Here is a 228,887-nt window from a genome sequence, read left to right as displayed (position 1 = left end):
CGGCGATCTTCGACGGCGCCACGTTCGGCGGGAGGCTGCCGGAGATCACCACCGCATCGAGCCCGGGCAGCAGAGACTCCAGGCGCTCGGTCAACGAGTCCAGCGCGTGCGCCGGAATCAGAGGGCCCGGCCCGTTCAGGTCCGTCACGCGCCCGCCCGGCTCGGAGAGCTTCGCGTTGATGCGCGTCTCACCCGGGACCCGGATGAACGCGTCGCGCAGCCCACCTTCGGCGAAGGCCCGCACGAAGGGCGCCTCGTTGTCCGTGCCGAGCAGACCCGACACGGTGACGTCATGGCCCAGTCCCGCGAGGACACGCGCCACGTTGATGCCCTTGCCACCGGCATCGAGGCGGGTGCTCTCGGTCCGGTTGACCTCTCCGAGCCGGAGGGGGCCGCACAGGATCGCGAGATCCAGCGCGGGATTCAATGTCAGCGTCAGGATGCGCGCCATCAGAAGGACTCCAGGGCTTCGCGAACCGCGGCGGAGGTGGGCTGCCGCAGCGCGAGCTCGGCCATTTCGCGTGCCCGGGTCAGCGTCAGCTCGCGGATGCGGGCCTTCACCAACGGCACGCGGCGGCTGCTGACGGACAGCTCATCGACCCCCAGACCCACCAACACCGGAACCGCCTGGGGATCCGAACCGAGCTCACCACACACGCCAACCCAGCGGCCCTCGGCATGCGCGGCCTGGACCGTCAGCTGGATGAGCCGCAACACGGCCGGGTGGATGGCATCGGACTGCGCGGACAATCGCGGATGGCCGCGGTCGATCGCCAGCGTGTACTGGGTGAGATCGTTGGTCCCGATCGAGAAGAAGTCGGCCTCCTTCGCGAGCGTGGGCGCGAGCAGCGCGCACGAGGGCACTTCGATCATCACCCCGAGCTGGACGTCGGTCGCCCTCACCTCGGCCTGGACGCGGTCGAAGAGGGCCTTGCCCGCCCGGAACTCCTCGATGTCCTTCACCATCGGGAACATGATGCGCAACGGGAGGTTGCCGGCGGCGGTCAGCAGGGCGCGCAGCTGCGTCTCGAGCACCTCGGGCCGCGTCAGCGTCAAACGGATGCCGCGCAGACCGAGGAAGGGATTGTCCTCCTGCCCGACAGGCCAATACGGCAATGGCTTGTCACCGCCGACATCCAGCGTGCGCGCCACCAGCGGACGGCCTCCCAGCGCATCGAAGGCCTCGCGGTACTCGGCGATCTGCGTCTCGAGATCCGGAAACCGCGGATGCCCCATGAACACGAACTCGGTGCGCAGCAGACCAATGGCCTCGGCCCCGCGCTCGACGGCATCGGCGGCGTGCGCGGTGTTGCCCAGGTTCGCGGCGACCTCCACGCGGTGGCCATCGAGCGTACGTGCCTCCTCGTGGCGCCGGCCATGGGCCGCCCGCTGCCGCGCCTCCTGTTCCTCGATGCGCTTCTCGGTGCGCTGCCGGCGCGCCGGGCTCGGAGCGGCGACGACCCGCCCGAGCTCTCCATCCACGATGAGCTCGACACCGGACGTCAACGCCAGCACGCGCTCCCCCGCCCCCGCGACGGCGGCGATGCCGAGCGCCCGCGCGAGAATCGCACTGTGTGAGGTGGCTCCACCGCGCGCGGTGACGAGGCCGCGCACCTTCGCCGTATCCAACCGCGCGACGTCGGAGGGCCCGACATCGTCCGCCACCAGGATGTAGGGCTGCTCCGGCGGCGTCGGCATCTCCACGCCGCACAGCAGACCGAGTACACGACGGCCCACATCGCGCAGGTCCGCCGCGCGTTCGGCCAGCAACCGGTCCGCCAGCGATTCCTGCGCGCGCGCCGCGGTGTCGATCGCCCGCCACCAGCCGGCCTCGGCCGACGCCCCCTCACCGATGGCCTCGAGGGCCGCGTCACGAAGATCCGGGTCCTGCAACATCTCCGCGTGGATCGACAGGATCTTCGAGACCTCGCCGCCCACCGTGCGCTGCACCAGCGCCTCGAGTTGCTGCTGGGCCCCCACGAGCGCTTTCTCGAGCCGTCCGCGTTCCCGTGCGGCGTCCTCGGCGCGCTCGGCATAACGGAACTCCGGCATACGCAGCACGTAGGCGGGCGCGATCGCCACACCCGGTGCCGCCGGCACGGCCGTCATCGGCTCGTCGGCTACCGGGGGGACGACGGGCGCTGTCTCGACGACAGGGGCGGTGACCGCCTCGCGCTCACGCTCGCGCCGCTCGTCGAGCGGCGTCACCGGCTCGCCGAGCCCCCCGCGCACCGCTTCCACCATGGCCGCGACGGCCCGCGCCGCGCCCTCACCCTCGGCCGAGAACACCAGCGTCTGGCCACGGCGCGCGCCCAGGCCGAGGATCCGGGTCAGGCTGCTCGTGGAGACCGCCTCGCCATTGCCTTCGAGCAGGCGGACGTAGACCTGCGCGGTCTGCTGTCGCGCCACCAGCACCAGCTCCCTGGCCGGCCGAGCATGCAGTCCGTGCGGATTGAGCAGGCGGACACGGGCGGTCTCGGCTCGTGCGGATTCGCCCGCCAACCGCGACAGAATCTGCTCGGCGGGCAGTCCATCCAGGGTGTTGCCATCACCGCGCGCGAGCATCCCGTCCAGACGCTCGAGCAGCGCGCGATGCGCATCACCGTGGGCCGCCAGGCAGAAGACGCCGACGACGTCTCCGGCCGCATCCTGGAACCGCTTCTCCGGCGTCGCCAGCGCCAGCGCCGGTGTCTTGACGCCGGTGGCGGCGAACACGAGCCACAGTCCCTGGCCCAGCGGCATCGGCTGCTGTCCGGCGATGGCCGCGACGAAGCTCGACTCCACGCAGCCGGCATGACGCAGACGCGCCGCGGCGGCCATGGCCAGCTCCAGGTGATCACGCGCCGGCACGCCCAGACAGAGTGTCTCCGCGTCGAGCTTCGCCGACGCCGGGAGGTGGGTCAGCGTCGCGAGCACGTCCTCGGCGTTCGTCGCGCGGGCCAGCGTCTCGGCCACGCCCTCCCTGTCCAACACGCGCGTGAGCTGACGCAGGATGTCCAGGTGCTCGTCGGACTGCGCGGCGATCGTCACCAGCAGGTTCACCCGGGAGCCGTCATGCCATTGGACGCCCTCGGGGAACTGGAGCACGCGAATTCCGGTGGAGCGCACATAGCGCCGGCTCTCGGGAGTGCCGTGTGGAATGGCGATGCCGTTGCCCAGGTACGTGGAGGCCTGGGCCTCCCGAGCGAGCAGACCCTCGCCATACTCGGCGGATACACGGCCAGCCCGGACCAGTTCCTCGGCGGCTTGAGCCAGGGCCGCGCGCCAGTCCGCGGCGCGACAGCCCAGCCGGACATCCTCCCGGGTCAGCGTGAGCATCTTGAATCCTCCTTGTAGTGGAACTTAATAAGGGGTTTGCTGAATCGTGTCACCTGGGGAGTGGAATTCCAAAAATCCCCTGTAGATTCCCAGGGTTCGGCAGCATCCATCCTTCCTGGGATTCCGGAGAGTACCCGATGACGCTGTCCGACATCGCGCGCCTGGCGGGAGTCTCGCGAACCACGGCCAGCTACGTGCTCAACGGCCAGGCCGAGGCGCGCCGCATCAGCCCCGAGACGGTGGCGAGGGTGAGGGAGGTGGCCGAACGCCACAACTTCCGCATCGACGCCCAGGCGGCGGCCTTGCGGCGTGGAGCCAGCCGCACCCTGGGCCTCATCATTCCGGACCTCGAGAACGCCAGCTACGCGAAGCTCGCGAAGCTGCTCGAGCACGGGGCCCGGAAGGAAGGCTACCAACTGCTCATCGTCGGCTCCGATGATGACCCGGCCACCGAGCGGGAGCTCGCGTTGATGCTGCGGGCGAGGCGCTGCGATGCGCTCATCGTGGCGAGCGCGCTACCGGGCGAGGACGCGTTCTACGCGGAGTTGATGGAGGGCGGGATACCGGTCATCGCGGTCGACCGCTCCCTGGATCCACGGCGCTTCGTCTGCGTCATCAGCGACAACACGTCGGCGGCCGAAACGCTGACGCGCTCGGTGCTCGACAAGAAGACCCGACGCATCGCCTGGCTGGACGCGGTGGACACGCTCTCCATCACCGTCGAGCGGCGCGAGGGATTCCGGCGTGCCGTCACGGGCCACGTCGCGCACGTCCATGAGCTCACCGGCGCCCGGTATGACCGTGCGACCGGCGCCCGCTCGATGCGCGAGTTGCTCGCCACACACGGCCTGCCGGACGCGCTGATCACGAGCTCGTACACGTTGATGGAGGGCGTGCTCGACGTGCTGCTCGAATCACCCGAGGGCCTGCCGCGGAAGTTGCGGATGGCGACGTTCGGGGATGATCGGCTGCTCGACTTCCTGCCATTGCGGGTCAACTCACTGCCGCAGCGGCACGAGCGCATCGCCGAGGTGACGCTGGCGCGCGCGCTGGACGCGGTGCAGGGCCACTATGAGCCCGGTTGCGAGGTGGTCACCCGCGAGCTCAAGCGCCGCGGCTGAACCAATCGCCGCCCCCAGTCCTTGCCTCGTCCCGCCTGCGAAGGCGCCCTGGGCAGGCGTGTGCCCACAAAGGGAAGCATGACCTCTCCACCGAACTGGCGCACAGCCCGGGTGGTCCCCCTCAGCCCGCCCCTCCCTCTCCGCACACGCCCTCTGCCCTCGACAGTTCCTCCATCCATCCATGCGTTGACACGCACCCGCCCTGGCACGTCACGCGAGCGCAGGAGTCCATTCGGAGACCTTGACCCGCAGCGAGGAGGCCGCCGCGATTTCACCCAGGATCTTACTGAGGACTCCGGCGTCGCTACCCCCGAAAGAGAAGGACCGCGCCTCATCGAATCCATGCCTCGGCATTCCCTTGCAGATCATGGCCGCATCAGCTCGTTCATACAGTCCGCAGAAGGGGCCAGTGGAGATCGGCTGCACGAAGCCAAGGCTTCTCATCACCGGCTCGACGAGAGAGAGGATGTCTGGCTGGTCGCCACTGAAAGTGCCACCACACCGCTGTGGCATCTTCTTCAGCCGGAACATGGACAAAGCGCTCCACGCCAGCATCTCGCGCAAGGTCTCGAACCTCTCGTAGAGGTCATCATCGTAGGCTCCTTCCTCCTTCGCCGCCACCAGAGCATCGCCGCGTACTGTGTCGTCGAGGTCGTAGAACAGGGATGTGGGCATCATCTCTTGTGAGTCATGCGCGATCAGCAGGAGGCGGGGATGCGGCTCGACCCACTCCTCGTCGTAACGCTCCAGCACACGCTGCGCCGAGAAGTCGAGAGTTCGATAGGCCAGAGGTCCCATGCTCTGCCCCATGCGGCTGAGGAACCAGCGATAGAATGGAGGCAGGGGGCGGCCCGCAGTCCGCTCGATTCGCGCGATCTGATCGGGCGTGGCGCCCTTCCACTGCTCCGCGAGTCCAGGCACGACTCTGAGCAGCAGCTCTTCCATCACGGCCTCTACGCCTTGCTCTTCTTGTGCTGGCATGTCTTCTCCGTTGCCTCTTCAGGAATAGACGGTCGGCCTTGTTCCATTCTTTCTCGAGGAGAACCGGGTCGTTGCCTTGGGCAGCGCAGCGCTTCTCGGTAAAAACCTCGACCTTCCTGACCCAGACGTTTTCTTTCTTCCCGGTTCCCTTGTTCAGAACGGTGATGGATTTTTCGGTGCCACCCACCTGGGGCACGTGCCATCCATGCTCCTTCTTGACGAGTTCGCGGAACACCGTCTCCGTCCCGCCCGAGTGATCTGCATACGTCTGATCGCAGATGCACCGGACCACGCCGAGCATCCTCCCCGAGTCATTCTTCCCCTTGGGGAACTTCTTGGCCGGTGCAGCACCCTCATTGTGCTTGGAGAGCGTTTTCGCGAGCTGCTTGGCGTCAGCCCGCGTCTTGTCCGTCTCTTTCAGCTCGCCCTTGGATTGATGTACCTCCCCACAGAGGGGGCATGGCTTTTCCCCCGTGACCAGGCTTGATTCAAAGTCCCACGGGAGAGGTCATCCCACCCAGGCCTACGGCTGAAGTATAGTCCCGCCTACAGGCGCCCACCGGAGGCGAGCAGCCGCGGGCAGCTCGCGAGGGGGAGCGCCAGCACAGAGCCGGAGACGGGCCGGACAGGTCCGGGGAGAAGAAGGATGAGTGGGAAGAAAAACCGGGGCGGGAGGACTGGCGGGCCCTCCACACCCCAAGCGGGAAACGGGAAGGGGAAGAAGGACGAGCAGGAAACCCCCTCCCGCGTGCAGAGGATGATGGCGAGCCTGGGGCTGAGATTCAAGGAGGTAAAGGACCCCCGGGCCCGCCGGGGACAGAGGCATCCGCTGGCGGCGATGTTGATGCTGCTGGTGCAGGCGCTGGCGGTGGGGCGGCGGGTGTTGAGGCATGCCGAGGCGCTGGGGAGGACATGCTGCGCGAAGGCACGGCGCCCGAGGGGCTGAAGCGGCCGGTGTCCGACACGACGTTGGATAGGCTGCTGGGGAAGTTGGAGCCAGAGGGGTTGGAGCAGGAGGTGCACCAGATGGTGCACCGAGGACTGGAAGTGGGGCTGATACGCCATGAGCTCTTCGCCCGGGGCGTCGTCAGCATTGACGGGAAGGCAGGGGAGAGCACGCCGGGGCAGCCGCCGTGCGAGCCGAGCCACACGACGAAGGATGAGCAGGGGCGGGAGTACTGGTACCCGTACGCGCTGCGCGCCAGTCTCACCAGCAGCGCGGCCCAGCCGGTGCTCGACCAGAAGTTGCTGGAAGGCAAGCAGGTGTTACCGAGCACGCTGGATGAGGGAGAAGTGGGCCCGGACGAGCAGGCAGAATGATGGAGAGGCCCCTGGGCGGGGCCAGGATTCCATCAGCAAGCTTGGCGAGGGAAGAGCCCCAGGGTTGCCCGTGCATGTCCGCCCCTGCCGGTCCGTGTCAACGCCCAGGAGCGGGGATAGAGCGGGTGCGAAAGGAGGACGGAGCAGCATGGCAACGAGCAGGAGTGGGTTCGCGGTGGACAGACCCGCCCCCACCACCTGGGCTCCGCGACAAGACGAACATGGAGCAGAAGACAGAAACCGGGGGAGTCCTCCGCATGAGAGGGCAGAGCGGTGTGTCGCCGCCCACCACCGACGAGGCCCGCCCGCGCACGTGTCCGCGGTGCGGCCAGCCGGCTTTCGAAGGGGGCGAGGTGTGGATACACGGGCATGGCGTGGTACAGCGGCAGCAGCGAGGGCCCGAGGCACCCGGAAAGGTGACGGTGAAGCGGGAGGTATCCTGTCGTCGCTACCGCTGCAAAGCGTGTACGGCCGTGCTGACGGTGGTGCCTGCGTCCGCGCTGGCCCGCAAGCACTTCTCGGGAGCGGCCATGGCGCTGGCGCTGACGCTCTGGGGCCTGTGCGGCTGGAGCGCGGCCCAGGTACGCGCCGTGGTCGGTGGACAGCTGCCACCGGAGGGAAAGCCCCGAGGATGGCGGACACTGGCGCGCTGGGCCCGGCAGGTGGCGGATGGGAAGCTGTGGGCCTCGCTGGATTCGCGGGCCCAGGGTGCACCCAGGCAGGTGGCGGCACGTGTCGCCCAGGCCTTGTGCGGCCGGGCACCGCCCTGGGCACGGGCAGCCGGGTTGCCCCACCAGGCGTTCGCCGGGGCTTGCCATGTGAACTGATGGGAACCCAGGCGCCAGCAACGGCCCCGAACCGCCCACCGGGTTGGGGGTAGCCGTTGCGCATACGGCGCTCGAGTCCGGCCTGTCGACGCACGCCCACACCTCTGGGCCCGCGTCGGACAGCGAGGCTGGAGGGGACAGGTCTGCCCCGCGACTGGATTGGCTGCGTACTCCGGCCAGCTCCAGCACTTATTGCCGCGGGGCCGAGCGCCGATGCCTCTCCGCTGCCGCCCTCCGCTCCTTCGGCCTCCATCGAGGTTGCCGGAAGACGGCTCTTCCCGTCGCGTGGAGCGGACTTGCGGCAACCGGGCAATGAACCCACCTGACTCCGTGCTGGTGCTCGACCGCTTCGGAATCGACCTCGCGCGGTGCATGCAGTCGCTGCCTCCCGCGCTCGGGACATCCAGCACTCCGGATGGCCTGGATGGGCTGCGCGAGCGACGCCCGATTCCCCTCACCTTATCCCGTGCCCTTCCTCATGAGGGTCGGCCGCCTCCCCTTTGCAACCCCTGGGCCGCCCCTCCCCGGACCCCTCCCCATCTCCCAGTGTGGCGATAGAGCCACCAAGGAGAGTCCATCAGCAAGCGTGCTCACATCCCCATCAACAAACCTGCGCGGTAACACTCGCCCAGCCTGCGAGGCAATGCACCCCTGGTGCTCAGCTGGCTGCGTTTGCTGGCCTACAACCTGCTGGCCCTGGTGCGCACGCACCTGCCGACTCGCGACAAACGGCCCCAAAGCTTCGCACGCACCATGGAGGTGCTCTACCAGGGCCTGTTGGGTCTGGCCGTGCTGCCCGAGAGTCTGGCCACACTTGCCTGAGCGCCCGCCAGCTGCTCCCGCTCCGGCCTTCCCGCGCCTCTTCTCCCCTGGCTGTTCGGCCTGTGTACCTTCACTCCTGTCCTTCCACGGCGCCCCTCTTTCAGGCGCCGTCCGGAGGGATGCTCCCTCTTTGCCTGTGAATGTCTGGACTTGCTCTCCGCCTCTTCAAAACCTCTCCTACGGACTTTGGATCAATCCTGACCCTGCGCACCGGGGCCCTCGCGCAGTTGGAGCAGCATCTCCGCACCATCAGCCAGCCCGAGCACAACCCCCGGAGGCAGACGGCCTGGACCGGCGTCTTCGAGGACGTGATCTCCCGCATGTGGAGTGGGAGCTCCTGAGAAGGAATTGAGGGGAGCGCGGGGATTTGGATCTTTTCTCGTGCAGGTAGGAGGTCCGCGGACCCTTATTCACATCCAAAACATTTCGTCACAAAAACGTAAAGAACAGGTCACGAGCCCGCTTCAGGGTGCCCACTCGAAGCACCACCTCCCCTTCGAGAGGACCCCCATGAAGAGAAGTGTACGCATCGGAGCACTTGCCACACTTGCCCTCACCTTCGCGACCGGCTGCGGCGGCATCGAACGGCCCGAGGGCTGGAGCGAGGAGTCGCACGGCAAGGAGGCCCCTCCCGCCTATGACGTCGTCTTCGCGCAGGGAAAGGTGAATCGGATCGACCTCACCATCTCGGCCGCGGACTGGCAGACGATGCAGGACGACATGACCGCCATGCTGGGCGAGTTCGGCGCCGGCGGAGGCATGACTGGCGGTGGAGGCGGGGGTGGCGTTCCCGGCGGCGGCGGACTTCCCCCCGAGCTCACGGAGGCCTGCAAGGACAAGGCGGAAGGGGACGCCTGCACCGCGACCCTCAACGGCAACACCTTCACCAGCACCTGCGCCAAGACGCCGGATGGCACCCAGCACCAGTGCCAGCCCCCGCGTGGGACTGGTGGTGGCGGCGCTCCCGGTGGTGGCGGCGCTCCCGGTGGTGGCGGCGCTCCCGGTGGTGGCGGCGCTCCCGGCGGCGGCGGGGACCTCATCCCCAACACGCCCGTGTACGTGCCCTCCACGGTGCACTTCAACGGGAAGACCTGGAACTACGTGGGCGTGCGCATGAAGGGCAACTCCACGCTGGCGCAGACGTGGCGCAGCGGCGTGGGCAAGCTGCCCTTCCGGCTCAACTTCGACGAGTTCGAGGACGCGCACCCGGAGATCGACGACCAGCGCTTCTACGGCTTCGACAAGCTGTCGCTCGGCAACGGCGCGGCCGACACCTCGCTGATGCGCGACAAGCTGTCCACGGACATCTTCCGTGAGCACGGGGTGCCCGCGGGCCACACCGCCTTCGTCGCCCTGTACGTGGACCACGGCAACGGGCCCCAGTACTTCGGCCTCTACACGCTCAACGAGGATCCGGATGAGCCGCTGCTCGACCGGAGCTTCGGGGGCCACAAGGGGGCGCTCTACGAGGCGGATGGCGTGGGGGCGCGGTTGCAGACCTTCGACCAGGAGTCCTTCGACATCCAGTCGAACGAGGAGCAGGGGTGGACCCCCGTGGAGGAGCTCATCGCCGCGCTCAACTCCGACCGCACCGACGCGGCGGCCTGGCGCGCGCGCCTGGAGGCGGAGCTGGACGTGGAGGGCTTCCTCCAGTGGCTCGCCGTCAACACGCTGCTGCAGAACTGGGACGCCTACGGCGCCATGCCGCACAACTACTACCTCTATTCCAACCCGGACGAGGGCGGGCGGCTGCACTGGATTACCTGGGACCACGACCGGTCCATGGGCGAGGGCATGGGGCGGACGACGTCCCTGACGCACGACACCGTGGACGCGACCTGGCCGCTCATCCGCTTCCTCATGGATGACCCCGTCTACGCGGAGACCTACAAGCGGTACGCGCTGGATGCCGCGCGGGGACCACTCGCCCCGGACGTGCTGCAGGCCCGCATGCGCGAGGCGCACGAGCTCATCGCCCCGTACGTGGTGGGCGAGAACGCGGAGCAGCAGGGCTACACCTTCATCAGCAGTCCCCAGGTGTTCGAGGACTCGCTCAGTGGCACCAACGGCCTGCTGAACTTCGCGGCGAAGCGTCAGGCCGAGGTCGAAGCCGCTCTCGGAACGAGCCCATGAACGCCCCGGCCCGGATGAGCCCCCCTCCCACGTCGGCCCCCGCGCCCGAGATGGACCATGAGCGGCGCTTCCAGCCTTCGCACCAGGCCCTGGAGAGCTTTCTCCGGGATACCCGGCAGTGGACGACTCCCTGTGTGTACGACACCGGTCTTCCGTTCGCCTTCACGCGGACGACCTACTTCGACACCGAGGGGTTGGACTTCCTGGGCTCGTGCCGGACCGGGCGCCCCCAACGCCTGCGGCTGCGGGAGTACGCGGGAACGGTGCACCTCGCCAGCCCTCCGGTGCTGACGGGGACGCGCTTCCTCGAGATGAAGACGAGCTCCGGACAGCGGCGGACGAAGATCCGCGCCTCCCTCTCCGCGGACGAAGCGGGGGCGCTGCTCTCGGGCAAGCCCCTGCCCGGGGAGAGCGCCGCGGCCACGCTCCTGCGGCAGGCCGCTCCCGCGCCGGTGAAGCCGTGGGTGACGGCCTGGTACCGGCGCAACACGTACGCCACCCCGGATGCCAGCGTCCGCATCACCGTGGACCAGGAGCTCCTCTTCTCACTCCCGCCCGAGCGGAGCGCGAAGGGCGAGCCGGCGGCCCCTTCGCGGCTGCTCCACCGCGCTCCGGCCACGCTGCTGGAGGTGAAGTGGCATGGCGGCTCCCCCGCGTGGCTGGAGTGGCTGCTCTGGGCGCTGGAGCCCTTCGAAACCCACGGCTCGAAATTCGAACAAGGCATGCGCGCGCGTCTCTCCGCCTGGCCTTCCACGCAGTGACTTCCAAGGACTTCCCCGCCGTGTACAGCCCTCGCATTCGCACCACCGGCCGGATTCGTGCCGCCGGATGGATTCCCCTGGCCGCGCTCCTCCTCGGGTCCTCCGCCCGGGCCCAGGACGAAGTACCTCCCGCCGTCCCGGAAGCCACCGAGGCCTCCAAGGCCCCGGAGGTTCCCCAGGTCCCGTCCACACCCTCCGCCGACGAGGGCAAGGGGAGCCTCGAGCTGCCCTCCGCGTTCGGCACCGTGGAGGTGGGAGGCCGCTTCTCCGTCCGCGAGACGGTGGATGCCAAGGGCCTGGAGGCCTGGGCCGGCAAGCTGTCCATTCCCTCCGCGCGCCTCGAGGTCACCTACTCCTGGAAGAAGCGCCTGAAGGCCGTGGTCGAGTACGACTTCGGTGATGGCCTGGATGGCCTGAAGGACGCCTACGCCTGGTTGGACATCGCCGGGGGCTTCTCCCTCCGGGCCGGCCAGTTCAAGCTGCCCCTGTCCCTCGTGGAGCTGGAGTCCGCGACGCGGCTCCCCCTGGTGCGCCGGGGCCTGCTGCGCGACGTGCTGAATGACGGGCTGGAGCTCACGGGCCGCCGCCTGGGCGCGCAGCTCGAGTGGAAGTGCACGGGATGCGCGCGGGCGCTCAAGCTGCGTGCCGGCGTGTGGCAATTGGGCGGGGACGAGGACGTGGCCCTGCAGAACGGGCTGGGCCTCACTCCGGGCGTCCGGGGCACATGGGAGGTGTTGGACTCGCTGGAGCTGGGCGCCTCCGCCCTCGGCACCTCGTCCCAATGGACGGCCGGGCTCGACGTGAGGCACGCGCTGCCCATCGGCCAGGGCGAGCTGCGCACCTGGGCCGAGGTGCTCGTGGGCCGCACGAATCAGCTCGTGGGAAGCGACGGGCCACTGCTCATGGGACGGGCGCTGACGGCCTGGCGCATCGGCGGGGGCAAGAAGGGGGCGCTGTACGTCGAGCCCTTCGTGATGCTCTCGGCGCTCGACACCCACCTCCAGCTCCAGGACGACCGGCTCTGGGAGGTGGGGGGTGGACTCAACTTCGGACAGAGGAACCGCTGGCGGTTGCAGGCCCAGGTGGAGAGCCGCCGGGCCGAGGCCTCCGTGCCCGCCGCGGTCCAGTCCCTCGACAAGAGCCTCGCGGAGAGGCGAGCGGCGATGTTGCAGATGGAGGTGAGCTTCTGATGTTGATTGTCTTCGAAGGAATCGATGGCTCCGGCAAGACGACGCTGTCCAATCGCGTGGCGCGCGAGCTGCGCCGGGCGGGGCTGAGCGTGCGCCACGTCCGCGAGGACGGCAAGCTGGCCTCCCCCGTGTCCGAGGGCCTGCGGCTCTTCACCAAGAACCCGCGCAACCTCGCGCTCACCCCCATGGCCGAGCTGCTGCTCTATGCCGCTCGCGAGACGCAGCTGTTGGAGGAGGTGACGCGCCCCGCGCTCGCCACGTACGAGATCGTCATCGCGGACCGCTTCCTCTACACCGCGGAGGTGCTCGCCCGGTGGGGACGCGGGCTTCCGGAGCACGAGGTGCGGCCCGTCCTGGACGCGTGCGCCCGGGGCCTGCAACCGGAGCGCGTCTTCCTCATCGACGTGGACCCGGCGATCGCCCGCGCCCGCCGCCGCATCACCAAACTGCTGGCACCGCCCCGGGGCACCTCCTCCCGGAAGGGACTGGCGGGCGTGGGACTGCAGGCGCGGCTGCGCGCGGGCTACCGGGCCCTCGCCGCGGAGTCTCCGGAGCGCTGGAGCCTCATCGAGAACACGGACGTGCCGCTCGACACGCTGGTGGGCCTGCTGGTGCAGGAGGTGCTGCGGCTGGTGAAGGGCGAGACGCCCTCCTCCCACGTGCGCTCCCGTCCGCTGCCGCCCATCCACTCGCTGGCCGAGGTCCGGGGACGGTTCCTCTCGCGGCTGGATGGCTGGATGCAGCAGGAGCCGCAGCTCGCCGCGTGGTTCCTCGCGGGCCTGGAGGGCCCGGACATCGACCAACGCCGGAGCCAGCTCGCCGGCCAGTGCCCGGAGCTGATCGCCTACGGCCTGACCGGGCTCACGGACGCGAACGCGTGGGAGCTGCGGCGGCAACTGGAGGAGGCGGCACCGGTGCAGGTGCTGGGCTCGCTGAAGAACCTGGCCGCGGACGTGCCCGAGGCCTGGGCGATCCGGGAGCGCTGGGAGACGCGCAAGCAGGAGGCCGTCGCGGACTCGCTGGGCGGGCTGGACACGGAGAAGGCCTGGGCGCTGCGCGAACGCATCTACTTCTCCGCCGCGGAGCAGGTGGTCGGCTCGCTCACGGGACTCGGCGGCGAGCGGGCCTGGAAGGAGCGGAGCCGCTGGCTCTCGGACATGGGAGGAGAGGCGGCGCTCGGCCTGGAGCGGGTGGCTCGCATCGCCTGCCGCTCCATCCGGGGCGTGGATGACGAGCGGGCCTGGGCGTGGCGCGAGCGGGCCTGGGAGGCGGCACCGGACGCGGTGCTCCGCACGTTGGATGGGCTCGACAGCGAGCGCGCCTGGGAGCTGCGCGAGCGGCACGTGGCGCGCGCCCCCCGGGCGGTGCTCGGCACCCTCGAGGGGCTGGATGTCCCCCGCGCCTGGGCCCTGCGCGAATCCTTCGGCGTGCAGTGTGAGGAGGTGCTGGACTCGTTCGTGGGCGTGGAAGGAGCCACGGCGTGGAAGTTGCGCACGGCGCTGGCGGACACCTGGCCCGCGGCCACGGTGAAGAACCTCGGGCCCCTGGCCTTCACTTCCCGGGGGCGGACGCTCGTCGAGCGGCTGCTGGAGAGCCACCCCCAGGACTTCGCCCTGCTGCGCCAGGCCGTCCGCGCCACGCAGGAGCACCCCTCCCAGGAGATTCGCGATGCCTCCGCCTGATGCCCTGACGCAAGCGGCCTCCGTCAGCCCCCATGTCCTGCCCACCCTCGAGGCGCTGCTGCGCTTCAGCCTCGCCCTGCTGCTCGGCTCGGTCCTGGCCTATCGGCCCTGGCGCAGGTGGATGCCCAGGGTTCCGGCCCCCGTCCTCTCCACCGTCCATACCCAACTGCTGATCGCCGTGGCGGGCGCGGTGATGACGACCGTCATCGGCGACAGCATGTCGCGCGCCTTCGGCCTGGTGGGCCTGGGCGGCTTCATCCGCTTCCGCTCGGGCATCAAGGATCCGCGCGACGCGGCCGTCATGTTCGTGCTGATCGGCGTGGGCATGGCCTGCGGACTGGGCGCCTTCCAGATCGCCGTGGTCGCGACGTTCTTCCTCTGCGCCGTGCTGCTGATCCTCGACACGACGGCCAGGGACGACACGCAGTGGGTGAAGCTGTCCCTACAGCTGGAAGACGTGGGCGCGGCGCTGCCACCCCTCCGGGCGCTGCACCCGGGGGCGCGCGTCCTCACCCTGGAGCAGGCGCCCGCGACGCTGGCGGGCACGGCGGTCGTGGAGATCGCCATGCCCCAGCGGATGGACGGCTTCGAGCTGCTCCAGGCCGTTCGCGGCGCGCTGCCAGGAGTCCGCAACGCGTCCATCGATCCGGGTTGAGCATCCACTCCCACCCCGAAACCACCCCCTCAGGAGGTCCGTATGCTCGAGAAGCTGATGCCCAGGTCCGACGAGTTCTTTGACGACTTCGACGCCCAGTGCGCCGTGACCGTGGAGGGTGCTCGGATACTGCACACGCTGCTGAGCGACTGAGGAGAACGTTCGCGTTGGACGTCTTCACCTGTGCCTGGTGTGGAGGCAAGCGCCGGGTGTTGGCATACCTGACGGCACCCAACGCCGTGCGCGCCATTCTGGAGCACCTGTCACTGCCTACGCGGCCTGCTCAGCTGGCTGCAGCGCAGGGGCCACCCCAGCAGGCGTGGTGTTGAGCCTCAAGCAGTCACGCTGCCAAAGACGCCCACGCCCCTGCTGCCTCTCCCTGGGGGGCCACCTGGGCCGGCGTGTGCCCCATGGGGCGCACCGCGTCTCCACCGGCCCGGCGCACAGCCCTCATGACACCCGTCAGCTGCCCTCCTCTCCCCCTCGGCTCCAGCCCTCTCCCTCCACACGGCCCCCATTCCGCCTTCTGTGAAGCGGCCCCCCGAATCAGGCACCTCGCCCTGTTTCGCTTTCAACAACAGCCATCCCCACCCAAATACTTTCCTTCGGCCCCTCGTCGCCGCGGCCGCGCCCGCCTCGCCCTTGGCCCCACGCGTGGGGGCGGGCGCGGGTGCGGCGACGGCCTCGAAGGACTGTGCGCCTCCTGTACGCCTTCTGGCTTGCTGCTCTCTCTCCTCGAGGTCCCTTCATCCTTCTGTTCGCGCTCAACCAGGGGCGGGCTGTGCCGCCGGCGCATGGGGAGATTCGACAGCGGGGGCGCCTTCTATACTTCGGCCCTGTGCTGCTTTGGCCAAGGCGGAATACGCGCTCACCCGCCCGTCGAAACCTGTTGGAGAAGCCGCTCACCTTCAGGCGGCAGGCCGTTGCTCCCTCAGCTCAGGCTGCCTCCATCTCCTCCTCCTGTGCTTGGGGTGGCCGGTATTGCGTCCCATCGCGCATCATGGCGAAGAGGATTCCGGCCAGCCTGCGTGCCAGTGCCACCACCGCAATCTTCTTGCCTCGCCGGGCGGCAATCTTCTCGGCCCACTCTCGCAGGTGTTCCGTTTCTGGCCTCTTCACCCGTAGCAGGGAGAGGGCCGCTTGTATCAGCAGCCAGCGCACCCGGCTGTTTCCTGTCTTCGTTATCGGGCCTCGGTGTTGCTTCTCTCCCGAGCTCTTCTCGCCCGGCACCAACCCCAGGTACGCCTCCACCTGGTGCGGCCCGCTGAAACGCTCGGGCTCATCCACCGCGGACACGAAGGCACACGCCGTCACTGGCCCCACCTGGGGCACCGTGCACAGGCGCGCCACCTGCTCGTCCTTGTGGGCCACTCGCTCGAGCACCCCATTCATGAAGACAATCTGCTCGTTGAGGTGCTGCATGAGATTGAGCAGCGGCGCCACCTGCGCCATGAGCCTGCCCGGCAGAGGCAGGGCCGCCACCCGCTTGACGAAGGACTCCGCCTCCCCATCCGCCACCCTTCGTACCGCACCAGGGCGCTCACCAGGGAAATGTAGCGGGTACGCGTGCGCACCAGCGCCTCACGCACCGCCAGCTGCGCCTTCAGGTGCCTCCTGCCGTCCGAAATGCGGTGCGCCGGCCGGTATGCCCCCAACCTGCACGCCTCCGCCAGGCTGCGCGCATCCCTCTTGTCTGTCTTCACCCGACGGCTGCGCGTGGCGTACATGGGTGCGAAATTCGGGTCTGCCACCACCACCTCGTGACCCCTCTCCTCCAAGTACCGCGCCACCCATTCGCTCTCGGTGGAGGCCTCCAATAGCACCCGGGCCTTCGGGCGCTTGCTCAGTAGCGCCCCCAACCGCTCCCGTTACGTCCTCACCCGCTGCTCCAGCACCACCTCTCCACTCTCGCCCAGAATGCACACCTGGCTGTCCCGCTTGTGCACGTCGATGCCAATGTACTCCATCGCCCATTCCCCCCACTTCGGCGGTCACGTCCGCTCCGCCGCAATGGAGGGCTCGGTGCGCCTCCTCGCCCCCTTGGCCGCCCGGCCGCTTCATCTCCTCTATACTTTCATCGAGGACACCACCGTCTTCCTGCTCATCGACGCCAGCGACAACCTGCCCTCGGGCCGCAAGGCGCGCGTCGTCTACCACCCGCCCGGCGACAAGGCGCTCCAGGCCACCATCCCCGGCATGCTCAGCGGCAGTGCGAACAGCGGCAAGGTGATGATCTTCCGCCGCGGCGGATGGGGAACGGCCCGTCAGGGCGGCCAGCGCGTCGGGACCGAGAACAAGTAGGCCCGCGGCGGAAAACATCCGGAGCTGACTGGCCAGGCGTGGCTACCCCCCGGTGCCAGGCCCGACCAGTCAGCCCCATGGGCTCCTCCAAAGGCCCCCCCTCTGAAGGCCCCCCTCTGATGGATGGAGACGACGAGGGGGAAAATGATGCAAAAAAAGTTCGCGGACGGGTCAGCCCCCGCCCTCGCGCCGCAACCCCTGGCGGATCGCCCGCTCCACGGGGGACGGGTTCCCCTCCTCCAGGTGAAGGGGGAACGGTTCTCGCATGAAGAGCGGCGGCTGCGCCATGAAGCGGGGCCTCATGCCGTGGTGTGGCTGCGCGGCATGCACGAGGAACGGGTGACAGAGGTAGACCGTCCCGGCCTCTCCCGTCGCCAGCGCCACGGAGCGCTCCGCCGTGACGTCGAGCTTCCCGGCCATCTCCATGAACGACAGGCCCGCGTCGCCCTCGGGTTCCAGGAGCCGCGCCACATCCAGGTGGGAACCGATCCGGATGCGTGTCGGCGCGTCCTTCTCGCCGACGTCGGAGAACAAGAAGAGCATGAGGAGCGCGCGGCCGCGAGACGCCACGTTCACCCGCCAGGAGAAGAAATTGCCCGCGTCTTCCCCCGGAAAGCTCGCATCGACGTGCCAGCCGGTATCACCGGGATCCACCGGGCTCGGGAATCGCACGGGGAAGCTGCCGAGGCTCGCTCTCGGTAGCCAGCGCCCCGCACCCACGAGCTGCTCGAAGGCCGCGTGCAGCACGGGCGTATTCGCCGCCTTCCGGAACGGCTCGTGCCCGTACTCGCCGAGCCGGACGACCGGCTGCGTCCAGGTCGCCGGCTCGTCGGGATTGCATCCGGTGTCGCGCCACAAGAGGGCGCGGCATTCATCCGCGAGCTCCCGGGGAAAGGCCCGATCCACCCGGACGAAGCCGTCCTGGATGAACTGGTGCACCTGCGCCTCGGTGAGGGCAGGTGCCCGCTCCTGGTGTCCGTGCGTCATGTATCGGGCCCTTTGTAGTCCAGTGGGATACCGGGGTCGAACACGTGAAGCCTCGCGCAGGGGGCGGCCTCTCGTGTTCCTGGACCCCTGAAAAGCCGGAAGGGAGAAGGACTCGGGTGGAGCCCTCCTCCCTTCTCTGGTGACGGACCCTCTCCCTCGGGGAAGGGGTCGGGGCGGGGGCATCTTGCCTGGCCACCCCTCTCGCGATTCCTGGGCTGCTGGCCTGCGCGCCGGGATGCTGCGTCCGGCGGTAAGTGTCCTCAAGCTACGCGGAACCCCCGATGGACGCTGTGAAGCAGGTCACAGGCTTCCTGTGAATCGCTTCACGAACCGCGTCACGTCATTGAAGCGAGCCCTTGGGGTGTCCGGACCTGGCGCCCGCAAGCCCGGGCTCGCACCCGGAGTGCGGCCCGGAGGACGTGCGCATCCCCTCGTCAGACCGCTCGCTTCAGATGCGTCCCCCCAGGCTCCTGGAATTTCCAGGAGTCATCGACCCACAAGGAGGGGGAACGGAATGAGATGGAGTTGGAAGCATGGACTTGCCCTGCTCGGCGCCGTACTGGCGACGGCATGTGGCGGGAGCGAGAGCACCACCGGGGGACACGAGAACCCCGGCGTGGACGAGGCCCCGGGCACCACCACCGCGGCGCTGATCGCCACGGCCACCTACGACACGGCCTTGAAGGTACCCCGGTGCGGCTCCGTCGCGTCGGGCTGTGACACGGGCACGCTGGTCAACGGCCGCGCCTCGCTCGGCCCCGAGTCGAACGCCCCCAACACCCTGGGAGGCACCTGCGCGGATGGCACCTACGGCACCTACCATGGCGACGAGTCGGTGGATCGGGTGAGGGTGTACATCGCGGATGGCAGCGACCTGGCCCCGGGCAAGGTGGCGACCCTCGAGGTCACCGTCTGGACCTACTCCGCGTCCTCGGACCGGTTGGACCTCTATTACACGGCGAATGCGACCAGCGCGCCCACGTGGTCCTTCCTCACCACGCTGACGCCGGCGGGCTCCGGCGTCCAGACGCTGAGGACCACCTACACCCTTCCCTCCGTCACCGGCGTCCAGGCCGTCCGCGCGGCCTTCCGTTATGGAGGCAGCGCCGCGGCGTGCTCGTCGGGCGCCTACGACGACCGGGACGATCTCGCCTTCCAGGTGGGGGCGAGCACTCCACCGCCACCGTCCGCGCCCCTGCCGCGCATGGCCACGGGGGATGCGCACTCGCTGGCGCTGCGCCCCGACGGCACCGTCTGGGCCTGGGGGGACAACACCTCCGGCCAGCTCGGCGACGGGACGAACCTCCGGCGGCTCAACCCGGTGCAGTTGCAGACGCAGGCCCTCGCCGGGACCAAGGCCGTCGCCGCGGGGGGCACGCACTCGCTGGCGCTGCGCAATGACGGCACGCTCTGGGCCTGGGGCGACAACACCTCCGGCCAGCTCGGCGATGGCACCAGCACCCCGCGCGCCTCCCCGGCCCAGGTGACGGGCCTCTCCAGCATCATCTCCCTCGCGGCGGGCGGAGGACACTCGCTGGCGCTGCGCGCCGACGGCACCGTCTGGGCCTGGGGCGACAACACCTCCGGCCAGCTCGGCGATGGCTCCGGCGTCTCGCGCTTCACGCCCGTGCAGATCACCGGCCTGTCCAACGTCATCGCCCTCGCCGCCGGCCGCGCCTCCTCGCTGGCGCTGCGCAATGACGGCACCGTCTGGGCCTGGGGGGACAACGCCTCCGGCCAGCTCGGTGACAGCTCCACCCTCAACCGGTTCTCCCCGGTGCGCGTCCCGGGGCTCTCCACCGTCAAGGCCATCGCCATGGGCGGAGGGCACTCGCTGGCGCTGCGCCAGGACGGCACCGTCTGGAGCTGGGGCAGCAACAGCTCCGGCCAGCTCGGCGAGCCCGCCTCCATTACCGGCCGGCTCTTCCCGGCCCAGGTGACGGGCCTCTCCAGCGTCATCATCTCGGCCCTCGCGGCCGGCCAGTCCCATTCGCTGGCGATGGTCTCCGATGGGGCAACCTGGGCCTGGGGCGCCAACAACCTCGGGCAGCTCGGCGACGGCTCCTTCACCACCCGGTACTCGCCGACGCGGGTGCTCCCGCTGCCGGCCGTGAAGGCGCTGAGCACGAGCCTGAATCACACCCTGGCGGAGCGCACCGATGGCTCCCTGGTGGGATGGGGAACCAACACCGCCGGGCAGCTCGGCCAGGGCACCTTCTCCCTGAGCTCCGGCACACCGGGGCCGGTGCTCTTCCCCCAGCGCCTCAAGGCCGTGGCGGCCAGCAGCGACCATGTCCTGGCGCTCGACACCGAGGGCTTCATCTGGGGCTGGGGCACCAACGGCCATGGCCAGGCCGGAGGCTTCTCGTACGACCAGCTCTACAAGCAGACCCCGACGCGGGTGTCCTCGCTCTCGGGCCTGACGGCCATTTCCGCCGGTGGCGCGCACTCGCTGGCGCTGCACGGCGACGGCACCGTCTGGAGCTGGGGCAGGAACATCGACGGCCAGCTCGGCCACGGCAACACCTATGACAGCACCGGCCCGACGAAGCTTCCCAGCCTCACGGGCATCACCGCCATCTCCGCCGGGAACTCGCATTCATTGGCGCTGCGCAATGACGGCACCGTCTGGGCCTGGGGGAGCAACACCTACGGCCAGCTCGGTGACGGCACCACGACCCGGCGCCTCTCGCCGGTGCAGGTGGTGGGACTCACGGGCGTGATAGCGATTGACGCCGGGCAGCAGTACTCGCTGGCCGTCCGCAACGACGGCACCGTCTGGGCCTGGGGGCACAACGACTCCGGCCAGCTCGGCGATGGCTCCGGCGTCTCCCCGCGCCTCTCGGCGGTGCAGGTGTCGGGACTGTCGGGCGTGAAGGCCATCTCCGCTGGCATGAACCACACCCTGGCGCTGCACACCGATGGCACCGTGTCGGCCTGGGGCGACAACACCCGCGGCAAGCTGGGAGATGCCACCCCCTACGGCCGGCCCATCCCCGTGAAGGTGGTGGGCCTCACGGGGGCGGTGTCCGTCCAGGCGGGCCTGTACCACTCGCTGGCGGTGCGCAACGACGGCTCCCTCTGGGCCTGGGGGAGCAATGCCCTGGGCCAGCTCGGCCAGGGGACCACCTATGACGTCTACTCCCCCGTCCAGGTGCAGGGCCTCACGGGCGTGAAGTCCATGGCGGCGGCCTACAACGCCACCCTGGCCGTCGACTCGGCCGGCAGGGCGTGGGTGTGGGGCTTCAACAGCTACAGCACCTTCGGTGACGGCTCGGACTTCCGCGCCAGGCCGTTGCGCCTCGAGGCCGCGGGACAGGTGCGGGCCGCTGTCGCCGGCAGCAACCATTCGCTGGCGGTGCGCACCGACGGAACCGTCTGGGCCTGGGGCTCCAACAACACCGGCCAGCTCGGCGACGGCACCACCGTTGCCCGGCGAGGCACTCCGGTCCAGGTATCGGGGCTCACGGGCATGGTGGCCGTCGACGCCAGCCTGCACTCGCTGGCGCTGCACGAGGACGGCACTGTCTGGGCCTGGGGCTACAACCGCTCCGGCCAGCTCGGCGACGGCACCACCACCCAGAGCAACGCTCCGGTCCAGGTGCTGGGGCTCACGGGCGTGGTGGCCATCGCCGTGGGCCATGAGCACTCGGTGGCGCTGCACGAGGACGGCACCGTCTGGGCCTGGGGGGACAACGCCAACGGCCAGCTCGGCGACGGCGATACCGTGGATCGCACCCTGCCGGCGCAGGTCCCCGGCCTCTCGGAGGTGATCGCCATCGCCGCCGCCGGCAACCACACCCTGGCGGTGCGCGCCGATGGCACCCTCTGGGCCTGGGGGAACAACTCCTCCGGCCAGCTCGGCGACGGCACCACCACCCAGCGCCTCACGCCCGCGCAGATCCCCGGCCTCTCGGGCGTGACGTCCGCCGCCGCCGGCGCCACGCTTTCCCTGGCACGGCTCTCCAATGGCACCCTCTGGTCGTGGGGCGACAACCTCTTCGGCCAGCTCGGCGATGGGACCACCAGCCGGCGCCTCACGCCCGTGCAGACCTACAACCTCACGAACGTGGAGACCGTCTCCGCCTACGGCATGCACACCCTGGCCACGCGCGCCGATGGCACCGTGTGGAACTGGGGAGGCAACAGCCTCGGCCAGCTCGGCAATGGCACCAACAGCGCCAACCCGCGCTCCTCGCCCGGACAGGTCCCGGGACTGACGGGCATCCGCACCGTCTCCGCCGGCAGCTCCCACGTCATGGCGCTGGGTCATGACGGCTCGCTGTGGATCTGGGGCAGCAACTCCAGCGAGCAGCTCGGGGACGGAGTGTCGCCCTCGCGCCTGGTGCCGGGGCTCCTCTCTCCGTTCTTCTGAGCCCCGAGGGTCCACGGGCCCGGAGGCGCTCCCCTCCCCCGGGAGCATCTCCGGCCCGCCAGGCCCTGGCCCTCCAGCGTGTCACCGGGCCGGCGTATAAGAGCCGCGCGGCATTGCTCGCCGCGTTCTCCATCGGCTCAGGAGCTCCATGTCCCGCCTGCTCACCGCCCTCACGTGCACCCTGCTGCTGACCCTCGGCTGCGGGGACCCCAACAAGCCGCCCTCCTCCGACTGCCAGCAGCCCGAGGGCCTTCCCCAGCTCGGCGCTCCCGTGGTGCTCTCCAGCGCACTGCCCCGGGTGATGGGCTCGCACCTCACCGCCAGGGACTGTGCGGCGAGCCGCCAGGGGCTCGTCAGCGCCTCGCGGGCCGGCAGCTCCATCAACGGCGAGGCCCTGCGCGGACGGATCGAGGACCTCTACATCCCCGTCGCCCCGGTGCTCACCCCGCAGGAGACGCTGGAGCGTCCCGGCCGCATCCTCCGCGTCGACGCCGAGGGTCGCATGACGGACTTCCACGTCTTCTCGGACGAGCCCTCGAACTACTCCACGGGCTTCTTCTCCAGCACGAAGCTGGAGGGCCGTGAGGTGCTGATGCCACGCGGACTGGTGCACGCTCCCCCAAGCGGGAGCGGAGGAGGCGAGCGTGGCGCCCCAGGCAGCGGCCAGCAAGGAGCCGATGAAGGAGAAGACACCGCGAGTAGACTTTCGCCGAGTTGCTCAGGAGGACGTTCGACTTCGACGTGTTCGCCTGCGTGAGGTGTGGAGGCAGGCTTAAGAGTGCTGGCGTACGTGAACGAGGCGGGAGGGGTGCGAGCGATTCTGGAGCACCTGGGCCTGCCCACGGCAGGTGCGAGGCTGGCCCCGGCGCGCGGGCCCCTCCACGCCTCGTGGTGTTGAAGCTCAAGCCGCCAGCGCCAATAGAGCCAGGCCCCTGCCGCGCTCCTCATGGGAGGTCGGCCAGGGCCGGCGTGTACCCCAAGGGGCGGCGCGGCTTCTCCACCTGCCTGGCTCTCTGCTCGGGAGGGCCCCCTTCAGCCGCCCTCCTCGTCACCTCCGCTCCTGGCCGCCACCTCTCTACAGGGCTCCTATCCGTCCTTCTGTGAAGCGGCCCCCCGAATCAGGCACTTCGCCCTGTTTCACTTTCAACAACAGCCATCCCTACCCAAATACTTTCCTTCAGCCCCTCGTCGCCGCTGCCGCGCCCGCCTCGCCCTTGGCCCCACGCGTGGGGGCGGGCGCGGGTGCGGCGACGGCCTCGAAGGACTGTGCGCCTCCTGTACGCCTTCTGGCTTGCTGCTCTCTCTCCTCGAGGTCCCTTCATCCTTCTGTTCGCGCTCAACCAGGGGCGGGCTGTGCCGCCGGCGCATGGGGAGATTCGACAGCGGGGGCGCCTTCTATACTTCGGCCCTGTGCTGCTTTGGCCAAGGCGGAATACGCGCTCACCCGCCCGTCGAAACCTGTTGGAGAAGCCGCTCACCTTCAGGCGGCAGGCCGTTGCTCCCTCAGCTCAGGCTGCCTCCATCTCCTCCTCCTGTGCTTGGGGTGGCCGGTATTTCGTCCCATCGCGCATCATGGCGAAGAGGATTCCGTCCAGCCTGCGTGCCAGTGCTACCACCGCAATGTTCTTGCCTCGCCGGGCGGCATTCTTCTCGGCCCACTCTCGCAGGTGTTCCGTTTCTGGCCTCTTCACCCGTAGCAGGGAGAGGGCCGCTTGTATCAGCAGCCAGCGCACCCGGCTGTTTCCTGTCTTCGTTATCGGGCCTCGGTGTTGCTTCTCTCCCGAGCTCTTCTCGCCCGGCACCAACCCCAGGTACGCCTCCACCTGGTGCGGCCCGCTGAAACGCTCGGGCTCATCCACCGCGGACACGAAGGCACACGCCGTCACTGGCCCCACCTGGGGCACCGTGCACAGGCGCGCCACCTGCTCGTCCTTGTGGGCCACTCGCTCAAGCACCCCATTCATGAAGACAATCTGCTCGTTGAGGTGCTGCATGAGATTGAGCAGCGGCGCCACCTGCGCCATGAGCCTGCCCGGCAGAGGCAGGGCCGCCACCCGCTTGACGAAGGACTCCGCCTCCCCATCCGCCACCCTTCGTACCGCACCAGGGCGCTCACCAGGGAAATGTAGCGGGTACGCGTGCGCACCAGCGCCTCACGCACCGCCAGCTGCGCCTTCAGGTGCCTCCTGCCGTCCGAAATGCGGTGCGCCGGCCGGTATGCCCCCAACCTGCACGCCTCCGCCAGGCTGCGCGCATCCCTCTTGTCTGTCTTCACCCGACGGCTGCGCGTGGCGTACATGGGTGCGAAATTCGGGTCTGCCACCACCACCTCGTGACCCCTCTCCTCCAAGTACCGCGCCACCCATTCGCTCTCGGTGGAGGCCTCCAATAGCACCCGGGCCTTCGGGCGCTTGCTCAGTAGCGCCCCCAACCGCTCCCGTTACGTCCTCACCCGCTGCTCCAGCACCACCTCTCCACTCTCGCCCAGAATGCACACCTGGCTGTCCCGCTTGTGCACGTCGATGCCAATGTACTCCATCGCCCATTCCCCCCACTTCGGCGGTCACCTCTGCTCCGCCGCAATGGAGGGCTCGGTGCGCCTCCTCGCCCCCTTGGCCGCCCGGCCGCTTCATCTCCTCTATACGCGGGACTCCAGGCGTCTACGGCCGAGGGGGAGCGAGAGCCGTCTGCCGTACTTCAAGCCCTGGGATGCTGTCTTCACCATCCTTCTCCTGGGGGTGCACGGCGCCGCCTGGTACGCCGTGAGCGTGCTCGACGTGCTGGTTCTACCTCTACGCTTGGACAGAGATGTTCAAGCCGTTTTATAAGGAAAACCTGTTTATTTTCGAGTGAGAGTGATATGTTACCCAGGTGAACCATCCCTCCCCCCTACGCAGGAGCTGCGCGTGAAGAATCGTCTGATCGTATTGCTCGCTGGGCTGTCTCTCGGAGTGTTCGCGGGTTGCGGTGCGGTGTCGCAGGAAGAAATGGAGCTGGAGACGGACACCGCGGGCCTGGCCTCGGTGTGCGGCGACGGCTACTGCAGCACCTCCAGCGAGAACAGCGTGAATTGCCCGGTGGACTGTGGCAGCGGTGCGACCACGGTGCTCGGCCGCTTCTCGCGCTGGTGCGGCAAGGTGAACAGCCACACGGCCCCGAGCGGGGCCTGGACGCCGGACTCGGACTGTACGTCCGGCTGCAACATCGGTGGCCTCGCGTACTGTCAGAAGTTCTGGCCTGGCTCGGTGGCCATCCGCCAGGTGCCTGTCTCCTCGAAGCCCGCCAGCGCGTGGGCCAACGCCGGCTGCTACCCGGCCAACGACGAGTATGACGGCAGCGACGAGTTCGAGTGCCTGGGCGCGCCCCGGGTGGTCGGCCGCTTCTCGCGCTGGTGCGGCAAGGTGAACAGCCACCAGTCGACGGGTGGGGCCTGGACGCCTGACTCGGACTGTACGTCCGGCTGCAACATCGGCGGCCTCTCGTACTGCAAGAAGTTCTGGCCCAACACGACCAGCATCCGCCAGGTGCCCGTCTCCTCGAAGCCCGCCAGCGCGTGGGCCAACGCCGGCTGCTACCCGGCCAACGACGAGTATGACGGCAGCGACGAGTTCGAGTGCGTGGTCGACTGACCTCGAAGCTCCGCTGAAGTGAAAGAAGGGAGAGGGCACCCGCCGGGCCCCCACTCCCTTCTGTGTTTCCTGGATGCTCGTGCCGTGGAGGGACTGCAGAGCACCTCCCAGTCCGCCGCGAACCTGGCGCCGCCTCCTCCCGCGCCGCGATATCTGGAGCGGCTGGTGCTCAAGGAGGTCGGCCGGGTCACCTTCCTCTCCGTGAGCGAGGTGGACTGGCTGGAAGCCGAGGACTACTACGTCCAGGCCCCGCGAGAGGCCAGATGCACCTGCTCCGTCAGCCCCTGCGCGAGTTGGATCGACCACTCCAAGGACCGGGTGCGCATGGCGCAGTACATCTCCATGCTGTCGCGGCAGGTATCGATCTCACCCAGGAGGCTCAGGCCCGGCGGCTCTTCGAGGAGTGTCCGCCCGCGCACATGTCGTCGTCGCAACGGTGGAGCCCTACCATCCGCCAGGTACGCACGGCTCGAGTCCCAAGGCTCGCTCCTCTTCAGGGCGCGCGCAACGCGGCCCCCGAATCCGAGCGCAACCTGGAGTGCATACGCATCTCCTCCTGCGAGGAGATCAAGGGCGGCAAGGCGTATAAGCGCAGGGGCCACCCCAGCTGGCGTGCTGTTGAGCTTGACTCTGCCTCGCCCCACAATCCCCTGCCTCTCTCCTCATGCCAGGGCACCTGTGTGCCTCACGGGGGTGCTCTGGCTTTGACCCCTACACCGACGCAGCCCTCGGCCTTGCTGATCCCTGCCTCCGCATCCCTGCTCCACCCCTTCTCCCCGCAGGAGGGCTCCTGTTTCACCTATACTTCGTCTGCAAATAAACAACCCAAGGAGGTAACAATCATGTTGAAATCGGAGGCGCTTTCATTCCTGCGGGCAGTCGTCGTTGCCGCCGTGGCGGCATTCCACATTGCCTCGCTCGTGCAGCCGGCACCTGCAGCAGCTGCAACCGACTACTATGTCAACGTCAACACCGGATCCGACAGCAACTCGGGCGATTCTCCCAGCGCGGCGTGGAAAACCATTCGCAAAGCGGGCAGCACGGTGACTGCGGGAGCCATCGTGCATGTGGCTCCTGGAGTTTATAGCGAAGACAACATTACGCTAATGAACAGCGGAACGGCCGCCAATCCGATCAAGTACGTTTCGGACACGAAATGGGGGGCGAAGATCAAAAACTCTTACGCCGGCACAAAGAACTCGACCAACTGGTTTGTTTTGAAAAATAACGGCGATTACGTGACGATCGACGGCTTTGATATCGAAGGTTCTGCCGGTTTATGCCTCGGCATCTTCAATGACGGCGGCAATACAACCATTAAAAACAATCATGTCCATGACATTCCGGCCAACACATGCGGCAGCAACGGGGGAGCAGGCATCGTTAACGCCAATTACGCCAAGAGCAATGGCGATATTATTGGCAACTACGTGCATGACATCGGTCCTTGGCCTTCCGTAGTCTCCACCGTCCAGGGGATTTATCACTCCATCGACGGCGGACATGTGATGAACAATATCGCGTTCCGGGTTTCCGGATACGGTATCCACCTGTGGCACGCCGCTACGGACGTCACCATTTCCAACAACACCGTCTTCAATAATGCCAAAGGCGGCATTCTGTTCGGAGCCGGGGATTCTCCCGGAGGCGTCATTGCCGATAACATGGTGGTCACCAACAACATAGCCGTCAATAACGGCGACTACGGAATTCGAGAATACGGCTACGCCGTCCCCGACCAAATCGGAACGAACAATAAAATCCACAACAACCTCGTCTACAACAACAACACCAACATCAGCACGATAAAGGCGCAAGCCCTGGGTAACGTACAAGGAAATATAACGGCCAATCCGCAGTTCGTCAGTTACACGGGCGACGAAACGGGCAGCTATCATTTGCAGTCGACAAGCCCAGCCATCAACAGCGGCACCAGCCTGGGTGCGCCCAATTACGATTATGGCAACACGAATTCGCGCCCCATCGGCTCCAACTATGACATCGGAGCGTACGAATATACGGGCAGCACGACTGGCGCCAATGTAGCGGCAGGCAAGACGTTTACGGGCAGCACACTGACCAACGCAGCCGCCATAACGGATGGGGTGACCAACAACTCCACGATGTCCGGGTACGGGACGGTCATCAACGGACCCCAATCGATCCAAGTCGATCTTGGCGCAAGCTATAGTTTGACGAGCATCAAGCTCTGGCATTACTACCCCGACGGCAGAATCTACTACGATATCGTCGTACAACTGTCGAACGATCCTACTTTTGCTTCCGGCGTCACCACCGTATTCAATAACGACGCCGACAATAGCGCAGGCCAGGGCGTCGGGACGGATGCCGAGTATGTCGAAACAAGCGCCGGGAAAGAGATTGCCTTCAGCCCGGTCCGCGCAAGGTATGTCAGGCTCTGGACCAATGGGAGCACGGCGAACACGTATGGGCACTATATGGAAGTACAGATATTCCAGACTCCGCCTGCGACGAAGACGCTCACGTTCTGGGAAAGGGATTCGAATCTCTATTCCACGACCGGCTATTGGTACAAACAGGCGCTGATTGACGGAACGATCGTATGGGAAGAGGATTTGGCGGACGCCAGCAAGACTGCCAACACCTGGTACCAGCACACCATTGACGTCACAAGTATTCTGAGCGGGAAGACGACCTTTACGCTGGAGTTCAGGTTGATGTCCAAACAGATCGTCTATAATTACAGCGCAACGGCATTCTGGGACGATATTGCGATCAACAGCGTGCCGATTACGAACCAGGGCTTTGAAGCCGGCAGTACGGGGTGGACCTACTCGGAAGTGGGGCCCTTTACGGAGGGAACGTCCACGACCGCCCATGGGGGCAGCAGCTCGTTCAGCATGTCGTATCCGTCCAGCACCCAATCGCAAAACACGTACTACGCCAAGATCAGCCAGACGCTGACAAATCAACCGGCGGCTCCATAAATGATAGCAAAGGCACGAGCAGACGGCGGTTCATCTGCTCGTGCCTTTGTCTAAGTGAGCATGTGAACAAATCCGAAATAGGCTATATACGCTCCCCCAAGCGGGCGAGGAGGAGGCGAGCGTGGCGCCTGAAGAGGTGGCGAGTCAGGAAGCTTTGGTCCCCCAAGGCGAGCCGCGCATCCTCGTTGGGAGTAGGCTCGGCTCAGAGCGGCGGGTAACTTCTAGTGGAGGCGGCGGGAATCGAAGCCGCCACCGTGAAGGGCCGGCTCAGAACTCACTCGCCGAGCAGCACGTCCCGCAGGAGCGCGAACGTCGCCGCCGGATCCTGCAGTTGCATGTCGTGGCGCAGGTGGGGCAGCCTGCGCACATCCCACCCGAACCCCGTCAGTGCCGTGGCAAGCGCCTCTGGCAACACGGCCTTGCTGTCCGCGGAGAGCACGACGGTGGAGGGCACGAGGGGCCTGGCGGCGACCACCGGATGGAAGGCGATGTCCCGGAAGACGCTCGTCGCCATCCGCTTGTCGAAGCGCGCTGTCGCGTCCGCGATGAGGCGCTGCGTACGCTCCGGGTAGCCCTTGCGCGCCGCCGCGTTCGAGCGCGCGGTGATGAGGGCGGCGACACCGAGTGTCAGGGCCGGAGCAGCCCAGAACAGCCGGCCCCGGAGCCCGGAAGTCGGCAGGCCCAGCTGGAAGCCTGGATCCAGGTACACCGCGTGGCCGGGCCGCAACCGCTCCACCGCGGCCGCGAGCACCGCGCCTCCGAGCGAGTGTCCCACGACGACGTCGAGGTCAGGCGGGAGGGTCTCGACGAGATCGTCGGCGAACTCGGCGAGCCCCCACGAGTCCGGCCGCGGACTGCGGCCATGGCCCCGCAGGTCGGGAGCGAAAACCGTCACCTCGCCCGCCGCGCGGAGCTGCTCGATGAAGGGCTCCCAGGTGGACGAGTCGACACCGAGTCCATGTACCAGGCCGATGCGGCGGGGGCCGTTGCCCACGAGCGTTGTCTCGAGTCGCACGGGGCGAGCATACCCACCCGCACCGCTCCGCGGCAAAGACATCCCACGTCGAGGGCCAGTACGCTTGGGTATGCGAGAATGGCGATGCGCAGAGCAGGAGGACTCCATCCGCCACAGCGCCAACAGCCCCAGGCTCACGCCTTGGCGCCATGGCCCGGCAGCCGTGGCGCCGCCCCCCGCTCCCCCCCCACGCTCCCCCAAGCAGGAGCGGAGGAGGCGAGCGTGGCGCCTGAGGCAGCGGCCAGGAAGGAGCCGAAGAAGAAGAGGAGGCCGCGAGTGGACTGGGCGGAGTTGCTGAGGAGAACGTTCGCGTTGGACGTCTTCACCTGTGCCTGGTGTGGAGGCAAGCGCCGGGTGTTGGCATACCTGACGGCACCCAACGCCGTGCGCGCCATTCTGGAGCACCTGTCACTGCCTACGCGGCCTGCTCAGCTGGCTGCAGCGCAGGGGCCACCCCAGCAGGCGTGGTGTTGAGCCTCAAGCAGTCACGCTGCCAAAGACGCCCACGCCCCTGCTGCCTCTCCCTGGGGGGCCACCTGGGCCGGCGTGTGCCCCATGGGGCGCACCGCGTCTCCACCGGCCCGGCGCACAGCCCTCATGACACCCGTCAGCTGCCCTCCTCTCCCCCTCGGCTCCAGCCCTCTCCCTCCACACGGCCCCCATTCCGCCTTCTGTGAAGCGGCCCCCGAATCAGGCACCTCGCCCTGTTTCGCTTTCAACAACAGCCATCCCCACCCATCACGCACCGCCAGCTGCGCCTTCAGGTGCCTCCTGGCGTCCGAAATGCGGTGCGCCGGCCGGTATGCCCCCAACCTGCACGCCTCCGCCAGGCTGCGCGCATCCCTCTTGTCTGTCTTCACCCGACGGCTGCGCGTGGCGTACATGGGCGCGAAGTTGGTGCCTTTCACCACCACCTCGTGGCCCCTCTCCTCCAAGTACCGCGCCACCCATTCGCTCTCGGTGGAGGCCTCCAATAGCACCCGGGCCTTCGGGCGCTTGCTCAGTAGCTCCCCCAACCGCTCCCGTTGCGTCCTCACCCGCTGCTCCAGCACCACCTCGCCACTCTCGCCCAGAATGCACACCTGGCTGTCCCGCTTGTGCACGTCGATGCCAATGTACTCCATCGCCCATTCCCCCCACTTCGGCGGTCACCTCTGCTCCGCCGCAATGGAGGGCTCGGTGCGCCTCCTCGCCCCCTTGGCCGCCCGGCCGCTTCATCTCCTCTATACTTGGGAGGCATCCACCTGGCGGAGAACATGCGCCTGAAGGAGCTGGCCGAGGACGAGGTGTGGCTGGCCTGCACGCTCATCCTCGCCCTCCGGGAGCGCGGAGGCTCGGGCTCGCCGGTGCGGCCCGTGGCCTACGGTGTCCCCGGCAGGTGATGTGAGGGCACCACGCGCTGTTCGAGCACGCCCTGCCCTCCCGCCTCCGTCGCCCGTGCGAAGACGTCCTCTGGGCGATGGGCGGTACGGCCCCGTTCACCACCAGGGCCTGGCGCCGGTTCCATGGGCCGGCGCCAGCCCCCGGGCCCGTCAGAGGGGCGAATAGGTGGAATGGGCGAAGTGGTAGAGCCCCGCGCCCGTGCTCGCGCCACCTGACGACAGGGTGTAGGAGGCCAGGTCGTAATAGTGCTTGAAGTCGTAGAGCTGGTACGTCCTCCTGCCCCAGGCGGGGGGCAGGGTCACCGTGATGTTGAACTGGCCGTTCGCGTCCGAGACACCGCTGACCGTGGTCGTCGCCGTGATGGTCTCCGGCGTATTGACGGTGATGTCGATGGGCGCGTTCGGCAGAGGGAGCCCATACATATCGGTGACGGACCCGATGAAGATGGCGTTGTAGCGCACCCGCCAGGCGCTCCCGTACCCGTAGTTGACGAAGGCACCATCGGTGCTCGAGTCAACCTTGCTCACGACCACCGACGCGGCCGCGACGCCAGCCCGCACCGTATAGTTCGTGCCCGGCTCCACGGTGTCGAGCGACAGCACGCGGACGTACCAGGTGCCCGGGGGCAGCGAGTAGCTGGCGGTGGTGTTCTTGTTCACGACGGCGGCCGGCGCACCGCCCGGGTTGGCTCCGAAGATCTGCAGCTGGTAGTTCCCCGCGGCGGCCGTGTTCAGCGAGAACGTGTACGTGTTCTGCAGCGAGACGTTGAGGACCGCCCAGTCCTCGTCGAACGCATTGTCCAGCGTGCGGGTGGTGGCGTTGAGCCCCGCAGTGACGTCCTTCGCCTGCCAGGGGTTGTCGTCCGGCTCATCCGTGTCCGGCGCGTTGGAGTACAGCACCACCAAGGTGTAGGGATTGACCGGGTCGGCCCCCTGGTAGGCATGCGCCATGAAGAAGAGGTACTCGCCAGCGGTGGCCGTGGCGCTCACCTGCTCGTAGTGCGTCGGGCCATAGAAGGACTGGGACTGCGGCGTCAGCGTGCCGTCCACGGGGTTGTACCGGTAGGCATACAGGTCATAGTCGAGGCTGGCGTCGTTGACGGTGCTCAGGAAGGCCGTCACCTTCCCGCCGTTCGGCACGTGCACGTAGTACCAGTCCTGCTCGTCCTGGACGTCCAGCGTGTCACTCCACTGCGAATTCAGGTTCAGGTACTGCGCCGTGCCGGGTGTGTTGTTGGCGGCCCCCTGGAGCGCCCCGGCGCGCGCCTGCCCTTCCCCCGGCCGCCACTTCTTCAGCTCGAGTGGCTTCGGCGCCTGCTTGATGGGGGCCATGACCGCGCCCGCCGAAGCCTGCTCCTTCGCGCGCTTCAAACCATCATCGATGCTGGCGGACGCCGCGAGCGCCATGCAGGGCGCCACCATCGTTGGCACCCACAGCCGGCGCATGAAACCTTGAAGCGCTCTTCCCATCCCGGACATGCCCTTCATTCCTTTCGCTGGCGACAGTCAAAGACTGCCCGGGGTGCGATGAGTGCACGATTTAGCTGAAAATGAGAACCCCCTGAATGAATTTACATTGCCGCAACAATCGGATTGCAATCAGACACCCTCGCTGCAACGACTGTCTTTGGATGTGAGCGTCTGCAATACCCGCTCACGTGGGGACGGAGTGGGCAGCGTCCTCCCGGGCAGGCCCGGTCGCCCTGGACGGCCCCGGTGGCAGGCGTGGCCCACAGGGACCGGGCGAAAAAGGTAGCGAGGGGGCGGTGGCCTGCCCTACGAACAGGCAGCCCCATGTCTCCTGGTGCTGGAGACGGTAGGCCGTGCACCGACAGCGCCCCCTTGGCATCCCACCTGTATGCCTCAGTTCCACTCCCGCTTCGTCGAATCCACTCCTGGAGACCCTTCCACCGACCGCCGCTCGCGCCAGGTGCACGGCGCGCTCTGGTCGAAAGTGCAGCCGACGCCCGTGTCCGCGCCGCGGCTGGTCGCCTGGTCGCCCGAGGTCGCGCGGATGCTCGGGCTGGATGAGGCCACCCTGACGTCCCCGGAGGGGGTGCGGGTGCTGGCCGGCAACGCCCTCTGGCCGGGCATGGTTCCGTATGCCGCCGCCTACGGGGGCCACCAGTTCGGCAACTGGGCCGGTCAGCTCGGGGATGGCCGCGCCATCGTCCTCGGCGAGCTGCTGGCGCCGGACGGGCAGCGCTACGAGCTGCAGCTCAAGGGCGCGGGGCCCACGCCCTACTCCCGCCGCGCCGACGGGCGCGCGGTGCTCCGCTCGTCCATCCGCGAGTTCCTGTGCAGCGAGGCCATGCACCACCTCGGCGTGCCGACGACGCGCGCGCTGTCGCTGGTGGCCACGGGCGACAAGGTCATCCGCGACATGTTCTAAGACGGCAACCCCGAGGCCGAGCCCGGCGCCATCGTCTGCCGCGTGTCCCCCACCTTCCTGCGCTTCGGCAACTTCGAGCTGCTCACGAGCCGCGGGGAGGTGGCGCTGCTGAAGCAGCTCGCGGACTACACGCTGCGGCACTTCTTCCCGGAGCTCGGCGCGCCGTCGAAGGAGGCGTACGCGGCCTTCTACCGCGAGGTGGCGCGGCGCACGGCGAAGCTCATCGCGCACTGGCAGGCCGTCGGCTTCGTCCATGGCGTGATGAACACCGACAACATGTCCATCCTCGGCCTCACCATCGACTACGGCCCCTATGGCTGGGTGGATGACTTCAACCCCGGCTGGACGCCCAACACCACCGACGCGGACCGGCGGCGCTACCGCTTCGGCAACCAGCCCCCCATCGGCCTGTGGAACGTGGAGCGCCTGGGCGCCGCGCTGATGCCGCTGCTCGACGAGGAAGAAGCCCTCGTCGAGGCGGGCCTGCTCCCCCAAGCGGGAGCGGAGGAGGCGAGCGTGGCGCCCCAGGCAGCGGCCAGCAAGGAGCCGATGAAGGAGAAGACACCGCGAGTAGACTGGGCCGAGTTGCTCAGGAGGACGTTCGACTTCGACGTGTTCGCCTGCGTGAGGTGTGGAGGCAGGCGGCGAGTGCTGGCGTACGTGAACGAGGCGGGAGGGGTGCGAGCGATTCTGGAGCACCTGGGCCTGCCCACGGCAGGTGCGAGGCTGGCCCCGGCGCGCGGGCCCCTCCACGCCTCGTGGTGTTGAAGCTCAAGCCGCCAGCGCCAATAGAGCCAGGCCCCTGCCGCGCTCCTCATGGGAGGTCGGCCAGGGCCGGCGTGTACCCCAAGGGGCGGCGCGGCTTCTCCACCTGCCTGGCTCACTGCTCGGGCGGGCCCCCTTCAGCCGCCCTCCTCGGCACCTCCGCTCCTGGCCGCCACCTCTCTACAGGGCTCCTATCCGTCCTATACTTCACGGGCTGGTTGTGGCGTGAGTCCGTCGTGCGCACGAAGCGGCGTCTCTTGCGAGCAGCCAGTTCCTGCTCGTTCATGAGCCGGGCCACACGCTTACGACTCACGCGCTGCCCTCGGGCACGCAGCTCCGCGTGGACGCGAGGACTGCCGTACGTGCCGCGGCTGTCGCGATGTATCTGCGTCACCACCTCGGCCAGGGCCCGGTCCGCCTTGTCCCGCTCGGACTCCGGGCGCTCCTTCCAGGCGTAGTAGCCCGAGCGCGACACGCCCAGTTGCTCGCACATGAAGTCCACTGGGAAATGGGCCTTCTCCGCCTCGATGAATTCGAACTTCACGTCGAGCCCTCCTTCGCGAAGAAGGCCGCTGCTTTTTTAGGAAGTCGCGCTCCATCTGCAGCTGGCGGTTCTCCTTGCGCAGCCGGACCAACTCCTCCCGCTCGACCGTGGAGAGCGCACCTGCCGACTCCTTGCCATTGTCACCGTCGGCCTCGCGCACCCAGTTGCGCAGGGCTGACTCGGTCAAGTCCAGGTCCTTGGCCACCTGGGGCAGGCTTTTGCTGCCCTCGCGCACCAGCCGGACCGCGTCGGCCCTGAACTCCGCAGTAAAACTCCACCTCTTCCTTCGCTCCATGAACACTACCTCCCGTGTAGCCGACTTATGAGGTGTGTCCACAAAACCGGGGCAGGCTCACCTGCTCCTCGAAGGTGCCGAGTGGCGCGTCTGACGTCGTGCTGGGTGGGGGCGGCACGGGTGGTTCCTCCTTTCGCATCATCCTTCGCGGAACACTGCGGCGGGATCAAGGCGGCTGGCGCGCCAGGCGGGCAGCAGCGCCGCGGCGACTCCCACGGCCAGCAGCGCCAGGGTGGCACCCACGAGCGACAACGGGTCCACCGCGCTCACCCCGTACAGGAACGCGGAGAGCAACCGCGCCAGGGCGAGCGCCGCGAGGGTGCCGAGCACGCTCCCGAGCAGCACCAGCGCCCCACCGCCTGGGCCACCACGCGCGACGGGTACAAACCGAGAGCGATGCGGCTCTCCAGGTCGTGTCAGGCGGATCAGACGACTCGTAGGGAACGAGGTGTCAGAACGAGTCCTTTGACACCTGTTCCGGCTTTAATCCCTCGGAAAGACTTGGAAACAGGGGGGTTCACCCGTCCAGGCCGTGTCCCGGTCGCCTCCTAGTCCGCGTGTCGGGCTCTTTGGCACCACTCCCGAAACACCACTTCCAGCCAGAGATGCACGCATCCACTGTCGACACGACGAGGTCAGCACTGCTATCCGTTCTGGCTAAGAGGGTGTTGAACTGGGGCGAGCAGGCACGACATGCAGCGCCCTCCCAGCAGGCGAGCAGGACCAACATAGTGGAACAGGAGTTACCACCTCCAGTAGCTTCCAGAGGGGTAGTTCAACACCCTCTAAGAAGCCAGCGGAAGGAGAGAACCCATGGCCGACAAGACACCCAAGGCGCCGCCCGAGGCCCCCCCCGAGGAGCCCAAGGAGGAGTTCTTCGAGAACAACGCCACTGACGTCGAGGTGGAGGACGTCGGGGGGAGGCCGACGGAAGCAAAGCCATGGGATCCCTCCAGGATTCGGATCAGCACAAAGCCCTTCTCCCTCCGTCAGGTTGTGGACATGATCCAAGACGGCGACATCGATCTAGCGCCAGACTTCCAGCGCCTCTTTGTTTGGAAGCCGGTTCAACGGTCGCGGCTGATCGAGTCCGTACTGCTGGGTATCCCCCTACCCGCCTTCTACTTCAACCAAGATGGCGAAGGAGCCATGCAGGTGGTAGATGGAGTGCAGCGCCTCACCACAATCTACAGCTTCGTCACCCAAAAAGAGCCTCTCCTGGATCTTGAGTACCTCAAGAGCCTTGAGGGGCAAACTTTCGACAAGCTCGATGCGGCCCTTCGGCGACGCTTTCAGCAAACGCAAATTTTCGTCAATGTCATCGAGCCGCAGACGCCGGACGACGTCAAGTTCGATGTCTTCCGCCGGATCAATACAGGAGGCAGTCCTCTCACTGCACAGGAGATCCGGCACTGCATGAGCCGGAAGCGCTCTCGAGACCTGCTCAAGAACCTGACGAGCCTGTCCTCTTTCCATCAAGCGACGGACGGAGCTTTCCGCTACGAGCGGCGCATGGCGGACCGGGAAGTGGTCTTGCGGTTCTGCGCCTTCCGAACACTGCCGGACCTGAACAACTACCGCGAGTTCAACAGTTTGGACTCTTTCTTGCTCGACTTCACACGCCGAGTAGACGGGGTCCACCCCTCTCAACAGGGAATCTCCGATTCTGACCTCTTCAAGCTCTCCGCTGACTTTGAACGAGCGATGAGAACTGCAGCGGTAGTGTTCGGCAACGCCGCGTTCCGCAAGTATCGTCTTGGGGCAAGCCGTCGCGGCCCTATTAACAGGGCCTTGTTCGAGAGTTGGGCAACCGCGCTAGCAGATTATGAGCCCGAACAACTCAGGCCGCACAAGGAAACCATCTTCAAGGCCGCGCGCAAGAGGATGGGGGACTACGACTACAATGCCGCGATCAGCCAAGGGACTGGCGATATCTCCAAGGTCAAGCTGCGCTTCCAAGTGGCACGAGACATTCTAAAAGAGGCCGCCGGATGATCACGAAGCTGCAGATCACTGGGTTCAAACGCTTCTCCTCGTGCGCGCTCGATTTCGCAGCCCTCACCGTCCTCACTGGGCTCAATGGAGCAGGGAAGACCACCATTCTCCAGGCCCTGCTCCTGGCAAGGGAGGCCAGTACCACCGGGGCGAGCACAGTACCGCTTAACGGTCCCTTCGGATTGGAACTGGGTAGCGCCGAAGACATTCTCAACCTCAACACGGCTGTCGACACCTCTGAAATCGAGCTTCTTGCGAGTTTGGATGATGGGACAGATGTCCGATTCCTCTTGGACGCTCGTGACGAAACGCTCCTGCACCTGCCTATCAAATCAAGGCCAGAGCGAATTCCTCAGGCACTCGGAGGCTCGAACCGGGCGTTCACCTACCTGTCCGCCGAGCGGCTTGGTCCTCGGGATGTCCTGGGCGCCAGCGCCCGGCCAGCCGAGGACCTTGGTGTCGGCGTCCAGGGGGAGTTCTGCGCCCAAGTGTTGGCTCTCCATGGACTGAAGGAGAAGGTCTCAAAAGGTCGGTTGCACCCCCACCGCCACGAGGAGGCCGATACCTTCCTCAAATACCAAGTAGAGGCTTGGCTGTCTGACATCGCTCGCCCTACTGAAATCAATACGGATTGGTTCCCCAACACCTCAGTCACCGCGCTGCGCTTTCGGGTTCCAGGCGGCGAGTGGGTGCGTGCGCCCAACATGGGCTTCGGCGTGAGTTACAGCCTCCCCATCGTTCTGGCAGGCCTATTCACGCCCGTGGACGGACTTCTAATTGTCGAGAACCCCGAAGCCCACCTGCACCCAGCGGGACAGTCTCGCATGGGTACATTTCTGGCAACTCTGGCCGGAGCGGGGGTTCAAGTCCTAGTGGAAACCCATAGTGACCACGTGCTCAATGGTATCCGCCGCGCTATCGGCGAGCATCTTGTTCTTGGTGCCGAACAAGCACTCGTCCATTTCTTCGACGTGGGGAGCGATGGACAGCCACAGACAACGCCCCTCCGATTTACCCAGACCGGCAACCTGAGTAACTGGCCGCGCAGGTTCTTCGACCAGTACCAGATCGACGTCGCCGCACTGTCTCGAGTGCGGCGAGGACCTCCGAGGTAATCCAATGCGCTTCGTCTTGGAGGAGACAAGTTGGACCTGGGATGGAAGTGACCGAGATGCCTACATCGAGCGTATCGAACAATTCCTAGACCGGTTGGACGTAGCTCGTGAGCGAGATGAACCCTATGCAGCGAGTAGCGAACTGCTCCGGCAGCAGGTTCTTGGCACGAACGAGTTGTCCGAGTTGCTCTGGAATCAGGATCTGCCCTTGAATCTACCACCAGAGGTAAGCCAGCGAATCGCCGCACTGTTCAACTCGCTCCCCTACTGGGACGAAGAGATGGATTGGCCCGCTATCGAGGTCAGCATCACTAACCACGTGGCTATGTCACCATCCACCGCACTCGCTCACAAGCGAGTGACTGAGGGCTCAGCCACCGCATGCATTCCCTTGCCGGGTACGTTCCGTGGCCGATGTGAAGTCGTTGTGGATGGGCGCAGCGCACAGGTCCACTTCGTGGTGGACGAGGCATCCCACCGCGAATTCTTCCGTGATGCCTTCGATGTCGAGCGACCGAATGAGGCGGGACTGGAAGCACTCGCTTCGCATGCGTACCCCGACTTATTCTTCTTGGATGGGGTCTGGGGTGAACTCCGCCATTTTGAAGGCGGGTATGCGCGCGTTCGGGACTCGCTTCACCGTCTCCTTGCAGTACTCGATGACTACGGCGCCTGGGTGTTTACCGATGAAACTGGGCGGCTCTCACCCCATGAACCCATGCTTGATAACGAGCCCTCAAAGCCTGTCACAGATCAACTCATCCAGCAACGACTCATCGGATGGGGATTTGACGTTGCGCCTGAAAAACCCAACGTACGGGACGATGGGGTCTGCCGGCGAGCCCGGGAGCGGGTGCTCGAAAGTCGGACGCTCTACTGTGAGTGGCACTACAAATTCGGATACGTAAACCGAGTTCACATTCACCCGCCCGTCACTGAATCGAAAGACAAATTAATCGTGGCCATCTTCCGCGATCACCTGCCTCTTCCTGGACGCTACTGATCGTCACGTCCCCCCAGCATCTCCAACTGTTCGGGCAATCTCAGTGCCGAGCGCCCACTCCCCCTTCAAGGGATTGCGATCCCCAGATGAAGCAGAAGCGACCGCATCCGCGCCGTCGTTCACACACGTGGGCGCCTTCTGACTGGAGGATGTTTTCTGATAATGGAACGAAAGGGCTATCTGCTGGCGCATCCGAGGACTGCCCCTATGCGCTGCGTTCGTGCAAGGGACGAGGGGTGTGCCCGTCCTGCAATGCGAAGCGGGCGCAGGTGACGGCGGCGCACCTGGTGGAGCGGGTGCTGCCGCACGTGCCTTATCGACAGTGGACGCTGTCCTTTCCGCACCGGGTGCGGTGGGTACTCCTCAAGGACGCGGGACTGCTCTCGGACGTCCTCACAGTCTTCCTGCGCGCGGTGTTCGCCCTACAGCGTCGGCGAGCGCGGAGGCAGGGTATCCGTCGTGGGCAGGCCGGGGCCGTGTCGTTCATCCAGTTCTTCGGCTCCGCCTTGCAGGTCACGCCGCACTTCCACTCGCTGGTGCCGGACGGCGTCTTCGTGCCGCGGGAGGGCGGCGTGCGCTTCGAGGCGTTGCCGCCACCCACGCAAGGTGAGGTGGAGCAGTTGCTGAGGGTGGTGCGTCATCGGGTGCTGCGCCTGCTGGAGAAAAGAGGAGCCCTGCCCGCGCAAGGGCCCGAGGACGCGCTGCAGGCGTACCAGGCGCACTCCCAACAGCAACGGCTGCGCTGGACGGAGGTGGACGTCCGGCCCCCTCCCCGAAAGCAGCCCCGGTGCGCCTTGCTGGAAGGCTTCTCCCTGCATGCCAATACGCACCTCCATGCCAACGACAGGCAGGGGCTGGAGCGGCTGTGCCGCTATGGGGCGCGTGGCGCGCTGGCGCTGGAGCGCCTGTCGCGAATGGAGGATGGCCGCATCGCCTACCGCATGAAGCGCCCGCTGCCGGACGGCACCACGCACCTGCTCTTCACCGGGCTGGAACTGTTACGGCGTGTAGCGTCCCTGGTACCTCCGCCTCGGGCAAACCTCACGAGGTTGTAGGGTAGCCCCGGCCAGTTTCCCAGCCGGGGCCCCCGCCAGATCCGGACGAGGAGATTTCCACCATCCGGCTCTTCCGTTGGAAGTGGCTTATGGAGTGACACCCCAGGTGCGCACCCGGATGACGGGGCGCGGGAGCGGAAAATCCTTCAGCAGGTCCGCAAACCGCTTCCAGTTGAGCCGCGAGCGCTGACTTCGGCGGTTCAGCCATTTGTGCCACGCCCGCTCCGTCCTTTTGACGAGCAGTTGCAAGGCCCTCATATTGCCGTTCACGCCAAAGTAATTGAAATGCCCCTGGATGCGTCGACAGAGCCCAGCGTGTTGCTCTGCAATCGACTCATGTCGGTGGCGCCAACAGAAGTCGTAGGCGGCTTGTACTGCCCGCCGCAGCCTCGCCGTGCGTGTCTTCAGGGTCAGCCTCCAGCTTCCCCTCCTTCCTCGGCTCCAGTACAGCGTGAAGCCGAGAAAGTCGAAGGTCGCTGGACCCTTGCCCTCCTGTTGCCCCAATTTCGGGCGTCCAAAGGGCAGCAAGCGGGTCATCTCCGGGTGCAGCGTGAGGCCGTACTTCTTCATCCGTCGCCCGAGCACCCCCATCACGCGCCTTGCATCGTCCTGTCGCTCGAAACCCATGACGAAATCGTCGGCATAGCGGACCAGGTGCGCTTTGCCCCTGAGCCTCGGCCGGACCTCTTCCTCGAACCACAGGTCGAGCACGTGGTGCAGATAGATGTTTCCGAGCAGCGGTGAGAGAATCGAGCCCTGTGCTGTCCCGTCCTCCGGCTCGGAATATTCCTCGCCGTCCAGAACCCCCACGTGCAGACACTTTCCGACCAGCCTCAACAGCGACCGGTCAGCCACCCGTCTCCGGAGCATCTCAATCAGCATGGTGCGAGCCACGCTATCGAAGTAGGACTGGATGTCCGCCTCCAGAACCCAATTCACCTCCCCTTTTGTCACGACCGGGTCAATGGCCCTCAGCGCATCATGGGCGCTTCGTCCGGGCCGGAAACCATACGAGCAGTCCAGGAAGTCCTCCTCGTATATTGCCTCCAGCACCTCGCGCAGCGCGTGCTGCACAATCTTGTCCTCGACGGACGAGATTCCAATCGGTCGAGTCTTGCCCTTGTCCTTCGGTATGTGCACCCGACGGATGGGCTGATGTCGATACCTGCCCGTCTTCATCCGCTGATGCAGCGCCTGGATGTTGGCTTGCAGATTCGACCCATACTGCTCCACCGTGATGCCCTCCACGCCCACCGCCGCGTTCTTCCTGAGCCGGTGGAACGCTCGCGTCAGCGCCCCCGCATCCAGCAGGTGCGCCAGCGAAGTGAACTGTGCCTTCGGGTCTTGCTTTGCTCTCTCCACTACCTTCAAAAGTCCCGGTGACATGTTTCCCGCTCTCCGTGTAGCGGCCATGTTTCCCTCCTGAAGCTCACTCCCAACACGAGCCGCCTTCGCTCCGCCGGGTCCAGTTGCCACCTGTTCCCCGACTTCCTCGCTACTTCGCGGCTCTCCGACTCCCTCATCCCTGTTACCGAGCACGCTGGATGAGGGAGAAGTGGGCCCGGATGAGCACGCAGAATGATGGAGAGGCCCCCGGGCGGGGCCAGGATTCCATCAGCAAGCATGGCGAGGGAAGAGCCCCAAGGTTGCCCGTGCCTGTCCGCCCCTGCTGGTCCGTGTCAACGCCCAGGAGCAGGGATAGAGCGGGCGCGAGAGGAGGGCGGAGCAGCATGGCAACGAGCAGGGGTGGGTTGGCGGTGGACAGACCCGCCGCCCACACCCGGGCTCCGCGACAAGACGAACATGGAGCAGAAGACAGAAACCGGGGGAGTCCTCCGCATGAGAGGGCAGAGCGGTGTGTCGCCGTCCACCACCGACGAGGCCCGCCCGCGCACGTGTCCGCGGTGCGGCCAGCCGGCTTTCGAAGGGGGCGAGGTGTGGATACACGGGCATGGCGTGGTACAGCGGCAGCAGCGAGGGCCCGAGGCTCCCGGAAAGGTGGCGGTGAAGCGGGAGGTGGCCTGTCGTCGCTACCGCTGCAAGGCGTGTACGGCCGTGCTGACGGTGGTGCCTGCGTCCGTGCTGGCCCGCAAGCACTTCTCGGGAGCGGCCATGGCGCTGGCGCTGGCGCTCTGGGGCCTGTGCGGCTGGAGCGCGGCCCAGGTACGCGCCGTGGTGGGTGGACAGCTGCCAGCGGAGGGAAAGCCCCGAGGATGGCGGACGCTGGCGCGCTGGGCCCGGCAGGTGGCGGATGGGAAGCTGTGGGCCTCGCTGGATTCGCGGGCCAAGGGTGCACCCAGGCAGGTGGCGGCACGTGCCGCCCAGGCCTTATGCGGCCGGGCACCGCCCTGGGCACGCGCAGCCGGGTTGCCCCACCAGGCGTTCGCCGGGGCTTGCCATGTGAGCTGATGGGAACCCAGGCGCCAGCAGCGGCTCCGAACCGCCCACCGGGTTGGGGGTAGCCACTGCGCATACGGCGCTCGAATCCGGCCTGTCGACGCACGCCCACACCCCTGGGCCCGCGTCGGACAGCGAGGCTGGAGGGGACAGGTCTGCCCCGCGACAGGCCTGGCTGCGTACTCCGGCCAGCTCCAGCACTTGTTGCCGCGGGGCCGAGCGCCGATGCCTCCGCTGCCGCCCTCCGCTCCTTCGGCCTCCATCCAGGTTGCCGGAAGGCTGCTCCTCCCGTCGCGTGGAGCGGACTTGCGGCAACCGGGCAATGAACCCACCTGACTCCGTGCTGGTGCTCGACCGCTCCGGAATCGACCTCGCGCGGTGCACGCAGTCGCTGCCTCCCGCGCTCGGGACATTCAGCACTCCGGATGGCCTGGATGGGCTGTGCGAGCGACGCCCGATTCCCCTCGCCCTATCCCGTGCCCTCCCTCATGAGGGTCGGCCGCCTTCCCTTCGCAACCCCTGGGCCGCCCCTCCCCGAACCCCTCCCCATCTCCCAGTGTGGCGATAGAGCCACCAAGGAGAGTCCATCAGCAAGCGTGCTCACATCCCCATCAACAAGCCTGCGCGGTAACAGCTGCAGCGCCCCAAAGGCGATGATGTCGGCCGAAGGGCGCGAACGCTGGGCCGCGCCGATCACTCCAAGTGCATCTGTCTCGTCGATGCCGCCTTCGGCGTGAGGTTGCACAATCCACGGCACGGACAGAGGTTGCGACGGTCGCAAGTTGTCCTCTTCGAGTTCATACGGAAGGTACGCCCGGAAGGGTTCCTCCCGTGCCAGCTCCATGGCGGCCTGATCGGATTGCGCGGAAGGGATGAGGGCGGACCGAACTTCGATTTCGATGCCTTCCACCGAGTACCAATTGCCGTCGATGACCAACCACTCGCTGACATCGGCGTCGATCCCGAGCAACGCGCGCAGTTTCGCTGGATCGGCCGTCATGCGCACGCTGCCCTCGCCCAATTCCCGCAAGGTGACGCGGGTGGCCACCGGCTGCCACTCGGTGCCATCGGCGAGCCACAGCCCATCGTCGCGGGTCAGTACCCGCCTCCGGATCCACGCATGCCACGGGCATCCGTCGTCGTAGGGCCGTCGTGTGATCGGATACTGGGCCAGGAACTGTCCGGCCACAGCGTGCAGAGCATGCCAACACAGCTGCTCCCCGTAGGTATGATGCTGGTCGGTGACCGCTCTCCGACCCTCACGGCGGTGGCCGGAGCGTCCGCCCGACTCGTGCATGTGGGTGATCCGGCGATCGTGCTGCCGCACCCACGCCGTCATCGCATCGTGCGTGTCCCACCTGGTGCGACCAAACAGCGCGCTCAACCCGGACACATCGGACTTGTCGAAGTCGTAATCAAAGTGCAGTTCCGGCTCGGGCGCCGGCCGGTCAGCCGGGCGCGATTCGTAGAACGACCCGCCGTGGTACTCTCGGGTGACCTGCAGCGCGAACGGAGATCGATTGACCTGCTCCAAGGCCTTGCGCAGGACCGACGACAACCGCAGCTGCCCCGCGTCTTGGCAAGCGAGCAGTGCCGCCCTCGCGAAGTGCTGCCGGAGCACGTGCGGATCGGCGGTGTCGAGGGCCGTGCGCTCAAGGAAAGCGCGATGCGCAGCGACGGCCTGTGGCGCTTCCAGCGCGATGCGGGCTAAGGCGATCAGCAGCCACAACTGCGCGTGCAGGTAATAGAAGGGCAATTCGGGTGCGCCGAACGCGCCCGCGTCGCGCTCATCGAACCGTGCCACGACGGCATCGAGCACATCGGCGCGCCCCAAGCGCACAGCGGTGCGCAGGCTGTGCGCGGCCATCCAACGGCGCTCAGCGTTCCCTGAACCCAGGGCAAACCAGATCAGACCCGCGGCCACCTGCAGCGAATCGTCCGGCGGATAGAGCCGCTTGTTCCAAGCCCCGTCCTCCACCAACGCCGCGAGCTTCGCCGCTCCACTGGCGAGCAATCGGGTCAACGCCGCCTGCCCGACGCCGGCGGCGGACGTATCGTTGAAGCCCGCCGCGAAACTCAGCCAGACCGCTGCTGGCACGTCGGTGCCCGGCCGGGAATACTCCTGCAGCAGGGCGAGTGTCAGCGCGTGCGCATCTACGCCGGTGAGCTCGGTGATTCGCTTGAGCTGCCAGGGCGACACCTGTCCGGAGGACACGAACTCATCCGCGTTCTCCCGCACGATCCAGTCGGCGGCAGCAGTGAGGGCTTTGGGCACGGCCGCCGACGCAGGCGACCAGGCCTTTTGGCAGGCCTCAAGTTCGTGCGCCTTGGCGTAAAGATCCAGCGAGGGCTGGCGCGCGATGAGTTCGATATACCGAGGCCAATCCGCGAACGCGACCCTGACGCGCAGCAATTCCAACAGCTTGACGTCGCGACGTCCCCAGCCAGTAATGCCCTCTAGCGCCTCGAGGGCGCGGGCCAGGGACAGTTCGTCCAGCGGGTTGGTGTCCTGCGCCAAGGCGTCGACCGCGGCCGCCTCGGCCGCCGCGACAGCCTGTTGCTCCTGCGGGTCGACACCGGGCGACGGCGGCCGCCAGTTGTTGAGCTCGTTGTACTCGTGGGTCGTCGCCTCGATCGACATCGCGGCCGCCGACAGACCGACGGCGTGCGCCGCCCCTTTGCCCAACACGCGCGAAGCCCAATGCGACAGCGCGCGCGGGGCATTGGATCCGAACGGCGAGGGATTGTTGTGTTGGTACTGTTCGATCAGCTCGGTGACGATGGTCGGCGAGGCACCGCGCGCCTCCAGCGCCTCGACGAACTGCTCGGTGCCGCAGGACCACAGCTCGACGGGGTCGGACACGCGCAACATAGTCAACGCGATCGCAGGATCGATCTGATGGTTGTCCAGCAGCGCCTTCAGGTACGGCAGCAGCGTGTAGTTGAGTGAGATGCGATTGCGGTCTTCCCACCGGGCCAGACGGGCGATGCCCTTTACCCCCGATGCCTTGGCCAGGGCCGCCCCGTAGCTGGCCCAATCGAACTTGTGGGCTTCCCCCAAGTTCAGCTCGCAGATGTTCGAGAGCGTGTGGCTGTCGGCGTCGGGAATCCCCTTTCCCTGCAGGGTGCAGGAAAAATGCATCAACTGGCTGACGAACTCCCAGTCGCCCGATCCGATCGCATCCAACTGCTCCAGGCCCTGCAGGAAGTAAGAGATGGCTTCGCTCCCGCTGGCGCTACCCATTGCCCGGGCCAAGCGGGCAAATAGCGTTGCTCGCTGTCCCACCTCGTCCTCGCGCTCGATCGCCCGGCGCGCTTTGATCGCAGTCTGGCCGGCCAGCACGTGGTGGCGAGCGCGTGCGGCCAGAATCCCGACTACCTCGACAAGGGTACCCGCGTTGGTGACGCCGGGCGCGCTCACCGCCTCGACGAACTGCGTGACCTCCTCGGTCGCGAAGTCCGGCTCGACAGCAAGCGCGAGGGTGATCAGGCGCACGCCGATCGCATCGTGCTGACGTTGCGCCGCAGTGTCCCCGTAGTAGTGGTCGCTCTGTGAGCGCAGTTCAAACCAGACATCCACGAGGGGTTTGAGCCGACCGTCCGCCTGGCCGGAGCTCGGCTTCACCGCATGGGCGAAGGCAGTCGCGATGCGCAGCAAGGACGATAGGCGGCCGTCGAGAAATCGCTCGGCGGAGGATTTGGTCTCGTAGCTCAGGGACTTGGGGGAATCGGCGTCGGTGCCCTTCTTCACGCTCGCCTGCAGGGCTTGTTTGAGCGCATCGCAGTAGGGCTGGCCGCGAAGGCCCGGCGTCAGGGACGCACTGATAGGCGCAAGTTCGGCCGGCAGAAGATCGCACTCTTCGGGCGCCCGGCCTTGCGCCAGGGCCTTGAGGACCTGGATGGCCACGTACGGATAGACGTCGCCGATCCACCATTGATCCATGAACGTGTACAGCGCCGGCGTCGGCAGGGCGATAGCGGTAGCGATCGCGCTCGATTCGGCGTGCAGACCACGCACTGCGGCCACCGTGGCGGCCCGAAGCAGGCCCAGGAGGATCGGGCGCTCTTGCGGTCTATGGTGCGTCTCTCCTACATCCATTGTCGCACTGCGAGCCGCAAGATCGGAAAGGAGCTGGCGTTGCAGGTCTTCATCCCCTTCGGCGTAGGCCACAGCAGCGGCCAGCACGCTGGGCTTGGCGAGCGTGGGCGTCAGCAGTTCACGAACAGCCTGTGGGGAGATGAGCCCTTTCGCTTCGCCTGCACGCGCGAGTGCAAGGCACTGCGCCGCGACCTCGTAGGCGTACCAATCTCGCCATCCGTTCAGGTCGCGCGCGGCGTCCTTGCCATCCCCGCGCGCTAGCATGCACAAGGGAATAGCGGCCATGTCCATAGCCGTGGGCCGCTCTTGCTGGAAAAGATGCCCTTCGGGCTGCTCGAAGTAGTGGTGCCGCCATTCGACCAGCCGCTGGGCGTGCCGGTGCGCATCGGCCAGGTCACCAGCCAACACGTGCGCGATCGCCAGTCGCGCATGGCGCGACCCCGGCCAAGCGGTGCGTGCTTCGAACATCCGGCGCAGCGCGTCGCTATCGCCCACGGCCATCGTCAAGTCAGGATGGTCGAGGAGATACGTCGTGCCCCGCTGATTAATCGCAGCAAGGGTCGACAACTCCACCAGCAGCGGCACCAGCCGGTCGCTGTCTTCGTGTTTGGCCGCAAAGGCGACCGCGGCGCGCAGCCGCGCCTGCCGGATCGCCTGCTTTCCTGCCGCACTGGCGATCGAGGTCGGTACGCGCGGATCGAAGGCCAGGTCGAACAGCTGGTCGCCATCGCCCAACTGCTTGAGCAGGTTGGGCAAAGTCGTCGCGGCGTATAGCGAGCGCTCCTGCATCGCCAGCAGGTTCTTCACCAACGCGCGTAGCGCAGCCTCGTCGACTCCGTAGGTTTCACGGATCAGCGTTTCGGTCGGCTCGTCGCGGAACATGATCCCGTGCTTGGTGTGCTCCAGCAGGTCGGCCAAGTCAGTGGCAAAGCTGTTGGCCGCGCCCTCAGACAGGCCATTGGCCTCGGCGAACTCTCGAATCGGCACCGGCGGCGGCAAGGTGGCCAGGCCCGCCAGGAACGAGTGGATCGCGCCGTCGCGGTAGCCCTGCTTTTCGGCTTCGCGCAAGGCATCCTGGATCTTCTTTCGCAGCAGGTCATCGAGTTGGATGACCTTGTCGATTTCGGATGGCGCGAGGAGATCGGCGTTGTCCTTGGCGAGATGTTCGAGGATGCGCCCATTGCCTCGCGAACGCGACTGGGCCACCTGCAAGCGGGCTTCCGTCAATCGCTTCACCCGCGGGCGCAAGAACGCGCGGGACTCCTCAAGGCTGAAGGGCAGCAGCTTCAACTCGGCGCAGTCGACGCCGCCCGTCGCGGCAGCCCGGCGATGGCTGCGCGCGCTGACCACCAGTTGCATGCCGGCGATGCGTCCGGCCGTGGCCAGTTCGCGCAACAACAAGCGCGGGAACGAGGTTTCGTCTTGCGCCGTGGCGTGCTCGCCAGCGTTATCGATCGCATCGAGAAGCAGGATGAGCTGGCGGCCCGAGGTGCCGCGGGCGCTGGTTGCCGCCGCCTGCGTCAAGCGCGAGCGCACCGTCCGGATGAGATCCTCGTCGTTGTAGGTCCCGGGGAGCAGAGGATCGCAAAGGCCGCGGCAGGCCAGCCGATTGACGATATGCAGTAGGCCACGCCCTGGCAGGTGCCGCGCGTCGCTCGGCGCCCGGTACTGGCCCATGCCGAAGCAATCGAACAACACGACCTCGTGCGCGGACTCGAGCTGGCTCGCGAGCGAACGGAGGAAGACCGTCTTGCCCACGCCGCCATCGGCGTGGATCACCAACGGCCGATCCAGACCCGGGATACACGTCGCCGTGTCCGCCAGCTGTTCCCGGGCCACAACCGCCCCCACGTCCGGGAAGCTCGCCGGACACGGCAGCAGTTCGTCCTCGTGACCGATCTCCAATGCCGCCAACAGATCACTGCGCGAAATGACATTGCGCTGTTCGCTCGCGAGGCCGGCCTTGTCGCGGGCCAGCTTGCGGATCTCGTTGAGCCGCAGCCGTGCCAGGGAATCTCGCGCGGCTGTCCAGTCGGATAGGGCCGTCGCTAGGTCGCGCTTGCTCGCTTGCAGATCGCCGGTCAGACCGGCGAACTGGAGCCGATGGGCGAACTCGACCAGCTCCTTTCCGTACAGGCGCGCCGCCGCCTGGAGTTGCTTGGCCTGGGCGGCCGCGGTTCCGCGCAGCACGGTGCCCGCCGCCAGCCCCTGCACTGCGTGTTCGAGTTCGGCCAGGATCGGGCGATTAGTGACCAACTCGAAGCGAAGCTTGGCGCGAGTTTTGGCGACGCCATGCTTGCGAACGTGCGCGCGGTAGGTCTTCGCAAATTTCTCGACGGTCTTCTTGGCATCTGCGGCGCGAAAGGGCGTGAGTTCGGCCGCCTTCGAATACTTCACCTGGACGACGACGACCCGGGTCGCGTGCACAAAGGACGCGTGTCGACCGTAGTACAAGACGGCGTCCGCGATTTCGGTGGCGTCCTTGGACACCTCATCGTCGGCAGAGAAACCTTCGATGGCCACGCCCACCAAATCATCCTGGGAGAGCAGCAGGCCCAGGCATTTTCGAGCGACCCACGCCTCGTGGTACTCATGGCCGTCCCGGGAGGCTCTGACGCTGTCAACGCGAATGTGAGTTTTTGCCACCACTCATCCTTGGAAATGAAGACCGATAATGCGCTCGGACAATCCGGCCACGCAATTGAGATTCGAGGAGGTGCGCGTCGCTCCACCTGCGACGGCTGGCCGTTGCGCGAGTGCGGTTATGCGGCGAGGTTTCCCCAGCGCAACAGCGGATCTCCGGTAACCGACCGACGGCCGGCGTTCCGCGGGCACACCGGGGCCCGTGCGCGTGTGGTAGGCGCAGCCGCTGCTGGAGAGGTCCACGTCGCTGCCGCCTGATGAGCCTCAGGACGAGTCGGGCGCAGGTCGCCAGCGGTGCGGCAGCAGGTCGTCGAGGCGAGCCGCAAAGGCCCAGTCACCTACCGCGCACCCCATGGAAGCGCGGCCTGGGCAGTCGTGTACCTCAAGGGGCTGCGCGGCCTGTCCACCCGCTTGGCTCACTGCCCGGGCGGCCCCCTTCAGCCGCCCTCCTCGGCACCTGCGCTCCAGCCCTCACCCTCAACATGGCCTCTATCCCGCCTATACGCTGGAAGATTGGGCGCCCACCGTGCCGGGCCTCTTCCTGTACTTCCCCAACCGGACGCGCGTCTCCCGCCCGCTGCGCGCGTTCCTCGACATGGCACGAGACATCCTCCCTCGCCGCTGAGCCTCTGCCCCAGGCAAGAAAGCGCGCCCGCGAGGTGTACGAGGACGTGGTGCGGCGCAACGTGGATCCGGCGCTCCTGGAGTGGGCGGGAGCCTCCACCTTCAGTGCTCGCGTCTTCCCCCTGCCCCCGAAGTCCCTCAAGCGCGTGGTGCTCGCCTACGAGCAGACGCTCCTCTTCGATGGTCAGCACCTGCGCTACACGTGGCCCCTGCCGCCCGACGCGGGCCGCTCGCTCCAGGTGTCGGCGCGCATCCACGTGGACCCGAGGCACGCCCGCGCGATGACGGTGGCGGATGCGGATAGGCGGGATAGAGGCCGTGTGGAGGGTGAGGGCTGGTGCAGAGGGGCCGAGAAGGGCCGCTGACGGAGGCCGCCCGAGCACTGCGCCAGGCCAGTGGAGAACACGCCCTCCACGGCGCGTCTTGGGTTTGCCCGGAACCCGCCCCCCCCCGGCGAGGGAAGGCGCCGGGGTTGACTGGAGGAGCGGGCGGGGCTTGCTCAGTATCCCCACACCTGCATCTCGTCGAGCGAGTAGCCCCACTGCGTGGCGCGCTGCGTGCCGAGCATGCGCACATAGCGGCCGCTGCCGTTCAGGTTGGGCAGCACCACATGGCCGTACGAGACGCCGTTGGTGGTGGAGTAGAATGTGGTCCAATTCACGCCGTCGTTCGAGGCCTGCAGGTAGTAGACCCTGGCGCCGGCGTCCCAGTACAGGTCGACGCCATTGATGGTGCGCACCGAGCCCAGATCCACCATCAGCCACTGACTGCCGGCGGCGCTGCCCTCGATCGAATTCCAGCGCGTGCTGGTGGTGTTGCCGTCGAAGGCATTGTTCGGGCCCAGGCTGGCGTTGTAGCTCGACGAGGCCGAGGCCGGCTTGCCCTGCGACAACAGCACCGTCTGCGGCGCCTCGACGGCGGTGCCCGGATGGTAGTTCGAACCGAGCTTGGCGCGCGTGCTGTCGGCATTCACCCCGAACTGCGACAGGCTCCAGCGCTGACCCGTGCGGGTGTCGCCCAGGTAGAGCTGGTAGCCGCCCGTCGTGGTGGACGAGAAGAACACGTAGTTGGTGCCGTTGACGGGCGAGGGATCGGAGTTGTTGCTGTTACAGTCGTTGATGCTGAGCTGGTTGGGCGTGTCGCCCGGGTTGACCTTGGTGTAGAGCTGGTCGAGTTTGGTAGCGTCCTTCCAGCGTGCATAGAACACGGTGCCGTCAGCGCGCACGATCGGGTAGTAGGCCGCCAGCCCGGCCGGCGTGTCGAACGCGACCTTGGTGCGGGTGGCGACGGTCTGCTTGTACAGCCCCATGCCGGAGCCCGCACCGGTGACGAAATAGACGGCGCTACCATCGGGGCTGGCGAACGGCATCGAACTCTCCACGTCCGGTGCCGTGTTGGTGAGGTTCACCACCGAGGTAAACACCGGGCCCGAACTGGTGTACGACAGCGTGGCTTGCATGATGTCGCCGTTCTGCTTGAACAGCAGCGACTTGCCATCGGCGCTGAACTTGGGGTCCTCGTTGCGCGTCTCGCCAGTGCTGTTGGTCAGGTTGACGGGTAGCTCGCTGGAGCCGACCCGCCAGAAGAAGACGTTCCACGCGCCATTCGCGATGCCCATGAAGGCCAGCCATTTGCCGTCGGGACTGAACACCGCGTTCATCGGATCCTGGATGCCCCAGGTGCTGTTGGACACCTTCGTGAGCGTGCGGGCCGCGAAGTCATAGATGAAGAGCTGGCTGGTGCCGTCGCCGTAGTCGACGTAGCTGTGATACGCGAGCTTGCCCGTCAGGCTGGCCGGAAAGGTGGAGTCGGACTGGGTCGGCGGATTGGCCACGCAGGCCGCGTGGGCCGCCATGCCCAGGGTGGCAACAAAGGCGCCTGCGGCAAGGCGCAGTGCGAGAAAGCGGTGAGGCATGGGTTGAACTTCCTGTGCGAATGCGTCGATGGGGAGAGGCCACCGGGTTGAGCCTTCGCCGCACCGGCGGTGAGCAGGCAAAGCTCCGCCCGCTCGGGTTTAACGAGGCTTCATGAAGCAACAACCCGTCTACCACGAAAAGCGTGAAGGTGACGAAAAATATGAAGCCATCCGAGCGCGTGAACCGGGATGGGAATGAGCGTCCCCCAAGCAGGAGAGGAGGAGGCGAGCGTGGCGCCCCAGGCAGCTGCGAGGCAGGAAACGAGGAAGGAGCGGAGGGCGCGAGTGGACTGGGCAGGGCTACTACGAAGGACCTTCGCGGTGGAGGTGTTGGCCTGCGTGAGGTGTGGAGGCAGGCGGCGAGTGCTGGCGTACGTGAAGGAAGCGGGAGGGGTGAGAGCGATTCTGGAGCACCTGGGCCTGCCCACGGCAGGTGCGAGGCTGGCAGGCACACGCCGTCACCGGCCCCACCTGGGGCACCGTGCACAGGCGCGCCACCTGCTCGTCCTTGTGGGCCACTCGCTCGAGCACCCCATTCATGAAGGCAATCTGCTCGTTGAGGTGCTGCATGAGATTGAGCAGCGGCGCCACCTGCGCCATGAGCCTGCCGGCAGAGGCAGGGCCGCCACCCGCTTGACGAAGGACTCCGCCTCCCCTTCCGCTATCCGCCACCCTTCGTACCGCACCAGGGCGCTCACCAGGGAAATGGAGCGGGTACGCGTGCGCACCAGCGCCTCACGCACCGCCAGCTGCGCCTTCAGGTGCCTCCTGGCGTCCGAAATGCGGTGCGCCGGCCGGTATGCCCCCAACCTGCACGCCTCCGCCAGGCTGCGCGCATCCCTCTTGTCTGTCTTCACCCGGCGGCTGCGCGTGGCGTACATGGGCGCGAAGTTGGTGCCTTTCACCACCACCTCGTGGCCCCTCTCTTCCAAGTACCGCGCCACCCATTCGCTCTCGGTGGAGGCCTCCAATAGCACCCGGGCCTTCGGGCGCTTGCTCAGCAGCTCCCCCAACCGCTCCCGTTGCGTCCTCACCCGCTGCTCCAGCACCACCTCGCCACTCTCGCCCAGAATGCACACCTGGCTGTCCCGCTTGTGCACGTCGATGCCAATGTACTCCATCGCCCATTCCCCCCACTTCGGCGGTCACGTCCGCTCCGCCGCAATGTAGGGCTCGGTGCGCCTCCTCGCCCCCTTGACCGCCCGGCCGCTTCATCTCCTCTATACGCCACGTCGGATGGGCTGGTGTTCCGCTACGACGTGGAGGCGACGCCGGACGGGGTTTCGGGGCGCGAGGGAACGTTCAACCTGTGCACCTTCTGGCTGGTGGAGGCGATGACGCGGGCGAGGGTGACGCGGCCGGATCTGCTGGACGAGGCCCGGCTGACGTTCGAGCGGATGCTGGGCTACGCGAACCACGTGGGCCTGTTCGCGGAGCAGGTCGGGCCCTCGGGTGAGGCGTTGGGCAACTTCCCGCAGGCGCTCACGCACCTGTCGCTCATCAGCGCGGCGTACAACCTGGACAAGGCCCTGGGCCACCGGGATTGAGGGGAGACACGGCACCTGGCGACGCGCCCCGCAGGTTGAAGGCAGCTTCTCATTCTCAGGTGCGAGGCCAGCTTGCTCCCCGAGGCGCCGGTCATCCGCCGAGGTCCCGTACGTGGCACCGATCCCAGAGCTCATCTGAGCGCCGGAGCCCATTCATCGACCTGGACCTCCAGCGAAGACGCCGCTGCGATTTCACCCAGGCTCTTCCGGAGGATTCCAGCGGTGTTTCCGCTGAACTTGAAGGATCGCACCTTGTCGAGTCCTTGCCTCGGTGTCCCCATGCAGATCATGGCCGCGTTGTCGCGTTCATACAGCCCGCAGTAGGGGCCGGTGGAAATCGGTTGCTTGAAGCCCAGGCTACTCATCACTGGTTCTATGAGGGCGAGGAGGTTGGGATGGTCGCCATAGAAGATACCCCTGCACATCTGTGGCATCTTTTCCAATCGGAACAGAGAGAGCGCGCCCCATGCCAGCATCTCGCGCAAAGTCTCGAACTTCTCGTACAGGTCATCCGCATCGGCGCCTTCCTCTCTTGACGCCACCAGCGCATCGCCGCGTGCAGGCGCATCGAGGTCGTAGAAGAGCGGCATGGGCATCATGCCATTGGCGTCATGCGCAATCAGCAAGAGTCGGGGATGAGGCTCGACCCAGCCTTTGGCATAGCAGTCGAGCACGCGCTGTGCCGAGAAGTCGAGAGTAGGATAGGCCAGAGGACCCATGCTTTGCCCCATGCGACTGAGGAACCAGTGATAGAAGGGCGGCAGGGGGCGGCCTGCAATCTGCTCGATTCGAGCAATCGCGTCCGGCGTGGTGCCCTTCCATTGCTGCCCGAGGTTGGGCACGACTCTCAGGAGAAACTCCTCCATCGCGGCCTCTACCTCTTGTTCTTGTGCTGGCATTTCATCTCCTTGCTCTTGCCTTTGGTGCAGAGCATCAAGGGTAGAATGATGTTGCAGGACCCACACGGAGGGACGCTCTCTCCGTGACCAAAGGAGCCTAGATCTACCTCACCTCGGTCACTGCGGAAGTACTCGACCTTCCCTTCGGTCCGCCCCTTGGCACTGTGGAACCACCGCTCGGTGAGGCCACTGACGTAGGCTCCATCATCCAAAGCGAGCACGAGTGCCTTGGGACCGGCACAGCTCCCTGGGGGGTAGTGGGCGGGATGTGTGGTGTCCCGAAGCCATTCTTCGTGAAGTTGGTTGGCTTTACTCCATGCCTTTTCCACACGACTCACGTCCTGGCCCTGCTTTTCGCAGAGCTTCTCGGTGAATGCTCTGACCTTTTTGAGTCTGATGTTTTCGTTTTGTCCTGTTTCTGCATTTTTGCGGACAATCGAAATATCGAGGCCACCATCCGCGGGGGCGTGCCATTTGAGTTCATCCTTGACGATCTCGCGGAACACCCGCTCCGTCCTGCTCGAGTGGTCTGCATACCTCTGGTCGCACGAACACCGGACCACGCCGAGCATTCTTCCTGTGTCAGTTCTCGGCGAGGGGAACTTCCGGCTCTGATCAGGACCTTGGTTGTTCTTGGTGAGCGCCTTCGCCAGTGTCTTGGCATCCTCCCTCGTCGCGTCCGTCTCTTTCAGTGCGCCATCGGATTGATGCTTTTCATCGCAGAGAGGGCATTCCTTCTCTCCCGTGACGGCCGTGAGCATCCAGCCGGGGACCTGAATGACCCCCATCAGCGTCGCCGAGTTGGCCGGGCTGCCGCTCGGTCCGCAGTTGTTGAGCATCGGGTCACCGAGCAACTGGACGTTCTTCCCCTCAATCTTCACGTTCATGGACCCGGGGCCCACGAAGCTCGTCGGGCCCTCCACATTGGAGGAGACAATCCCGCCCCCGGTCCCCTTGCTGGCCACGTCTCCCATCGAGCCGAAGGTGGCGCCCCGGATGGCCACCTTCTTCCCCTCAATCGTCACGCTCTTGGAGTAGTTCTTCGGATCCGACCCGCTCTTGCCGATGTTGGGCAGCGGCGTCGGTACGAATGGTGCCGGGGGCCCTGGCATCTTGCAGACGTTGGGCAGCGTCGCCGCGGCAACCCCGTTGCTTCCCTCGGTCACCGGGGTCTTTGGAGCATTCACTGACACTTTCGCCATTGGGACTTCCCCCCTCTTGGAACCTGCGGAGCCTACAGGAGAATAGCACCCTCCGGCCCGGAACCATGGCCTGCCATCACCAGCGCTCGCAGCACGCCCCCGAGCGACTGCTGCGGCGCCCATGTCGCCCCAGCAGTCGCTCGGGGCCTTGTATCCGGGGGCCTTCCATACCTTCGGCGCTCGTAACGTGACGAAACCCACTCCTCGCTTCGGTAGCGCTCACCATTGATTTCCGCGTACGCGGTGTCCACGCACTCGTGGGTCAGGTCGAGCCCCGCGACGGCACCCCGCGCGGCCTGAGTCAATCCGACGCCGAAAGAGCCTGTTTCACGAGAGGTCTCGCTCCCAGTGAAGGCGGGACGCCCGTTTGGTCCCCCAACGGCCTGAGGGACTTGCCTCTCCCGGGGGCCCTCGAGGAGCGCTTCACCCCGCTCGGGAGTGCGCGTTCTCGCACGGGCCGGGTCCTGCCCGGGGCTTCCGGCTGATAAGGTGGCGCCGTGCAGAACCAGCCCCTCGTGCTGACGCTGGAGCTGTCTCGCAAGGACAGCACGGCCGATCCCTTCGCCGTCCACTTCCAGAAGCAGGAGTACCTGCGGAAGCGGGCGGACGGGTCCGTCCGCGGCGCCCTCTTCCCCTGGAGCCAGGGGCTCCTCGATGACCTGTCCCGCCTCGAGCGCAAGGACCTGGACCTCGGCCTCATCCAGCGTCTGGGCCACGAGCTGCGCCGCTTCCTCGAGGAGCTGGACTGGGGCCGCGACGAGGCGGAGCTGAACGAGGCGCTGAGCCAGGAGCGGGAGGTCCTCCTCACCGTGCGCTCGGCCGCCGCCGAGCTGTACGCGCTGCCGTGGGAGCTACTGACCCTGCGCGACTCGGGGCAGCACTTCAGCCAGCAGAAGGGCTGCACCCTTCACTACGAGTGGACCGGAGCGGGCGAGCCGCCTCGGGTGGAAACGTCCTTCTCGGAGGGCCGCATCCTCTTCGCCTGGTCCTCGACCGGCTCGCCGCTCCACACCCCGGGCACCTCCCCGGCCTCACCGCATCCACGTCCGGTGGCCCCTGCTTCCACTCCTTGACTGTCTTCGCCACCCGGATGATTTCTCGGCCGCTCCGCTTCTCTTTCTCCACTGTCTGCGCGGAGCCCTGGCCCGTGCCGTGCTGCTACACGTCACGGGCCTCCTTTTTCTCCGCGCCCACGCCAGGCCCTCGGAGCGGCACTCCCTGCCGCACGGTCCCCGCCCTCCTGGGGCTCGCGCACTACCTCACCCGTCATGTTTTGACCCGGACCTCCTGGGTGATGGGCCTCCCCACGCCCCCACGGCTCCTTCCATCATCCAGTCGGTCCGATTCCGGGCCGATTTCCCCCATCTAAGCTGCGCGGTAACAGATGGCAGGCTCTGATTCCGGGCTGCGGGGTGCGATGCTCCTGCAGGCTCCGCAGGTTCCATGAGGGGGAAGTCCCAATGTCGAAAGTCACAGTGAATGGTCCGAAGACCCCGGTGACCGAGGGGAGCAACGGGGTTGCCGCGGCGACGTTACCCAACGTGTGCAAGATGCCGGGGCCGCCGGCGCCGTTCGTTCCGACGCCGTTGCCCAACATCGGTAAGAGCGGAACGGACCCGAAGGGCTACTCCAAGAGCGTGACGATTGGGGGGAAGAAGGTGGCGATCAGGGGCGCCACCTTCGGTTCCATGGGGGACGTGGCCAGCAAGGGGACCGGAGGCGGAATCGTCTCTTCGAACGTGGAAGGACCCACGAGCTTCGTGGGCCCTGGCTCCATGAACGTGAAGATCGAGGGGAAGAGCGTCCAGCTGCTCGGCGACCCCATGCTCAACAACTGCGGGCCGAGCGGCAGCCCGGCCAACGCAGCAACGATGATGGGAGTGCTCCAAGCGACCGGGCTCGTCACGGCCTTCACCGGAGAGGACACATGCCCTCTGTGCGGCAAGCAACATGACCCGCTAGAAGAAACGGAAAAGACGAAGGCCGACGCCTCGGCTCTGGCCTCGAAGCTCGATACGATGGTGAAAGCCAAGAAGGGGCGCCACTTGGCGACGATGCTGGGGGTGGTCCAATGCAAGTGCGGACAGAAGTATGCAGACCAGTCGGCTGTGACGTTTGTGGAATTCTGTGCCGCTGTTGAGGAACTCGGATGGCACGCACCTATGGGTTCTCTTTCGATCGATAGCCGGAAGGGTGAAGAAGAGGCTTACAACAACACGCGAGGGCAGATTCACTCGCGCGTGTTGAAGCGCTGCGGTGACTCGTCGGAAGTGGTACAGAGATGGGCGGACGCGGAGGAACTTGCCCTATATAGCGATCAACATCGGGAAGAGGCCGCAGCGTACCCTCCGGGAGTCTGTGCTGCCCAAAAGCACTCCTGCTCGCTTGGGACGGGGGGGCCTACCCAAGCGCGCTCACCGAACAGTGGTTCCACAGTAAGGGAAAGCGGACATCGGCGCCGATCCAGTTCCGCGATGCGCCCACGAACAAGATCGTCGTCGATACGTTTGAGCATGGCAAGACCGTCCCCCCATGTAAAACCTGCGAACTCATCGTTCCTTTGCTACTCTGCCCCGGAGACCAGGACCAGTGCAAACACTAAATCCAGAGCCTGAAATGGAGGATTTTCTCCTGAGGGTTGTTCCAGGGCTCGCCGAGCAGTGGCAGGGCAGCACCCCCGAAGAGCTCGCCCAGATCGAGCGGATTGCCGGTCGCCCCTTGCCTCCGTTCTATCGCTGGTTCCTGACCCGTATGGGCCAAAGCATGGGACCTCTGACCTATCCTCGGCTGGATTTCTCGGCGCGGCGTGTACTCACATGCTACACGGAGGAGTTGGTCGAGCCCCATCCTCGGTTCTTGCTCATCGGATATAATTCCGATGACATGATGCCCCTGCATGTCTTCTACGATCTCGATTTGGCGGCACGAGCTGATGCAAGAGTGACGAAGCGACATGCGCGGGGCGGTGCTCTTCACGATCAATTCGAGACTTTTCGCGAAATGTTGGCATATAGAGCTTTGTCGAGCTTCCGAATTGACAGGATGCCGCAGCGCTGCAGGACCATAGTCACAGGCGATGAGCCAGACATTCTTTCACACCTCGATCCGGTGATGGACCGTCTTGGATTCACAAGACCGGTTCCCACCGGTCCCCACTGTGGTCTGTATGAGAGGCACGACGCGGCCATGGTTTGCACCAAGATCCCACGTGATAAACCCGAGGCAGTCATGGTCTTCAGACTCGGGGGCAGCGCTTCGGGCACTCTCAGGAGAATCCAGGGGGCGATCGCAACCGAGTCCGCATTGAGGCTCGATGTGAGAGAATGGGCGCCTCCGCTCGCGTGAAGCGTTGGCTCTGCCCGCAACGATGCGAGCCGATGGCTATCGTGTGCGGAGCAGCGATGCCCGCCCCTGAGTGAAGGCGGGCAAGCTGACAACGTCGCCGATCGAGTTCTTCATTCGATGTGGCTGCGGAGGACGTCGAGACAGAGCGCTTGAACACGGACGAGAGACCGTCCCGCCGTACAAGACCTGCAAGTTCATCGTTCCGTTGATGCTCTGCCCCGGAGACCAGGAGGAAAAGTGCCAACACAAGGACTAGAGCCTGAAATGGAGGAGTTTCTCCTGAGAGTCGTGCCCAACCTCGGGCAGCAATGGAGGGGCGCCACGCCGGACGCGATTGCTCGAATCGAGCAGATGGCGGGCCGCCCCCTGCCTCCCTTCTACCGCTGGTTCCTCAGCCGCATGGGGCAGAGCATGGGACGTCTGGCCTATCCGAGTCTTGACTTCTCGGCGCAGCGTGTGCTCGAGCGTTACGCCGAGTGATGCACCAGGAGGCGGGCTTCCCCCAGTCGTTCTCGGGCTTCACGGGAGCGGGGGCGGAGCCGAAGCAGCAAGAGGCGAGCCCGCCGCCTGAGGCTCAGCCAGAACGGAACACGCATGACAACAGCTCAGCCAGCCTCGATTCCACGGCCTGGACCGACACCGTCGGCTCGAGGCCACCTGCCTGACGTGCCCACCACCACGCCACCCACAGGGGCCGCCCGGCAGCAATTCGGCAGCACGCATGGAAGCGCAGTCAGCCCCGCGCGGTCGCGTGCCGCTTGGCGGCGTAGAGCTCGCCTCGAAACTGCGGCATGAGGGGCCCGACACCTTCCTGCACTGGGCCTCTCTCGAATCCGGGCGTCCAGAGTGTCATACGGGCGGGCGAAGCGCATTGTGTAGCTGCCCTCGGGTGCCTGGCGGAACGACACACGGTGCCGTGGGCGGACTCCAACGGCCAGACAGGCACGTCGCGCGGCGTGACGCGCTGGGGCGCCGACGCGCTCACACCATCAAGGGCGGCGGGCCAGGAGGCCCCCAGGAGACGGGCGACGCGGCTACGTGCCCCACCGACGTCGCGAGCACATCCCTGCCCTGACGCACCCACCTGGAGAGTTACGCCTTCGCTGTGGGCACGAATTCGACGTCCTCCCAGAGGAAGCACGTCGTAGCGCATGGCGCGTTCGGGAATGTCACAGTCAACGCCCAGCTACCGTCGGCGTATCGCTGCCGATCGAGCACGGTGCCGACATCACCCGGCTCCGCGAACATGCGATCTTCATCGATGATTTGTTCGGTGGCTCGGACACTGCTGAGATAGGTCGTCATGTTCTATGCCTCGTGGGAGTACAGCGACAAAGTGTTGGGTGGTAATGCTGTGCACGAGGAGCCCGGCGCCGGAAGGTGTCGGGCCCCTCTCGCTTCCAGGGGGGTCGCAGGTCACACGGATGGGCGCACTACGGTCATGGTGTAGCCCACGCGGACACCGCGCACCTGGAGACCGGCTCCCGCACCGTTGATGCTCGGGGGCAACGTCAACGCGACGTGCAGGTAGCCGCTCGTAGGCATGATGAACGGGCCCGGTGCCAGGGGCATCTGGTACCACGCGAACCCCGAGCTGCCCGCGACCGTGAACGTGGAGCCCGGGAAACCCGACAGGTGAATCTGCGCCTGGGTCTCGGTGTTCGTTGCCACGCTCTGGCTCACCAACCAGCCATTGGGATAGACCGTCTGCGTCTGCGTAGCACCTGGGCCTGCCCACGGCAGGTGCGAGGCTGGCCCCGGCGCGCGGGCCCCTCCACGCCTCGTGGTGTTGAAGCTCAAGCCGCCAGCGCCAATAGAGCCAGGCCCCTGCCGCGCTCCTCATGGGAGGTCGGCCAGGGCCGGCGTGTACCCCAAGGGGCGGCGCGGCTTCTCCACCTGCCTGGCTCACTGCTCGGGCGGGCCCCCTTCAGCCGCCCTCCTCGGCACCTCCGCTCCTGGCCGCCACCTCTCTACAGGGCTCCTATCCGTCCTATACTTAACTACGGCGACTGCGTGGACGTCTTCGCGCCCGGCGAGGGCATCCTCTCGGCCTGGGCCGGCGATGACACGGCGACCCGAGCGGAGAGCGGCACGTCCATGGCCACCCCGCATGTCACCGGCGTCGTCGCGCTCTTCCTGGAGGCCCATCCCGCCTCCGCGCCGCAGGAGGTCAGCACCGCCATGACGGGCAACGCCACGCCGGACAAGGTGGCCAACCCCGGGCACTGCTCACCGAACCGGATGGCCTACTCGGGCTTCATCGCACCTTCGCGGGCCCCCACCGTCCGGAACGGTGGGGAGTAGGAACGTCCCGCGTCCGCGCTCACGTGGAGGCGCCCGTGAGCGCGGACTTGAAGGCCTCGGCAGCCTGCGTGGAGGCAGTCCATGTGGGTCGTCTTGACAATCAGTGCACTGATTGTCACGATGTATAAATGCCAGCCACGATGACAGATGACGAAGCAGCCGCGCGGCGCGCGAGGGTCCTCGTCGCCGCGCGGTGGTGCTTCCTCAACTTCGGCTTCGCGAAGACGTCGTTCGAGGACATCGCCAGGCGCGCCAGGCTCTCGCGCACGCTCCTCTACCGGATCTTCAGAGACAAGGAGGAGATCTACCGGGCTGTCTTCGTGGACTGGCTGGTCTCTCGACACCCCGCGGCAAAGCAGGCGGCGAACGGTCCGGGCAGCGCCTATGAGCGCTTGCTCAGCTTCTGCCGTCTGATGGTGTTCGAACCCTGGGCCGAGATGGCCGGGGCGCCGATGGGGAGCGCGTTCCTCGAGGCCTGTGAGCTGATCGACCCCGAGAGTGAGGCGCTCTACCGCGAGGTCGCGCTCGAGTGCGTCGCCGCGATCCTGGGCGACGAAGCGAGCGCCGAGGTCTTCTTGCTCGCGCTCGACGGGTTGCTCGCCGACCGGCCCTCGATGGAGGTGCTCGAGCAGCGGACGCAGCTCCTCGCGGAGCGCTTCGCTCCTCGCTCGTCGAAGAAAGGATCAAGGTCATGACCGCGTCAGGTGAAATCCAAGAGCTCGCCATTGTCACCGGTGCATCCACCGGCATCGGCGCGGCCACGGCGCGCGAACTGGCCCGGCGGGGGTTCCACGTCCTCGCGGGTGTCCGACGCGACCGGGACGCCGACGCGATTCGGGGGCCGGGGATTGAGCCGCTCATCCTCGACATCACGCACCCTGAGCACATTCGGGCGCTGGCGGCTCGAGTGCACGGAGACCCGCGGGGCCGGGCAGTGCGGGCGCTGGTAAACAACGCCGCCGTCGGGGTCAACGCACCGTTCGAGGCCTTCGCCATCGATGAGTGGCGACGCCTGTTCGAGGTCAACTTCTTCGGCCACGTCGCCGTTACCCAGACACTCCTGCCGGCCCTGATCCGCAGCAAGGGGCGGGTGGTCAACATCAGCTCCGTAGGCGGCACGGTTGCCGGGCCCACCTATGGTCCCTACGCAAGTACAAAGTTCGCGCTCGAAGGCGTCAGTGACTCCTTGCGACGCGAAGTCGCCCCGCTCGGCGTCCGAGTGGTTGTGGTCAAGCCGGGCGGGGTGCGCACGGAAATGCCCGGCCGGGCGATCGCCACCGCCAATCAGATCGCCTCGGCCATGACGCCCGAGCTGAGCCAACGCTACGGCGGCCTGGTTCAAGCCATCACCGCGCAGACCGCGGCGTTCACCGGGCCCGGGTCGGGCGTGTCCGCTGACGCCGTGGCACAGGTGATAGCCAAGGCCGTGACAGCGCGCAAGCCGCGCATTCGCTACACCGTCGGCCGCGACGCGGCACTGCTCACTCTTTTGGCGCGCATCCTGCCTGAGCGAATACTCGACGTCGTCTTTGCCGCCGGCCTGCGTCCCTACTTTCCCAAGGAGAGCAGCTGAGCACCGCTCATACGCATCATGCTCGCCAGCGCCCTGGCGCACGGGGGCCGCTGGGGCCGGCGTGTGCCCAGACGGGCTGCACGGCTCCTCTCCAGGCCTGGAACGCAGGCTCCGCCAGCGGTTCTTTTCAGCCCCGCTATACCCGCCCGTGGTGCTCCAGGGAGAGCGGGGCCTGAGCCAAAAGGGGGCCGAGCCGGGCAATGCCTCTTATTATTACTCACTGCCGCGCATGCCCACGCGCGGAGAGGTGACGGTGGACGGTCGCGCCTATTCGGTGACGGGCGAGAGCTGGATGGACCGCGAGTGGAGCACGAGCGCGCTCGGCGCGGAGCAGGTGGGCTGGGATTGGTTCTCGCTCCAGCTCTCGGATGGGAGCGAGCTCATGTACTACCAACTGCGCCGGCGCGACGGCACGGTGGATCCCTTCACCGCGGGCACCCTCATCCCCGCCCGGGGCGAGCCCGTGCACCTGACTGCGAAGGACGCGCGGCTGGAGGTGCTCGACACGTGGAAGAGCCCCCGGACGGGCGTGGAGTACCCCGCGCGCTGGCGGCTCGAGCTGCCCTCGCGCGACCTCTCCCTGGAGGTGACGCCCGCGCTCGCCGACCAGGAGTTGCCCGTGACCGTGCGCTACTGGGAGGGCGCGGTGCGCCTGTCGGGCAAACACGAAGGCCAGCCCGTGGAGGGCCGGGGCTACGTGGAGCTGACAGGCTATGGAGACTCCCCGCCCCGGGAGCGCTGAACCCTTGCGATACCTGCTCTCGCTCACTCGTCCGCGGGCTCGGGACTCGGGTAGAAGACGCCGCCGCGCGAGAAGTAGAAGTCACCCACGGAGAGGCGTCCCACCCGCCACTCGCCCTCCACCAGTTGAAGCTGCCCCAGACGCTGGAGAGGAGTGCCGGTGAGCGCGGTCACCAGGTAGCCATCGGGTCGCACCATCATGCCTGCTCCAGGTAGAGCGCCGCGCCCGCCGGGTGCCGGGCTTCTTCCCCAAGGCCACTGGCCTCCTGCACCACCTGGAAGGGGTCCACCGTGTCCTCGAAGAATCCGCCGGAGCCCCCCGCCGCCTCTCCGGGCATGGGTGTGGCCTCGGGCCACCGAGGTGCGGAGTCCTCAAGGTCCCCCCTCAGGGGTTCATCTTCAAGAACGACGTGACGCCCTCGCTGCTGAAGCAGTTCACGTCGCCGAGATTGGTGCCGAGGTTGTCCTGATCGAGCACCAGCGGATCGAGCAGGCCGTATTCCGCGTAATCGAACGGCTTGTCGAGGAACACGCCATAGGGATTGCCGGCGAGCCTGGCGCGCTCGTAGTTCAGGTTCCAGAACCGATGCTGCCGGACCGAGTAGACGGTGTTGCGGCGCAGGTAGCCCACCTCGCGGCTGGTGAACTCGCGAAACGGCACCTTGTCCGGGTGGTTGTTCTTCGCTTCCAGCTTCCTGGCGTTCTCGCTCGGCGTCTCCTGCGTATCCGCCGGGTACTCCTTGCCATGGAAGACCATCAGGATATCGGGGAGCGCACCGGACAGGTCATGGACGAGATGGCCGTGGAAGAGGTCATTGCGCGTCAGCCGCTGGTAGTGGTCGTCCTTGACGAGGCTCAGGGTCATCGCCGACACGAAGTGGAACAGGTCGTCGAAGTAGGTGGCCACCGCCTCCTTCTTGAACTGGCGGATCTGGGTCCCGTTGCCGCTGGCCCACTCCGTGATCGAGTCCTGCTTCTCGACGCGCGGGATGGCGCTCTGCCCGTTGAAGGCGCCGACATTGATGACCGCCGCGCTCATGTCCAGCAGGGCGGTCCTCGCCTTGTCCGCGGTGGCATGGAGCAGGAGCGCCTCGATCTCGCCGGGCGCCCTATCCCCCTCCCACGAGTGGACGAACTCGTTCGAACCGGTGAATGCCTTCAACCGCTGAAGAGCCGCCTTCTGTTCTTGCGTGGGCATGTGCGCTCCTGGGGGACGGCTGAGTCTACCCCAGGAAGCGCTTCGGCCCGACGCATCACTCCAACCCGGCGGCCGAGCCGAGGGACTCGACCACGGGGGTGCCCATCTCGGTGGGCTCCACCGCGAGCGCGCCCAGGCCGTGGTAGCCCTTGGTGCTCACCTCGCCTCCTGATTGGGTCCGGCTCAGAGCGGCGGGCAACCTCTACTGGAGGCGGCGGGAATCGAACCTGCCGCCTGGTACGCCCCAAGCGGGCCTGGCGGAGTCTCGTGGGAGCCTGGCGGTAGCGTGTGCCTTGGCGAGGTGTGGCGCCCTCAAGGCGCGACGGGACGACCTCGAAAGCATGCGTGCCGACGTGGAGCGCGCCGTCCGACGGCTGAAGCGCTCACGTCGGGCGCTGGAAGTCCTCCGCCTCGCCCGCACGCTTCACGAAGGCGCCCGGTGTGAGCCCGACGAGCTCCCGGAAGTCGGCAATGAGGTGCGCCTGGTCGTAATAGCCCGCGTCCGCGGCGATGCGTCCCCAGTCCTTCGAGGTCGCCGCCATCCCCACGGCACGCCGCAGACGAACGGCCCGCGCGAAATCCTTCGGCCCGATGCCGACGCTCTCCGTGAAGGCGCGGCGAAGATGCCGCGCCGTGACGCCAAGCCGCTCCGCCACGCTCTCCACCCGAACCTCGTCTCCTTCGAACAAGCGCACCGCGCGGCGAGCGAGCCGTGCCGAGGCCGGGTCGAATGTCTGGTGGGCACGAAGGGAGATCGCGTGGGAGAGTCGGTCGAGCACCTCCGGCAGGCTTCGCGCCGCAAGGAGCTCGAGGCAGAGGTCGCCGCCCGAACGGCCCCAGAGGTCTTCCAGTTGCACGATCCGGTCCGTCAGCTCGCTCGCGGCCACGCCCAGGAGCTGCGCCGACCAGCCTGGCTTGAACTGAAGCATGACCGCCCGCGCGACACCGGTTGCGTTCTTGAACAGCGCCTGCGTTCGCGGGCCCGCGACGGCCACATCCCCTCTCCGACCCTCCTCGAACACTCGATACTTCGCGGCACACGGCTTCGTCGTCATCCAGCCCACCCATCTCGACTCAAAGACGCTCACCCTCGACTCCAAGGACCCCGATGCGCCTCTGTACTGGCGAGCGCGGGCCCAGGACATGAAGCGCATTCTCGACCAACTCGACGCGATCGAGCGCGCCGTCGCAGCGCTCGCCGGGCGCTTGGACCGAAGCAAGGTGGCCGTCATCGGGCACTCGATGGGCGGGCACACCGCGAGCCTGCTGCTTGGCGCGCGGCACACGGCCCACGACGGAACGGAAGTGAACCTCGCCGAGCCCCGGATCAAGGCGGGCGTGCTGCTCGCCGCGCCCGGCAGAGGCGACGCCCTCAGCAAGTTCGCAGCCGAGAACTACTCCTTCTTCTCGACCATCGACTACTCCAAGATGACGACGCCCGCGCTCGTGGTCGCCGGTGACAAGGACGACTCTCCCCACCTGACGGTCGCAGGCGCCGACTGGCACGCCGATCCCTACTTCCTCTCCCCAGGCCCCAAGTCCCTGCTCACCCTGTTCGACGCAGGGCACGGGCTGGGCGGAGTCTCGGGATATGACGTCGCCGAGACCACGGACGAGAACCCCGAGCGAGTGGCTGCCGTTCAGCGTCTCACCTGGGCCTACCTCCGCACCGCGCTCTATCCCGGAGACTCCGCCTGGCAGGAAGCGCAAAACGCGCTGACTGGCGTAGCCAGGCCGCTCGGACGGGTCGAGTCCAAATAAGCGAAACGAGCTGGTGCACCGTCCAATCGTGCTCTCGAATCATCCACCCGTGCGCGCCTGCCAGAGGGGGAGGCGGTAGTCATGGCTGACGACGCTGGCGCTCGTCGGGGAGCGACAGCAGAGGAGAAAGAGGAACATCGTCATGAAGCCTGGCATCGCGGTTCTCGGTACGGGGCGTATGGGCTCCGCGCTCGTGAGTGCATTTCTCAAGCAGGGGTACAGTGTTGCCATCTGGAATCGCACGAAGTCCAAGTGCGCGCCGCTCGCGGCCCTGGGGGCACGGGTCGCGGAAACGGTGCGGGACGCCGTCGCCGATGCGGAGCTCATCGTCGTGAACGTGAACGACTACGTCACCAGCGACGGGCTGCTCCGGCAGGACGACGTGACGAAGGGCTTGCGTGGAAAGCTGCTCGTCCAGTTGACGTCGGGCTCGCCCAGGCAGGCGAGGGAAATGGCCGCGTGGGCTCGGAACCACGACATCCACTACCTGGATGGAGCCATCATGGGGACTCCGAACTTCATCGGCGAACCAGGCGGCACCATTCTGTATTCAGGACCAGGTGCTCTCTTCGAGAAGTACAAACCCGTCCTCCTCGCGCTCGGGGGAAACTCCCTCCATGTGGGAAGCGACGTGGGCCACGCCTCCGCTCTAGACAGCGCACTCCTCGTTTCCATGTGGGGGTCGATGTTCGGTGTGCTTCAGGCCGTGTCCGTCTGCCAGGCCGAAGCGCTTCCGCTCGAAGCCTTCATGGGCTACCTCAAGGCAACCCAGCCGGTCATCGACGGGGCCGTGACCGACTTCGTGAACCGGATCCAAGCGGGTCGCTTCGCCGGCGATGAGACGACGCTCGCGACGGTCGATGCCCACCAGGGAGCGCTCCGACATCTGCTCGAGCTGTGCAAGGAGCGCGGAATCCATCACGCCGTGCCCGATGCGTTCGACCAGCTCTTCCAGGCGGCCCTCCAGGCGGGACACGCCCAGGATGACTTCGCCGTCCTCCACAAGTTCATGAGGTGACGCCGGACACCCTCAGGCACGCGAACGCACGACGGACGTCGGCGTCACGCCGAGAACACGCCTCATCCAGCGTGCCATGTGGCTCTGGTGCGAGAACCCGGCCTCCAGCGCGACTTCGCTCGCGGGAAGCTCACCGCGCACGAGCAAGGCCCTGGCACGCTCCACCCGCCGGTGCATGACGTACTCATGCACCGGGAGTCCCATCGAGCGCTTGAACAGAACCTTGAAATGCGATGCGCTGACTTCGGCCTCGCTCGCGAGGCGTGTGAGCGAGAGGTTCTGATCCAGGTGCGCCTCGATGTGTTCGAGGACGCGCTGAAGCTGTCGTTTCGAAAGACCTCTTGGAGCCTCCACGGACGCGCGGTAGCGAGTCAGCAGGTGCGCCGCGAGCGCCAGGCCCAGGCTCTCGCTGTAGAGAAGCCCGTTTGGGAAACCGGCGCGGAACTCCGCCTCGAGCGCCCATGCGAGATGCTCGATCTGCGCTTCTCTGAAATGGTATCGCGGCTCGATTCCCGTGCGGTCGGGATCCAGCCCCATGTCTTCCGCGACCCGGCGCAAGAGCGCGGCTGGCAGCCGGAGCTCCACGGAACTGCTCGCGTCATCATCAACCCACGCATCGGGCATTCCGGCGGGGATGAGGCAGATGTCGCCCCGCGTGCGAATCGAGCGCACACGGTTCGAATGGCAAGACGTCCGAACGGGCGCCCCTGCGTGGACGTTGATGTAGTGGTCGGAAGGCAGCAGGTGCCGGCTCTCTCCCACGGGTGTCGCGCGCAGCTCGATACCGAGCTCGATCCGAGGACGTCGTTCCGCAAGAGTCTCGCCCTGCCGTTGCTCGCTCATGCGGCTGAAGTAAGAGCCCTCGCCGTCCGTGTCAATCCGCATGAGGGTCGGCATCCCCGAGCGAGGAGCCAATGCGCTTGGATGCTCCCACCCTTCCTGCTACGTTGGCCCGCCGATGCTACCTCTCCGGTCTGTACTGCTTGTTGCCCTTGTGGCTTCAACCGCCTTTGCCAGCAACGAGCGCGACAAACTCTCCGTACGAGCCATCCTGCTCTCGGAGCATCCGGGTGATGCCACCCACCGCGTCTACGTGAAGGGGCAGGTCGTCACGACGCTCCGATTCGAGAAGCCCGTCGATCCACTCAAGACGAAGCTGATCGGTTGGGAGGGCCGGCTCGATCCACTGGTGGTGGTCCGCAACAAGGTGCTCCTGGAGCCCCTCCATGACCTCGACGGCGACGAAGCAATTCCCATGGTCGTGACGCTGGTTGATGGAACCGAGGTGCCATTTCTCCTGAGACCCCCGGCACGCAAGGCGTGGTCGTGGACGGACCAGCAGATCGACGTGTTCAAGAACCGCGAGAGCTACGCGGCCATCCACGCTGCTCTGTTGGAAGCACTCAAGAAGAACGACGTGCTCATCGAAGAGAATCAGCGCTATCGCGAGGAAGAGACTTCGGAGGACCACGCTCTGGCCGCCCTGCTGGCCTCGGGCGCGATCGTGCAGACGCCGTTCAGGGTAGTGGACCGCTTTTCTGGCGAGGATGGCGATACCAAGATCGATGCACAGATACTCCAGGGGAAGGGCAAGGTCGCTGTCGTCTTCAAGCTCAAGAACATGGCACCTGAGCATCCATGGAGCATGAAGTCGGTCCGCCTCGTCACCCTGGACAAGGGCCGTGAGCGAGCAGTCGCCGTTCGCTCCACGGTTCGAGAAATCGCGCCTGGCGGGTCCGGTGTGATGGCCTTTGTCGTGGACGGTAGCGCCTTCGTTGACGATGGCGAGTTGACGCGCCTGTCGCTGGAGGTCTACCGGCACGACGGAATGCGGCAAGCCTACGTCCAGCTAGATCCGGCGCTCATCGCGCGATAGGAGCAAGCGACATGGCCTCCAACAAGCTCGCACTTTTGGTTTGCGCCGTTCTGCTCGTAATGTCGTCCGGCTGCCCCGGAACAGCCACGGGAAGAGTCTCCCTGCGTGCTGACGGCAGCCCAGGGCCGGAAAAGTGCCCAGCAGAATCGCTCAAGGCGATGAACTATTTGAGAATGTTCGTCGGGGAATCCGCGTGGGTCCAGCTCGATGCGAACCAGAGCCGCGCCTATCCCATCACTCTGTACGAGGGAAACATCGAGAGCATACTCGAGGAGAACCTCGGGCTGCTTGAAGCACCCGCCCGACTCTACGGCCGGGTCTGGACCAGCGGTCCACAAGCCGTCATCCGGTACTACGCCGCCCAGCCCATGGATGGAGGAGAGCAGGTGCCTATTTGCGCGGTGGCTCGGCTCGGGATGGGGCAGCTCCGGAAGCACCCCGAGTCCAAGCCTGGGACGGCCATCCTCGGTTCTCCTCGTGCCGGCGTCTACATCGTGAACGAGTTCAGGTAGCGTTGCCGCCATCGGCTCGCCGCGACGCTCGACCAGGGGCGGGCTGTGCCGTCGGCGCATGGAGTGACTCGAGGAGTGGAGGCGCCATCTATGCGTCGGCCCTGTGCTGCTGAAAGCCACCACCTCGTGCCTTCAGTTTCGTACACCTCATACCTCAACGCGAAGGGCATACCGACAGGACGGAATGCCACGCCATGAACTCATTCGTCCCATCGGCTACGAAGCGCCCGTGCTTCCCTGCGTGCGAGCGCAGCGCCCTCACCATCCCCGAGGGCCTCTCGTATGCTCGTGACACCATCGAGGGAGACAGCAAGATCCTCAATCGTCTGAGAGCTGTCGCCCATGAGTTCCTGGAGCTGGCGGTCGAGGGCGAGGGACTCCTCGTATGCGGCGCTGGCGGCCGGGAGGTTGCCGAGGCGTCGCTGCACGTCGCCCACTTTGTTGAGGGACACGGAGAGGTCGCGGAGGGCCTCGGGGGTGTCTCCCAGGGCCGCGCGCAGCTGGCGGCGGAGGGAGAGGGACTCCTCAGAGGCGGCGCTGGCGGCCGGGAGGTTGCCGAGGCGTTGCTGCACGTCGCCCACGTTGTCGAGAGAAATGGAGAGGTCGCGGAGGGCCTCGGGGGTGTCTCCCAGGGCCGCGCGCAGCTGGCGGCGGAGGGAGAGGGACTCCTCATAGGCGGCGCTGGCGGCCGGGAGGTTGCCGAGGCGTCGCTGCACGTCGCCCACGTTGTTGAGGGACACGGAGAGGTCGCGGAGGGCCTCGGGGGTATCTCCCAGGGCCGCGCGCAGCTGGCGTGCGAGAGCGAGGGACTCCTCAGAGGCGGCGCTGGCGGCCGGGAGGTTGCCGAGGCGTTGCTGCACGTCGCCCACGTTGTTGAGGGACACGGAGAGGTCGCGGAGGGCCTCGGGGGTGTCTCCCAGCGCGGCGCGCAGCTGGCGTGCGAGAGCGAGGGACTCCTCATAGGCGGCGCTGGCGGCCGGGAGGTTGCCGAGGCGTCGCTGCACGTCGCCCACTTTGTTGAGGGACACGGAGAGGTCGCGAAGGGCCTCGGGGGTATCTCCCAGTGCGGCGCGCAGCTGGCGGCGGAGGGAGAGGGACTCCTCATAGGCGGCGCTGGCGGCCGGGAGGTTGCCGAGGCGTCGCTGCACGTCGCCCACTTTGTTGAGGGACACGGAGAGGTCGCGGAGGGCCTCGGGGGTGTCTCCCAGGGCCGCGCGCAGCTGGCGTGAGAGAGCGAGGGACTCCTCAGAGGCGGCGCTGGCGGCCGGGAGGTTGCCGAGGCGTTGCTGCACGTCGCCCACGTTGTCGAGAGAAATGGAGAGGTCGCGGAGGGCCTCGGGGGTGTCTCCCAGGGCCGCGCGCAGCTGGCGGCGGAGGGAGAGGGACTCCTCATAGGCGGCGCTGGCGGCCGGGAGGTTGCCGAGGCGTCGCTGCACGTCGCCCACGTTGTTGAGGGACACGGAGAGGTCGCGGAGGGCCTCGGGGGTATCTCCCAGGGCCGCGCGCAGCTGGCGTGCGAGAGCGAGGGACTCCTCAGAGGCGGCGCTGGCGGCCGGGAGGTTGCCGAGGCGTTGCTGCACGTCGCCCACGTTGTTGAGGGACACGGAGAGGTCGCGGAGGGCCTCGGGGGTATCTCCCAGGGCCGCGCGCAGCTGGCGTGAGAGAGCGAGGGACTCCTCAGAGGCCGCCAGAGCCGAAACAAGATCGCCTCGCCAGAGCGCAATGCTCGCCAGCTCATCCAACAACAGTAAGCGATACTGGTCGTCGTGATTTCCAAGAACCTTGATCGCCTGTTCCAGGTGCTCTTCGGCTGCTGCCGGATCTCCATGGGCCTTTTCGGCCAAGGCGAGTTCATGGAGTACCATTACTCTTAGAAGTGGAGTTTGTTGTGGGTCCTTGAAGGCAAGCTCTCGAGCCCGGCGAGCTGCTTCGACAGCTTCGCCCGTTCTTCCGGATGAAAGCAGTGCATCCACCCGGCCGAGCAGAACCCCTATCTGTCTTGGGTCCTCGCCGATAGCTTTCGCCAGCAATCGTTCTGACTCCGCGAGAGCGAACTCCGTCAGGTTTTCGGCCTCGGGGCCCTTTCCGCGCCCAGACCGATCCGAAAAGGCTCCCGCCTTCATGGGGGACTCTCGTGGCGAACTCTCCGCGACAAGGGGGAGCTCAATCACCAATGCACGAATGGACCAGAGGTCCGAAGCTGCTTCCCGCATGGAGAGCTTCATCTCTGGAGGGGCTACGAGCACGAGGCCACCGCGCAGGTGCCGACGCAGGGCATCGCGCCGCTCGTTCATGCGAGAGACCAGTTCCAGCCAGGCCTCCCGCCAGGGCCGCTCCGTTCCATCACCCGGATCAAGGAACAAGGCTTCCACCCACGCACATCCGGCATTCGCGGCCTCGGGGGTGAACAGGGTGGAAAGCAGACCCTTCAGCGCCGAGGGGCTCTCAGGATGGACGGATTCCAGTCGGCGCGTCTGCCCGCGGAGCAGGCGCTCGGTGCGGCGACGGAGGACTCCCGAGCTCAGGGGTGACGGCGAGAAGATGAACCCCAGCCAGAATCCATCGGCCAGTTCCAACTGGCGCCGCAATCTCAGCCACTCCGCTTCGCCCCCAGGGCCGATGTTCGCTTCGGTGACGGGCTTCATGGCGTTCCCTAGCTCCCTATCAGGGCACCTTCGCCGTGCGCTTGCTGGCTTCCTCCACCTGGGCCTTCACGACGTCGCGTACGAGCGGGTGCACGTCGTACCACTCGTTGCCGTTCCGGTAGTACAGCGCGAGGTGCGTATCGAGGTAGCGCGCGAGATCATGCAGTTGCTTGATCTCCGGCAGCGCCACTCCATGCGTGGTGGCGATCAGGTGGAGCCACTTCGCATCCGCATCCGCGATGGGGAGGAACTCGGTGCGGACTTGAGCGATGGCGGCATCGACTGTCTCCACCGGCACCGGTAGCCGATCCGCCCGGCGGATGATCTCGGAGAACAGCCGCAGGAAGTCGCGCAGGTGTCCGCCCGACAAAAGGCTCAACTTGTCGAGCGTTTCGCGCTCCGGACCGAGCAGCCGCTGCCAAGGGCCTCGCGCGGAGATGAGCCGCTCCAGCAGGTCGAGGCCCGGCTGGAAGACGTTTCCAGAACTGTCCCGCACCTTCAGCGCGGGGAGAACCTGGACGCCCCCTGGGGAGTAAAGTGTTCCAAGGTTCGGGTACAGAACCTTCAAGTAGGGGGGAATCGTGTAGACGACGTGCAGGTGGTCGAAGTGGAGCTTGTCGCTATGGCTGGTGAACAGGTTCACCACCGAGTCCTGCACGGCCGTCGCGTTGGTCGACGTCCCACGGATGTGCTCCATCGAGTCCAGCAAGAGCACGACCTCCGTGTCGGGGCCGTGTCGCTCCTTGACCTTCTTCACGCAGCCCGTGACGTAGGCGCGCACGTCCTCCACCAGCGTCCCGAGATGACCGGACATGCGCTTCTGGAGCGTCTCCCGGAACGAGGGATCGCTCTTGAGCGCGACCTTGAGTCCCACCGTGGACAGGTCCGGAATGCTGATATTGGTGCGCTTCAGGAGGTTGGTGAAGCGCTCCCAATAGCCCTCCCTCGAAGGATCGTTCGGGAGGAAGCCCTCCTTCTGGAGCGCATCCCCGAAGGCCCCGGCCACGGCCAGAAGGAAGTCGATGATGTCGACGTTCTGCGACAGGTTGATGTAGTCCTCGATGTCGCAGAGCACGACTTTGTAATCGCCCTGCTCGCCCAGGTATTTGCGCAAGCGGTGAAGCTCGGTGCTCTTGCCGCTCCCCCGGAAGCCGGAGAAGAGCTGCACGCTCTGCCCGAGGGCGAACTGGATGGGGCGCGCCAGCAACTTGACCGGATCATGAGGGGCCAGCTCCGGAGTCTCGTACAGCGGCACATAGCGGCTCGCGTCGGTCCCATTGAACTCGATGGGCTGATCGGTGACCGCACGGAAGAAGGAGCGGAGGAACGCCAGGTCTTCGGTCTTCATGCGCGTTGTTCCAGCCTCTAGAGGGCATCTCGGATGCCAGGCGTCCAGGCCCGGCGGAACTGCCCCGGAACCTGCGAACCTGCGCTCCTAACAGATGCGCCCGTGGCTGGCGAGATGCTGGAGCGCCCGCCAGTCTGGCTGCCACACTGTTTCCGACTCCTGACCTCGGGAATGCTGCCTCGTGTGCACCCTGGGCGGGCGTGCCGCCGCGGGTGTCAGACGATCATCGGGCGCGAGGTATCGGAGGCTGAAACCGGCTCAGCATCGACCGCGGTCACCCGAACCGGAACGTGCTTGTGAAAGGGCGTGCGCGCGAGCGGGTCGCAGTGGTCGCTCGCCGTGAGGCGGTTGATCTGGGGACCGATGGGGGCTCCGCCGCGGTAGCGCATCCCGTAGCCGTGGGGGAGCGTGACCATCCCGGGACGGAGTGCCTCGTCGAGCTCGATCGTGACCTCGACCTGTCCGGTGTCCGACTCGCAGATCGCACGCGAGCCCGAGGAGAGTCCGCGCGCACGCGCGTCATCGGGGTGCATGCGCATCGCGCCGTGAGGGTCGCTCTTGCGCCAGGACGGGTCACGGAAGATCTGGTTGGCGTTGTAGGCGCGGCGCTCGCCCGCCAGCAGCACGAGCTCCGGGCTCGCCTCGGGCTCGTCCCGGAGGGCACGGAGAGCACCGAGCATCTCCGCAATCTCCAGGTGCACGCGACGGTCGTGGTGACGGATGAACGACCAGGTGTCGGCGAACTCGTGTCGCGTGACGAGCGTGCCCTCGGCCTTGTCGAGAATCGTCTGGAACAGCGACAGGCCCAGGGTGAGCCGATTGCCGCGATGCCCTGCGCGGCGGACCGCGCGGGGCTCCCTCCGCGCGAGGTCGAGCGCCGGCCCGATGAGGGGCGCCGCGGCGGCGGGCGGAACGCGCTCCGGGTGCGCTCGTGACGTTCGGAGCGCCCGCCCCAGCGTGCGGTACGCGATCGACGCGGCGTATGGAATCCACCGCGGCTTCGCGGCGAGCGTCGCGCCAAGCGCGGCGAGGAAGCCGGCGTGCTTCGTGGCGGCGGGCTCGGCCGCCGCGATGCGCTCGAGCACCGGGAAGGACCGGGGCAGCTCGCCCATGGCCTCGAGGAGCCGCGTGTAGATCTCCGGCTCGGGCAAGGCCTCCGCGCGCGGTGGAAACAGGGGGTGGCGGAGCTGGAACGCGTTGTCGGGGAACTCGAGGTTGAACCCCGTGCACTCCCACTTCTCGAGCTGTGTCGCCGCGGGCAGGACATAGTGCGCGAAGCGCGCCGTCTCGGTCATCGCCACGTCCACGACGACGAGCAGCTCGAGCTTCGCGAACGCGCGCTCGTAGGCGGCGGTGTCCGCGCCGGTGAGGACCGGGTTGGCGCTGTCGACGAACAGCGCACGCACGCGATCCTCGCCCTCGTGTTCGATTTCACCGGGCAGGATGTTCGGCGGATACAGCCCACCAATCGGGAACATGCGGTGATGCGCGGTGCGCATGTGCCGGCCGGAGCGCTCGTCGGTGTTGCCGAGGATCGGCAGGAAGAGCGAGTGGAAGTTGTTCCCCCCGCGCTTGCCGAGATTCCCGGTCAGCAGGAACAGGAGCTTCTCGAGGTACGAGTTGAGCGTGCTGTGGAGGCTCTGCTGCAGCCCCAGGTCGACGCGCACGCACGCGGCGCGCGCGCTGGCGAACGTCCGTGCGACGCGCTCGACGTCGGCGAGAGGCACGTCCGCGCGACGAACGAACTCCTCGATGGGGACCGCCCGGAGCGCGGCCTCGACCGCCGGGAGCCCGGTGCAGCGCTCGGCGAGAAACGCCCGGTCATGCAGGCCGTCGCGCACGATGATGCCGAGCATCGCGGCGAGCAGGAATGCGTCGGTGCCGGGGCGCAACTGAAGGTGCACATCGGCCATGCGCGCCGTCTCCGTCTTGCGTGGGTCGATCACGACCATCGTGCGCGCGGGGTCCTTCTTCAGCTCCCGCAGCGTGTCGCGCGCATTCGGGATGCCGTGCGCCTGGAAGGGGTTCGTGCCGATGAAGAGCACGACGTCCGCGTGCTCGACGTCCTCCGTCACGTGGCAACGCTGGTCGCCGAACAATCGGCCATTGACCCAGAAGTCGCCGGTCTTCTCCTGGGCGAGCGCGCTGTACACGAAGCGGCTCTTCATCGCATTCGTGAGCTGCCGGCTGTACGCGCCCCCGAGGTGATTGCCCTGGCCGCCACCGCCGTAGAACGCGAACGCGCGACCGCCGTGCCGCTCACGAAGCGCGACCAGCCGGGCGGCGATGTCGGCGAGCGCCTCGTCCCAACCCACGCGCACGAAGCGGCCATCTGCCTCGCGGCGCAGCGGGTGCTCGAGGCGATCCGCGTTCTCCTGATAGTGCTGCAACCGAGCGGCCTTCTGGCAGAGGTACCCCTTGGAGACCGGGTGCGCGTCGTCGCCGCGAATGCTCGTGAGGCGGGAGCCCTCGACTTCGACACGGAGCCCGCAGTTGCGGGAGCACAGGATGCAGGCGGTCTGCTCAGTCGTCATGGCGGAGACCTTTGCCAAAGGGATAACGAACGTTATCTTATTGAAGATCCATGCGCTATCCCCCCGAACAGAAGTCACGGTCCCGTGAGAAACTCGTGCGCGCCAGCGCCTCGCTCGCGAAGCAGCAGGGGTTCGCTGGCAGCGGAGTGGATGCGCTCGCGAGCGCGGCAGGGCTCACCAGCGGCGCGTTCTACCGGCACTTCGAAGGCAAGGGAGAGTTGCTGTCCGCCATCGTCGAGACGGAGCTCGAGGCGACGCGCAGCCGCTTCTCCACCATCGAGCCGCGCAACGAAGAGCAGTTGCTCCTCGCCATCGACACCTACCTCAGCCTCGCTCATGTGCGGCATCCGGAGTCGGGATGCGTGCTGCCGACACTGGCCTCGGAGATTGGCCGCGCTCCGGCCGAGACGAAGGAGGTGTTCGAGCGCGCGCTTTCGGAGCTGTTGGCCGTCCTCTCGGAGAAGGTGGGCGACACATCGGTCGCCTTCGCGCTCCTCAACCAGTGCGTCGGGGCGGTGATGATCGCGCGTGGACTCGCGACGGACAGCGCGAAGCGCCAGGTGCTCGAGGCCGCACGCAAGAGCGCACGAGAGAGCATCGCTTCGCAGTTGAGCACCGTCAGGGTGTCAGACGACTCGTAGTGTTCGCACTCAGGGGGGCGTTCCGCGGTGCACGAGCGGCAGCTTCGCCTGGGCATAGGTACGCTTGTGTCGCAGCAGTTCCTGGGAGAAGTGCAGCACATCCAGTGTTTCACCTGCGAGCGCAAGCGCCGCAGTTTGAGCCAGCCGCCGGCCCCAGCCCCTCCCATCGCCCACGCCTCGGCGACCGCGAGCATCTCGCGAGCCTCTTCCCAGCCGAACCTGGCGCAGAGCAACCCGGTGGACGTGCGGAGTTAATCGCGTAATACGCCCACGATACCCAGCGACAGCCAGGTGCCGATGAGAGGGGAGACGCCGAAGCCGAGGACTGGTACGGGGAAATGACCGAAAGCGGGGGTAAGAACCTGAAGCCCGAGGTACATCGCGAGACTGACGGTCACCCGCCACGCCAGCGGGGAGGAACGGCGCCACCCACTCACGCCCACGAGGGCCAGTCCCAGCGGGATGACCGCCAGCGACGCGAGGGCCGCGACGCCCCAGAGCATGCCGGCTTCGGTCGCGAGCCGAACGATGCCCTCCACGTGCGGCACGGGGAGCAGCGGGTCCGGGCGCCTCCAGGCGAGCGCGGTGGACAGCAGCACCACCGAGCCCAACCCCCAGCGCAGCAGCGGCGCTCCGGGAGAGAGGGTGAGGAGCACCAGCGAGGCGGCTCCCAATGCGGTCGCCTGGGCAGCATCTGGCTGAACGAGGTGGAGCGCCTGCATCAAGAGGACAACGCCTGCCGCGGCAAGGGGCCGCCCTGCCTCGAACAGGACAGCGGTCCCGAGAAGGACGAGGGGGGCGAGGAGCGACGACGCATGCAACCGGAGGGGCCCCAACACCCACCAGCGATGAACGCCATCGAGGCCGGGAGACACGAGTGTCAAGAAGCCACAGAGGAGCCCACCAGCGGCAAGTGCGGGGGCCCACGCAAGCACCTTGTCTCGCGGCAGGCGGGCAACCCGCGCGCCGCCCCACCCCGCGAGGATCGCGGCCGCGGCCTGGAGCCCGATGACGGCGGGTGACACGCCGTGCCGGAGCATCACATAGACGCCAACCACGACCGCGGGCGCGGGGGTGACGAGGAGGCTCCAGCGGCTGGAAGGATGGGCGAAGAGGGGGTGCACTGGCATCCCATCATTCCACGCCAGAGAATTGGCCGTGACGGAAGACAACGGTCGCTTCGTCCACCGGCACTGACCGCAATGCTCGCAGTACCAGTCCGCACCGGCCTCGGCCTGGCAAGAATGTCCAGGTTCGGCCCCGGGTCATCGGGTAGCCTCGTCCTTCCCATGGCCGTACAGACAATCCTGAAGACGGGCCAGCTCACGGTCGTGGCCTACAAGTGCGAAGCCGGCACCTCGGCGGCGCCTTTCACCGAGCTGCATGAGAGCACGAGCATCTCCTACGTGCGCACGGGCAGTTTCGGGTACCGGGTCGGCCGGCGGGTCCGCGACATGGTGGCGGGCTCCACCGTCGTAGGCCGCGCGGGCGACGATTACGTCTGCACGCACGACCACACGACTTGCGGCGATGAATGCCTTTGCTTCCGGCTGACGCCGGAGCTCCTCGATGCGTTGGGTGGCCCGTCGGACCTGTGGAGCACGCGCGGCGTTCCGCCCATTCGCGAGCTGGCCGTGGCGGGAGAGTTGGCCCAGGCGGCGGCGACGGGCGGGAGCGACGTCGGTGTAGACGAGGCCGGCATCCTCTATGCGGCGACCTTCATCCGTGCCGTAACAGGGGAGCGCGGACGGGCGCTGGAGGTCGACGCTCGCGACCGCCGAAGGGCCGTCCATGCGGCGCTGTGGCTCGACGCCCACAGCCGTGAGGAGATCGATCTGGCCGCGGTGGCGAGACAGGTCGGTCTGAGCCCCTTCCACTTTCTCAGGCTGTTCTCGGCCGTGCTCGGCGTGACGCCCCACCAGTATCTGGTGCACCTGCGACTGCGAGAGGCCGCGTGGCTGCTGGCCCAGGGTGACGAGGCGATCAGCACGGTGGCCTATGACGTGGGGTTCGGAGATCTCTCCAACTTCACGCGGTCGTTCCACCGCGCCGCGGGCGTGTCGCCTCGGAGCTTCCGTCGGCTGGCCCGAGGTGACCGCAAGATCCTCCAAGATCGGCTGGCGGCAGGGCTCGTACGGTGACCCCCTCTCTTCAGGAGGGAACATGTACGAGCACATCGGTTTGAAGGTGAAGAATGTCGCGGACCACGGACCCATCGCGAAGGCGGTCGACTGATGGGAACGATTCGAAAGGAAATCGTCATCCCCGCGCCCGCCGAGGAAGTCTGGAAGGCCTTGCGTGACGTGGGACGGGCGCATGAGCGGCTGACACCGGGCGTGCTCGTGGACTGCCGCATGGAAGGGGACGCCCGGCTCGTGACGTTCGCGAATGGGTTGGTCGTGAAGGAACGGATCGTCACGATCGACGACGCCGCCATGCGTGTCGCGTACGCGGTCGTCGGGGGACCGCCTGCTCATCACAATGCATCCATGCAGGTCGTCGCCGAGGGGCCACGAACCAGCCGGTTGGTATGGATTTCCGACTTCCTTCCGGACGAGTTCGCGAGGGTCGCCGCACCGCTCATCGAGGTGGGGGCTGAGGCCATGAAGAAGGCACTGGGCCAGCAGCCGGACCCGTCGTCACAGGATTGTCCGGGCTGAACGAGAGCCAGTCCGCCAGGGCATCCGACGACGCGTAGGGGGTGGTGCTGGGATACATCAGAGCAAGCTGGGCTCGATGGCCGAGCTCGGGCGTACGCCGGACGCGTGGTCGGACCATGACTTCCTCATCATCACCGTCGCGGGAGCACAGGAGTCGTTCCGCCAGGACCTGAGCTGGTTGCCCGATGGCGAGCGCATCGTCCTGAAGGTGCGCGAGACGGCGCATGGGCTCAAGGTGCTCCATGACGATGGCCACCTGTTGGAGTTCGCCATCTTCGACGAAGCCGAGCCGCACCTGGCGAGGGTGAATGACGATCGCGTGCTGCCCGACCGCGCGCACGTGGAAGCCGACCTGCAGGGCAGGCAGGCAGGTCGTTTGACCTGAAACCTTATCAATCCGATGGAGGGCTGGTACCCTCCCCCCATGGCCCGGCGGCAGGAACCCTTGGACGAGGAGCAGCGAGCGCTCCATGACTCGTGGGACACCATCGCGCGCACGGTGGCGCGGGTCGCCCTCAACTCCGTCTTCATCTGGGGCGTGTGCTCGCTCCTGCGCTACGGCGTCCACGCCACCAGCGATGGCCTGCTGGCCTTCGTGGCCGAGGCGGACGTCTGGTGGGCCCCGCTGGTGCTGGTGTCCGTGCTGGTGGCGGGCGGGCTGCTGCGCGGGCTGCTCAACCGGCGCTCCGGCTGGAGCGAGGTGGCCTCGGACGGCGTGGACGTGGCCCTGAACAACTACCACATCACCTACAAGGACACGGCGGACGATCCCCGCCCGCGCTACTCACTGCCCGCCTTCCGGCTCGCCTTCCGCAAGGCGGCGGCCACCCTGCTGACGCTGGGCACTGGCGCCTCCGGAGGGCTGGAGGGCCCGGTGGTGCTGGTGGGCGAGTCGCTGGGCGCGGGCCTGGCGCGAGTGACGCGGGCGCGCTCGGAGCACACCCTGCGCACCTGCCAGCTCGCCGGCATCGCCGCCGCGGTGGGTACCCTGCTCAACGCCCCCTTCGCCTCGGCGCTCTTCGCCCTCGAGGTGGTGTACGGCAACCGCATCGTCTACAGGAAGCTGGCCTACTGCCTCTTCGCCGCCATCATCGCCTACGCCCTCAACAACCGTTTCCTCGGCTTCCACCCCATCTTCGTGGCCCCGCCCCACGGCCACACCTACACCCTGGCCGAGTACGGCCTCACCGCGCTGGTGGCCGTGGCCATCTCCGCCCCCGTGGCGCTCGCCTTCGGCCTGACCATGAAGCACACGGGCCAGCTCGTGAAGCGCGCCTCCCCGGTGCTGCGCGGCGCCGCCGGCGCGCTCTTCACCGCCGTGGTGGCCGTGGGCCTCTTCTACGCCGTGGGAATGGATCCCCGGCACGTGCTGGGCATGGGCGAGTACACCGTCTCCCGGCTGCTCTCCGGAGATGCCGGCCCGCTGTCGCAGGGCTGGTTCCTGATGCTCATCGTCGTCGGCAAGCTGCTCACCACCGGCTTCACCATCCAATCGGGCGGCTCGGCGGGAATGCTCATCCCCTCGATGGTGCTCGGCGGCGTGTCCGGCGCGACCACCGCCCAGGTGCTCGCCGCCGCCACCGGCCTGGAGCTGAGTGTCCACCTCTTCGTGGTGGTGGGCATCGCCTCTGCGCTGGTCGCGGTGGTGGGCGTGCCGCTGGCCGCCATCGCCCTGGTGCTGGAGGTCTTCGGCTCCGAGTACGGTCCGCCCGCCGTGCTCGCCTGCGGCGTCACCTACGTGCTGACGCTGCGGCTCTCCATCTACAACGAGCAGCCCCGGCAGGAGGCCCACGTCGGCCCCTCCGCACCGCCCTCCCACGGTTGAGCCGGGATGGTGTCAAGCCGTGGGCGATGATCTGAACGACAGCGGGGTGGACGTGTCGCGCGGCCTCCGCGAGCTCATGGCCCGGAACGCCAGGGCGTTCTGACGGAGCGAGCTCGAGCGCCGCGGCCGAGCCCGGGCATGCCACGCCACTCGCGCCACCGGACGAGCCCGCAGCCCAGGGTGAGCCCGGCGAGCGCCCCCGTCGCCGTGGGCCAGAAGGCCCACCAGAGCTGGGCCTCCAGCGCGCCCATGTCCTGGTAGCGCACCAGCCGCAGCGCGAGTCCCACGCAGGCCCCGGCGACGGTGGGCAGCAGCACGCGGAGGAGCGAGGACCAGGAGCCTCCCGGCACGGGCTCCAGATGCCGGTAGCGGCGCGCCATGTACGCGAATACCCCGAGCGAGCCCACCAGCGAGGAGACGTGCTGGAGGACGCGGGAGAGTGGCAGGTCCCTGCTCCCGATGGGGACGACCACGTCCGGATAGAGCACCCGCGCGGGCCACATGTGGTGGTGCGTGAAACCGTCCCAGAGGAGGTGGGTGGCGGCGCCGAGCACCAGGGCCGCGACGGTCAACGACCAGGCGAGCGGCGAGCGCGGGAGCCCCGGGGTGTGCACGAAGCGGCCCCACTGCACACCGCCCACCTCGGGCAGGGCGAGCCGCAGCGCGGGGAGGATGAGCACCTCCAGCCACAGCAGCACCGCGAGCCCCACGGGGACACAGAAGAGGATGAAGCCAGGGAACTCATGCGCGATGAAGTCACCCACCTCGCGCAGCGCGTAGATGTAGGAGAGGTCCGGCGCGCAGGCACCGACGATGAGGGCGGTGGGCAGCACACCCCGGCGGGAGAGCCGGAAGAAGGGCAGCACCGCGGCGGCATGTGCAGGCAGGGTGACGGGCACGAGACCGCAATCGATAGTCATTTGGGGACTCACGGCAACCCCTTGCCTCCCATTCACGACGGGTGCACGACAGGTTTCGTGAACCGGCTATGCTCGCCACGCGGACCGTCGCGAGCGCAGCACCGTTGAATCCCCCCCTTGAAGGAGCTCATTGTGCACAAAGCAATCGTGAAGCTGGCCTTTGTCCTGGGAATCGTGACCGGAGGCCTCGTGGGAGGGCTTTCGCAGAGCGAGGCGGAGGCCGCCATCTCGTGCCCGGGGTACTGCCTCGATCAGGCGTGTACCTGCGTGGTCCAATGCTGGCGGACCCCGAACGGTTGCGTGTGTGAGGACGCCTGTACCACGCAGTGAGGGGAGACACGGGGCCTGACGGGCGGTAGCGGGCAGGCCCCTGCCGCCCTGAAGGCATCACCCTTCTTGCGCGTGAGCGCAAAAGCTGCGCCGGCGTGGTGGGCGTGGCGTGCCGAGCTCATGGGGGAGACATCCTGGCCCCCGGCGGGCCGGTGAGCCGCCCGCGCTACCGCACCCGCTCGATGCGGTACTTGCGCCCCTTGATGCGGCCCTCGCGCAGACACTGGAACGCCACACGCGCGATACGTCTGGAGACGGCGACGTAGGCATGATGGTCGTGGATGTCGATCTTCCCGATGTCCGAGGCCTTCAGCCCGCCGGCCTCTCCCGTGAGGGCCCCGAGAATGTCTCCCGGGCGCATCTTGTCCTTGCGTCCCGCGGAGATGAAGAGCGTCTCCCACTCCGACTCCAGTGACACCCCGCCCGCCGGGTCCGCGGGGGGCAGTGTCTCCGGGCTCGCGCGCGCCATCTTCACACCCGTGGCCTGCTCGATGCCCTCCACCTTGCGCTCGTCCTGCGGCGTGACGAGCGAGATGGCCAGGCCCGTCCTTCCCGCGCGCCCCGTGCGGCCGATGCGGTGCACGTAGGGCTCGGGCTGCGAGGGCAGATCGAAGTTGATGACGGCGTCGAGCGCCTCGACGTCGATGCCTCGGCCCGCCACGTCCGTCGCAATGAGGACGCGGGTGCTGTGGTTGCGGAACTTCGCCATCACGTTGTCGCGCTCGGTCTGCTCCATGTCTCCCTGGAGACCGTCCGCGCTCACCCGGGCGGCAACCAGCGCCCGCGTCAGCTCGACGACCGTCGCCTTGAGGTTGCAGAACACGATGGCGGCGGCCGGCTGGTAGTGCCGCAGGATTCGCAGCAGGAGCGCCGTCTTCTCCTCGGGCGCGCACGTGTAACGCAGTTGTTGGATGTCGGGAGCCGCCTCGGCCTCCACGACCGTCACGCGCGCGGGCTCCTTCTGGAAGGTCCGGCTCAGCGCCTCGATGTCCGGGGGGAACGTCGCGGAGAAGAGCACGGTCTGCCGCGTCGGAGGCGTCTCGCGGAGGATGCGCTCCATGTCCTCCCGGAAGCCCATGTCGAGCATCCGATCGGCCTCGTCGAGCACCACGGTGGCGAGCCGGCTCGTCTCGAGGGCCTGCCGCTCGAGGAGATCCAGGATGCGGCCGGGCGTGCCGACGGCGATGTGGGCGCCCTTCTCGAGCGCGTTCACCTGGGGCCGGACGGGCTGGCCCCCCGCGAGCACGAGAACCTGGAGCCCGGGCAGTCTGCGGCCCAGCCGGCGGATCTCCCCCGCCACCTGCGCGCAGAGCTCCCGCGTCGGACAGAGCACGAGCGCCTGGAGCCGCCGTTGCTGGAGTTGGATCTTCTGCAGGAGGGGGAGCGCGAAGGCCGCGGTCTTCCCGCTGCCCGTGCGTGCCTGGCCGACGAGATCCTGGCCCCGCAGCAACACCGGAATGCTCTGGGCCTGGATGGGGGTGGCGGTCCGGAAGTCGAGCTCCTCGAGGACCTGGAGCAACGGCGGTGAAAGGGAGAGTGCGGAAAAGTCCATGGGAGCCTCGGTTCCTCTCCACCCCTTGTAACAGGTGAAGCCGTTCCGGGAAGGCTCAGGCGGCGTCCGCGTCCTTTCGTGACTCCGACTCGCTCGCGGACTCGGGCCTCCAGGGCCAGGCCAGCGGAGCGATGCGCGCGTAGAGCAGGAACAGCGCCTCGCCATCCACGTGCTCGCGGCAGACGCGGCTGGCCTCGCTCAACAGCAGGCCCGGCGACAGCACCCGGCCGGACTTGCGCAGCTCCGGCCGCAGTTCCTCCGGCACGGCCGCCAGGATGCCCTCCTTGTTGAGCCGCTCGTCGTTGGCCTCCGCGCACAGCTCCAGGTGCCGCACCAACTCGGTCTTCAGCCGAGCGTCGTACCCGAAGACGTACGAGCACATCTGGAACAGCTCCGAGCCCGCCTCCGTCACCAGGTCCGACTGCTCGCGCGCGAAGCCCGGCTCGCCCGCCGCCCGCCACAGGCAGTCCCAGTGCGCCCGCGACGCATGGCGCGCGTACAGCGCCCGGGCCGTGAGGTAGCTCTGCATCGAGTCGTGGAAGAAGCGCACGTGCGTGGGCACCGGGCCGGGCCGCGCGTCTGCGGACACCAGCAGCCCCGCGTCCAGCAGCATCCGCAGCTTGAATTCGTCCGGGCTGTCCCGGAAGACGATGAGCCGGCTGCGGTGCTCCCAGTAGCTGCCCAGGCACAGCGCCTCGGCGAACGACAGCAGCTCCGAGGTCGCCGCGTCGTCCGGATCCTTCTTCAGCAGCCCCGCGAAGACGGCGCGGTAGAGGTTGATGACGCTGTCCACGTCACTGCCGCCGAAGCGCAGCGCCAGCCGCACGAGGATGGGCACGTACGTCCCGTCCGCCGCGCGCCCCCGGCAGATGCGCCTGGAGGACTCGGAGAGCGGCCAGGGCGTCCCGTCCGGTCCCGGGTAGGCCTCCTGGAAACGCGCCAGCCCCGCCTCGTCCAGCCGCTTCGGCTCCACCCCCATCCACCGCAGCGCGTGGGACATCGCCGTCCGGTACGCCTCGTTGGGCCGGGCCGACAGCAACACCGGCGCGTGCAGCCCCATCTCTCGCTCCAGGTAGCGGCGCAGCGCCTCCGGCTCCAGCTTCGACTCGGTGAGGCCGTCCAGCACGAGGAAGAAGTCCCCCGACTCCAGCAGCGCGTCCCGCAGCGCCTCCGGCAGCCCCAGGTCCTGCAGCGCATCCTTCGCGGCCGTCTCGAGGTCCTCCGCCGCCGGGTCGATGAAGACGGGCAGCGGCGAGGAGGGCTGCTTCTCGAAGCGCTCCAGCGACAGCCGGACGAGCTGCCGCAGCAGCGCGCTCTTCCCCCGGCCTCCCGCGCACTGGATGAGCAGGTGCGCGCGCTCGCGCGTGAGCAGCAGGCACAGCTCCTCGGCGGTGCGCTCCGAGGGCGAGGGCTTCACTCCGGGCCCGGCGTACTCGACGACGTGCGAGGAGAGCTCCACGAACACCTCGCCGTTGGCCTGGGCGGAGGCCACGTCCACCCGGCGGCGCACCTGCCGGACATGGGCGGCGAAGAAGCGGCGCCGGAAGGCGGGCCAGCGCAACAGCGGCGCGGCGGCCCAGGAGAACGGATGGGTGAAGACGAGCCGGCGGAACACGGCCGGCGACAGCAGCCCCAGGCCCGCGCACAGCACCAACTCGGCGCACACCACGGCCACCACGGTGGGCAGGTGGATGCGCAGTCCGCCCAGCAGCCCCAGCAGTTCGCCACCGCCCGCGCCCACCAGCGAGGCCACGTAGCCGACGAGCGGCAGCCACCGGCGCGGCGCGGCCGAGGGGCGCAGCAACAGCATGGGCAGGAAGAGCAGCAGCGTCACCGCCAGGCACGCGAGTGTGGTGCGCACCCAGACCCGCTCGAGCAGCGGCACGCCGAAGGGCACGTGCTCGAAGGTGGCGGTGAGGCGCGTGCCATTCTCCACCTCGTGCGCCACCACGGCGCGGTAGAGGGACTCCGCGCTTCCCGGCGACGTCTTCCACTGGAAGAGGACACCCGAGGGTTCCGCGAGATGCCGGAGCCCCTGCCCCACCAGCTCGTCACTTCCGTCTTCCGCGCGCAGCTCGAGCTCCAGCGAGCGTCCGGCCCCGGCCGCCTGGGCGAGCCCGGGCCAGTCGAGCTCCAACGACTCCAGCGGCGCGCCGGCTTCGAGACTGCCCACCACCTGGACCCTCCCGCTCGCGTCGCGCTCGATGCGGGCACCGCCCGCGAAGCCCACCGCCACACGCCGCACCTCCGAGGCGGGCCCGTAGACGTAGCCGCGCGGGAGGCCGGCGATCCAGAAGCGGCCGCTGCCCGGGATGGGGAGCACGTCGCCAATCCCCATGCCCTCGAGCACCTGCTCGACTTCGAGCCCCTCCGGCCCGAGCACGAGCCGGTGCAGCCGCGTCCCCTCATCCGAGAGCAGCCACCCACCGTGCGCGTCCCACGCCTTCGGCAGCGGAGCGCTCAGGCCCGTGCTCCGCGACGTGCTCACGGTGATGACCCCGTCCTTCACGGAGAGCAGCCGGACGACGCCATCGCGCGTCACCGCCCACGCCTGCCGTGCCGAGAGCGGCAGGAGCCGGGCACCTCCGAGCCCATCCTCGCTGCGTGCCACCTCCGCGCCTCCGTCACCCAGGACATAGACACGCTTCTCGTCGACGACCCAGACGTGCTCGTCCGGCGCGTGTACCAGGGAGGGCGCCCCCTCCACCTCCACCCCCGGGCCCACCACCTTCCCATCATCGACGCCCACCAGCTTCAGCGAGGGACCCGAGGCCCCCGGGCTCGGGGCGAACACCATCCAGAAGAAGTTGCCCCCCTTGTGGGAGAAGAGCCGCTGCACCGCCCCGGGCAGCGGGCTCGAGGTGGTCTTCGTTCCCTCCCGGCTCACGAGGAGCAGTTGGGAGCCGGAACCACCGGGCTGCTCCGCGAGCACCCACGCCCGTTGCGACCGCGCGGTGGGCACCATGCTGCTCACATCCCGCGCTCGCACCAGGCCCGGCCGGGTCTGCGCGTTGGACAGGGTGCGCGCCCGCAGGTCCACCTGATAGAGGCTCTGGTTCAGCACGAGCCATCCCTGCTGACCATCCCCCACGGGCATCACATCGCGCACGGTGACTCCCGCGAGCGCGGAGGGGTCCACCCGGCCCACCTCGGCGCCCGCGGTATCGAAGACGCGCAGCTGCTTGTTGACGCCGAACACGACCCAGAGCCGCTCATGGCCCTCGGAGGGCGCGAGCTCCAGCTCCTGCTGGGCGGGGTCCAGGAGCTGCTGGATGTGGCCCTGGTGGTCCACCCCGTACACCTCGCTCAGGTCGCCCACGAGCGAGGACACCCGCACATGCACCCAGGCCCGCTCCGGATCCGCCGTGGGCACCACGTCCACCACCCGCACGTCCCGGTCCCGGAACCGGGCATCCTTGTCGCTGAAGGCCTCGGAGACGAGCTCGCGGCCCTCCCCATCCACGAGCCAAAGCCCGGAGCGCTCCGGCGTCCAGAGCCAGGCGTGGGGACCGTGGCCACACGGCGCCATCCGGCTGCTGCGCGGAAGGGGCTGCACCCAGTGGCCCTCGACCCGGGCCTCGGTGGGCGGCGGTGGCGCATCACTCCGGGCACAGCCCGCCACGCTCCCGAGCAACAGGAGCACGGCGCTCGTGAGGAACAGTCCCGGGGGAATCAGGCCCCGCCGGAAGAACCGGGTACGAGAGGAAGAGGTCATGGGGAGCGGAGGTCCACCGCATTGTGACACAGATGACCCCGAGCCCGGGTGAGCCCGCCCGCCTCCCCACCCCTTGGACCGGGCCTGGAGCACGCCGCGCCACACGCTCCTGCCAGGAAGTACGGGAAGCCGACAGTCCGAGGCCGGATGCGCGCACCACCCGACACGTCATCGCCCCATGGGACGAGGAAGCACCCGGGATCGAACGGTGCACCCTCGCACGGGCCGACATATCTTCCCCGGACGACTCATCCAGGAGACCTGTGTCTATGAGGCTCGTCGTTTCCCTGATGTGTATCGGCCTGCTGACGGCGAATGGCGTCGCGCGGGCTCAAACCTCGCCCACTCCGGCGCCGGCGCCCACAACACAGCCCGCGCCCGGCACCACCACCCAGCAGGCACCGCCACCACCGCCTCCGCCTCCGTCCACGACGGCCACGCAGGCGCCTCCGCCGCCTCCGCCTCCGGCCGAGGCGCAGGGCCCCGACGAGACCGCCGCCGAGCGCGCGGCCCGCTATAGCCGCTTCTCCTCCGGCTCGGGTGGCATGCTGCTCGTCTTCACCGAGCTCCTCAGCGGCGTGGTGACGGGAGGCATCCTCGGCAACACCTTCGAGACGGAGAACGGGGACTACGTGGGCGCGGTGCTCGGAGGCCTGACGCTCGGCACCGCCGCGGCCGTCTACCAGTACTACGTCCCCGTGGAGCGCAACGAGTCCCTGCTCGCCGCGGGTGGAGCCGCGTTGGGTTTCCTCGCCAGCTTCGGCTACGGCACCGAGCAGAAGCTCAGCGGGCGGGACCGCGCCGTCACCACGCTCCTCGCCACGCAGGCCGGCATCATCGGCGTGCTGGCGGCCACGGCCAGCCCCGGTGACGTGAGCGATGGGGATGCGTCCATCGTGGGGATGGGCGCCCTCTACGCCTTCGTATTCACCGCGCTCACCCAGTCCACGCTGGCGCTCGCGAATGAAGGAGACGAGGACACGAACCTCACGCCGACGCTGGTCGCCCCCGCGCTCGGCATGGCGTTGGGAGGCATCCTGGCGGTGCCGTTCGAGCTCTCGGCGCAGCGTGCCTTCAAGCTCACGGTGCTGCCGCTGGGCGTGGGCGCGGCGCTGCTGCTGGCGGGCACGGCGCTCGCGGACGGCCCGGCCGTGCCACTGTCGGCGATGGGTGGCGTCGCGGCTACCTTCGTCATCACGCTGCTGGCCACCACTGAGCCGCCCGTGCCCTACCCGCCCACGCGGACCGGGTCCACGCTCCGGTCCGGGAAGTCCGAGGCCTTCAAGGCCATGCCGGTGCCGGTGTTGATGCGCGCGGGCCGGCGAGGCAACTCGCTGACGGCGGGCCCGGGCTTCCTGATGCGCTTCTAATCCCCTTCAGGCAAGTCCGCGAAGGAGGGCCCCTGGGAACAGCGCTGACACTCCCCTCTCCCCTCGGGAGAGGGAGCATCGGTCACTTCCCTGAAAGGGCTCAATCAGTCTCAGCCCTCGACATTGCGCAGGAAGTCGGCGACCTCGGCGAAGCGCTTGTCGAGGTAGCGGCGCACGCCCCCCGTGATGGCGCGGGCATCCAGGGCCCTCTGCATGCTGCGCAGCCAGGCGTCGCGCATGGCGATGTCCACGGGGAAGTGACCGTGGCGCATGCGCAAGCGCGGGTGGCCGTGCTTCTCGATGTAGTCCTGGGGCCCGCCGAGCCAGCCGATGAGGAAGAGACCAAAGCGCTCGCGCATGCCTCGGGACACCCTGCCGTGCTCATCCAGTTCGTGCAGGCGGGCGAGCGCCGGCTCGTTCGCATCCATGGCGTCGTAGAAGGCCTCGGCCAGGGCGCGCACACCCTCCGGACCGCCGAGGCGGTGGAAGGGCATGTCCTCCATGGTGGGGACCCAGTCATCGGAGCCAGGAAGGTTCAGCCCGACGGGCTTCATCTCGGTGGACATATCGGTTCTCAACTCCGTGCCCCCGTGCGCCATTTCAGCGCCCCGTGCGACCACCGGGTGGGGTGGAACCCCTCTACCTCAGGGCGCGTCGGCAGCCCAGCGCTTGGGGCGCGTCTTCAGCGTCGTGAGCCCCAGCGAGTCGCACAGGGCGAGGTAGCGCGCCCGGGGGACGCCGGCCCAGGCCAGGTCCTCCAGTGACTCGGCCAGAGGGGCATCCGTCACCAGGGTGGCCAGCCGGCGGTACAGCAGCGCGTCCTCGCGGTGCTCGCGCAGGGTGGCCGCGAGCTTCTCCGCGCCCCGGGGACGTACGGTCCACGAGGCCGCATCCGCGGGAATCGCATCCAGGTGGCCATAGGCACCGAGCAGAGCCGACGCGCCCTTCTCGCCGAAGCCGGGCAGCCCGGGGATGCCGTCCGCCTCGTCGCCCACGAGCGCGAGCAGGTCCGGCACACTCGCCGGGGGCACACCGAGCTTCGCGCGCACCGCGTCCTCGTCCAGTTCCTTCTGCTGCTTGCGGTCCACCTGCACCACCTGACGGCCGCGCACGCACTGCCCGAGGTCCTTGTCCGGAGTGAGCAACCGCACCTGCTCCACCTGCCCGGCCCAGCGCGCGGCGGCGGTGGCCAGCGCGTCATCCGCCTCGAAGTCCTTCATGGACCACACGGTGAGCCCGAGCGCCCGCATGGCCTCCTCGGCCAAGTCGAACTGGGCGTGCAGCTCGGGCGGGACGCCCTCGTCGGACTTGTAGCCGGCGAAGAGCGCGTTGCGGAACGAGCGGATGGGGTTGTCGAAGGCCAGGGCCACGTGCGTCACGGCCTCGCCCTCGTCGTGCAGCAGCGCGAGCATCGAGGAGACGAGCCCCACGGTGGCCTTCACATCCCGACCGTCCGGCGCGGAGTGCCCGGGCCGGGGCGAGAAGTGGGCGCGGTAGAGCTCATAGGTCCCGTCGACGAGGTGCAGGCGCATGTCCGCTGTCTACCACCAGTCAACGGGAGGGGCCGAGACCTGTCGAGCCGCCTCGTCCTGGCGCGCGCGAGCGCCGCTGGAGGCGATAACTTCCGGAGTGCCCGTCATGCCCTCGGTCAACCCTCCGGTCCTGCTCACCACCCCGCGCCTGAACCTGGCCCTGCTGCCGCCGGACGCCGCCGCGCGCGTGCTCGCCTACCACGAGGCCAACCGCGAGCACCTCGGCCCCGTCTCACCCGCGCGCCCCGACAACTTCTTCACCGTCACCTGGTGGCGCTCGCGGCTCGCGCAGGACGCCGAGGACTGGCGTCGCGGCCAGGCCCTGCGCCTCTTCCTCCTGTCGCGCGAGTCCTCGCTCTCCGCCGCTCCGGTGCTCGGCAGCGTGTCCCTCACCGACATCCGCCGCGGGCCCCTGCAGTCCTGCGAGATGGGCTTCGGGCTCGACCTCCACCACCAGGGCCAGGGGTTGATGAGCGAGGCCGTGCGCGCCGTGTGCGACTACGCCTTCGGCCCCCTGGGGCTGCACCGCATCCAGGCCAACCACCTGCCGGAGAACCAGCGGAGCGCCGCCGTGTTGCGCCGCGTGGGCTTCTCCGTCGAGGGCCTCGCGCGCGAACTCGTCCTCATCGAGGGCCGCTGGCGCGACCACGTCCTCACCGCGCTGGTGGCGCCCCGGCGAGCGGGAGGGTGAAGGAGAAGGTGCTGCCCTTGTCCGGCTCGCTCTCCACCTGGACGCGTCCGCCGTGGGCCTCGACGATGCCCTTGGCGATGGGCAGCCCCAGCCCCGCCCCCTCCCGCGCCCCCTTCGCCTGCCAGTAGCGCTCGAAGAGGTGGGGCAGGTGCTCCGGCGCGATGCCCTTCCCCGTGTCGCTCACGCAGAAGCGCACCTGCGGCCCCTCGCGCCGGGCCCGGATGGTGATGCGTCCACCCTCGGGGGTGTAGCGCACCGCGTTGCCAATGAAGTTGGAGAACACCTGCAGCACCCGGCTCCGGTCCGCCATCACCCAGGGCAGCTCCGCCTCCACCTCGCGCTCCAACCGCAGCCCCCGCGCCTCCGCCAGCGGCCGGTGCAGCTCGACCACCTCGTCCACCAGCCGGAACGCGTCCTCCGGCTTGCGCTCCACGGTCAGCCTCCCCGCCTCGAGCTTCGCCACCTCCAGCAGGTCCTGGATGAGGTGGACGGCCCGGTCCGCCGAGCGCCGCATGAGGTCCGCCTGCTTGCGCCACGACACCCCCTCCGCGCCCTCGGGCAGGTGCTTGAGCAGGTACGTCGCGCCCAGGGAGATGACGTTGAGCGGGTTGCGCAGGTCATGCGAGACGACGGCGAGCACGTCGTCTCGCACGTGCGCGGCCTGCTGGGACACCTTGTAGAGCCGGGCGTTGTCGATGGTGAGGGCGGCGCGTCCGGCCAGGCCCTCGGCGAGCGTGAGGTCCGCCGGGCCATAGCGCCGTCCCGACTCCGCGGTGGAGGCCAGGGTGATGACCCCCAGCGTCCGCCCGCGCGCCACCAGCGGCACGAGCAGCATCGAGCGCGGCGCCAGCGCGCACTGCTGGGTGAAGTGCTCCTCGTCCTCGGAGGCGGCGCGCAGCCAGGCGTCCGACACCTCGGGGACGAGCTCCGGCTCGCCGGTGCGTAGCACGCTCTGCACGCCCACCACCGTGTGGGACCGGGGCCGCGAGCACTCGAGCCGGCGCAGCAGCGGCTCCCGGGCGGAGTCGCGGTGGGCCATGGCCACCTGGTGCACCTCGTCGCCCTCCAGCATGCACACGGTGCAGTAGTCCGCCAGGCGCGGCACCACCAGCCGGGCCAGGCTCCACAGCGTGGCCTCGTACTCCAGCGCGGCCACCAGCACCCGGCTGCTCTCGGAGAGGAACTGCTGTGACTCCTCGGCGTGCTTGCGGTCCGAGATGTCGCGGATGATGGTGGAGAGCATCTCCAGCCGTCCCTCCGCCTCGCGGTGGGCGAGCAGCACCTGGGAGACGGGCAGCTCCCGTCCGTCCGGCGAGAGCAGCGCCGTCTCCCCCTGCCACACGCCCTCGCGTAGCGCGGTGGGGATGCCCTCGGTCAGCAGGCGCCGCGCGGCCCAGGTCGGGTGGGCCGAGGCGATGCTCCAGGCGCTCGCGTTCTGCTCCTCCGCCAGTCCCACCATGCGCCGGCCGGCCCGGTTGAGGTAGAGGCCCCGCCCCTGCGCGTCCGTGCTGCCCACGAGGTCCGGGGTGGCCTCGATGATGGAGCCGAGCCGGCGGCGCGCCTCCTCCGCCTGCTTGCGCTCCGTCACCTCGCGCAGGTAGACGGAGACGCCCTCGCTCGAGGGGCTGACGTGGCACTCGAACCAGGCGCCCAGGGACTCGAGGAACAGCTCGCACTCGGAGACGCCGTGGCCCTCCAGCGCGTGGCGCACCTCCTGCGACAGCCCGGTCAGCGAGTTCCCCGGCAGTATCTCCTCCAGGGTGCGGCCCAGGAGCTGCTCCCTCGGATGATGGAGGACCTCGACCGCGCGGCGGTTGGCGAAGGTGAAGCGCTGCTCGCGGTCCAGGGCGAAGAAGGCATCGGTGATGCTCTCCAGGAGGGCCTCGATGCGTGCGTGCGCCACCTCGGCCCCGGTGCGTGTCGCCTCCTCACGGGCGAGCCGCAGCGCCGCCGCCTCCTCCCGCTTGCGCTTCGTCACCTCGCGCGTCACGGACACCCAGTGCGTCAGCTCGCCCTCCTCGTCCTTCACGGGCATGAAGGAGCTCTCCGCCCAGAAGGAGGAGCCATCCTTGCGGTAGGTGAGCAGCTCCACGCGGAAGGGCTCCCGCCGCCGCAGGGCCTCGCGCGTCCGCTCGAGCGCCGCCTCGTCCGTCTCCGGCCCCACCAGCAGCAGGGAGTCCAGCTCCCGCAGCTCCTCCGCGCTGTAGCCCATCATCCGCGCGAAGGCCTCGTTGACGTAGACGACGCGCCGGGTCTGGCGGCCTTCCGCCGGCTCCGGCTCGAGGATGATCACGCCGTCGTAGGCGTTCACCACGATGGACTCGAAGAGGCGCAGCCGCTCCTCGGTCCGTTTGCGCTCGGTGATGTCCCGGAAGTAGACGGCGAGCCCCTCCCCCGTGGGGTAGCCGTTCATCTCCACCCAGGTGTCCTTCGTGGGGTCATGCTCCTCGAAGTGGACGGCGCGCTGCGTGGTGAAGGCCTCGCGGAAGTACCGCGCGGAGCGCGAGTCGGCGAAGCGCGGGAAGACTTCCTGAGGCGTGCGCCCGAGCATCTCCTCGCGCGGGCGGCGCGACAGCTCCTCGGCCCGGTGGTTGACGTAGGTGAAGCGCCAGGCACGGTCCAGGGCGACGAAGGCGTCGGTGATGCTCTCCAGCATGCGGTGCAGGCGCTGCTCCACCTCTTCGGCCCGGGCCCGTGCGGCCTGCTCCCGCAGCAGCTCGCGCTCGCGCTCGTCGGCACGCAGCCGCGCGGTGATGTCGGTGAAGGTGATGACCGCGCCGATGATGCGCCCGCCCTCCCGCACGGGGCTGCTGCGGTACTCCACGGGGAAGGGGCGGCCGTCGCGCCGCCAGAACACCTCGCCCGTCACATGGTGCGTCTGGCCGTCCCTGACGGCGGCGTGTATCTGGCATTCGGACTCGGGCAGGAGCGAGCCGTCCGGGCGCGAGTGGTGGACGAGCTCATGCTGGGACTTGCCGATGAGCTCCTCCGGCGTCCACCCCAGCATGCGTGATGCGGCCGGGTTGACGAAGGTGGTGCGCCCCTCGGTGTCCAGGCCGTAGATGCCCTCGTCGACGGACGTGAGGATGAGCTCGCCCAGCTGGCGCAGCAGCGCGAAACCGTCCTGTTCCCCGGCGGGGCTCAGGGCGCAGGAGAACCCGCTCAACCCACCGTCCGCGTCGTGCAGGGCGGTGAGCACCTGCCGCGCCCGGAAGCGGGTGCCATCCCGCCGCACGCGCCAGCCCTCGGTCTCACCGTGGCCCTCCCGCTCGGCCTGGAGCAGCTCCCGCTCCGCCTGCTCGCGCTCCTCGGGCAGGTAGAGGGCGGAGAGGTGCTCGCCGAGGAGGTCCGCCCTCGAGTGGAGGGTGAGCCTTCCCGCCCCCGGGCTCCAGAGGGCGATGCGGCCCCGCGCGTCCAGGCCAACGAGCGAGAAGCCCTCCGTCTGCTCCAGCATCCGCACGGCGAGTGCACCCCGAAGCCAGGGAGCATCGTCCTGACGAGGCTCGTCTTCAGGCGCCTCCGATTCACCCGGAGCGCTGTGGACGGTCGGAGGCTGCAAGCAGCGGGGCCCTCCTTTCGGACCACCCGTCGGCCCCCACCGGTTCGAGGGCGGGAGGAGCATTGCTCAAGGCTGTGGATTTGCTCACGCGCACACGAAGCGCAAGGAGGGCCCGGCCAAGCGGCCACTGACTAGCGGGGCGGCGCTGGAGGCACGCGGCGGGATGTCCGGAGTTGTCCCCCAGCGTCTCGAGCTGCTCCAGGAGGGCGCGGCTTCTAGGCCCCCGAGCGCTTCGTCATGTCGAAGAGGGCTCGGGCCTGGGGGCCGAGGAAACCATCGAAGCCGGGTGAGCGCTGGGCGATCTCGAAGTACGCGTAGGGCCAGTCGCGCGTGCGTCCGTCCCGCAGCCGCAGGGTGACGGGAGCGGCGCGGGTGGCCGTCTGGCGCAGGGGACTGCCCGGCTCGCCCTCGATGTCGGCCTTCATGGGGACACCGGCCTCGCGCATGCGCCGCTGCCACACCTCCACGTCGTCCACGCAGCCGGTGAAGTGGTTCACCTTGCGGCCGAAGGCGAGCAGCCACGCGCCGTACTGGGACTCCTTCTCCAGGGCGAGCAGCGCCGCCTCATCGGGTGGAGGTGGAGCGGAGAACCAGTCGGCGAGCGCCTCGAGGGAGCCGGGGGCGGGAGGGTCCTCCGGCAGCGTGGAGAGGATGCGCCGGGCCTCGGCCGAGAGCGCGTCGGCGTGGAGCTCGGAGATGAAGACGCGGGGCAGCCCCTCCGGGTGAGCCATGTAGATGGCGGAGAGGTGCGTATCCGGGAAGGTGTACTGGCCCGCGGGCTTCCAACCGAAGCGCTCGAAGACGCGGGCGAAGAGCGCGATGCCCCCACCCGGCCGGGAGAGGGAGCGGAGCGCGATGTGGTCATTGCGGAAGGCGCCGCCGGAGAGCTGGGCGAAGGTGCGCGCGTAGGGCACCTCCGCGGCGTAGCGTTCCCACAACAGGTCCAGGAGTCGGGTGGCGTCAGGGCTCATGACGCGCAGTCATAGCCGGAAGCGGGCCCTACTTCCCGCGCCGCTGCGCGAAGAGCCAGGTGCTCACCGCCTTGTCGAGGTACACCGTGTCGAAGATGTCGTGGCCCAGGCCGGGCAGCTCGGTGTAGCGCACGGAGTTGTCCCCCAGCGTCTTGAGCTGCTCCAGGAGGGCGCGGCTCTCGGAGACGGGGACCACGGAGTCGGCGTCTCCGTGCCACATCCACAGGGGCAGGCCCTTGAGCTTGTCCAACCCGGAGCGCTCCGGGTAGCGCCCGGATACGGCCACCACGGCGGCGAAGCGCTCCGGGTAGCGCGCGGCGAGCTGCACCACGCCCCGAGCCCCCATGGACTGGCCCGCCAGGTACACCCGCTTCCGGTCCCCGCCGTACTCCGCGAGGGTGCGCTCCAGCGCCTCGAGGGCGAAGTCCGCCACGTCCCCGCTCCACTCCCGGTCGGGTGGGCACTGGGGCAGCACCAGCACGGCCGGGTAGCGCTCCGGATGCGCCCGGGCCGCCTCCGCCACGCTCTGGGTCCTCGGCCGCACCCCGTCCCTGCCGCGCGAATTCGCGCCGTGCAGCGCCAGGATGACTGGCCACGACGAGCCCTGGCGGTACCCCGGCGGCAGGTACACCGAATAGAGGTACATCTCGCCGCGCACGGTGAGGGACTTCGCCACGAACGTGCCGGCATTCCCACTCGGGGCCGCGGGCATACCCGCCTCGGACGTCCCCGCCAACAACCACGCCACCAGCACCAGCGTCACCGAACCCATGGGTCTCCTCGTGTACCCGCACAGGTCCTGTCGCGGGGTGGGGGAAGCCCTGGAACCTATCCCCGAGCAAGAGGAGACGGGACGCACCTGACGCCCACCAGGCGCTCAAGGGTTGCGTTTCCATCACCCGGCGCTTGCATCTGACCGCATAGGTGGGAAACTGCGGCTGCGCGCGTCCTCGGGATTCGACCTTGGAGGGGTTTTGTCTCCCGAGGACGCGCGCAGTCTTCCGCAACCGGATTCGCGCCGCGGACTACCTTGGAGGGGTTCCCCCGCGTGCGCGTCATCCGGTATTCCGGGCGCACATACGGTAAATCGGGGGTGGATTGCCAGTCCCTGGTTCACAAAGCCATTAGCGCGGCTTTACCGCGCCCATTAGCCTTGCTGATTCCTCACGGGTGATGCCATCAGCCTACAGCATGGAAGGCTGTGTGCCTACCAGTTTGTGGGGTGGGCCTCCCAGCGGCTGAGAGCCCGCCCCAACCTCAATGATATCGGGCACCTAGCGCCGGTTGGACATCATCCGGCCGATGGCGAGCAGCACGATGGCACCGACGACGGCCCCGATGAAGCCGCTGGGCTGCAGCAGGCGCCAGTTTCCGCCCCGGAGCACCGAGGCGATGAAGCCGCCCATGAAGGACCCGGCGATGCCCAGCAGGGTCGTGGCGATGAGGCCCAGGCCCTGCCGGCCGGGCATGATGGCGCGGGCAATCAGCCCCGCCAGGAAACCGAAGATGATCCATCCACACAGGCCCATCGCGCCCTCCTCTGGTGTTTCGCGCTGAGGTGAAGCCCCAGTCTGCATGAAGTACGTGCTGGGGCGAACATCATTGCTCCCGGGCTCCCGAACCCGAGAGGTTCGCAGGGCGGCGCTGTGAAGCCGTTCACACCTTTGACGTGAAGCCGTTCGTTCCGCCCGGCCCGGGAAACGTGATCGTCTCGGCGTCTGGAAGTTCAGGGGACGCAGCCATGTCAAACCCTCTCATTGGCGAGATCCGCATGTTCGCCGGCCGCTTCGAGCCCCGTGGTTGGGCGCTGTGCGATGGCCGGCTCCTGTCGATCTCGCGCCACTCGGCCCTCTTCTCCGTCCTGGGTACCACCTATGGAGGCGACGGCATGACCACCTTCGCGCTGCCGGACCTGCGCGAGCGCGTGCCGTCTCCCTCCGGATCGGGCGCGACGCTCCACTACATCATCGCGCTCGAAGGCGCCTTCCCCGCCCGGGGTTGATGCCGGACGGGCCCGCTCCAGGAGCCGCTCAGTACCGCGGGTCGACGACCTCGGGATGGTGGCGGACGTAGTCGATGGCTCCCGCGAGGTCGAAGCCACCGCTGTCGACGAGGAACCGCACGGTGAGCTGCCCGAGCGAGGTGTAGGGCAGGTAGGCGTCGACGAAGCCGCCGCCATTCGCGTCCATGTACCGGACCGACTCCTCGATTTCCCGCACGACGTTGGGCATCGCCTGCTCGAAGGCGCGGCGCAGCACCGGGTCGCTGGAGGTGCAGTAGGTATCGGCCTCGAACTTCTTGAAGATGCGGGCGTTGCGCATCTGGAAGAGGCGCGTCGGGTTGTCGTCGACGATGACGACGCGGCGCAGCTGCTCGTCGAAGACACGCAGGTCCTTGGACGGCTCGCGCAGGGGGTTGCCCTTCCTCGGGTCGGCCACACCCTCGGATTTCTCCTGCAGGACGAGGTGGCTGTTGGTCAGGATGCCGGCGATCGCGGGGTGCTCGGTGAGGGGGACTCCCTCGAGCTTCCATTGCGCGAGGTTCTCGAGGGTGACCGTGTCGACATTGGCGGAGAAGAGCACCACGGCGCCGCCGAGCGCCTGGATGCGCTCGAAGGCCTGCCGCCAACCCGGGACGAGCTTCAGGTAGCGGACACCGTCCTTCTTCGGGACCGCGACATCGTGACAGGCCTCGCCCACCTCGGCGGGGTAGTACTGATCGAAGAGGGTCTCATCGAGGTCGAAGACGACGATGAAGCGGGCCCTGCCGAGCGTCTCGGGCTGGAGCCGGCTCTCGAAGTCGCCCCGGCGGACGCGCTCGAGGGCGGCACTGAACGCGGCCACCGGGTCGGAAGCGGGGCTGGCGCGGACCTGGTCCCGGAAGAGGTTCTGCAGCTCGACGGCCTGCGCCCGGGAGAGCTGGAAGCACGTCATCAGGCGGCTGATGTTGAAGAAGCGGCGCTCCTCCTTGCTGTCATTCGGGCCCGCGTACTTGTCGACCCAGTCGGGCAGTGCCGGGATGGTGAGCGCATCGAGCCCGGAGCAAGACGCGTTGCCAGGGGCGGACGTGGCGGAAGAGGCCGTCGCACAGCCGAGGACCGGCGCGGAGAGCAGCAGGAGCAGGAGGAGGCGAGACATGGGGTCTCCGGAGTCGAAGGTGGCGGACTTGTCCGGCAGTCGGACAAGTCCGGGAAGAGTCAGGTCCGGCCGGAGGCCACCGCGAGCAGGCTGGCCTCCACGCCGGCGAGCAGCTCGTCCAGCGCGGCGTCCGGGATGTTGAGCGCGGGGGCGATGTACACCGTGTCCCCCATGGGGCGCAGGTACAGCCCGCGCCGCCTCGCCGCCTCGTACACACGCCAACCGCCGCTCGCCAGGTAGCCACCGCTGCCGAGGTCCACCGCGCCCACCATGCCGAGGGCCCTCGGCCGCGTGACGCCGGGAATCGTGCCGGCCATGCGCTCGAAGGCGGCCTTCACCTTCGGCGCCTTGCGAGCCACCTGCCCCAGCACGTCCTCGTCGCGGTACACCGCGAGCACCTCGCGAGCCACCGCCGCGCCCAGCGGGTTCCCACAGTACGAGTGTCCGTAATACAGCGCCCGCTCGCGCCCTCCGCCGAAGCCCGAGAAGACGCGCTCGGTGGCCAGCGTGGCCGCGAAGGGCATCAACCCTCCGGACAGCGCCTTCGCCAGACACAGCAGGTCCGGCACCACGCCGGCCAGGTCACACGCGAAGCGAGCCCCCGTGCGCCCCATGCCGGTGAAGACCTCGTCGGCGATGAGGAAGGTGTCCACCGCCCGGGTGGCCTCGCGCACGGCCCGGACGAAGGCGGGCGCGTACATCTGCATGCCCGCGGCGCCCTGGATGAGGGGCTCGAGGATGACGGCGGCGATCTCGTCCGGATGCTCGCGCAGCGTGGCCTCCACCCGGGCGAAGGCGTGCTCCCAGCCCGCTGGCTCCGCGGGGGAAGGCACGTGCACCACGTCGAAGAGCAGCGGCCCGAAGACGTCGCGGAACACCTCCACCCCGCCCACGCTGGTGGCGCCGATCGTCTCGCCGTGGAAGGCCCCCGAGAGCGTGATGAAGCGCGTGCGACGGGGGCGGCCGTTCTGCGCCCAGTACTGCGCCGCCATCTTGATGGCGACCTCCACCGCGGTGCTCCCGTTGTCCGAGTAGAAGACACGCGAGAACCCGGGGGCCAGCGCGACCAACTCCTGCGCCAGACGGGCGGCCGGCTCGTGCGTCACGCCCGCGAGCGAGGTGTGCGGCAGGGAGCCGGCCTGCTCGGTGAGCGCGCGCACCAGCCGGGGGTGACGGTGTCCCAATGTGGACACCCACCACGAGCCGTTGGCGTCCAGGTAGCGCGTCCCGTCCGCGTCGTAGAGGTACGGGCCCTCGGCGCGTACCACCACCAGTGGATCCGTCTTCGCGATGTACTCGTCCATCGCGGTGTACGGGTGCCATACGTGCCGCTTGTCCAACGTGACGATGTCCGCGCGATCCATGCCGCTCACTCCTCCGATGCGCGGCCCTCCCTACCACGCGGCCCGCCCTCGCGCTCCAGGAGTTCCCAACCCCCTCACACCCGCCCCCTGGCGAGGCCCGAGCCATGACATGCTGTGCCACATGAGCAAGCGACCGAGCAGCAAGCCCCCTTCCGTCCCGCTGACGCGCACCGCGCTCCTGTCGATGGCCCTGACCCTGTCCGCCTGCCCGGACAAGCAGGAGAAGGCACCTTCCGCCCCCAGCGCGGCCACCGTCTTCAAGGACTCCCCTTCGGCCGAGGCGCCTCCGTCCCCCTCCGAGGGCACGCCCACGGCGCCGCAGGGCGGCACGCAGCAAGTCCCGGCCAACACCGCCCGGACACCGGAGCAGCTCTTCTCCAGCCTGGGCTGCCGTGCCTGCCATGGACCGGGTACGGCCTTCGCCCCCGTCCTCGCCAACTCCCGCGACAAACCGGCGGAGGTGGTCGCCATGTGGATTCTCGACCCCCAGAAGATCCGCCCCGGAACGATGATGCCGAGCTTCGCCGGCCGCATCTCCACGAGCGAGGCGCTCGCGCTCGCCCAGTGGATCAAGGCCGGCAACCCGGCTCCCGCCAATACCCCGTAGGCGCCGGCTCACTCCTGGTTGCCGAGGGGTAACTCCAGGGTGAAGCACGCTCCCCGCCCGCGCCCCTCGCTGGCCACGACCAGACTGCCCCCCATTTCACGGGCGGTATTGGCCGCCCAGTGCAAGCCGTAGCCCAGGCTCCCCGAGCGCGTGGTGAATCCATACTGGAAGACGCGCTGCAGGTCTTCCGCGGAGATCCCCACGCCGTTGTCCCGGACCACGAGGAGGAAGCGCCCCGGCGAGCTGGGGCGTGCCTCGATGCGGATGCACTTGTCGGCCTGGTCCGCATCCACCAGGGCCTGCTTCGCGTTGCTGATGAGGTTGACCAGGATGTGCAGCACCTTGTGCCGCTCGAGCGAGGCCACGGGCAGTCGCGCCATGTCGCGCTCGATGCGCACCCGGTGCCGGGTCAGGGAGGACTGCTGCATGCGCAGCGCGTCCTCCACCAGTTCATCCACGTCCACCTGCTCCACGAGCCGTGGCCCGTTGGCGTACACCTGCTGCGCGTGGATCGTCGCCCCGATCTGCTCGAGGTTGGTCTTCATCGACCGCAACTCCACGAGCATGTGGTCGGCGTCCCCGCGCAACTTGTCGCCCAGCTTGTCGAGGTACTCGGGGAGCATCCGCCCCCGGGAATCCTTCTCGAGGAACCCGGCGAGGTCCTCCTTCTCGTCCGTCAGCAGCCGGGCGCTCTTCTTCAACTGCTCCACGGGCAGGCGGGTGACGTCTCGGACCAGGCTCTCCGTGGTGACCACGAGCGAGTTGAGGGAGTTGCCGATGTTGTGCAACACCCCGCTGGCGATCTCCGCCATGCCCGCGCGGTGCGCCACCTCGACGAGCTGCTTGTGCGCCGCCTCCAGCGCGCTCGTGCGCTCCTGGACGCGCTGCTCCAGGTCCCCATAGAGCGCCGCGTTCTCCAGCGAGAGCGCGAGCTGCGAGGCCAGGAGCGTCAGGGTCTGCAGGTGCCTGGAGGTGAAGACACCCGCGGCCAGGTTGTTCTCGAGGTAGACGACGAGCAGCAGCCGGCCCTGGTGGAAGATGGGGAGCGACAGGACGGAGCGCGGAGCATGGCGGTGGACATAGGGGTCATCGGCCAGGGAGTCGTCGCGCGACAGGTCCTCCACCACGAGGGGCTGCTGCGTCCGGATGGAGCGGCGGATGACCGAGCCGGGCACGCGCTCGGCGTCGGCGGGCGTGTCGCTCGCGTGGCGGCGGGTCTCCCCCGTGAGGGCGGTGTGCTCCATGACCACGAAGAGGTGCTGCCGCTCCTCCCGGAGGAGGACACACCGTTGGGCGCCGGCGTTCTCGCAGAGGATGACCACCACCCGCTCCAGCAACCGGTCCAGGTTCATCTCCGAGAAGAACACCCGTGAGGCCGCCAGGACGCTCTGGAGATCGAGCAGGCCGAGATCGCTCCGGGTCTCGTCCGGTGCTCGCGCCTCGGACGCACCGGCGGGCTGCTCGGAAAGGCCCTGCTCGGAGTAGCGGGCGGAGAGGTAACGCAGCAGGGCGTGCGCCCCCCAGCGCGAATGGGCGTCATGGGCCTCGAGCAGGTGGGGCCGCGCGCGGTGCGCCATCCCCCATTCGAGGAAGAAGCGGGCGGTCAGCTCGTGGGCGAGGGCCTCGTCATGGGGATGCTCGTGCTCCCGGGCGAGCGCGATGGCCCGGTCATAGTGCTCGAGCGCCTCGGCACGCGCGCCTCGCACCCGGCAGCGCTCGGCCTCCACGAGGTGGTACGGGTGGAGGAAGTTCATGGGAGCCGACCGGGCCCAGCGCTCCATCCGCCGTTGGTTCGCGGAGATCCGCTCCAGCGCCGCGCTCCGCTCCACCTCGCCGAGCTCGGGAAGCAGGGCGAGCCGCGCCAGGGAGTCGAAGAAGAAGTAGCGGGGAACGAGGAGCTGGGCCGCCACCGCCGGCAGGTACTTCTCCGCCGCGTCGGCGCTCTCCACCGCCAGCCGGTACTGCCCGAAGAGATAGGCCAGCATCAGCTTGTTGACGTACGCGATGCAGCTCGCGGTGCCATCACCGTCCGCCACGTAGCGCGGGAGCAGCGCGTCTTCGTTCCAGGCCCGCCCCACCAGGCGCCACGGCGTCTCCCCCTCCCCCGAGAGGTTGAGCACGGCCTGTTGGTACACCGCGTACTGCCGGAGCGTCACCCGGCGGTGGTGGTGCTCGAGGACCTTCCGGTACTCGTCCATCTCCTCCACGAGCGGGCCGAGCGGCCGCCCCAGGAAGAACGAGTGGTGGCAGTAGAAGTCCGCCGCCCACCCCATGAACTCGAGGTCTCCCGTCTCGAGCCCGCTGGCGTACGCGTCCAGCAGGGGCTTCAGGCTCTCGCGCACGTGGCGCTTCCAATGGAGCGTCTTCACGTTGACCACGTAGAGCGTCTTCGCGCGGGGCTCCTGGACGTTGAAGCGCTCGAGGATCTTCAGTGCCAGTTGACCGGCCTGGTATCCCGCATCGAGCTCGTCGAGCATCCCGCAGAGGATGAGCCCGTACATCGCGAAGGTCGGGGCCGTGATGGGCGCCACGCCATGCCGCGCGGTCAGCACGACCGTGCGGAAGATGAGCAGTTGCAGCAGCGCGGGCTTCGTCTGGTAGGCGGGCGGCGCCAGCAGGGTCAGGATTCGCACCGCCGCCAGGGACCTGGCATCCGTCATCTCCGGCAGGGAGCTGAGTTGCTCCAGCGAGCCGTCACCCACCGCGGCACGGACCTCCTCGCGCCCCCGCTCGATGTCCTCGGGCCGGGGTGCCGCCGGGAACTCCACCCCCAACTCCCCCAGCACGTGGAGCCCGGTCTCCAGAGCGAAGGCGAGCCGCTCCTGGGCGATGGCCGTCTGGATGCGGATTTCGTAGGCCCGCACCCGCTCCAGCACCGTGCGCGCATGGGACAGCACCGCGCCCACCAGCTCGTCCTGCCGCGCGAAATGCCTGCTGAGCCAGGCCGCGCGCGCCGCCTCCTCGTGGAGGGCGAGCGTCAACTCGTAGTGGGTCCGCCAGCTCTCCGGCTCCAGGAGCGTCAACCCCGTCTCCAGGTACTCGCGCGCCACGTCATACGCGTTCGACGTCAGGGCCCTCCTGCCAGCCCGCAGATTCGCCCGCGCGAGCTCGTGACGCTCCTCCACCTCCACCAGGAGCCCCCGGGCGACATTCAGGTGGTTCACGATGTCGAACAGGTGCTCCTCCCGCTCCTGCGCGGAGGCCGTTTCGAGCAGGCGCCTGCCTATCTCGAGGTGGGTCCGCTGCCTGTCCGATTCCGGGATGAGCGAATGGGCCGCCTGCTGCACCCGGTCGTGCAGGAACCGGTAGCGCACCGACAGGGGCGCCATGCCCGTGGCCTCGAGGCCCTCCGGGTCCTGGTAGAACTTGTAGACCTCCGAGGTGGGGAGGATCAGCCCCTCCTGCAGCGCGCACCACAGCGCCGCCGCCGTATCCGCCTCCGAGCCCCCGTACACCCGGGAGAGCGTCGCCAGCTCGAACCGGTTGCCGATGCACGCGGCGAGCTCGAGCACCTTCCGGGTCTCCTCGGGCAGACGCTGGAGCTGACCGGCCATGAACTCCACCACGTCCGAGGACAGCGACTGGTCCCGCACCTGCGCCAGATCGCACTGCCACATGTGCGCCGAGGCGTCGTAGCTCACGAGGCCCCGCTGGAAGAGGACCTTCAGGTACTGGGAGGTGAAGAAGGGATTGCCTCCCGTCTTCTGGTAGACGAGCCCCGTCAGAGGCCGGGCCCGCTCCGGCGGACACGAGAGCGTCTCCGCCACGAGCTCGTTCACCACCTCCTCCGGGAGCGGCGCCAACGTCAGCGGGTGGACCGCCACGCCGGCGTCGCGGATCTCCTCCAGCGTCAACAGGAGGGGATGGGCCGGGGTCACCTCGTTGTCCCGGTACGCGCCAATCAGCAGCAACCGCGCGGAGCCCAGCTCCGTGGCCAGCAGGTGCAGCATCTTCAGCGAGGCCGCGTCCGCCCATTGCAGGTCGTCCAGGAAGATGACGAGCGGATGCTCCTGCGTCGCGAACGCGCGCAGCAGCCGGATGAGGAGCAGGTTGAAGCGTTGCTGGGCGGCGGAGGGCTCGAGCTCCGTCACCCGGGGCTGGGGCCCGATGAGGCCCTCGAGCTCCGGCATCATGTCGAGCAGCACCCGACCCTCCCTGCCCAGGGCCAGCTGGAGCCGCTGCCTCCAGGTCTCGAGCCGCTCGCCGCTCTCCGACTGGAGTTGCCGCACCAGGGAGGAGAGGGCCTGCACCAGGGCCGAGTACGGAATGCTCCGCCCGAGCTGGTCGAACTTGCCCGAGACGAAGAAGCCCTTGGCGCGGACGACGGGCCTGTGGATTTCATTGACCACGGCCGTCTTGCCGATGCCCGAGAAGCCCGTCACCACCAGCAGCTCCATGCCCCGCTGGCACACCCGGTCGAACGCGTTCAACAGCGTCCGGACCTCCTCCTGACGGCCGTAGAGCTTCTCCGGAAGGTGGAACCGGTCCGAGACGTCCCTCCGGGCCAGCTCGAAGAGGGGGACGGACCCCTGCTCCCGCAGGGCCTCGAGGCACACGCGGAGATCATGCCGGAGCCCGTACGCGCTCGCGTAGCGATCCTCGGCGGCCTTCGCCATCAACTTGAGCACGATGCGCTCGACCATCTCGGGGATGGCTGGCTCCAGCTCGCGCGGCGGGCGCGGTGGCCGCGCGATGTGGCAATGGGCGAGCTCCAGCGGATCCGTGCTCTGGAAGGGGAGACGGCCCGTGAGCAGCTCGTAGAGCGTCACGCCGAGCGAGTAGAAGTCGGTGCGGTAGTCGATGCCCCGGTTCATCCGCCCGGTCTGCTCCGGAGACATATAGGCCAGGGTTCCCTCGAGCAGCGCCAGGTTCTCGAGCGCCTGGGTCTCCCGTGGCAGCCGCGAGGCGATGCTGAAGTTCGACAGCAGGATGTCGCGCGTCTCGGGGTGGATGACGATGTTGGAGGGCTTGAGGTCCTTGTGGATGACCCGGTGCTGGTAGAGCCCCTCCAGCGTCTCCGCCAGCGAGATGCCGATCTCGAGCACCTGTGGCACGGTGAGCGGGTGGGCCGCGACGTAATCGTTCAGCGGAACGAAGCCGCGATCCGCCGAGATGATGGCGAAGCCGTTGTGGCAGCGCTCGAAGGCCAGCGGCGAGACGACGCCCGGGAGCCGGAGGTCTCGAATCAGGGCATAGTGATTGCGGAGCTGGAGCAGCTCGGAGAACGAGGGCCGCTCCGCGCGCAGGAGCCGGATGATGACGGGGAGCTCGTCTCGCGTCCGCCATCCCCGATAGAGGAGGAACCGGGCCCCCGCCTGGAATAGCGCCCCCACCCGGTACCCGGGAATGGAGGGGACGAGCGCCGGGGACGTTGTGACATCGGGCGGAGACGGCGTCATGAGAGGATTCTCTATTGAACACGCTCGGCACGGCCATCCGATTCATGTCTTCCTGGGTGCCACCCATACGCCCAGCACCTCGGCCCCCTGCTCGCCGTGAAGAAGACGCCAACCCACACAGGGAGGGAGGAAGCAGACACGGGGAGGCAGGTTGCGCGGCGAGCATCCGGACCCCCCGTTAAGAAGGTTTCCCGTGGCCGCCCACCTCCGCCTCCGCATCCTCGAGTCCATCACCGACGTCCCCGCCTCCGAGTGGGACGCCCTCACCGGACCCGACGCTCCTCCCTTCATCCTCCATGCGTGGCTCTCCGCCATGGAGGAGAGTGGCAGCGCCCGCCTCGAAACGGGTTGGGAGCCCCACCACCTGACGCTGTGGCGCGGGAAGAAGCTCGTCGCCGCCTCGCCCGCCTACCGCAAGCACCACAGCATGGGCGAGTACATCTACGACTTCTCCTGGGCCAGTGCCGCCGAGCGGCTCGGCGTCGAGTACTACCCCAAGCTCGTCGTCGGCGCCCCGCTCTCCCCCGCCACCAGCCCGCGATTCCTCGTCGCCGCCGGGGAGGACGCGCCCGCCCTCCGGCTCGCGCTCGTCCAGGCCGCCATCGAGAGCGCCCGCGAGGGGGGCTGCTCCTCCGTCCACTTCCTCTACCCCCGCGAGGACGAGGCGGAGCTGCTCGAGGAGCAGGGGCTCGCGCGCCGCATCACCCTGCAGTTCCACTGGAAGAACCCGGGCTATCGCGGCTACGACGACTACCTGGCCCGCTTCGACTCCAAGCGCCGCTCCCAGCTCAAGCGCGAGCGCGCCGCCGCCGCCAACCAGGGCATCACCATCCGCACCGTGCGCGGCCAGGAGCTGGGCCCCGAGCACGCCCGGCGCGCCTATGGCTTCTACGAGGCCACGTGCGCGAGCCGTGGGCCGTGGGGCCAGGTGCAGCTCACCGAGGACTTCTTCCTGCGTGCGTTCCGCGCGCTGCCGGACAAGGTGGAGCTCGTCCAGGCCGAGCGCGGGGGCAGGGTCATCGCGGGGGCCTTCAACCTCGTCACGCCCGAGCGCCTCTATGGCCGCTACTGGGGGTGCGTCGAGGAGCACCCGTTCCTGCACTTCCACGTGTGCCTGTACCACTCGGTGGACGAGTGCATCCAGGCGGGCCGCAAGGTGTTCGAGCCCGGCGCGGGCGGCGAGCACAAGATTGCCCGCGGCTTCGAGCCCACCGCGGTGCACAGCGCGCACCTCCTCTTCGACAAGACGCTCGACAAGGCGGTGCGCGACTTCCTGCGCCGCGAGCACGCGCACCTGCAGCCCGCGGTCGAGCAGGCCACGGAGCTCGCCGGCCTCAAGCCGTGGCCCCTGCAGGGCCGCGCCACCGGTTAGCGGACCTCCATCGGCTGGAACACCACCCCATCCAGCTCCAGCCGCCGCACCGCCGCCACCATCCGCTCACTGGCGATGATGAGGGCGGACCAGTCGGCCAGCCGGAACACGTCCAAGTCCTCGGGCAATGAGGCGGCGGCGAGGATGGAAGGTTCCGGGAGGCTGTAGCCCTGGGTGCGGCCACACGTGGAGCACGGGGGGGCGAGGTCCCGCGGCAGGCAGTCGGGATGGAATTGGCCGTGCAGCTCGAGTTGCAGGTCCAGCAGCTCCGGATGGTTCTTCTGCCGGAAGCGCACGTTCATCGGACAACCCTGAAGGCCGCGAATCCCAGCCGCTTGCAGCTTCTCCAGCGCCTCGCGGCGCACGTAGAGCGACCAGGGGTTCTGCATGAAGAGCTGGCCGAAGTACCCCGAGGCCGTCCCCGTCAGCGGGCCGAACTTCGTCACGGGCATCAGCTCAGCACCGGGAGGGGCCCATGGGCGCACCAACTCGCGCAGCCGAACGAACTCCTCGTACGGCACGGGCCAGGGGTTGGACAGCTTCTTCTGCTCCTCGGCTGGCAGATGCGCGAGGTCCACGCAGGGGTACTGCGCCGCGGAGTTCCCTGCGTAACGGCCACAAACGGGGCAAGGCGCACTGCCGGGCAACACCCATCGATGCGTGGCGTTCAGGTTGCCCGTGTAACGCGGCGCTTCATCCTGCTCAACCACATAGAACCGCATGGCGTCCTCTCCACCTCGCTCGAACCTCACGGAGCGAACATCTGGGGCCCAGGTGAGGCGAGCGCATGGCCGTAGGGCACGACGGGCCCGACGATATCGAAGCGGTAGGCCAACTCGAAGGCCTTCGCCAGTAGCTCCTCTGGAGGAACCGTGCGACGCAAGTTGGCTTTCTGGAAATCGCGCCACGCCTGATTCCACGGGCCGCCGCGCCCGCCATCCCGATGGATGCGCAGGTGCGCGTGCTCAGGGATGACCATCGTCCACTCGTGAGGGTTGATGCCTTGCGCTCTGAACCAGGCGGAGAGCTCAGATGCCTGGGGAAACAAGTGATGTTTGACCAGCTTGCCCTCGAGCCGTGGGAAGGCAGGGAGGAAACCCTCGCGGTAGCGGAAGTGGAACGTCATCCGTGGCCGCGCCCCGTCGCGAAGTCCCGTGCGCCTCCAGTTACGAGAGCTGCCCGGGTTGCGCACGAGCGGGCGATAGGGACCACCCCTCGCCAGCTCCGCACCATGGGACAGGGGCGCACGCACCACAGCCTCCTGGTCCACATCCTCGCAGCTGAAGACGCCGCACTCGCCCGCCTCACCATCGCACGCCAGCACGACGCACTGGTCGGCGTCCGGGTCCTCGCATGCACCGGCATCGTCCTGTGCAACTCCCGCCCATGCGCGCATAGCGGAAGAGGGCGTGCCACACCCGGACAGCAACAACACGCCAAGGGATGACCACAGCAGGAGCAGGGCCCGAAGGAGCCTTTGCATGGTTAGCGGACCTCCATCGGCTGGAACACCACCCCATCCAGCTCCAGCCGCCGCACCGCCGCCACCATCCGCTCACTGGCGATGATGAGGGCGGACCAGTCGGCCAGCCGGAACACGTCCAAGTCCTCGGGCAATGAGGCGGCGGCGAGGATGGAAGGTTCCGGGAGGCTGAAGCCCTCGGTGCGGCCACACGTTGAGCACGGGGGGGCGAGGTCCCGCGGCAGGCAATCCGGATGGAACCGGCCGCGCAGCTCGAGTTGCAGGTCCAGCAGCTCGGGATGGTTCTTCTGCCGGAAGCGCACGTTCATCGGACAACCCTGAAGGCCGCGCACCCCGGCCGCATGCAGCTTCTCCAGCGCCTCGCGACGCACGTAGAGCGACCAGGGGTTCTGCATGAAGAGCTGACCGAAGTACCCCGAGGCCGTCCCCGTCAACGGGCCGAACTTCGTTCCTGTTTTCAGCACGGCCCCCGGAGGTGCCCATGAGCGCACCAGCTCGCGCAGCCGAACGAACTCCTCGTACGGCACGGGCCAGGGGTCGGACAGCTTCTTCTGCTCCTCGGCTGGCAGATGCGCGAGGTCCACGCAGGGGTACTGCGCCGCCGTACCGCCTCCGTGGAGACCACAAATGGGGCAAGGCTCGCTACCAGGCAGCCCCCATTTGTGCGCGGCGTTCAGGTTGCCCGTGTAACGCGGCGCCACGTCCTCCCTGATTCGATAGAACCTCATGGCGTCCTCTTCGCTGCGCCCGGTCCTCACGGAGCGAACATCTGGGGCCCGGGTGAAACGAGCGCATGGCCGTAGGGCACGACGGGCCCGACGATATCGAAGCGGTAGGCCAACTCGAAGGCCTTCGCCAGTAGTTCCGCTGGCGGCACCCTGCGTTCGAGGTTGGCATCCCGGAACTCGCGCCATGCGCGATTCCACAAGCCCCCACGCGCTCCGCTCCTGTGGATGCGCAGGTGCACGTGCTCCGGAACGACCATCGTCCACTCATGAGGGTTGAGGCCCTGCTCCCGGAACCAGGAAGAGAGATCAGCTGCCTGGGGAAACAAGTGATGCTTGACCAGCTTGCCCTCGAGCCGTGGGAAGGCAGGGAGGAACCCCTCGCGGTAGCGGAAGTGGAACGTCATCCGTGGCCGCGCACCGTCCCGAAGTCCCGTGCGCCTCCAGTTACGAGAGGTGCCCGGATCGCGCACGAGCGGGCGATAGGGACCGCCCCTCGTCAGCTCCGCACCATGGGACAGGGGCGCGCGCGCCACCGCCTCCGGCTCCACATCCTCGCAGCTGAAGACGCCACACTCGCCTGCCTCACCATCGCACGCCAGCACGACGCACTGATCGGCGTCCGGGTCCTCGCACGAGCCGGTGTCGTCCTGTGACGCGCCCTCCCATGCGCGCATGGCGGAAAAGGGCGTCCCACACCCGCACAGCAACAACACGCCGAGGGATGACCACAGCAGGAGCGGGACCCGAAGGAGCCTTTGCATGGAGGCCAGCACTCTAAAGGGAAGAGGCAACGCGGGGCGCCACCATGCGCACCCCCGCCCAATCCATCTCCACACCCGACACCTCCCCCGCCGCAGCGCGCTGGAAGGTGAAGAGCACCTCGCCCCCCTTGAGCCGGCCCTGGAAGCGCTGCTCCGACAGGGCCGTGAGACGAGCCCTGGGCAATAGCGGGAGGTGCGCGTGGAGCGCCCCCGCGTCCAGCCTCACCCGGAAGTCCATGGGACGGCCCATGTACTCCGTGCGGTAGGTTCCCGCGTACTCGGCGAGCACCCCGGGAGCCACCTCCACCGAGGCCCTCGCTCGCGGCAGCTCGGGAGTCACTCCGAAGAGGAGCCCCGACAAGTCCTGGTCCAACCGGGTCGCGTTGCCGTTCTCCAGATTGGAGAGGACGATGACCACCGCGTCGGCCTCGGGGTAGCGGGAGAACCAGGAGGTGAAGCCAAACGTGCCTCCGCTGTGGCCCACATGGCGTTGTCCGAACCGCTCCCCGGTGACGAAGCCATACCCGTACCCAGTACCGTCCTCCACCCTGGCCACCGTGGACGACATCCGCTGAAGCAGCTCGCCAGGCCACAGCTCCGCGCGCGCCAGGGCCCGATCGAGGCGATAGAGGTCATCCACCGTCGAGACGAGGCTCCCGGCCCCCACCGTTACGCTGGGATCGATATGGGTGGCGTTCTGCACGCCCCCCTCCTCCAGCCGGTAACCCGAGGCGCGGTGGGGAATCAGCCGTCCCGTCACCTCATGGTCCGTCGCCTTCAGGCCAAGCGGCTCGAGCAACAGGGATCGCAACGCCTGCCCGTAGGGCTGACCCGTCACCCGCTCCAGCACCCGGGCCAGGAGCGCCCAGTTGGCGTTGCTGTAGGCCATCCGTTCCCCCGGTTCGAAGAGGGGGGTGAGCGGGCGGATGCGGCCCAGCAGCATCTCCAGGTCGTGCGGCGCGGCGCTCCAGGTGCGGGAGTCCTCCTGCATCAGGTGATCGGGCAGTCCCGAGGTATTGGACAACAGGTGGTGGAGCAGCAACCGCTCCGCGCGAGGAAAGTCCGGCTGGTAGCGGGCGAGCGGCTCGTGCACGTCCAGCCGCCCCATCGCGACGAGCCTCATCACCGCGAGCGCGGTGAAGGACTTTCCCACCGAGCCGATGCGGAAGACCGTCTCGGGACGCATGGGCTGTCCGAGCTCGTGGTTCGCCAGCCCGTAGGCCTTGCGCAACAGGACCCGCCCCTGCCGGGCCACCAGCACCGCGCCACTGAAGAGGCCGAGCCTCGTATGGGCGTCCACCAGCGCATCCAGCTCCCGCTCCAGCCGGGTCTTCCTGCTCCAGAGTCGAATCATCGATTCCTCCCGCCTGAGTTCAAACTTGATTGCTCAAATTTGACTATAAGAGAGCGGGAGCCAGCTGAGTCAAGCCGTTGCCCTTCTTCGTCCTGCCTACCGGATTCATTCCCGCGCCCGGGCGGGTATCCTCCTGGAGATGAGCGACACACCCCTCGAGGCGATGCCGGACGTGCTGATCATCACGGGCATCATGGCGGCGGGAAAATCCACCATCGCCCAGGCGCTGGCCGAGCGATTGCCGAGGAGCGTCCATGTGCGCGGTGACATCTTCCGGCGAATGCTCGTCGGGGGGCGAGAGGACATGACGCCGGAGGCTTCTCCCGAGGCGCTGAGGCAACTCACCCTGCGCCATGAGCTCGCGGCCACTGTCGCGGACGGGTACGCGAAGGAGGGATTCAAGGTCGTCTACCAGGATCTTCTTCTCGGCCCCTACCTCGAGAAGGCGGTGACCCGGCTTCGAGCCTGGCGGCCCGGCGTGGTCGTCCTCTGTCCGGCCCCCGCGGTCGCCGCCGCACGCGACGAGGCCCGCGCCAAGACAGGCTACGGAGCCTGGACCGCTGAAGCCTTCGACCATCTCTTTCGAGCCGAGACACCTCGGCTCGGCCTCTGGGTGGACAACTCAGGGCTGACGATCGACGAGACGGTCGACTTCATCCTCGACCGTCTGGAGCAGGTACGAAACGGACTCCCGCGATCCCCTCAGTAGCGCACGTCCAGGCTCGGCAGCAGCAGCCGCGCCTCGTCCAGCTCGTGCAGTGACTGCTCCAGGTCCAGGTGCACCACCGCGTGGCCGCGCTGGATCAGGTACGTCACCGGCGCCTCGAAGCGCAGCGGCGCTACCCGCGTGTCGATGACTCCGCCACCCGCGGCCTCCTCGTAGCCACCGAAGTCGTCGAACTCCACCTCCACATGGACCCGGTCCACTCCCTCGGGCACCTGGAAGAACCCGAGCAGGTACGCCTGCTCCGGGTGCGTGAGGTCCATTGGGAAGCGGGACTTGAGACGCACCGGGAGCGCCTGCCCGTCCACCGTGGTGATGGAGACGCGGCGCACCTGCACGAGCGCCGAGGCATAACCGGGGTTGTTCACCCCCTTGAGGCGCAGCGCGTATTGCTGGCCCTGCGCCTCCGCGGGCTGCTCCGGACCCGGCTCCGAGACATCCCGCATCCGGGACTCTCCTCCGCAGCCCGCGAGCACGAGGACGGCCGCTCCCACCACCGACAGCATCAGCTTCTTCATGGCGTTCAATCTCCTGGAAGGCGTTTGAAGGAAACGGCGCTACGGGCGGCCAGGCTCCATCGGATCCGCGGCGATGCTGGCGGCATGTGCCGGCGTGGCCCGTCCCGCGTCGAAGCCTCCGGGCAGCGGCTCACGCGAGCCCGCCTCGTTGTGGCGCCTCAGCTCCGTGGCGAGCCGCTCCAGTCCCTCGTCCCCCGAGCCGCCGCGCAGCGCGCGCAGGGCCTCGTCGAGCGCGCGGCCTCTCTTCTCGCTGGCACCGAAGAGGCGCTCGTTGCAGGTGGACACCAGCGCCTCGCGCGCCAGCTCGAAGCGCCGCGAGTCCTCCTCGCTCCGCACCCCACCCTTGCGGTCCAGGCCGGGGCTGGCCCACAGCAGGCCCAGCGCCTGCTCCAGCGACGCCACCCGCGCCACGCCGAGCTCGAGAGGCCCCGCTCCGAGGCACTGCTGGAGCGCCTGCTCGTGTACCTTGAAGAAGCCCGCGTTGCGCGAGGGGTCCGGCTTCACGGGAGCCGGCTCCACGCAGTCGGGGTCATCCGGCGGACAGGCCATCTCGCAATCCACGAAGGGCTCGCAGCAGGTGACGCGCGCGGCGCACTGCGTCTCGCCCAGGCTCCACTTCACCCGGAACGCGCTGTCGAAGTTCTCGTCCACCCGGCCATCGCTGGCCGCCAGCGCATGACAGGCCTCGGGCGTGTCCAGCTTCAACTCGAAGAAGGCATCGCGCGCCCCGAACACCTCCACCGCCATCGGCGTGGAGAATGGAGCGCTGAAGCCGTAGGGCGCCAGCAGCGGGTCCTCCACGTGCTGCGCCACGGACTCCGACGTCGGGTGGACATTGCGCAGCTTGTAATGGAAGCGCAGCGTGGCAGGGAACTTCGTCACCCGGGGCGCCGAGCCCGGTACCTGCGACTCGCCCTTCACCTGGATGCGCTTCTCACAGCGAAACTCATGGGCCTGCGCCGTCCCCGCAACTCCCAGCACCGCGGCCATGGCCGCCAACTTCCAACCCCTGTGCATGTCGCTCCTCCATGTGTGGACCCGAGCGCCCTGGCTGCTCGTCGCACCATTCCCCTTCACGACCCATACCGGGCGCGCGGGAACCCACTTCGTCCACCGGCGGCCACATCGTGGGTACACCGTGCGACAGGGATGCCTGCCTGCCTGCCCTGGGGTGGGAAAAAGCGCGGACTGGCGTGGGAAGGCGGTTACCCACCGTGGGACCTGACGTTCCCTGCGAATGGAAAGTGAATCGCGAGGAAACAACCCTTAAAGTCCCTTCGCTATGAAAGCGCCTGAGACGGACGAGGCCTTCTGCCAGTGGTACGAGGACTGCTGGGCGGATCGGGACGAGGTGGAGTACCCCAAGCTCTTCGGGGCCATCAGCGAAGAGGTCTACACGCTGGAGCAGAGCGGTGCGTTGGAGGCCTGGCTGGAGAGTGATCTGGCCGAGGTGAAGGAGTTGGATCCCAACTGGGGAGGCATGGGCGTGCGCGTGGCGCCGCCGAGCCCCGAGTACCCCTACTGGACGTATGTGACGAGCGGGCTGTCCAACCCCATCACGTTGGCCCCGGGACAGGAGTTCGACTCGAACGAGCCGAGCGGCCTGGGCTACGAGATGGTCATCCACACGCCCGAGGAGGCGCAGTGGCCGGTGCTCCGGCTGCTGGACATGATGGCCTACAACCTGGTGTGCATGCGGGCCTTCGCCATGGGCCACCGCTACCCGGTGGAGGGCACGCTGACGGGCGGTGAGTCGAAGCTCAACGGCTTCGTCTTCGTGACGGACCCCTCGCGCCCCACGCACTTCCAGCTCGAATCGGGCAAGGTGCAGCTGCTCACGCTGGTGGGCGTGACGAAGAACGAGATGGCCTTCTCACGCTCCAACGGCATGGACCGGCTGCTGAAGAAGCTGGTGGACGCGGGCCATGGCTACATCACCTACCCGGATCGCGAGCAGGTGCAGCTGTAGTTCCTGACGTTCCCCCCACCCCAGCCCCCTCTCCTCTCCGGGAGAGGGGCAGAAGTCGAGCAACGGAGTCAGGGAGTCTCGTCCCTCAACCGTCGCTCGAGGTCTGGGACAGGGCGGAAATAGAAGGCTCGCCCTATTTGCGTCCTCCGCAAGTAGCCCGCCTTCTCCAAATCGAGCAGGTCCTGGCGTGCGGTCTGGTAGACGACGCCGTGCTCGCGACGGTAGGGCTCGATGGCGTACTGCGTTCCCGGGTGGCGAAGCGCATGAGCCAGGAGCGCCCGCTGGCGATGATTGAGGTTCTTGCCCGCCCGCAGGAGTACATCCACCTCCTGTAGTTCCTTACTCTTGCGGTCGAGATACGCGTGGAGATCCTCCGTTGCCCGTCGGATGACCTCCAGTTGGTGCAGGAGGAAGTAGGTGAGGTCGCTTCTATCTGTCTCGGTGTACAGGAATGCGCGCCCGTACTGAGCAGGTGCTTTCTGGATGATCCGGGAGATCGAAAGGAACTCCGCGATCCAGTAGCCTTGCCGGATCATGCTCCAATAGAAGAGCGCACGCGCGGTACGGCCATTGCCATCGACGAAGGGATGGTCATAGGCGAGCGCGAAGTGGAGCACGATCGCGCGAACGACCGGGTGGACGAAGGCATCTCCGGCGCTCTCATTCGCGAAGGCGCAGAGCGCTTCGATTCGCGAAGGAAGCTCGCGCGCGTCTGGGGGAACGTGGAGGACCTTTCCATCGCTGATGTCGTGCACCGTGACGGGCTCTTCTGGACGCCGCAGCCGTCCCTCATCACCAGGCTCCAGGGTGCCTTCGGTGATGACCTCGTGCAGCTCGAGCAGGAAAGCCGCGGAGAGGGGCTCCTGCGCCTTCCTGCGAAGCAACTCCATCGCATGGAAGTTGTTGAAGATCATCCGCTCATCTTTTGTTCGCGGTCTCCGCCCCTGGAGGAGCATGTCCTTGGCGACGCTGCGAGTCGTCGAAGCACCCTCCAGTTGGCTGGAGGTAATCGCCTCCTCCATGAGAGAGCGGATGATGTAACGGTCTCGAACCTCCTTGTTGGCCAACCGCGGGTCAACCACCTCGAGCCGTCCATCCATATCGCGGTCGATTTGATGCAATGCGAGGAGGAGTCCATCGGTCCGCGCGAAATGGAACTTGCGCCCTGTGTTGTCAGTGAGAGGCAACTCGGTCCTGACGACATTCCGGGCCAGGCAGACACCGGCCCACCACTCCTCGTGTGTCAGTCCCTCTGGAGGAGGGCGCCGTCGAAGCTCGTCCCAATGAAGGTACTGCCCCTCGACCTCCGGCTTTATTCCCCTCGAGAACAAACGCAAGAGTTCTCCCCCACCCTTGAGGATGGCATCTAGGACCGCGTCGGGGTCAGGAGGGGTCGAGGGAATCCGCACGGAACCTCCGAACTACTAATTTAGTAACTATTAGTAGCAGGATGGTGCTTCTGGGCAGTGCAGCCGCCAAGAGCGACTGCTACTAAGTTGGTCCTAGTTAGTAGGTCCTTGGTAGTTGGGAGGTGTGTGCTGGGTGTGGACGGCCGCTTGGACGGCCGTTTGGAACCATCCAGTGCGGTCTTGGCAGGCATGCAGTGGGGCCCTGCCCCGTCAGGCAAACCACCTGGTTTGCGATCAGGTACGCCAGCACCCGTTCTTTTGCCGCGCTCCGGGGACCCGCCTACCCCACGCGGCCGTAGACGCCGCCGCGGATGTCCACGCCGAGGCCCCACTCGTGGCCGGCGATGTCCACCTGAGGCCCGAGCGGTAGCGAGTGGCTGGACCACGTCTGCCCGCCGTCCTCGCTCACGTGGAGCGCCGGGTCCGCCCCCTTGGAAGGGTCCGCACCACGGGTGAGCAGGCGCAGCACGCCCTCGGAGGCCACGAGGCGCAGCGGCTCACGGCCCGCCGGCAGCGGCTCCAGCCAGCGCACCTCGGAGCCCTGGCGCTCGCCCACCCGGGCCTGTCCCTGCACCATGGCGGCCACGAAGGCCCCGTCCACATCCACCACGCGCGCCGCGCCCACGTCCACCTGCCGCCACGTGGCACCCCCGTCCGTACTGACGGAGAGCCCCTTGCCCAGCAGGGCCACGCCGCCCTCCACCCGCCGCAGCCGCTCGGTATGGGGGTTGCGCTCGCCCTCCAGCTCCAGCTCCGTCCACGTGGCGCCACCGTCCGCGGTGCGCCCGAGAAACCAGGCGCCCAGCACCCAGATCTCCTGCTCGCTCACGGCCAGCACCTGACCGAGGCTCGGCGCGTCCACCGGCCCGCGCGTCTGCCACTCGCGGCCACCGTCCGGCGATACCAGCAGGTGGTAGTCCGAGCCCGAGCCCGAGGGCTTCAACGTGGCGCCGATGGCCACGCCCACCGCCCCGTGGCAGTCCATGGCCTGGATCCAGCCGGGTCCTTCCCAGGTCCTCGTCACGGCTCCGGCGGCGACGCGGTACACCTGGGCTCGGCGGGCCTTCATCCGCTCCAGGAGGCCGACACCACCGGGCGGCTCCGAAGCCGCGCCGATGAGCCCGAAGCCCTCGGGGCTCGCGGCCACCACTCCGACCTTCAAACCCTCGGACAGCTCTCCCAGCCTCTCCCAGTCTTTCTCCGGCACGCGTCAACCTCGGGATGTCGAATGCGGGGGGGAAGATGCCAGCCCGCCCGCGACCTGGGAAGCGACAGGTGTAGCCGCCCTAGAAGAGAGGGGGGAACGAGTGTTTGAGGTCCTTCCACAGTTCCCTGGCCGACTCCCTGGCCACGCTCACCACGTCCCCCGCGTCCATCTTGCCGAGCGCCACGGCGATCTGCCGCAGGCCGTCCTTGGTGAACAGGTCCTTGAGGTCCGGCGTGGTGCCGATCTTCATCAAGTCCTGCGCCGGCAGCTCGTAGAGGCCGGACTGCACGTAGGCATCCGGGTGCGAGTCGTAGGCGAACTTCTTGAAGGCCTCGGGGTCGCGCTCGAGCTGGGCGAAGCCCACCGGGTCCTCCATGCGTTTGGTCTCGATGGCGTCCTGCAGCGCCTTGAGCGTGCGATCGCGCCACGCGAGGCCCTCGGGGGTCAGGTCCTTGGGCCCGAGGCTGGAGAAGCGGTCACAGTACTTCTGCCCGTACTCCAGGTAATAGGAGGGCGGGGTCATCCCCGGGTTGCGGCGCACGAAGTCGTCGTAGCGCTTGCGGTAGTAGTCCTTGGTGCCGGTGGGAATCTCGGCGGGGAGGTTCCGGGCGGCGTTGCTCCGGCCCGGGGAGACCGCCCTGGCCGTGGCGCGGGTGGTGGTCTCGAAGGTATCGGCGGAGCGGGCCGGGGCCGACGGAGTGGCCGTGGCCGGCGAGCGGACCGTGTTCTTCGGGGGGGTGACCGGGGAGTCCGTCCGGGCGGTCGGGGTCCGGGGAGCGGGGATTCCCGGGCGTTGGATCTTCATGATGGGGGGTATTATCGCGAGCCGCGTCGGAAAGTTTCCACCCACGTGGAGCCCATACCCGGAGTGCACGCGGGGCGAAGCGAGGCCATTGTCTTGAGAGGAGGAGGAGCGTTCACCCGGGAGCGGTTGCGTCTCCCCGCTCGCTGTCCGGCCGATCCTCCGGGGAACCGGGAAATGTCCGCTGATACAGCTTGAGACCCCTGGCGCCCCTGACCAGCTTTCGGCGGCGCGGGAATTCCCGCGCGGAACCGAAGGAGGACGGTATGGCGGCGATGGATCTGAACAGGATGATCGAGCGGCTCAATGACCTGATCGCGCTCGACTACGACGCGGTGGGGGCCTACGCGGCGGCCATCGATCGCATCGATGTGGAGCCCCTGCGGATGAGCCTGCGGGGGTTCCAGCAGGACCATGAGCGCCACATCCAGGAGTTGTCGCGGGTGGTGGAGACGCTGGGAGGAACGCCCCGGAAGGCGCCGGACGTCAAGGGCGTCGTCCTCAAGGGCTTCACGGCGATCACGTCGATGATGGGGACCGAGGCCGCGCTCCAGGCGATGAGGGGCAACGAGGTGCTCACCAACCGCACCTACCGCATGGCGTTGGACGAGGACTGGAGCCCCGAGGCCCGCGTCATCATCGAGCGCAACTTCTCGGACGAGCAGCGGCACCTGGCCTTCATCGAGGACGCGCTGCGCAACCGCACCTGGGAGCAGACGACGGTGCAGCCGTAGGCCACGCGGGGCCGGGAGGACGGGAGAAGCCGGGAGGGGAAACCCGTCCGCCCGGCGGCCCGGCCTCGGGGAAGCGGTCGGAGGCGGGACGTCTGCCCGCTTCCCCACGTGTTTCCTCTTCTGTTGGACGGCGGGATACACCCGCTCCACGGGGAGGGAGACATGCAAGAGAGCGAATACCCCGCGCGCTGGTGGCATGCGCTGGAGGACGGGCGCATCCAGTGCGACCTGTGTCCTCGCGACTGCAAGCTGCACGAAGGCCAGCGGGGAATGTGTTTCGTGCGGCAGCGCACGGGCGACCAGATGGTGCTGACGACGCACGGGCGCTCGTCGGGGTTCTGTGTGGACCCCATCGAGAAGAAGCCGCTGGTGCACTTCCATCCGGGAAGCAGCGTGCTGTCCTTCGGGACGGCCGGGTGCAACCTGGCGTGCCGCTTCTGCCAGAACTGGGACATCTCCAAGTCGAGGGAGATGGATCGGCTCACCGACGAGGCGACCCCCGAGGCCATCGCCCGGGCGGCGGAGGCGTACGGCTGCCGGAGCGTGGCCTTCACGTACAACGACCCGGTCATCTTCGCCGAGTACGCGATGGACGTCGCGGACGCGTGCCATGCACGAGGCATCCAGACGGTGGCGGTGACGGCGGGCTACATGCACGCCGAGCCGCGCCGGGACTTCTACGCGAAGATGGACGCGGCGAACGTGGACCTGAAGGCCTTCACCGAGGACTTCTACTTCCAGCTCACGGCCGCGAACCTGAAGCCGGTGTTGGAGACGCTCGAGTACCTCCACCATGAGACGAAGGTGTGGCTGGAGATCACCACACTGCTGATTCCGGGGAAGAACGACTCGGACGCGGAAGTGGGGGCGATGAGCGAGTGGCTGATGAAGCACCTCGGGCCGGACGTGCCGCTGCACTTCACGGCGTTCCATCCGGACTACAAGCTGCGGGACATTCCGCCAACACCACCGGCGACACTGAGGAGGGCGAGGGAGATCGCGCGCAAGGCGGGGCTGCGGTACGTGTACACGGGCAACACGCACGACCCGGCGGGCGAGACGACATTGTGCCCGGACTGCGGCAAGGCGCTCATCGTGCGGGACTGGCACCAGCTCCTCACGTACCGGCTCACACGAGAGGGCCAGTGCCCGGACTGCGGGGCGAAGGTGCCGGGCCACTTCGACACGAGCCCTGGAGACTTCGGCCGCCGCCGTATGCCCGTGGCGGTGATGTAACCCTCTCCCCGTGGGAGAGGGACGGGGTGAGGGTATCGAGGGTCCCGGGTTGAGCACGGCGAGAGCGGGTCGCGCTGGGACGAGGAGGGACCAGGCCCTATGCTCCGCGCCCATGCGATTCGCCATCGTGGGTTCCGGAGCCGTCGGCGGTTATTTCGGTGCGAAGCTGGTCCAGGCGGGCCAAGAGGTCACCTTCCTCGCGAGGGGTGCGCACCTGGAGGCACTGCGCCAGCGGGGGCTGGAGATCCGCGGCCCGGCCGGAGACGTGCGCGTCCCGGTGCGCGCGGAGTCGGACCCGGCGCGGGTGGGTCCGGTGGACGTGGTGTTGTTGGCGGTGAAGACGTATGACATCGCCGGAGCACTCCCCTCGGTGAAGACGCTGATGGCGGGCGGGGACAGGACGGTGGTGCTCACCCTGCAGAACGGCGTGGACAGCCCCGACGAGGTGGCCTCCGCCGTGGGCCGGGAGGCAGTGCTGGGCGGCTCGGCCTACATCTCCGTGGCCATCACCGCGCCCGGAGTGCTCACCCAGACCGGGATGCACCATCGCATCACGTTCGGTGAGTTCTTCGGAGACACCACCCGCCTCTCCCCGCGCGTGGGCGCCCTGCGCGACACACTCGCCGGTGCGGGCATCCACACGGACGCGGTGCCGGACGCGCGCGTGTCGCTCTGGGACAAGCTCGTCTTCCTGGCGCCCTTCGCCGGGCTCACCGGCTCCACCCGCCTGCCCATCGGCCCACTGCGGACGTGCCAGCCCGCGCTCGACACCTATATGGCGGCGGCATCGGAGATCATCCGGGTCGCCGCAGCGGAGGGAGTGACCGTCACCCGCAACCCGGAGTCACTCGTCCGGGAGTTGCAGGGCCTGCCTCCGCAGACGCGCGCGTCGCTGCTGGTGGACCTGGAGCAGGGCAAGCGGCTGGAGGTCGAGGCCCTGATGGGCTCGGTGGTGCGTCGGGGCCGGGCGGCCGGAGTGCCCACGCCGGTGATGGCCACGCTGTACGGGGTGCTCGCGCCCTACGCGGGCGGCCGGCCCCCGTGCTGAAGGGAAGAGCGGCCCACCGCCCGTTCCCCTGCCCGCTGGTGGCACGCGGCCCCAGCACCCTCCAGCTTTCCTCAGTCCCAAAGGAGGAATGAATGACGAAGAAGCTGGTGGCGGGTGTGGCGGTGCTGTCTCTCTGGGCTGGAAGCGCCATGGCGCAGGATCGCCAGGAGGCCAACGCGGACATGCGTGGACTGTCCGTGCTGATCGGTGGCGGCGTGGAGGGCTATACCTACGCACTCGGGCAGGACATCAACCCCGGTCTCGCTTATGGGGCCACGCTGGTGCTCAAGCCCACCAAGGTGGTGGGCCTCGAGCTGGGCTACTCGGGCGCCGCGAACAACTTCGATACACAACTGCCGCTCACGGGGAATGGCCCGGACGTGTTGCGCAACGGAGCGCAGGCGGTGGCCACGGTGGGTCTCACCGCCGCCCCCTTGCAGCCCTATGTCCTCGCGGGGCTCGGCGTGAGCAACTACAACGTGCGCAACGCGGCGCCGGGCTTCCAGGATGACAACGTGGGTCTCGTGCCGGTGGGCGCGGGGCTCCGCCTGTACATCGGCGACTTCACGGCGGACGCGCGCGTCAACTACAACCTCCTCTTCGATCAGGAGTTCGCCGCGGTGCCCCCGGCGGACGTCGACCTGCCCGGGGACGAGACCTTCAGCGCGGGAGGCAGCTACACGGGCACGCTCAACCTCGGCGCCACCTGGTGAGTCGCCAGCGATGAACCCGGAAGGGCCGGGCACCCCTCACGCGCGGGCCTCGCCGCCATGCACCGGCAGGCTCACGCGGAAGGTGGTGCCCCGGCCCGCCTCGCTCTCGACGGAGATCTTCCCGCCGTACGCGGAGATGATGCTCTGGCACACCGAGAGCCCCAGCCCGCTGCCCTCGCCCACGGGCTTGGTGGTGAAGAACGGCTCGAAGACGCGCTCCAGCTTGTCCTCGGGGATGCCGCAGCCCGTGTCGCGCACCTCCACGGTGACCCGCTGGCTGTCGTCCACGCGAGCGACGAGCTGGATTTCGTTGCGCTCCACCTGACCCGGCGTGATGGCGTGCGCCGCGTTGATGAGCAGGTTGAGGAACACCTGGCACAAGCGGGCGCTGTTGCCGTGGACCGGCGGCACGTTCTCCACCTGCTGCACCAACCGCGCGCGGTCGCGAATCTCGTGCGCCGCCATCTTCGCCGCGCTGCGCACCACCTTCACCAGGTCCACCGGGCCGCTCTCCCGGTCATCCGGGTGGGACAGCATCTTGAGATCCCTCACGATGAGGCGCACGCGCTCGGCCCCCTCGCGGGCCTCGGCGAGTGCCTCCAACAACTCCCGGCGCTCCGCCGTGGGCGCCGCTTCCAACTCCGTCACCACCTGCTGGGCATAGTTGAGGTTGCTGAGGATGAAGGTGAGCGGGTTGTTGATTTCGTGGCCCACGCCCGCCGCGAGCTGACCGATAGTGGCCAGCCGGTCGGTGAAGAGGAGCTGGGCCTGGGCGGACTGGAGCTGCTTCACGCTGTCGGTGAGCCGGACATTGGCCTCCTCCAGCTGGGCGGTGCGCTGGTGCACCGTCTCCTCCAGCAGGGCGTTGTAGCGGCGCATCTCCCGCTCCGAGGCCTCCGCCTCCGCCTTGGCGAGCCGCTCCCGCTCCCGCACGGAGTCCCGGAGCTGGGCGGCCATCCGGTTGATGGCCTGCGCCATCAGGTCGTACTCGTCGATGTCCCCGTTCACCGGCAGCTCGCTGTGGAGATCACCCGCGCCGATGCGCTCCGCGCCACGCAGCAGCGTCCGAAGCGCGCGGCGGATGTTCAGGTAGATGAGGATCGCCAGCGAGAACACGAGCGTCAGGGCCACGAACGGGGCGAACAGCCCGAGCAGCTGGCCCCATTGGAGCGTCCGCTGACCGTAGAGCTTGTGTGCATCCAGATCCGTGCGCTCCAGCGCCCAGGCCTTCTCCAGGCTCGGAACCACCTGCTCGCGGAAGTCGGAGAGCGCCTCGTGCAGCAGCGTGGCCTCCGACCCCGCCGGGGCCTCCCTCACGCGCGCCTCGCTGCTCCGCAACCAGTGCAGGTGCGCCCGCTCGAGCTGCTCGATGCGCAGGAGCTCCTCCGCCTCGGAGCCCGCCAGGTGCTCCTGCCGCACCAACGCCCGCAGGCGCGAGTAGCCCACCTGGGCAAGCGTCTCCTGCTCCGCGAGCAGTCCCCGGGTATCACCTCCCGTCCCATGCGCCTGGAGCAGCGCATGCAGGAACCCGAGCGCGTCGTCCGTCACCCGGCCGTAGAACTCCGTCTGCTCCTGGATGGCGAGCAACCGCTCCAGCCCCCCTTGTCCGCGGCTCGCCAGGGCGAAGAGCGTCCCTCCCAGCAGCGCGACGAGCCCCACCGCCACCGCAGCGAAGACCAAGATCCTGGCGCGCACTGTCATCTTCTGGTCTCACTCCCGGAATCCCGGATCAGCTATCCAACACTGGATTCCACCCGAAGATGGAGCAGTCCTCCAGCCTCCCCAGGACTGGAAACCGCACCTGACTCTGGTGTATGGAGGAGGCCTACGGACGAGAGCCGGGACGCCTCACGAGCCGCCGGCCTCCGCGCGCATGCACGGAAGCGTCGGTGGTGTCTGTGAACGGCTTCACACCCCCGGGGTGAGTCGATTCACAGCCCCCGGAGGGCCGTAGCGGTATCACTTCATCTTGGGAACAGGGACTCGCTTCCCGTTGAACCCGAACGCCGCGCCCGAGGTGCGAGCGGAGTGATGCCGGTGCGAGGTTGCCGCAGACCATGTCTCGAGGGGGGACTGGCCGGCAAGAAGACCTCGCAGGGGGGGACTCCGCCCCGCTCCGCCTCGGGACGGTATGTGGAGGCCACGCTGGGGGGTGTGGCCTTCGACACGGGTCCGGGAAACACGGTCACGCCGGGGGGGCGTGGTCTTGTCTCATGTCCCAAGGGGCCAGGGGGCCGCGCTGGGGGGCGCGGCCTCCACCCATGTTTTCTCCCCGCCCTGCTTCGCGTCAGTCCACGTCGCGGCGCAGGCGCTCGATGTCCAGGATGGTGATCTGCCCGTTCTCATACGAGATCACTCCCGCGCGGGCGTAGTAGCGCAGCCACTTGTTGACGCTCTCGCGCGTCACCCCGCACAGGCTGGCCAGCTCCGCCTGGGTGATTTTGGGGATGACGATTCCGCCATTGGGAGCGGGCTGGCCCTGCCTCTCGGCCAGGTCCAACAGCACCCGCGCCAGCCTCGCCCGCGCATCCAGGAAGGCCGCGTCATGCACCAGCTGGGTGACGCGCCGCACCATGCGGCTGAGCACCGCCAGCAGCCCCATGGCCACCTGCGGGCGCTCGCTCAGGAAGCGCCGGAAATCATTCTGATGCAGGATCAGCAGGTGGGTCTCCTCGCGCGCCACGGCGTCCGTCGAGCGCGGCTCCCCGTCCAGCAGCGCCAGCTCCCCGAAGGATTCCCCACGACCCAGCAGCGCCAGGATGACCTCCTTGCCCTCCGACGAGCTCAGGCGGATGGCCACCTCTCCCCTGCGGACGATGAAGAGCGCCGTGCCCACATCGCCCTGGTGGAAGATGATCTCACCTTTTTTATAGGGCCGTTGTTGCAGCAATCCCGATAGGGTCTCCAGTTCCTCGTTCGCGAGGTGCTCGAACATGGGGATATGGGCCAGCAGCTGCGAGTACGACATGAGGGCACCTCAGGGCATCCGGAACGGCGAAGCAGGCGAACACCGGAAGTCTCCACCTCCTGTCGCCCACGTCCAAACCTTATCGGCTTTACCCCGGATGAGAATGTCCCCTCGCCCGCCCTCCGCCCGTGTCACACCGTCCCGGGGGCGCATTGACCGAGGAGTCCGCTTGCGAAATGATACGGCCATGGTGTAACGCCAAGCCCAGCACGCGTGGATGCCACGGCGGCGTTCCTCGAAGCTCGACGAGCGCATGACCGCAGAGGCTCCCTCACCCGCCACGGCTCCCCGCCCCCAGTGCCCACGTTGTGGGACGGTGGTGCCGCTCGTGGGTCCCGGGACGCAGGTCATCCGTTGCGCGGGATGTGGTGCCGCCCTGCAGGTGAGCGCGCGTCCGCTGGATCCTCCGAAGCCTCCCGACACGCCTGCCGCCCCGGCCCCGGAGGAAGCGGCGCCACGCCCTCGCCGCCGTCCCATGGTGGAGGTCTCCGGCCCCCGGCGCGCGGAGCCGCAGCCCGTCCACACCTTCACCGTCGACCTCTCGCAATCCGACATCGACACGGAGTCGCTCGGACCCCAGGCGGTGCCCACTCCTCCGGCGCCCGCTTCAGTACCCGCTCCGGTGCCGCCCCCCGCCAGTGTCGAGACGCCCTGGTTCGCCGAGGACATCGAGCGGCTGCCGGAGGCGAGCATGAGCCTCGGACAGCTCGCGCTGGAGGGCTTCGAGCCCTTCCCCGCCCTGCCGCGCGCGGCCCCGGCACGCCCGCCTGGAGCGCCCGCGACCCATTTGCAGGGGAAATGAAGGCAATCCAGCAGGCTGGTGCGCTGACGACCAGGCTCGCCACCCCATGCAAGCCCGGCACGGGGCGGTGGGGTATCATGGCGCGGACGCGCGGTTCGGCGACGGTACGCATCCGAGGAGGGAGTGGAGGAAGCGCGATGAGGAACGCAACCAGCATGGAGCCGTCGATGGGCTCCTCGGCGGACCTCCAGGCGGCACGGCAGGGCTGCATCGAGCTGGGACGTCAGGCAGAGGGCATCGCCGAGCTGGTGCTCCCCCTGCTGCGCCAGGCGACCCAGGAGCTCGGCCGTCTGGAGACGCAACGCGATGAGCTGCGCAAGACGGGCGCCCGCGAGACGCTCCTGAACGTGTTGCCCCGGCTGATCGAGCGCATCGAGGAGCAGGGCCAGCTCGTCAAACGTCTGGAACGGGCCGGCCGCGGACTCAAGGAGCTCATCTCCGGGCTCGGTGGGCTGAGCGAGCAGTTCCAGAGCGGGCTCGCGCGGCGGGAAGCGGAGCTGCGCGAGCAGGAGGCCATCACCCGCGAGGAGAAGCGGCTGTGGCTCCAGGAGCTCAACACCCTGCGCGAGCAGGTGCGCGCCCAGGGCGGACAGGAGACGGCCACGGGTCCTTCGTCGGCACTGCAGGAGGAGCTGCGGCGGCTGCGCGCCGAGGCCGAGGTCCTGCCCAGGCTGCGCGCCGAGCGGGAGCGGCTCGCCCTGCGCGTGGCCGAGCTCGAGAAGAACCTCACCACCCGGGAGCAGACGCTCGAGGCCAAGGAGCACACCATCGAGGATCTGCGCAGGATGATCGTCCTGCTCACGGGGGACACGGCCACCTCCGCCCCGTCCTCGCCCACCGCGCCCAAGCCGGTGCCACCGCCCATCAACGTCGCCCCGCCCCCGCCCAGGGTGGCCCCGGCCAGGCCCGTGAGCCGACCGGTCGACAAGACGCCGGAGATTCCCTTCGGCAACAACACGCTGCAGCTGGCCAACGGCCAGGGGGAGACGCTGGGCTCGGAGACTCCCGTGAGCCGGCCCCCCGTGCCGGCGATCACCCCGGTGCCAGAGCGCAAGGTTCCGAGCATGGAGGTCCTGCTCGGCCCGCTCGACGCGCTGGAGGCGCCCCCACCGGCGATGCCGCCCCCCGTGCCGTCCGTACCGCCCGTGCCCGTGGTGTCCACCGTGGCGGCCAAGGCCCCCATGCCCAAGGCGAGCACGCGAGCGCCCTCGGGTCCGGCCAAGACGCCCGCGCCCATCCCGGGTCCCCTCCCGCCCCGGCTTCCACCCTCCCGGCCCGGCACCCTCGTCATCAGCGAGGACATGTTCAACGAGATGCTCGTCGAGGAGAATCCACTCCTCGGCGGACCCGGTAAGAAATGAGCACGCCGTCCGGGCAACTCACACTGCCGGCCCGCTTCGGCCGTTATGTCCTGCTCAGCCACCTCGGACGCGGCGGCATGGCGGACATCTACCGGGGCATCGCGCTCGGGGCCAACGGCTTCGCCAAGCCGGTCGTCCTCAAGCGCGTGCTGCCGGAGGCCATCCAGCAGGAGGCGGCGGTGAGGATGTTCATCGAGGAGGCGCGGCTGTCGGCGCTCCTCCAGCACATGAACATCGCCCAGATCTTCGACTTCGGAGAGCACCGCGGCGAGTACTTCATCGCTATGGAGTTCATCCACGGCCGCGACCTGCACGATCTGATGCGGCGCGTGGGGACGAAGGGCAAGGGCCTGCCCGTCCACATCGCCTGCTACATCGCCATGGAGGTGCTCAAGGGGCTGGACTACGCCCACCGTGCGCGCTCGGCCGCGGGCGAGCCCCTCCACCTGGTGCACCGCGACGTCAACCCCACCAACATCATCCTCTCCTTCGAGGGAGAGGTGAAGCTGCTGGACTTCGGCGTGGCACTGGTGGGCAACACCGATACCGGCAACAACGTGCGCGGCAAGCCGGGCTACATCCCCCCCGAGCAGCTCTCCCGGAAGAAGGCGGATGGGCGCGGCGACATCTTCGCGCTCGGCATCACCCTGTACGAGATGCTGGCCCGCAGGCACGCCTTCAAGGGCAGCACGATGATGGACATCCTCAAGCAGACGGTGGCGCTCAAGGCCGTGCCATTGCGGCTGCAGGATGCCGCCCCCTTCGTGCCGGAGCCGCTGTGCGCGGTGGTCAACCGGTGCATGCTCGCCAACCCGGACGAGCGCTTCCAGACGGCCGCCGACGTGCTCGACGCGCTCGACGAGTTCCTGCTGTCCGCCGGCCTGCGCGTGTCCCAACGCGACCTGGCCGCGCTGATGGCCACCTACTACGAGCCGGAGGTGCGCGCGCCTCCCGTGCAGCCTCCCATCCCCGCGGAGCTGCTGGAGCAACCGCCGCCCGCCCAGCCCACGGCCCCCACCTTCACGGTGCGCGAGCCGGGAGGCGGCCTCTACCTCATGAAGCTGGGCGAGGACGACGTGCAGCTCCTCTTCGCCTCCGGGAAGCTGTCGCCCGAGGCGCAGGTGTCCCAGTCCGGCGGGCCCTTCCTGAACCCCTCGGCCTTCCCCCGCTTCAGCGCCGCGGCGGCCTCGGCCCGCGAGCGCCTCGAGGCCCGCCGCAAGACGGCCTCCCCGCCCCGCTACGCCGGCAACCTGGCGCTGGTCCCTCCCCTGCGCGTCATGGCCCGGCTGATGCTGGCCCGGGCCACCGGCCGGCTCCACTTCGAGCACAACCGCACCCACAAGGAGCTCTTCCTCAAGGCGGGGCAGATCATCGCGGTGCGCTCGAGCCTGGCCGCGGACCGCTTCGGCCCCTTCCTGCTCAACACCGGGAAGCTGTCCCTGGAGCAGTGGCAGCGGGCGGTGGAGAACACGCGCCCCTTCTCCGGCCGGCTGATGGACGCACTGCTCATGTCCCGGGTCCTCTCACCGTCGGAGCTGGCGGAGTGGACGCTCGAGCACCGGCGCACCGTGGCGCTCGGCCTGCTGGGCTGGACGGCCGGCCGCTACGCCTTCTTCGAGCACGAGACGCCCATCAACGACGGAACCGAGGAGCGGCTGGGCGGACTGGCGCTGCTCAACGAGGGCCTGCGCGCGCACTACCCGCTGGAGCGCCTGGTGCGCGAGCAGGAAGCACTGCGCCACAAGCCGCTCTACCGCAACCTGGACGCCCCCGTGGCCGCCAGCGACCTGGCGCTCTCGGCCTCCGAGCTGCGCACCGCCTCATTGCTCAACAAGCCGGGAAATACCCTGAGCGCCGCCCTTGCGGAACTCAAGCGTCCGGAGGATGAAGTAGCCCTGCGCCGCGTGGCGCTGCTCTTCACCGAGGTAGGGCTCCTGGCGGAGGCCTGAGACACCGCCAGGGGGGGACGGGAGGTATGGGAATCGTTCTCGGAATCGACCTGGGCACGACCAATAGCTGCATGGCCATGGTCGACGCGGCCACGGGACAGGCCCGCGTACTGCCCAACCGCGAGGGCGAACGCACCACCCCGTCCTTCGTCGGCTTCGATGCCTCGGGCCGCGTGACGGTGGGCAGCGCGGCGCGCCGTCAGGCCGTGCTCCACCCGCGCGACACCGTCTACGGCGTGAAGCGCCTCATCGGCCGGCGCTTCTCGGACCCCGCCGTGCAGCGGCTCATGAAGCTGCTGCCCTACGAGGTGGTCGCCGATCCCTCCGGCAACGCCGCGGTGCGCGTGCACGGCCAGGTGATGACCCCCGCCGAGGTGTCCAGCCACGTGCTGCGCTACCTCAAGGAGAGCGCCGAGGCCCAGCTCGGCCAGGGCGTGGAGGGCGCCGTCATCACCGTGCCCGCCTACTTCGACGAGGTGCAGCGCCAGGAGACGAAGCTCGCCGGCCAGCGCGCCGGGCTCACCGTGCACCGGCTCCTCAACGAGCCCACCGCCGCCATGCTCGCCTGCCGCTTCGACGAGTCGCGCCCGGAGAACATCGCCGTGTTCGACCTGGGCGGCGGCACCTTCGACATCTCCCTCCTTCACGTGGAGGAAGAGGTGGTGCAGGTGCTCGCCACCTGCGGGGACAACTTCCTCGGCGGCGACAACTTCGACGAGCTCGTGGTGGAGGCCCTGCGCCGCATCTTCCTCAAGCAGACCGGGATGGATCTCACCGGCAACCCCGAGGCCCTCTGGCGCCTGAAGGAGGCCGCCGAGTCCACCAAGCGCACCCTCTCCGAGAGGGACGTGACGTCCATCGACCTGGCCTACCTCGTGGCCCTCCCCGAGGGGCCGCTGCACCTGTCCATCCCCTCCTTCTCGCGCACGCTCCTGGAGAACCTGGTGGCCCGGGAGCTGGAGCGGCTGCGCGCCCCGTGCGAGCAGGCGCTCGAGGACGCGGGCCTCACCGTCGAGGACATCCACCGCGTCATCCTCGTGGGCGGCATGACGCGCATGCCCTCGGTGCGCGCGCGCGCGGAGGCGTACCTCGGCCACCCCGGCGAGCGCTCCGTCAACCCCGACGAGGCCGTGGCCATCGGCGCCGCGCTCGAGGCGGACATCGTCGCCGGCATCTCCCCCGAGACGCCCAGGGTGCTGCTGCTGGACGTGCTCTCGCGCAGCCTGGGCATCCGCACCGAGGGCGGCCGCTTCAGCGTCCTCATCCCCCGCAACACCACCATCCCCACCCGCGAGACGAAGGTGTTCGCCACCACCTTCGACCAACAGACGCACGTGGACATCGAGGTGTACCAGGGCGAGTCACCCACCGTGGACGGCAACCGCTACCTCGGAGAGCTGCAACTGGCGGGGCTCACCCCCGCGGCGGCTGGCGCGGTGCGGGTGGCCGTGGACTTCACCATCGACGCGGACGGAATCCTCCAGGTCACCGCGAGAGAGCCCTCCACCGGCCGCAAGGCCGAGGCTACTCTGCGCCCTCCCACCGCCACCTCGCCCTGAAAGGAGGATGCGCCCATGTCCCCCCAGGACCCGTCCCCCTTCCACGACAAGAATCCCTTCGAGGTGCTCGGCCTGCGCGGCACGGAGGACCTGCCCGCCATCCGCAAGGCCTTCCTGGCCATCGCCGGGCGCTCGCACCCGGACCGGCTCCGCATGAAGTCCCCGGAGGAGAAGGCCCAGGCCCTGGAAATCTTCTTGAGCGCCAAGAAGGCCTTCGAGGTGCTCTCCCAGCCGGACAAGCGGCGCGAGTGGAGCGAACGGATGGCCCACGCGAAGCCGGCCCCCGAAGCCCCGCCCCGTACCCCCACCACTCCGATAACGCCTATCACTCCAATACAGCCCATCCCCGAGCCGAAGCCGGCGGCGGCGCCTCCCGCGCGCGGCGGACCCCTGCCCGCCGCCGCGGCGCTCCAGCTCTACAAGCTCGGCATGCTGGCCCTGGAGTCCGCCGACTACGCCCGGGCACTCGAGCTGTTCGCCCGCGCCACCCGGGTGTCGCCCTCGCCCCGCCACCAGGCCATGGAGCAGGTGTCCCGCGGCTACCAGTACCTCACCACGCGCTTCTTCGAGCGCGCGCGCGAGAGCTTCGAGCGCGCCCTCCAGCTCCTGCCGGAGTGCCGCGAGGCCAGGGCGGGCCTCGAGCTGCTCGACAAGCAGTCGGGCCGCTCCCTCAAGGGACGCTAGCGCCGCGCCCCCTCACTGGATGGTGATGGGCATGTTGTAGAGGAAGCACACCGGCACCTTCTGGGGCTTGTACTGCCAGCCATCCTTGATGCCCGCGATGATGTCCTCGTCCGCGCCGGGCACCGACTTCACCGCCGTCACTTCGTAGACGTTGCCGTCCGTGGACACGCAGATGCGGTACATGCCGTTGACCGTGCCCATGTTGCGGTGCGACTGCTTGAAGACCTCCGACAGCCGCGGCTTCGTCTGACGCACCACATCGCGCTGGATGACGAACGGCGGCACGTTCTTGGGCTTCACCGGCGCCTCCCCCGTGCCCCCGAGCTGCCCACCCACCACGCCTCCCACCACGCCCCCGACCACTCCTCCCACCACGCCGCCCTGCACCCCTCCCTCGACTCCACCCGCCACGCCCGCCGGGTTCTCCACCGCCGTGGGCTCGGGCTCGGGCTCGGGGGTCGGCTCCGGCTCCGGCTCCGGCTCGGGCTCCTTGGGCTTCTCCTCCACCTTGATGGGCTCGATCTTCTCCGGCTGGCGGATCACCACCTCCTTGCGGGGGGTGGGCTTGCGCTGCACCACCGAACGCACCGCTCCGGAAGGCGGAGGCGGCGGAGGAGGCGGCGGCGGAAGCTGCCGCATCAGCGACACCGCCACCTCCTTCTCCTCCTCCACCGGCTTCTCCCGCGGGCTCGCCATGAACAACAGGGCCCCGATGATCCCAACGTGGACAACCAGGGAAAACAGGGCAGGACCGAACAGGTGGGAAGACTGTGGGGCGGTTTGCTGCGCGAACATGGTGCCTGGCGGGAGAGGGGAACCCTCTCATAGCGCGAATCCCTGGCGCTGTCTTCCCTACTCCCGGGGTCACCGAGTGACGTTCATGTGAAAACGGCCACCCGATTGGAAAAGTTCCTCAACTGTTGATACACGGCCGTCCCGGCAGCGGCCGCCGTTCGCTATCCAACGTCCGTGTCGCGAGCCACCTCCCCCCGTTTCCCCGCGAGGCTCTCGTGCAGACGAAGCAGAAGTGGGCACTGACGCTGACGGTGGCGTTGGGTGCCATCTCTTGTGGTGGCTCGACCGAGCCGGGCGATCCCTACATGGGATTCATCGACGGTACCGCGCTCGACTCGAAGTTCCAGACCCCCAGCACCTGTGGCAAGGAATTCAAGACGAAGTGCACCTCCTATGAGCCGGTGAAGGCCTACACCGGTGGTGAGGAGCTGTCCTTCTACAACCTGGGTTACATCACGAACGCGCCGAAGGACGCCGATTCGCGTCCGGTGCTGCCGGCCAGCGCGGTGAAGGGCACCGCCTACGACTTCCCCGAGGGCTGCAAGACGGGCAAGGAGTACAACCAGCGCACCGACGCGTACCGCGAGGACATGCAGTACCCCGTGCTAGACACGCTCCCGCTGAAGGACACCAGCAACGGCGCGATGGTGCTGCCGCTGGTCAAGGTGCAGAACTGGACGGGCGTGTCGCAGTACACCTGCAACGCCATCAAGAACGCCCAGTCCCTCCGGGACGGTGACTTCGGTGGCGCCGCGGCCGAGGGCGAGTCGTATGCCCTGCGCGCGGTCATCGACATGACGTACCTGCCCGCGCGGCCCTCGGCCCAGGCGGTCTACGGGTGGTACCGCGGCCTGCAGCTCGCCTACCTGGATGGGGGCGCGGTGCCGGTGGAGGCGGATGGCAACCTGAAGGTGATGGACGGCGTGTGGGTCAAGACGTCCTCCGCCACCTCTCCCACCGCTCCCGGCGTCAGGCTGGTGCTCCAGGCGAAGCCGGGCGAGGAGAAGTGGTCCCCGGTGGTGCGGCTGCGCGAGGTCTCGGGCACCGGCACCTATACGCGGCTCTGCTACGACCCGCCGTGCGCCGAGGACGCCATCGACATGACCGCGAAGCCCACCTACACCGGCGTGCTCTTCCTGGTGGCGAGCCCGCAGTGAGTCCCTCCTCTTCCCCCGAGATTGCCCCCATGACGACTTCCCTTCTGCTCCGCGGCCGGGCCCTGCTGCTGGTGCTGCTGGCGCTCGCCGTGCCCATGTCCGCGCTCGCCGCGGGCGAGAACTACGGCCGCGTCTCCGGCTACGTGTACGACCCCACCGGGACCCCGCTCGCCGAGGTGCCCCTCACCATCAGCGGCCCCGCGCTCCAGCAGCCCATCTCCCGCACCAGCGGCGAGGACGGCCGCTTCGAGTTCGGCCAGGTCCCCCCCGGCGAGGGCTATGTCCTCGAGGTGGCGGTGGAGGGATTCACCCCCATCAAGAAGACCGGCATCATCGTCCGCCTGGGCCAGAACACGCCCGTGGACGTGAAGCTGGAGGTGCTCACCGAGACGCAGGCGGTGGCCACCTATGAAATCGTGGAGAAGGTCAACCCCATCATCAACCCCGACTCGGCGCAGACGGGCGCGGTGCTGACGGCGGAGAAGGTGGCCTCCACGCCCATCTTCAACCAGGTGCAGGCCATCCCGCAGCTGGTGGCCGGCGTCGGCCCGGGCAACGCCCCGAGCAGCCGCGGCGGTCTGTCTCGCTGGGGCAAGTTCTACGTGGACGGCATGGACACCACCGACGTATCCGACGGCTCCATCACCGCCACGATGAACTACTACGCGGTGGAGAACTTCGAGGTCATCACCGGCGGCCTGGATGCCCAGTACAACTCGCTGGGCATGATCGAGAACGTCGTCACCAAGTCGGGCTCCAACGAGTTCACCTACGACGTCTCGCTCATCCTCTCGCCCTCCTGGGGCAACGCCAAGGCGCAGTACGCCTCGAACCAGGGCACGGGTACGGGCAACTACGTCCAGAACACCGCCAAGCAGGCGGAGACCTCGTTCTACGCGCCGCTGGTGGCCTTCGGCGGCCCCATCGTCAAGGACCGGCTGTGGTTCTACGCCAGCGGTCAGTGGAACCTCTCCCACAAGGAGACGCCGCTCACCATCAACGGCGCCCAGGAGAACCGCCCCAAGGACACGCAGACCAAGCTGGCCCGGCTGAAGCTCACCTGGCAGCCCACGAGCAAGGACCGCGTGTCCTTCGCCGTCAACGTCGACAACAACACCATCACCAACAACATCAGCAACGCGGACACGGCGCTCGATGCCGAGTCGCGCATCAACCGCGGCGGCTACTTCCTCATCGGTAACTACGACCACAACTTCACCGACAACGTCCTGTTCCAACTGCAGACGGGTGCCACCTACAAGAACGTGTACCTGGGTCCGCAGAACGACAACATGGACGCCATCTCGCACGCGGACTCGGAGAACGACTACTTCACCACGGGCTCCTCGGGCTCGCTCTCCAGCAGCGTCCCGGGCAACTACTCCACCGAGGACAAGTGGCGCTTCCAGTTCGACCCCACCCTGCTCTTCAAGGCGGGCGCGCACCAGATGAAGGCGGGCGTGCAGCTCGGCTATCTGTCGGGCACGCAGGAGGTCGGCACCACCGGCAACGTGCGCTACACGGACGTGGGCGGCATCTGCAACCCGGATGACCCGAGCACCTTCGCGTACTGCAACACGCGCACCCTCTTCTTCAACCAGGACAAGGTGCTGGGCGCCAACACCACCAGCGCCTCCGTGGCGCAGCTGGGCGCCTTCTTCCAGGACCGCTGGACCGTCAACCGCCAGCTCACGGTGATGGCGGGTCTGCGAGCCGACGTGGCCCGGCTGTACGCCGATGACAGCACCTTCATCACCAACCTGGTGGGCATCGGACCGCGTCTGTCGGCCACGTATGACATCACCGGCGACCGCAAGACGCTGCTCAAGGCGCACTACGGCCGCTCCAACGAGATGGGTGACGTCTACATCTCCCAGCACGCCAACCCCGCCATCTACCAGGTGACGTCGACCTTCGATAAGGCGGCCAACATCTTCCCGGACTGCACCCCGGACACCACCACGCTGAAGGGCTGCCGCATCTCGGGTGGCGCTAGCGGCCGCTACTTCGACAAGACGCACACGCCCCCGAGCGTGGATGAGATCAGCCTGGGCCTGCACCGCGAGGTGGCCGAGGGCGCGGTGATTGGCGCGGACCTCACCTACCGCCGCTACAACAACCTGTGGATCGACGAGGAGGTCAACCAGATCTGGGACCCCACCGGCACGCGTATCGTGGGCTACGTGGACGGCCAGAACCACTCCGTGTTCAAGATCACCAACCCGGACGACGCCTGGCGTGACTACAAGGGCATCGACCTGTGGACCCAGGGCAAGCTGGGCCGCTGGGACCTGCTGGCCAGCTACACCCTGGCGTTCAGCAACGGCACGGTGGGCAGCTACTTCGATGGCTACGGCAGCAACCCGCGCATGAAGTACCTGTTCGAGGGCCCGACGCCGGACGACATCCGCCACACCATCAAGGGCTCCGTCGGCTACGCGACCACCTTCGGCCTCGATTTCGGCATCCGCTTCCGCTACCTGACGGGCACGCCGCTGTGGATGAATCAGAACCAGAGCAACCCCAGCACCGTCATCTACCGCTCGCCGCGCGGCACCGGCTACGCCTTCGACGGGGGCTCGCCGAACTTCAACGATCCGTCGACCATCTCCGAGCTGCGCAACCCGGACCAGTTCATCATCGACGCGCAGGCCCGCTACGACGTGGGCCGGCTCTTCCAGATGAAGAACAAGCTGGAGCTGACCATGATGGTGGTGAACGCGCTGAACAACACCGACGCCAACACGCTGTATGACCGTTGGAGTCCGGGTTCCACCACCTACGGCATGGCGCGCTACCGCACCAGCCCGCTGCAGGCGGAGCTGCTGCTGCGCTTCCGCAACTAGCGTCAAAGGCAGACACGCCGTGAATCCGGGGCCCTCCGCGAGCGATCGCGGGGGGCCTCTGATTTTTGTATACGGTGCGCCCCATGTCCCTCCGACAGACGGCCCTCCTCTTCCCTCTCGTGCTGTCCCTCGCGTGCGCCACGCCGGCTCCAGCGGTGCGCGCCCCCACTCCCGAGGCCGCGCCTCCCGACCTGGTGCTGGTGGAGAGCAGCCCGGTGGAGACGACGCTGGACCACCCGGACATCCCAGACGCCAAGGACGTGTGGCCGAAGATGCTCGAGGGCGCCACGCGGACGGTGGACGTCGCCCAGTTCTACCTGAGCAACGAGCCGGGCAGCCGGCTGGAGCCGGTGGTGCGGGCGCTCGAGGCGGCGGCGGACCGCGGCGTGAAGGTGCGCGTGCTCGCGGAGGAGAAGTTCTACAAGACGTATCCGGAGACGCTCGAGCGGCTGGCGAAGCGGCCGGGCATCGAGATGCGCCGGATGGACACGGCGAAGTCCATGGGCGGCGTGCTGCACGCGAAGTACTTCGTCGTGGACGGGCGCGAGGCCTACCTGGGCAGCCAGAACTTCGACTGGCGCTCGCTGGAGCACATCCAGGAGCTCGGGCTGCGCATCCGCGTGCCCGAGGTGGTGCGCTCGCTGGTGGACGTCTTCGAGCTGGACTGGGCGCTGGCCGCGGGTGGAGAGAAGCCCCAGGTCGCGACGACCGCCGTGAGCGGCTCCTTCCCGGCTCGCGTCGAGGGCGGCTCGGTGCGCGTGACGCCCGCGCTCAGCCCCCAGGGCTGGCTGCCGGACCCGGCCACGTGGGACCTGCCCAAGTTGGTAAGGCTCATCGACGGAGCGAAGCACTCGGTGCGCGTACAGGTGCTCACGTACAAGGCGAAGGGCCGTGATGGGAGCACCTTCACCGACCTGGAGGAAGCGCTGAAGCGGGCCGCGGCGCGCGGCGTGACGGTGGAGCTGCTGGTGGCCGACTGGGGCAAGCGTAAGGGCACCATCGAGGGCCTGCAGGCGTTGCAGGCGCCGCCGGGGCTGACGGTGAAGATGGTCACCATTCCGCAGTGGTCGGGCGGGTTCGTCCCGTTCGCGCGCGTGGTGCACGCCAAGTACATGGTGGTGGATGGCGAGCGGGCCTGGGTCGGCACGAGCAACTGGGAGCGCGACTACTTCACGCAGAGCCGCAACGTGGGCGTCATCGTCGAGGGCGAGGCCTTCGCGCGTCAGCTCGAGCGCTTCTTCGCGGACACCTGGTCGAGCCCCTACTCGGAGCAGGTGGACCCGAAGGCCACCTACACCGCACCGAACATCAGCGGCACTCCGTAGGGGTATGTCCCCTCTCCCTTCGGGAGAGGGACGGGGTGAGGGTTCCAGGACCCCGGGTTGAACCCCGTGTCCACACTGAGGGCCACGGGTTGGAAGAACGGGCTCGGATACCCTCACCCCCCGCCCTCTCCCAGAGGGAGAGGGAGTCACACCCGCGACGCGGCGACCGGCAGGGTGCGCAGGCGCTCCAGTTCCTCGCGGGAAAGGGGATCCTCCCCTCGCAGGAAGCGCTCCAGGTGGCCCAGCGAGTCGACGCCGAAGAAGAGTTCCCCCTCCACCACGACCGTGGGCACACCGAAGCCGTCCAGCGACAGCAACTCCTGCGTGTTGCGGCGCACCTGGTCCTTCACCGCGGGCGTCTGCGAGGCCTCGAGCAGCGCCCGCGCATCGAGCCCCACCGAGGCGACGACGGCCCCCACCCGCTCCGGCTCCAGCAGGCCGCCGCTTCCGGCCCACACCGCCTCGTAGAGCGCGGAGACGAGCCGGCGCCGGGCCACCCCGTCCTCCACCGCCGCCGTCACCCGGAGCGCGAGCAGTGGGTTGAAGGGGTGCGCCGCGGGCATGACGAAGGGCACCCCGAGCTCGTGCGCGAGCCGCCGGGTGTGTTTGTAGATGTAGAAGCGCTTCTGCCGCACCTCCGCGGGCCCCGTCGTGCCGAGCGCGTTGAGCACGCCCGCGAAGAGGACCGGCACGAGCTCCAGCGGGCGGCCATGACGCTCGGCCAATGCCGGGAGCTGCGTCCACGCGAGGTAGGAGTACGGCGAGACGTAGTCGAAGAAGAAGCGGAGCGGAGCGCGGTTCATGGCGCCCCACTCTACGCCCGTCCGCGCCGGAACTCAGAAGCGGAAGCCGGCTGACACGCCCCCACCCCGCGGCGTCACCATCGGCATCACCATGAACAGAGGCCCACCCTTCGCCGAGGCCCCGCCCTTCGAGGCGCGGTGCTTCACCACCCACTGTCCGATGGCGTACCCCATGGCGCCTCCCCAGATGACATCGGAGAGGAAGTGGTAGTCGTCCATGACGATGGTGGCCGCGAAGAGCAGCCCGAAGGCGTGCAGCGCCAGCGTCAACGGCAGGTTGTCCAGGTAGGCCGTCGCCACGCCCATCATCGCGTAGAGACTGGCCGTGTGGCCCGAGGGCGTTCCGGCCGGGAAGAGGTTGAAGGATTCGGAGGGCCCGAAGATGCGGCCGAGCCCCTGGCCATTCCTCGGCCCCTCCCGGCCCAGCAGCAGCTTGAAGGTGAGATGGAAGGCCTGCGTCACCGCGAAGGCCTCGACCGTCAGTGACACATACTGCACGGCCCGGATGTCATTGTTCGCCAGACCCCAGGCGAGCAGACCCACCATCGGGGCCCAGAGCGCCGCGTTGACGAGCACGTCTCCCACCGGCGTCCAGACCCTGAAGTGGTCCGGCCCGAGCGCCTGCTGGATGGAGCGCTGGATGCGCGCATCGAAGGGATGGTTCAGCGGGAACATCAGCGCCCCCGTCGCGAGCGTCACCAGGGAGAAGGCCCCCCAGTCGTGAGGCTCCCAGAGCGCCATTCCCGCCGGGATGGCGACGATATCCGAGAGCACCCGCAGGGGCAGCATCAGGTTCCCATAACGGAACTCGTCACCCAGGAAGAGCCCGGGCCGCAACCTGCTGCTCGGCGACTCCGGAAGAGAGGGAAGCCGGACGCCACCCGGGCCACCGCCTCCCTCATCGTCCGGCACCTGCGCCGTCGAGGTGTCCCGAGGCGCCTCCGTCTCGGTCTGCGCGTGCGCCAGGGGGGCAGACACCAGGAGCAGGGCCACGAAATACCCGGCGAACCGGGACAGCCTTCGTCGTCGTGAAGCGCTCACGCGGATACCTCTCGTGCCACACCGGGCGCCTGATTCAACGCCCGTTGATATCCAGGCGCGCTGCTTGATACGAGCGGCATGGCGGGAAGTCAACAGACGTTGAAAAAGGTGGAGGGAGAGCGAATCGATGGTGTCACGCAGCAACGGGGGAGCCCGGGCCCCGACGGCCCGGCGAGGGCGCAAAGGTCGTCCCGCCGGTTCCCCACCCAACCGCGAAGCCATCCTGGCCGCGGCACGCGCCCACTTCACCGAGCACGGATACGACAGCGCCACCCTCCGGGGCATCGCCGCCCAGGCCGGCGTCGATCCCGCCCTGGTTCTCCACTACTTCGGCTCGAAGGATCGGCTCTTCGCCGCGGCGATGGAGCTGTCCATCGTCTCCGCCGAGGAGATTCCAGAGCTGCTCGGGGACGACGTCACCCGACTCGGGGAGCGCATCCTGCGCCTCGTGCTCGACTCCTGGGAGAGGTCCAGGGACCCGGCCAACCCGCTGGTGGCGCTGCTGCGCTCGGCCGCGGGACACGAGGCCGCCGTCCGGATGATGCGCGAGTTCATCACCCGGAAGGTGTTCCGCCGCATCGCCGCCCGGCTCAGCCTCCCCCAGCCGGAGCTGCGCGCGGCGCTCATCGGCTCCCAGCTCATCGGGCTGGCGATGGCCCGCTTCGTCCTGCACCTCGAGCCCATCGCCAGCGCCGACACCGAGCTGCTCGTCGGCTGCTACGCCCCCACCCTGCAGAACTACGTCACCGGCGTCCTGCCAGGAGATCCTCCGAAGCGCGCCCTCAGGAGAACAGCTCGAGCAGGTCGTCGCGGGTGATGGCCGTCGCGGCCGCCGCTTCGCTCAGGGCCGCCTCGAAGAGCGCGCGCTTCTTCTCCTGGAGGCCCAGGATGCGCTCCTCCACCGTCCCCTGCGACACCAGCCGGTACACCATCACCGGCCGCTCCTGACCGATGCGGTGCGCGCGATCCGCCGCCTGCGCCTCCACCGCCGGGTTCCACCACGGATCCATCAGGAACACGTGGTCCGCCGCGGTGAGGTTCAGACCCGTTCCACCGGCCTTGAGCGACATCAGCAGCACCGGTGGGCCCTCCGGCGTCTGGAACCGCTCGGTGATTTCACCGCGATTGGGCGTTGAGCCATCCAGGCGCTCGAAGGCGATTCCGGCCGACTTCAGGTGCGGCTCGATGAGATCGAGCAGCGACGTCCACTGCGAGAACACCAGGGCCTTGTGCCCGTCCGACGCCGCCGTGCCGAGTGCCTCGACGAGCGTCTGCACCTTCGACGACGAGCTCGCGTGCTGGCCCGGAACGAGCGCCGGGTGACAGGCCGCCTGACGCAGCCGGAGCAGGGCCTCCAGCGCCTTCAGCACGCTGCCCCCCTCGTTCAGCAGGGCCACCACCTCGGCGCGCGTCGCCGCCATCACCGCGTCGTAGACGGAGCGCTCGCGCTCGTCCAACGACACGTGCATCACGGACTCGGTGCGCGGCGGCAGCTCGGGCGCCACGTCCCGCTTGAGGCGCCGCAGGACGAAGGGCCGGATGCGCCGGCGCAGGCGATCCGCCGCCTCGGCGTTGCCCTCGCTGATGGGCCGGGCCACCTTCTCCTCGAACTGCCTCCGCCCCCCGAGCAGGCCCGGGTTGGAGAAGTGCATGAGGCTCCAGAGTTCCTCCAGCCGGTTCTCGAGCGGCGTACCGCTCAACGCCAGACGGAAGTTCGCCTTGAGGCCGAACGCCGAGCGCGCCACCTGGCTCTCCGGATTCTTGATGGCCTGGGCCTCGTCCAGCACGACGGCGTTCCACGTGGGCGCCGAGAGCACGGCCGCGTCCAGCCGGAGCAGGGCGTACGTCGTGAGCGTCACGTCGGCGGACTCGTCCAGGGAGCGGCCGGGCCCGTGGTACACGCACACCTTGAGCGACGGGCGGAAGCGCTTGAGCTCCGCGGCCCAGTTCGGAAGCACGCTGGTGGGGCAGACGACGAGCGAGCGCGAGCCCAGCACGCACAGCGTCTGGAGCGTCTTTCCGAGGCCCATGTCGTCGGCGAGGATGCCGCCGAGTCCCGCGCTCCGCAGGAAGCCCAGCCAGCTCACGCCCTGCTGCTGATAGTGGCGCAGCGTCGCGGAGAGGTCCTCCGGCAGCGCCGGGGGCGCGAGCTTCTCGAAGCCCTCGACGAGCGGCGCCAGACGGTCGAGTCCCGGAGGAGGCGGCTGCTCGAGCGTCTCACACAGCGCGCCCAGCTCCGGCAGCGCGTGGTTGGAGACGCGGCCATCCGCCTGTCGCGCGGCCAGGAGGTCCGCGACTCGCTGTCCGTTCTTGTCCAACCAGGCGCGCGGAAGCGGCGCCCAGCCACCGCCATCCAGGGGCACCAGCCCCAACCCCTCCGTCCACGCCCGGATGACCGCCGCCGCGTCCACCGTCCGCGTCGTCCCGCCCTTGTCCCCTTCCACCTGGAACTCGAGCGTGAAGCGCACCTCGGGAACGCCCGGCCCGGTGCCGGTGGACTCCACCTGGAGCAGGGGCCGGAGCCGGACGTCCGGACTCACCAGGCCCGCCGCGTCTCCGGAGAGGTCTCCCCGCCAGCGCCGCAGCTTGTCCGCCCAGCGCACCATCTCCGGGCCCTGCACGGTCAGCCGCCGGCCGGGGACCAGGTTCAGCTCATCGCGCAGCTGGTGGATGAGGCGCTGCTCGGCCGCCTCGTCGCGCAGGGGGACGGAGCCGCGCAGGTACACCATCCGCCCGTTGTCGATCCGCACCGATGGCGGCGCGCCATAGACGAGCGTGGGCAGGACGGACAGACCCGACTCCAGCTGGTTGAGCTCCAGCAGGATGCGCGGCTTCAGCTCCCGGTCGAGCCTCGGCAGGCGCCGGCTACGGACCTCCACCGGCATGCGGCGGCCCAGCTCCGGGAGCACCTTCGAGGAGATCTCCCCCAGCTGCTCGGCCGGGTACGTGCGGACGATCGGCAGGTTCTGGAGCCAGGCGCCCGTCATGGAGGTCTCGCCCAGACGCGCCACCGCGTCACCGCACAGCGCGACCCCCGGGCTCACGACCTCGACGACGCGGGGATCCTTCGTCACCGTCACGACCAGCTGCCCCCCCTTGTCCTCGATGAGGGCCCTCGGGGGGACGACCTCATCCGAGACGGCGACGGGCCGCCCGTCGAGCAACACGTTGCGCGCCTGCTGGAGCACCTGGAGCAGCGCGTCCAGCCTCTCGGGAGGAATCGCTCCCCGCGTGCGGCGCTCCAGGAGACGGTCCGCGAGGAGATCCGACTGCTCGACCTGGAGTGTCGAGGCCAGCGCCGGCTTCGCGAGCAGGCCGGAGAGCGTTCCCTCGATGGGCTCCTCCTTCCCGTCGGCGTGCACGAGCACCCGGTGCAGCTCCAGCCCCCCATCCACCCGCGAGAACCGATACACCACGCGGGACCACTTGTTGGCGGTGGCCTCCAGCGGGGCGTCCTGCTTCTCCGCCTGCTGGACGGTGATGGCCGCCGCCACCACGTGCTCGCACGGATCCATCCGGCCGTCGCAATCACACTCCCAGACCTCGTCGTTCGGATAGAGGGTGACCGTGAGGGCCACCGAGCGCCCGGGTGCCCGCACCCTCAACTCGAGCTCCGTCGGGGTCCTCGACTGGAGCGCGACGGCGCCCGCACGAGAGAGATTCACCCCGTTGGACCAGATTCCAGGGCGGGCTTCCTTCCGAACGGCTTCGAGCAATTGAGCGGTCGAGGACATGGGAGAGACTTTCAACGCGAAAGAGGGGATACGAATTCGTGCGCGCTTCCAGCTACATCCGCTCCGGCCCGATGACGCCAGCGAACGACTCCCAGCCGTCTTCCATGGCGTCGTCGTCCATGAAACAGACCAATGCCGTGGATGCTCGAAGCCGGGATGTATGTCTTCACGCGAAGCACGAGGCCCCTCCGAGGGCATTCATGGCGCCCCTCTATACACGCCTGGACGACGGGCGGGGGACCTCGAAAGTCCCGCGCCAGGAACGCTCCACGAGGAACCAGCTGGAAGAGCGGGTGCGCGCCGCCAGGAGCTTCGCGGGGCCGCGGGAATCACTCGCGCACCTCCTGGCAAGAGCCCTTTCGCCAGACTGACGGCTACTTTACATCCTTGACCACCATGATACTTTTTCGGGGCTGTCCTCCGGACAGGACCCACTGATCCGGGAGACGCTCACCAGAGGGGTCAGCTTCACTTGGAAAAGAGCCGGGGAATCGAGGCGGACGCGAGTCCGGGGGGCGAAGCCACGTGCGCAGCATCCGCCCCGGAGACGACCGTCGCGGAGTTGCGCCAGATGGTCGCGAAGCTGGTGGCCAAGGATCCTCACGCCCGATGCCGTGTGGGGAGCGGACCGCTCGCTCCGCTGGCCGAGGACCTCAACCACCTGTCCGTCCAGCTCTCCTCGAGCAACCCCCCCGAGGATGAGGCGTTCAGCATCCGGGCGCTGATCGAGCAGTCGCCGAACATCATGTTCACCTGCGACCTCGAGGCGCGGGTGCGCTACCTCAACTTCACCGTGCCGGGCCAGGGCCTCTCGGAGGTGCTGGGCACCAGCCTCTACCAGTGGATCCACCCGGACTATGTCGAAGTGGCCCGCGGCGTCATCCACAAGGTGCTCACCACCGGAGAGCCCGGCGGATACGAGGCCCGGCCGCTGATCGACGTCGGCGCCGAGTGGTTCGCGGCCCGGGTGGCCCCCATCAAGTCGCAACAGCAGATCATCGGCTTCGCGGTCATCCTCACCGATATCACCGAGCTCAAGCGGGCCCAGCTCCGCCTGGAGCAGTCCAACCGCGAGCTGGAGAGCTTCGCGTACGTCGCCTCGCACGACCTGCAGGAGCCCCTGCGGAAGATCCAGACCTTCGGAGAGCGCCTGAAGACCACGGCCGCCGCCGCGCTGAGCCCCGAGGGCCGCGACTACATCGAGCGGATGCAGAACGCCGCGGGGCGCATGCGCCGGTTGATCGACGACCTGCTCTCCTTCTCCCGGGTATCGTCGAACGCCCAGCCCTTCGCCCAGGTGGACCTCTCCGTCATCGCGCGCGAGGTGCTCGGCGATCTGGAGACGCGCATCGAGCAGTCCGGAGCCCAGGTGTCACTCGGGGAGCTGCCCACGCTCGAGGCCGATGCCATGCAGATGCGTCAGCTGATCCAGAACCTGGTGGGCAATGCCCTCAAGTTCCGCCGGGAGGGCGTGACGCCCCTCATCTCCCTCCACGGCACGGTGGACGCGCAGACCCAGCGGTGCGAGCTGGTGGTGCAGGACAACGGCATCGGCTTCGAACAGAAGTACGCCGACCGCATCTTCAACGTGTTCCAGCGCCTGCACGGGCGCGGCCAGTACGAGGGCACGGGGATCGGCCTCGCCATCTGCCGGAAGATCGTCGAGCGGCACAACGGGAGCATCGGAGCGCGGAGCACGCCTGGAGAGGGCACGAGCTTCAACGTCATGATGCCCCTCAAGCAACCCACGCGCAGGTAGGAGAGGTCATGGAGCCGAAGAAACTCGTAACCATCTTGATGGCGGATGACGATCCGGATGACCGGGACTTCGCCCTCACCGCGATGCAGGAGAGCCGGCTCGCCAACGAGCTCCGGTTCGTCGAGGACGGCGAGGAGCTGCTCGACTACCTGCACCGCCGTGGCCGCTTCGCCGACCCGAAGGACTCCCCTCGCCCCGGGTTGATCCTCCTGGACCTGAACATGCCCCGCAAGGACGGGCGCGAGGCGCTGAAGGAAATCAAGTCCGATCCCTCGCTCAAGCTCATCCCCGTCGTGGTGCTGACCACATCAAAAGCCGAGGAGGACATCCTCCGGAGCTATAATCTGGGCGCCAACTGCTTCATCACCAAGCCGGTGACCTTCGACGGGCTCGTCGATGTCGTGAAGGTGCTCGATAAACACTGGTTCCAGATCGTCGAATTGCCGACCCGCATACCCTGATCCATGAGGCTCGAGGCCGACCCCCACCCCATCCAGGTACTCCTCGTCGAGGACGACGAGGACGACTTCGTGCTGACCCGCGACTGCCTGCGCGCCCTCGGGCCGGGCCGGGTGAAGCTGGAGTGGGTGTCGACCTGTGAGGAGGCCCTGGCGGCGCTGGCCCCGGGACGTCATGACGTCTGCCTGTTGGACTACCGGCTCGGCGCGATGACGGGGCTCGAGCTGCTCCAGCAGGCCCGGCAGCGGGGCTGGGGCGGCCCCTTCATCCTGCTGACCGGGCAGGATGACGCCACCATCGACCACCTGGCGCAGCAGGCCGGGGCCGCCGACTTCCTCGAGAAGTCCCAGCTCACGCCCACGCTCCTGGGCCGCTCCATCCGCTACGCGCGCCAGCACGCCCGCACGCTGGAGGCCCTGCGCCGCTCCCAGGAGAGCTTCCGCGAGCTCATCGAGCATCTGCCCGAGGGCATTGGCGTGCAGCAGGGAGCGCAGGTCGTCTACGTCAATCGCGCGCTCGCCACCCTGCTCGGCTGCGCGTCCGTGGACGAGCTCATGGGGCACCCCATCTCCAAGCTCGCCGCGGAGTTCCTCCAGGCGGAGGCGTGGACCCTGCTGCGCGACGACGTCAACGAGTCCTTGCGCAACGGCACGCCCGTCCCCTCCCGGGAGATCCGCATGATGCGCAAGACGGGCGGCCACGTGCTCGTGGAGATCACCCAGGCCCCCCTGGTGTTCGATGGCCAGCCCTGCCTGCTCTGGAGCCTGCGCGACCTGACCGAGCGCCGGCAGATGCAGGCGCGCCTGCTGCACGCGGACCGCATGGCCTCGCTCGGCGTGCTCTCCGCGGGCGTGGCGCACGAAATCAACAACCCGCTCGCCTACACCATCTCCAACCTGGACTACCTGGAGACGAACGTGGTCTCGCGGCTGGAGATGCCCGACGCCGCGCGGAATGAGGTACGCGAGCTGCTCTCCGATGCCCGGCTGGGCGCGTCCCGGGTGAGCGACATCGTCAAGCAGTTGAAGCTGTTCTCGCGCGTGGACGAGGACTCGCAGCCCGAGCCCGTGGACGTGCACCGCGTGCTCGAGACGTCCATCTGCATGGCCATGAACGAGCTCAAGCATCGCGCGCGGCTGGTGCGCAGCTACGGCGAGCCCGTCCTGGCCCGCGCCCACGAGGGCCGGCTCGGGCAGGTGTTCCTCAACCTGCTCGTCAACGCCGCCCACGCCATCCCCGAGGGGGACGTGGAACGCAACGAAATCCAGGTCGTCACGCACCACGAGGACTCGAGCGTGATCATCGAGGTGCGCGACACCGGCGTGGGCATCCCCGAGGAGCTCCTGGAGCGCGTGTTCGAGCCGTTCTTCACCACCAAGCCCGTCGGAGTGGGAACCGGGCTCGGCCTGTCCATCTGCCACGGCATCGTGACCGGCTTCGGCGGGCAGATGAGCGTGGAGAGCCGCGTCGGGCACGGGAGCACCTTCCGCGTCGTGCTGAACGCCGCCGCCGCCGCGCGGCCCGCCGAGCCGGCGAAGCCGTCCGCGCAGCACGGGGCCTCGAGGCGGGGCCGCGTCCTGGTGGTGGATGACGAGCCGATGATTGGTGTGGCCATCCGCCGCACGCTCCAGCGCGAACACGAGGTCGTCACGCTGACGAGCGCCAAGGAGGCCCACGCGCGGCTGCTCGGCGGCGAGCACTTCGACGTCGTGCTGTGCGACGTGATGATGCCGGAGATGAGCGGAGTGGAGCTGCACCAGGCGCTCGCCAGTGGTGCTCCCTCGGTCGCCGAGCGGATGGTGTTCCTCACGGGCGGCGCGTTTACCCCCGTGGCCCGTGCGTTCCTGAATCAGGTGAAGAACCACCGCGTCGACAAGCCGTTCTCCTCCGATGAGCTGCGTGAGCTGGTGAGACGGCTCGTCGGGACCTGAGCGCGGGAACCTCGATACCCTCACCCCCCGCCCTCTCCCAGAGGGAGAGGGTGCACCCTCCTCAATCGGCCTCGGGGTCCGTCACCTTCTCGCCCAGGCTCTGTAGCCTCGAGTAGAGACGGCGCCTCGTGATGCCCAGCAGCTTCGCCGCCGCTGTCTTGTTGCCCCCTGCTCGCTCCAACGCCGCATGGAGGAGCTCCCGCTCGAAGGCGTCCAGGTTGAAGCCCTCGCCCAGCACGTCCGCCGCCCGCACCGCCTTGCCTCCTCCTCTCGACAGCGACGGTCCCCCAGGCCCCAGGTGCTCCGCCAGGATGTCCCCCTCCCCCGACAGGATGAGCGCGCGCTCCAGCGCGTTCTCCAGCTCTCGCACGTTGCCCGGCCACGGGTGCGACGTCAGCCGCGCCTCCGCCTCCTTCGACAGCTTCGACGCCGGCAGCCCCCGCCTCGCCAGGAAGGCGTGCGCCAGCGGCACCAGGTCCTCCTTGCGCTCGCGCAGCGGCGGCACCTCGATGCTGAAGACGTTCAGCCGGTAGTAGAAGTCCTCCCGGAACCGCCCCTCCCGCACCGCTCCCACCAGGTCCCGGTTCGTCGCCGCGATGACCCGCACGTCCACCTTGCGTGCCTGCGTGCTGCCCAGTGGCACGAACTCGCGCTCCTGCAGGAAGCGCAGCAGCTTCACCTGCGTGGCCGGCGTCACCTCGCCAATCTCGTCCAGGAACAGCGTCCCCCCGTCCGCCGCCGCCAGGTGCCCCGCCTTGCGCTCCGTGGCCCCCGTGAACGCGCCCTTCTCGTGGCCGAACAGTTCCCCCTCCAGCAGCGTCTCCGGCAGCGCCGCGCAGTGCACCTCCACCAGCGGCCCCGCCACGCGCTTGCTCGAATAGTGGATGAGCCTCGCCAGCTGGCTCTTCCCCGTCCCGCTCTCCCCCAGCAACACCACGCTCGCGTCGCTCGCCGCCACCTGCCTCGCCGACGCCAGCGCCTGCTTCATCCGCGGGCTCTCCGCCACCAGCGAGGGCGTGAGCTGCCGCACCAGCCGCTCGCTCTTCGTCTCCGCCGCGCGCTGCTCGGCCAGCCGCCTCACCCGCAGCCGCACCTCGTCCATCGCGAAGGGCTTGGTGAGGTAGTCCGCCGCCCCCGCCTTCATCGCCGCCACCGCGTTCTCCGCGCTGCCGTACGCCGTCATCATCACCACCGACGGGGGCGTGGGCAGCGCCTGCGCCGCCTTCAACACCTCCAGCCCATCCACCTCCGGCATCCGCAGGTCCGTCAGCACCACGTCGAAGCCGCGCCGCGCCAGCTCCACCAGCGCCGCTCTCCCCCCCGTCACCCTCGCCACCTCGTGCCCGTCCAACTCCAGCGCCTCCGCCACCAGCTTCCCCAGCTTCACCTCGTCGTCCACCACCAGCACCTGCGCCATGCCTCACCTCGCTCGTCCGGTGACCTCTCCGCCGTGGCTCCGATCACCCCCCCGCGCCCACGCCCGGTCCGACTCGCCCCTGGCCCTCCGCCGAGCCCGGATGCCCCCTGCCCGGCCGGGCCCTGATCACTTTTGGACGCTCGCGTGTTCTTTCGCGGCGATGACGCGGAGCGGCACCTGTCTATCATCGGCGCCTCTCCCCAGCCGTAGCCAGAACCACCCACCCACGCCGAGGTCAGCATGTCGTCGACCGTGTACGAAGCTCCGGGGCAGAAGGGCAGCAAGGTGCAGTACCTCCCCCGCTACGGGAACTACATCGGAGGTGAGTTCGTCCCGCCCGTGAAGGGGCAGTACTTCGAGAACATCTCCCCCGTCACCGGCAAGCCGTTCTGTGAGGTCCCCCGCTCCACCGCCGAGGACATCGAGAAGGCGCTCGACGCCGCCCACAAGGCCAAGGGGGCCTGGGGCCGCACCTCGCCCACCACGCGCGCGGACATCCTCAACAAGATCGCCGACCGGATGCAGGCCAACCTGGAGATGCTCGCCGTCTCCGAGACGTGGGACAACGGCAAGCCCATCCGCGAGACGCTCGCCGCGGACCTGCCGCTGGCCATCGACCACTTCCGCTACTTCGCCGGCTGCCTGCGCTCCCAGGAGGGAAGCCTCTCGGAGCTCGACGAGCACACCGTCGCGTACCACTTCCACGAGCCGCTCGGCGTGGTGGGGCAGATCATCCCGTGGAACTTCCCGCTGCTGATGGCGGCCTGGAAGCTGGCGCCCGCGCTGGCCGCCGGCAACTGCGTGGTCCTCAAGCCCGCCGAGCAGACGCCCGTCACCATCCTCAAGTTCGCGGAGCTGGTGGGCGACCTGCTGCCTCCCGGCGTGCTCAACATCGTCAACGGCTTCGGCATCGAGGCCGGCAAGCCCCTGGCCAGCAACAAGCGCATCGCCAAGATTGCCTTCACCGGTGAGACGACCACGGGCCGCCTCATCATGCAGTACGCCTCGGAGAACCTCATCCCCGTGACGCTGGAGCTGGGCGGCAAGTCGCCCAACATCTTCTTCGCGGACGTGTTCTCGCAGAACGACGACTTCGCGCAGAAGGCGCTCGAGGGCTTCGCCATGTTCGCCCTCAACCAGGGCGAGGTGTGCACCTGCCCCTCGCGCGCCCTGGTGCAGGAGCGCTTCTACGACGAGTTCATGCAGAAGGCCATCGAGCGCACGAAGCGCATCGTCCAGGGCAACCCGCTCGACACGGCGACGATGATTGGCGCGCAGGCGTCGAATGATCAGCTGGAGAAGATCCTCTCGTACATCGACGTGGGCCGGCAGGAGGGCGCAAAGGTGCTCACCGGAGGACGGCGGGCGCACCTGCCGGGCGCGCTCTCCGAGGGCTACTACGTGGAGCCCACCATCTTCGAGGGCCACAACAAGATGCGCATCTTCCAGGAGGAGATCTTCGGCCCGGTGGTGTCGGTGACGAAGTTCAAGGACGCGGAGGACGCGCTGGCCATGGCCAACGAGACGCTGTACGGCCTGGGCGCGGGCGTGTGGTCGCGCGACACGCACACGGCGTACCGCATGGGCCGCGGCATCCAGGCGGGCCGCGTGTGGGTGAACTGCTACCACCTGTACCCGGCGCACGCGGCGTTCGGCGGCTACAAGCAGTCGGGCATCGGCCGCGAGACGCACAAGATGATGCTCTCGCACTACCAGCAGACGAAGAACATGCTCGTCAGCTACGACCCGAAGCCGATGGGCTTCTTCTAGGCCAGGAGCGAGGTTCCCCGCATGCACGTCGAGCGCGTTGCCGTCACTCCCGCCGCCGAGGCCCTGCTGCGCAAGTTGCAGGGGATTCACGGCCCCCTGATGTTCCATCAATCGGGAGGGTGCTGCGATGGCAGCGCGCCCATGTGCTACCCGCGGGGCGAGTTCAAGCTGGGCCAGGAGGACGTGTTCCTCGGCACCATCGTGGACACGCCCTTCTACATCAGCGGCTCTCAGTACGAGTACTGGCAGCACACCCACCTCACGGTGGACGTGGTGAAGGGACGCGGGAGCGGCTTCTCCGTGGAGGCGCCCGAGGGCGTGCGCTTCCTCATCCGCTCCCGTGTCTTCACCGACGAGGAGCACTACGCGCTCCAGCGGGTGGGTCCGCCTCCACGCGGGCCACAGCACGGCTGAGCCTCGGAGCTCGTCCCGCCTACGCTTCGGGGGCGGGCGCCTCGCGTGACGCGGGCAGCCGGACCTCGAAGGTGCTGCCCTGCCGCTGCTCGGGCACCAGCGCCACCGTGCCTCCGTGCCGCTCCACCAGCCGGCGGCACAGCGCCAGGCCCAGCCCCGTTCCGTTCGCCTTCCCCGTGACGAACAGGTCGAAGAGCCGCTGGCGCACCTCCGGCGGTACGCCCGGTCCGTCGTCCTCCACGCGCACCCGCACCGCGCTCCCCTCCGCCTCGGCCGCGAGCCGCACCTCGCCCTCCCCCTGCGCCTGCGCCGCGTTCTGCAGGAGGTTGGCGAAGACCTGTCTCAGCCGCCCCGCGTCCCCCTCCACCAGAGGCAGCTCCGCGAAGCTCCGGCGGACCTTCACTCCCGGGAACGCCGCCTCCGTGGCCCTCGCCGCCTCCTCCAACACCTCGGACAGCTCCACGCGCTGTGAGGCCAGCGGCCGGTCCGCGCTCAGGTCCAGCAGGTCCTCCGTCAGCCGGCGCAGCCGCTCCACCTCGCCCAGCACGTCCTCCAGCGCCTCCTTGTCCCGCTCCGAGAGCTTCGCCCCACTGCGCTCGCGCATCAGCTCCACCGTGCCGCGGATGACGCCCAGCGGGTTGCGGATTTCGTGCGCCGCCATGGCCGCCATCTTCGTCAGCGCCTCGCCTCGCGCCGCCTTCGCCGCCGCCTCGCGCCGCGCCCGCTCGTCCCGCAGCCACCGGGCCGCCACCAGCGCCAGCGCCAGCGCGCCCACCGCCGACAGCGCCACTCCTCCCCACAGCGCCCGGCGCAGGGAATCGCGCGCCGAGGAGAAGGCCCGTCCCGCCTCCAGCACCAGCACCGACTCCACCTGCCCCCCGGCCCCGCGCACCGGGAAGTAGCCCACCGTCACCACCAGGTCGCCCAGCGAGTAGCCCGGCCCCACCCGCGTCTCTCCCGCGAGCGCCGCCTCCACTCCCGCCGGGTCCGTGCGCAGCAGGTCCACCCGCCGCCTCGCCGGCCCCGTGGCATCCGCGGGCACCGACAGCATCCGGTCCACCACGTACACCCCGTCCAGCGCGTTGGCCCGCATCAGCGCTTCCAGCCGCTCGGGCCCGGGCGGCGTGTCTCCCAGCAACAGCGCCGCGGACTCACCCGCGCCTCGCAGCCGTGCGTCCAGGGCCTGCTCCAGTGCCGAGCTGCCCGCGCGGTAGAGCGCCAGCGTCGCCGCGAGCGCCCCCACCAGCCCGAGCATCGCGAGCCCCAGCGGCCCCAGCGCGCGCGAGCCGGGCCGTGGCATCAGAACAGTCCCCGCGACCACACCAGCCCCAGGCCCCCGGTGAAGCGGCCGTAGGAGAGCTCGGGGATGTTGGAGGCCGCGCCGCGCCAGCCCAGCGAGGCCTGCAGGCTCCAGTTCGCCGCCACGTCCCACTCCACCGCCGCGCCCGCGTCGAAGTAGCCGTCCTCACGGCGGGCGCCCAGGGGGCTGTCGAAGGTCTGGTAGCCGCGCAGGGTGTAGCCCACCTCCCCCACGACACGCAGCCCGGGGCGTGGGCGCAGACGCAGCTCGGCGCGCGGGCCGTGCTCGAGATAGCCGAGCGCCAGCTCGTACGCCCTCAGCAGTCCGCCGGACCAGCCCGCCGAGAGGGTGAGGGGCTCGGCGGGGCTCCACTCCGCGTCCAGCCGCGCCACGCTCCTCCACCCGGAGTAACCGGCGTAGAGCTCGTCCCGGAAGTCCTCGCGCCGCACCGCCGCCGAGGCCTCCAGCACCACCGGGCCCACCGGCGCGCGCGCGGCCACCTGCAGCCGGTGCGCGGACAGGTAGGGCGCCCCTCCGAGCGCCAGGAAGTCGAAGCCGTACTCCGCGGACAGCCGCAGCGCCGGGCCCACGTGCGCCCAGCCCAACGTGCCCCCGGCCCCCGCCAGGTCGAAGTCGTGGATGCGCAGGTGACCCCGGTACTGTCCGAAGACACGCGCCTGGAGGCCCCGCTCGCCCCAGGGGCGCAGGCGCAGCTCGGCGAGCCCCGTGCCCACTCCGTCCGCGCTCCCTCCCTGGCGATATGTGCCGTCCGGCGCGAGGTCCACGTTGGAGTCGTACTCGCTGCCCAACCGCACCGAGAGCGTCACCCGCCCCTCGCGCGCGGCCTGGAGGCGCAGCTCCCCGGCGCGCCGTGCCAGTGCCGCGTCCGACGAGGCCACCGCAGCGTCGAAGAACCTCCCCGCCTCGCTCGCGCGGCCCTCGCGCAGGGCGAGCACCCCGAGGAAGAAGGAGGCCGTGTCCACCAACTCCGGCGCCGCGAGCGCCTCGTGGAAGGCCGTCGCCGCCGCCTCGTCCTCCCCGCGCTCGAAGAGGGAGAGGCCGGAGAGCAACGCCGCCGCCGCGGCCTCCTCCTCCTCGGGAGAATCCGCGTCCTGGCAGAGCGACTTCAGGGCCGCCCGTGCCCGGGCATGGCTCGGCTCCCTGCGCAGCACCTCGCGCCAGGCGATGAGCGCCGTCTCCGTGTCTCCCGCGGCCTGCTCGGCCTCCGCCACCTCCACGTAGGGCGCGGCGGCCAACGAATCCGACACGGCCTCCGGCGTCACCGGTCCACAGAGGCCGGACTCGGCGAGCAGCGCGGCCACGAGCACTCCCGGACTCATGGACGCTCTCCGCCCACCAGGGGCACGGGCCGCTCGGCCAGGGAGCCCAGCGCGGCACGGGCCTCGACGAGCCGATAGCGATCCTCACGCATTTCGGCCAGCCGCACCGCCTCCTCCAGGTAGTGCGCGGCGAGCGTCGGACGTCCGGACGCGCGCACCTGGGCGGCGCGTGCGTGGTACCAATCGATGGAGGCGGGCATGGGCGCCGAGCGGAAGAGCGCGGCGATGTCCGAGCGCAGCCTGCGCACCTGCTCGCCGATGCGCGGCCCCGAGGCATCCCCCACCGCGTCGAGCAGCGTGTCCGCGCACAGGTAGAGGCGAGCCTCGTAGCAGGCGAGCGCGTGGTAGTAGTCGAGCAGCGCGTCGCGCGCGTCCGGAGCGTTCTTGCGCGCGGTGGCGAAGGCCTCCAGCGCCTCCTCGGAGCGGCCGAGCTTCACCAGCGACGCGGCGATGTACCAATCCGCTTCGCCGCCCGTGCCCAGACGCTGGGCGACCTTGAACTCCACCAGGGCGTTGGAGAAGAGGCCCTCGCGGAAGTAGCGAGCGCCCTGGAGCAGGTGCGGCGTCGCATCCGGTGGCGTGGCAGCCGTGAGCCCGAGCAGGGCGAGGCACAGCACGAGGCGCTTCACGCGAGGCTTTCTATCACGGTTGAAGAGTGGATTACGGCCTCGGTGGACGCCCGTTCCCTGGACTGTCGGGCTTGTTGTCCTTGTCCTTGCGCACCTTCTCCGCGCGGGAGCGGCCCGCCGCATCCTGGGCATCCGAGCCCAGGCCCGCGGAGCCCAACGCGGCGGAGCGGGCGGCCTTGATGCTCTGGCCGGGAGGCGTGTGCTCGGACACGCGAGAGGCACGTGCCGAGGCCTCACCGCGAGCCTTCTCGGCGGCCTCACCCCGGGTGCGGTTCGCCGAGCCCTTGCGAGCACCCTCCGACGCGGTCTCCCGAGCCGACTCGGCCACCGGGGTCGTGGCGTCGGGCAACCGGGGAGGCTGGTCCGGGAGCGAGGCCTGCACCTCGAGCGCCTCGAGGATGGCGGCCCGGGGCTCCTCATGGCGCGACGGCTCCTCGGCGGTGGCACCCGCGGCCCACAGCGAGATGGCGAGGATGATGAACCCGCGCATGACTGCCTCCACGACGCGCCCCGGGAGCAAGCGCACCCGGGAGCGTAGCATCATCCGTGCCCGACGCCGGCTCCTGGGACGCGTGGCTGTCTGCTCGTGGAGCATGCCCCATCCGGGACACCCGGGTGTACCGGCTGGTACACCTGAGCACAGCGCACGCTCGGGAGGTCCATCTCCTATTGGAAGGTGGAGGCCAGCCTGTCGCGCACGTCGCGCAGGAGCATCTCCGCCTCCGGGTCGGGAGTCGTTCTCCCGCGCTGGGCCTCCTCGAGCAGCGCGAGCGCATGACCGAGCCGGTGTGAAACGCCCACCGTGTCTCCGCTCCGCTGGAGGAGGTCCGCCTCCGCGCTCACCAGCTTCGCCAGTGCCTTGATCTTCTCTGGATGTCCGAGCAGCCCCGCCACCGAGCCCGCATCGATGGTGATGAGCATCCGGTACTCCATGCCGAACAGCGACAGGCTCGTCTGCTGAATCAGGTCCAGAGCTTCGTCCTTCTTCTGGCTCTTGCCCGCCTTCAGGATGGCCGCGAGCGCCGCCACCAGACGCTCGATCATTCGCTCGATGTAGTCCTCGCGGATTCCAGCCATGGGTACCCTTCCCCTCCGAGAGACCTGCCAGATGGGCAGGCTCTCAGAGGGCTCTGGGAAATGCGAGAGGGTGCTCGGTGTACGGTCGAGCGAGATACCCTCACCCCGGCCCTCTCCCGGGGGGAGAGGGAGAGGGGCTCAGCCGTTGTCGCTGACGGGAGGCGCGTCGCGACGCTCGCTCACGCTCGAATCGTCGGCGCCGTAACCGCCAATGCCCTTGTCCTGGATGCCAGCCTCGCCCGTATCCGAGTCCAACACGTCCCGGCGCTCCTGCCCCTCACCCTGGTGCCGGGACTCGCGCTCCAGTTCCTTCGCGTCCTTGTTCAACTGCGGGTTCTTCTCGATGCCCCTGTCCGCGGGTCCCTTGTTCTCCGCCATGGCTCTCTCCCGTCACGCTGTGGGGCCCCGCGCGTCATGCCAGGGGGCCCGGTGATGGGGGAAAGGTCCGAAGTGTTCCGGCACCCGACAAGCGGCCTGTCCACGCCCCGCCGCCTGCCCTCCTCCCCTCCGAGCCCCTATGCCCCCTCGGGAGGCGTCCATTCCAGCGCCGTGGGGTTGGGCTTGAAGCCCACCGACTCGTAGAGCGGCCGGCCCTCGTCCGTCGCGTGCAGCCAGATGCGGCCCGCCCCCTGCTCGCGCGAGAAGCGCATCAACTCCGTGAACAGCGCCCGCGCGATGCCCCGCCCTCGCCACCCGGGCTCCGTGTACATGTTGAGGATGTGCATCTCCAGGCCCGCCATGTTGCCGGGCACCGGCGGTCTCTCGAAGGGCATGATGCCACTGCTGGCCACCAGTCGGCCCTCCGCCTCCGCCACCCACGCGTGGAAACGGCCCTCCGGTATCGCCCGCTCGAGGTAGCGCCGGGTCTTCGCCACCAACGCCTCCTCGTCCTCGAACCGCTCCACCTCGCGCGTGCTGCGCAGCAGCGCCAGGCGCAGGCGGATCAACTCGTCCAGGTCCTCCACGCCCGCCTTGCGGATGCTCCACCCTGCTTCCATGCGACTCGTGCCTCCAGGCCCACCGGGCCCCTCGTGCCACGGGTCTCACGTCCATGGCGCGGACCCGCGTCCGCGCCAGTATGACGGTGGAGCGCGCTCCCCGCGATGGAGCGCCGCGCGGCCACCGCCCAGCTCTCGGCGGCGGGCGGTGGTCCGCGGAACGCATCCAGCTTGCCGCGCGCCTCCAGCTTCACGGGCAGGAGGGGGCGTCCCTCCAACGGTGAATCCCAGGCGGGACTCACGGGCGTACGCCGCGAGATACCCGGAGCCCGCCTCCGTCCGACACTAGCTCTTGTACTTCACGGAGCAGCCGTACGGCTCGGTGGTGGCGGCCGGCACCGGCTTGCCGGACAGGAGCGCGTCCACCGCCGTCTTCACGTGATTGGTGACGCCCGTCTTCTTGTTGCCACGCGGGTCATCGTCGATGGCGCCCGCGTAACGCACCACGCCCTGCTCATCGATGACGTACATGTGCGGGGTCGTCTTGGCGTTGTAGGACTTGCCCACCGTGCCGCTCGGATCCTGCAGCACCGGGTAGGAGAAGCCCTTCTCCTTCCTCCAGGCCGCGGACTTGTCCGGCGTGTTGGCCGCGGTGGAGTCCACCGCCAGCCACACCACCTTGTTGGCGTCGAAGCCCGCCAGCGTCTTCTGCATGGTGCCCGCGGTGTAGTGGCGCTGCACGAAGGGGCAACCGGGGTTGGTCCACTCCAGGACGACGACCTTGCCCTTGTACTGCGACAGCGAGTGCTCCTTGCCCGACTCGTCCTTCAAGGTGAAGGCCGGAGCGGGCTTGCCCACCTGGGCGGTCTCGGCGGCGAGGGCCACCACGGGCAGCATCACGGCGAGGGCGACTGCGGTGAAGAGGGACTTCATTCGCTCAGCTCTCCTTGTGGGGGTACTGCGGAAGGAACACGGCTAGCGGGCGTCGGCCATCCGCTTCGACGCGCGGCGCACGGCATCGATGACGGTGTCGGAGGTGAGCAGCTCGGGCAGCACCTCGGGCTTGTCGGGCGAGACGGGGCTCACCACCAGGTACATGGGCACGCCGGCGCGGCCGAACTCGGCCAGCTTCGAGCTGATGCGCGCGTCCCGCCGCGTCCAGTCCGCCACGAAGAAGGCCACCCTGTGCTCCGCGAAGGCGGCCTGGACGTCCTCGCGCGTCAGCACCGTGCGCTCGTTGAATTTGCAGGTGAGGCACCAGTCCGCGGTGAAGTCGATGAAGACGGGCTGCCCCGCCTCCAGCGCGGCGGCCACCGCCGCCTCGTCCCACGGCTGCGCCTCGCCCACCGCCGAGGCCTTGCGCACGGCCGGCCCCGTCTCCTCGAAGCGCAGGGAGAAGACACCGCCCACGGCCAGCACCGCCACCACCGCCGCCACGCCCGCCGCCTTGCGCGCCCCCGTGGAGCCCTGTGCCAGGCCGTACAGCCAGGCGCCCAGGCCCACCACCGCGAGGAAGGCGAGCAGCCGGGCCATGCCGTCCACGCCCGTGAGGCCTCCCATCACCCACACCAGCCACACCGTGGTGCCCAGCAGCGCGAAGCCGAGCAACTGCTTGCCACGCTCCATCCACGCGCCCGGCTTGGGCAGGAGCTTCGCGAGCCCCGGCACCAGCACCAGCAGGCAGAAGGGCAGCGCCAGGCCGAGGCCCAGCATGAAGAAGGTGGCCAGCACCGTGGCCGGGCCCGCCGCGAGCGCGAAACCCACCGCGGTGCCCAGCAGCGGCGCCGAGCAGGGCGTGGCCAGCACCACCGCCAACACGCCCTCGCCCGCGCTGCGCGCCAGACCGTGGCTCGAGTCCACCTTCTCCACCAGGGCGGTGCCGTCCGTGCCCACGGTGAAGACGCCGAAGAGGTTGAGGGCGAAGGCCACCAGCACGGCGGCCACCGCGGCCACGAAGAGCGGCTCCTGGAACTGGAAGCCCCAGCCCACGCTGTGTCCGCCCGCGCGCAGGGCCAGCACCGCCAGAGCCAGCGCCAGCAGCGAGCCGATGATGCCACCCGCGTACGCCACCGCGTGCAGCACCACCTTGCCGCGCTCGGCGTGCACGGTGCGGGTGAAGCCGTACGCCTTGAGGGCCAGCACCGGGAAGACGCACGGCATGAGGTTGAGCAGCGCGCCCCCGAGGAAGGCGAAGAGGAGCACCAGGCCCAGCGACAGCGACGACTCGGGCGCCACGGCCGTGGCCACCACCGCGGGCGGCTTCGGCGCGGGCGCGGGCTTCACCACTGGAGCGGCGCCGGCGGCACCGGGCTCGGCGGCCACCACGGGCGCGAGCGGGAGATCCAACGTCAGCGAGGGACGGCCCACGGAGGCCGGACCCAGGCGCAACACGCCCACGAAGCGGGGCTCCTGCTCGGGCACGTCCGGGGCCGTCTCACCCTCCAGCTTGAAGGTGCCGGGCTTGCCCTCCACGGGAGAGAGGGCCAGACGCGCGAGGCCGCGGACGCGCTCGGGCACGAAGAAGTCCTTCTCCACGGCGGGCACCGGCTGGCCCTTGGGGCCCGTCACGGTGAGGGTGCCGGTGAAGGGACGGCCGGCGGTGAGCGGCTTCGTGTCGAGCGCGAGCGTCACCACGTGGCCAGAGCTCTCGGGCGTCACCGGGACACGCGAGAGGGCCTCGTCGAAGAGGGGCGCGTGCTCGGGGTCGGGCCGCGTCTCGGAGCCCAGGGGGATGTTGCGGGTGAGCATGAGCTGCGCGGGCAGGCAGCGCGTCTCGCACACGAGGATGTCCGCCGCGGCCGACAGCTGCGCCGAGCCCGTGAGCTTGTCGGAGACATGGGCCTGGGCGAAGAGGAGCACCTCTTCCCCGTAGCCATAGGAGGTGATGAAGCCGTCCGGGCTGCGGAAGGTGATGGGCGTGGGCCACTGCAGCTCGCCCACGGTGGTGCCCGGCGTGTCCCAGACGATTTCGGAGGCCAGACCCGAGTCCCCTGGATTCTTCCAGTAGATGTGCCAACCCGGGTCCATGCGGAAGCGCACGCCGATGCGGAACGAGTCCCCCGGCTTCACCTGGGAGACATCCGTCAGGAGGGCGGCTTCCACGCGCGGGTCGCCCTGGTCCGGAGCGCCCGTGCCCATCGCCGTGGCCGGCAATTGAGCCCGGGCCACGCCCGAGCCGAGGCACAGCCCCAGCGCCGCGAAGAAGAAAAGTGCCCCCCAGCTCGAACGTCGTACCGGCCGCTGCGTCATGCGCCTCCCGTTAACCCACTGGCTCGCCGACCGCCAGCCTCCCGCCCGTGGATTGGCGCCCACCAACCCTCCAGGCAGACGGGCATTCCCGGTCGGTCCGTCCCGTGGTGTGGGTGGTACGCGGCAACCCGCGATGGGGTTACACGGAAGAAAATCCGCTCGCACACTTGCCGAGCGACCTCGAACGGAGGATCAGTTGCCGGCCTTCCGCGCGGGCACCGCGGGCTGGATGATGCTCAGTCCCGTGCGCGCGTCCGCGGCCCGGGCCCGTCGCACCAGCAGCGCCGGCAACTCGCCCGTGCGCCGCTCCACCGCCAGCTTCAGATCCGCCAGCCGCTCCACGTGCCGCTTCGCCGGCACCTCGTCCACCCCCAGCCGCACCAGCTCGCGCAGCGCCTCCTCGGCCGCCCGCAGCGACTGTTCGGCCGCCGCCGGGTTGCGCCGCATCAGCGCCTTCCACGCCACCGACTCGGCCGACACCAGGTCCAGCTCCGCGCCCACCGCGCGGATGAAGCGGCCCTCGGGGCTGTCCGGCAGCACGCGCTGCACTGGCACCGCCACCCGCCGCGTGTCGCCATTCTGCGTCCACGTGGTCGTCACCCCGAGCGACCAGTCCGCCAGCTCCAGCCGCCCGGTGAAGAGCGCCCGCCGCGGGAAGGCATGTGAGAGCGAGCCCAACCCCGCGCTCAGCGAGTCCCCCTCCACGCGCGCCAGGTAGCGGTGGCGGCACTGCAACTCGGAGAAGCCGGAGGGGCGCACGTGCACACGCGCCTCCGTGCCCACCTCGCCGAAGAGCTCGGCCACCAGACCCGCGGCGGCCACGGGCAAGCCCTCCGCGTCATCCACGTGGGTGAAGCCCGTGCCCGAGGGGCCGGTGAGCGCCTCGAGAATCTCCGGCAGGTAGTGCCGCCCCAGTCCCAGCGCGTGCACCGTGATTCCAGACTCGGCCACCTTGGAGCCCAGCGCGCGGAAGTCCGAGAGCGAGCGCGGTCCCACCGAGGGCTCTCCATCGGTGAGCACCAGCATCTTCGGGCGCGCGCCGGGGATGAACAGCCGGCGCACGGCGGCGGCACCCGACTCCACCGCCTCGTGCAGCGCGGTGCCCTCGCCGGCCTGCAGCAGGGAGAGGCTCTCGGAGAGGTCCGCCCGCGCGTCCGAGTCCATGAGGCGCAGCGGCTCGAGCTGCTCGGGGACACCGTCGAAGGCGAGCAGCCCGAGGTAGTCCTTCGACCCCGCGCGCTCGACGAGCAACTGCGCGGCCTCCACCGCCGCGGCCAGGGGCGCGCCCCGCATGGAGGCGCTCCGGTCCAACGCGAGGTTCACCGCCACCGGCGCGCGGGGGGCGTCCGTCTCGGCCTCCACGTTGACGAGCAGATGCACATCCCGACCACGCTCACCATCGCGCTCGACCGCCCAGGCCGTCAGCTTCATTGCTTCTTCCTCCGCGCGAGGCACGTGTGCGCACCCCGCCGCTACCGCGTCCCTCCAGTATCGCCGACCTGGCCCCCTTCATCGCAACTCGGAGGCCCCGAGAATCCCCCGGCTACGAGCGGGTCCCTTCCACCCCATCCGCCCGCCCCGACCCGGGCCCGGAAAACACCGCGAGCCCCGCCACCCGCCGCATCACGGCCACCGAGTCGGGTGGCAACCCGGCGAGCAGCTCGGGCGACTGCGTGGCCACGAGCACCTGGGTCTCGGCCGAGGCCCGCCGCAGCAGCCGCGCGAGCACGGGCAGCAAGCGCGGGTGGAGCCCCAGCTCGGGCCCGTCGAGGCCCACCAGGGGTGCCTTGAGAGGAGACAGGCACAGCGCCGCCAGGCACAGCAGGCGCAGCGTCCCGTCCGAGAGGTCCGCCAGCGTCAGCTCGTCCCGCACGCCGGCCTCGCGCCAGACGCCGAGCACGGTGCCCGGCCCGCCCCGGGGCTTCACCGAGAGCGAGAGGAAGGACGGAAGGGCCTCGCGCAGAGACGCCTCGAGCTCGCGCCAGCGCTCGGGGCACTCCACCATCAGGTGGAAGAGCACGGCGCTCAGGTTGGAGCCATCCACCGCCAGCACGGGCTCGGGCTCCGAGGGGACGGGGCGCCGGAGCGCCGCGCCGCGCGAGACGTCGAAGCCCGGGTAGAAGCGCCAGCCGGAGAGGAACGCGCGGAAGCTGGCGGCGGAGCCCAGGGCGGGCTCCAGCGCCCCACGCAGCGCGAGCGAGTCCGGAGGCACCCCACGGGACGCCGACAGCACGCGGGGCCGAGGGGGCTCCCACGTCACGGTGCGCACCGTGCCCTGGCCGTTCTGGAAGTCGAGGAACACGAAGGCCTCCGACTCCTGGCCGCGCGCATCCGTCTCCACACAGGCGAAGCGCTCCGAGGTGACGCGGGGCGAACCCACGGGCCCGCCGAGGCTCACCGAATACCGGAAGGCCCGGCTGGCGCCGCTCGTGACGCAGGGGGACAGGTGGAGGCGCCCGGGCACGCGCGAGTGCGGCCCCGAAGGGAGCGGCTCCACCACCGCGCGGGACAGCAGCTCCAGACATTCGAGGAGCGCGGACTTGCCCGAGCCCGGCTCACCCGTGAGGACGGTCAGGGCACCGAGGCGCGCCTCCAGCCCCTCCAGCCCCCGGTAGCCGTCCACGCGCAGCCCGGTGAGACGAAGCGGCTCCTCCAGCGGCCCCTGGGCGCCGAGCCACGCGCGCACGGACGCGAAGGGCTCCGTCTCCAGTACGGAGGGCGAGAGCTGGATGGCTCCGACGAGACCCGCGTCATCCCCGAAGAGGACCTCCGCGAGCGCCAGCTCCGAGGCGAACAACTCCAGGGTGCGAGCCACCTCCGCCTCGGGCAGGCCCGACAGCTCACCGAGCTCCCCGGCCGTCCACGCCTTGCCCGCGTTGCGCCGGTACGCCTCCTTCAGCGCGGGCAGCAACCGGTCGAAGGCCGAGCGCTCCTCCTCGGGACACTCCGTGACACTCCGCCCTGGCGGCGCGGCTCCACTCGGACTCGATTCGCTCGGAAACCCCACGTGGGTGGGAAGATACACGCAGCCGCGGATTCCATCCCCGGAACGGGTGCCCGGCACCGGCTCGACGGGAAGACGCGCGCTCCCGCGTGTCACACTGCCGCCCCCGCGTCATCCCCGACGCGGGGGCCTGGCACTAATCGGCGTCGTAACCGCCGTAGGCCTCATCGGCGCCCCACAGCCGGCCACCGGTGGTGGCCCGCACCGTCATGATGGAACCCGAATCCTCGTCCTCACCACCGGGAACGACGTACTCCAAGCCCTCGTCATCCATGTACGTCGTGTCGTCGTGCACCATGGGCCTTCTCCTGGACGCGCTCCTCGAGGCGCCCCCCCGTTCGGTCTCCGGGGGCCCACCCCATGTGGAGCCCCTTCCCTACGTCGTTGACCGATTTACCGAACAGGGTGCCCACTGCTGGACCCGCTGTAAAGCCCTTGGCCTTCAAACCGGCCAGCTACGTCGGGTAGTGCACGCCTGCTTGCTTTTACACAATTGTTCGTGGAAGCCCGCCCGCACCGTGCTCCAGATGCGCCGAGCGGGAGCCTCGCCCGGCCGCGCGGCGACCAGGATTGCCCGAGGAGCGACCGGGGGTGCTTCGCGGCACGCACCCGGGGAGCACGGGAGGGTTGGACCGTGAACGTTGGGCCCGTCAGGGCTACGAGCGGGCCACGCATGGAGTAGAACCACCGCCGCCCCGACCCCGGACAGGTGCTTGATTCGGGAATCAACCTTGTTAGGGTTGCAGGGTTACAGCATTGCCGCAGCGCGCCATCCGGGTCTCCCCGACCGCGCGGGCCCTCGCGAGGTCCACCGAACCGCCATGAGTCCCATCATCACAGGTCTCCTCCTCGCAGTCGGAGTCTCCGTCTTCGTCATGACCATGGCCGGACGCATTGGCGTCCTGCTGGCGATGAAGCCGGAGAACCGGCTCGACAACATTCCCCAGCGTGCCGCCGCGCTGCTCCGCTTCGGCCTGGGGCAGAAGCGCATGGTGGATCCGGAGGAGTTCACTCCGGGCCTCATGCACGTGCTCATCTTCGCGGCGTTCCTGGTGCTGGCGCTGCGCACCGTCATGCTGTTCGTGATGGGCTTCTCCGAGACGGCGCTGGTGCTGCTCACGGACCTGACGGACCCGTTCTGGGCGGCCCACCCGGCGCTGCTCTCCGTCTACAAGCTGTACCTGCTGGCCAAGGATCTGGTGGCGGTGGGCGCGCTGCTGGGCTGCGCCTACTTCGTCTACGCGCGCGCCCTCGTGAAGCCGGACCGCATGAGCCCGTCCTGGGAGGCCTACCTCATCCTCGGCTTCATCTCCGGCCTGATGATCACCGAGTTCCTCTTCGGTGGCAGCCACATGGTGCCGCGTGAGCAGTCGATGCCGCTGGCCACGAGCAACTTCGTGTGGTGGGAGCCGGCCACCAGCGTGGTGGGCATGGCGATGAGGCCGCTGGGCTACACCGCGGCGCACGTGCTGGGCGTGGCGGGCTTCTGGATCCACCTCTCCATCGTGCTGGCGTTCCTCAACTTCCTGCCGTGGGGCAAGCACTTCCACGTGATCACGGGCCTGCCCAACGTCTTCTTCCTGCGCCTGGGCCAGGGTCAGCGCAACACGCAGAGCGCGAAGCTGCCCACGCCCAACCTGGAGAAGGAGGAGTTCGGCACCGCGACGGTGAAGGACCTCACGTGGAAGCAGGGCATGGACCTGTACTCGTGCACCGAGTGCGGCCGCTGCCAGACGCACTGCCCCACGTACATCACCGGCAAGCCGCTCACGCACAAGGGCGTGAACCAGGACCTGAAGCACTGGATCTGGGACCACCAGATGTGGGTGGAGGAGGGCCGGGGTCCCTCGGGCACCACGGAGCCGCTGCCGGAGATCATCGGCAGCGCGCTGAAGGCGGAGACGGTGTGGGCGTGCACGAGCTGCGGCTGGTGCGAGACGGCCTGCCCGGTGTTCATCGAGAACGTGCCGCGCCTCATCGACATGCGCCGCTACCAGGTGCAGGTGAAGGCGGACTTCCCGCCGGAAATCCAGCGCGTGTTCGAGGGCATCGAGCGCCAGGGCAACCCCTGGGGCCTGGGCCAGGACCGGCGCGACGAGTGGGCGGAGGACCTGGCGCTGCCCACGTGGGGTGATGGCGGCGGCCCGTACGAGTACCTCTTCTTCGTGGGCTGCGCGGGCAGCTACGACGACAAGCAGAAGAAGGTGAGCCGGGCGCTGGTGAAGATTCTGCGCGAGGCCGGCGTGAGCTTCGCGACGCTGTCCAAGCAGGAGATGTGCAACGGCGACACGGCGCGCCGCCTGGGCAACGAGTACCTGTACCAGACGATGGCGAAGACGAACGTCGAGACGTGGAACTCGATGGGCGTGAAGGCGGTCATCACCCAGTGCCCGCACTGCTTCAACACCATCAAGAACGAGTACCCGGAGTTCGGCGGCGAGTACCGCGTCATCAACCACACGCAGCTCATCAATGACCTGCTGAAGGAGAAGCGCATCAAGCTCTCCGCGGTGATGAACGAGAAGCTGACGTACCACGACCCGTGCTACCTGGGCCGGCACAACGGGGTGTACGACGCGCCGCGCGAGGTGCTGAAGGCGATTCCGGGGCTCGAGGTGGTGGAGATGCAGCGCAGCAAGCGCGAGGGCTTCTGCTGCGGCGCGGGTGGCGGGCGGATGTGGATGGAGGAGCACATCGGCACGCGCATCAACCACAACCGGCTCAACGAGGCGGCGCTGACGCTCAAGCACGCGGAGGATCCGAACACGCCGTACCCGTCGGCCACGGACAAGCAGAAGCCGGGGCAGGTGGGCGACTACAAGGAGCCGGGGGGCAAGGGCATCGTGGCGGTGGCGTGCCCGTTCTGCTCGACGATGCTCAAGGACGCGGTGAACGACACGGGCCGCGAGGAGCTCATCAAGGTGAAGGACATCACGGAGCTGGTGGCGGACGCCCTGGAGGTGAAGACGGGCACCGGCACGGTGGCGCCGAGCGTCGCGGTGAGCGCCAAGCCCGAGTAGTCGTCATCCCCGGACAGCACCCCTCTCCCCCTGGGAGAGGGACGGGGTGAGGGTACGTGCCACCCCGTGCCGCACCAAGAGAAAGGCCCGGAGACCCCAAGAGAGGGTCCCCGGGCCTTCGTGCATCAGGACGCGAGGTGACTACTGTCCGCCGTAGGAGGGCTCCATGGCCTTCGGGACGACGAGCACGAGGTTGCCCGAGCCGCGCACGGACGAGGCGCTGACGCGGTAGATGTTGTCGCTGCCGCCATCATCGGAGAGGAAGCCGAGCTCGGCGTTGCCGCGCCAGCTGGGATAGGTGTCCGTCACCCCGAGCTTCCCGGTCACCTGGGTGATGTCGAAGATCTGCTGCTGGCCGTCGATGGTGCCCACGAAGATGCGCGAGCCGCTGCTGGTGCGGGCATCGAAGGCGACCCTCGACCCATCCGGGGACACCGCGACGCGCGAGAGGATGACCTGCGCCCCATCGGCGCCCTGGACGTTGGCGACCACATTGGTCAGACCGTTCGCCAGGTTCACATGGAGCAGGTACTCGAACTCGCTCCGGGAGTAGCTGCTCCCCGCCGCGATGAGGCCCAACCCGTCCGACGTGAAGGAGGTCGGGCCGAAGAAGTAGTTGGAGCTGTTGGGGATGAGCTGGAAGCCGCTGCCGTCCGCGTTGACCCGGGCCAGCTGCGTGACGGAGCCCCTGTCCAGGGTGAAGACGATCGTCTGACCATTCGGGCTGAAGGTGGGGTGACGGAAGTTGGTGCAACCTCCCGTGCAGGCGGTGCTCGTGCTGGAAAACACCGTGGAGGGCTGACCCTGGCCGGTGGTGGGCACCACCTGCAGCTCGTGGACGGAGCCCGTCCTGTGGATGAAGGCCACGGACCGGCCGTTGCGCGACACCGTGGGGCTGTAGGCCCCGCCCTGGGTGGTCAGCTGCAGGGGGGTGTTCGGGTCCCCGCTGTCGTCCACGGCGAAGACGTTACGCGTGCTGGCGCTGTCGCCACGCACGAAGACGAAGCCGCGACTGAAGGCGCCGCCCGCCCCGCCACCACCACCGAGATCCACATCAATGGGCTCACATGCGGCCAGCCCCGCGGCCGCCACCAGCCCGACAATCCGCAACAACGCCTTCATACGCTCGTGCTCCTGTGTTTCCGGCCCGCATGGAGACGTCCATGCGCGCGCGGCATTCAAGCACGAGAAGGGAGAGGGCGCGCGCCCGGGCCGGCGCGGCTAGCGGTTCAGCTTGTTGAGCTCGTTGCGGCAGTTGTTGCAGAGCGACATCTGCTTGCGATCACAATCCTGCTGCACCTGGGCGAAGAACATCACGCACCGGGCGTCCTCGCAGAAGGACAGCCCCAGCAGGTGCCCCGCCAGGTGGACGGCTTCCACCTGGAGCCGGCGCCGGAGCTGCTCGGCGTCGGCGCCCTGGCGCAGCCGGGCCAGGCTCAGCACCGCGCTCCGGGACTCCCGGTCCGCCTCACCCAGGATGAAGGGCGAGTCCGGCACGAAGAGGTCCACGTCCGTGACGCCCAGGACGAAGGAGTGCCCCGGCTCCAGCACCGTCGCCAGCCGGCGCATGATGGCGTTGCAGTGGTACTGGCCCCGGTCCTTGTTGAAGGCGTAGGTGGGCGTCGGGAGGACCGTCTTGCTCACGACGGAGCGCACGCCGAGCTGCAGTAAAATGGGGTCCTCCAATTCCCGGAGGACCACTGGTGGTGGGCCACCCACGGAAACCAGCAGGAGAACCTTCTGCGGCTGCGGCATCGACCCACCGTCCTTGGGCATCAGGGAGAGAAGGGTGGCTGGGGCGCAAGGATTCGAACCTTGATAATCAGATTCAAAGTCTGACGTCCTGCCATTAGACGACGCCCCAGCAAGATCGCACGGATACAGCCCGTTGGGGGATTCTATGCCATCCGGTGGGACTCGGAAACATTTCCCTTCATCGGTTGACTGGAGGACAGCGGAGGGAGCTGGCGGGTAGGGGCTCACCCCCCCTGCCCTTCACGTCGGATGGGGGTCCGCGGGCGCCAGGGCCCAGGGCGAGCCGGCCTGCAGGGAGGCAGGGGAGCTGGGGCTCGGTGAGGTCGGCAGCTCGAGGATGAAGGTGGCGCCCTCGCCAGGTAGGCCCTGGGCCTGGATGCTGCCCCCGTGGGCCTCGACGATCTGCCGGGTGAGGAAGAGGCCCAGCCCGAGGCCGCCATACTCCCGGGAGGACACCGCCCTCTCGAAGCGGCCGAAGATGCGCTCCAGGGCCTCGGGCTTCATCCCGATGCCGTGGTCCGTCACCACGAGGCGGGCCCGGCTCCCCCGTGTCTCCACCCGGAGCTCGATGGGCTGGCCGGCGCCGAACTTCAGGGCGTTGCCCAACAGGTTGGTGAGGACCTGCTCCAACCGGGTCCGGTCCCACAGGCCGGTGACGTGGGCCTGGGCGGAGACGGAGACCTCGCAGCCGGCGCGCTCCAGTTCCCCGGAGAGGTGCTCCACCACGTCGTGCACCAGCTCGCCCAGGTCCACCGGCTCGCGCTCCAGCCGCAGCTGGCCGGTGTTGATGCGCCCCACGTCCAGGAGGCTCTCCACCAGCCGGCCCAGGCGCGAGACCTGGCGGGCCAACGACTGGTGGCGCGCGAGGAGCGGCTCGGAGGCGGGGACCTGCTGCAGCAGACGCGGGAGGCTCCGCATCTGCAACTGGAGCGCGGTGAGCGGGGTGCGCAGCTCGTGGGCGGCGACGGCGATGAACTCGTCACGGGCATGGATGGCCGCCTGGAACTGCTCGAAGAGGTGGGCGTTCGCCAGCGCGAGCGCGCAGTGGTGGGCCAGGTCCTCGGCGAAGGACACCAGGCGGGGACGGAGCGGGTGGGTGTGCCCGGCCTGGAGCAGGGCCAGGCTCCCCAGCAGGCGTCCCCGATGCTGGATGCGCACCAGCACCGAGGCGCCCTCCGGGCCCAGATGGCGCCGCGACGGTTCGGTCAGCCCGCGGAGCCCCACGAGCAGGCCCGCCTCCTCTTCCGGGGTCATCCCCTCCCGCGCCGCCGGGACGAACCTCCCGTCCTCGTCCGCCAGCCACAGCGCGAAACCGGAGACCACTTCCGGTACGACGAGCCGGGCCACGCGCGGCAGGGTATCCCTCGGGTCCATCGACTCGGCGAGCACCGCGCCGGCCTCCGCCAGCACCCGCTGGGACTGCTCCACCCGTTGGCGCTCACAGGCCATCGCCGCCAGCACCAGCGTGGACAGGCTCGCCACGGCCAGGAAGACCTGCACCGCGAGCACGCGCTCATGGACACTGCCGGGCAGCGCCCCGAAGGGCCCTCGGCCCGAGGTGGTGTGCCAGACGGCGAACGCCGCCAGCACCAGCGTGGCGGTGGCCGCGCCCCGAGGACCCGACCGCAGTGCCGCCCAGAGGAGGATGGGCAGGCAGAGATAGGGCAGGGAGAGGAGGAGTCCCTCGGGCGCGAGCACGCCGAAGGTGACGTGCGCCACGAGCGCCAGCAGCAACATCGACCCCGCCAGCTCCAGCGTCTCCCATGACCGCCGGGACCCGGGCCGTTCCGCCCCCCACGAGAGCACCAGCGGTGCCACCAGGATCGCCCCGAGCCCATCGGCGAGGTACCAGTCCAGGAAGCCTCGCCAGAAGCTCCAGGCATCCAGCGCCGGTTCGAAGAGCGCGACCACTCCGACCCCCAGCGTGGCACTGGGCAGGGGCCCGAGCAGTCCTCCGGCGATGACCAGTGCCACCACATCCCGGGGCCGGGAGAGGGTCACCGGCATGTCCAGCCAACGCCGCATCAACTCCGCCCCGAGCACCGCGCTCAGGAGGTTGCCCAGCGCCCAGACGACGTTCAGGTCCAAGTCCTGATCATGGAAGAGCAGGATCGCGAGGTCCGCGAGGAAGATGGAGGCCAGGTACACGGGCCAGCGGCGCCTGGGCGCACGCAGGAGGACGGCGAGCGCCAGACCCCCCGGGAGCCAGATCGCCGAGCTCTCCAGGTAACGGAAGAGGAAGACGCCGCTGAGCATCTTCAGCCCGAAGTAGGACCCGAAGAGCAGGACGGCCCGCCCCAGCAGCCCCCCAGACAACCCGCGCGGCCTGCCTTGTCCCATGGAAGCCCTCAAGTGCCCTCGGCAATTAGAGATATGCTCACTCCGAGGAAATCCAACGCATGAAGCCCGGCATCTACCTGGAGCACAAACCAGTAGGGGCGACGAGCTTTTCCCTCGTGCGGTCCCTGATGGGCGAGGTGGAAGCCGCGGGCTTCACACGCAAGCAGCTTCCCGTGTGCCACGGCGGCACGCTCGATCCCTTCGCCGAGGGCCTGTTGCTGCTGCTGGCCGGTCCCGCCACGCACCTCATGGAGCTGCTGCACGCGGTGCCCAAGACGTACGAGGCCGAGGTCGTCTGGGGCGTGGAGACGGACAACGGAGACCCGCTCGGCCAGGTCACCCGCGAGGGCGATGCCTCGGCCCTGACACCCGAGGCGCTGGACGCGGCGCTCGCTCCCCTTCTCGGATGGACGGAGCAGGTGCCCCCCGCCACCAGCGCGAAGAAGGTGGGCGGAGAACCCGCCTACAAGAAGGCCCATCGCGGCGAGGCCGTGGAGTTGCCGCCGTCGCGCGTCTACCTGCACGAGGCCCGCTGGCTCTCCCATGAGCTGCCCCATCGCAGCCGTCTGCGCATCACCTGCCGGGGCGGCTATTACGTGCGCGCGCTCGCGCGGGACCTGGGGCGGGCACTCGGATGCGGGGCCCACCTGGCCCGGTTGCACCGCACCGCCATCGGCCCGTGGAAGGATCCCGGCCCGGGAGGGCGTGTCTGGCTGCACGGCTCCGAGTTGCTGCCCTGGTGCCCTTCACGCGCCATCGCGGGCGACGAGGTGAACGACCTCAAGCACGGACGCACCGTCCCCCTCGGAGAGCTACGGCCCCCGGAGTGGCGCCTGCCCGAGGACTTCCCGGACCCCGAGGCGCCCGTGCGAGCCCTTCAGCGCGGCCGGCTGGTGGCCCTGCTGCGTGAACAGGACGGACGCCTGAGCACCGTCATGCACCTCTGGTCCGGACTGTAGGCCCGTGAGTGTCCCCTCTCCCTCCGGGAGAGGGCCAGGGTGAGGGTATTTCCCGACCTGTGTTGCGAGCCAGGGAGAAACACGCGGGGAACACATCCCCTCACCCCCCGCCCTCTCCCAGGGGGAGAGGGAGCAACGCCTCGGCTTCTCGCAGCAGTCCGGCGCAGCCCAGGCGGGTGAAGCCCTCCACCGCCCGCCGCAGCGACGTCTCTCGCTCCGCACTCCCCGGTGCGGCCGCGCGCGCCAGCTCGAACCAGGCCAGCGCCTCTTCGTAGGGCATGCCCATCTCCCGCGCCAGCCGCGCGCTGCGCTTCCATGCCCTCCGCGCCCGCCACGTGTGGCCCGCGAGCCAATGCATCCGCCCGGTGCAACGCAGCGCCACCGCTCGCGCCAGGGGAAAGCGCGTCGCGAACGACGACAGCCTCGCGCACGCCCGCCGGGCCTCCTCGGCCACGGGTGGAGGTGGCTGGCCGGGCACCCGCTCCCGCTCCCACAACGCCAGGTACACCCGCGCCGCCCCCTCGTAGCCGTGGCTCTCGGTGTACAGCATGGGCGGGAAGCGCCGCGCCAACGCCATCACCTTGTCGGCCTCGTCCCGCGCCTGCTCCCACTCCTCTCGTTGCAGGTGCGCCATCCCCAGCAGCCCGCCCACGATGATGTGCGAGAGCGGATCATGCTTGCCCTTCAGCAGCTCGCTCGACTCGCGCAGCAATGGCATCGCCTCGTCCAGCCGGCCGAGCACCAGGAGGCTGCGTGCCATGGTGTACGCGCTCCACACCTCGTGCTGGAAGTGGCCCCGCTTGCGCGCCGACTCGCGCACCTCGGCGAAGCGCGCCAGCGCCGCCTCGAAGCGGCCCGTGTAGTAGTCCACGTGGCCCAGCAGCACCTCGCTCAGCTCGAGCTCCCCCTTGTCCCCGAGCCGCAACAGCACCCGCTGCGCCTCGCTCGCCTTGTCCGCGGCCGCGGCCCAGCGCGCGAAGCTCGAGTGGAACATCGACTCGACGATGAGCCCGAAGGACGTGGCGCTCGGATCCTCGACCCGCAGGCCCTCGCCCCTGGCGCGGCGGAAGTAGGCACGCGCCAGGCGATCCAGGCGGACCAGGCCGGCGATGGAGCCGAGCTGCCCATACAACCGCAGCACCTGCGCGTCACGGTCCGCGCGCTCGGCCAGGTTCGCCGCCAGCAGCGCGGTGGCCATCATCCGCAGGGAGTCGTAGCGCCAGTAGTAGCACTCGGCCAGCCGCACCGCCGCGAGCGCCGAGGCGCCCAGCAACTCCCGCGTCTGACGCTCCCTCTCCCTCACCCAGCGCCAGGGCACCACCAGGTGCAGCACCTGCCGCAGCGTCTGCTTCAGGAGGAAGCGCCTCCAGCCGCCCTCCGTCTCCGGCAACGGACGGCCCAGCTCCTCCATCGCCCTCACAGAGTGCGAGATGCAGGCGTCGAACTCGGACAGCCCGTGCATGGCCTCGGCCAGGAGCCGCTCCCAGCGCGCGCGCCGGGCCGCGTCCACGCGCACGCCCGTGTCGTGCCCGCGCCGCACATCCAGCTCCAACGCCCGGCGCAGGTAGCCGGAGGCCTCCACGTTCGCGCCCGCCTTCAGTGCGTGGGTCCCCGCCTTCTCCAGGTACTCGAAGGTCCACACGTCGTCCTGGGCCTGCTCCCAATGGTGCGCCAGCACGGGGTAGAGGGCCGGCGGCACCCCGTCCCAGACGTCCTTCGCCTCCAGGGCCATGGCCGCCGCGCGGTGCAGGGGACCGCGCCGATCCGGGAGGATGCCGTCGTAGGCGATCTCCCGCAGCTTGTCGTGAACGAAGCGCAGCCGCCCTCCGCCCGCGTCCTCCAGCACGTGCCGCGCGCGCAGCTCCTCCAGGGCCTCCAGCTCCTGGAGGTCTTCCAACCCGGCGGCCGACGCCAGCACGTCCGCGTCCAGCTCGCGGCCCAGCACCGCCGCCATCTCCAGCAGGCCCCTCGCCTGCGGCCCCAATCCCTCCAACCGGCGGCCGACCAGGTCGTGCAGCGCCCCGGGGAGCGGCAATGCCTCGTGCAGCCGCTCCAGCGCGTCACCGCCCTCGGCCACCTGCCACGTGCCGAAGAGATCGCGGAAGAGCAGCCGCTCGTCCATGGCCGTGCGCAGGTACTCCGCCACGAAGAAGGGATTGCCCGCCGAGCGCGTGGTGAGGAAGCGCACGAAGGAGGCCGGCGGTGACGACATCGCCAGCATGTCCTCCACCATCCGCGTCACCATCGGCTCGTCGAGCTGCCCCAGGGTCCGGTGCGTCACTCCCGGGGAGGCGAGCAACAGCCGCAGCGTCGCGTCCAGCTCCTCGGTGCGGTAGGTGCCCACCACCCACACCTGCGACTCGCGCAGGAACCCGGCCTGCAGGAAGTCCAGCACGCCCAGGGACAACTCATCGGCCCACTGCAGGTCATCCATGACCAGCAGCAGTGGATCCTTCGCGCTGAAGGCGGCGAGCGTCTCCGCCATGCAGCGCATGATGCGCTCGCGCGCGGCCTGGGGCGGGAGCCGGGGAGGCTCGGGCCACGCCTCCTGTCCGGGCAGGTCCGCCAGCGCGGGCTCGTAGAGGGCCAGCACCCGGCCGCGCTCGCCCAGCAGATGCTCCGTCTCCGCCAGCCCGAGGTACCGGCATTGATCCGCGACGGCCTGCAGGAACGGCTTGAAGGCATGCAGCGGCTCGCCGTGCATCTGCTCGCCCGAGCCACCTCCGGAGAGCGGAAGACACCCACCGGTGACGACCTGGAAGGCATGCCGGCTGGCGGACACCGCGCACTCCATCACCACGCGCGTCTTGCCCGCGCCACTCTCGCCCCCGATGAGCAGGCACCCGCCCCTGCCCTCCCGGGCCTCCTCCAACCGCTTCTCCATCTCCGCGAGGAGCTGCTCGCGCCCCACGAACTCCGGCCGGTAGAGGTACGGCCTCGGTGGCCGCGAGGGCGCCCGGGGCAGGTCCTCCGCCCCGAGCCCGGCGAGCGCGACCCCCACGTCCGCGGCGTAGCCGATGCGCTCACGGGGCACCTTCGCCAGCATGCGCTGCACGAGCGCATCCAGTTCCGGTGGCGCGCCACGCACCCACCGCGAGAGCGCGAAGGGCTTTTCCCGCAGGTGCCTCCGCAACACCTCCCACCCCGAGCCGGGAAAGGGCGGCTGCCCCACCACCATCTCGTGGAGGATGCAGCCCAGCGAGTAGAGGTCCGCCCTCGCGTCCACCAGCCCGTTCTTGATCTGCTCGGGGGCCATGTAGACGTAGGAGCCCTCCATGCTGCCGGAGACATCGAGCGACTCGCGGCCGACGCCACCTCCCGCCATGGACGCCAGGCCGAAGTCCACCAGCACCGGCGTTCCGTCCGGGCGGATGACGACGTTCTCCGGCTTGAGATCCCTATGGACGATGCCCTCGCCATGGAGGAAGGCCAGCGAGGAGCACAGGCGCCGCACCAGGGTGAGCACCTCGCCCAGCCGCGCCATGGCGGCCTCCCGCCGCTGCTCCTCCGGAGGCGGTCCGATCGGGCCGAACGACACCCCCGAGGTGGTACCACTCGGGGGCTCGGGCGTGGAGACGACCTGGGTGAGGATCTCCGGCGAGGAGCGCACATCCCTCTTCCAAAGCTCGTCGATGTAGCGCCGGAGGGTCATCCCCTCGATGAACTCCATGGCGTACCAGGGCAGCCCCTCGTGCACGCCCTCGGCGAGCACGCGCACCACGCCCGGATGCTGGAGGCGCCGCAGCGCATGGATTTCCCGGCGGATGCCTCGCAACATGGCCGCCTCGGGAACCCGGACCGTCTTGAGGGCGACCAACTCCCCCGTCTCCTCATGACGGGCGCGGTACACCACTCCCATTCCCCCGGAGCTCAGCTTCCCCAGGAGGCGGTAGGGGCCGATCCTTCCCTGCTCCGCTTCGCGAAGCTCCGCGGCTGACATGGTGCCCACAAGACTCGCACGGTTCGCCACGCACCTCCAGCCAGTGACCTCCCGAGTGGGTTGCCCGCCTGTCCGCCTGCCCCGACGCGGGGAGAAGCGGGCCAACTTCTCGAGTGGGCTCCTCCTACCCGACGTGACACTTCCGTGACCTTCAACACGAACGTCACACGATGTTCCCGTTTCGTCACCCCGTGACACGTTCGTGAGGACGCCGCGATGAAGGCGTGACGCGCGGATCCGCGAACTGTTACCGGAGCAGAACAAAACCGCCATGTGGCATCGCTATACGGCAGGTCGTCATGTTCGAGACCTACGACAGCGCCACCGACGTGCAGACGGCCCGCCGGTTCGCGCTCTCCACCGTGGCTTCCATCGGAGTGTGCGCCCTGCTCGGGCTCGGCGCGGTGGTGGTGGGCAATCAGGTGAAGGAAGTCATCAAGGAGAAGCGGGTGGACGTGGTGTTCCGTCCGCCGCCTCCGCCTCCCGCGCCCGTGGTCGAGGTCAAGCCTCCGCCTCCGCCGCCGCCCCCACCGCCCAAGCCCAAGGCGAAGCCGCCGCCTCCCGCGCCCACTGTCGCCGCGCCCGCGGCCATGGTGGCGCCCAAGGAGATTCCGGTGGAGAAGCCGCCCGAGGCGGATGAGGCGAACGCCGTGGCCGCCGCCCCCATCGCCGTGGGAGGCACCGGCCAGCTCGTGGCGGGCGCCATCGTCACGGGCATCAACAGCCCCGGCGTGGCCGGAGGCACCCGTCGCGCCCCGCCCATCAACCTCCCCGAGGCCGCCACGCCTCCCCGGGAGCTGGAGTCCAACCTCGCCCCCGAGTTCCCCTCCGAGATGCGCTCGAAGGGACAGGAGGGCATGGTCATCCTCAAGATCGTCGTCGAGGTGGACGGCCGCGTCACCAACATCAAGGTCATGCGCGGCGAGGAGCCCTTCGTCGGCGCCGCCATCGCCGCGGTGAAGACGTGGCGCTACGAGCCCGCGCTCGTCGGCGGCCAGCCCACCGCCGTCTTCCGCATCGTCAAGATTCCCTTCCGCCTGAAGTAGGCGAACCGCAGTCGCAGTCCCTTCACCGGAGCCCCCCGATGAATTTCAATCTGATCGAGATCTACCAGCACATGGGCTTCTTCGCCCGGTGCATCGCCTACACGCTCATCCTCTTCGCGCTGGCGTCGCTCATCGTCTTCTTCGAGCGGCTCATCTTCTTCTTCCGCACGAAGTCGGCGGACCGGAAGTTCGCCTCGCGCGCCGGCAAGCTGCTGGAGTCGCAGCAGCACGAGCAGTTCGTCACCGAGGCGGCCACGGCCAAGGCGAGCAGCCTGGCGAAGCTGCTGGGCGGTGGCGTGAAGACGTACCTGGTCAAGAAGGCGGCGCCGCAGGGCAAGCTGGGCGCGGTGGAGCTCACCCGGCGCGACATGGACCGCCTCTACGAGCGCGTCACCGCGGACGTGCGCCGCGGCATGAGCGTGCTGGCCTCGGTGGGCTCGGTGGCCCCGTTCGTCGGTCTGCTCGGCACGGTGGTGGGCATCATCGAGTCCTTCGCCGGTATCGCGAAGACGGGCTCGGGCGGTCTGGGCGCGGTGTCCGGCGGTATCTCCGAGGCGCTCGTCGTCACGGCGCTCGGCCTGCTGGTGGCCATCCCCGCGGTGCTCATGTTCAACCTGCTCTCCACCCGCGCGGACGCGCTGCTCCTGTCCCTGGACCTGGCCCGCAAGGAGTTCATGGACCACCTGGAGGACGTGCACGGCGCGAGCGCTTCATTATCGGTGCGCGGCGAGGGCGCGGTGGCCCTCGACGTGGAGCGCGCCGCGCGCAAGGAGGGTGTCGATGTCCGCCCGGCGTAGTGGCGGGCTCACGCCCGAGATGAACGTGACGCCGCTGGTGGACGTGGTGCTCGTCCTCCTCATCATCTTCATGGTCGTCACGCCCCAGCTCGAGGCCGGTGCCGCGGTGGAGCTGCCCGCGGTGCTCAACCCGGACAAGGGCGAGGACAACTCCCTCACCCCCACCACGGTGAGCCTCACCGCGCAGGGGGCCCTCTTCCTGGACCGCAAGGAGCTGCCGCGCGAGCAGCTCGTCGAGCGGCTCCGGGCCATCCACGAGAAGGATCCCGAGTCGCGCGTGGTGCTCAAGGCCGACCGCGCCGTGCGCTACGCCGAGGTGCGCGGTGTCTTCAAGACGCTGCAGGACATCGGCTTCCCGGGCATCTCGCTGCAGGTCGTCGACCTGAAGAAGAACTAGGAGCGCACGGCCATGGCCTTCGATCTCGGTGGTGGCAAGGGCGGCATCCGCCCGGCGATGAACGTGACCCCCCTGGTGGACGTGGTGCTGGTGCTCCTCATCATCTTCATGGTCGTCACCCCGCTGATGACCAAGCAGATGTGGATGGACGTGCCCGGCAAGGCGGACGACCAGACCGAGGTGGCTCCGCCTCCTCCCGGCGCGCTCCCGCCCGTGGTGCTCACCGTCACGAAGACGGGCGCGGTGCAGATCAACCGCGAGGACGTGCCGCGAGACCAGCTCGTGGCCCGGCTGAAGCGGATGCTCAACGCGCGCCCGGACAAGATCGTCTTCTTCGACGCGGAAAACGACGTGCCGTACGGCAGCGCGATGGATGTCATGGACCTGGCACGCGGCGGAAACATCACCGTGGCGGTGGTTCCCGATGCCGTCGCGGAACCCGCGGCTCCGTGACCTGAAGTCCGCTTCTCGGTTTCCAATATTTCACATTCCATCCATTCAGTTGCCACGGGCGTCGCGTTCTGTACGCGCGCCCGTCGGTGAGGAGTCCCGTGTTGTCTCTCCGTCTCCATTCCATTCGCGCCGCGATGGCGGCGCTCGCACTGCTGGCCGCGCCCGTGATGGCGCAGACGCCCGCTCCCGAGGGGACCGCTCCCACCACGAGCCCCTCCGTTACCGCTCCCGCGGATCCGGTCACCACGCCCGTCGAGCCGGTCACCCCCGAGCCCGCGGCTCCGGCTCCTGCCGACGCGGTCGACGCTCCTCCTGTGGCTCAGGACGCTCCCGTGGCTCAGGATGCTCCCGTGGCTCAGGATGCTCCCGTGGCCGAGCCGGGTGCCACCGCCGGAGAAGACACGCTCCCCGAAGGACAGGGAGAGGACGAGATGATGGCCGATTCGGCCACTCCGCCCCCGGGCTTCACCGGCGTCTATGGCCAGGTCACCGACGCGCAGACGAAGGAGACCCTCATCGAGGCCACGGTGAAGGTCGTCACCGGCGCGCAGAAGAGCGTCCTCACGGACATCGACGGCAACTACCAGCTGGCGCTGCCCCCCGGGAAGTATGACCTGCGCGTCTTCTATGACGTCTACGAGGGCCGCCGCATCACCGGCGTCGTCGTGGAGGAGGGCAAGGCCACGAAGCTGGACGTGCAGCTGAGCGCCGACGCGGGCGCCGTGCAGGAGGTCGTCGTCGAGGCCCGCGCGGACCGCCGCGCCGAGGGCGCGCTGCTCCAGGAGCGCAAGAAGGCCGCCACCGTGTCCGACGCCATCAGCTCCCAGGAGATCGCCCGCACCCCGGACTCGAGCGCCTCGGACGCGGTGAAGCGCGTGGTGAGCGCCACGGTGGTGGATGGCCGCTTCGTGCTGCTGCGCGGCCTGGGTGGACGCTACGCGGTGACGCTGCTCAACGGCGCGCTGCTGCCCAGCCCCGAGCCGGATGAGCCCTCGGTGCCGTTGGACCTGTTCCCCACCAGCCTGCTGGCCAACCTCAACGTGGTGAAGAGCTACACCCCCGACCTGCCCGGCACCTTCGGCGGTGGCACGCTCCTCATCGAGACCAACACCTACCCGAGCAAGTTCGAGCTCAAGCCGCGCATCTCCCTGTCCGGCGACAGCATCGCCACCTTCCAGCAGCGCAACGCGCAGCCGGGCAGCCTCCTGGAGTCCCTGAGCTTCCCGGACCCCGAGCGCCAGCTGCCGGCGAACCTGCCCCGCGACGAGCGCATGGGCAGCTCGGTGGACACCTGGAAGAGCTTCTCCAATGTCTGGTCCGCGCGTCAGACCCGGTCGCTGCCCAACCTGGGCCTGGGCGTGTCCATGGGTGACACGCTGCGCTTCGGCAACCGCCGCCTGGGCTACCTGGCCACCGTCAACTATGGGCGCAAGGAGAGCGCGCGCGTGGCCGAGTTCGCCCGCGCCACCCGTCCGGAGGAGGAGCTCGAGGCGCGCGACGCCGCCACCACCCTCCAGGGCAGCGAGTCCACCAGCCTCAGCGCCCTGGCCAGCGTGGGCTACCAGTTCGACCGCGACAACGAGCTCACCCTCTTCAGCCTCTACACACGCGGCACGGACAGCGCCGGCATCACCTCGCGCGGCGTGAACAACGAGCGCTCGGAGCTCTTCGAGAGCACCCGCCTGCAGTTCGTCTCCCGCTTCCTCTCCTTCAACCAGGTGCGCGGCTTCCACCGCCTCAACACGCTGAGCGACGCCGAGATCGACTGGCAGGCCAACTTCAGCCGCGTGGAGCGCGATGAGCCGGACACGCGAGACACCCTCTACAGCGACGACCTGAGCGATCCCTCCGGCAAGTTCTCCTTCCCCAGCCAGCCCAACAGCGGCGAGCGCTTCTTCGCCGAGCTGGGCGAGAGCTCCACCGGCGGCAGCGCCAGCCTCACCCTCCCCTTCTCCGACGTGCGCCTGAAGGCGGGCGGCCTGGCGCAGATGTCCTTCCGCGACTTCTCCGCCCGCCGCTTCCGCTACCAGCTCACCGGCGACCCGGTGGACGCGTCCCTGCCTCCCGAGCAGCTCTTCGCCTCCGACAACCTGGGCTCCGGCATCCGCCTGCGCGAGACCACCCGCGGCGATGACGCCTATGACGCCTACCTCGGCATCTTCGCCGGCTTCGTCACGGCGGACTACAAGCCCGTGGAGCCGCTGCGCCTGGTGGGCGGCGTACGCGTGGAGCACTCCCTCCAGCAGCTCACCGCCCACACCCCGTTCGACACCACCCCCACCGCGAGCAACGACGCGAAGTACCTGGACGTGCTGCCGGCCCTCAACGCCATCTACGCGCTCAGCCCCGAGGTGAACCTGCGCGCCGGCTACAGCTACACCCTGGCCCGGCCCACCTTCCGCGAGCTCGCCCCGTTCATCTTCTTCGACTTCGTGCGCCGCCGGAACGTGTCCGGTAATCCGAACCTGCTCGAGACGCGCATCCACAACATCGATGCCCGCGCGGAGTGGTTCGTGGGGGAGAACGAGGTGCTCGCCGCCAGCGCCTTCTACAAGCAGTTCCAGGACCCCATCGAGCGCATCATCCTCAACCCCCAGTCCGGTGACGTCGGCTTCGACAACGCGGACGGAGCGCGCAGCTACGGCGTGGAGCTGGAGGCGCGCGCGTCGCTCGCCCGCATCTCCCCGGCCCTCTCCAACTTCCGCGCCGCCGCCAACCTCACCCTCATCCAGTCCAACATCGTCCTCACGGACCCGGAGAAGCTGGGCGCGCAGACCAACAGCAACCGGCCCATGCAGGGCCAGTCGCCCTACGTCATCAACCTCAACCTCGGCTACGACCGCCAGGAGAGCGGCACCGAGGTCGCCCTGCTCTACAACGTCTACGGCCCGCGCATCAGCGAGGTCGGCGTGCAGAAGCTGCCCGACACCTACGAGAAGCCCTTCCACCGCGTGGACCTGGCCATCAGCCAGAAGCTGGGCAGCGGCATGCAGCTCAAGCTCACCGGCTCCAACCTCCTCAACTCCGCCGTCGTGCTGGATCAAGGCGGCATCACCGTCCTGAAGTACCGCCCGGGCGTCGCCTTCTCCGCGTCGCTGGGCTGGACCCTCTAACACCCGCAGTCACAAGGAAGCATTCACATGAAGAGGTTCGCTCTTGGTCTGACGCTCGGAATGGCCCTGCTCGCTGGCTGCGGCACGAAGGTGGAGCCGGTGCCGCCGGATACCAGCGACGACATCACCACCAACATCACCCAGGACACCACCTGGACCGCCGACAAGGTCTACACGCTCAAGGGCTACATCTTCGTGGAGAGCGGCACGCTCACCATCGAGCCGGGCACGAAGATCCTCGGCGGGGAGAACAGCGCGCTCATCATCACCCGCAACGCGAAGCTGAACGCGGTGGGCACGGCGGAGAAGCCCATTGTCTTCACCAGCGCTCAGGCCGAGGGCGAGCGCGCCGCGGGTGACTGGGGCGGCGTGGTGCTGCTGGGCAAGGCGAAGATCAACGTCTCCGGCGGCCAGAACACCGTCGAGGGCTTCTTCGCCACCAGCGGCGACGATCGCACGAAGTACGGCGGTGAGGACGACACCCACGACTGCGGCAAGCTGAAGTACGCCCGCATCGAGTTCGCCGGCTTCGAGCTGGCCGAGGACAACGAGCTCAACGGCCTGACCGTGGGCGCGTGCGGCACGAAGACGGAGATCGACTACGTCCAGGTGCACATGGGCGCCGACGACGGCGTGGAGATGTTCGGCGGCACCGCCAACCTGAAGCACATCCTCATCAGCCAGCCGGACGACGACGGCCTGGACTATGACCTGGGCTACAGCGGCAACGTGCAGTTCCTCATCGTTCAGCAGAACGACAAGGTGGGCAACCGCGCCATCGAGGCCAGCGGCAACAAGTCCAGCAACACGGCCACCCCGCGCTCCGTGCCGGAGATCTGGAACGCCTCGTTCCTCGGCTCCAACCGTCCGGCGGCCGCCACGGGCACCAAGCAGGAGGGCCTGGTGTTCAACACCGGCGCCGGCATCAAGCTGAACAACGCCGTCGTGGCCTACTTCGCCGACAGGGCGGTGGACGTGGACGGCGCGGCCTCGGCGCAGCTCTCCGAGACCGGCGGCCTGTCCTTCAAGAACGTCATCTTCTGGGACAACAAGGACGACACCACGTCCATCGGCTACTCGGCCAACCCGGTGAAGGACTCCAGCGGCGCCACCATCAACGAGGACGCCACCCGGCTGAGCGATGGCTCCATCTACAAGGAGCCGGAGCAGATCCTCGCCGCGGCCAACAACAACCAGGTGGTGGACCCGAAGCTGGACGCCGCGCTGAACGTGAAGACGCCGAACTTCAAGCCGGCGGCCGAGTCCCCGGCGCTCATCGCCAGCAGCGCCGCCACGCCTCCGGCGAACGGCTTCTTCGACACCAGCGCGAAGTTCATCGGCGCGGTGGGCAGCCAGGACTGGACGGCCGACTGGACGGCGTACCCGGAGAACTGAGCTTCAGCTGAGCAGTCGTCGGTACGCCGCTCCCGGAAGCTGCCTCCCGGGGGCGGTCCATCGCCCGGAGGGACGTTCTTCTTACGGAGGGGGCTCCGGGAGAAGCCGTGCCTCCGGGCGGTGTCTTTTCGGGGACGGGCGCGGGGGATGTCTCACGCCGCCGCGGGACGGGCGGCCACGGGCGCCTCGACCGGCTCGGTGGCGGCGGCGAGAGCCTCGGGCGAGCTGCCATCGGCGAACAGCGGCGCGCTCGGGCGGGACTTCGGCGGACGGCCCCGACGGCGCGGCGCGGACTCCTCGTTCTGCGCGGCCTCGGCGGCCACGCCCCCCTCCGGACGCACGCCCTTGCGCGCCGCCCTCGGCAGGCTGATGGCCTCCAGCTTCGTGCTCAGCGCCTCGTCCTCCTCGGCGAAGACGCGCGCGTACGACAGCGCCCGCTGGCCCTTCTGCAGCAGCGCCTCCTGGCTCTCACCCAGCGCCTGGCGCGCCGCCTCCAGCGCCGCCTGCGCCTTCGCCACCGCCTCGGCCTGCGCCCTCACCCGGCTCGCCGCTTCCTCCAACACCTCCGCGTCCACGTCCGGGAACTTCACCTCGGACAACTCCGTGGAGAACACCTCGAGCAGCGCCCGCATCGCGGGCGAGATGGGATCATTTTCCGTCGCGTCGAACATGGGCAGGGACTCCCCTCCAGCGTGCAGCGTGGGGCCCCCATGTGCACAGATGTTCAGTGCCATTTCAAGGGGGTCCGCCCCGAGGCCGATTTATCGGCCCCGCGCCGCGTTCCCTCCCCTTCCCGCCAGCGACGCGGGGCGGGGATGACTCCCCACATGTGGGCGGGGGACCCTACATTTGAGGTCTCATGGGGGTGGCGGCGTGGCGGTAGAATCGGGGGCCATGAGCCCCGAGATCCTCGAGTTGTTGGCGGACGCGTCGCAGTACGTCGCGGTGTGCTTCATTGGCGCCTTCATCGGGATTGGAGAGCTCATCTCCCGGTACAAGGACGATCCCTTCCGGGCCATCGCCAACCAGCACGCCTTCACCTATACGCTGATCAACGTGCTCGCGGCGTCCATGGCGCTGCTGGCGATCAGGACGATGCCCTGGAGCATCGGCATCACCCAGAACATCGTGGGGCTGGCGCCCACGGAGAACGACGGAGGCGTGGCGGCGCAGCGGATCGGCCAGACGCTGCTCGCCGGCTTCGGCGCCATGGGCATCCTCCGCTCCGCGGCCTTCACGGTGCGCGTGGGAGATCAGGACGTCGGCATCGGGCCCAGCGCGCTGCTGCAGGTCATCCTCTCCGCCACGGACAGGGCGGTGGACCGGGCGCGCGCCAAGGTGCGCGCCGAGCTGGTGGCGAAGACGATGCAGACCGTCTCCTTCACTCAAATCCACGAGGCCCTGCCGGTGCTCGCCTTCTCGATGATGCAGAACCTGAGCGCCAGCGAGAAGGAGGACTTCGCGCGGGAGCTCTCGCAGATCCGCCAGTCCACCATCGATGACAAGGCGAAGAGCATCTGCCTGGGGCTGACGCTCAGCAACCTCGTGGGCCAGGGCGTGCTGGACGCCGCGGTGGAGGCGCTGCGCAACACCCTCGCCGTGGGGGGAGACCCCGAGAAGCTCGATCAGGCCCCGGCCCCGCCCGCGGCGCGCCAGGAGACGGGGACGCCTCCCAGCGTGTCGAAGTAGGACGGCCCCCTCAGTCCACGCGCACCAGCGACACGGTGCGCACGCCCTGACCCGGCGCCACCTCCACCGCGAGGAAGTGCCGCCCCACGCCATCGAACTGCTCGGGGATGGCCCCGCCGCCGCCCGAGATGAACGACGGAATCCCCGCGTTGGAGAACGCGTAGTACGAGTGCACGTGGCCGTAGAGCGTGAGGTCCAACCGCGCGCGCGCCAGCTTCGCCAGCAGGGACGCCGCCTCGTTGCGGCTCGCGAAGGCGCCGTTGCGCACGCCGATGGGGTCCACCAGCGGGATGTGCGTGCCCAGGATGTGCACCGCGTCCCGCCCCGCCTCCAGCCACCGGTCCAGTTCCACCTCGGCCCTCGGGTCCAACGAGCCGTTGCCCGAGTCGATCATCGTGAAGTGCGCGCCCTGGAAGGTGAAGTGCAGGTTGCCCCGGCCGAAGTACTCGTGGAAGCGGGGATCCGGGTTGAGCAGCTCGTGGTTGCCCAGCGTGGCGAACAACGGGATACGGGACTCCTGCAGGCGGGACTGGAACTCCTCCAGCTGCTCCACGGTGCCCCGCTGCGTCAGGTCCCCCGAGAAGAAGATGAAGCGCAGCGTGGGGTCCGCGTTGATGCGCTGGTAGATGTCACCCACCCGGGGCAGGGCCTCCTGCACGTCCGCCAGCGCGGCGAAGCGGAAGGGCATCGGCTGATCCCACAGCGGCGGCGCCACCGTCATCCGGGCCTCCGCGCCCGCCGGCACCCGCACCCGCCACGTCTTCACCGTGGGCAGCGGCCCGGGCAGGGCGTCCACCACCTGCGGCTCGTCGCCCACCTTCACCGTGAGCTCCGCGTCCGGCATGGCGTTGCGCACCACCACCGTCCACGTCTCGTTGGCCCCGTCCGAGGACACCGCGCGCACGTGGAAGGCCGGCGCCGAGCCCCACAGCGTCAGCGTGCCCGCCTCCACCTGGCGCACCACCGCCAGCCCGTCCTCCACGGTGAAGGCCACGCCGCTGGCCTCCACGCGCCCCACCTCCAGGTCCTTCAACGCGCGCTCCTCGGCGGGCCGCATGCTGCACCCCCCCGCCACCAGCGCGAGCGCGACGGCCACCCGGCGAACGTTCCTCACGACTCACCTCCCAACGCGTAGACGAGCGACAGCCGGCCCACCACGGCCGAGCCCACCTGCATGTCCGCGGACACCCCCCAGCGCTCGGTGAGGAGCACGCGCCCGCGCAGCCCGAGGAACCCCGGCACGCCGCCCCCCGCCTTGATGCCACCCGGGAAGTCGTCCTTGCGGTGGTCGTAGTAGAGGAGCGCCTCGCCCCGGAAGGGCCCACCACTCCCCAGGTACACGCCATAGCCCATGGTGAAGAGGAGCTGCTCGAAGAGGATGTCGTCCACCGGGCCCGAGTAGGAGTAGCGCTGCATGGCGAAGCCCACGCCCATCTCCGCGAAGGAGCCGGCCATCCTCGGGCTGAAGCGCGCCATGTCGTAGCGGCCCCGCAGGAAGAGCTCGCCGCCGCCCAGGGTGAAGTCCTCGGTGGTGTAGCGGTGCGCGAGCGCCGCGGCCTCGAGGTCCACCGCCGTGCCGTCCCCGCCGCCGCGCGCGGCCTCGGGCGCCCCCATCAGCCGGTACGCCCCGCCCACGCGCACGCGCAGGTTGCCATCGTCCGGCGACAGCCTCGCCCCGGCCTCCAGGCGCACACGCTCCAGCCGCGCCAGCGCCCCCACCGAGACGAAGTGCCGGTACTCGAAGGCGGGGTCCACCACGTGCTGGTAGCCCACCTCCAGTTCCACCGGGGGCAGGCGCTGGGGCACCAGACCTGGAGGGAACGCGGGCGACAGCGCCGCGTAGAGGTTGGACAGCGTGGAGATGGAGAAGAAGCCCACGCCCGCCAGCGTCACCGCGTACAGCGGGCCGATCACCCGGCGCGAGGCCCCGGACAACGCGATGGGCACCCCTCCCACCGCCAACAGCCCGAGGCCCGAGCCCTCCAGGAGGAAGAGCCGCTTCGCCGTCCGGGTGTCCCCCGCCACGAGCGGCCCCAGCCCGTGCAGCAGCAGGCCGGGCACCACCGACACGGCCGTGGGCAGCACCCTGAAACCGGGCCGTGACACGAGCGTTACATCGGGCACCGGCGCGGGAACGGGCTCCAAGGCACCGGGGCCTGGGCCTGTCAGGACGGGCACATCCCCGGGCCCCACTGCCGGGCTCTCGGCGGTGGCCGTCTGGGCCCGGACCCCCATGGGGAGTACCACCAGGGCGAGCACCACCAATTGTCGCACCATCGTTCCACCCCTCTTCTTCATGGGTGCTCCCTCCATTCCGCCCTACTCGGACTCCCGCCGGACTGGATTCCAGGATAAAACGTTGCCTGGTGGATTCGCAGGCCCTCCCGCACAGGTAGGTACGAGAGCCACCCGCTCCCCCCCTTCGGGACTTTTGGATGAAGCGGGGTATGCTCCCTTCCTCGTCCTCTTCAACAACGCGACGCGCATCGTGGCCCCCAACGAAGCCCGGGAGTTTGGCAGGTACGAACTGGTCTCGAAGCTCGCCGCGGGCGGGATGGCCGTTACCTACCGCGCGAGGATGAAGGGCGCGGCGGGGGTGACCAAGCCGGTGGTCATCAAGCAGATCCTCCCCCACTTCGCCGACGAGCCCGATTTCGTGGAGATGTTCGTCAGCGAGGCGCGCGTGGCCGCGGGCCTCACCCACGGCAACATCGCGCAGGTCTTCGACTTCGGGGAGATCGACGGCCAGTTCTTCCTGGCCATGGAGTTCGTGCACGGCCAGCCCCTGTCCAAGCTGATACGCCGTGCCCAGCGCGCGGGGATGCCGTGCATTCCCCTGCCCCTGGCGCTCTTCATCACCACGCAGATCTGCGACGGGCTGGACTACGCGCACCGGCACGTGGGCGAGGACGGGGAGACGATGGGGCTCGTCCACCGCGACGTGTCCCCGGACAACGTGCTCATCTCCTACGAGGGCCAGGTCAAGGTCATCGACTTCGGCATCGCCAAGGCCACGAGCGTCGTGGAGTCCCGCACCTCGCCCGGCACGCTCAAGGGCAAGTACCCGTACTTCTCCACCGAGCAGGCCCGCGGCGAGCAGGACCTGGACGCGCGCTCGGACATCTTCGCCGTCGGCGTGGTGCTCTACGAGATGCTGTGCGGCCGGCGCCCCTACGAGGGCGAGCTCGCCGCCGTGCTGCCGCGCATCCTCGCGGGTGATTACGCGCCGCCCTCCTCCTACAACCCCGCCATCGGCCCGGAGCTGGAGGCGGTGATGGCCACCGCGATGGCGCTGGAGCGGGAGGCGCGCTACCCCACCGCGCAGGCCTTCTCCGAGGCGCTGCGCGAGCAGCTCTACTCGGCCTATCCGCGCTTCTCGCCCGCGATGCTGTCGCAGTTCCTGGGCCACCTCTTCAGCGAGGATCTCTCCGCCGAGGGGCGCCGCGTGGAGGTGACGCCCGCCTTCCTGGAGCAGCTGGCCGCGTGGCAGGCGCAACCGCAGCCGGCGGGCACGGGCGGCCGGACCAGCACCGGTAACGGCTCCAGCTCCGGCGTGCGCAGCGTGCAGCGGCCCGGCAGTGACGCGGGCCGGCCGGCGAGCAGCCCGAGCGTCCGCTCCTCCCCGTCCAGGCCCGTCACCAATAGCACCAGTGGACGGCCCCCGAGCATCAGCACGTCCACCGGGCGCCGCGTGCCATCGAACACGCGCCCGCAGGCTCCCGCCACCATGGCGGCCCCACCGGAGCCGAAGGACGAGCCCTCCACGTCCGTGTCGGGGCCGTCGACCGCCGCGAAGACCGCCGCCGAGGAAGCGCACGACACCCCCGTCGAGGTGCCGGCCGTCACCGTGAACGACGGCGTGCCGGATCACCTGCGCGCCCTGCGCGAGACGCGGACCCGGGAGGAGCAGGAGCGCGCGGAGCGGCGCCAGCGCCTGGTGCTGCTCATCAGCGTGCCCCTCTTCGGGCTCGCGCTGGTGCTGGGCGGCCTGCACTACCTCCTGTCCCCGAAGAACGTAGGGCCCCCCAGGGCTTCGCTGTGGCTCACCTCCGCGCCGGCCGGCGCCACGGTGAAGCTCAACGGGAAGGACGTGCCCGGCACCACGCCGCTCATCGTCCAGAACGTCCCCCTGGACGAGGCCAACACCCTCGTCCTCACCCTGCCGGGCCATCGGCCGTGGTCGAAGCGCTTCACCGCCCACACGGAAGCCATGCCGCCCATGCACGCGGAGCTCGAGCGCGTCGAGCCGGTGCCGTCCGCCCCCGAGCCTCCGCCCCCCTCGGTCGCCGAGGCGCCGGAGGAGAAGAAAACCGCCGAGCCCGCGCCAGATCCCAGGTTCCTCGCAGTGGACTACCCGACACGGCTGTTCGTCCTGCGCCCCAAGTACAACGCGCTCCCGATGGGCCTGTACGCCACCGCGTCCATCGAGCTCAACCCCGGCTCGAGCTACTCCGTGAGCACGGAGGGCGGCGCCTCGCTCTCCAAGGGGCGCGGGAGCTCGTCCTCCACGCTGGTCTACTTCATCGAGGGCGACAGCATCTCCGCGAACGAGTCCTTCGGGCTGATTGGCCCGTCGGCTCGCACCTTCAAGGGCGTGCGCCGGATGCACGTCTTCCTGCTGGACGACGACCTGGAGGACAACAGCGGCACGGTGCGGGTGCACCTGCGCCAGTCCAAGTGGGTGGCCCCTCGCAGCTTCACCTTCGACGCCACCCGGGATGCGCTGGTGCTCCAGCCCCACCACCAGATGGTGCTGCGCGGCCTCAACCCGGACGCCATCTACCTGCTCACCGTGCGCGACGACTTCGCGGAGCTGCGCGCGGGCGCCAACGGCCGTACACGTCGGGTGCTATGCGCCGAGAGCAGCCAGAAGTCCGCCCGGCGCAACCACCGGCTGTTGGAGGTGGGCAAGCGCTACCAGTTGACAGGAGCGGACACCCTGCGCTGCACCTTCCCGGACAATCAGCTGGAGGACAACGCCGGCGCGTTCGAGGTGGACATCGTCGATGTCACGGACATGTCCCGACGGGAACGCACGGCGGCCCTGAGAGGCAGCTCCCGTTGACCAACGAATACCTTCGGGTTAGTTAGGGGGCGGACGCTCAGGCGCCAGCCGCCTTCTTCGTCCAACCCTTTCGTACTCCCCAACCGGGCAGCCATCGCTTCCCTTCGTCTATCGGAGGCGATGCATACCCTTCATGTCGTAGGGGCCCACACAGGGTGGGCGTCGGGGATGACAACAGGTTCCTTCCGTAAGGGCTCATGGGGGCCGCAGGGGTTCCGCGGTCCGGCTCAACAAGGCTGGGAAAGGCACGTGGGCGCGGAGCCGTTATCGGCACCGGGCCCACGGGTCTTTTGAGGGTCCGTTCACAGCTCCAGGACGGCGCGGTAGCGCACCTCGTTCCGGGCGACGCGGCCGATCGCGGTGTTGATGTCCTTCAGGGGGAAGAGCTCGGTGCGGGCGCGGATGCCGTTGCGGGCGGCCACCTCGAGCATCTCCCGGATGCCCCCCGGGCTGCCGGTGTTGCTACCGGTCACCTTCTTGTTCCCGAAGATGAGCGGGAGGGCGGGCAGCATCATGGGCGAGGGCGGCATGCCCACGAAGCACAGGGTGCCGCGCGGACGCAGGGCCGCCACGTAGTCCAGCCACGGCAGATCCGCGGTCACGGTGGCGAGGAGGAAGTCGAAGGAGCCACGCACCGCCGCCAGGGCCGACGGCTCGCGGGCGGCGACGAAGCGGTGGGCGCCCAGGGCGCGCGCCTCGGTCTCCTTGTCCGGCGAGGTGGAGAAGGCCGTCACCTCGGCGCCCATGGCGCGGGCGAACTGCACGGCGAGGTGGCCCAGGCCGCCCACGCCGATGATGCCCACGCGGGAGTGCGCGCCGATGCCGGCCTCGCGCAGCGGCGAGTACACGGTGATGCCGGCGCACAGCAGCGGCGCGGCGTCACGCGAGGGCAGGGCCTCGGGGATGGGCAGGGCGAAGCGGGCATTCACGCGGATGCGATCCGCGAAGCCGCCGGGACCCGGGATGCAGGTGGGCTGCAGCTGGGCACAGAGGTTCTCCTCGCCCCGCTCACACCACTCACAGGTGCCGCAGCTGCCGCACTGCCCGCCCACGCCCACGCGCTGGCCCGGAGTCAGGCCCCGCACCGCCGAGCCCACCTGCGCCACGGTGCCGATGATCTCGTGGCCCGCCACCAGCGGGAACTGGCTCATCTTCCAGTCGTCGTTCAGCAGGTGCAGATCGCTGTGGCAGATGCCGCAGTGGGAGATGGCGATCTCCACGTCACCGGGCCCGAGCGGCCTGGCCTGGAAGGAGAAGGGCTCGAGCGGCTTGCCTGCCGCGGGGGCGGCGTAACCATGGAAGGTGGACATGAGTGCTCCTCTGCGGGGTTCTCCGCATGGGAACGCGGAGGTCGGGGGCCCCATGCTACCGGGCCCCCTTCACCCCTGGGGAGTCACCCCCCCCTCGGCACTCGTGCCGCCTCGCGTCAGGATTCCACTCAGATGTCGAGGTTCTGCACGTCCAGTGCGTTGCGCTCGATGAACTCGCGCCGCGGCTCGACGGCCTCGCCCATGAGCAGCGAGAAGATTTCGTCGCTCTCCACGGCGTCCTCGATGCGCACCTGCAGCAGCGTGCGGGTGACCGGGTTCATCGTGGTCTCCCAGAGCTGCTCCGGGTTCATCTCGCCCAGACCCTTGTAGCGCTGCAGGCCCAGCCCCTTCTGCGCGTCCTTGCGCACCGCGGCCAGCACCTCCTGCACCGACAGCGCAGTCACGTCCCCATCGCCCACCTTCACCGTGTACGGCGCCTTGCCCAGCGCGCCGAACACGTCGCGCAGGCCCACCAGCTCCAGGTACTCGGGCGACGACAGGAAGCCGTGGTCGAACACCGTCTGGCGCAGGCCTCCGTTGATGTCCGTCTTCACCACCAGCTTGCGCGTGTGGTGCTCCGGATCCTCCGGGAAGGAGACCTCGAAGCGGCCCAGCGTGTCCGGCATGCGCGCCTTCAGGTAGGCCGTCATCTTCTCCACCTGCTCGCGCAGCACGGCCTCGTCGTTCAGAGAGCCCGCGTTCACATCACACGCCTGCACCAGCGCGTCCACCACGCGCGCGTCCCGCCGCGCCGCCAGCTTCTCCAGGCGCTCCTCGTACGTAATCACCTTCTCCAGCAGCGAGCGCAGCTCCGAGCCACCGATCTCCCCACCCGGAATCACCACGCGCGAGTGCTCGGACGCGGTCCGCAGCAGGTAGTCGTTCAGCGCCCGCTCGTCCTTCACGTACATGTCCTTCTTGTTGCGCGTGACTTTGTAGAGCGGCGGCTGCGCGATGTAGAGGTAGCCCTTCTGGATGAGCTCCGGCATCTGCCGGTAGAAGAACGTCAGGAGCAGCGTGCGGATGTGGCTGCCGTCGACGTCGGCGTCCGTCATCAGGATGATGCGGTGGTAGCGCGCCTTCTCCGGATCGTAATCCTCGCGGCCGATGCCCGTGCCCAGCGCGGTGATGAGCGTCACGATTTCAGCGCTCGTGAGCATCTTCTCGAAGCGCGCCTTCTCGACGTTGAGAATCTTGCCGCGCAGCGGGAGGATGGCCTGGTTGCGCCGGTCGCGGCCCTGCTTGGCCGAGCCACCTGCGGAGTCACCCTCGACGATGTAGAGCTCGCTCTCGCTGGGATCGCGGCTCTGGCAGTCGGCGAGCTTGCCCGGCAGCGAGCCGCCGTCCAGCACGCCCTTGCGCCGCACCGTCTCACGCGCCTTGCGCGCGGCGATGCGGGCCCGCGTGGCATCGCCAATCTTGGCGACGATCTTCTTGCTGACGACCGGGTTCTCCTCGAGGAAGGTGGCGAGCTGATCATTCACCATCTGCTCGACCAGGCCCTTGACCTCGCTGTTGCCCAGCTTCGTCTTCGTCTGCCCCTCGAACTGGGGGTTGGAGAGCTTCACGGAGATGACGGCGGACAGACCCTCGCGCGCGTCCTCGCCCGTGGGCGTCTCCTTCAGGTCCTTCCACTGCCCGCTCTTCTCGGCGTAGCTGTTGAGCGTGCGCGTGAGCGCCGCCTTGAAGCCGGACAGGTGGCTGCCACCCTCGTGCGTGTTGATGTTGTTGGCGAAGGTGAAGATGCGCTCGTCATAGCCATCGTTCCACTGCAGGGCGATCTCCAGCGACACGCCTTCCTTCTCCGTGCGGAAGTGGATGGGCTTGTCGTTGAGCGCCTGCTTCGCCTTGTTGATGTACTCGACGAAGGAGACGATGCCGCCGTCGAACTTGAAGTCGTGCTCCTTGCCGATGCGCATGTCGCGGATGACGATGCGCAGGCCGGCGTTGAGGAACGCGAGCTCGCGCATGCGCTGGCTGAGCGTGTCGAAGTTGAAGTCCACCGTCTCCATGACGGTGGTGTCCGGCTTGAACCAGATGAGCGTGCCGCGCTTGTCCGTCTCGCCCACGAGCGCCGGCGGACCATTGGACACGCCGCGCGCGTACGACTGCTCGTACACCTTGCCGTTGCGCTGAATGCGGACCTTGAACCACTCGGACAGGAAGTTGACGCAGGTGACGCCCACGCCGTGCAGGCCGCCGGACACCTTGTAGGCGCCGTTGCCGAACTTGCTGCCGGCGTGCAGCTCCGTCAGCACCACCTCGAGCGTGTCCTTGCCCTTGAACTTGGGGTCCGGGTGCGGACCCACGGGGATGCCTCGGCCGTTGTCCTGCACGGAGAGCGAGCCATCCACGTGGATGACCACCTCGATGTCCGTGCAGTGGCCCGCGAGGGCCTCGTCGACCGAGTTGTCCACCACCTCGTAGACGAGCTTGTGCAGCCCGTACGTCATGGTGTCGCCGATGTACATGCCCGGACGCTTGCGGACGGCCTCCAGGCCCTCCAGCTTCGTGATGGCTCCGGTGTCGTAATCCACGGGCGACGGCGCCGCGGCGGCGCCGGTGGCGGGGATGTTTTCCATGCGCGAAAAGTCCTTGAAAAACGCTACGCGGGGAACCGGTTGTGCCTACCACTTCGAGGCACCCCGGACAAGATGGATGAGAACACGCAAGGCAGCGAAAAGATTCACGAAATGCCTGGCGCGACGCTATGCGTCATAACGCGGGGCGGGCTTCCTTTCTTCCAGGGCGCTCGCCAGCTCGCCGAACACCGCCCGCGAGGGGAAGAGATGCCGTGTCACGAGCACCCGGCCGCCCTCGTCCAGGAAGATGCCGAGCAGCTCTCCCTTGCCCCCGAGCCGGCGCACCGACTCGATCTGCCCCCAGGACAGTTGGAGCTGGCTGCCCGTGAAGGGCCGAGCCAATTGAACACCCCGGGCGCTCAGGGTGATGCCCCAACCGGGGCGCGGACGCAGCCGGTGCCAGGCGAAGACGAAGGCGAGCATCAGCCCTCCCGTGACGCCCGCTCGGGCCATGGCCAGGGGGGTGTTACCGGCCGCCCGGGCATCCGCCAGCGCCCAGGCACTGAGGACGGCGAGCGCGCACGCGCCCACGAAGAGGGCTCGGCGCGTCGGGCGGGGATCGAAGGCGTAGAAGCGGGGCTCCATGCGAGCGCCAGCACCCTAACCTCCTGGAAGGCCCATCGGGGATTTTCCTGATGGCGGCTGTCCACCCGCGAGCGCCAGGAAGCGCCTACCCTGGCGCTCATGACGGACGCTGAACTCAACGCGCGCCTGCGTGCCAATCTCCTGGGTTATCGGCTCCTCCAGGCCCGGACGGGTCCGTTGCGGATGTGGGAGCGACCCGGAGTGTGGGCCTTCTCCCTGCCAGGGTACGAGCACAGCATCTTCCACCACCAGGTGCTGTACGAGGATGCCCGGGCGCTCGCCGAGGCCCTCGCTCCCCTGGAGGCGTGGTACCGCGAACAAGGCGTGCGCGACTGGCGCGTGCCCATCCTACCGGGAGATGTGGCCATGGAGGCCGTGCTGGCCCGGGCCGGGTACCAGCTCGAGGACGTCGTCCCGGGCATGGGCCTCCCCCTGGAGCACACGCCGCCCCGCCTGCCGCTGGGCACCACCCTGGAGCACCCGGAGCAGCTGGACGAGGTGCTGGCGCTCAACACGTTCTTCTATGGCGGCACGGGCGTCGTCCACCTCGAGCCGTGGCGCACCCGGCTCCCGGCCCGGATACACGCCGTGCTCATCCGCGAGGCGGACCGGGCACTCGCCGGGGGCCTCAGCTTCGAGCAGGGGGACACCGCGGGCATCTACCTGGTGGCCACCCATCCCGACGCGCACCGCAGGGGGCTGGGCGCCCTGGTGATGAGGGGCCTGCACGCGGACGCGTACGCCCGGGGCTGCACCGTCGCCGTCCTCCAGGCCACGCCCATGGGGCACGGCCTGTACCGGCAGCTCGGCTACCGGGAGCTGGGCGCGTGGCGCAACTGGGTACGCCGCACCGGCTAGGGACTTACTCGCGCAGCAGGTGCTGGCCCACCGTCTCCACCAACGCCTCCACGTCCACCGGCTTGCGCAGGTAGGCGCACGCGCCCACCTCGCCGGCCACGGTGGCGTTGCTGGCCGAGGCGGAGAAGATGACCACGGGAATGTGCTTCCACTCGGGCACGGCGTGCAGCTCCTGGGCGAAGCCGTGGCCGTCCAGCACCGGCATCATCATATCCAGCAGCACCAGGCCGGGCAGCGGCCGCGCGCGCGCGAGCACCTCCAGCGCCTCGCGGCCATTGCAGGCGCCCAGCACGGTGAAGCCCGCGTCGCGCAACACCTCCTCGAGCGCCTCGCGCAGGTCCGTGTCGTCGTCCACCACCAGCAAGGGGCGTGTCATGCGGGCTCCAGGGGCAACTCCAGGGTGAAGCAGGCGCCACCACCCGGGCGCGACGCGGCCCACACGCGGCCCCCATGCGCCTCGGCCGCCCGGCGCGCCAGGTACAACCCCAACCCCAACCCCCCGTACGAGCGCGAGGACACCGCCCGCCCGAAGCGCTCGAAGATGCGCTCGAGCTGGTCCTCGGGAATCCCGATGCCCCGGTCCTCCACCACCAGGCGCGCCACCTTCCCGTCCGACGAGCCCCGCACCTCCACTGGCTGGCGCGGACCGAACTTGAGGGCGTTGGCCAGCAGTCCGGATACCACCTGCTCCACCCGCAACCGGTCCCACTGGCCCACCAGCCCCCGAGGCACGTCCAACGTCAGCGCGCACCCCACGGCCCGGGCCTCGGCCTCGAAGCGCTCCAGCACCTCGCCCGCGAGCTCCCCCAGGTCCACCCGCTCCAGGGCCAGGGGCAGCTCGCCGGTGGACAGGAGCGACACGTCCAGCAGCGTCTCCACCAGCGTGCCCAGGCGCCGCACCTGGCGCAGGCCCCGCTCCAGCCGCTCCACCATGTCCCCCGAGGACTCGCGTCGCGCCCGCTGCACGAGCGTCCCCAGCTGCAACCCCAGCGTGGTGAGCGGGGTGCGCAGCTCGTGGGCCGCCACGGCGAGGAACTCGTCCCGCAGGCGGATGGCCTCCTGGGACTCGAGGTAGAGCCGTGCGTTCTCCAGCGCCAGGGCGGAGCGGCGCGCCAGCTCCAGGGCCACGGACAGGTCCGACTGGGAGAAGCGCGGCCGGTCCTCCGAGGCGCCCAGCGTCATCACGCCCAGGTTCACCGTGCGCCCCCGCAGGGGAACGTGGATGACGGAGCGCAACCTCAGGTCCAGCAGGTAGCGCAGGTGCTCCGGGGACTGCGCCAGCACCTCCAGCCGGGAGGAGGGCACGTCCGTCAGCAGCTGCGGCTCGCCGCCGCGCCACACCCAGGCGGGGCCCGTGGCGGCGCCCGGGTCCACGGGGAAGCGCCGGGCCATCTCGAAACCGCGCGCCACCTGCGCCGGGTCCTCGTGCTCCAGCGCCGCCATCCGGAGCGTCTTCCCATCATCGGAATAATAGAGGGCACACCAGGACGACAGCTCCGGCACCGCCAGGCGCACCACCTGCTCCAACGTTTCCTGGAAATCCAACGAGCGGGCCAGCACCTCGCTGGCGCGCGACAGCAGGGCCCTGTCCCGCTCGGCCCGGGCGCGCTCATGGCGGATGCGGGCCTCCGCCAGCTCGCGAGACACCGCGGCCGGCAACCGGGTGAGCAGCGACTTGGGGAAGTAGTCGCGCGCCCCGGCCTTCATCACCTCCACGCCCTCCCACTCGCCCACGCTGCCGGAGACGACGATGAAGGGGATGTCCAGGCCGCTGTCGCGCAGCACCCGGAGTGCCGAGGGCGCGTCGAAGCCGGGCATGCAGTAGTCGGAGAGGATGACATCCCAGGGCCCCCGCCGCAGCGCCTCGTGCAGCTCCTCGGCTGTCTGCACCCGCTCACAGTGCACCTCGAAGCCGCCCCGGCGCAGCTCGCGCTCCAGCAACACCACGTCGTCCGGATTGTCCTCCACCGACAGGACGCGCAGGGGCGTCGTCATCCATGCACCCCCGACTCCGGCGCGCGGTTGAGCGACAGCCAATAGAGGCCGAGCTGGCGCGCCGCCTCGACGAACTCGGTGTAGCTCACCGGCTTGCGCACGTAGCTGTTACAGCCGTGGCTGTAGCTCTCCACCAGGTCCGTCTCCTCGTCCGAGGAGGTGAGGATGACCACGGGGAGGAAGCGCGTGCGCGCGTCGGCGCGCAGCTGCCGCAGCACCTCGTGCCCGTTCAGGCGCGGCAGCTTGAGGTCCAACAACACCAGGGAGGGCAGCGGCACGCGGGCCCGGTGCGCGTGCGCCCCCCGCGCGAAGAGATAGTCGAGTGCCTCCACACCGTCCTCCACCACGTCCAGCGGCTGGGTGAGGCCCGCGCGCTGGAAGGCACGCCGGGTGAGGTCCACATCGTCCGGGTTGTCCTCCACGAGGAGGATGGAACGCTGGCTGCTCATGGGAGCGCCTCCTGAAGGGTGAAACGAAAGGTGGCGCCCTGGCCCACGGCGGCCTGGGCCTCGATGTGCCCGCCGTGCCGGTGGACGATGCGCTGCACCGTGGCCAGGCCGATGCCCGTGCCCGGATACTCGGTGGACTTGTGCAGCCGCTGGAAGGGGCTGAAGAGCTTGCTCGCGTACGCCATGTCGAAACCCACTCCGTTGTCGCGCACAGCGTAGTGAGTCACCCCATTGGCCGTCTCCGCGAAGAACTCGATGTGGGCCCCGGAGCGCCTGCTGGTGAACTTCCAGGCATTGCCCAGGAGGTTCTCCATCATCACCCGGAGCAGCCGCGAGTCCCCCCGCGCGGTGAGGCCGGGCTGGACGGAGAACATCACGTCACGTCCGGGCTCGTGCTGGCGCAGCTCCTGGACCACGGAACTGGCGAGCTCGCTCAAGTCCACCGGCTCGCTCTTGAGCTCGGCGCGGGTGACGCGGGAGAGCTGCAACAGGTCGTCGATGAGCTGGCCCATGCGCGTGGTGGCCCCCTGCAGGCGCGTGAGCAGTTGGAGGCCATCGGACGACAGGCGCCCGCCCTCGTCCTCGCGAATCGCCTGGGCGAAACCATCGATGGCGCGCAGGGGCGCACGCAGGTCATGGGAGACGGAATAGCTGAAGGACTCCAGCTCGCGGTTGGCGGTGGTGAGCTCGGAGGTGCGCTGGGCGACGCGGGCCTCCAACCGGGCCTCGCTGGCGCGCAGCGCGTCCGCCTGGGCGCGCACCTGGGCGAGGCTGGCCCCATAGTCCCGAGCCAGGATGAGCAGCTGACGCCGGCTGAACCAGGCCAGCAGCATGCCCACGGCGAGCGTCCAGAGCACGCCGATGATGAGGGTGACCCGGCCCGCCCGCTCGGCCTGGATTCCCCGGAGATTGGCACGCTGACGCTCCTGCTCGGCGATGGTGTCCAGGGTCATCCGGATGGCATCCATCCGGGCCTTGCCCGCCCCCGAGCGCACCAGGGCCATCCATTCACCCTTCTCCTGGAAGAGGGAGAGCTGCTCGGAGGCCACCCGCTCCCACTCCCGCCAGCGCCTACGCAGCTCCTCCATCCAGGCACCCGACCTGGGCTCGTCCGACAGACCCTGCGCGAGCTCCTCGAACGCCCGGGGCAGGCGTTGCCCGGCCGCCTGGTAGGGTTCCAGGAAGATGGGGTCCTGGGTGAGGAGGTAACCGCGAACGCCGGTCTCCCTGTCGATGAGCAGCTGGCGCACGCGCTCCACCCGGGTGAGGGTCTTCTGAGAGCGCCGCGCCTGCTCCTGGGTCTGGGCCAGGTTGCCCACCACGCCCAGGAGGACGACCGCGAGCAGGAGCAGCAGCGTCAACGGCAGCAGGATGGAGCGCAACAGCAGGTGGCGGAAGCGTCGAGGGTCGGTCGCGGGAGTCCAGGAGAGGGTTGAAGACACGTTCCCCTGAAGGGTGTAGGTGGACGGCCCCCCCTTCAACCCGTTCCACGCTCCCGGGAGACGAGCGGGGGACGGTGGCTTGCCTGCAATGGGACGGGAGGAGCCTCAGGCGCTGGCCAGGCGGTGGAAGGTGACGCCGTCCAGGCCCAGCCGTTGGCAGGCATCGGCGAAGCGCTCGGTGCAGACGATCGTGGTGGAGAAGTCCTCCAGCCGGAACAAGGTCCAGGTGGCCGGGAAGAGAGGACGCGTCCAGCAGCAGGTCCTTGTCATCGGGACGGGTCAGACCGTGACGACCACAGCGCGGACAGGCCAGATTTCCTCTGAAGAGGCTCCATCGTTCTCCCCTCACCTTCCTCGGCTCCGCGCCGGCTCGCCTCACTTCGCCGAGACCAGCTCCGCCTGCGCGGCCGCCACGCCGACACCCGGCTCCGCCCGGTGCCCCGCGGCCGCGAGCGCCCGCTCCACCGCGCCCACCGTGGCCAGCACATCTCCCGGGCTCACCACGTTCATGTGCCCCACGCGGAAGTAGCGCGTCTTGAGCTGCGGATGCAGTCCCCCGGCGAGCACCACGCCCTGCTCACGCACCCGGCCGAGCACCGTGGTGTCCACGCCCTCCGGGAAGTACAGCGCGCTGAGCGTGTGCGCGGTCACCGACTCGGACACGGGCAGCGTCCGCAGCCCCAGCGCCCGCCACCCGGCGCGGAAGGCCTGGGCCATGCGGCGATGACGGGCGAAGCGCGCCTCCATTCCCTCGCGCAGGATCTGCCCCAGGCTCACGTCCAGCGCGCACACCAGGTTGACGGGCGGCGTGGCGAAGTAGGCGGCGCGGCCGGCCTCGTACGCCTCCATGATGGGGAGCCACTCGCTGAAGTCCGCGTACAACGAGCGCACCGGAGTCCGGCGGGCCCGCCACGCGGCCATCGCACGCGGGCTCACCGTGAGCAGCGCCAGGCCCGGCGGCACGCCAATCGCCTTCTGGCTCGCGGTGAGGTACACGTCCGCGCCCCACGCGTCCTGGTGGAAGGTCTCCCCCGCGGTGGCACACACCCCGTCCACCACCGACAGCACCCCGTGCCGGTTCGCCGCTCGTACCAGCGCCTCCACTGGCGCCAATACTCCGGTGCTCGTATCCACGTGGGTGACCGTCATCACCTTGAAGCGGCCATCCGCCAGCATCCGCTCCACCGCCTCCACTTCCGGCGCCTCGCCCGGCTCACATCGCGCCTGCGACACCTCCGCGCCGTGGCGCTCGAGCAGTGTGGCCATCCGGTCACTGAAATACCCGGTGTTCACCACCAGTGCGCGGTCGCCCGGCTCCACCAGGTTGGCCACCGCCAGCTCCATGGCCAGCGTGCCGCTGCCGGACACCACGAAGGGCTGCGCCGACGGCGCCAGGCACACCTCGCGCAACCTCTTCAGCGCCCGGCCGAACACGGAGATGAACTCGGGGGCCACGTGGCTGGCCGTCTTCGCGCCCAGCGCACGCATCACCTCCGGGTCGAACTCCACCGGGCCGGGAATCATCAGCAGATCTCGCTCGCTCACGGCTTTTCCTCTCTCTCGGTTGATCGCGGGAAGGGACGTAACTCACCCCCCCAGGCGCTTCCAGAGGAAGTAGCGACTTTCACCCCGCGGGTAGTCCGGCAGTGTCCCGAATCGCTCGTAACCGAGCTTCTCGTAGAAGCCCAGGGCCTGGAAGCTGAAGGTATCCAGGTGCGCCGCGTGGCACCCCCGCCGCACGGCCGCCTCCTCGATGCTCGCCATCAGGCGCTGGCCCCAACCCCTTCCCCTCAGGCGCTCGTCCACCCACAGGTGACTCACGAAGAGCCAGTCCCAGTGGGTGTAGCCCCTGGCGCCTCCGAGCAGGGCCCCCTCCTCCGTACGGAGAAAGACCGCCAGGGCCCGCGCGTTCTCCTGCGGGACATGCGTGTGGTTGTACGCCAGCAGGCTCCGCGTCAGGGCCCGGAGCTCCTCGTCGGAGGGCGCCTGCTCCACCGTCAGTGTCACCGCGTTCAGGCTTTCCATCCCGTCACTCTACAACCGTTGAAGACAGACACCTCCCGGCCGCGTTCTTCACGCACCTGTCCGACAGTCGGACAAGTCGGCGAAGAGCGAGCCCGGCGGGCCCGTCTGCCTTTCGACGCGAGACCGGGTGTTCTCCGCTGAGCGCCCCGGCCCCCGGACCATGGCCCCTCCGCGAGGGAAGTGGCTGACTGCTTCCCACGATGAGTACCCCCACCTTCCCTCGACTCTGCCTCGCCCTCCTCCTGGCCTGTGGCTGTGCCTCTTCCTCCGCGAATCGTGGCAACGCGCCCGGGTCCAGGACGGAAGAGTGGCTCGGCACGCTGCACCGCGACCATCCCCTGGTGGGAAGAATCTGGGACGCGCGGCAGGGCCGCTGGGTAGAGGAGCCCGCGCTGGCGGCGGAGCTCTCCCGGGCCCGCTTCGTGCTCCTCGGCGAGCAGCACGACAACCCCGATCACCACCGCCTGCAGGCCGAGCTGGTGCGAGCACTCACCGGCTCTGGCCGCGAGCCCGTGCTCGCCTTCGAGATGCTCGACGTGGAGCAGCAACCCCTCATCGACGAGGCACTCGCCCGTTCGCCCCGGGAGCCGGATGCCATCGCCCAGGCCGTTGATTGGGAAAAGAGCGGCTGGCCCGACTGGTCTCTCTACCGTCCCATCTTCGCCGTGGGCACCGAGCGCGGCCTGCGCATCATCGGCGCCAACCTCCCGCTGGCCCAGGTGAAGGAGCTCGTCACCCGGGGCCTCGAGGCCATGTCTCCGGAAACACGCGCCCGGCTCGGGCTCGAGACGCCCCTGCCGGAGGACGTCGCCCGCGCCATGCGCGCGGAGATGCACGAGTCCCACTGCGGCCATCTGCCCGAGTCCATGCTCGAGCCGATGGTGCTCGCCCAGCGGGCGCGCGACGCGCAGATGGCCGATCGCCTGTTGACCACCGCCACGGAAGACGGCGCCCTGCTCATCACGGGCAACGGCCACGCACGCACCGACCGCGGTGTCCCCGCGCAGCTCGTCCGACGTGCCCCCGAGCTCCCGGTGCGCAGCCTGGCCTTCATCGAGGTCTCCCCCGAGGCCCGTGAGCCACGCGATTACGCGCCCCCCGATAGTCCCGGGCAGCTCCCGTATGACTATGTCTGGTTCACCCCCGCCGAGGAGCGGGAGGACCCGTGCGCCATGTTCCGCCAGCCCAAGCAGCCCAAGGCGCCCGCGCCGGAGAAATCCCCCGGAAAATAGCGTGTCAGGTCCGACCGGAGCGCCGCGTCCCTTCAGGCATAGGCAAAAGCTTTGAAGCGCCCGTCCGAAGAGGCCCTACACGCTCACTTTGTTGGTTCGAATCCAACCCCGGCGCTCTCCATGCGCTGGGTGGCCGAATGGTAAGGCACTCGATTTGGGATCGAGCAGTTCGACGGCTTCCCCACTCGGGCGTTTCATTTTTCTCTGACAGCATTCGCGTCCGGCCGAAGAGGCCACACAAGCCCACTTAATCTTCAGGCCGCCGGTTCGAGTCCGGTCCTCCCCACTCGCTTCATGGGGAGGTAGCTCAGGGGTAGAGCAGGAGACTCCAAAAACGGCTTCTTCACTCGGGCGCAAACCTCCTAGCCTCGCGCACCATGCGCTGGCTACTCGTCGTTCTCGTCGCACTCGTTTCCTTCCGCTGTACCCATGCGCCCGAGGCCCCACCGGCCTCCGGGGCGCCCTCGTCCGAGGCCACCGCTCCCGCGTGGCCCGAGCCCCAGCCCCCACAACTGCGCCTGCCCGACTCCGTGCGGCCGGTGCGCTACGCGCTGGACCTGACGCTCCTCCCCGCCGAGCCCACCTACGCCGGCATCGTCACCATCGACGTGGACGTGCGTGAGCCCGTGCACCAGGTGTGGCTGCACGCGCAGGACCTCCAGATAACCCACGCAAGCGTCCTCACCGGAGGCCGCACATTGGAGGCCCGGGCCGTCACCGCCACGGAGGGCCGCCTCGGGCTGCTGCTCCCGGAGACGCTCGGCGCCGGACAGGCCCAGCTCACCCTCGCCTTCATCGGACGCGCGGACCGCGAGCGCAGCCAGGGCCTCTACGCCGTGGAGGAGGGCGGCGAGTCCTATCTCTACACCTTCTTCGAGCCCATCGACGCGCGGCGCGCCTTCCCCTGCTTCGACGAGCCGGGCTTCAAGGTGCCCTGGCGCCTGCGTTTCACGGTGAAGCAGGAGCACGTGGCGCTCGCCAACCACGCCGTCGTCTCCGAGGAGCCGCTGCCCGGGGGCCTCAAGCGCGTCACCTTCGCCGAGAGCCGCCCGATGCCGAGCTACCTCGTGGCCTTCGTGGTGGGCCCCTTCGACCTCGTGGACGGCGGCCCCATCGGGCGCGCCCATGTCCCGCTGCGCTTCATCGTCCCTCGCGGCCGGGGCGCCGAGACGGCCTACGCGGCCCGTGTCACCCCGCGCATCATCACGCTGCTCGAGGACTTCTTCGACCAGACCTACCCCTACGAGAAGCTCGACGTGGCGGTGGTCCCCCGCTTCTGGGGCACCATGGAGCACCCCGGCATCGTCGCGCTCGGCCAGCCCCTCACCCTCATCCCCCCGGGCGAGGAGACGCCGCAGCGCCGCAAGTCCTACGCGAACATCGCCATCCACGAACTGGGCCACTACTGGTTCGGCGACGTCGTCACCTGCCAGTGGTGGGACGACATCTGGCTCAACGAGTCCCTCACCTCGTGGCTGGACCAGAAGATCACCGACCGGCTCGAGCCGGGCTGGCTCTTCGAGCTGGAGGGCCGCTCCAACTCCGCCGCGTTCGCGTTCGAGACGGACTCGCTCACCACCTCGCCGCCCGTGCGCAAGCCCATCACCACCAACGACGACATCATCGGCTCCTTCGACAATGGCACCACCTACGCCAAGGGCGCCGCGCTGCTCACCATGCTCGAGGGCTGGCTCGGCCGGGAGGGCGTCCGCGGCATGCTGCGCACGTGGGTGCGCGAGCACGCCTGGGGCGTGGCCACCTCGGAGGACTTCCTCGCCACGATGAGCGCTTCGCTCGGGCCCGACGCGGCCCGCGTCTTCCGCGGCTACATCGACCAGCCGGGTGTGCCCCGCGTCTCCGCCAGCGCGCAGTGCGAGGCGGGCAAGGCTCCGCGGCTGAAGCTCTCCCAGGAGCGCTACCTCCCCGCGGGCTCCGGTGGCTCCACCGCGCGGACGTGGAGCATCCCCGTATGCGTACGCGCCGGCAGGGGCAAGGACGTCACGCGCGCCTGCACGCTGCTCACCGGAACCACGGGTGAGCTGGAGCTGCCCCTCCCGGGCTGCCCCTCGTGGTTCCTCCTCAACGCGGACGGCACGGGCTACTACCGCGTGGGCTACTCGCGCGAGCAGCTCGCCGGGCTGATCTCCGCTCCCCGGGGGACGCTGACGACCGCGGAGCAGCTGGCCTTCCTGGCCGACGTGAAGGCCGCCGTGGACCGGGGGGATCTGCCGCTCGGCGAGGCCCTGAAGCTCGTCCCCGCCACCGCCGCGGACCCCCACCGCCTCGTTGTCCAGAGCGGCATCCGATTCGTCACCGGCATCCACCGGGAGTTGCTCCCCGAGGAAGACCGTCAGCGCTACCTGGCGTGGCTCCGTGAGCTCTACGGCCCCCGCGCGCGGGCCCTGGGCTGGACCCCCAGGCCGGGCGAGAGCGATGACGTGAAGCAGGTACGCAACCTGCTCGTCGGTTACGTCGCCTCGAAGGGGGAAGCGGCGCTGAGCCGGGAGGCGGACCGGCTCGCCCGGGCGTGGCTCGCGGACCGCAAGTCCGTGAACCCGGAGACCGTCTGGATGGCCCTGCGTGTGGCGGCGGGCAACGGAGACCGCGCCCTCTTCGACACGATGCTCGCCCAGGCCCGCGCGACGAAGGACCGCAACGAGCGCTCCAGGTTGCTCGCCACGCTGGGTGCCTTCCGCGACCCGGCCCTCGTGAAGGAGGCGCTCGCGCTGGTGACCGGAGACGCGTTCGACGTGCGCGACACGAGCGCCATCCTCCGCACCGCCTTCTCCACCCCCGAGTCGCGTGCCCTGGCGTGGGACTTCTACAAGCAGCACTTCGACCAGCTCGCCGGCAAGCTGCGCTCCGACGAGCTCAACGGGCTCATCGAGATGGTGGGAGAGCTGTGCGACGAGAATCGGCGCGCCGAGGCCGAGGCCCTGCTGACGCCCCGCGTGGCGAACATCGAGGGAGGACCGCGCTCCCTCTCCCGCGCCCTCGAGTCCATCCGGCTGTGCATCGAAGCGGATCGCCGCCACCAGCCGGGCGTGCGGGAGTTCCTCCGCGCTCGTGGCAAGGCGGGGAAGAAGATGGCGTCACCCTGAGCCGCCGGCGGGGGCAGCCGCTCACGCCTGGGCGGTGTCCCCACCAGCGCCGAGCACGCGCCGGCCGAGCACCCGGAGCGCCTCGCGCAGATCGGACGAAGCAGCCTCCGCCGGAGCGCTCCGCGCCCGCTCCACGCGCCGCCGCGCCTCCTCGAGCGCCCGCCGCTCCGCCTCGCCGCCCGGAGTGGCCCTCGCGGCCTCGGCCAGGTCCAGCGAGGCCCGCAGCAGCGAGGAGAGCTCGCGCAGGACGGCGTCGCCCATGAGCTCGGGCGTCACCTCCAACGACGCGAACCCCTCCCGAGCGGCCGGGAGCTCTCCGAGCGCCGCCTGCACCGAGGCCAGGTGCGCGGTGAAGCGCAGCGCGTGCCAGCGCGACACCCTGTCCAACAGGGAGATGGCTTCCACCAGGCAGGTGCGCGCCGCCTCCCGCGCCCCGAGCGCCACCAGGGCCCGGCCGAGCTCTCCGCGAGAGACGCCCTCCAGGATGCGCATGCCGAGCTGCTGGCCCATGCGCACGGTGGCCTCCAGGTGCTCGCGCGCCTCCGCGGCCCGGCCCGCGTCCAGCAGGAAGCAGCCCAGGTTCACCCGTGCCAGCGCCTGTCCCGCGCGATCTCCCACGCGCGAGGCCTTCTCCATGGCCTCCTCCAGCAGGACCACCGCTTCCGCCGTGCTCCCACTCTCGCCAATCGCCAGGGCGTAGTTGGTGAGGAAGCCCACCTCGAAGGCCACGTCTCCCACGGCGCGGAACAGCTCCAGCGCCGCGCGCAGGTGGGGCAGTGCCGCCCCGGCCCCGCGCCGCCCCAGCTCGAGGATCCCCAGGTTCCCCACCGCGTACGCGTCCAGCCACCGGTCGCCCGCCGAGGGGAGCTCCTGCGCCTCCTGCACCAACTCCCAGGCCATGCCCACGTCTCCCTCGTCACGAGCCACGATGCCCAGGTCCACCAGGACGCGCTTCTCCCGGTCCACCGCGCCCAGCTCGCCGAAGGCGGAGCGGGCCGCCTCCAGGTCCCTCCAGGCGGAGGAGAGATGGCCCGCGCCATGGTGCGTCCGGCCCCGCACCGCGAGCGCCTCGGCCCGCAGCAGCGGCTCCACCGCGACGGTGGATGACAGCTCCAGCGCCTTGTCCAACCGCGGCAGGGTGATGCCCACGGGACCCCGCGCCGTCACGTCCGGCTCCAGCGCCACCAGCGCGCCCAGGGCCCGCTCCAGGGAGCCCTCGGTGGCGGGCACCACCGCCAGCGCGTTGTCACACGCCGCCAGCAGGTTCTCCCGCTCCAGCGCGAGCCGGCGGAAGGCCAGCTCCCCCCCCTCGCCTCGCATCCGCGCGCTCAGCCGGCGGGCCAGCGCCAGGTAGCAGCTCGCGTGGCGCGCCGACAGGATGGCGCCCTCGCCCCGCTCCGCCAGCCGCGAGGACGCGTACTGCCGGATGCTCTCGTACAGGCCCAGCCGCAGCTCCCCGGGGAGCCCCTCGGGCGCGTAGGCCCGCAGCAGCGACTTCGAGCGCAGCGATTGGATGATCTCCATCACGTCCGGCCCGCCGGGAGGGAACATGAGCACCGACTCGGCCGCTTCCAGGGTGAAGCCGCCCCGGAACACCGAGCACTGCGCGAGCGCCGCCCGCTCCGCGGGCTCCAGCAGGTTCCACGACCAGTCGATGGCGCCCCACAGCGTGCTCTGCCGCGCCGAGCCGTCGCGCCGCCCTCCGCGCAGCAGATCGAAGCGGCGGGACAGCCGCTCTTGAATCTGCCCCACGCCCAGCAGGTTGGTGCGCGCCGCCGCGAGCTCGATGGCCAGGGGAATTCCATCCAGCTTGCGGACGATGTCCGCCACCAGCGGCGCCTCCGCGGCCGCCAGCTCGAAGCTTCCCCGCACCGCTCGAGCCCGCTGGACGAACAGGCGGACCGCGTCGCAACACTCCAGCCGCACCGGGCGCGTCTCGCCCTCCTCCGGCACCTCCAGCGGCTCCAGGTCGACCACCCGCTCCTCCGGGAGCAGCAGCGCCTCGCGCGAGGTGACGAGGAAGCGCGCCCGGGGCGCCAGCTCCCTCCAGCGGCCCAGCGTGGCGGGCATGTGCTGGATGACGTGCTCCACGTTGTCGAGGATGACCAGCACGTCACCGCGTCCGGCCAGGGCGCGCCCCAGTCGCTCCGCGGGGTCGCCGTCCTCCCCGGCCCGGTTGAGCGCGACGCCCAGCGACTGGCCGACGGCGTGGCAGATGTCGCCCACCGTCGCCGCGTCCGTGAGCTCGCACATCCACACCCCGCCCTCCCACGTGCACGCCCCCATCTCCAGGTTGCCGAAGCGCGTGGCCAGCCGGCTCTTCCCCATGCCTCCGGGCCCCAGCAGGGTGACGAGTCGCGCGCCCTCGGAGAAACCGCGCCGCAGCGCCGTCAGCTCCTCCTGCCGCCCGATGAGCTCTCCCGTCTCGCCCGGGACATGGCCCCGCCGCACCCGCTGCACCCGGAGCGCCTCGAACCGCCGCTCCGCCAACTCCGCGGGCAGCACCTCCACCAGCGACACGGCCTCGTCGATGCCCTTGAGATGGAACTCGCCCAGGGCACGCACCACGGGCTGGCCCAACGCCGCCATCGCCCCCTCGACCTGCGTCCAGGCCGGCCCGCTCACCAGCACCTGCCCGCCATGACCCGCCGCTGCCACGCGTACCGTTACGTTCACCATCCTGCCGAAGTAGTCCACCCGCTCCGTGCGCGCGTCGACGCGACACTCGGGCTCGCCCAGGTGCACGCCCATGCGCACCCGCAGGCCGCGGTGCACCAGCCCGCCGGGAGCCTCCACCTCCGCCGCGTCCAACTCGGCGAGGAGCTCCTCCGGCCAGGGCGCGTGCATCAGCGCCCGTTGCACCTCCAGGCACCAGCGCACGGCATCCACCGCCGACGCGAAGGCCACCATGAAGGAGTCCCCCTGCGTCTTCACCTCGTAGCCATCGTGCTCCGGCAGCAGCGAGCGCAACACCTGCTCATGGATGTCCAGCGCCACCCGCATGCCGGCGCTGCACCGCTCCCACAGCCGCGTGGAGCCCTGCACGTCCGTGACGACGAGCGCGATCGTTCCAGTGGGGGCCGTGACGCCAGAGGAACGCCGCCGCGCGGTCTCCCCGAGGCCAGGACTCCCGGTGCTGCTGACCCGTGAGAACATGCGCAGGACACTCCCCATCTCCCGCTCTCCCTCTCCTGCGCTCATGATGTTCGCACACCCGTGATTTAGCGCCTCCCGAGATGAAAATCCGTGCACCAACACACGGATGAACCTTCTCGAGAATCGAGAGCCGGACTCTCACCCACACGCACGCGCAACCCTCGGCTCATCGCACACCGGACGCGCATCCGACATGGTGTGCGGAACGCCATGCCGCAACCCGGCACCCGATGTCTGTGCCGCGAAAGCGACAATCCACTGACGGGATTCGTCACCCCTGGCGCGATTCGTCACGTCGTGAGCAGTGGAGAGGAGCGCAAGTGCGCGCAATCCGGAGCACGGGTCCAAAGCGAGACATGGGCATGACACCTGCTAGGGGGAGCCCGGCCCGGCATCCGTAAGGAAAAACCCAGACGAGAAAGAGACGGGTGTGATGGGAGCAACGCGAACGCGTGGCGGAGTCGGTGTGATGAGACTCCTCCTGTCGGTATGGCTGGTGGTGTGGAGCGGTCAGGCGCTGGCGGGTGAGACCCGAAGCCGCTCTATGAGAAATGGAGACATGGCCCGGCGGGTCGCGGCGGGTCACCAGCACTCGCTGGCGGTGGACGAGGACGGCGGTGTGTGGGTCTGGGGCATGAACACCTCGGGCCAGCTAAGCAATGGACAGAACGAGACCTACTCCACGCCCGTGCGGTTGCCGGAGCTCACCGGCGTCGTGGCCATCACGACACACGATGAGCATTCCCTGGCGTTGCGCGCGGATGGCACCGTGTGGGCCTGGGGCACCAATCGCTACCTCCAGCTCGGCGTCGACGACCTGTTCACCGACGTGCGCGAAGAGCCCGCCCCGATTCCGGGACTCACGGGGGTCGTGTCCATCTCGGCCGGTTACTTTCACGCGGTGGCGGCGCGCCAGGACGGCTCCGTGTGGACCTGGGGACTCGTGAGCAAGCGCGGGGAGACGAACTACTATTTCCCCGGAACCACTCCCGTCCAGGTGCCGGGGCTCTCGGATGCGGTGAGGGTGACGGCCAGCGCCTGGACGGCATCCTCCCTGGCGCTGCGCCGGGACGGGACCCTCTGGGGCTGGGGCAGCAACGCCTCCGGCCAGCTCGGCAATGGGACGACGCTCTCCCAGGACTACCCGGTCCAGGTCGTCGGGATGGAGCAGGTGGTGGCCGTGTCGGCGAGCGTCCAGCACTCGCTGGCACTGCGCGAGGATGGGACGCTCTGGGCCTGGGGCAGCAACGCCGCGGGCAAGCTCGGCACGGGAACGGATCGCCGGCTCGCTCCCGTCCGCGTGCTGGGCCCCGCGAACACGGTGAGCGTCTCGGCCGGCGCCAGCCACTCGCTGGCGCTGCACGGCGAGGGCACCGTGTGGGCCTGGGGCAACAACGCCCGCGGCCAGCTCGGGGATGGGACCACCGGGACCCATGCCACGCCCATTCAGGTGCAAGGCCTCTCGGATGTCGTGGCCCTTTCGGCGGGTTCCGTGCACGCGGTGGCGGTGAGCGAGGATGGCTCCATGCGGAGCTGGGGTGACAACACCTCCTCGCAGATTGGCGATGGGGTGTCGGTCATCCAGCCCACGCCGAGCCGTGTACTGCTGCCCTGCCGCCTCACGGGCGGGCATTCACACGAGCACCTCGCGGGCGGATCGCGGCACTGCCACGCGCAGCCGTAATCACTCCTGACTCCGGGGGCGGGGCCGGCGGCTCCGCCCCGCGCCCACCGTACGAGGCCCGCCGTCTCAGACGTCGGCGCGCCGGTGCATCACGCTCCGGACCATGAGCGCGCCCGCCATGATGGAGATGTCGCGGCCGAGGATCTCCACGCCCACCACGATGCCCAGCGCCCACGGCACGGCCGCGCGAACGGCTCCTGGCGTCAATGCATGGCGGCCGGCTCGAGTCCGCCCCCGGGCTCCTCGGGATGAGCCTCCCGGGGGCGCTCCACCTCCGGGGAACCCTGCACGGGGCGCCAGGCACCATGGGGGGCGATGAGGGCATCGGCCTCGGGAGGGCCCCAGGTTCCGGGCTCGTACTCATGAAGCGGCGTGGCGCTGCCCACGATGGGGTCCACCACCCGCCACGCCTCCTCGACGCTCTCCTGACGCGCGAAGAGCGAGACGTCGCCGCGCAAGGCATCCCCGAGCAGCCGCTCGTAGGGCTTCATCGTCCTGCCCGCGTTCTGGAGGGCCACCAACTCCACGTCCTCGCCCGTCATGGAGCCACCGGGCCGCTTGGCGCGCGCGCCGATGGAGATGCGCACGTCGGGGCCGAGCCGGAAGCGCACGAAGTTGGGGGATGCCAGGGGAGCGTCCTCGAAGATGGGGTGGGGCGGGTGCTCGAGCTCCACGAAGACCTCGGTGGCGTTGGTGGGCAGGCGCTTGCCCGTGCGGATGTAGAAGGGCACCTCCGCCCACCGCCACGAGTCGATGAACAGCCGCACCGCGGCGAACGTCTCCACCTGGGAGGTGGGGGACACGCCGCGCTCCATCCGGTAGCCGCGGAACTGCCCGCGCACCACGCTGGCCGGCTCCAACGAGCGCATGGCCTTGAAGACACGGGCCTTCTCGTCGCGCAGGCGCTCCGGCTCCGCGCGGAAGGGCGCGTCCATGGTCAGCAGGCCCACCACCTGCAACAGGTGGTTCTGCAACACATCGCGGAGGGCTCCGACCTCCTCGTAGAAGGCGCCGCGTCCCTGGACGCCGAAGCGCTCGGCCAGCGTCACCTGCACGCTGCGCACGTGGTGCCGGTTCCAGATGGGCTCGAGGAAGACATTGGCGAAGCGGAAGAAGAGCAGGTTCTGCACCGGCTCCTTCCCCAGGAAGTGATCGATGCGGAAGATGGAGGACTCGGGCAGCACGCGGTGCAGCGTCTCGTTGAGCGCGCGCGCCGAGGCCAGGTCCCTCCCGAAGGGCTTCTCCACCACCACCCGCGCCCCAGCCAGGCAACTGGACCGGGCCAACCCCTCCACCACCATGCCGAAGAGGCTCGGCGGAATGGCCAGGTAGTGCAGCGGGCGCGAGGCACCACCGAGCGCTTCGCGGACCCGGTCGAAGGTGCTCGGGTCGCGGTAGTCCCCGTCCACGTAGCGCAGCAACTGACACAGACGCTGGAAGTCGTCCGCGTCGTACTCGCCATAGGCCTGGAGGCTGTCGCGCGCCCGCTCGCGCAGCTGCTCCAACCCCCAGCCCGCCTTGGCCACACCGATGATGGGGACGGACAACCGCTCACGGCACACCAACGCCTGGAGCGCGGGAAATATCTGCTTGTACGCGAGGTCTCCGGTGGCGCCGAAGAAGACGAGGGCATCCGAGACGGGTACGTCGGCCATGGCTCACGCACCTCCCTTCTTCTCCATGTGGCCGCCGAACTGGAAACGCATGGCGGACAGCACCCTGTCGGCGAAGTCCCCCTCGCCCCGGCTGGTGAAGCGCTCGAAGAGGGCGCTCGCGAGTACCGGAGCGGGCACCGCCTCGTCGATAGCCGCCGCCCGCGTCCACCGGCCCTCGCCGGAGTCGGAGACCTGGCCGGAGAACTCGCGCAGCTCGGGACTGCCGCGCAGGGCCTGGGCGGTGAGGTCCAACAGCCACGAGCCGATGACGCTGCCACGCCGCCACGGCTCGGCCACCTCGGGCAGGTCGAACTCGTACTGGTACTTCTCGGGGTTGCGCAGCGGCGCCGTCTCCGCGTCGGTGTCGCGCCGGTGCAGGCCCACGTCCGAGTGGCGCAGGATGTTGAGCCCCTCGGCATGGGCCGCCATGAGGCCGTACTCGATGCCGCAGCGATGCCCCGCCCTGAGTAGTTGGCGCACCATGGCGGCTCCCATGCAGCCCAGCCCGCTCATTCCCAGCTCCATTCCCTTCGTGCCTCCCTGCCCTCAACCTGTGCACCATGCGAGCGGCACGGCAGCACGAGGCGCACCCGAGGCATGCTGAAACCCGCGTGCCCCCGGCGAGGGACGGAACGGCCGAGCGACCGCGGATCGCCCGCTTGCCCCCATGTGCCCGGCTCCCCACCTTGCGAGGGTCATGTCCCGGCCCATCGAGGATTACGCACTCATCGGAGACACGCAGACGGCCGCCCTGGTGAGCCGGGAGGGCTCCATCGACTGGCTGTGCCTGCCCCGCTTCGATTCGGGCGCGTGCTTCGCGGCGCTGCTCGGGGAACCGGAACACGGCCGCTGGCTGCTGGCGCCAGCGGGAGGCACGCCGTCCCGGGTGCGGCGGCGCTACCGCGAGGACAGCCTCGTGCTGGAGACGGAGCTCACCATCCGCTTCGATTACGGCTCGGTGGTGCCCTGGGTGACGAAGAATGGCGCGGAGCTCCAGGCGGTGGCGGGCCCGGACGCGCTCAGCCTCTACACCCCCATCCGACTGCACGGCCACCACCTCACCACGGTGGCGGACTTCACCGTGTCCGAGGGCCAGCGCATTCCCTTCGTCCTGCGCTGGCACCCCTCCAACGAGCCGCCGCCCGCGCCCCTCGACGCCCTGACGGCCGTGGCGGACACCGAGGCGTGGTGGCGGGAGTGGTTCGGCCACTGCACCTACCAGGGCCCCTGGCGCGAGCCCGTGCGGACCTCGCTCATGGCCCTCAAGGCCCTCACCTACGCGCCGACCGGCGGCATCGTGGCGGCGGCCACCACGTCGCTGCCCGAGCGGCTCGGAGGCATACGCAACTGGGACTACCGCTTCTGCTGGCTGCGGGACGCCACCTTCACCCTGTATGCCCTGCTGCTCAGCGGCTTCCGCGAGGAGGCCGTGGCCTGGCGCGACTGGCTGATGCGCTCCGTGGCGGGAGACCCCGCGAAGATTCAAATCATGTACGGCGTCGCGGGCGAGCGCCGCCTCACCGAGCTCCCCCTGGACTGGCTGCCGGGGTACGAGCACTCGCGTCCGGTGCGCACGGGCAACTCCGCCGTCACCCAGTTCCAACTCGACGTCTTCGGTGAGCTGACGGACGCGCTCTACCAGGCGCGCCGCGCCGGGATTCCCGGGGACCTGCGCGCGTGGAACATGACACGGGCGCTGATGGACTTCCTGGAGTCCGGGTGGAAACTACCGGACGAAGGACTGTGGGAGATGCGAGGCCCTCGGCGGCACTTCACCCACTCGAAGATGATGGCGTGGGTGGCCTTCGATCGCGCGGTGCGGGCCGTGGAGCACCTGGGAAGGGAGGGACCCGTGGAGCGCTGGCGGGCCATCCGCGACACCATCCACGCGGAGCTCTGCGAGCGGGCCTGGGACTCGCGGCGAGGAGCCTTCGTGCAGTCCTACGACTCGCCGAACCTGGACGCGAGCCTGCTGCTGATGCCGATGGTGGGCTTCCTGCCGCACTCGGACCCGAGGGTGATGGGGACGGTGCGCGCCATCGAGCGGGATTTGATGAAGGACGGCCTCGTGCGGCGCTACCACACCCACGAGACGGAGGATGGATTGCCACCGGGCGAGGGAGCCTTCCTCGCCTGCTCGTTCTGGCTCGCGGACAACTATGTCCTGCAGGGCCGCCTGGAGGAGGCGAGGGGTCTCTTCCAGCACCTGCTGGAGTTGCGCAATGACGTGGGTCTGCTGGCCGAGGAGTACGATCCCATGGCGAAGCGCCAGCTGGGCAACTTCCCACAGGCGTTCTCGCACGTGGGGTTGATCAACACGGCCTTCAACCTCACCGAGCATCTCATCAGCCCGGCCATCTACCGACGAGGCAACGGGGAGTAGCCCCGGCCCCCACCCGGGCTCAGACGCGGAAGGGACCGGAGTTCTGGGGCCAGAGCACCCGGGGTGCCTCGTCCTCGCGAACGATGGCGATGACGGCGCCCTCCAACAGATCCTCGCCCTCGAGCGCCTCGGTGAGGGTGCGCACGGCGATGTCCGGATCCATCACCCAGCAGAAGACATTCATGCGCCCGGGCTGCGTCTCCCCGCCCTCCACCTCGCCGTTGCCCGTCCAGCCCAGCACGTCCGTGGCCAGTTCCTCCACGGCGTGGCGCTTCTCGAAGTCGTGCCCCGTGCCCTTGCCCTGCAACGGGTACTGGATGACGAGCGGCGTCACCGCGTCCGGCTCCGGCTCGTCGTAGCCCTGGTCCACCAGTGGCTCGGCCGCCTGGGCGATGACCATGTCCGGATCCTCGTCGGCGGGGACGGGCTGCACCTTCTCCTCGCCCTGTTCGCCGACGACGCCCCAGTGCACGGTGAGCGTGTCCTCGTGCACCCACGCCTCCCAGTAGTGGAGGGTGTCGCCTTCCTTCTTGTAGAGCTTCAGCACGTGAGCACTCTACACGCCGGACCCGCGCCCGCCCGAGTCAGAAGGCACGGCCCTGTCCACCATCCACCGGCACGGTGGCCCCCGTCACCCAGCGGGCCCGCTCCGAACACAGGAAGACGACCACGTCGGCCACCTCCTCGGGAGTGCCGAAACGGCCCCAGGGCAGCTCCTCGCGCACCATCTTCTCCACCTTCTCCGGCTGCGCCTGCCGCCGCCGGTCCCAACTGCCTCCGGGGAAGAGGATGGAGCCCGGGGCCACCCCGTTGACGCGGATGCGGTGGCGCGCCAGGTCCAGCGCCATCTCCTTGGTGAGCGCGGTGAGGCCCGCCTTGGCCGCCGTGTAGGGCGCGCTGGTGCCGTACTCGCGACCGTAGATGGAGTTGATGTGCACGATACAGCCGCCGCCCCGGGCCTTCATGTGCTCCACCGCGTGCTGGCTGCACCACACGGAGGCCATGAGGTTGCGGTCGACCACGTCCTTCCACTGCGCCGCCGTGGCCACCTCGAAGGAGCCCGCGCCGCCGCTGCCGCCCACGTTGTTGACGAGGATGTCCAACGCGCCGAAGGCCCGCACCGCCGTGTCCACCGCCGCCGCCGCGCCCTCGGGGGTCGCCACGTCGCCCGTCACGGTCGCCACCTCGGCGCCGGACGCGCGGAGCTCCGCCGCCACCGCCTCCAGCCCCTCGGCCCCACGCGCGCTCAGACACACCCGCACGCCCTCGCGAGCCAGCGCCGTGACGATGGCCCGGCCAATGCCCCGGCTGCCGCCAGTGACGAGAGCCGATCTGCCCTTCAGTTCCAGGTCCATGGCGGCACCTTCTACCCTGGCACCCCCTCCCCGCGGCAGTTTCCATCCGCTCCGGGAAGCGCCACGGTCACCAGGGCATGGGGGACGGCGACAGGGCGAATGAGCCCACGCCTCCCGGGCCCCCCCATTTGCGCGCCTTCTCATCCCCCGTGGGATTGCCCGCCCCCCCGTGACGCCTCACGTTTCGCGACGAGGGGGAGAGGAACTCGCGCCATGGTTACCGGAACCCGCCGCCCCAGCACCTACTTCACCACCCGGACACTCGTGGCCTACGTCGTCGCGTACGCCATCTCCGCCGTGGGAGTCGTGCTCGGCTTCGTGTTTTCCTCCGTGCCGTGGCTCGCCTTCGGCTTGTGGCTCGCGGCCAGCCTCACCGTGCTCCTCATCGACCGGGCGGTCGTCGAGCGGACGCCCCGGGGAGGACACGCAGCCGATGGGAACTTCGGCTCCATGTTCCGGGGCAGTCCCGCGGCGCTCACCGTCATCGCCATCATGGCCGTGACCGCGCTGCTCGTCTCCTTCCTCGCTCACGGATAGGAGCCCAGGGCCCGGATACCCTCACCCCGACCCTCTCCCAGAGGGAGAGGGAGGAGTGGAGTGGAGTGGGTTTCAGGGATTCTTCTTCGGCTCCTCGGTCTTGGGCTGCTCTGAAGAGTCGTCTCCCGCGCCGCCGATTCCGCTCGCGCCCTCGTCCTCCTTCGGCGACTCCAGCGGCCGGCCCACGTACTGCACGTTGTCGTTGTTATCGATGGCGAAGCGCACCAGCGCCCGCAGCACGCGGTTGCGCTTCACGTTGCCCACGACCTCGCGCAGATCCTCGTACACCGTCGGGTCCTTGATGATGCCGCCCAGCGAGCCCTCGCCACGTGCCACCATGGCGGTGATCTGCTTGATGTCCGCCGCGGCGCTCCCCAGGTCCGCCAGCATGTTGCCCGCGTTGCCGTACACCAACTGGTGCACCGCGCCGTCCGGGTTCTTCTTCGCGTCCTCGAGCAGCGAGGCGAGCTGACCCGCCGCGGCCCCCAGCTCGCCCAGCGCCCTGGCGCCTTCCTGGCCGTAGATGAGCGCGTGCGCGGTGCCGTTGCCGTTCTGCACCTCGTCGAGCAGCCCCTCCACGTGCCCCACCGCCTTCTCCATCCGCAGCGCCGTGCGCGAGGCATTGGCCACCAGCTGCCGCACCTCCTTGCCCGTCTGCTTGTCGTAGATGAGTGCGTGCAGGGCGCCGTCCCCCTTCTCCACCTCCTGGAGCAACATCTTCAGGCTGCGCATGCTGGCGGCCACGTCCTCGGCCATCTGCGGGTCGGCGTACATCTCCACCGCCTTGCGCGCGGTGCGGCTCAGCGCCACCGTGTCCTCCATCACCTGCGACGCGCTGCGCATCAGCGAGGACAGGTCCCCACCGGATGTGCTCGGAATCTCCGACCCGGGCTCCAGCGGCGGCTCGTCCAGCGAGCCCAAGGTGATGTCCACCGCCTTGTCACCCAGCACGCCCTGGCTGGCCAGCCGCGCCACCGAGTCCATCCGCACCCGCTGCGCGTGCTTCGCGCTCAGCCTCAGCTTGACCTCCAGGCGCCGCTCCCCGGGCTTGGACGGGAAACTCACCCCGTCCACCCGGCCCACCTCCAGGCCGCCCAGCCACACCGGGGACTCCTCGGTCAGTCCCTCCACGTTCTCGAAGTAGGCGTAGTACTTCACCTCCCTCTCGAAGAAGCGCGTCTCCTGCCCGATGAGGAAGACGATGAGGCCCGCCAGGCCCATGGCCACGGCCACGAAGATGCCCACCCGCAGCGCCATGCGCTGCTCCTTCGACGTGCTCCCAAAGAGACTCATGGCGCCACCCCCACCTGCGACTCGAATTCCCCGCGCCGCGCATCCAGGAAGGCCCGCACCTCCGGCACCGTGGAGACCCGCATCTCCTCCGGCGTGCCCACCTGGACGATGCGCCGGTTGGCCAGCATCGCGATCCGGTCGGACACGCTGAAGGCACTCATCATGTCATGGGTCACCACGATGGACGTGCACCCGAGTTGTCTCTGCATGGAACGAATCATCTGGTTGATGGTCTCGGTCGTGACGGGATCCAACCCCGTGGTGGGCTCGTCCCAGAGGATGACCTCCGGATCCGTGGCGATGGCCCTCGCCAGACCCACGCGCTTCTTCATGCCGCCGGACAGGTCCGCCGGCTTCATGTCCTCGATGCCGGGCAGGTTCACCAGCTCGAGCTTCTGGGCGACCCGCGCCCGCAGCTCGTCGGGAGACATGTGCGGGAAGTGCTCGCGCAGCGGGTAGGCGATGTTCTCCCCCACCGTGAGCGAGTCGAACAACGCCGCCCCCTGGAAGACCATGGCCACGTGCCGGCGCACGTCGATGAAGTCCTCTTCCCGGAAGTCATTGAGCTCCTGCCCCTCGAAGAGGATGCGTCCCGCGTCCGGGCGCAGCAAGCCGATCAGACACTTGAGCAGCACGCTCTTGCCGGTGCCCGAGCCGCCAATCACGGTGAGCGTCTCGCCCGCGTACACGGAGAGCATCAGGTCATCGTAGACGCGCTTGGGTCCGAAGGACTTCTGCAGGTGCTCGAAGCGGATGAGCTCCTCGCCCTTCCGGGGCGGCTGGAACTTCAGGCGGGGCTTGCGTCGGTGGAAGAGCATCTCAGAGGTAGAGGGTGATTTTCGTGATGAAGAAGTCGGCCAGACACACCGAGACGGAGGTGATGGCCACCGTCTGGGTGGTGGCGCGGCCCACGCCCTCGGTGCCCCCCTCGACGGTGAGGCCCTTGAAGCAGCCCACCAGGCCGACGATGCCACCGAAGACGAAGCCCTTGACGACCCCCGAGACGAAGTCGCCCATGAACACGGTGTCCAGCGCCCCCTGGAAGAACAACTGGAAGGTGATGCCGTACTGCGCATTCACCACGAGCGCGCCCGCCACCATGCCGATGACGTCCGCCAGCACGGTGAGCGCGGGCATGAGGATGAGGCAGGCGAGCACACGGGGCACCACCAGCTTGCGCAGCGGATCCGCCCCGAGCGCGCGGATGGCGTCCACCTGCTCGGTGACCGTCATGGAGCCCAGCTCGGCGGCGATGCCCGAGCCCACGCGCGCCCCCACGGTGAGGGCGATGAGCACCGGGGACAGCTCGCGGAAGAGCGTGAGCACCACCACCCGGCCCACGGTGTACTGCACGCCGAAGCGCCCCAGGAAGAAGCCGAACTGCAGCGAGATGACCAGGCCGGCGAAGGTGGCCGTCAGCAGGGCGATGGGCAGCGAGCGCACGCCCAGCGCCTCCACCTGGTAGACGAGCGCGGAGGGCGAGAAGGGCGGGCTCACCGCGCGCATCGCCACCTTGCCCGTCATCACCACGAGCGAGCCCAGCCGCTCCATGCGCACCGTCAGGCGCTCGCGCAGGGTGCCGCCCTCGGGGTTGATGGCGCCCGCCGTGGACGTCTCCACCGGCCGGCCGTGACGCTGGGGCGGGTGGTGCAACTCGAGGCCCGTCCTCATGACGCGCTCTCCGCGCGGAAGCCGCGCACGAGCGCCTCGAAGTCCTCGACCCGATCTTCGTAACGTCCCAGGGGCGCCACGTAGGTGAAGTCGTACACGCAATGGTCCTTCTTCAGCACCAGGAAGAGCAGTTCCACGGGTACGCCATCCAACTTGGCCCGGTAGCGTGAGCGCAACGCCTCTCGCTCGTCCACCACCACCTTCCGCTGCTCCACCTCCAACCGCTCGGTGAAGCCCATGAGGAGATGACGGGTGAGCACATCCAACGGAGCGTCCTCGTGCTCCTGGCAGTTGGCGTTCACCGACAGCGCATGGCCGGTGTCCTCGGTGTACCAGGCGAGATCGTTGTTGGAGAGCTTCACCCGCTCCCAGACGGGCGGCAGCGCGCCCACGTGGTAGCGCACCCCGGGCTTGCTGAGCACCTGGTCCTCGAAGCGCACACCCCGGTGGCAGCCCACGGCGGACGTGAGCAGCAGGAGCAGCGGCAGGACGTGACGAATGACTCCCATCCTCATCGCCGCGAGGGTAGGCACCCGGGGCAAGGCCCGTGAGTTCCTGGGAGGATGAAAGGTTCACTCCCCACCATAGTGGAGGGCTACCAGACGTGCCAGGCGCCCGACATGCCGAGCGTTCCCCTCGAGGTGGACGGATGCGGATGTTAGGCGCTGAACCCTTGCCACTTGGAAACTCGGAGGAGGAGGCACCTCATGGACGGTGGGTTGGGACTGTTCGGATTGGGATTGTTCCTGCTGTCGATTGCCCTCCTGTATGCCCGGGAAGCATTCGGGCTGGCGTGGCCGCTGCTGGCGATATCGCTCATCTCCATGGGCTTCGCCATGTCGGAGAGCCCCCGGAGACGGGAGGTGTCGCTGGGAATTGGAGTGGCGTGCCTGGTGGCGGCGCTGGTGAGCATCGCCTTCGCGATCTCCTGGTACTGGGTGGTGGCCACGGCGCTCTTCGGCGTGGCGTACCTGGTGCTGTGGGCGGAGTTCCGCTTCCCCTACTTCCAGCACGTGCCCCAGGAGGCCGCAGGGCCCGGCACGCACACGCGGCGCTTCCGCCTGCGTCGGCGGTGAGCGCGAAAACACGACGGCCCGCCGTGGGTTTCCACGACGGGCCGGTGGGAGAGGAAGCGTGCCGGGCCGCTCAGAGCTGCCCCTTCTGCGCGAGCACCCAGAGCGTGGCGGCCACGATGTCCGGGCAGTCGTAGACGCGCTGGGCGTCGCTCACGGTGGCCCAGGTGGAGCCCCCCTTGTAGATGCGGCCATTCTCGATGGTGGCCTGGGTGCTGCCGCCCACCTCGACGGCATGGCCGCCGCCCCGCTTGACGGCCCGGCCCCGGGTGCCGCCCCCCTTCTCGATGGTGATATCCGCGCCCGAGGTGCGCACGGTGTACTGGGTGCTACCGCTCTTCTCCACCCGGTTGCCATGACACTTGTAGTCGGCCGCGAGCGCGGGCGCCGGGGCCAGCAACAACGCGGCGAGCAATATCGACATCTTCTTCACGCACTTCCTCCAGGGACTGGGACGCGCGGTCCCACGGGCATGGACCCAGTCTGACAACCGGGCCTGACATGCCGCGTCATGGGCGCGGGCTCGAGGCACCGCTCCGCCATCGTTCGCTCACAATGCTCGTTGCAGTCGCAAACTCCTGCGGACGAAGACCGTGCGGTGTCCCAGTCGCCTTCACGTCCATTGAAATCTCACGGCTTCGGCGCGAGTCCCAACAGGGCATCGATGAGCGGGTTGCGCTGCTTGCTCCTGCGCCAGGCGGCGTAGATGGGAAACTCTCGGGCCGGCTCGGAGAGGGGCTGCGCCACCACGCCGGGGACCTTCGGCCCGCGAGGCTGCAACGAGGCCAGCAGCGAATAGCCGAGCCCCGCCGCCACGAAGCCGAGGATGGTCTCGGAGGAGTCCGCCGCGTACATCCGCCGCGGCACCACGCCGAAGTGCGCGAGCGCCGCGAGCTGCAGGTCCCTCAGCTGGGGGTCCGAGCTGTAGGTGATGAAGGGCTCGTCCCGGAAGGGCTCGGGGCTCACCGGGCCCTTGCGCGCGAGCCGGTGGTTGGAGGGGAAGACGAGGAAGGCGCGCGTCTTCCCCACCGGGTGGGCCTCGAGGTCCGGAGGCACCTCGGGCAGGTGGTCCACCAGCAGGTCCGTCTCGCCCGAGCGCACGAGCGACACCGCGGGAACCTTCGCCTCGAAGAGGGCCACCTCGATGTCGGGCCGCTGTCCCTGCAACCGCCGCAGCCACGGGGGCAGCAGGTGGCGCAGCGTGTGCCCCGAGGCGTGGATGCGCAGCCGCCCTCCCACCGTCCCCGAGCGCAACGAGCGCTCCAGCGCGGACAGCCCCTCGTAGAAGGGCGCCATGTACTCGTAGAGCGCGCGGCCCTGTGGCGTGAGCACCACGCGGTCCTTGCCCACCCGCTCGAAGAGACGCACGCCCAGCTCGGACTCCAGCCGCTTCACCTGCTGGTGCACGCCGGGTTGGGTGATGGGGTACGGGAAGGCGCGGGCCGCCCGGGCGTAGCCCTCGCAGCGCGCGACCCAGTAGAAGCCCTCGAGACGCTGGAGCTGAATCATCAACTGGAGCTTATCGAAGGCCGAGCCATTAGTTCCATGCGGTTTGCGAGGAACAGGAGCAGGGTGTGTCCCGTCAACGCGCTTCCACCGAAGCGACTCCCCACGAGGTCCACCATGTCCCGCCCCAACACCACCGCCGTGCAGCCGACCCACAGTGGCGCCTGGGTCATCCAGTCATGGATGTCCTTCATCCTGGCCGTGGGCGTGACGGCGCTCGGCATCTACCACCTGCCCGTCGACGGCTGGCAGAAGGCCTTCCTGGGCATGGGGCTGCTCTTCAGCGTCGGCTCCACCTTCAGCCTGTCCAAGACGGTGCGCGACCAGCACGAGCAGGAGCGCCTCACCGCCCGCATCGACGAGGCCCGCGTCACCAAGCTGCTCGCCGAGGTGGACCCGGTGGTGCTCAAGTAGCCGCCATCGACGCGGCTTCAGGCCAGGCGCACCAGCGCGAGCACGAAGAGCGCCACCACGGCCATCATCGCCAGCTTCCATACCAGGCTGCGCAGGCTCGACCTGTCCGCGAGGTAGAAGGCGGCATGTGCGAGGCGGAACACGACGAACAGCACCGCCAGCACGTTGATGCGAGCCGGGGGAACGCCGGCCAGCCACGCCAGGATGACGGCGGCGGCGAAGGGCGGGAAGGCCTCGAAGGCGTTGAGCTGGGCGAAGTGGGCCCGCCGATGCCAGCCGGAGAGCGTCTCGTTGTATTCGCGAGGGTTCGGCAGATAGTCCGCCTTCCGGGTGGAGCTCCGGGCCAGCACCGACAGCACGAAGGGCTGCAGCATCGCTAGCAACACGCACAGCACCGCGATGAACATGGGGGTCCTCCCTGAAGAGCACCCCCACACCTACCAGACGGGCATGTTTGGCTTCATCACCCGACTGCCCCCGAGGTAGATGGGGTGGCCCTCGAGTGGCTCGCCCGCCCCCCTGGTGCGCGAGGCGCTCCCGGGCTGGTATACCCAGGACATGGCGTCCAGCCCCGCGCTCCCCCGTCCCGGGTCCCCCCCCTCCTCCGCTCCGTGGCTGGAGGAGCTCGACATCCTCATCCGGGCCCGCTACCCGCTGCTCTACCTCGTCTCGTGGGAGGAGCATCGGGTGGACACCCTCCTCGCGAACATGGCCCGCGCCCACGGCAAGGTGCTCCTCACCTGGTCCATCAGCCGGGGACTGCGCTACCTGGGCGGCAACCGCGGCCCCTCCCTCCCCGAGGAGACGCGCAATCCGATCGACGCCATCGCCGCCATCGAGAAGCTCTCCGAGCCCGCGCTCGTGGTGCTCAAGGACTTCCATCCCTACCTCGAGGAGAAGTCGGTGGTTCGCGCCCTGCGTGAGCTCGCCCACTCCCTCAAGAGCACCTTCACCACCGTCATCCTCCTGTCGCCCACGCTCGCCATCCCCACCGAGTTGGAGAAGGAGGTGTCCGTCCTCGACGTCCCGCTGCCCGGCTTCCAGGAGCTGCTCAACCTGCTCAAGGAGATCGTCGCGGTGGTGCGCCGGGGCAACAAGGCCACCATCGAGCTGTCGCGCGAGGACGCCGCGCAGCTCATCCAGGCGGCCCAGGGCCTCACGCTGTCGGAGGCGGAGAACGCCTTCGCCAAGGCCATTGCCCACGACGGGAAGCTGAACGCCTCGGACATCCGCCGCGTCCAGGACGAGAAGCGCCAGGTCATCCGCAAGAGCGGGCTGCTCGAGTACTACCCGCCGGAGCAGGACCTGGGGAACGTGGGTGGCCTGTCGAACCTCAAGGTGTGGCTGTCCCGGCGCACCGCAGCCTTTGGCGAGCGCGCCCGCCAGTTCGGCCTGCCCGAGCCACGAGGCCTGCTGCTGCTCGGCGTGCAGGGCTGTGGCAAGAGCCTCACCTCCAAGGCCATCGCCGCGCACTGGAACCTGCCCCTGCTGCGGCTCGACATGGGGCGCATCTTCAGCGGGCTGGTGGGCTCCTCCGAGGAGAACCTCCGCAAGGCCATCCGCGTCGCCGAGAGCATCGCCCCCGTGGTGTTGTGGGTGGATGAAATCGAGAAGGGCCTGTCCGGCACGGCCTCCTCGGGCCACACGGACGGCGGCGTCACCGCGCGCGTCTTCGGCACGCTGCTCACGTGGCTCCAGGAGAAGACGGCCCCGGTGTTCGTCGTGGCCACCGCCAACCGGATCGACGGCCTGCCGCCCGAGCTGCTGCGCAAGGGGCGCTTCGATGAGATCTTCTTCATCGACCTGCCCGAGCTCGCCGAGCGCCGCGACATCTTCCGCATCCACCTGCAGCGGCGGAAGCGAGACCCGGCCGCGTATGACCTGAACGCACTGGCCCTCCTGGCCACGGACTTCAGCGGCGCGGAAATCGAACAGGTCGTCATCGCCGCGCTCTACGAGGCCTTCGGCGAGGGCGTGGAGTTGGAGCAGCGCCACATGACCCGAGCCATCCAGGAGACCTTCCCGCTCGCAGTGACGATGCGCGATGACATCGTCCGGCTGCGCGAGTGGGCCCGAGGGCGTACCCGGCCGGCCTCCTCACCCGAAAGCGGCTCGCGAAAGGAGTAGGCGATGTCCTCCAACAAGTTCTCCCGCTTCATGCACCTCGAGCGCGCGCGTGGCGACAAGACGCCCGCCGGGGGACAGGTGCGCTTGCAGGACGGTGGCCGCTTCGAGTCCGTCGTGGGACCCGGCGGCGAGGCGCCCTCCTCGGTGGCCGTGCCCGAGGCCCACGTCGAGCGCTTCAAGCTCCATGGGCAGACGCCGCTCGCGCTCGATGACACGCAAGCGCAGGGGCAGCACTTCCCGCGCTGCATGCGGTGCCAGACCGAGAACGGGCGCTTCACCCGGGAGTGCACCACCTGTGGCGCGGATCTCCAGACACCCGAGCAGCTCGCGTACGACCAGGAGCGCTGGCGCGCCCGGGAGCAGGCCGAGGCCGAGACCCGCGAGCAGGTGAAGGTCCTCCAGAAGGCCCACCAGGAGGAAAACGCCGAGCAGCTCGCCGAGCGTCAGCGGTACATGGAGCAGTTGCACCGGGCACTCGAGAAGGACCGCTCGTTCGCGAGCAGGCTTCAGCCCCTGTTCACCCCATGTCTCGGCGTGGGACTCCTCCGTCTCATCCCCCACCCGCTCGCGCGATGGATGACGCTGGCGTGGAGCATCGCCCTCCCCCTGCTGCTCGTGCGATTCGGCAACCCGTCATTCCAGGCGCTCGGGCTGTACCTGGGGATGCTCGTCATCGTGAGCTTCGTGCCCACCGGTCTCTGGACGGCGGGACGCCCCGGGCGCGGCTGGCACTGGTAGAGCCGTCCCCCGAAGAGGGGCGATTCTCAGGCGGGCCCGCTCGCGGGTTGCTCGGCCGGAGGGGGGCTCGTCACGTCTCCGGCGCGCACGCCCAGCCACAGCGTGTCCTCCGCCGCGGCCCCGCGCACCAGGCCCGCGTCCGTCGTCGTGAGGAACACCTGGGCCCCGCTCGCCGCCAGGTAGTTCATCAGGTACGCGTTGCGCTCCGGGTCCAGCTCGCTCGATACGTCGTCGAGCAGCAACAGCGGCAGGAAGCCCATCGCCGCCTCGAGGTTCTCGATTTCGGCGATCTTCCACCCCAGCACCAGCGCGCGCTGCTGTCCCTGGCTCGCGTACGCCCGAGCGCTCCGGCCGCCCAGCGTCACCGTCACGTCGTCCGCGTGCGGGCCCACCGACGTGAAGCCCCGGTCCAGGTCCCTGCGCGAGCGCGTCGCCAGCGCCTCGCGCAGCGCCGCCGCCAGCGCCGCCTCGTCTGCCGTCGCGAAGTCCACGTCTCCCAGGTGCGCCGGGTGGTAGCCATACGCCGCCGGCTCCGGCGTGCGGCCAATGGAGGCGAACGTCGCCTGGGCCCTCGGCGCCAGCTCCGCCATCAGCGCCCGCCGCCTCGCGTACACCCGCGCTCCCGCCTTCGCGAGCGTCTCGTCGTAGGCCTCCAGGTACGCCGGCTCCACCGCGCCCTCGCGCAACAACCGGTTGCGGCTCTTCAGCGCCCGCCCGTACTCACGGCTCTCGCGTAGGAAGGCCGGGAAGCGGTTGAACACCGCCCGGTCCAGGAAGGCCCGCCGCGAGTCCGGCCCGCCCTTCACCACCTCCAGGTCGTCCGGGGTGAAGGCCACCACCGACACGCCCCCGAAGTACTCCTCCAGGCTCGACGCCTTCTTCCCGTCCACGAAGGCCTGCCGCACGCCTCCGGCGACCTCGACGGAAATCTCCCGCTCCGCGCCCTTGAGCAGGAAGCGGCCCGTCACCCGGGCGGACTTCGTCCCCCACCGCACGAGCTCCGACAGGCGGCCAGCGCGCAGGGGCTTGAGCGTCGCCAGGAAGTAGAGCCCCTCCAGCAGGTTCGTCTTCCCCTGGCCGTTCTGCCCCACGGCGATGGTCGCGTGCGGGCTCGGCGCCAGGGAGACCTGGCCGAGGTTTCGGAAGTCCTGGACATGAAGTGCCAGCAGGCGCACGGGAGTACCTTTCTCCCATCCGGTGATGCGAGCGTCCAGGCTAAAGGATTACCCTGACATCCGCCCCGCGCGAGGCCGCCCGGCTGCCTCCCGGGCCCTCTGCACCAGTCCCGGCAGATCGTCCACCTCGTCATCCACGTGCCCGGAGGGGAGCCGGGGGAGCTGCCCCCGTGCCTCGGAGAAGAGCCTCGCCGGGGTCTGCCCCTGGCCCCGCAGCCGGATGAAGAGGCGCAGCGACTCGCGCAGCCGCTCCAGGTCGGGGCCGGTCTCGGCCCGAGCCCGCTGCGCCGCCGTCCACAACCGCACCCACGCGGCCTCCTCACTCCACGCGCCCTGGGGTCGCGCATGGGACAGCGCCGCCAGCTCCGCCGCCACCTCCAGCAGCCCCGCACGCCCCTCGCACAGCACCTCCGAGGCCGGCAGCCGCGCCTCCGCCGAGGACTCCCGCGCCACCAACCACCCCAGCAGCTCCGGCCACTCCTCCTCGCGAGGCACCACCGGCGACAGGCGCTCCTCCAGCAACGCCTTCAACCGGGCACGCGCCAGGTCGTGCCAGAAGTCCGCGTGCAGCAACAGCTCCGGCCCGCTGCGCGGCGGATGCACCGGCGCGCGCCTGGCCCGCTTCTCCAGGAAGGCCCTCACCCGGCCCGTGGCGTCGAAGCGGTCCAGCCGGGCCCAGAGCGCCTCCAGCGCCGTCTCGGCCACGGGCAGTGCCCGACGCACCTCGTCCGCCTCCGCCGCGTCGAAGGGCAGCGCGCCAGCCAACGTCGGGCGCTTGAAGATTCGCTCGAAGACCTCCGCCGCCACGCACGCGGCCCGAAGCTCCGGGAGGTTGCGCGGCAACATCTCCACCGCCTGGGCCCACAGGCGCCGGCCCAGCAGCGGCCCCGCGTCCAGCACCTCCTCCTCCAGCTTCAGCAGCGCATCCCCGAGGAGCTCCGGCTTCTTCTTCGCGATGAGCCGCCGCTCCACCTCCCACGCGACTGCCTCGCGCAACCGCTCCACCTCGGACAGCAGCGCCATGGGCGCCGAGCCCCTTGGCCAACCCTCGGCCTCCGCGCGCCGGGCCACGGACTCCAGCGTGGCGTCCACCTCCGGCTGGGCCAGCGCCACCTCGCGCAGCAGCTCGAGGTTGGCCCGCACCCGGTCCTTCCAGAAGAAGGCGCGCAACAGCTTCTCCAAGGCCCGGTACCGCAGCCGCGTGGCCTCGAGCAGATCCGCGCGGTCTTCGAGCCGCGCTCGCAGGATGTCCGGAGAAGTGGCCACGGCTCCACTATAGGGCGCCCCCGGCGGGGCGGCAGGCCCCGGCGGCCACTCGGGGTGACGAGTGAACGATGAATGCCGCTCGACACTCGACCTCGAGAGATGCGCATGCGATGACATGCGCATGGGATGAAAGGTCGGCTCGCGGAGACAACCTCGCGGGCAGGGTGTCGGACCCTGGCGACAGGCTCCAGACATGGAACCTGTCGCTCGAATGGACGTGGATGAGTTGGGGATGGGAAAGCGACCCGCGACCTACGCAGACCTGGAGGAGCTTCCCCCGAACATGGTGGGGGAGATCATCGCTGGCGAACTGTACGCGAGTCCCCGGCCTGCGATTCCGCATGCCCAGGCCGCCTCCCGGCTCGGTGGAGTGCTGATGGGCCCGTTCGACCTGGGGTGGAACGGCCCGGGCGGCTGGCTCCTTCTCGACGAGCCTGAGTTCCACCTGGGTGGAGACGTGCTCGTTCCAGACCTCGCGGGCTGGCGCCGCGAGCGGCTTCCCGAAGCTCCGCGCACCACCGCCCTGACGCTCGCTCCAGACTGGGCCTGTGAAGTCCTCTCCCCTTCCACGGAAGCGCGGGACCGGGCGGTCAAATTGCCCGCCTATGCGCGCGAGGGCGTCCGGCACGTGTGGCTCGTGGACCCGGACGTGCGCACGCTGGAGGTCTTCCGCCTGGCGGGCATGAACTACACACTGCTCGCCACGTTCACGGAGGACGCCCAGGTCCGCGCCGAGCCCTTCGAGGCCATCGAGCTCGAGCTGAGTGCTCTCTGGGGCGGAGCGTGAAGCCTTCCTGAGCGCTTGCTCAAGGACCGAGCAGAATCGGCTTCCGATTCTTCACCTCGGCGAGAATCTGCTCGGCCGTCGGATTCCTGCGGTCGTGAAAGATCAGGTTCACGATTCCGGGGTAGCGCGCATTGAGGCGTAGATACTTCTCGTCGGTCTCGGCCTCCGTCGCGTAGCCGCCGGTCTGCAGCCTTCGAATGATCTCCAGGGCCTCGTCATCACGTAGGGGTTCCATCAGACCTCCGGGAAAGCAGGCAGCGTCCTACCCCTCCCCACGTGGAAAAGAAACTACGTCGTCGTGGCGCGAAACTCGTGCTCGTCGCGCGCGGCAACCGCCGCGCGCTGAATCCTCTCACCCGGACCGTGAATCAGACGATGTGCCGCTCTCAGTCCGGGTTCACGAAGAACGAGCAGTGATTGTTGAGCTCCTTCAGCTCATCCACGGCTCCGTGATTGAAGCCATCATTGTCCAGGAAGATCCCATAGGCTCGATCATCGACAACCTTCTTCGTTACCCAGAAAAAGGTCGAGACCGATTGCCCGGGCTGGAGAGGCCCCGCGCTCCACACGACGTAGGCCTCGTTTTCGAGCTGACCGGAAAAGAGGTCCACGCCCCAGCTCGGACGCACCACATGCGTGAGTTGATTGCGCCCGAGGTGAAGGTGACGATTCTGGCCGACCGAGGCTTCGCGGACCAGAAGCTCTACGCGCTGCTCGAGGAGTTGTGCTTCGAGTACGTGGTACGCTCCCGTCAGCGAATCATCGTCACCAGCACCCAGGGCGAGCGTCGGAGCGCGGCCGAGTGGGTGCCGACCTCAGGCCACCTGCGCAAGCTCAAAGGCGCACGCGTCACGGCCGATGAGGTGGAAGTCGCCGCGGTGGTATGTGGCGAGAGCCTCGGCATGGAGCGCGACCTCAAAGCCAACACCTCGAAAAAGCGCACCTACTCCCTCTTTCGCCAGGGCTGCATGTACTACCAGGCTCTGCCCACTATGCCCCAGGCTTGATTCAAAGTCCCACGGGAGAGGTCATCCCACCCGGGCCTACGGCTGAAGTATAGTCCC

187 protein-coding genes, 2 tRNA genes and 7 pseudogenes (1 of these 196 only partly in view) are annotated in these 228,887 nt (G+C 68.8%); 91 read left to right on the top strand and 105 right to left on the bottom strand.

Features of this window, described 5'->3' with window-relative positions:
* Both pfkB and ptsP read right to left on the bottom strand, forming a co-directional pair.
* Positions 1 to 451: the start of a 1-phosphofructokinase gene (gene pfkB / locus JQX13_RS18065; protein ID WP_203410223.1), read on the bottom strand. 515 nt of this gene lie to the left of the window's left edge; only the first 451 of its 966 coding nucleotides appear in the window; its start codon is at positions 449 to 451; the stop codon falls past the left edge of the window.
* Positions 451 to 3,318, bottom strand: a complete 2,868-nt coding sequence (gene ptsP, locus JQX13_RS18060; RefSeq protein ID WP_203410222.1) for a phosphoenolpyruvate--protein phosphotransferase — start codon at positions 3,316 to 3,318, stop codon at positions 451 to 453. The genes pfkB and ptsP overlap by 1 nt, the downstream gene beginning before the upstream one ends.
* Positions 3,319 to 3,455: 137 nt before the next feature.
* Here ptsP and cra point away from each other — a divergent pair, with 137 nt between their 5' ends.
* Complete coding sequence (cra, locus tag JQX13_RS18055) at positions 3,456 to 4,439, top strand: catabolite repressor/activator (RefSeq protein ID WP_203410221.1); 984 nt, start codon at positions 3,456 to 3,458, stop codon at positions 4,437 to 4,439.
* 210 nt (positions 4,440 to 4,649) lie between these two features.
* Here cra and JQX13_RS18050 read toward each other — a convergent pair whose 3' ends face one another.
* On the bottom strand, positions 4,650 to 5,420 hold the full coding sequence (locus JQX13_RS18050) for an SMI1/KNR4 family protein (protein ID WP_239014835.1): 771 nt from the start codon (positions 5,418 to 5,420) through the stop codon (positions 4,650 to 4,652).
* Positions 5,421 to 6,066: 646 nt separating this feature from the next.
* Here JQX13_RS18050 and JQX13_RS18045 point away from each other — a divergent pair.
* The 10 genes and pseudogenes from JQX13_RS18045 to JQX13_RS18000 form a co-directional block, all read left to right on the top strand.
* On the top strand, positions 6,067 to 6,366 hold the full coding sequence (locus tag JQX13_RS18045; protein ID WP_203410220.1) for a hypothetical protein: 300 nt from the start codon (positions 6,067 to 6,069) through the stop codon (positions 6,364 to 6,366).
* Positions 6,333 to 6,740 carry a hypothetical protein gene (locus JQX13_RS18040; protein ID WP_203410219.1) on the top strand — a complete coding sequence of 136 codons (408 nt, stop codon included), beginning with the start codon at positions 6,333 to 6,335 and terminating at the stop codon, positions 6,738 to 6,740. The genes JQX13_RS18045 and JQX13_RS18040 overlap by 34 nt, the downstream gene beginning before the upstream one ends.
* Positions 6,741 to 6,997: 257 nt before the next feature.
* Positions 6,998 to 7,567 (top strand): transposase family protein, encoded by a 570-nt coding sequence (locus tag JQX13_RS18035; RefSeq protein WP_203410218.1) that lies wholly within the window; start codon positions 6,998 to 7,000, stop codon positions 7,565 to 7,567.
* A 654-nt stretch (positions 7,568 to 8,221) separates the two neighbouring features.
* Positions 8,222 to 8,389, top strand: a complete 168-nt coding sequence (locus JQX13_RS18030) for a hypothetical protein (protein WP_203410217.1) — start codon at positions 8,222 to 8,224, stop codon at positions 8,387 to 8,389.
* Positions 8,390 to 8,899: 510 nt separating this feature from the next.
* Entirely contained in the window at positions 8,900 to 10,522 is a 1,623-nt protein-coding gene (locus JQX13_RS18025) for a CotH kinase family protein (protein ID WP_203410216.1), read from the top strand.
* Positions 10,519 to 11,283 (top strand): VTC domain-containing protein, encoded by a 765-nt coding sequence (locus JQX13_RS18020; RefSeq protein ID WP_203410215.1) that lies wholly within the window; start codon positions 10,519 to 10,521, stop codon positions 11,281 to 11,283. Before JQX13_RS18025 ends, JQX13_RS18020 begins: the two co-directional genes overlap by 4 nt.
* Before the next feature lie 20 nt (positions 11,284 to 11,303).
* Positions 11,304 to 12,473 carry a porin gene (locus JQX13_RS18015; protein WP_203410214.1) on the top strand — a complete coding sequence of 390 codons (1,170 nt, stop codon included), beginning with the start codon at positions 11,304 to 11,306 and terminating at the stop codon, positions 12,471 to 12,473.
* A complete protein-coding gene (gene tmk, locus JQX13_RS18010; protein ID WP_203410213.1) occupies positions 12,473 to 14,155 on the top strand; it encodes a dTMP kinase in 1,683 nt (560 codons plus the stop codon). Before JQX13_RS18015 ends, tmk begins: the two co-directional genes overlap by 1 nt.
* Positions 14,142 to 14,810: a DUF4956 domain-containing protein gene (locus JQX13_RS18005; protein ID WP_203410212.1), complete on the top strand. Its 669-nt coding sequence runs from the start codon at positions 14,142 to 14,144 to the stop codon at positions 14,808 to 14,810. Before tmk ends, JQX13_RS18005 begins: the two co-directional genes overlap by 14 nt.
* A gap of 42 nt (positions 14,811 to 14,852) precedes the next feature.
* A pseudogene (locus tag JQX13_RS18000) lies at positions 14,853 to 14,960 on the top strand (DUF47 domain-containing protein); the annotation flags it as partial.
* A 786-nt stretch (positions 14,961 to 15,746) separates the two neighbouring features.
* Here the strand turns inward: JQX13_RS18000 and JQX13_RS17995 are convergent.
* Positions 15,747 to 16,328, bottom strand: a complete 582-nt coding sequence (locus JQX13_RS17995) for an IS110 family transposase (protein ID WP_239014833.1) — start codon at positions 16,326 to 16,328, stop codon at positions 15,747 to 15,749.
* Between the two features lie 77 nt (positions 16,329 to 16,405).
* Positions 16,406 to 16,633 (bottom strand): annotated as a pseudogene (locus JQX13_RS56330) (IS110 family transposase); the annotation flags it as partial.
* Positions 16,634 to 16,832: 199 nt separating this feature from the next.
* Between JQX13_RS56330 and JQX13_RS17985 the strand changes: the two are divergent.
* A complete protein-coding gene (locus JQX13_RS17985; protein WP_239014831.1) occupies positions 16,833 to 17,111 on the top strand; it encodes a hypothetical protein in 279 nt (92 codons plus the stop codon).
* A gap of 171 nt (positions 17,112 to 17,282) precedes the next feature.
* On the opposite strand, the gene JQX13_RS17980 is transcribed toward JQX13_RS17985, so the two are convergent.
* Entirely contained in the window at positions 17,283 to 18,098 is an 816-nt protein-coding gene (locus tag JQX13_RS17980; protein ID WP_203410210.1) for a phytanoyl-CoA dioxygenase family protein, read from the bottom strand.
* A gap of 514 nt (positions 18,099 to 18,612) precedes the next feature.
* Between JQX13_RS17980 and JQX13_RS17975 the strand changes: the two genes are divergently transcribed.
* Both JQX13_RS17975 and JQX13_RS17970 read left to right on the top strand, forming a co-directional pair.
* The gene (locus JQX13_RS17975; RefSeq protein ID WP_239014829.1) at positions 18,613 to 22,473 is read left to right on the top strand and encodes an RCC1 repeat-containing protein; all 3,861 of its coding nucleotides are present in this window, start codon (positions 18,613 to 18,615) and stop codon (positions 22,471 to 22,473) included.
* 148 nt (positions 22,474 to 22,621) lie between these two features.
* On the top strand, positions 22,622 to 23,230 hold the full coding sequence (locus JQX13_RS17970) for a hypothetical protein (RefSeq protein WP_203410209.1): 609 nt from the start codon (positions 22,622 to 22,624) through the stop codon (positions 23,228 to 23,230).
* A 751-nt stretch (positions 23,231 to 23,981) separates the two neighbouring features.
* On the opposite strand, the gene JQX13_RS17965 is transcribed toward JQX13_RS17970, so the two are convergent.
* Both JQX13_RS17965 and JQX13_RS56325 read right to left on the bottom strand, forming a co-directional pair.
* Positions 23,982 to 24,563, bottom strand: a complete 582-nt coding sequence (locus JQX13_RS17965; RefSeq protein ID WP_239014827.1) for a transposase — start codon at positions 24,561 to 24,563, stop codon at positions 23,982 to 23,984.
* 77 nt (positions 24,564 to 24,640) lie between these two features.
* Positions 24,641 to 24,868 (bottom strand): annotated as a pseudogene (locus tag JQX13_RS56325) (IS110 family transposase); the annotation flags it as partial.
* Between the two features lie 511 nt (positions 24,869 to 25,379).
* On the opposite strand from JQX13_RS56325, the gene JQX13_RS17955 reads away from it, so the two are divergent.
* Positions 25,380 to 26,102 (top strand): hypothetical protein, encoded by a 723-nt coding sequence (locus JQX13_RS17955; protein WP_203410206.1) that lies wholly within the window; start codon positions 25,380 to 25,382, stop codon positions 26,100 to 26,102.
* 236 nt (positions 26,103 to 26,338) lie between these two features.
* Here JQX13_RS17955 and JQX13_RS17950 read toward each other — a convergent pair whose 3' ends face one another.
* Positions 26,339 to 26,536, bottom strand: coding sequence for a hypothetical protein (locus tag JQX13_RS17950; protein ID WP_203410205.1), 198 nt, complete (start codon positions 26,534 to 26,536; stop codon positions 26,339 to 26,341).
* A gap of 408 nt (positions 26,537 to 26,944) precedes the next feature.
* Between JQX13_RS17950 and JQX13_RS17945 the strand changes: the two genes are divergently transcribed.
* The gene (locus JQX13_RS17945; protein WP_203410204.1) at positions 26,945 to 29,071 is read left to right on the top strand and encodes a choice-of-anchor Q domain-containing protein; all 2,127 of its coding nucleotides are present in this window, start codon (positions 26,945 to 26,947) and stop codon (positions 29,069 to 29,071) included.
* A gap of 274 nt (positions 29,072 to 29,345) precedes the next feature.
* Here the strand turns inward: JQX13_RS17945 and JQX13_RS17940 are convergent, their stop codons facing one another.
* Complete coding sequence (locus JQX13_RS17940; protein ID WP_239014825.1) at positions 29,346 to 30,086, bottom strand: alpha/beta fold hydrolase; 741 nt, start codon at positions 30,084 to 30,086, stop codon at positions 29,346 to 29,348.
* Between the two features lie 222 nt (positions 30,087 to 30,308).
* Here JQX13_RS17940 and JQX13_RS17935 point away from each other — a divergent pair, with 222 nt between their 5' ends.
* Positions 30,309 to 30,560, top strand: coding sequence for an ATP-dependent helicase HrpA (locus tag JQX13_RS17935; protein ID WP_203410203.1), 252 nt, complete (start codon positions 30,309 to 30,311; stop codon positions 30,558 to 30,560).
* Positions 30,561 to 30,571: 11 nt separating this feature from the next.
* On the opposite strand, the gene JQX13_RS17930 is transcribed toward JQX13_RS17935, so the two are convergent.
* Positions 30,572 to 31,210 carry an IS110 family transposase gene (locus tag JQX13_RS17930; RefSeq protein WP_203410202.1) on the bottom strand — a complete coding sequence of 213 codons (639 nt, stop codon included), beginning with the start codon at positions 31,208 to 31,210 and terminating at the stop codon, positions 30,572 to 30,574.
* A 132-nt stretch (positions 31,211 to 31,342) separates the two neighbouring features.
* Between JQX13_RS17930 and JQX13_RS55410 the strand changes: the two genes are divergently transcribed.
* Positions 31,343 to 31,468 carry a hypothetical protein gene (locus JQX13_RS55410; RefSeq protein WP_275425002.1) on the top strand — a complete coding sequence of 42 codons (126 nt, stop codon included), beginning with the start codon at positions 31,343 to 31,345 and terminating at the stop codon, positions 31,466 to 31,468.
* Positions 31,469 to 31,618: 150 nt separating this feature from the next.
* Here JQX13_RS55410 and JQX13_RS17925 read toward each other — a convergent pair whose 3' ends face one another.
* Entirely contained in the window at positions 31,619 to 32,914 is a 1,296-nt protein-coding gene (locus JQX13_RS17925) for a hypothetical protein (RefSeq protein WP_203410201.1), read from the bottom strand.
* A 412-nt stretch (positions 32,915 to 33,326) separates the two neighbouring features.
* Between JQX13_RS17925 and JQX13_RS17920 the strand changes: the two are divergent.
* Positions 33,327 to 34,337, top strand: a pseudogene (locus JQX13_RS17920) (protein adenylyltransferase SelO); the annotation flags it as partial.
* Between the two features lie 496 nt (positions 34,338 to 34,833).
* On the opposite strand, the pseudogene JQX13_RS17910 reads toward JQX13_RS17920, so the two are convergent.
* Positions 34,834 to 35,464 (bottom strand): annotated as a pseudogene (locus JQX13_RS17910) (IS3 family transposase); the annotation flags it as partial.
* Positions 35,465 to 35,602: 138 nt separating this feature from the next.
* Complete coding sequence (locus tag JQX13_RS17905) at positions 35,603 to 35,809, bottom strand: hypothetical protein (protein ID WP_203410200.1); 207 nt, start codon at positions 35,807 to 35,809, stop codon at positions 35,603 to 35,605.
* Positions 35,810 to 36,277: 468 nt separating this feature from the next.
* Between JQX13_RS17905 and JQX13_RS17900 the strand changes: the two genes are divergently transcribed.
* The 4 genes from JQX13_RS17900 to JQX13_RS17885 all read left to right on the top strand — a co-directional run bounded on the left by JQX13_RS17900 (position 36,278) and on the right by JQX13_RS17885 (position 40,632).
* On the top strand, positions 36,278 to 37,459 hold the full coding sequence (locus tag JQX13_RS17900) for a DUF262 domain-containing protein (protein WP_203410199.1): 1,182 nt from the start codon (positions 36,278 to 36,280) through the stop codon (positions 37,457 to 37,459).
* The gene (locus JQX13_RS17895; protein ID WP_203410198.1) at positions 37,456 to 38,574 is read left to right on the top strand and encodes a DUF3696 domain-containing protein; all 1,119 of its coding nucleotides are present in this window, start codon (positions 37,456 to 37,458) and stop codon (positions 38,572 to 38,574) included. The genes JQX13_RS17900 and JQX13_RS17895 overlap by 4 nt, the downstream gene beginning before the upstream one ends.
* Positions 38,575 to 38,578: 4 nt before the next feature.
* Positions 38,579 to 39,577 carry a hypothetical protein gene (locus JQX13_RS17890; protein WP_203410197.1) on the top strand — a complete coding sequence of 333 codons (999 nt, stop codon included), beginning with the start codon at positions 38,579 to 38,581 and terminating at the stop codon, positions 39,575 to 39,577.
* Positions 39,578 to 39,813: 236 nt separating this feature from the next.
* Complete coding sequence (locus JQX13_RS17885; protein ID WP_203412070.1) at positions 39,814 to 40,632, top strand: transposase; 819 nt, start codon at positions 39,814 to 39,816, stop codon at positions 40,630 to 40,632.
* 87 nt (positions 40,633 to 40,719) lie between these two features.
* Here the strand turns inward: JQX13_RS17885 and ltrA are convergent, their stop codons facing one another.
* Positions 40,720 to 42,018 (bottom strand): group II intron reverse transcriptase/maturase, encoded by a 1,299-nt coding sequence (gene ltrA / locus JQX13_RS17880; RefSeq protein WP_239014823.1) that lies wholly within the window; start codon positions 42,016 to 42,018, stop codon positions 40,720 to 40,722.
* Positions 42,019 to 42,471: 453 nt separating this feature from the next.
* On the opposite strand from ltrA, the gene JQX13_RS17875 reads away from it, so the two are divergent.
* Positions 42,472 to 43,041, top strand: a complete 570-nt coding sequence (locus JQX13_RS17875; RefSeq protein ID WP_203403679.1) for a hypothetical protein — start codon at positions 42,472 to 42,474, stop codon at positions 43,039 to 43,041.
* A gap of 457 nt (positions 43,042 to 43,498) precedes the next feature.
* Here JQX13_RS17875 and JQX13_RS17870 read toward each other — a convergent pair whose 3' ends face one another.
* Entirely contained in the window at positions 43,499 to 49,774 is a 6,276-nt protein-coding gene (locus JQX13_RS17870; protein ID WP_203410195.1) for an NACHT domain-containing protein, read from the bottom strand.
* 656 nt (positions 49,775 to 50,430) lie between these two features.
* Here JQX13_RS17870 and JQX13_RS17865 point away from each other — a divergent pair.
* A complete protein-coding gene (locus JQX13_RS17865) occupies positions 50,431 to 50,760 on the top strand; it encodes a hypothetical protein (RefSeq protein ID WP_239014822.1) in 330 nt (109 codons plus the stop codon).
* Between the two features lie 134 nt (positions 50,761 to 50,894).
* Here JQX13_RS17865 and JQX13_RS17860 read toward each other — a convergent pair whose 3' ends face one another.
* Together JQX13_RS17860 and JQX13_RS17855 are read right to left on the bottom strand one after the other, a co-directional pair.
* Entirely contained in the window at positions 50,895 to 52,310 is a 1,416-nt protein-coding gene (locus tag JQX13_RS17860; RefSeq protein WP_203410194.1) for a discoidin domain-containing protein, read from the bottom strand.
* Between the two features lie 536 nt (positions 52,311 to 52,846).
* Complete coding sequence (locus JQX13_RS17855; RefSeq protein ID WP_203410193.1) at positions 52,847 to 53,431, bottom strand: IS110 family transposase; 585 nt, start codon at positions 53,429 to 53,431, stop codon at positions 52,847 to 52,849.
* A 111-nt stretch (positions 53,432 to 53,542) separates the two neighbouring features.
* Between JQX13_RS17855 and JQX13_RS17850 the strand changes: the two are divergent.
* A pseudogene (locus JQX13_RS17850) lies at positions 53,543 to 53,857 on the top strand (glycoside hydrolase family 15 protein); the annotation flags it as partial.
* Between the two features lie 131 nt (positions 53,858 to 53,988).
* Here the strand turns inward: JQX13_RS17850 and JQX13_RS17845 are convergent.
* Positions 53,989 to 54,756, bottom strand: a complete 768-nt coding sequence (locus JQX13_RS17845) for an SMI1/KNR4 family protein (protein ID WP_239014820.1) — start codon at positions 54,754 to 54,756, stop codon at positions 53,989 to 53,991.
* The gene (locus JQX13_RS17840; RefSeq protein ID WP_203410192.1) at positions 54,732 to 55,958 is read right to left on the bottom strand and encodes a DUF4150 domain-containing protein; all 1,227 of its coding nucleotides are present in this window, start codon (positions 55,956 to 55,958) and stop codon (positions 54,732 to 54,734) included. The genes JQX13_RS17845 and JQX13_RS17840 overlap by 25 nt, the downstream gene beginning before the upstream one ends.
* 497 nt (positions 55,959 to 56,455) lie before the next feature.
* Here JQX13_RS17840 and JQX13_RS17835 point away from each other — a divergent pair, with 497 nt between their 5' ends.
* The 4 genes from JQX13_RS17835 to JQX13_RS17820 all read left to right on the top strand — a co-directional run bounded on the left by JQX13_RS17835 (position 56,456) and on the right by JQX13_RS17820 (position 59,783).
* Entirely contained in the window at positions 56,456 to 57,031 is a 576-nt protein-coding gene (locus JQX13_RS17835; protein ID WP_203410191.1) for a hypothetical protein, read from the top strand.
* A 387-nt stretch (positions 57,032 to 57,418) separates the two neighbouring features.
* Positions 57,419 to 58,573 (top strand): PAAR-like domain-containing protein, encoded by a 1,155-nt coding sequence (locus JQX13_RS17830; RefSeq protein ID WP_203410190.1) that lies wholly within the window; start codon positions 57,419 to 57,421, stop codon positions 58,571 to 58,573.
* Position 58,574: 1 nt separating this feature from the next.
* Complete coding sequence (locus tag JQX13_RS17825) at positions 58,575 to 59,303, top strand: SMI1/KNR4 family protein (RefSeq protein ID WP_203410189.1); 729 nt, start codon at positions 58,575 to 58,577, stop codon at positions 59,301 to 59,303.
* Between the two features lie 264 nt (positions 59,304 to 59,567).
* On the top strand, positions 59,568 to 59,783 hold the full coding sequence (locus tag JQX13_RS17820; protein WP_239014818.1) for an SMI1/KNR4 family protein: 216 nt from the start codon (positions 59,568 to 59,570) through the stop codon (positions 59,781 to 59,783).
* 612 nt (positions 59,784 to 60,395) lie between these two features.
* Here the strand turns inward: JQX13_RS17820 and JQX13_RS17815 are convergent.
* Positions 60,396 to 60,608 (bottom strand): hypothetical protein, encoded by a 213-nt coding sequence (locus JQX13_RS17815; protein WP_203410188.1) that lies wholly within the window; start codon positions 60,606 to 60,608, stop codon positions 60,396 to 60,398.
* Positions 60,609 to 60,719: 111 nt separating this feature from the next.
* The gene (locus JQX13_RS17810; RefSeq protein WP_203410187.1) at positions 60,720 to 60,974 is read right to left on the bottom strand and encodes a hypothetical protein; all 255 of its coding nucleotides are present in this window, start codon (positions 60,972 to 60,974) and stop codon (positions 60,720 to 60,722) included.
* A 342-nt stretch (positions 60,975 to 61,316) separates the two neighbouring features.
* On the opposite strand from JQX13_RS17810, the gene JQX13_RS17805 reads away from it, so the two are divergent.
* From JQX13_RS17805 to JQX13_RS17790, 4 genes and pseudogenes are all read left to right on the top strand, one after another.
* The gene (locus JQX13_RS17805) at positions 61,317 to 61,607 is read left to right on the top strand and encodes a S8 family serine peptidase (RefSeq protein ID WP_239014816.1); all 291 of its coding nucleotides are present in this window, start codon (positions 61,317 to 61,319) and stop codon (positions 61,605 to 61,607) included.
* 128 nt (positions 61,608 to 61,735) lie between these two features.
* A complete protein-coding gene (locus tag JQX13_RS17800; RefSeq protein ID WP_203410186.1) occupies positions 61,736 to 62,302 on the top strand; it encodes a TetR/AcrR family transcriptional regulator in 567 nt (188 codons plus the stop codon).
* On the top strand, positions 62,299 to 63,180 hold the full coding sequence (locus JQX13_RS17795) for an SDR family oxidoreductase (RefSeq protein WP_203410185.1): 882 nt from the start codon (positions 62,299 to 62,301) through the stop codon (positions 63,178 to 63,180). Before JQX13_RS17800 ends, JQX13_RS17795 begins: the two co-directional genes overlap by 4 nt.
* A gap of 145 nt (positions 63,181 to 63,325) precedes the next feature.
* Positions 63,326 to 63,922: pseudogene (locus JQX13_RS17790) on the top strand (lipocalin family protein); the annotation flags it as partial.
* 23 nt (positions 63,923 to 63,945) lie between these two features.
* Here JQX13_RS17790 and JQX13_RS17785 read toward each other — a convergent pair.
* From JQX13_RS17785 to JQX13_RS17775, 4 genes are all read right to left on the bottom strand, one after another.
* Positions 63,946 to 64,122, bottom strand: a complete 177-nt coding sequence (locus JQX13_RS17785; RefSeq protein WP_239014814.1) for a hypothetical protein — start codon at positions 64,120 to 64,122, stop codon at positions 63,946 to 63,948.
* Positions 64,119 to 64,259, bottom strand: coding sequence for a hypothetical protein (locus JQX13_RS54155; protein WP_239014812.1), 141 nt, complete (start codon positions 64,257 to 64,259; stop codon positions 64,119 to 64,121). The genes JQX13_RS17785 and JQX13_RS54155 overlap by 4 nt, the downstream gene beginning before the upstream one ends.
* 47 nt (positions 64,260 to 64,306) lie before the next feature.
* Positions 64,307 to 65,119, bottom strand: a complete 813-nt coding sequence (locus JQX13_RS17780) for a hypothetical protein (RefSeq protein WP_203410184.1) — start codon at positions 65,117 to 65,119, stop codon at positions 64,307 to 64,309.
* Between the two features lie 383 nt (positions 65,120 to 65,502).
* A complete protein-coding gene (locus JQX13_RS17775) occupies positions 65,503 to 66,114 on the bottom strand; it encodes a helix-turn-helix transcriptional regulator (RefSeq protein ID WP_239014810.1) in 612 nt (203 codons plus the stop codon).
* Between JQX13_RS17775 and JQX13_RS17770 the strand changes: the two genes are divergently transcribed.
* On the top strand, positions 66,047 to 66,880 hold the full coding sequence (locus JQX13_RS17770; protein WP_239014808.1) for an alpha/beta hydrolase family protein: 834 nt from the start codon (positions 66,047 to 66,049) through the stop codon (positions 66,878 to 66,880). The genes JQX13_RS17775 and JQX13_RS17770 overlap by 68 nt on opposite strands.
* 142 nt (positions 66,881 to 67,022) lie before the next feature.
* The gene (locus JQX13_RS17765) at positions 67,023 to 67,898 is read left to right on the top strand and encodes an NAD(P)-dependent oxidoreductase (protein WP_203410183.1); all 876 of its coding nucleotides are present in this window, start codon (positions 67,023 to 67,025) and stop codon (positions 67,896 to 67,898) included.
* A gap of 12 nt (positions 67,899 to 67,910) precedes the next feature.
* Here the strand turns inward: JQX13_RS17765 and JQX13_RS17760 are convergent, their stop codons facing one another.
* Positions 67,911 to 68,783 (bottom strand): AraC family transcriptional regulator, encoded by an 873-nt coding sequence (locus JQX13_RS17760; protein ID WP_239014807.1) that lies wholly within the window; start codon positions 68,781 to 68,783, stop codon positions 67,911 to 67,913.
* 73 nt (positions 68,784 to 68,856) lie between these two features.
* On the opposite strand from JQX13_RS17760, the gene JQX13_RS17755 reads away from it, so the two are divergent.
* Both JQX13_RS17755 and JQX13_RS17750 read left to right on the top strand, forming a co-directional pair.
* A complete protein-coding gene (locus JQX13_RS17755; protein ID WP_203412066.1) occupies positions 68,857 to 69,774 on the top strand; it encodes a DUF2381 family protein in 918 nt (305 codons plus the stop codon).
* Positions 69,775 to 69,785: 11 nt separating this feature from the next.
* Complete coding sequence (locus JQX13_RS17750) at positions 69,786 to 70,286, top strand: hypothetical protein (RefSeq protein ID WP_203410182.1); 501 nt, start codon at positions 69,786 to 69,788, stop codon at positions 70,284 to 70,286.
* Between the two features lie 200 nt (positions 70,287 to 70,486).
* Here the strand turns inward: JQX13_RS17750 and JQX13_RS17745 are convergent, their stop codons facing one another.
* The 3 genes from JQX13_RS17745 to JQX13_RS17735 all read right to left on the bottom strand — a co-directional run bounded on the left by JQX13_RS17745 (position 70,487) and on the right by JQX13_RS17735 (position 76,813).
* Positions 70,487 to 72,931 carry a tetratricopeptide repeat protein gene (locus tag JQX13_RS17745; protein WP_203410181.1) on the bottom strand — a complete coding sequence of 815 codons (2,445 nt, stop codon included), beginning with the start codon at positions 72,929 to 72,931 and terminating at the stop codon, positions 70,487 to 70,489.
* 19 nt (positions 72,932 to 72,950) lie between these two features.
* The gene (locus tag JQX13_RS17740; RefSeq protein ID WP_203410180.1) at positions 72,951 to 74,279 is read right to left on the bottom strand and encodes a hypothetical protein; all 1,329 of its coding nucleotides are present in this window, start codon (positions 74,277 to 74,279) and stop codon (positions 72,951 to 72,953) included.
* Positions 74,280 to 74,494: 215 nt separating this feature from the next.
* Entirely contained in the window at positions 74,495 to 76,813 is a 2,319-nt protein-coding gene (locus tag JQX13_RS17735; protein ID WP_203410179.1) for a molybdopterin-dependent oxidoreductase, read from the bottom strand.
* A 95-nt stretch (positions 76,814 to 76,908) separates the two neighbouring features.
* Here JQX13_RS17735 and JQX13_RS17730 point away from each other — a divergent pair, with 95 nt between their 5' ends.
* The gene (locus JQX13_RS17730) at positions 76,909 to 77,454 is read left to right on the top strand and encodes a TetR/AcrR family transcriptional regulator (protein ID WP_203410178.1); all 546 of its coding nucleotides are present in this window, start codon (positions 76,909 to 76,911) and stop codon (positions 77,452 to 77,454) included.
* A 251-nt stretch (positions 77,455 to 77,705) separates the two neighbouring features.
* On the opposite strand, the gene JQX13_RS17725 is transcribed toward JQX13_RS17730, so the two are convergent.
* Positions 77,706 to 78,578 carry a hypothetical protein gene (locus JQX13_RS17725; RefSeq protein WP_203410177.1) on the bottom strand — a complete coding sequence of 291 codons (873 nt, stop codon included), beginning with the start codon at positions 78,576 to 78,578 and terminating at the stop codon, positions 77,706 to 77,708.
* A 165-nt stretch (positions 78,579 to 78,743) separates the two neighbouring features.
* On the opposite strand from JQX13_RS17725, the gene JQX13_RS17720 reads away from it, so the two are divergent.
* The 4 genes from JQX13_RS17720 (at position 78,744) to JQX13_RS17705 (ending at position 81,939) form a co-directional block, all read left to right on the top strand.
* Complete coding sequence (locus JQX13_RS17720; RefSeq protein ID WP_203410176.1) at positions 78,744 to 79,595, top strand: helix-turn-helix transcriptional regulator; 852 nt, start codon at positions 78,744 to 78,746, stop codon at positions 79,593 to 79,595.
* A 93-nt stretch (positions 79,596 to 79,688) separates the two neighbouring features.
* Positions 79,689 to 80,114 (top strand): SRPBCC family protein, encoded by a 426-nt coding sequence (locus JQX13_RS17715; protein WP_203410175.1) that lies wholly within the window; start codon positions 79,689 to 79,691, stop codon positions 80,112 to 80,114.
* Between the two features lie 76 nt (positions 80,115 to 80,190).
* Complete coding sequence (locus tag JQX13_RS17710; RefSeq protein ID WP_203410174.1) at positions 80,191 to 80,499, top strand: hypothetical protein; 309 nt, start codon at positions 80,191 to 80,193, stop codon at positions 80,497 to 80,499.
* Positions 80,500 to 80,559: 60 nt separating this feature from the next.
* The gene (locus JQX13_RS17705) at positions 80,560 to 81,939 is read left to right on the top strand and encodes a chloride channel protein (protein WP_239014805.1); all 1,380 of its coding nucleotides are present in this window, start codon (positions 80,560 to 80,562) and stop codon (positions 81,937 to 81,939) included.
* Positions 81,940 to 82,013: 74 nt separating this feature from the next.
* Here the strand turns inward: JQX13_RS17705 and JQX13_RS17700 are convergent, their stop codons facing one another.
* The 3 genes from JQX13_RS17700 to JQX13_RS17690 form a co-directional block, all read right to left on the bottom strand.
* Positions 82,014 to 82,859 (bottom strand): DUF4184 family protein, encoded by an 846-nt coding sequence (locus JQX13_RS17700; RefSeq protein ID WP_203410172.1) that lies wholly within the window; start codon positions 82,857 to 82,859, stop codon positions 82,014 to 82,016.
* A 496-nt stretch (positions 82,860 to 83,355) separates the two neighbouring features.
* The gene (gene dbpA / locus JQX13_RS17695) at positions 83,356 to 84,741 is read right to left on the bottom strand and encodes an ATP-dependent RNA helicase DbpA (protein WP_203410171.1); all 1,386 of its coding nucleotides are present in this window, start codon (positions 84,739 to 84,741) and stop codon (positions 83,356 to 83,358) included.
* A gap of 55 nt (positions 84,742 to 84,796) precedes the next feature.
* Complete coding sequence (locus JQX13_RS17690; protein WP_203410170.1) at positions 84,797 to 88,456, bottom strand: hypothetical protein; 3,660 nt, start codon at positions 88,454 to 88,456, stop codon at positions 84,797 to 84,799.
* 269 nt (positions 88,457 to 88,725) lie between these two features.
* Here JQX13_RS17690 and JQX13_RS17685 point away from each other — a divergent pair, with 269 nt between their 5' ends.
* Positions 88,726 to 89,826 carry a hypothetical protein gene (locus JQX13_RS17685; RefSeq protein ID WP_203410169.1) on the top strand — a complete coding sequence of 367 codons (1,101 nt, stop codon included), beginning with the start codon at positions 88,726 to 88,728 and terminating at the stop codon, positions 89,824 to 89,826.
* A gap of 110 nt (positions 89,827 to 89,936) precedes the next feature.
* Here the strand turns inward: JQX13_RS17685 and JQX13_RS17680 are convergent, their stop codons facing one another.
* Positions 89,937 to 90,392: a group II truncated hemoglobin gene (locus JQX13_RS17680; protein WP_203410168.1), complete on the bottom strand. Its 456-nt coding sequence runs from the start codon at positions 90,390 to 90,392 to the stop codon at positions 89,937 to 89,939.
* 78 nt (positions 90,393 to 90,470) lie between these two features.
* Positions 90,471 to 91,358, bottom strand: a complete 888-nt coding sequence (locus JQX13_RS17675) for a 5'-3' exonuclease (protein ID WP_203410167.1) — start codon at positions 91,356 to 91,358, stop codon at positions 90,471 to 90,473.
* 106 nt (positions 91,359 to 91,464) lie between these two features.
* Between JQX13_RS17675 and JQX13_RS17670 the strand changes: the two genes are divergently transcribed.
* On the top strand, positions 91,465 to 92,049 hold the full coding sequence (locus JQX13_RS17670) for a GNAT family N-acetyltransferase (protein WP_203412065.1): 585 nt from the start codon (positions 91,465 to 91,467) through the stop codon (positions 92,047 to 92,049).
* Here the strand turns inward: JQX13_RS17670 and JQX13_RS17665 are convergent.
* The 4 genes from JQX13_RS17665 to JQX13_RS17650 form a co-directional block, all read right to left on the bottom strand.
* Complete coding sequence (locus JQX13_RS17665; protein WP_203410166.1) at positions 92,012 to 95,608, bottom strand: PAS domain S-box protein; 3,597 nt, start codon at positions 95,606 to 95,608, stop codon at positions 92,012 to 92,014. The two genes, JQX13_RS17670 and JQX13_RS17665, sit on opposite strands and share 38 nt — an antisense overlap.
* Before the next feature lie 215 nt (positions 95,609 to 95,823).
* The gene (locus JQX13_RS17660; RefSeq protein WP_203410165.1) at positions 95,824 to 96,579 is read right to left on the bottom strand and encodes a DUF1338 domain-containing protein; all 756 of its coding nucleotides are present in this window, start codon (positions 96,577 to 96,579) and stop codon (positions 95,824 to 95,826) included.
* Between the two features lie 28 nt (positions 96,580 to 96,607).
* Entirely contained in the window at positions 96,608 to 97,351 is a 744-nt protein-coding gene (locus JQX13_RS17655; protein ID WP_203410164.1) for an alpha/beta hydrolase-fold protein, read from the bottom strand.
* Positions 97,352 to 97,853: 502 nt separating this feature from the next.
* On the bottom strand, positions 97,854 to 98,108 hold the full coding sequence (locus tag JQX13_RS17650) for a GlsB/YeaQ/YmgE family stress response membrane protein (protein WP_203410163.1): 255 nt from the start codon (positions 98,106 to 98,108) through the stop codon (positions 97,854 to 97,856).
* Between the two features lie 212 nt (positions 98,109 to 98,320).
* On the opposite strand from JQX13_RS17650, the gene JQX13_RS17645 reads away from it, so the two are divergent.
* A complete protein-coding gene (locus tag JQX13_RS17645) occupies positions 98,321 to 98,581 on the top strand; it encodes a phage tail protein (RefSeq protein WP_203410162.1) in 261 nt (86 codons plus the stop codon).
* A 28-nt stretch (positions 98,582 to 98,609) separates the two neighbouring features.
* Here JQX13_RS17645 and JQX13_RS17640 read toward each other — a convergent pair whose 3' ends face one another.
* Entirely contained in the window at positions 98,610 to 99,716 is a 1,107-nt protein-coding gene (locus JQX13_RS17640; RefSeq protein ID WP_203410161.1) for an NIF family HAD-type phosphatase, read from the bottom strand.
* A gap of 59 nt (positions 99,717 to 99,775) precedes the next feature.
* A complete protein-coding gene (gene bioA / locus JQX13_RS17635) occupies positions 99,776 to 101,080 on the bottom strand; it encodes an adenosylmethionine--8-amino-7-oxononanoate transaminase (protein WP_203410160.1) in 1,305 nt (434 codons plus the stop codon).
* Positions 101,081 to 101,201: 121 nt separating this feature from the next.
* Between bioA and JQX13_RS17630 the strand changes: the two genes are divergently transcribed.
* The gene (locus tag JQX13_RS17630; RefSeq protein WP_203410159.1) at positions 101,202 to 101,687 is read left to right on the top strand and encodes a c-type cytochrome; all 486 of its coding nucleotides are present in this window, start codon (positions 101,202 to 101,204) and stop codon (positions 101,685 to 101,687) included.
* An 8-nt stretch (positions 101,688 to 101,695) separates the two neighbouring features.
* Here JQX13_RS17630 and JQX13_RS17625 read toward each other — a convergent pair whose 3' ends face one another.
* Entirely contained in the window at positions 101,696 to 107,086 is a 5,391-nt protein-coding gene (locus JQX13_RS17625) for a trifunctional serine/threonine-protein kinase/ATP-binding protein/sensor histidine kinase (protein WP_203410158.1), read from the bottom strand.
* Between the two features lie 193 nt (positions 107,087 to 107,279).
* On the opposite strand from JQX13_RS17625, the gene JQX13_RS17620 reads away from it, so the two are divergent.
* Entirely contained in the window at positions 107,280 to 108,458 is a 1,179-nt protein-coding gene (locus JQX13_RS17620; RefSeq protein WP_239014804.1) for a GNAT family N-acetyltransferase, read from the top strand.
* On the opposite strand, the gene sitI6 (JQX13_RS17615) is transcribed toward JQX13_RS17620, so the two are convergent.
* Genes sitI6 (JQX13_RS17615) through JQX13_RS17595 form a run of 5 tightly spaced genes read right to left on the bottom strand, consistent with a single transcriptional unit; the run spans position 108,455 to position 112,784 of the window.
* Positions 108,455 to 109,180 (bottom strand): SitI6 family double-CXXCG motif immunity protein, encoded by a 726-nt coding sequence (sitI6, locus tag JQX13_RS17615; RefSeq protein WP_203410157.1) that lies wholly within the window; start codon positions 109,178 to 109,180, stop codon positions 108,455 to 108,457. The genes JQX13_RS17620 and sitI6 (JQX13_RS17615) overlap by 4 nt on opposite strands.
* 26 nt (positions 109,181 to 109,206) lie before the next feature.
* Positions 109,207 to 109,941, bottom strand: a complete 735-nt coding sequence (sitA6, locus tag JQX13_RS17610) for a SitA6 family polymorphic toxin lipoprotein (RefSeq protein WP_203410156.1) — start codon at positions 109,939 to 109,941, stop codon at positions 109,207 to 109,209.
* A 2-nt stretch (positions 109,942 to 109,943) separates the two neighbouring features.
* Positions 109,944 to 110,669, bottom strand: coding sequence for a SitI6 family double-CXXCG motif immunity protein (gene sitI6 / locus JQX13_RS17605; RefSeq protein ID WP_203410155.1), 726 nt, complete (start codon positions 110,667 to 110,669; stop codon positions 109,944 to 109,946).
* 26 nt (positions 110,670 to 110,695) lie between these two features.
* Entirely contained in the window at positions 110,696 to 111,430 is a 735-nt protein-coding gene (gene sitA6 / locus JQX13_RS17600) for a SitA6 family polymorphic toxin lipoprotein (protein ID WP_203410154.1), read from the bottom strand.
* A gap of 13 nt (positions 111,431 to 111,443) precedes the next feature.
* The gene (locus tag JQX13_RS17595) at positions 111,444 to 112,784 is read right to left on the bottom strand and encodes a serine hydrolase (RefSeq protein WP_203410153.1); all 1,341 of its coding nucleotides are present in this window, start codon (positions 112,782 to 112,784) and stop codon (positions 111,444 to 111,446) included.
* 139 nt (positions 112,785 to 112,923) lie between these two features.
* Here JQX13_RS17595 and JQX13_RS17590 point away from each other — a divergent pair, with 139 nt between their 5' ends.
* Entirely contained in the window at positions 112,924 to 113,493 is a 570-nt protein-coding gene (locus JQX13_RS17590; RefSeq protein WP_203410152.1) for an AAA family ATPase, read from the top strand.
* Here JQX13_RS17590 and JQX13_RS17585 read toward each other — a convergent pair.
* Together JQX13_RS17585 and JQX13_RS17580 are read right to left on the bottom strand one after the other, a co-directional pair.
* Entirely contained in the window at positions 113,487 to 114,026 is a 540-nt protein-coding gene (locus tag JQX13_RS17585; protein WP_203410151.1) for a hypothetical protein, read from the bottom strand. The genes JQX13_RS17590 and JQX13_RS17585 overlap by 7 nt on opposite strands.
* A 39-nt stretch (positions 114,027 to 114,065) precedes the next feature.
* Positions 114,066 to 115,043, bottom strand: coding sequence for a hypothetical protein (locus JQX13_RS17580; RefSeq protein ID WP_203410150.1), 978 nt, complete (start codon positions 115,041 to 115,043; stop codon positions 114,066 to 114,068).
* A 265-nt stretch (positions 115,044 to 115,308) separates the two neighbouring features.
* On the opposite strand from JQX13_RS17580, the gene JQX13_RS17575 reads away from it, so the two are divergent.
* Positions 115,309 to 115,995: a suppressor of fused domain protein gene (locus tag JQX13_RS17575; RefSeq protein ID WP_203410149.1), complete on the top strand. Its 687-nt coding sequence runs from the start codon at positions 115,309 to 115,311 to the stop codon at positions 115,993 to 115,995.
* A 68-nt stretch (positions 115,996 to 116,063) separates the two neighbouring features.
* Here the strand turns inward: JQX13_RS17575 and JQX13_RS54150 are convergent, their stop codons facing one another.
* The 3 genes from JQX13_RS54150 to JQX13_RS17560 all read right to left on the bottom strand — a co-directional run bounded on the left by JQX13_RS54150 (position 116,064) and on the right by JQX13_RS17560 (position 119,416).
* Positions 116,064 to 116,909, bottom strand: a complete 846-nt coding sequence (locus JQX13_RS54150; RefSeq protein WP_239014803.1) for a Fic family protein — start codon at positions 116,907 to 116,909, stop codon at positions 116,064 to 116,066.
* Positions 116,910 to 117,684: 775 nt separating this feature from the next.
* Positions 117,685 to 118,611 (bottom strand): WD40/YVTN/BNR-like repeat-containing protein, encoded by a 927-nt coding sequence (locus JQX13_RS17565; protein ID WP_203410147.1) that lies wholly within the window; start codon positions 118,609 to 118,611, stop codon positions 117,685 to 117,687.
* 79 nt (positions 118,612 to 118,690) lie between these two features.
* Entirely contained in the window at positions 118,691 to 119,416 is a 726-nt protein-coding gene (locus JQX13_RS17560; RefSeq protein ID WP_203410146.1) for a hypothetical protein, read from the bottom strand.
* A gap of 272 nt (positions 119,417 to 119,688) precedes the next feature.
* On the opposite strand from JQX13_RS17560, the gene JQX13_RS17555 reads away from it, so the two are divergent.
* The 4 genes from JQX13_RS17555 (at position 119,689) to JQX13_RS17540 (ending at position 123,144) form a co-directional block, all read left to right on the top strand.
* Positions 119,689 to 120,147, top strand: coding sequence for a ferritin-like domain-containing protein (locus JQX13_RS17555; protein ID WP_343211101.1), 459 nt, complete (start codon positions 119,689 to 119,691; stop codon positions 120,145 to 120,147).
* Between the two features lie 162 nt (positions 120,148 to 120,309).
* Positions 120,310 to 121,383: an AmmeMemoRadiSam system radical SAM enzyme gene (gene amrS / locus JQX13_RS17550; RefSeq protein ID WP_203410144.1), complete on the top strand. Its 1,074-nt coding sequence runs from the start codon at positions 120,310 to 120,312 to the stop codon at positions 121,381 to 121,383.
* Positions 121,384 to 121,495: 112 nt separating this feature from the next.
* A complete protein-coding gene (locus JQX13_RS17545) occupies positions 121,496 to 122,431 on the top strand; it encodes a ketopantoate reductase family protein (protein ID WP_203410143.1) in 936 nt (311 codons plus the stop codon).
* A gap of 92 nt (positions 122,432 to 122,523) precedes the next feature.
* Complete coding sequence (locus JQX13_RS17540) at positions 122,524 to 123,144, top strand: outer membrane beta-barrel protein (RefSeq protein WP_203410142.1); 621 nt, start codon at positions 122,524 to 122,526, stop codon at positions 123,142 to 123,144.
* 36 nt (positions 123,145 to 123,180) lie between these two features.
* Here the strand turns inward: JQX13_RS17540 and JQX13_RS17535 are convergent, their stop codons facing one another.
* Positions 123,181 to 124,839, bottom strand: a complete 1,659-nt coding sequence (locus JQX13_RS17535) for a sensor histidine kinase (protein ID WP_203410141.1) — start codon at positions 124,837 to 124,839, stop codon at positions 123,181 to 123,183.
* Between the two features lie 592 nt (positions 124,840 to 125,431).
* Positions 125,432 to 126,112: a Crp/Fnr family transcriptional regulator gene (locus JQX13_RS17530; RefSeq protein WP_203410140.1), complete on the bottom strand. Its 681-nt coding sequence runs from the start codon at positions 126,110 to 126,112 to the stop codon at positions 125,432 to 125,434.
* Positions 126,113 to 126,440: 328 nt separating this feature from the next.
* On the opposite strand from JQX13_RS17530, the gene JQX13_RS17525 reads away from it, so the two are divergent.
* The 5 genes from JQX13_RS17525 (at position 126,441) to JQX13_RS17505 (ending at position 132,467) form a co-directional block, all read left to right on the top strand.
* Entirely contained in the window at positions 126,441 to 126,914 is a 474-nt protein-coding gene (locus JQX13_RS17525; RefSeq protein ID WP_203410139.1) for a hypothetical protein, read from the top strand.
* A gap of 137 nt (positions 126,915 to 127,051) precedes the next feature.
* Positions 127,052 to 128,275: a hypothetical protein gene (locus JQX13_RS17520; RefSeq protein ID WP_203410138.1), complete on the top strand. Its 1,224-nt coding sequence runs from the start codon at positions 127,052 to 127,054 to the stop codon at positions 128,273 to 128,275.
* Positions 128,272 to 130,224, top strand: a complete 1,953-nt coding sequence (locus JQX13_RS17515) for a protein kinase domain-containing protein (RefSeq protein WP_203410137.1) — start codon at positions 128,272 to 128,274, stop codon at positions 130,222 to 130,224. The genes JQX13_RS17520 and JQX13_RS17515 overlap by 4 nt, the downstream gene beginning before the upstream one ends.
* Positions 130,225 to 130,250: 26 nt before the next feature.
* Positions 130,251 to 131,783: an Hsp70 family protein gene (locus JQX13_RS17510; RefSeq protein WP_203410136.1), complete on the top strand. Its 1,533-nt coding sequence runs from the start codon at positions 130,251 to 130,253 to the stop codon at positions 131,781 to 131,783.
* A 15-nt stretch (positions 131,784 to 131,798) separates the two neighbouring features.
* Positions 131,799 to 132,467: a tetratricopeptide repeat protein gene (locus JQX13_RS17505; protein ID WP_203410135.1), complete on the top strand. Its 669-nt coding sequence runs from the start codon at positions 131,799 to 131,801 to the stop codon at positions 132,465 to 132,467.
* A 12-nt stretch (positions 132,468 to 132,479) separates the two neighbouring features.
* Here JQX13_RS17505 and JQX13_RS17500 read toward each other — a convergent pair whose 3' ends face one another.
* Complete coding sequence (locus JQX13_RS17500; protein WP_239014802.1) at positions 132,480 to 133,163, bottom strand: PaxA; 684 nt, start codon at positions 133,161 to 133,163, stop codon at positions 132,480 to 132,482.
* 314 nt (positions 133,164 to 133,477) lie between these two features.
* Here JQX13_RS17500 and JQX13_RS17495 point away from each other — a divergent pair, with 314 nt between their 5' ends.
* From JQX13_RS17495 to JQX13_RS17485, 3 genes are all read left to right on the top strand, one after another.
* Complete coding sequence (locus JQX13_RS17495; protein ID WP_203410133.1) at positions 133,478 to 134,419, top strand: hypothetical protein; 942 nt, start codon at positions 133,478 to 133,480, stop codon at positions 134,417 to 134,419.
* Positions 134,420 to 134,448: 29 nt separating this feature from the next.
* Entirely contained in the window at positions 134,449 to 137,265 is a 2,817-nt protein-coding gene (locus JQX13_RS17490) for a TonB-dependent receptor (RefSeq protein ID WP_203410132.1), read from the top strand.
* A gap of 83 nt (positions 137,266 to 137,348) precedes the next feature.
* Positions 137,349 to 138,590 (top strand): phospholipase D-like domain-containing protein, encoded by a 1,242-nt coding sequence (locus JQX13_RS17485; protein WP_203410131.1) that lies wholly within the window; start codon positions 137,349 to 137,351, stop codon positions 138,588 to 138,590.
* Positions 138,591 to 138,736: 146 nt separating this feature from the next.
* Here JQX13_RS17485 and JQX13_RS17480 read toward each other — a convergent pair whose 3' ends face one another.
* Entirely contained in the window at positions 138,737 to 139,393 is a 657-nt protein-coding gene (locus JQX13_RS17480; RefSeq protein ID WP_203410130.1) for a 2-hydroxychromene-2-carboxylate isomerase, read from the bottom strand.
* A 33-nt stretch (positions 139,394 to 139,426) separates the two neighbouring features.
* Positions 139,427 to 140,434, bottom strand: a complete 1,008-nt coding sequence (locus JQX13_RS17475) for a phosphatase PAP2 family protein (protein ID WP_203410129.1) — start codon at positions 140,432 to 140,434, stop codon at positions 139,427 to 139,429.
* A 127-nt stretch (positions 140,435 to 140,561) separates the two neighbouring features.
* Between JQX13_RS17475 and JQX13_RS17470 the strand changes: the two genes are divergently transcribed.
* A complete protein-coding gene (locus tag JQX13_RS17470) occupies positions 140,562 to 141,251 on the top strand; it encodes a TetR family transcriptional regulator (protein WP_203410128.1) in 690 nt (229 codons plus the stop codon).
* On the opposite strand, the gene JQX13_RS17465 is transcribed toward JQX13_RS17470, so the two are convergent.
* Entirely contained in the window at positions 141,217 to 144,168 is a 2,952-nt protein-coding gene (locus JQX13_RS17465) for a DEAD/DEAH box helicase (protein ID WP_203410127.1), read from the bottom strand. The genes JQX13_RS17470 and JQX13_RS17465 overlap by 35 nt on opposite strands.
* Positions 144,169 to 144,739: 571 nt before the next feature.
* Between JQX13_RS17465 and JQX13_RS17460 the strand changes: the two genes are divergently transcribed.
* Genes JQX13_RS17460 through JQX13_RS17450 form a run of 3 tightly spaced genes read left to right on the top strand, consistent with a single transcriptional unit; the run spans position 144,740 to position 148,317 of the window.
* Positions 144,740 to 145,927, top strand: coding sequence for a sensor histidine kinase (locus tag JQX13_RS17460; RefSeq protein WP_203410126.1), 1,188 nt, complete (start codon positions 144,740 to 144,742; stop codon positions 145,925 to 145,927).
* 8 nt (positions 145,928 to 145,935) lie between these two features.
* Positions 145,936 to 146,388 (top strand): response regulator, encoded by a 453-nt coding sequence (locus tag JQX13_RS17455; protein ID WP_203410125.1) that lies wholly within the window; start codon positions 145,936 to 145,938, stop codon positions 146,386 to 146,388.
* A gap of 3 nt (positions 146,389 to 146,391) precedes the next feature.
* Positions 146,392 to 148,317, top strand: coding sequence for an ATP-binding response regulator (locus tag JQX13_RS17450; RefSeq protein ID WP_203410124.1), 1,926 nt, complete (start codon positions 146,392 to 146,394; stop codon positions 148,315 to 148,317).
* A 61-nt stretch (positions 148,318 to 148,378) separates the two neighbouring features.
* Here the strand turns inward: JQX13_RS17450 and JQX13_RS17445 are convergent, their stop codons facing one another.
* Positions 148,379 to 149,734: a sigma-54-dependent transcriptional regulator gene (locus JQX13_RS17445; RefSeq protein WP_203410123.1), complete on the bottom strand. Its 1,356-nt coding sequence runs from the start codon at positions 149,732 to 149,734 to the stop codon at positions 148,379 to 148,381.
* 240 nt (positions 149,735 to 149,974) lie between these two features.
* On the opposite strand from JQX13_RS17445, the gene adh reads away from it, so the two are divergent.
* A complete protein-coding gene (adh, locus tag JQX13_RS17440) occupies positions 149,975 to 151,504 on the top strand; it encodes an aldehyde dehydrogenase (protein WP_203410122.1) in 1,530 nt (509 codons plus the stop codon).
* 21 nt (positions 151,505 to 151,525) lie between these two features.
* Positions 151,526 to 151,918, top strand: coding sequence for a DUF779 domain-containing protein (locus JQX13_RS17435; RefSeq protein WP_203410121.1), 393 nt, complete (start codon positions 151,526 to 151,528; stop codon positions 151,916 to 151,918).
* 19 nt (positions 151,919 to 151,937) lie between these two features.
* Here JQX13_RS17435 and JQX13_RS17430 read toward each other — a convergent pair whose 3' ends face one another.
* From JQX13_RS17430 to JQX13_RS17375, 12 genes are all read right to left on the bottom strand, one after another.
* Entirely contained in the window at positions 151,938 to 153,218 is a 1,281-nt protein-coding gene (locus JQX13_RS17430) for a two-component system sensor histidine kinase NtrB (RefSeq protein WP_203410120.1), read from the bottom strand.
* Positions 153,218 to 154,558: a hypothetical protein gene (locus tag JQX13_RS17425; protein ID WP_203410119.1), complete on the bottom strand. Its 1,341-nt coding sequence runs from the start codon at positions 154,556 to 154,558 to the stop codon at positions 153,218 to 153,220. The genes JQX13_RS17430 and JQX13_RS17425 overlap by 1 nt, the downstream gene beginning before the upstream one ends.
* Positions 154,555 to 155,187, bottom strand: a complete 633-nt coding sequence (locus JQX13_RS17420; RefSeq protein ID WP_239014801.1) for a hypothetical protein — start codon at positions 155,185 to 155,187, stop codon at positions 154,555 to 154,557. The genes JQX13_RS17425 and JQX13_RS17420 overlap by 4 nt, the downstream gene beginning before the upstream one ends.
* A 31-nt stretch (positions 155,188 to 155,218) precedes the next feature.
* On the bottom strand, positions 155,219 to 155,677 hold the full coding sequence (locus tag JQX13_RS17415) for a hypothetical protein (protein ID WP_203410118.1): 459 nt from the start codon (positions 155,675 to 155,677) through the stop codon (positions 155,219 to 155,221).
* 176 nt (positions 155,678 to 155,853) lie between these two features.
* Positions 155,854 to 156,264 (bottom strand): hypothetical protein, encoded by a 411-nt coding sequence (locus JQX13_RS17410; RefSeq protein ID WP_203410117.1) that lies wholly within the window; start codon positions 156,262 to 156,264, stop codon positions 155,854 to 155,856.
* A gap of 138 nt (positions 156,265 to 156,402) precedes the next feature.
* Positions 156,403 to 156,642, bottom strand: a complete 240-nt coding sequence (locus JQX13_RS17405; RefSeq protein ID WP_203410116.1) for a hypothetical protein — start codon at positions 156,640 to 156,642, stop codon at positions 156,403 to 156,405.
* Between the two features lie 137 nt (positions 156,643 to 156,779).
* Positions 156,780 to 157,262 carry a GNAT family N-acetyltransferase gene (locus JQX13_RS17400; RefSeq protein ID WP_203410115.1) on the bottom strand — a complete coding sequence of 161 codons (483 nt, stop codon included), beginning with the start codon at positions 157,260 to 157,262 and terminating at the stop codon, positions 156,780 to 156,782.
* A 285-nt stretch (positions 157,263 to 157,547) separates the two neighbouring features.
* Entirely contained in the window at positions 157,548 to 158,135 is a 588-nt protein-coding gene (locus JQX13_RS17395; protein ID WP_203410114.1) for a thioredoxin family protein, read from the bottom strand.
* 42 nt (positions 158,136 to 158,177) lie between these two features.
* Positions 158,178 to 160,451 (bottom strand): protein-disulfide reductase DsbD family protein, encoded by a 2,274-nt coding sequence (locus tag JQX13_RS17390; RefSeq protein ID WP_203410113.1) that lies wholly within the window; start codon positions 160,449 to 160,451, stop codon positions 158,178 to 158,180.
* 192 nt (positions 160,452 to 160,643) lie between these two features.
* Positions 160,644 to 161,882 carry a vWA domain-containing protein gene (locus JQX13_RS17385; protein WP_203410112.1) on the bottom strand — a complete coding sequence of 413 codons (1,239 nt, stop codon included), beginning with the start codon at positions 161,880 to 161,882 and terminating at the stop codon, positions 160,644 to 160,646.
* Between the two features lie 112 nt (positions 161,883 to 161,994).
* On the bottom strand, positions 161,995 to 163,476 hold the full coding sequence (locus JQX13_RS17380; protein ID WP_203410111.1) for an AAA family ATPase: 1,482 nt from the start codon (positions 163,474 to 163,476) through the stop codon (positions 161,995 to 161,997).
* 115 nt (positions 163,477 to 163,591) lie between these two features.
* Positions 163,592 to 163,753, bottom strand: a complete 162-nt coding sequence (locus JQX13_RS17375; RefSeq protein ID WP_203410110.1) for a hypothetical protein — start codon at positions 163,751 to 163,753, stop codon at positions 163,592 to 163,594.
* Between the two features lie 523 nt (positions 163,754 to 164,276).
* Here JQX13_RS17375 and JQX13_RS17370 point away from each other — a divergent pair.
* The gene (locus tag JQX13_RS17370) at positions 164,277 to 166,475 is read left to right on the top strand and encodes a (Fe-S)-binding protein (RefSeq protein WP_203410109.1); all 2,199 of its coding nucleotides are present in this window, start codon (positions 164,277 to 164,279) and stop codon (positions 166,473 to 166,475) included.
* A gap of 141 nt (positions 166,476 to 166,616) precedes the next feature.
* On the opposite strand, the gene JQX13_RS17365 is transcribed toward JQX13_RS17370, so the two are convergent.
* From JQX13_RS17365 to JQX13_RS17350, 4 genes are all read right to left on the bottom strand, one after another.
* The gene (locus tag JQX13_RS17365) at positions 166,617 to 167,597 is read right to left on the bottom strand and encodes an LpqB family beta-propeller domain-containing protein (protein ID WP_203410108.1); all 981 of its coding nucleotides are present in this window, start codon (positions 167,595 to 167,597) and stop codon (positions 166,617 to 166,619) included.
* Between the two features lie 99 nt (positions 167,598 to 167,696).
* Positions 167,697 to 168,230, bottom strand: a complete 534-nt coding sequence (locus tag JQX13_RS17360; protein WP_203410107.1) for a non-proteolytic archaemetzincin-like protein — start codon at positions 168,228 to 168,230, stop codon at positions 167,697 to 167,699.
* Positions 168,231 to 168,265: 35 nt separating this feature from the next.
* Positions 168,266 to 168,339 (bottom strand) — tRNA-Gln (locus JQX13_RS17355).
* Between the two features lie 131 nt (positions 168,340 to 168,470).
* Positions 168,471 to 170,570 carry a sensor histidine kinase gene (locus JQX13_RS17350; protein WP_203410106.1) on the bottom strand — a complete coding sequence of 700 codons (2,100 nt, stop codon included), beginning with the start codon at positions 170,568 to 170,570 and terminating at the stop codon, positions 168,471 to 168,473.
* Between the two features lie 59 nt (positions 170,571 to 170,629).
* Between JQX13_RS17350 and truB the strand changes: the two genes are divergently transcribed.
* Positions 170,630 to 171,529: a tRNA pseudouridine(55) synthase TruB gene (truB, locus tag JQX13_RS17345; protein WP_203410105.1), complete on the top strand. Its 900-nt coding sequence runs from the start codon at positions 170,630 to 170,632 to the stop codon at positions 171,527 to 171,529.
* Positions 171,530 to 171,629: 100 nt separating this feature from the next.
* On the opposite strand, the gene JQX13_RS17340 is transcribed toward truB, so the two are convergent.
* Complete coding sequence (locus JQX13_RS17340) at positions 171,630 to 175,469, bottom strand: serine/threonine-protein kinase PknK (RefSeq protein WP_203410104.1); 3,840 nt, start codon at positions 175,467 to 175,469, stop codon at positions 171,630 to 171,632.
* Between the two features lie 299 nt (positions 175,470 to 175,768).
* Between JQX13_RS17340 and JQX13_RS17335 the strand changes: the two genes are divergently transcribed.
* The 6 genes from JQX13_RS17335 to JQX13_RS17310 all read left to right on the top strand — a co-directional run bounded on the left by JQX13_RS17335 (position 175,769) and on the right by JQX13_RS17310 (position 182,670).
* Positions 175,769 to 176,515: an energy transducer TonB gene (locus JQX13_RS17335; RefSeq protein ID WP_203410103.1), complete on the top strand. Its 747-nt coding sequence runs from the start codon at positions 175,769 to 175,771 to the stop codon at positions 176,513 to 176,515.
* 38 nt (positions 176,516 to 176,553) lie between these two features.
* Positions 176,554 to 177,312: a MotA/TolQ/ExbB proton channel family protein gene (locus JQX13_RS17330; RefSeq protein WP_203410102.1), complete on the top strand. Its 759-nt coding sequence runs from the start codon at positions 176,554 to 176,556 to the stop codon at positions 177,310 to 177,312.
* Positions 177,296 to 177,709, top strand: coding sequence for an ExbD/TolR family protein (locus tag JQX13_RS17325; protein WP_203410101.1), 414 nt, complete (start codon positions 177,296 to 177,298; stop codon positions 177,707 to 177,709). Before JQX13_RS17330 ends, JQX13_RS17325 begins: the two co-directional genes overlap by 17 nt.
* Positions 177,710 to 177,721: 12 nt before the next feature.
* Entirely contained in the window at positions 177,722 to 178,162 is a 441-nt protein-coding gene (locus tag JQX13_RS17320; protein WP_203410100.1) for an ExbD/TolR family protein, read from the top strand.
* Positions 178,163 to 178,296: 134 nt separating this feature from the next.
* Positions 178,297 to 181,275 (top strand): TonB-dependent receptor, encoded by a 2,979-nt coding sequence (locus JQX13_RS17315; RefSeq protein WP_203412062.1) that lies wholly within the window; start codon positions 178,297 to 178,299, stop codon positions 181,273 to 181,275.
* A gap of 27 nt (positions 181,276 to 181,302) precedes the next feature.
* On the top strand, positions 181,303 to 182,670 hold the full coding sequence (locus JQX13_RS17310) for a hypothetical protein (protein ID WP_203410099.1): 1,368 nt from the start codon (positions 181,303 to 181,305) through the stop codon (positions 182,668 to 182,670).
* Positions 182,671 to 182,822: 152 nt separating this feature from the next.
* Here the strand turns inward: JQX13_RS17310 and JQX13_RS17305 are convergent, their stop codons facing one another.
* Entirely contained in the window at positions 182,823 to 183,341 is a 519-nt protein-coding gene (locus JQX13_RS17305; RefSeq protein ID WP_203410098.1) for a hypothetical protein, read from the bottom strand.
* Positions 183,342 to 183,564: 223 nt separating this feature from the next.
* Here JQX13_RS17305 and JQX13_RS17300 point away from each other — a divergent pair, with 223 nt between their 5' ends.
* A complete protein-coding gene (locus JQX13_RS17300) occupies positions 183,565 to 184,359 on the top strand; it encodes a hypothetical protein (RefSeq protein ID WP_203410097.1) in 795 nt (264 codons plus the stop codon).
* A 10-nt stretch (positions 184,360 to 184,369) separates the two neighbouring features.
* Here JQX13_RS17300 and JQX13_RS17295 read toward each other — a convergent pair whose 3' ends face one another.
* Both JQX13_RS17295 and JQX13_RS17290 read right to left on the bottom strand, forming a co-directional pair.
* Positions 184,370 to 185,473, bottom strand: a complete 1,104-nt coding sequence (locus JQX13_RS17295) for a metallophosphoesterase family protein (protein WP_343211100.1) — start codon at positions 185,471 to 185,473, stop codon at positions 184,370 to 184,372.
* Positions 185,470 to 186,657, bottom strand: coding sequence for a hypothetical protein (locus tag JQX13_RS17290; RefSeq protein WP_203410096.1), 1,188 nt, complete (start codon positions 186,655 to 186,657; stop codon positions 185,470 to 185,472). The genes JQX13_RS17295 and JQX13_RS17290 overlap by 4 nt, the downstream gene beginning before the upstream one ends.
* A 133-nt stretch (positions 186,658 to 186,790) precedes the next feature.
* Here JQX13_RS17290 and JQX13_RS17285 point away from each other — a divergent pair, with 133 nt between their 5' ends.
* Positions 186,791 to 189,424, top strand: coding sequence for a serine/threonine-protein kinase (locus JQX13_RS17285; RefSeq protein ID WP_343211099.1), 2,634 nt, complete (start codon positions 186,791 to 186,793; stop codon positions 189,422 to 189,424).
* Between the two features lie 302 nt (positions 189,425 to 189,726).
* Here JQX13_RS17285 and JQX13_RS17280 read toward each other — a convergent pair whose 3' ends face one another.
* From JQX13_RS17280 to JQX13_RS17270, 3 genes are all read right to left on the bottom strand, one after another.
* Entirely contained in the window at positions 189,727 to 190,734 is a 1,008-nt protein-coding gene (locus tag JQX13_RS17280; protein WP_203410094.1) for an NAD(P)-dependent alcohol dehydrogenase, read from the bottom strand.
* 128 nt (positions 190,735 to 190,862) lie between these two features.
* The gene (gyrB, locus tag JQX13_RS17275; RefSeq protein WP_203410093.1) at positions 190,863 to 193,316 is read right to left on the bottom strand and encodes a DNA topoisomerase (ATP-hydrolyzing) subunit B; all 2,454 of its coding nucleotides are present in this window, start codon (positions 193,314 to 193,316) and stop codon (positions 190,863 to 190,865) included.
* Positions 193,317 to 193,442: 126 nt separating this feature from the next.
* Positions 193,443 to 193,901, bottom strand: coding sequence for a hypothetical protein (locus JQX13_RS17270; protein WP_203410092.1), 459 nt, complete (start codon positions 193,899 to 193,901; stop codon positions 193,443 to 193,445).
* A 99-nt stretch (positions 193,902 to 194,000) separates the two neighbouring features.
* On the opposite strand from JQX13_RS17270, the gene JQX13_RS17265 reads away from it, so the two are divergent.
* Entirely contained in the window at positions 194,001 to 194,759 is a 759-nt protein-coding gene (locus tag JQX13_RS17265; protein ID WP_203410091.1) for a GNAT family N-acetyltransferase, read from the top strand.
* A 4-nt stretch (positions 194,760 to 194,763) separates the two neighbouring features.
* On the opposite strand, the gene JQX13_RS17260 is transcribed toward JQX13_RS17265, so the two are convergent.
* From JQX13_RS17260 to JQX13_RS17230, 7 genes are all read right to left on the bottom strand, one after another.
* Positions 194,764 to 195,135 carry a response regulator gene (locus tag JQX13_RS17260; protein ID WP_203410090.1) on the bottom strand — a complete coding sequence of 124 codons (372 nt, stop codon included), beginning with the start codon at positions 195,133 to 195,135 and terminating at the stop codon, positions 194,764 to 194,766.
* Positions 195,132 to 196,754, bottom strand: coding sequence for a hybrid sensor histidine kinase/response regulator (locus tag JQX13_RS17255; RefSeq protein ID WP_203410089.1), 1,623 nt, complete (start codon positions 196,752 to 196,754; stop codon positions 195,132 to 195,134). Before JQX13_RS17255 ends, JQX13_RS17260 begins: the two co-directional genes overlap by 4 nt.
* Positions 196,751 to 197,203 (bottom strand): response regulator, encoded by a 453-nt coding sequence (locus tag JQX13_RS17250; protein ID WP_203410088.1) that lies wholly within the window; start codon positions 197,201 to 197,203, stop codon positions 196,751 to 196,753. Before JQX13_RS17250 ends, JQX13_RS17255 begins: the two co-directional genes overlap by 4 nt.
* Positions 197,200 to 198,645 carry a sensor histidine kinase gene (locus JQX13_RS17245; protein ID WP_203410087.1) on the bottom strand — a complete coding sequence of 482 codons (1,446 nt, stop codon included), beginning with the start codon at positions 198,643 to 198,645 and terminating at the stop codon, positions 197,200 to 197,202. Before JQX13_RS17245 ends, JQX13_RS17250 begins: the two co-directional genes overlap by 4 nt.
* A gap of 105 nt (positions 198,646 to 198,750) precedes the next feature.
* Positions 198,751 to 198,915, bottom strand: a complete 165-nt coding sequence (locus JQX13_RS17240; protein WP_239014800.1) for a double-CXXCG motif protein — start codon at positions 198,913 to 198,915, stop codon at positions 198,751 to 198,753.
* A 105-nt stretch (positions 198,916 to 199,020) separates the two neighbouring features.
* Complete coding sequence (locus JQX13_RS17235) at positions 199,021 to 200,169, bottom strand: pyridoxal-phosphate-dependent aminotransferase family protein (protein WP_203412060.1); 1,149 nt, start codon at positions 200,167 to 200,169, stop codon at positions 199,021 to 199,023.
* A gap of 63 nt (positions 200,170 to 200,232) precedes the next feature.
* Positions 200,233 to 200,670 (bottom strand): GNAT family N-acetyltransferase, encoded by a 438-nt coding sequence (locus JQX13_RS17230; protein ID WP_203410086.1) that lies wholly within the window; start codon positions 200,668 to 200,670, stop codon positions 200,233 to 200,235.
* 341 nt (positions 200,671 to 201,011) lie between these two features.
* On the opposite strand from JQX13_RS17230, the gene JQX13_RS17225 reads away from it, so the two are divergent.
* From JQX13_RS17225 to JQX13_RS17215, 3 genes are all read left to right on the top strand, one after another.
* Positions 201,012 to 201,902: a ChaN family lipoprotein gene (locus JQX13_RS17225; protein WP_239014799.1), complete on the top strand. Its 891-nt coding sequence runs from the start codon at positions 201,012 to 201,014 to the stop codon at positions 201,900 to 201,902.
* Between the two features lie 127 nt (positions 201,903 to 202,029).
* Positions 202,030 to 202,188: transfer RNA gene (locus JQX13_RS17220), tRNA-Pro, on the top strand.
* A 91-nt stretch (positions 202,189 to 202,279) separates the two neighbouring features.
* On the top strand, positions 202,280 to 205,003 hold the full coding sequence (locus JQX13_RS17215) for a M1 family metallopeptidase (RefSeq protein WP_203410084.1): 2,724 nt from the start codon (positions 202,280 to 202,282) through the stop codon (positions 205,001 to 205,003).
* Between the two features lie 21 nt (positions 205,004 to 205,024).
* On the opposite strand, the gene JQX13_RS17210 is transcribed toward JQX13_RS17215, so the two are convergent.
* Positions 205,025 to 208,204, bottom strand: a complete 3,180-nt coding sequence (locus JQX13_RS17210) for an ATP-binding protein (RefSeq protein ID WP_239014798.1) — start codon at positions 208,202 to 208,204, stop codon at positions 205,025 to 205,027.
* Between the two features lie 514 nt (positions 208,205 to 208,718).
* Here JQX13_RS17210 and JQX13_RS17205 point away from each other — a divergent pair.
* Positions 208,719 to 209,843 (top strand): RCC1 domain-containing protein, encoded by a 1,125-nt coding sequence (locus JQX13_RS17205; RefSeq protein WP_203410083.1) that lies wholly within the window; start codon positions 208,719 to 208,721, stop codon positions 209,841 to 209,843.
* A 203-nt stretch (positions 209,844 to 210,046) separates the two neighbouring features.
* Here JQX13_RS17205 and zwf read toward each other — a convergent pair whose 3' ends face one another.
* Both zwf and JQX13_RS17195 read right to left on the bottom strand, forming a co-directional pair.
* Positions 210,047 to 211,498 (bottom strand): glucose-6-phosphate dehydrogenase, encoded by a 1,452-nt coding sequence (zwf, locus tag JQX13_RS17200; RefSeq protein ID WP_203410082.1) that lies wholly within the window; start codon positions 211,496 to 211,498, stop codon positions 210,047 to 210,049.
* Between the two features lie 3 nt (positions 211,499 to 211,501).
* Positions 211,502 to 212,023 carry a hypothetical protein gene (locus tag JQX13_RS17195; RefSeq protein ID WP_239014797.1) on the bottom strand — a complete coding sequence of 174 codons (522 nt, stop codon included), beginning with the start codon at positions 212,021 to 212,023 and terminating at the stop codon, positions 211,502 to 211,504.
* 172 nt (positions 212,024 to 212,195) lie between these two features.
* On the opposite strand from JQX13_RS17195, the gene JQX13_RS17190 reads away from it, so the two are divergent.
* On the top strand, positions 212,196 to 213,881 hold the full coding sequence (locus tag JQX13_RS17190; RefSeq protein ID WP_203410081.1) for a glycoside hydrolase family 15 protein: 1,686 nt from the start codon (positions 212,196 to 212,198) through the stop codon (positions 213,879 to 213,881).
* Between the two features lie 19 nt (positions 213,882 to 213,900).
* Here JQX13_RS17190 and JQX13_RS17185 read toward each other — a convergent pair whose 3' ends face one another.
* Positions 213,901 to 214,428, bottom strand: coding sequence for a hypothetical protein (locus tag JQX13_RS17185; RefSeq protein ID WP_203410080.1), 528 nt, complete (start codon positions 214,426 to 214,428; stop codon positions 213,901 to 213,903).
* Between the two features lie 37 nt (positions 214,429 to 214,465).
* Positions 214,466 to 215,236: an SDR family NAD(P)-dependent oxidoreductase gene (locus tag JQX13_RS17180; RefSeq protein ID WP_203410079.1), complete on the bottom strand. Its 771-nt coding sequence runs from the start codon at positions 215,234 to 215,236 to the stop codon at positions 214,466 to 214,468.
* A gap of 213 nt (positions 215,237 to 215,449) precedes the next feature.
* Here JQX13_RS17180 and JQX13_RS17175 point away from each other — a divergent pair, with 213 nt between their 5' ends.
* Positions 215,450 to 215,773 (top strand): hypothetical protein, encoded by a 324-nt coding sequence (locus JQX13_RS17175; protein WP_203410078.1) that lies wholly within the window; start codon positions 215,450 to 215,452, stop codon positions 215,771 to 215,773.
* Between the two features lie 72 nt (positions 215,774 to 215,845).
* On the opposite strand, the gene JQX13_RS17170 is transcribed toward JQX13_RS17175, so the two are convergent.
* The 4 genes from JQX13_RS17170 to JQX13_RS17155 all read right to left on the bottom strand — a co-directional run bounded on the left by JQX13_RS17170 (position 215,846) and on the right by JQX13_RS17155 (position 219,246).
* On the bottom strand, positions 215,846 to 217,066 hold the full coding sequence (locus JQX13_RS17170) for an MlaD family protein (RefSeq protein WP_203410077.1): 1,221 nt from the start codon (positions 217,064 to 217,066) through the stop codon (positions 215,846 to 215,848).
* Complete coding sequence (locus JQX13_RS17165) at positions 217,063 to 217,884, bottom strand: ABC transporter ATP-binding protein (protein ID WP_203410076.1); 822 nt, start codon at positions 217,882 to 217,884, stop codon at positions 217,063 to 217,065. The genes JQX13_RS17170 and JQX13_RS17165 overlap by 4 nt, the downstream gene beginning before the upstream one ends.
* Position 217,885: 1 nt before the next feature.
* Complete coding sequence (locus JQX13_RS17160) at positions 217,886 to 218,617, bottom strand: MlaE family ABC transporter permease (protein WP_239015309.1); 732 nt, start codon at positions 218,615 to 218,617, stop codon at positions 217,886 to 217,888.
* Between the two features lie 116 nt (positions 218,618 to 218,733).
* Positions 218,734 to 219,246: a hypothetical protein gene (locus JQX13_RS17155; RefSeq protein WP_239014796.1), complete on the bottom strand. Its 513-nt coding sequence runs from the start codon at positions 219,244 to 219,246 to the stop codon at positions 218,734 to 218,736.
* Between the two features lie 198 nt (positions 219,247 to 219,444).
* On the opposite strand from JQX13_RS17155, the gene JQX13_RS17150 reads away from it, so the two are divergent.
* Positions 219,445 to 219,813 carry a hypothetical protein gene (locus tag JQX13_RS17150; protein ID WP_203410074.1) on the top strand — a complete coding sequence of 123 codons (369 nt, stop codon included), beginning with the start codon at positions 219,445 to 219,447 and terminating at the stop codon, positions 219,811 to 219,813.
* A 70-nt stretch (positions 219,814 to 219,883) separates the two neighbouring features.
* On the opposite strand, the gene JQX13_RS17145 is transcribed toward JQX13_RS17150, so the two are convergent.
* Positions 219,884 to 220,243 (bottom strand): hypothetical protein, encoded by a 360-nt coding sequence (locus JQX13_RS17145; RefSeq protein WP_203410073.1) that lies wholly within the window; start codon positions 220,241 to 220,243, stop codon positions 219,884 to 219,886.
* A gap of 197 nt (positions 220,244 to 220,440) precedes the next feature.
* Positions 220,441 to 221,319 (bottom strand): LysR family transcriptional regulator, encoded by an 879-nt coding sequence (locus tag JQX13_RS17140; protein WP_203410072.1) that lies wholly within the window; start codon positions 221,317 to 221,319, stop codon positions 220,441 to 220,443.
* A 114-nt stretch (positions 221,320 to 221,433) separates the two neighbouring features.
* Between JQX13_RS17140 and JQX13_RS17135 the strand changes: the two genes are divergently transcribed.
* Entirely contained in the window at positions 221,434 to 221,730 is a 297-nt protein-coding gene (locus JQX13_RS17135) for a YiaA/YiaB family inner membrane protein (protein WP_203410071.1), read from the top strand.
* 17 nt (positions 221,731 to 221,747) lie between these two features.
* Here the strand turns inward: JQX13_RS17135 and JQX13_RS17130 are convergent, their stop codons facing one another.
* A complete protein-coding gene (locus tag JQX13_RS17130) occupies positions 221,748 to 222,137 on the bottom strand; it encodes an MAPEG family protein (protein ID WP_203410070.1) in 390 nt (129 codons plus the stop codon).
* A gap of 79 nt (positions 222,138 to 222,216) precedes the next feature.
* Between JQX13_RS17130 and JQX13_RS17125 the strand changes: the two genes are divergently transcribed.
* On the top strand, positions 222,217 to 223,857 hold the full coding sequence (locus tag JQX13_RS17125; RefSeq protein WP_239014795.1) for an AAA family ATPase: 1,641 nt from the start codon (positions 222,217 to 222,219) through the stop codon (positions 223,855 to 223,857).
* 3 nt (positions 223,858 to 223,860) lie between these two features.
* On the top strand, positions 223,861 to 224,595 hold the full coding sequence (locus JQX13_RS17120) for a hypothetical protein (protein ID WP_203410069.1): 735 nt from the start codon (positions 223,861 to 223,863) through the stop codon (positions 224,593 to 224,595).
* Between the two features lie 26 nt (positions 224,596 to 224,621).
* Here JQX13_RS17120 and recF read toward each other — a convergent pair whose 3' ends face one another.
* Together recF and JQX13_RS17110 are read right to left on the bottom strand one after the other, a co-directional pair.
* Positions 224,622 to 225,770, bottom strand: coding sequence for a DNA replication/repair protein RecF (gene recF, locus JQX13_RS17115; RefSeq protein ID WP_203410068.1), 1,149 nt, complete (start codon positions 225,768 to 225,770; stop codon positions 224,622 to 224,624).
* A gap of 48 nt (positions 225,771 to 225,818) precedes the next feature.
* A complete protein-coding gene (locus tag JQX13_RS17110; RefSeq protein ID WP_203410067.1) occupies positions 225,819 to 227,036 on the bottom strand; it encodes a hypothetical protein in 1,218 nt (405 codons plus the stop codon).
* A gap of 232 nt (positions 227,037 to 227,268) precedes the next feature.
* On the opposite strand from JQX13_RS17110, the gene JQX13_RS17105 reads away from it, so the two are divergent.
* Entirely contained in the window at positions 227,269 to 227,823 is a 555-nt protein-coding gene (locus JQX13_RS17105; RefSeq protein WP_203410066.1) for a Uma2 family endonuclease, read from the top strand.
* A 19-nt stretch (positions 227,824 to 227,842) separates the two neighbouring features.
* On the opposite strand, the gene JQX13_RS17100 is transcribed toward JQX13_RS17105, so the two are convergent.
* Positions 227,843 to 228,058: a hypothetical protein gene (locus JQX13_RS17100; protein ID WP_203410065.1), complete on the bottom strand. Its 216-nt coding sequence runs from the start codon at positions 228,056 to 228,058 to the stop codon at positions 227,843 to 227,845.
* 178 nt (positions 228,059 to 228,236) lie between these two features.
* Here JQX13_RS17100 and JQX13_RS17095 point away from each other — a divergent pair, with 178 nt between their 5' ends.
* Positions 228,237 to 228,830, top strand: a complete 594-nt coding sequence (locus tag JQX13_RS17095) for a hypothetical protein (protein ID WP_203410064.1) — start codon at positions 228,237 to 228,239, stop codon at positions 228,828 to 228,830.
* Positions 228,831 to 228,887: the final 57 nt, after the last annotated feature.

It is taken from the genome of Archangium violaceum, assembly GCF_016859125.1.
In the GTDB taxonomy this organism is placed as follows: Bacteria; Myxococcota; Myxococcia; order Myxococcales; family Myxococcaceae; genus Archangium; species Archangium violaceum_A.
The sequence above is the reverse complement of the archived record's forward strand: the minus strand, read 5'-3'. Positions and strand labels throughout refer to the sequence as shown.

Bases quoted from the DNA above. Each gene is read 5' to 3' on its own strand.
- JQX13_RS17655 (WP_203410164.1), bottom strand. From the start codon at position 97,351: ATGGGTTCGGTGACGCTGGTGCTGGTGGCGTGGTTGTTGGCGGGGACG.
- JQX13_RS17540 (WP_203410142.1), top strand. From the start codon at position 122,524: ATGACGAAGAAGCTGGTGGCGGGTGTGGCGGTGCTGTCTCTCTGGGCT.
- JQX13_RS17435 (WP_203410121.1), top strand. From the start codon at position 151,526: ATGCACGTCGAGCGCGTTGCCGTCACTCCCGCCGCCGAGGCCCTGCTG.
- JQX13_RS17740 (WP_203410180.1), bottom strand. From the start codon at position 74,279: ATGAAGACCGAAGACCTGGCGTTCCTCCGCTCCTTCTTCCGTGCGGTC.
- JQX13_RS17580 (WP_203410150.1), bottom strand. From the start codon at position 115,043: ATGCACAGGGGTTGGAAGTTGGCGGCCATGGCCGCGGTGCTGGGAGTT.
- JQX13_RS17625 (WP_203410158.1), bottom strand. From the start codon at position 107,086: ATGACGCCGTCTCCGCCCGATGTCACAACGTCCCCGGCGCTCGTCCCC.
- JQX13_RS17980 (WP_203410210.1), bottom strand. From the start codon at position 18,098: ATGACGCACGGACACCAGGAGCGGGCACCTGCCCTCACCGAGGCGCAG.
- JQX13_RS17555 (WP_343211101.1), top strand. From the start codon at position 119,689: ATGGATCTGAACAGGATGATCGAGCGGCTCAATGACCTGATCGCGCTC.
- JQX13_RS17445 (WP_203410123.1), bottom strand. From the start codon at position 149,734: ATGGCGCAGGTGCTGGTGGTGGACGACGAGGTGAAGCTGGGGAAGCTG.
- JQX13_RS17875 (WP_203403679.1), top strand. From the start codon at position 42,472: ATGAGAGGGCAGAGCGGTGTGTCGCCGTCCACCACCGACGAGGCCCGC.
- JQX13_RS17755 (WP_203412066.1), top strand. From the start codon at position 68,857: ATGCTACCTCTCCGGTCTGTACTGCTTGTTGCCCTTGTGGCTTCAACC.
- JQX13_RS18045 (WP_203410220.1), top strand. From the start codon at position 6,067: ATGAGTGGGAAGAAAAACCGGGGCGGGAGGACTGGCGGGCCCTCCACA.
- JQX13_RS17640 (WP_203410161.1), bottom strand. From the start codon at position 99,716: ATGTCTCGCCTCCTCCTGCTCCTGCTGCTCTCCGCGCCGGTCCTCGGC.
- JQX13_RS17160 (WP_239015309.1), bottom strand. From the start codon at position 218,617: ATGGAGCGGCTGGGCTCGCTCGTGGTGATGACGGGCAAGGTGGCGATG.
- JQX13_RS17310 (WP_203410099.1), top strand. From the start codon at position 181,303: ATGAAGAGGTTCGCTCTTGGTCTGACGCTCGGAATGGCCCTGCTCGCT.
- JQX13_RS17560 (WP_203410146.1), bottom strand. From the start codon at position 119,416: ATGAAGATCCAACGCCCGGGAATCCCCGCTCCCCGGACCCCGACCGCC.
- JQX13_RS17325 (WP_203410101.1), top strand. From the start codon at position 177,296: ATGTCCGCCCGGCGTAGTGGCGGGCTCACGCCCGAGATGAACGTGACG.
- JQX13_RS17255 (WP_203410089.1), bottom strand. From the start codon at position 196,754: ATGACGACGCCCCTGCGCGTCCTGTCGGTGGAGGACAATCCGGACGAC.
- JQX13_RS17155 (WP_239014796.1), bottom strand. From the start codon at position 219,246: ATGGGAGTCATTCGTCACGTCCTGCCGCTGCTCCTGCTGCTCACGTCC.
- JQX13_RS17100 (WP_203410065.1), bottom strand. From the start codon at position 228,058: ATGGAACCCCTACGTGATGACGAGGCCCTGGAGATCATTCGAAGGCTG.
- JQX13_RS17970 (WP_203410209.1), top strand. From the start codon at position 22,622: ATGTCCCGCCTGCTCACCGCCCTCACGTGCACCCTGCTGCTGACCCTC.
- tmk (WP_203410213.1), top strand. From the start codon at position 12,473: ATGTTGATTGTCTTCGAAGGAATCGATGGCTCCGGCAAGACGACGCTG.
- JQX13_RS17780 (WP_203410184.1), bottom strand. From the start codon at position 65,119: ATGCCCACGCAAGAACAGAAGGCGGCTCTTCAGCGGTTGAAGGCATTC.
- JQX13_RS17280 (WP_203410094.1), bottom strand. From the start codon at position 190,734: ATGTCCACCTTCCATGGTTACGCCGCCCCCGCGGCAGGCAAGCCGCTC.
- JQX13_RS17800 (WP_203410186.1), top strand. From the start codon at position 61,736: ATGCCAGCCACGATGACAGATGACGAAGCAGCCGCGCGGCGCGCGAGG.
- JQX13_RS17180 (WP_203410079.1), bottom strand. From the start codon at position 215,236: ATGGACCTGGAACTGAAGGGCAGATCGGCTCTCGTCACTGGCGGCAGC.
- JQX13_RS17930 (WP_203410202.1), bottom strand. From the start codon at position 31,210: ATGGAGTACATTGGCATCGACGTGCACAAGCGGGACAGCCAGGTGTGC.
- sitA6 (WP_203410154.1), bottom strand. From the start codon at position 111,430: ATGCAAAGGCTCCTTCGGGTCCCGCTCCTGCTGTGGTCATCCCTCGGC.
- JQX13_RS17685 (WP_203410169.1), top strand. From the start codon at position 88,726: ATGAGGCTCGTCGTTTCCCTGATGTGTATCGGCCTGCTGACGGCGAAT.
- JQX13_RS17595 (WP_203410153.1), bottom strand. From the start codon at position 112,784: ATGATTCGACTCTGGAGCAGGAAGACCCGGCTGGAGCGGGAGCTGGAT.
- JQX13_RS17815 (WP_203410188.1), bottom strand. From the start codon at position 60,608: ATGACGACCTATCTCAGCAGTGTCCGAGCCACCGAACAAATCATCGAT.
- JQX13_RS18035 (WP_203410218.1), top strand. From the start codon at position 6,998: ATGAGAGGGCAGAGCGGTGTGTCGCCGCCCACCACCGACGAGGCCCGC.
- JQX13_RS17205 (WP_203410083.1), top strand. From the start codon at position 208,719: ATGGCCCGGCGGGTCGCGGCGGGTCACCAGCACTCGCTGGCGGTGGAC.
- JQX13_RS17690 (WP_203410170.1), bottom strand. From the start codon at position 88,456: ATGACCTCTTCCTCTCGTACCCGGTTCTTCCGGCGGGGCCTGATTCCC.
- JQX13_RS17785 (WP_239014814.1), bottom strand. From the start codon at position 64,122: ATGATGGTGCGACCCGATGGCTACCTGGTGACCGCGCTCACCGGCACT.
- JQX13_RS17270 (WP_203410092.1), bottom strand. From the start codon at position 193,901: ATGGAGCCCCGCTTCTACGCCTTCGATCCCCGCCCGACGCGCCGAGCC.
- JQX13_RS17265 (WP_203410091.1), top strand. From the start codon at position 194,001: ATGACGGACGCTGAACTCAACGCGCGCCTGCGTGCCAATCTCCTGGGT.
- sitA6 (WP_203410156.1), bottom strand. From the start codon at position 109,941: ATGCAAAGGCTCCTTCGGGCCCTGCTCCTGCTGTGGTCATCCCTTGGC.
- JQX13_RS17670 (WP_203412065.1), top strand. From the start codon at position 91,465: ATGCCCTCGGTCAACCCTCCGGTCCTGCTCACCACCCCGCGCCTGAAC.
- JQX13_RS17505 (WP_203410135.1), top strand. From the start codon at position 131,799: ATGTCCCCCCAGGACCCGTCCCCCTTCCACGACAAGAATCCCTTCGAG.
- JQX13_RS17130 (WP_203410070.1), bottom strand. From the start codon at position 222,137: ATGTTCATCGCGGTGCTGTGCGTGTTGCTAGCGATGCTGCAGCCCTTC.
- JQX13_RS17215 (WP_203410084.1), top strand. From the start codon at position 202,280: ATGCGCTGGCTACTCGTCGTTCTCGTCGCACTCGTTTCCTTCCGCTGT.
- JQX13_RS17305 (WP_203410098.1), bottom strand. From the start codon at position 183,341: ATGTTCGACGCGACGGAAAATGATCCCATCTCGCCCGCGATGCGGGCG.
- JQX13_RS18020 (WP_203410215.1), top strand. From the start codon at position 10,519: ATGAACGCCCCGGCCCGGATGAGCCCCCCTCCCACGTCGGCCCCCGCG.
- JQX13_RS17715 (WP_203410175.1), top strand. From the start codon at position 79,689: ATGGGAACGATTCGAAAGGAAATCGTCATCCCCGCGCCCGCCGAGGAA.
- JQX13_RS17260 (WP_203410090.1), bottom strand. From the start codon at position 195,135: ATGACACGCCCCTTGCTGGTGGTGGACGACGACACGGACCTGCGCGAG.
- JQX13_RS18005 (WP_203410212.1), top strand. From the start codon at position 14,142: ATGCCTCCGCCTGATGCCCTGACGCAAGCGGCCTCCGTCAGCCCCCAT.
- JQX13_RS17395 (WP_203410114.1), bottom strand. From the start codon at position 158,135: ATGAAGTCCCTCTTCACCGCAGTCGCCCTCGCCGTGATGCTGCCCGTG.
- JQX13_RS17390 (WP_203410113.1), bottom strand. From the start codon at position 160,451: ATGACGCAGCGGCCGGTACGACGTTCGAGCTGGGGGGCACTTTTCTTC.
- JQX13_RS17745 (WP_203410181.1), bottom strand. From the start codon at position 72,931: ATGAAGCCCGTCACCGAAGCGAACATCGGCCCTGGGGGCGAAGCGGAG.
- JQX13_RS17585 (WP_203410151.1), bottom strand. From the start codon at position 114,026: ATGAAGAAGCTGATGCTGTCGGTGGTGGGAGCGGCCGTCCTCGTGCTC.
- JQX13_RS17515 (WP_203410137.1), top strand. From the start codon at position 128,272: ATGAGCACGCCGTCCGGGCAACTCACACTGCCGGCCCGCTTCGGCCGT.
- JQX13_RS17340 (WP_203410104.1), bottom strand. From the start codon at position 175,469: ATGTCAGCCGCGGAGCTTCGCGAAGCGGAGCAGGGAAGGATCGGCCCC.
- JQX13_RS17700 (WP_203410172.1), bottom strand. From the start codon at position 82,859: ATGACTATCGATTGCGGTCTCGTGCCCGTCACCCTGCCTGCACATGCC.
- JQX13_RS17825 (WP_203410189.1), top strand. From the start codon at position 58,575: ATGGAGGATTTTCTCCTGAGGGTTGTTCCAGGGCTCGCCGAGCAGTGG.
- ptsP (WP_203410222.1), bottom strand. From the start codon at position 3,318: ATGCTCACGCTGACCCGGGAGGATGTCCGGCTGGGCTGTCGCGCCGCG.
- JQX13_RS17680 (WP_203410168.1), bottom strand. From the start codon at position 90,392: ATGTCCACCGAGATGAAGCCCGTCGGGCTGAACCTTCCTGGCTCCGAT.
- JQX13_RS17750 (WP_203410182.1), top strand. From the start codon at position 69,786: ATGGCCTCCAACAAGCTCGCACTTTTGGTTTGCGCCGTTCTGCTCGTA.
- JQX13_RS17675 (WP_203410167.1), bottom strand. From the start codon at position 91,358: ATGCGCCTGCACCTCGTCGACGGGACCTATGAGCTCTACCGCGCCCAC.
- JQX13_RS17945 (WP_203410204.1), top strand. From the start codon at position 26,945: ATGTTGAAATCGGAGGCGCTTTCATTCCTGCGGGCAGTCGTCGTTGCC.
- JQX13_RS17830 (WP_203410190.1), top strand. From the start codon at position 57,419: ATGTCGAAAGTCACAGTGAATGGTCCGAAGACCCCGGTGACCGAGGGG.
- JQX13_RS17385 (WP_203410112.1), bottom strand. From the start codon at position 161,882: ATGAAGCTGACGGCCTGGGCGGTCGAGCGCGATGGTGAGCGTGGTCGG.
- JQX13_RS17530 (WP_203410140.1), bottom strand. From the start codon at position 126,112: ATGTCGTACTCGCAGCTGCTGGCCCATATCCCCATGTTCGAGCACCTC.
- JQX13_RS18050 (WP_239014835.1), bottom strand. From the start codon at position 5,420: ATGCCAGCACAAGAAGAGCAAGGCGTAGAGGCCGTGATGGAAGAGCTG.
- JQX13_RS17300 (WP_203410097.1), top strand. From the start codon at position 183,565: ATGAGCCCCGAGATCCTCGAGTTGTTGGCGGACGCGTCGCAGTACGTC.
- JQX13_RS17470 (WP_203410128.1), top strand. From the start codon at position 140,562: ATGGTGTCACGCAGCAACGGGGGAGCCCGGGCCCCGACGGCCCGGCGA.
- cra (WP_203410221.1), top strand. From the start codon at position 3,456: ATGACGCTGTCCGACATCGCGCGCCTGGCGGGAGTCTCGCGAACCACG.
- JQX13_RS17135 (WP_203410071.1), top strand. From the start codon at position 221,434: ATGTCCCGCCCCAACACCACCGCCGTGCAGCCGACCCACAGTGGCGCC.
- JQX13_RS17975 (WP_239014829.1), top strand. From the start codon at position 18,613: ATGAGATGGAGTTGGAAGCATGGACTTGCCCTGCTCGGCGCCGTACTG.
- JQX13_RS17400 (WP_203410115.1), bottom strand. From the start codon at position 157,262: ATGGAAGCAGGGTGGAGCATCCGCAAGGCGGGCGTGGAGGACCTGGAC.
- JQX13_RS17330 (WP_203410102.1), top strand. From the start codon at position 176,554: ATGAATTTCAATCTGATCGAGATCTACCAGCACATGGGCTTCTTCGCC.
- JQX13_RS54155 (WP_239014812.1), bottom strand. From the start codon at position 64,259: ATGCCCGGAGAGGCGGCGGGGGGCTCCGGCGGATTCTTCGAGGACACG.
- JQX13_RS17320 (WP_203410100.1), top strand. From the start codon at position 177,722: ATGGCCTTCGATCTCGGTGGTGGCAAGGGCGGCATCCGCCCGGCGATG.
- JQX13_RS17210 (WP_239014798.1), bottom strand. From the start codon at position 208,204: ATGAGCGCAGGAGAGGGAGAGCGGGAGATGGGGAGTGTCCTGCGCATG.
- JQX13_RS17465 (WP_203410127.1), bottom strand. From the start codon at position 144,168: ATGTCCTCGACCGCTCAATTGCTCGAAGCCGTTCGGAAGGAAGCCCGC.
- JQX13_RS17165 (WP_203410076.1), bottom strand. From the start codon at position 217,884: ATGCTCTTCCACCGACGCAAGCCCCGCCTGAAGTTCCAGCCGCCCCGG.
- JQX13_RS17720 (WP_203410176.1), top strand. From the start codon at position 78,744: ATGGCCGTACAGACAATCCTGAAGACGGGCCAGCTCACGGTCGTGGCC.
- JQX13_RS17195 (WP_239014797.1), bottom strand. From the start codon at position 212,023: ATGGAGCTGGGAATGAGCGGGCTGGGCTGCATGGGAGCCGCCATGGTG.
- JQX13_RS17480 (WP_203410130.1), bottom strand. From the start codon at position 139,393: ATGAACCGCGCTCCGCTCCGCTTCTTCTTCGACTACGTCTCGCCGTAC.
- JQX13_RS17150 (WP_203410074.1), top strand. From the start codon at position 219,445: ATGGACGGTGGGTTGGGACTGTTCGGATTGGGATTGTTCCTGCTGTCG.
- JQX13_RS17460 (WP_203410126.1), top strand. From the start codon at position 144,740: ATGGTCGCGAAGCTGGTGGCCAAGGATCCTCACGCCCGATGCCGTGTG.
- JQX13_RS17455 (WP_203410125.1), top strand. From the start codon at position 145,936: ATGGAGCCGAAGAAACTCGTAACCATCTTGATGGCGGATGACGATCCG.
- JQX13_RS17350 (WP_203410106.1), bottom strand. From the start codon at position 170,570: ATGGGACAAGGCAGGCCGCGCGGGTTGTCTGGGGGGCTGCTGGGGCGG.
- JQX13_RS17860 (WP_203410194.1), bottom strand. From the start codon at position 52,310: ATGCCTCACCGCTTTCTCGCACTGCGCCTTGCCGCAGGCGCCTTTGTT.
- JQX13_RS17795 (WP_203410185.1), top strand. From the start codon at position 62,299: ATGACCGCGTCAGGTGAAATCCAAGAGCTCGCCATTGTCACCGGTGCA.
- ltrA (WP_239014823.1), bottom strand. From the start codon at position 42,018: ATGTCACCGGGACTTTTGAAGGTAGTGGAGAGAGCAAAGCAAGACCCG.
- JQX13_RS17120 (WP_203410069.1), top strand. From the start codon at position 223,861: ATGTCCTCCAACAAGTTCTCCCGCTTCATGCACCTCGAGCGCGCGCGT.
- JQX13_RS17430 (WP_203410120.1), bottom strand. From the start codon at position 153,218: ATGCCACGGCCCGGCTCGCGCGCGCTGGGGCCGCTGGGGCTCGCGATG.
- JQX13_RS17450 (WP_203410124.1), top strand. From the start codon at position 146,392: ATGAGGCTCGAGGCCGACCCCCACCCCATCCAGGTACTCCTCGTCGAG.
- JQX13_RS17925 (WP_203410201.1), bottom strand. From the start codon at position 32,914: ATGCGCCGGCTGTGGGTGCCAACGATGGTGGCGCCCTGCATGGCGCTC.
- amrS (WP_203410144.1), top strand. From the start codon at position 120,310: ATGCAAGAGAGCGAATACCCCGCGCGCTGGTGGCATGCGCTGGAGGAC.
- JQX13_RS17375 (WP_203410110.1), bottom strand. From the start codon at position 163,753: ATGGTGCACGACGACACGACGTACATGGATGACGAGGGCTTGGAGTAC.
- JQX13_RS17250 (WP_203410088.1), bottom strand. From the start codon at position 197,203: ATGAGCAGCCAGCGTTCCATCCTCCTCGTGGAGGACAACCCGGACGAT.
- JQX13_RS17230 (WP_203410086.1), bottom strand. From the start codon at position 200,670: ATGGAAAGCCTGAACGCGGTGACACTGACGGTGGAGCAGGCGCCCTCC.
- JQX13_RS17545 (WP_203410143.1), top strand. From the start codon at position 121,496: ATGCGATTCGCCATCGTGGGTTCCGGAGCCGTCGGCGGTTATTTCGGT.
- zwf (WP_203410082.1), bottom strand. From the start codon at position 211,498: ATGGCCGACGTACCCGTCTCGGATGCCCTCGTCTTCTTCGGCGCCACC.
- JQX13_RS17490 (WP_203410132.1), top strand. From the start codon at position 134,449: ATGACGACTTCCCTTCTGCTCCGCGGCCGGGCCCTGCTGCTGGTGCTG.
- JQX13_RS17175 (WP_203410078.1), top strand. From the start codon at position 215,450: ATGGTTACCGGAACCCGCCGCCCCAGCACCTACTTCACCACCCGGACA.
- JQX13_RS17360 (WP_203410107.1), bottom strand. From the start codon at position 168,230: ATGCCGCAGCCGCAGAAGGTTCTCCTGCTGGTTTCCGTGGGTGGCCCA.
- JQX13_RS17590 (WP_203410152.1), top strand. From the start codon at position 112,924: ATGAGCGACACACCCCTCGAGGCGATGCCGGACGTGCTGATCATCACG.
- JQX13_RS17660 (WP_203410165.1), bottom strand. From the start codon at position 96,579: ATGAGCCCTGACGCCACCCGACTCCTGGACCTGTTGTGGGAACGCTAC.
- JQX13_RS54150 (WP_239014803.1), bottom strand. From the start codon at position 116,909: ATGATCTTCAACAACTTCCATGCGATGGAGTTGCTTCGCAGGAAGGCG.
- JQX13_RS17650 (WP_203410163.1), bottom strand. From the start codon at position 98,108: ATGGGCCTGTGTGGATGGATCATCTTCGGTTTCCTGGCGGGGCTGATT.
- JQX13_RS17410 (WP_203410117.1), bottom strand. From the start codon at position 156,264: ATGGCTGGAATCCGCGAGGACTACATCGAGCGAATGATCGAGCGTCTG.
- JQX13_RS17630 (WP_203410159.1), top strand. From the start codon at position 101,202: ATGAGCAAGCGACCGAGCAGCAAGCCCCCTTCCGTCCCGCTGACGCGC.
- JQX13_RS17235 (WP_203412060.1), bottom strand. From the start codon at position 200,169: ATGATTCCCGGCCCGGTGGAGTTCGACCCGGAGGTGATGCGTGCGCTG.
- JQX13_RS17240 (WP_239014800.1), bottom strand. From the start codon at position 198,915: ATGACAAGGACCTGCTGCTGGACGCGTCCTCTCTTCCCGGCCACCTGG.
- sitI6 (WP_203410157.1), bottom strand. From the start codon at position 109,180: ATGCGGTTCTATGTGGTTGAGCAGGATGAAGCGCCGCGTTACACGGGC.
- JQX13_RS17820 (WP_239014818.1), top strand. From the start codon at position 59,568: ATGGAGGAGTTTCTCCTGAGAGTCGTGCCCAACCTCGGGCAGCAATGG.
- JQX13_RS17855 (WP_203410193.1), bottom strand. From the start codon at position 53,431: ATGGAGTACATTGGCATCGACGTGCACAAGCGGGACAGCCAGGTGTGC.
- JQX13_RS17710 (WP_203410174.1), top strand. From the start codon at position 80,191: ATGGCCGAGCTCGGGCGTACGCCGGACGCGTGGTCGGACCATGACTTC.
- JQX13_RS17290 (WP_203410096.1), bottom strand. From the start codon at position 186,657: ATGAAGAAGAGGGGTGGAACGATGGTGCGACAATTGGTGGTGCTCGCC.
- adh (WP_203410122.1), top strand. From the start codon at position 149,975: ATGTCGTCGACCGTGTACGAAGCTCCGGGGCAGAAGGGCAGCAAGGTG.
- JQX13_RS17500 (WP_239014802.1), bottom strand. From the start codon at position 133,163: ATGGCGAGCCCGCGGGAGAAGCCGGTGGAGGAGGAGAAGGAGGTGGCG.
- JQX13_RS17735 (WP_203410179.1), bottom strand. From the start codon at position 76,813: ATGACGACTGAGCAGACCGCCTGCATCCTGTGCTCCCGCAACTGCGGG.
- JQX13_RS17425 (WP_203410119.1), bottom strand. From the start codon at position 154,558: ATGAGTCCGGGAGTGCTCGTGGCCGCGCTGCTCGCCGAGTCCGGCCTC.
- JQX13_RS55410 (WP_275425002.1), top strand. From the start codon at position 31,343: ATGCGCCTGAAGGAGCTGGCCGAGGACGAGGTGTGGCTGGCCTGCACG.
- JQX13_RS17370 (WP_203410109.1), top strand. From the start codon at position 164,277: ATGAGTCCCATCATCACAGGTCTCCTCCTCGCAGTCGGAGTCTCCGTC.
- JQX13_RS17840 (WP_203410192.1), bottom strand. From the start codon at position 55,958: ATGGCGAAAGTGTCAGTGAATGCTCCAAAGACCCCGGTGACCGAGGGA.
- JQX13_RS17105 (WP_203410066.1), top strand. From the start codon at position 227,269: ATGGGAAAGCGACCCGCGACCTACGCAGACCTGGAGGAGCTTCCCCCG.
- JQX13_RS17415 (WP_203410118.1), bottom strand. From the start codon at position 155,677: ATGCGCGGGTTCATCATCCTCGCCATCTCGCTGTGGGCCGCGGGTGCC.
- JQX13_RS17485 (WP_203410131.1), top strand. From the start codon at position 137,349: ATGTCCCTCCGACAGACGGCCCTCCTCTTCCCTCTCGTGCTGTCCCTC.
- JQX13_RS17140 (WP_203410072.1), bottom strand. From the start codon at position 221,319: ATGATTCAGCTCCAGCGTCTCGAGGGCTTCTACTGGGTCGCGCGCTGC.
- bioA (WP_203410160.1), bottom strand. From the start codon at position 101,080: ATGGATCGCGCGGACATCGTCACGTTGGACAAGCGGCACGTATGGCAC.
- JQX13_RS17190 (WP_203410081.1), top strand. From the start codon at position 212,196: ATGTCCCGGCCCATCGAGGATTACGCACTCATCGGAGACACGCAGACG.
- JQX13_RS17405 (WP_203410116.1), bottom strand. From the start codon at position 156,642: ATGGCGGAGAACAAGGGACCCGCGGACAGGGGCATCGAGAAGAACCCG.
- JQX13_RS17335 (WP_203410103.1), top strand. From the start codon at position 175,769: ATGTTCGAGACCTACGACAGCGCCACCGACGTGCAGACGGCCCGCCGG.
- JQX13_RS18040 (WP_203410219.1), top strand. From the start codon at position 6,333: ATGCTGCGCGAAGGCACGGCGCCCGAGGGGCTGAAGCGGCCGGTGTCC.
- JQX13_RS17760 (WP_239014807.1), bottom strand. From the start codon at position 68,783: ATGCGGATTGACACGGACGGCGAGGGCTCTTACTTCAGCCGCATGAGC.
- truB (WP_203410105.1), top strand. From the start codon at position 170,630: ATGAAGCCCGGCATCTACCTGGAGCACAAACCAGTAGGGGCGACGAGC.
- JQX13_RS17510 (WP_203410136.1), top strand. From the start codon at position 130,251: ATGGGAATCGTTCTCGGAATCGACCTGGGCACGACCAATAGCTGCATG.
- JQX13_RS17575 (WP_203410149.1), top strand. From the start codon at position 115,309: ATGAAAGCGCCTGAGACGGACGAGGCCTTCTGCCAGTGGTACGAGGAC.
- JQX13_RS17765 (WP_203410183.1), top strand. From the start codon at position 67,023: ATGAAGCCTGGCATCGCGGTTCTCGGTACGGGGCGTATGGGCTCCGCG.
- JQX13_RS17315 (WP_203412062.1), top strand. From the start codon at position 178,297: ATGGCGGCGCTCGCACTGCTGGCCGCGCCCGTGATGGCGCAGACGCCC.
- JQX13_RS17520 (WP_203410138.1), top strand. From the start codon at position 127,052: ATGAGGAACGCAACCAGCATGGAGCCGTCGATGGGCTCCTCGGCGGAC.
- JQX13_RS17170 (WP_203410077.1), bottom strand. From the start codon at position 217,066: ATGAGTCTCTTTGGGAGCACGTCGAAGGAGCAGCGCATGGCGCTGCGG.
- JQX13_RS17125 (WP_239014795.1), top strand. From the start codon at position 222,217: ATGGGGTGGCCCTCGAGTGGCTCGCCCGCCCCCCTGGTGCGCGAGGCG.
- JQX13_RS17845 (WP_239014820.1), bottom strand. From the start codon at position 54,756: ATGCCAGCACAAGAACAAGAGGTAGAGGCCGCGATGGAGGAGTTTCTC.
- JQX13_RS17770 (WP_239014808.1), top strand. From the start codon at position 66,047: ATGACCGCCCGCGCGACACCGGTTGCGTTCTTGAACAGCGCCTGCGTT.
- JQX13_RS17900 (WP_203410199.1), top strand. From the start codon at position 36,278: ATGGCCGACAAGACACCCAAGGCGCCGCCCGAGGCCCCCCCCGAGGAG.
- gyrB (WP_203410093.1), bottom strand. From the start codon at position 193,316: ATGGAAAACATCCCCGCCACCGGCGCCGCCGCGGCGCCGTCGCCCGTG.
- JQX13_RS17645 (WP_203410162.1), top strand. From the start codon at position 98,321: ATGTCAAACCCTCTCATTGGCGAGATCCGCATGTTCGCCGGCCGCTTC.
- JQX13_RS18025 (WP_203410216.1), top strand. From the start codon at position 8,900: ATGAAGAGAAGTGTACGCATCGGAGCACTTGCCACACTTGCCCTCACC.
- sitI6 (WP_203410155.1), bottom strand. From the start codon at position 110,669: ATGAGGTTCTATCGAATCAGGGAGGACGTGGCGCCGCGTTACACGGGC.
- JQX13_RS17890 (WP_203410197.1), top strand. From the start codon at position 38,579: ATGCGCTTCGTCTTGGAGGAGACAAGTTGGACCTGGGATGGAAGTGAC.
- JQX13_RS17365 (WP_203410108.1), bottom strand. From the start codon at position 167,597: ATGAAGGCGTTGTTGCGGATTGTCGGGCTGGTGGCGGCCGCGGGGCTG.
- JQX13_RS17895 (WP_203410198.1), top strand. From the start codon at position 37,456: ATGATCACGAAGCTGCAGATCACTGGGTTCAAACGCTTCTCCTCGTGC.
- dbpA (WP_203410171.1), bottom strand. From the start codon at position 84,741: ATGGACTTTTCCGCACTCTCCCTTTCACCGCCGTTGCTCCAGGTCCTC.